Genomic DNA, 230,686 nt, shown 5'->3' with positions numbered 1-230,686 from the left:
AAACGCCAACCATGTGCCGGCCAACGCGCTGTGGCTGACCAACGCCATGGTTCAGATTTTCCTGGTGATCACGCTGTTTTCGGCCAGCACTTACCTGTCGCTGATCTACCTCGCCACCTCGATGATCCTGGTGCCTTATCTGTGGTCGGCGGCTTACGCACTGCTGCTGGCAGTGCGCGGCGAAACCTACGAAAACGCCCTGCGCGAACGCAGGAAAGACCTGTTCATCGGCGCCATCGCTCTGGTCTATGCGGTGTGGCTGCTCTATGCCGGTGGCACCAAATACCTGCTGCTGTCCGCCCTGCTCTATGCCCCTGGCGTGATTCTGTTCGCCAAGGCCAAGCATGAATTGGGCAAACCGATTTTCACCAACGTCGAGAAGCTGATTTTCGCCGCAGTCGTCATTGGCGCCCTGGTGGCTGCTTATGGCCTCTACGACGGCTTCCTGACTCTGTAACTGATGTTCACTGGAGGATCTGTAATGACCACGGAAAAAGTGAAGTACGGCGTACATTCCGAAGCCGGCAAACTGCGCAAAGTCATGGTGTGCTCCCCAGGTTTGGCCCACCAGCGGCTGACCCCCAATAACTGCGATGAACTGCTGTTCGATGACGTGCTGTGGGTGGCCCAGGCCAAGCGCGACCATTTTGACTTCGTGACCAAGATGCGCGAGCGGGACATTGATGTGCTGGAAATGCACAACCTGCTGACCGACATCGTTGCCATCCCCGAAGCGCTGGACTGGATCCTGGAGCGCAAGATCACCTCCAATACCGTCGGCCTGGGCCTGGTCGATGAAGTCGGCTCCTGGCTGCGCAGCCTTGAGCCGCGCAAAATCAGCGAGTTCCTGATTGGTGGCGTGTCGGCCGATGACCTGCCGAGCAGCTTCGGTGGCAAGACCATCGAGATGTTCCGCGACTTCCTCGGCCACGCAAGCTTCATTCTGCCGCCACTGCCCAACACCCAGTTCACCCGCGACACCACCTGCTGGATCTACGGCGGCGTGACGCTCAACCCGATGTACTGGCCGGCGCGACGCCAGGAAACCCTGCTGGCCTCGGCCATCTACAAATTCCACCCCGAGTTCACCAACGCCGACTTCCAGATCTGGTACGGCGACCCCGATCAGGAACACGGCGCCGCCACGCTCGAAGGCGGCGACGTGATGCCGATTGGCAATGGTGTCGTGCTGATCGGCATGGGTGAACGCTCGTCCCACCAGGCCATCGGCCAACTGGCGCGCAACCTGTTCAAGAACAAAGCCGTGGAGCGTGTGATCGTTGCCGGCCTGCCGAAATCCCGCGCCGCGATGCACCTGGACACCGTGTTCAGCTTCTGCGACCGCGACCTGGTCACCATCTTCCCCGAAGTGGTCAATCAGATCGTGCCGTTCACCCTCCGCCCGGATGAAAGCAAGCCCCACGGCATCGACATCCAGCGCGAGAAAACCAACTTCCTCGAAACCGTCGCCGCAGCGCTCAACCTCAAGGCGCTGCGCGTGGTCGAGACCGGCGGCAACAGCTTCGCCGCCGAACGCGAGCAATGGGACGACGGCAACAACGTGGTGGCCGTGGAGCCTGGCGTGGTGATCGGCTACGACCGCAACACCTACACCAACACCCTGCTGCGCAAGGCCGGTGTGGAAGTGATCACCATCAGTGCCGGTGAACTCGGCCAGTGGCCGTGGCGGCGGCCACTGCATGACCTGCCCGATCATCCGCGACCCTATCGACTATTAATTTTGGCCTTGGCCGCTGCTTATCCAGCAGTGGCCAGGGGGATAACCGAAACCCAAGGAGATCCATCATGGCTTTTAATATGCGCAACCGCAGTCTGCTCTCGCTGATGCACCACACCACCCGCGAGCTGCACTACCTGCTGGACCTGTCCCGTGACCTCAAACGTGCCAAATACACCGGCACCGAGCGTGCGCACCTGAAGGGCAAAAACATCGCGCTGATCTTCGAAAAAACCTCGACCCGCACCCGTTGCGCCTTCGAAGTCGCAGCCCACGACCAGGGCGCCCACGTCACCTATATCGACCCGGTGTCGTCGCAGATCGGCCACAAAGAAAGCATGAAAGACACCGCCCGCGTCCTGGGCCGGATGTTCGATGCCATCGAGTACCGTGGCTTTGAGCAGGAAATCGTCGAAGAACTGGCCAAGTTCGCCGGGGTGCCGGTGTTCAACGGCCTCACCGCCGAATTCCACCCCACGCAAATGATCGCCGACACCCTGACCATGCGCGAGCACAGCGACAAGCCGCTGCATGACATCAGCTACGCGTACCTCGGCGATGCGCGCTACAACATGGGCAACTCGCTGCTGATGATCGGCGCCAAGCTGGGCATGGACGTGCGCATCGGCGCGCCGAAAGCGCTGTGGCCACATGCCGACTTCATCAAGCAGTGCCAGGCATTCGCTGAAGAAAGCGGTGCGCGCATCACCATCACCGAAGACCCGAAAGAAGCGGTCAAAGGCGTGGACTTTATCCACACCGATATCTGGGTATCGATGGGCGAGCCGGTGGAAGCGTGGGACGAGCGTATCGAGCAACTGCTGCCGTACCAGGTCAACGCCAAGATGATGAAAGCCTCAGGCAACCCCCGCGTGAAGTTCATGCACTGCCTGCCGGCGTTCCATAACAGCGAGACCAAAGTGGGCAAGGACATCGCCGCACGTTATCCGAACCTGGCCAATGGCGTGGAAGTGACCGAGGAAGTGTTCGAGTCGCCGGCCAACATCGCGTTTGAGCAAGCGGAAAACCGTATGCATACCATCAAGGCGATTCTGGTGTCGGCACTCGCAGATATCTAAATCTTAAGTGTGGAACTCAGTCAATGTGGGAGCTGGCTTGCCTGCGATGCGGGCACCTCGGTTTCTCAGGAACATCAGGGTGATGCCATCGCGGGCAAGCCCGGCTCCCACATTGATTGCTCTTCGCTCAGAGACCTTGCTGAATTCTAGAAGGATCGCATTATGCGCATCGTCGTAGCCCTGGGCGGCAACGCCCTGCTCCGCCGTGGTGAACCCATGACCGCGGACAACCAACGCGCCAATATCCGGATCGCCACCGAGCAAATCGCCAAGATCCATCCCGGCAACGAGCTGGTGATCGCCCACGGCAATGGCCCGCAGGTCGGCCTGCTGTCGTTGCAGGCAGCGGCCTACACCAGTGTGTCGCCTTACCCGCTGGACGTGCTGGGCGCCGAGACCGAAGGCATGATCGGCTACATCATCGAACAGGAACTGGGCAACCTGCTGGACTTCGAAGTGCCGTTCGCCACCCTGCTCACCCAGGTAGAAGTGGACGCCAAAGACCCGGCCTTCCAGAACCCGACCAAACCCATCGGCCCGGTGTATTCCAAAGCCGAAGCCGAAAAGCTCGCCGCCGAAAAAGGCTGGGCCATCGCCCCGGATGGCGACAAATATCGCCGTGTGGTTGCCAGCCCGCGCCCCAAACGCATCTTTGAAATCCGCCCAATCAAATGGCTGCTGGAAAAAAGCGCCATCGTGATCTGCGCCGGTGGCGGTGGTATCCCGACGATGTATGGCGAAGACGGCAAGCTCAAGGGCATTGAAGCGGTGATCGACAAGGACCTGTGTTCCTCACTGCTGGCCGCCCAACTGGACGCCGATCTGCTGGTGATCGCCACCGACGTCAACGCCGCATTCATCGACTTCGGCAAGCCGACCCAGAAGGCCATCGGCCAGGCGCATCCCGATGAAATGGAAAACCTCGGCTTCGCCGCCGGCTCCATGGGGCCCAAGGTGCAAGCAGCCTGCGAGTTCGCCCGCCAGACTGGCAAAACCGCCGTCATCGGTTCACTCTCGGACATCGAAGCCATCGTCCAGGGCAGTGCCGGTACACGCATCAGCACGGCAAAACCTGGCATCACCTATCTGTGAAGTAGAGGAGATACGCCTATGGCCACCTTTGAACCCGGTCACTTGCACGTTGAACGTCACGCGCTGAACAAGGATGACTACAGCTACAACCTGTGCATCGACTACGAGGTCAGCCAGGACCCAAAGGAAGGCAAGGGAATGCTCTTCAAGCTGCACGGTTCGGTGCAGGGCAAGGACCTCAAGGAAGAGTTCTTTTTGCCCAAGGACCAGGCGTTCGACTTCGCCCGGCACGCCATGAACATCGCGCAGAAATACGGCATGCCGAAAATTGCGGTATTGAACGGCTCGATGCACAAGCAGTACGACTTGATGTTCGAGGATGTGCGGCATCAGTTGGATGTGAAGGCAGGGGATCCGATCAAGCCTGAACACCTGGAGTAAGAACAGCGCAAATCCAATGTGGGAGCAAGCCCGCTCCCACATTTTGATCTCCATCCGCTCCAAGGCATACTTGCCGCCTCTCGCTCTGCAGAATCGCCAGCCCCCATGCGTATCCACGTCAGCTTCATCGACCGCGTCGGCATTACCCAGGAAGTCCTGGCCTTGCTCGGTGGGCGTAATCTCAACCTGGATGCGGTGGAGATGGTGCCGCCCAACGTCTACATCGACGCCCCGACCCTCAGCGCCGAGGTGCTTGAAGAACTGCGTGACGCGCTGTTCAGCGTGCACGGCGTGCAGGCCGTGACGGTGGTCGACATCCTCCCCGGCCAGCGCCGCCACCTGCAACTCGACGCCCTGCTCGCGGCCATGACCGACCCGGTGCTGGCCTTGGACAGTGCGGGCAAGATCCTGCTGGCCAACCCTGCGCTGATTGCCCTCTACGGCCGCGAACCCGCCGGGGAAAGCATCGCCGAGCTGTTCGATGACCCGGCGCTGCTGGGCACCTTGCTGGAACACGGCTTCCGTTTGCCGTTGCGCGAGATCAGCGTCAACGGCCAGACCCTGCTGCTCGACGCCACACCGATCACCGACGCCGGCGCCCTGCTGACCCTCTACCAGCCCAACCGCATCGGCGAGCAATTGTCGGCGCTGCACCACGACCATGCCGAAGGGTTTGATGCGCTGCTGGGCGAGTCCCCGGTGATTCGCACCCTCAAGGCCCGGGCGCAACGGGTGGCGGCGCTGGACGCGCCGCTGTTGATCCAGGGTGAAACCGGCACCGGCAAAGAGCTGGTCGCCCGCGCCTGCCACGCCATCAGTGCGCGCCACAGTGCGCCGTTTCTGGCATTGAACTGCGCGGCGCTGCCGGAGAATCTCGCCGAGAGCGAATTGTTCGGTTACGCCCCCGGCGCGTTCACCGGTGCGCAGCGTGGCGGCAAGCCGGGGCTGATGGAGCTGGCCAACCAGGGCACGGTGTTCCTCGATGAAATCGGTGAAATGTCGCCGTACCTGCAGGCCAAACTGCTGCGTTTTCTCAACGACGGCAGCTTTCGCCGGGTGGGCGGCGACCGTGAGGTCAAGGTCAATGTGCGGATCCTCAGCGCCACCCACCGCGACCTGGAAAAGATGGTCAGCGAGGGCACCTTCCGCGAAGACCTGTTTTACCGCCTTAACGTGCTCAACGTTGAAGTACCGCCGCTGCGCGAGCGAGGTCAGGACATTCTGCTTCTGGCCCGCTACTTCATGCAGCAAGCCTGCGCGCAGATCCAGCGCCCGGTGTGCCGACTGGCGCCCGGCACGTACCCGGCGCTGCTGGGTAACCGTTGGCCGGGCAATGTGCGCCAATTGCAGAATGTGATCTTTCGCGCTGCTGCTATCTGTGAGAGCAGCTTGGTGGACATCGGTGACCTGGACATAGCTGGCACCTCGGTGGCGCGTCAGAGTGACGGCGAAGTCGACAGCCTGGAGCAGGCGGTGGACGATTTTGAACGTAGCTTGCTGGAGAAGCTCTATGCCAGCTATCCGTCGACCCGGCAGTTGGCCAGCCGACTGCAGACTTCGCACACGGCGATTGCGCATCGGCTGCGTAAGTACGGTATTCCGAATAAGGTTTGATTGGGCTTATCCGTTATTTGGGTAGTGGCTGAAATTGGTTCCGCTCTTACAGCGGGTCACTTTTGAAAAGAGCCCAAAAGTAACCAAAAGGCTCTTGCCCCACCACTCGGCACCTCGCCTCCGGCTCGGTGTGCCCGCACGCAGACTTGAATCCGTGGGCCGCCGCGATGGGCCATCCTTGGCCCAGCGCGGCTAACCCGGCGTCCTGCCGGGTTACCCACGGATTCAAGCCTGCGTGCGGCCAGCGTGGTTAATGGGGCGCCTAGGATCAAGATCAAAAGCAGAGCACGGCGGCCTAGTAGCCGACCTGAGTGGTGTAGATCAAGAGCGGTTCGGCGTGCGCAGTGGGGTGCTTTTCTGTGGGAGCTGGCTTGCCTGCGATACAGGCACCTCGGTACATCAGGCACACCGGGTTGATGCCATCGCAGGCAAGCCAGCTCCCACATTTGGACCGGGTACCGCCTTAAGGCTCAGGTCGGCTGTCAGGCCGCCTCGCTTTGTTTTTGATCTGGCCCTTACATCCTTACCGCTGACGAAGTCAGCGATCTTTTGATCTAGGGCTTTTGATCGTGATCTGAGGCGCCCCGTCAATCACGATGGCCGAACGCAGGCTTGAATCCGTGGGCAACCCGGCAGGACGCCGGGTTAGCCGCGCTGGGCCATGGATGGCCCATCGCGGCGGCCCACGGATTCAAGCCGGAGTGAGGGCACACCGAGCCGGAGGCGAGGTGCCGAGTGATGGGGCGAAGCGTTTTTGGTTACTTTTGGCGCTTTTCCAAAAGTGACCCGCTGTAAGAGCGGAACCAATCCCCGCCGCAACCCAAATAACGGATATGTACCAAAGCCCATGCTCAACCCCAAAAGCGACCCCCACTGTACTGAAAGCGCTACAGCGTAACGATATCACTCCACCCCAAATTTTTGCACGCCATGCAAGGCTTTGATCCACATAGGCTTTTTTTCCCCACCCCAACCGTATCGAAATCGCTACAACCAAAACCACCCCCGTCAAACCCAAAAACACCAAACCATTGATTCATAACGCATTAATAACGTTGGCCGCGATATTGCTAGGCAACTCCCCATTACCCCATCCCGTCCACCAGACGAATCTGGCCCTGAGGAGTTTCCATGAGCGAGTTGCGTTTCACCGAAGATCACGAATGGCTACGCGCCGAAGCCGACGGCAGCATCACCGTAGGCATCACCGCTTTCGCGCAAAACGCACTGGGTGACGTGGTTTTCGTGCAACTGCCGGAGTTGCAGGCCTACGACCAGGGCGCCGAAGCCTCCACCGTGGAATCGGTCAAAGCCGCCAGCGGCGTCTACATGCCGCTGACCGGCGAAGTACTGCAAGTGAACGACAAGCTCAGCGACAGCCCGGAACTGGTCAACGAAGACCCAATGGGCGAAGGCTGGTTCTTCCGCTTTAAACCGGCCGATGCCGAAGCGGTAGCTAAACTGTTGGATCAGGACGCGTACGACCGCCTGATCAAAGCCAACGCTGAAGCCTGAGGAGCGCGCCATGACTGTTAATTTGAGCACCGCCAACGAATTCATCGCCCGCCACATCGGCCCGCGCCAGGAAGATGAGCAGCAAATGCTCACAAGCCTGGGCTTCGACTCCCTGGAAGCCCTGAGCGCCAGCGTGATCCCGGAAAGCATCAAGGGCACCAGCGTACTTGGCCTGGAAGACGGCCTGAGCGAAGCCGAGGCCCTGGCCAGGATCAAGGCCATCGCCGGCAAGAACCAGCTGTTCAAGACCTACATCGGCCAGGGCTACTACAACTGCCACACGCCATCGCCGATCCTGCGCAACCTGCTGGAAAACCCGGCCTGGTACACCGCCTACACCCCGTATCAACCGGAGATTTCCCAAGGCCGCCTGGAAGCGCTGCTGAACTTCCAGACCCTGATCAGCGATCTCACCGGCCTGCCGATCGCCAACGCCTCCTTGCTCGACGAAGCCACCGCCGCCGCCGAAGCCATGACCTTCTGCAAGCGCCTGAGCAAAAACAAGGGCAGTAACGCGTTCTTCGCCTCGATCCACAGCCACCCGCAAACCCTCGACGTACTGCGCACGCGTGCCGAGCCGCTGGGCATCGATGTGGTGGTGGGCGATGAGCGCGAGCTGAGCGATGTGAGTCCGTTCTTCGGCGCCCTGCTGCAATACCCGGCCAGCAACGGTGACGTGTTTGATTACCGTGAGCTGACCGAGCGTTTCCACGCCGCCAATGCACTGGTCGCCGTGGCCGCGGACCTGCTGGCCCTGACCCTGCTGACCCCGCCGGGTGAGTTCGGTGCCGACGTGGCCATCGGCAGCGCGCAACGCTTCGGTGTGCCGCTGGGATTTGGTGGCCCGCACGCGGCGTATTTCTCCACCAAGGATGCGTTCAAGCGTGATATGCCGGGGCGCCTGGTCGGTGTGTCCGTCGACCGTTTCGGCAAGCCAGCCCTGCGCCTGGCCATGCAGACCCGCGAGCAACATATCCGTCGCGAAAAAGCCACGAGCAACATCTGCACCGCCCAAGTGCTGCTGGCCAACATCGCCAGCATGTACGCCGTGTACCACGGCCCCAAGGGCCTGACCCAGATCGCCCAGCGCATTCACCAACTGACCGCGATTCTGGCCAAGGGCTTGACCGCTCTGGGCCTGAACGTCGAACAGGAAAACTTCTTCGACACCCTGACCCTCAACACCGGCGCCAACACCGCCGCCCTGCACGACAAGGCCCGCGCCCAGCGCATCAACCTGCGTGTGGTGGACGCTGAGCGCGTCGGCCTGTCGGTCGATGAAACCACCACCCAGGCCGATATCGAAACCCTGTGGAGCCTCTTTGCCGATGGCAAAGCCCTGCCGGCCTTCGCCGCGACTGAAAGCACCCTGCCCACCGCCCTGCTGCGCCAGTCGCCGATCCTCAGCCACCCGGTGTTCAACCGTTACCACTCCGAAACCGAGCTGATGCGCTACCTGCGCAAGCTGGCCGACAAGGACCTGGCGCTGGACCGCACCATGATCCCGCTGGGCTCGTGCACCATGAAGCTCAATGCCGCCAGCGAAATGATCCCGGTGACCTGGGCCGAATTCGGTGCCCTGCACCCGTTCGCCCCGGCCGAACAAAGCGCCGGCTACCTGCAACTGACCTCCGAGCTGGAAGCCATGCTCTGCGCGGCCACCGGTTATGACGCAATCTCGCTGCAGCCGAACGCCGGTTCCCAGGGTGAGTACGCAGGCCTGCTGGCCATTCGTGCCTATCACCAGAGCCGTGGCGAGGAGCGCCGCGACATCTGCCTGATCCCGTCGTCGGCCCACGGCACCAACCCTGCCACCGCCAACATGGCCGGTATGCGCGTGGTCGTGACCGCCTGCGACGCGCGTGGCAACGTCGATATCGAAGACCTGCGCGCCAAGGCTATCGAGCACCGCGAACACCTCGCCGCGCTGATGATCACCTACCCGTCCACCCACGGCGTGTTCGAAGAAGGTATCCGCGACATCTGCGGGATCATCCACGACAACGGCGGCCAGGTGTACATCGACGGCGCCAACATGAACGCGATGGTCGGCCTGTGCGCACCGGGCAAGTTCGGCGGCGACGTGTCCCACCTGAACCTGCACAAGACCTTCTGCATTCCTCACGGCGGCGGCGGGCCTGGCGTTGGCCCGATTGGTGTGAAGTCGCACCTCACGCCATTCCTGCCGGGCCACGCGGCCATGGAGCGCAAGGAAGGCGCGGTGTGCGCGGCGCCATTCGGCAGCGCGAGCATCCTGCCGATCACCTGGATGTACATCAGCATGATGGGCGGCGCAGGCCTCAAGCGCGCTTCGCAGTTGGCGATCCTGAATGCCAACTACATTTCCCGTCGCCTCGAAGAGCACTACCCCGTGCTGTACACCGGCAGCAACGGCCTGGTGGCGCACGAGTGCATCCTGGACCTGCGCCCGCTGAAGGACAGCAGCGGCATCAGCGTGGACGACGTGGCCAAGCGCCTGATCGACTTCGGCTTCCATGCGCCGACCATGTCGTTCCCGGTGGCCGGCACGCTGATGATCGAGCCGACCGAAAGCGAATCCAAGGAAGAACTGGATCGCTTCTGTGACGCGATGATCACCATCCGCGAAGAAATTCGGGCGGTGGAAAACGGCACCCTGGACAAGGACGACAACCCCCTGAAAAACGCCCCGCACACTGCGGCGGAACTGGTGGGCGAATGGAGCCACCCGTACAGCCGCGAACAGGCGGTGTACCCGGTAGCGTCGTTGATCGAAGGCAAATACTGGCCGCCGGTAGGCCGGGTCGACAACGTGTTTGGCGATCGCAACCTGGTGTGTGCGTGCCCCTCGATTGAGAGCTACGCCTAACCTGACTGAAGAAACGCGGTCAACAATGTGGGAGCGGGCTTGCTCGCGAAAGCGGCGTATCAGTCACCAGATTTATAAATCTGACACACCGTATTCGCGAGCAAGCCCGCTCCCACATTTGGACCGAGTCCGCTTCCAAAATAATAAGAAACCGGAGAACAACCATGTCCCTTAGCGTGTTCGACCTGTTCAAGATTGGCATCGGCCCCTCCAGCTCCCACACCGTTGGCCCGATGCGCGCCGCCGCTCGATTCGTCGAGGGCCTCAAACGTGACAACCTGCTGAGCGCCACCGCCGGCATCAAGGTGGAACTCTATGGCTCGCTGGGCGCCACCGGCAAAGGCCACGGCAGCGACAAGGCCGTGTTGCTGGGCCTGGAAGGCGAACACCCGGACACCGTGAATACCGAAACCGTGGCCGCACGCCTGGCGCAGATGCGCAGCGACGGTCGCTTGAACCTGCTCGGCGAACACAGCATTGCGTTCAATGAAAAAGAACACCTGGCGATGATTCGCAAACCGCTGGCCTACCACCCCAACGGCATGATCTTTCGCGCCTTTGATGCGGCAGGCATTCAGGTTCGCAGCCGCGAGTATTACTCGGTCGGCGGCGGTTTTGTGGTGGATGAAGACGCTGCCGGCGCCGACCGGATCGTCGAAGACACCACGCCCCTGACCTTCCCGTTCAAACACGCCAAGGACCTGCTGGGCCATTGCGCCACCTATGGGCTGTCTATCAGCCAGGTGATGCTGACCAATGAAAGCGCCTGGCGCCCGGAAGCGGAAACCCGTGCCGGCCTGCTGAACATCTGGCAGGTGATGCAAGACTGCGTAGACGCAGGCTGTCGTAACGAAGGGATTTTGCCGGGGGGCTTGAAGGTCAAGCGCCGCGCCGCCGCCCTGCATCGCCAGCTGTGCAAGAACCCGGAGTCAGCCTTGCGCGATCCACTGTCGGTGCTGGACTGGGTCAACCTGTACGCGCTGGCGGTCAACGAAGAAAACGCCAACGGCGGGCGCGTGGTCACCGCGCCCACCAACGGTGCGGCCGGAATTGTGCCGGCGGTGCTGCATTACTACATGCGCTTTATCCCGGGCGCGAACGAGGACGGCGTGGTGCGTTTTCTGCTCACCGCGGCGGCCATCGGCATTTTGTACAAGGAAAACGCCTCGATCTCCGGGGCTGAAGTCGGCTGCCAGGGCGAGGTCGGCGTGGCCTGTTCCATGGCCGCAGGCGCCTTGTGTGAGGTGCTGGGCGGCACGGTTTCCCAGGTGGAGAACGCCGCCGAAATCGGCATGGAACACAACCTCGGCCTGACCTGCGACCCGATTGGCGGGCTGGTGCAGGTGCCCTGCATCGAGCGCAACGCCATGGGTTCGGTCAAGGCGATCAATGCGGTGCGCATGGCTTTGCGCGGCGATGGGCAGCACTTCGTCTCGCTGGACAAGGTCATCCGCACCATGCGCCAGACCGGCGCCGACATGAAAAGCAAATACAAGGAAACCGCCCGTGGCGGTTTGGCGGTCAACATTATCGAGTGCTGACGCCTACAAGCGCGCCAGCACGTTTTTCAGGAGCTGAATATGTCCACCGAAACCCTGTTGAAAACCCCATTGCATGCATTGCACCTCGAGCTGGGCGCACGCATGGTGCCCTTCGCCGGCTACGACATGCCGGTGCAGTACCCGCTCGGCGTGATGAAGGAACACCTGCACACCCGTGAACAGGCCGGGTTGTTCGACGTGTCGCACATGGGCCAGATCCGCCTCACCGGCGCGAATGCCGCCAAGGCCCTGGAAACCCTGGTGCCGGTCGACATCATCGACCTGCCGGTGGGCATGCAGCGCTACGCCATGTTCACCAACGATCAAGGCGGCATCCTCGACGACCTGATGGTGGCCAACCTGGGTAACGACGAACTGTTCCTGGTGGTCAACGCCGCCTGCAAGGACCAGGACCTGGCCCACCTGCGCCAGCATATCGGCGACCAGTGCAGCATCGAGCCGCTGTTCGAAGAACGTGCCCTGCTGGCGCTGCAAGGCCCGGCAGCGGTGAAGGTATTGGCGCGCCTGGCACCGGAAGTCACCCAGATGACGTTCATGCAATTCGCTTCCCTGCGCCTGCTGGGCGTGGACTGCTACGTCAGCCGTTCCGGCTACACCGGCGAAGACGGTTTTGAAATCTCCGTGCCCGCAGCCAGCGCCGAAAGCCTGGCCCGCAGCCTGCTGGCCGAAACCGAAGTGCAAGCCATCGGCCTGGGCGCCCGCGACTCGCTGCGCCTGGAGGCCGGCCTGTGCCTGTACGGCCACGACATGAACACCGAGACCACGCCGATCGAAGCCAGCCTGTTGTGGGCGATTTCCAAGGCCCGCCGCGCCGACGGCGCACGTGCCGGTGGCTTCCCGGGGCGGACCGCATCTTTACCCAACAACAAACTGGCGTGAGCCGCAAGCGCGTTGGCCTGCTGCCTCAAGAGCGTACCCCGGTGCGTGAAGGCGCAGAAATCGTCGATGAACACGGCAGCGTGATCGGCAGCGTGTGCAGCGGTGGCTTTGGCCCGACCTTGGGCGGCCCGCTGGCCATGGCTTACCTGGACAGTGCGTTCATTGCATTGGATACCGAAGTGTCTGCGTTGGTACGTGGGAAAAAGGTGCCACTGCGTGTAAGTAAAATGCCATTTGTACCGCAACGTTACTTCCGTGGCTGATTGGCTGTTTCTATAAGTAACGCGGTTGCGTTAACGTGCACTAATCTGTAACGCAACCGCCATAAAACAGTGCATTGACGATAGTCATTGTTTAAGGAACTCGCCTATAACAAGTGACACTTTCTATCGAATAAGCCAAGCCTTCATTGTTGACCGAAGTGTCATAAAGCCCAGCAAAACCTGGGCTTTGCGCAGGGCTTGTTTTTTCTGTATTAGTTGGCGTAGAGTTTGCCCACTGTGTTTGCATGGGTCGCTTGGAACCTGGACCTGGGCAGTAGCTGAAGTAGTTGTGCTACAACCCGTTCGACGTCTCTTACTTTCCTGCAACCCAGCCCAGTACTCTTTCATGTGAAAGGGACTGTCATTAATTTTTTGCGTCAAAGGAAATAAGAAATGTCGACACGTCAGAGCGGTACCGTCAAGTGGTTTAACGACGAGAAAGGGTTTGGTTTTATCACGCCAGAAAGCGGTCCGGATCTGTTCGTGCATTTCCGCGCTATTCAGGGCAACGGCTTCAAGAGCCTGAAAGAAGGCCAGAAAGTGACGTTCGTTGCTGTGCAAGGCCAGAAAGGCATGCAGGCTGACGAAGTGATCGCAGAAGCCTGATCCCCCTTGCGACAAAAAGCCCCTGATGCTGACATCAGGGGCTTTTTTATGTGCGTTTGCTCGTAAAATGGCTTTTTTATCCAGAGAGCCTGCCATGTCCAAACCCCTGCTGAGCCCCCAAGGCGAATTCCCCGCCGTTGGCCTGGGCCGTCGTCTGGCAGCGATGTTCTATGACTTCCTGTTGTGCACCGCCCTGCTGATCGTCACCGCGTTTATCTACAAGCTGGTGTGGATGGCGTTTATCGGCGAAGCCAAACTGCGCACCCTCACCGAATCCGGCGCGCTGGACGGCGACCCGTTGCTGTCGACGATTTTGTTTGTTGTGCTGTTTGGTTTTTTCGCCAAGTTCTGGACCCATTCCGGGCAAACGCTGGGCATGCAGGTGTGGGGCGTGCGTGTACAAAACGCCGACGGCTCGCGGATCAGCCTGTGGCAGGCGCTGCTGCGCTTTGTGGTGTCGATTGCGTCGTGGTTGTGCGTGGGGCTGGGGTTTATCTGGTCGTTGTTCGACAAGCAGAAACGCAGCTGGCATGACATCTATTCGGACACGCAGCTGGTGCGAATCCCCAAGCAGAAGAAGTAACCACAGACGACACAAAAAAGTGGGAGCGGGCTTGCTCGCGAATGCGGTGGTTCAGTCACCCGATGCATCAACTGACACACCGTATTCGCGAGCAAGCCCGCTCCCACATTTTGGACCGCGTTCCTCCCAGGTCAGGCGTTGCCGGCCAGCTTCAAGCGCGCAGCCTGGGTGAAATCCAGCATGCGCTTGAGCGGCCGCACAGCCTGCGGGATCACCGACGGCTCAACGAATATCTCATTGCTGCCTTCACGCAGGCACTGCAGCGTGCGCTCCAGCGTATTCATCGCCATCCACGGGCAGTGCGCGCAGCTGCGGCACGCCGCGCCGTTACCGGCGGTAGGCGCTTCGACAAAGACCTTGTCCGGGCACAGCTGCTGCATCTTGTAGAAAATGCCGCGATCGGTGGCCACGATGAAGGTCTTGTTCGGCAAACGCTGCGCAGCGGCGATCAGTTGGCTGGTGGAGCCCACCGCATCCGCCAACTCGATCACCGACGTCGGTGATTCCGGGTGCACCAGGATCGCTGCGTCCGGGTACAGCGCCTTCATGTCTTCCAGCTGCTTGGACTTGAACTCCTCATGGACGATGCAGGCACCGTCCCACAGCAGCATGTCGGCACCGGTCTGGCGCTGGATATAGGTGCCCAAGTGCTTGTCAGGGCCCCAGATAATCGTCTCGCCGTTGTCCATCAGGCTTTCGACGATTTCCAGCGCACAACTGGAGGTAACCACCCAGTCGGCGCGCGCCTTGACCGCAGCCGAAGTGTTCGCGTAAACCACCACAGTGCGCTCGGGATGCTGATCGCAGAACGCCGAAAACTCATCCACCGGGCACCCCAGGTCCAGCGAACAGGTGGCTTCCAGGGTCGGCATAAGGATGCGTTTTTCAGGCGTGAGGATTTTCGCGGTCTCGCCCATGAAACGCACACCGGCCACCAGTACGGTCTTGGCCGGGTGGGCAGCGCCGAAGCGGGCCATCTCCAGGGAGTCAGAAACACAGCCGCCGGTCTCTTCGGCCAGAGCCTGAATCACCGGGTCGCAGTAGAAGTGGGCAACCAGCACCGCGTCCTGAGCCTTCAGCTCGGCGGCGATGGCGGCCCGCAGGCTCGCCTCTTCATCGGCGCTGAGGGCTTTGGGCTGCTTGGCGTCGAGGTGGGCTTGAACCAGTAGGCGTTCAGAAATTTGCGTCATGTTCGCAAGACCTGCAGGCGCAGTTGCGCGAAAGTCGAGTGTACCACCGGCTCTGGAGCCCTTTGGGCACCGCCGGACGAAGTGATTGTGTTCATCAAGCACGGTGAAGCTGCGCAAGGCTACAGAATATCGAATCGATTCAAAAGCCTAATCTGGTATTGGCAGGTGCGTCTATCGGGCGAGAAAAACGGGAAACCCTCATCGGGCTTCCCGTGTCCATTGCACACGCCTCTCAGAAACGATGAGTCATTGAGCCGCCGAACCCGTTGGCGCGGTTTTCATGGTTGGCGTCGTAGGTCAGGCCCAGCGCCGGTTGTGCCTGGCGCACGTCGAAGGCCAGGTTGTCCACGGGCGTCCAACCGGCACCCTGGCTGAATACCAACTGCGGGTTGACTTGGTATGCCGCGCCGATAGCGTGAGACCAGGTGTCGCGCCAGTGCTGTTGTTCGGTGATGGAATCCAGGCCTGCCAATTCGCTGGCCAGATCGGACACACCACTGTTGTTGACCGCACTCTTTTTCAACTGGCTCCAGCGGGTGCAGGTGCTACCCACCTACAGGGTCCAGTCATCGGTGAATTGGTGCGTCACGGAAAAGTCCACGGACAATGGCGTGGTGACGTTCAGCTTGTGTCTTTTCTGACCTTTGCCCGAGCGGTATCGACATCAGCGGTAAGTCACTTGGGGGCCGGTAAAAACGTCCCAACGTCAAGAACCGTTACCGTCCGAGCAAGCAGCCAGGGAGCAAGATTATTGCGGGCAAAAAAAAACCCGGAAATCCTCACTTGCGTGGGCCTTCCGGATTTTCTAAACCGCCAAAAATGGTGGGTCGTGTGGGATTCGAACCTACGACCAATTGGTTAAAAGCCAACTGCTCTACCAACTGAGCTAACGACCCGCTGTGTGGTGGCGCGTATAATACTGATTTCTAAGGATTATTCAACACCTTATTTGAAATAAATCAGAAATAACGCGTTGGGTCAGCAATTCCGGCCGCTTGGAAGCCTTCTGCACGCAGTCGGCAGCTGTCGCATTTCCCACAAGCACGGCCGTTATCGTCTGCCTGATAGCAGGAAACAGTCAGCGAATAATCCACGCCAAGTCCTACACCAGCCTTCACGATATCGGCTTTGCTGAGGTTCTGCAGCGGCGCCAGGATGCGAAAGCCCTGCCCCTCTACACCGGCCTTGGTCGCCAGGTTGGCCATGCGCTCGAACGACTCGACGAACTCCGGGCGGCAGTCCGGGTAGCCGGAATAGTCCACCGCATTCACGCCGATAAAGATGTCGCGCGCGTTCAGTACTTCCGCCCAACCCAAGGCCAGCGACAGGAACACCGTGTTACGGGCCGGCACGTAGGTCACCGGAATGCCTTCGCTCGGTGCTTCCGGCACATCGATGCTGCTGTCGGTCAGCGCCGAGCCGCCGATGCCGTTGAGGTTCAGGCCAATCACTTTGTGTTCGGCGACGCCCATGTCACGCGCTACCCGGGCAGCGGCGTTCAGCTCGGCGCGATGGCGCTGGCCGTAATCGAAGCTCATGGTGTAGCAGGTGTAACCGTCAGCCTGCGCCATCGCCACCACAGTGGCGGAATCCAGGCCACCGGACAGCAGGATTACAGCGCGTTTTTGCTCAAGTGTTTGTTCAGTCATATCAGCGTCCCGGCTCGTCGTTCCAAAGGTATTTATGCAGCTGCAATTGCAGGCGTACTGGCAGGTTATCAGCCACCACCCAGTCAGCGAGGTCACGTGCATTCAGGTCGTGGTGGCTTGGGGAGAACAGCACCTCACCCGCGCGACGGTCCAGGCCATACTGGATCAACTTGGAGTTCGCCCAGTCGTAATCTTCACGGGAGCAGATGACGAACTTGACCTGATCGTTGGCCGTCAGCAGGTCGATGTTCTCATAGCGGTTGCGATGCGCTTCCTTGGAGCCCGGGGTCTTGAGGTCGACCACTCGGCTCACACGCGGGTCCACTGCAGATATGTCCAGGGCGCCGCTGGTTTCCAGGGACACCTCATAACCGGCATCGCACAACTGCTTGAGCAAGGGATGGCGTTGGGTTGCGCCAGGGGCTCGCCGCCTGTCACACAGACGTAGCGCGGCCGGTAACCGGCAACCTGCTCGAGGATGTCTTCGAGGGTGCGCACAGTGCCGCCACTGAAGGCGTAAGCGCTGTCGCAGTACTGGCAACGCAAAGGGCAGCCGGTCAGGCGCACAAATACGGTGGGCAGGCCAGCGGTTCGCGTTTCACCCTGCAACGAGTAAAAAACTTCGGTGATACGTAATGTGTCTTGCATAGTCGCCACGGGCGTAACAGCTAAACAGGCTGTCCGCCTCCGTCAGGCACTTCAAGGAACCCCGCCAACGCGTAGGCCCCAAAAAGCGTGTTTCATAAAAGGGCGTGGATTCTAACGAAAAAACCCGCGCCAGGCGCGGGTTTCTTCTAAACGGGCGGCAGCGCTTACAAGCGCTGCAGATCCCGTTGAGCCAACTGGGCAGCGGAAGTCCCAGGATACTGGGCAACAACCTGCTGCAGAATGCCTTTGACCTTGTCGGTATGACCCAGGCGGCGCTCTACGTCAGCGAGTTTGTACAGCGAATCAGGCACCTTGGCGTGCTTTGGGTACAGCTGGCTGACCTTGGCAAATGCCTGGCCTGCCCCCTGCAGATCACCCTTGGCCAGGTTGACCTCGCCCAACCAGTATTGGGCATTGCCCGCGTATTGGCTGTTCGGGTATTTGCGCAGGAAAGCGGTAAATGCCTGGCTGGCCTTATCGAAATCCTTGGCTTTGATCAGGTCGAAAGCTGCATCGTAATACAGCTTTTCTTTGGCCGGATCACCCGGTTCGCTGCTCGCGGCAGGGGCTTGGCTGGCAGCGGCCCCTGCTGCTGCACCACCGGCGGCGGCACTTGGCGCGCCACCGGCAGAAGAATTATCAGGAGTGGCGGCAGGTGTAACGCCGGCTCCAATGCGTCGATCAAGATCCTGGTAACGCTCCAGACCTTCTTGCTTCAGCTGGTTCACTTGGTTCTGCAGAACTTCAATCGTGCCTTGTTGCTGCGACAATTGATCCTGCATGCGTTGCAGCTGGTTGAACAGTTCGCCCTGTGCGGAGGGGGCGGACGTAGCCGCCCCCCAGCATAGGCGCCGTTCGTGCCATAACCTGCTGGCGGATAACTGCTCCCGCTATTGTTATAGCCAGAGTTGCTATCTTCCACAGGAACCGCAGCCCACACCGCAAGCGGTGCGAAGCTGAGAGCCAATACAGTTAGAGCACGACGGCACGTTCGCATGACGAATTACTTACGCAGTTCGACGCGACGGTTTTGAGCCCAGGACTGCTCGTCGTGGCCAGTAGCAACTGGACGCTCTTTACCGTAGGAAACCAGTTCCAGTTGGCCTGGAGCAACACCTTGCAGTACCAGGTAGCGCTGAACGGCTTTCGCACGACGCTCGCCCAGTGCCATGTTGTACTCACGAGTACCACGTTCGTCGGTGTTACCTTCCAGAACAACGCGAGCGCCGTTAGCTTTCAGGTCCTTCGCGTGAACGTCCAGAGCGCGCATGGCTTCTGGTTTCAGGTCCGAACTGTCGTATTCGAAGTAGAAAGTGGTGATAGCGCGCAGAGCAGCTTCTTCGCTCAGGGAGCCGTCAACTGCACCAGTGTTAGCGCCGTAACCAGCGTTTGGATCAACAGCTGCGCCTTCACCGGCATTGTCGCCGCCTTTAGACGAGCAACCAACGGCTACGGACAGAGCCAGAGCCAGAGCAGCAAACTTACCAAACTTCAGCATTTCCATCGTGAAACTCCTAATGAACCCCAGTGTGTTAAGTACTTCTTTTTGTAGCGCCGCGTCAGTTCAGGTAAGGGGACCAGGACGGTTCTCTGACTTCGCCTTGAGCGGTAGGAAGCGGGAGCCTTACGCGTCCATTAATGGACACGAGCATCAAGACTCCCCGGCCCTGCTGGCGGGTGGCGTAGATTACCATGGTGCCGTTGGGCGCAACAGTAGCTGACTCATCAAGGTTGGTATCTGTGAGGATTTTTACCGTTCCACGCTGCAAATCCTGGGCCGCAACCCGGAAATTAGTGAAACCATCCTGACGGTGAATCATCACCAACGTCTTTTCATCAGCCGAAAGCTTCGGATTGGCGTTGTAGTTACCAATAAAGGTCACTCGTTCCGCGCTGCCGCCGTTCACATTTGCCTTGTAGACCTGAGGCTTGCCGCCACGGTCGGAGGTGAAGTAGATGGTCGAACCATCTTTACCCCAGAACGGTTCGGTGTTGATGCCCGGGCCGCTGGTAACACGGCTGATCTGGCGCGAAGCCATGTTCATCACGTAGATATCCGGGTTGCCGTCCTTGGACAGCACGAACGCCAGGCGCGAACCATCCGGCGACCAGGCCGGTGCACCGTTGAGGCCTTCGAAGTTGGTGATCTGCTCACGACGGCCAGTATCGATGTGCTGGACGAAAATGCGCGCACGACGCTGTTCGAAAGACACGTAGGCAATACGCTTGCCGTCCGGCGCGAAGCGCGGCGACAGGATTGGCTCACGCGATTGCAGCAGGGTCACGGCGCGTGCACCGTCATAGTCCGAGCGCTGCAAAGTGTAACGAGTGTTGTCTACAGAGAAGCGTTCAGCCGTTACATACAGCAGACGCGTCGAGAAAGCCCCCTTGATACCGGTGAGCTTTTCAAACGACTGGTCCGAAATGTAGTGGGCCATGTCCCGCAGTTGTTCGGCGGTGCCCGATACGCTGCCGGTCAATACCTGCTGCTCGGTGGCCACGTTGAACAACGTGTACTGGATCTGCAGGCGACCGCCGGCCGGCGTGATATTGCCGACCATCAGGTATTGCGCACCAACGGCTTTCCAGTCACGGAACACAACTTCGCTGGCCTGGTTCGGCTGGCTGATCATGTTGCCTTTCGGAATCGGTGCGTAGTAACCGGAGTTGCGCAGGTCATCGCTGACGATCTGGGCCATGTCGTCCGGCAGCACGCTGCCGCCCTGCCAGCCGAACGGTACTACCGCGATCGGGGTGGCCCGATCGCTACCGCTGGTGACCAGGATGTTCTTTTCATCCGCCGCCGCTATCCCTGCCATACAGCAAATAACGACAAGCATTCCTCGAAGAAGGTTTCTCACAAGGCTAGATCCTCAGGTGTGAATGTCATCTTGAATGAACGATAGGGAGCGAAGTCGCTTGGTTTCATTCCCTGCATCTCGGTCAACCGGCCAATGTTCTTGACTGCGGCAACCGCCGAACTGTCGAACGAGCCGTCACCACTGGACTTGGCCACGCTGACCGAAGTCACCGTGCCGTCCGGCAACATGCCGATCTGCAGCACTACTGTCATGCCTTTGCGTGCCGAAGGTGGACGTGTCCAGCCTTCTGCTGCCCGTGCCCGAATCAGGTCGTCGAAACTGCCCGCGACTTCATCGCCACGCTCATCGGCCAAGGCTTGCTGACGTTGCGGCGTGTCGGAAAGCAAATCTGCCAAGGCCTGGGCCTTTTTCTCTTCGGCGGATTTACGTGCTGCTTCCTGGGCCTTTTTCTTGGTGGCGTCGGCGGCAGCTTTCTTCTTCGCATCATCGGCGATTTTTTTCTTCGCCTCGTCTGCTTCAGCTTTTTTCTTGGCGTCTTCGGCGGCTTTCTTCTTCGCGTCTTCGACTATCTTTTTCTTGGCGTCTTCAGCGGCCTTTTTCTTGGCCTCTTCTTCGGCAGCTTTTTTCGCTTCGTCTTCGGCTTTCTTCTTGGCTATATCAGCCAATTGTTTCTCTTCGGCTTTTTTGGCATCGGCAGCTTTCTCGGCTTTTTTGGCTTCATCAGCCTTTTTCGCCTCGTCGGCCTTCTTCGCTTCGTCAGCCTTTTTCGATTCCTCGGCCTTTTGAGCCGCCTCTTCTTTCTTTTGTTCCGCAGCAGCCTTCACCGCTTCCTGCTCGACCTTCTTCTGTTCCATCTGCTCGACTTCAGTCTGGCGCGCAGCCGACTTCTGGGCCTCACCCGCAATCTTCTGATTGGTCTGGGTGGTGGCCTGGCTTTTCGATTTCAGCTGATACAGGGTCGCCTGCACGATCGGCTTGGCTGGCGGCAGGTCCGGGGTCATGGCAAAGCTGACGAACAGCATGCCAAACACCAGGACGTGCAGGGCAATTGCCCAGACGCTAGGCCAGAAGAAGCTTTCCGAGGCGGACGGCTCTCGCTGTTGCTGCATCAGGGCGCCTCGGTAATCAAGCCAACGTTACCGACGCCGGCTTTCTGCAGCCCGCCCATGGCGCCCATCACAGAGCCATAGTCGACAGACTTGTCGCCGCGGATGAACACCTGGGTGTGCTTGCCGCCTTCGTTGCCGGAGCGAATGATCTTGGTCACCGCATCGGTCATCGCCGGCAAGGTCAGGGCCTTGTCTTGCTGTTTCTGAGTGTCGACTTCGCTGCCAAGGTTCCAGTAATAGGTCTTGTCAGACTTGATCGAAATGGTCAGGACCTGTGTGTTGTTGTCTTGCGGCAAGGCTTCACTGGAAACCTTGGGCAGATCAACCTTCACGCCCTGGTTGAGCATCGGCGCGGTCACCATGAAGATGACCAGCAGTACCAGCATCACGTCGATGTAGGGCACTACGTTCATCTCGGCGACCGGCTTGCGCTTTTTGCGAGCTCGAGCGATTAAAGCCATTGGGAATTACCTGCTTATTCTTCGCTGGTGTGCACTTTACGGTGCAGGATCGCCTGGAATTCATCGGCGAAGGTGTAGTAACGGCCGATCAAGGTTTCGCTGGTGGCGGCAAAACGGTTGTAGGCGATTACTGCGGGGATAGCGGCAAACAGGCCGATCGCTGTGGCGATCAGGGCTTCGGCGATACCCGGGGCCACGGTGGCCAGGGTCGCTTGCTGGGCCTGGGCCAGGCCACGGAAGGAGTTCATGATCCCCCACACGGTACCGAACAGACCGATGTACGGGCTCACGGAACCTACGGTCGCGAGGAACGGCAAGCTTTGCTCAAGCTTCTCTTCTTCGCGGGAGATGGCCACGCGCATGGCACGGGCCACACCTTCCATCACGGCTTCCGGGTCAACGCCCGGCTGCTGGCGCAGGCGCGAGAATTCCTTGAAGCCTGCGCGGAAGATCTGCTCGACGCCCGAATCCGGGTCCGGGTTGCTGCCGGCCTGGCGGTACAGTTTGGACAGGTCGATACCCGACCAGAAGCGCTCTTCAAAGCTCTCCAGGGCACGTCGACCGGCGCGCAGCAGGTTGCTGCGCTGAAAAATCATGACCCAAGAGGTAACCGATGCGGCTACCAGGGTCAGCATGACCAGTTGAACCACAACACTGGCATTGCTGACCAGGCTCCACATGGAGGAATGGTCGACGACGGTAGGTTCCACGCTAAATCTCCTGCTTTGATTGTTTACCCGCGCCGCTCTCGGCGGCAAAGGCCGCACGTAGAGTTTCGGGAATGGCCCGAGGTTTCAAACTGTTGGTGCGCACACAGGCCACCAGGAACTGCCCCTCACAGAGCAGCGTTGCATCCGTTGCCCGCCTGACCTGCTGCTTGAAACGCAGGCTGACACGGTTCAATTCGATCACTTGCGCACTGACCAACAGCTCATCGTCCAACCGCGCCGGCGCGTGATAGCGAGCCTCGCTGGAATGCACGACAAACAACAGGTCCTCCCCTGCCAGCTCGGATTGGGCAAAGCCCAGCTCCCGTAGCCGCTCGGTTCGAGCCCGCTCCATGAACTTTAGGTAATTGACGTAATACACGATGCCGCCGGCATCGGTGTCCTCGTAATAAACGCGACAGCGATGTGCGAACGACTGATCCCCGTTTTGCGCGCGCATACTCTAGTGCTTACTCCTCAGGTTGCCAATCCGGCTGGGCAACTGTTTTTGCGTTAGCTGAATCATTTCCAGTGACTGAATGACGACGCCAGCCACTAGGACAGCACAAACCTCGAATAAATCGACTCAAGTAATGCTTTTAATCGTCCACTGCATCGAGGAATTCGTCTACCACAGGCATCTCACCCAATCGTGACGGAATGTTTAACCCGAAGTGCAAATAGGCATGGCGCGTCACCACCCGCCCCCTGGGTGTGCGCATGATGTAGCCCTGCTGGATCAGGTACGGCTCCAGCACATCCTCAATGGTATGGCGCTCTTCACTGATCGCGGCCGCCAGGCTGTCGACGCCCACCGGGCCACCGTCGAACTTCTCGATCATGGTCAAGAGTAGACGTCGATCCTGGTGATCGAAGCCATGTTCGTCCACATCCAGCAGGTTCAAGGCCAGGTCCGCCACGGCCTTGGTGATATGCCCCTTGGCCCGCACTTCGGCAAAGTCGCGTACACGGCGCAGCAAGCGGTTGGCGATCCGTGGCGTACCACGGGCGCGACGGGCGATTTCAAACGCGCCTTCCGGGTCCAGCGGCAAGCCGAGAATGTTCGCCGAGCGGCTGACGATGGTCGCAAGGTCCGCAGTGCTATAGAACTCCAGACGTTGAACAATGCCGAAACGGTCTCGCAGCGGGTTGGTCAACATGCCCGCCCGCGTAGTCGCGCCGACCAATGTGAACGGCGGCAAATCAAGCTTGATCGAACGGGCTGCCGGACCTTCACCGATCATGATGTCGAGCTGGAAGTCTTCCATCGCCGGGTACAGCACTTCTTCGACGATCGGCGACAGCCGGTGAATTTCGTCGATAAACAGCACGTCGTGCGGCTCAAGGTTGGTCAGAAGCGCCGCCAGGTCACCTGGCCGCTCCAGCACCGGGCCGGAGGTGGACTTGATCGACACGCCCATTTCCTGGGCGATGATATTGGCCAGGGTGGTTTTACCCAGCCCCGGCGGGCCGAAGATCAGCGTGTGGTCCAGGGACTCACTGCGCCCGCGTGCGGCCTGGATAAACAACTCCATCTGCTCGCGCACGGTGGGCTGGCCAATGTAGTCGGCCAGGCTCAGGGGGCGGATGGCCCGGTCCTGGACTTCTTCACGGTCACGCGGGCCGGTGGCCGCAATCAGACGATCAGCTTCAATCACTTAAATCATTCCCTTCAGGGCTCGGCGGATCATGTCTTCGCTGCTCAGGTTCTTGTCCTTGATGGCCGACACCGCCTTGCTGGCCTCTTGCGGCTTGTAGCCCAAGGAGATCAGCGCGCTGACCGCATCGCTTTCAGCGCTGGCGACCTGGCCGGCCGGCATATCCGGCTGATTCGGCACCAGCGCAAACATGCTCGGTACCACTTCCCAGGCTTTGAAGCGGTCCTTGAGCTCCACCAGCAGGCGCTCAGCGGTTTTCTTGCCGACACCCGGCACCTTGGTCAGCGCCGAGGTGTCCTGGGCCGAAACCGCACGTACCAGCTCGTCCACTTCCAGGCTCGACATCAGCGCCAGCGCAAGCTTGGGCCCCACGCCGTTCAGGCGAATCAGCTCGCGGAAGAAGTCGCGGTCACGCTTGCCAATGAAACCATAGAGCAATTGCGCATCTTCGCGCACCACCAGATGGGTGTGCAGGGTCAGCGGCTCACCGACCGACGGTAGGCGATAAAGGGTGGTCATGGGCACTTCCAGCTCATACCCCAACCCATTTACATCCAGAATCAGGTGCGGCGGCTGTTTCTCAGCCAGGGTGCCGCGCAAGCGTCCAATCACGGTTCAGATCCTTAAAGCTTGAAGGTCAGAACAGCGCCTGACCGGAAATAACGATTGCGCTGATGCTATCAGAGACGCAGCCGCCCGCCACGACTGCGTGCCGTACCAAGGCCGTGAGGCAACAGGCTGGAACGGGTGTGCGCGTGGCAAATGGCAATGGCCAGGGCGTCGGAGGCGTCGATTTGCGGTTTTGAGGTGAGTTTGAGCATGTGCATGACCATCATCTGCACTTGCTCCTTATTGGCCGCACCGGTGCCGACCACGGCTTGTTTAACCTGCGTCGCCGTGTACTCGGCGATTTCCATGCCCTCCTCCGCACCCGCTACGATAGCGGCGCCACGGGCCTGGCCGAGCTTCAACGCGGAGTCGGCGTTCTTGGCCATGAACACCTTCTCGATGCCCATGGTGACCGGCCCGTAGGTCTGGATCACCTCACGCACGCCGCGATAGACGATCTGCAGGCGCTCGGCCAACTCGCCCGCGCCGGTGCGGATGCAGCCCGAGGCGACGTAGACGCAGCCACGCGGGGTCTGTTGCACCACGCCAAAACCGGTGATGCGCGAACCGGGGTCGATACCTAGGATTAAAGTCATAACGCCTGCGGAGTGGGAAAACACAATTCTTGCGACCAACATCGATCAAATGTGGGAGCTGGCTTGCCTGCGATACAGACACCTCGGTGCTTGTGTCAAACCGAGGGGATGCTATCGCAGGCAAGCCAGCTCCCACCCAAACCAGCTCACACATCGGAGCGGCGTGACGCTTAAGAGAGCTGCTCGGCTACAGATTCCGGGATGTCGGCATTCGAATACACGTTCTGCACATCATCCAGGTCTTCAAGCATATCCAGCATCTTCAGCACCTTCTGCGCGCCGTCCAGGTCCAGCTCGGCGCTGGTGGTCGGCAGCATCACGATTTCCGCGTCGGTGCCTTTGAAACCGGCGGCTTCCAGTGCGTTACGCACGGCATAGAACCCGGCGAACGAGGTAAACACGTCGATGGAGCCGTCTTCGTTGGTCACCACGTCGTCGGCGTCCGCTTCCATGGCCGCTTCGATCAGTGCGTCTTCATCCACACCCGGTGCGAAGGAGATCTGCCCCTTGCGCTCGAACAGGTAGGCCACCGAACCGTCGGTGCCCAGGTTGCCGCCGCATTTGCTGAATGCGTGGCGCACGGCGGCGGCGGTACGGTTGCGGTTGTCGGTCATGCACTCGACCATCACGGCTACGCCGCCCGGGCCGTAGCCTTCGTAGCTCAGCTCGACCATGTCGTCGGTGTCGGCGGCGCCGGCACCACGGGCCACGGCGCGGTCGATGATGTCGCGGCTCATGTTCGCGCCGAGGGCCTTGTCCAGCGCCAGGCGCAGGCGCGGGTTGGAGCCCGGGTCACCACCGCCCTGACGGGCGGCGACGGTCAGCTCGCGAATCCACTTGGTGAAGATCTTGCCTTTCTTGGCATCCTGACGCTCTTTGCGGTGCTTGATGTTCGCCCACTTGGAATGGCCAGCCATAACACAACTCCGAAATTCTCTAGAAACCTTGTCAATCCCGCCCCAGGCAGGACTTCTCTCTTTAAAGCACAACCCTTGTAACGCAAAGGCGCATCCGAAGATGCGCCTTTTTAGACTGCGTAAACCTCAGTGCGCTTTCACGCAGCAGCCTTACTCAGCCTTCGGCGTCTCGCGCAGACGGATGTGCAGCTCGCGCAGCGCCTTGGCATCCACCACACCCGGAGCCTGGGTCATGACGTCCGCAGCACTCTGGGTTTTCGGGAAGGCAATCACTTCACGGATCGACTGCGCGCCGGTCATCAGCATCACCAGACGGTCCAGGCCGAACGCCAGGCCACCGTGCGGCGGCGCACCGTATTTCAGGGCGTCGAGCAGGAAGCCGAACTTCTCTTCCTGTTCCGCTTCGTTGATGCCCAACAGGCGGAACACCGCTTGCTGCATCTCTTTGCGGTGGATACGGATCGAACCGCCACCCAGTTCGGTGCCGTTGAGCACCATGTCGTAGGCACGGGACAGCGCGCCAGCAGGGTTGGCTTCCAACTCTTCAGGCGAGCACTTCGGCGCGGTGAACGGGTGGTGCAAGGCGCTGAAGCTGCCGTCATCGTTCTCTTCGAACATCGGGAAGTCGACGACCCACATGGGTGCCCACTTGCAGGTCAGCAGGTCCAGGTCGTGGCCCAGCTTGATCCGCAGCGCGCCCAGAGCTTCGCTGACGATCTTGGCTTTGTCGGCACCGAAGAACACGATGTCGCCGTCGACTGCACCGACGCGATCGAGGATCGCGTTCAGGTTGTCCAGCGGAATGTTTTTCACGATCGGCGATTGCAGGCCGTCAACGCCATTGGCGCGCTCGTTGACCTTGATGTACGCCAGGCCCTTGGCACCGTAGATGCCGACGAACTTGGTGTAGTCGTCGATCTGCTTGCGCGGCATGCTCGCGCCGCCAGGCACACGCAGGGCGGCAATGCGGCATTTAGGGTCGTTGGCCGGGCCGCTGAACACCTTGAAGTCGACTTCCTTGAGCTGGTCGGCCACGTCCACCAGTTCCAGCGGGTTACGCAGGTCTGGCTTGTCGGAACCGTAGCGGCGCATGGCTTCTTCGAAGGTCATGTGCGGGAATTCGCCGAACTCCAGGTCCAGCACTTCCTTGAACAGGTTGCGGATCATCTGCTCGGTGAGGCCCATGATCTCTTTTTCATCGAGGAAGCTGGTCTCGATGTCGATCTGAGTGAATTCCGGCTGGCGGTCGGCGCGCAGGTCTTCGTCACGGAAGCACTTGGCGATCTGGTAGTAACGGTCGAAGCCGGCCACCATCAACAATTGCTTGAACAGCTGAGGCGATTGCGGCAGGGCGAAGAACGAACCGGCGTGGGTACGGCTCGGCACCAGGTAATCGCGCGCGCCTTCCGGGGTAGCCCGGGTCAGGATCGGCGTTTCGACGTCGAGGAAGCCGTTTTCATCGAGGAAGCGGCGGATGCTGGTGGTCATGCGCGAACGCAGACGCAGCTTCTCGGCCATTTCCGGGCGACGCAGGTCCAGGAAGCGGTAGCGCAGGCGGGTTTCTTCGCCCACGTCGGAGTATTCGTTAAGTGGGAACGGCGGCGTTTCCGACTCGTTCAGCACTTCCAGCTCGTAGCCCAGCACTTCGATCGCACCGGACGCCATGTTCGCGTTCACGGCACCGGCCGGACGCAGGCGAACCTTGCCGGTGATTTTTACAACGTACTCGCTGCGCACGCGGTCGGCGGCGGCGAAGCTCTCGGCGCGGTCCGGATCGAACACCACCTGGGCCAGACCATCACGATCACGGATATCGAGGAAGATCACCCCGCCGTGGTCGCGGCGACGGTGAACCCATCCGCAAAGGGTGATTTCCTGACCATCCAGGGTCTCGTTCAGTTGGCCGCAATAGTGGCTGCGCATCATGGTAGTGGTTTCACTTCTCGTAATTCGAAATTCGGTGGAGGCCTGCCTCGTCACCGTACATTAAAGCAGGGGACGGATAATGCAGGAGCCTGCGCATTGAGTTCAACTCAGTCTGCTTTGTCGCCGCCGGCCAGGTTCTTCTTGGCGCCGGTCTTGAAATCGGTCTCGTACCAGCCGCTGCCGCTCAGACGGAAGCCCGGCATGGACAACATCTTCTTCAGCTCAGGAGCCTGGCAAGCAGGGCAATCGACCAGCGGCGCGGCGCTGATCTTCTGAATGGCTTCCAACTGATGACCACAGGAAGCACATTGATAGTCGTACATGGGCATGGAGATGTCTCGGCGATCAGATCGTTACTGCGCCGCGCCTGACCCAGGACAAGCCAGGCATGCGCAGCAAAGCCCGGGATTATATCTGGTAAATCCAGGCAGCGCAGCCGGCTTTCTGCCCGGAGCCTCGCCCACGTCAATAGCAGGCCGGCCCGGGCACCGGCTGATTACTCAGGGTTCTGCAGGGTCACCCGACCTTTTAACAGGTGAACGACGCACACCACCCTGACCAGCCCACTGAAGTTCTTCACCCCTCCATACCGCAAGTGCACTTCCCGATCGACATAAGACAGCAACGCGCTGACGGAGCAGGCGTTGATCCTGGCGATTTCCGTAAGGATATTCCAATAGACCTGCTCAAGCCGCAGGCAAGTGGAAAACCCATTGAGCCGCACCGATCGGGACAGTGGCTTGGCCAGCCCCATATCGAACCCTTTCGCGAAGGGGTCGACCTTTATCTTATGAAAACCACCGGTTTCCATCACTCCGTTACCCACTCCACGTGACATACACCTGACACTCCATTGCCAAACAGCACCCCATGGGATCTCCCATTGGGCAGTGACCCTATAAAACAGCAGGCAGAGGCAGGCAGCCAGAAGACGGGACGTTGATAGGCGTAGGACAACGCCAGGAAATGCGTGGAAACAAGCGAGTGGCGCCCGGGCGGCGCCACTCAAGGCCAGTGTTTACTGATTTTCGAGCAATGAACGCAGCATCCACGCGGTTTTTTCGTGAACCTGCATACGCTGGGTCAGCAAGTCGGCAGTCGGCTCATCGCTGACCTTGTCGAGCAACGGGAAGATACCGCGCGCGGTGCGAGTGACCGCTTCTTGACCCGCTACCAGTTGCTGGATCATTTCTTCGGCACTGGGCACACCTTCCTCTTCCTTGATGGAAGACAGACGGGCGTAGATCGAATAGGCACCCGGCGCCGGGAAGCCCAAGGCACGGATACGCTCGGCAATGGAGTCCACCGCCAGCGCCAGCTCGTTGTACTGCTCTTCGAACATCAAGTGCAGCGTACGGAACATCGGGCCCGTAACGTTCCAATGGAAGTTATGGGTCTTCAAGTACAGTACATAGGTATCGGAAAGCAGCCGGGAAAGCCCGTCGACGATGGATTTACGATCTGCTTCGCTGATACCGATATCGATTGCCATGTTTATCCCCTTCAATTGACAAGCATTCATTGATCAGGTGCAGGACCACTCTAGCAAGAGTGTCGCGGATGCGCAGCCCGGCGCACCCACGCGACGTGCGGCAAATCGCCCCGATGGGGGCCTGCAACGTAGGGTACGAGGCTGCTACGCAGCCCAACGCGGGCAAGCCTGCTCGCCACACAAACGCCTGCACCTGTCTAGGACAAGCGTTTGACGCAGAAATGCCGTGAGCCTTGCAACACCCGGAAATGCTTGATTTGAGTAGGCACAGCCTTTGCTGTTAAATAGACGGCGTGTCGCTGCCGTTAATTTCCGCGGCCGGCGGCATAGGCTGATACCCGCGCACGTGCTTAACGCCTCCCATTGTTCAGAAGCGAACCGTGCCAGTCAGCTCTTCCTTGTGATCCGTCTTAACGTGAGTTAATCAAAATGTTGAAAATCGTCCACCTGCTAACGGGCGTTGCAGCTTTGCTGCTGTCCTTTATACCGAGCTTGCAACAGGGAAGCCCTCCCTACCTGGAACAACACGACGCTCTGTACCTGGCCTTGTTCGGCCTTCTTAACCTGACGCTGGCACCGGTGATCCCTTACTGGAACAAAGGCACGCGTCATCAACTGCAAAACCTGGTCAGCGCGCTGCTGGTACTGACCGTTGTCGTTCAAACCCTCACCCTCCTGGCACCTATGCCTGAAGTGGGCGGCCACCCGGCCATCCTGCTCAGCCTGGTGATTGCTGTGGTCGCCATCGTCCTTCACCTGGCCATCAGCTTCTACCGTTCCTCCCCGGCGGCCGCGTCGCAAAACTACGACATGACCAACCGGGATACCGGTACCGTCAAGTGGTTCAACACCTCCAAAGGCTTCGGCTTTATTTCCCGCGATTCGGGCGACGATATCTTCGTCCACTTCCGGGCCATTCGCGGCGAAGGCCATCGCGTCCTGGTGGAAGGCCAGCGCGTGGAGTTCTCCGTCATGAATCGCGACAAAGGCCTGCAGGCCGAAGACGTGATCGCTGCTCTGCCGCGTCGCTGACTCCAGCCTTCGCAGCAAAAAAAACCGCGATCCGGCATTGACCGGATCGCGGTTTTTTATTGCACCCCGCTCACTCAATAGTGTGGCGGCGGCGCTTCCTCTTCGGAGGTCTCGAACTGACTACCCATTTCTTCCTGGCGCTTGAGCAACGCGGCCATCTGCAATTGCAGGCGCTCGACGGCACGTTGCTGGGTGACGAGGATGTCATTGAGGGTCTCGATGGTGTCGTCCTGGAAGGCCAGGCGGCTTTCCAGGTCCGTCACGCGGTCTTGCAAATCCATGGTTCAGCCCTGCGCAAAAATAAAGTCGGCAGGCAACAACTCACGCATGCGTGCGCGAATAGCCGCTACCTGTTGTTCGGTATAAGGCTGCGCCGGGTGCTTGCCCCACACTGGCGCCGGCCAGGCGGCGTCATCACGCTTGCGCACGATTACATGCACATGCAATTGGCTGACGACATTGCCCAGCGCACCAATATTCATCTTGTCGGCGGCCAAGCCTTCATTAAGCAACTGCGCCAGGGTGGTGGTTTCTTGCCAGAGTGTTTGTTGATCTGCGACATCCAGCTGAAACACTTCGCTGATACCGTTGATACGCGGCACCAGGATGAACCACGGGTAGTTCGAGTCATTGGACAGCAGCAGGTGGCACAGCGGGAAGTCCCCAATGGCCAGTGTGTCTTGTTGCAGGCGTTGATCTAGGGCGAACACCACGGGCACTCCGTTCGGCAGGTCAGTTTCAAGGGCCCAGCATACATTCGAATGCCTCCGGCTTCACGGCATTGCGCAGAGTCACGACGCAATCCGATAAAAAACCTGCACTCTTTCGAGGCAGTTGAATATTTGAGCTACGCTAACTCGGGCCTCACCGGGATGCACCAAAATGACCCACTTGTGCCTCAAAGGGATCCGCCGACTACCCACCCAAGAGGGTGGACCGGTAACATTTCCCACTGGCACAGGATGTGTGCAGCACCGCGCAGGTGCAACGCGGGCGTGTCAAGCCCAAACCAAACGGCGCAAAAAGCCCGTGCTTATGCGGTTTTTACACGGGCGTAACGATTTTCACGAAAAAATGACATTCGGTTACCGGTTTGGGCGCGCTTGTTGCATTCACACCCATATCGTCGGCAACGACACCCGCCTGGAAGCAGGTGTTTCGCGATAAAAACGGTGGCGTTTCAATATGTACCAGGGACGAGTTCAAACTTCCAAGCGGGGTTGAAAACAGTATTGAAGTTGTCAGCCCGGTTACACACGGGCTGTGAATTTGCGACAGGGAGCTAGCAATTTACGACAGCCTCGTAAAGAAGCTGAAAGGATAGATGGGTAAGTATCGTCAATAGAGTCTGCGTGATATAACTTTGCGCCGACACAATAAAGAAAGAGCCGCCCAGATAAAAATACAGGTGGGACGGCAGTACTCTTCCTAAACCAAAGGAGCAAATCACGATGCGCGTGATGAAGTGGAGCATGATCGCCCTGGCTGTTTCAGCAGGCACCTCGCAGTTCGCAATGGCGTCCGCCCAGGACGATTCCAAGGGTTTTGTTGAAGACAGCACGTTCAGCATCAATACCCGTGCACTGTATTTCAGCCGCGATTTCCGTAATGAGCCAGCGAGTGGCTACAGTACCGTTAACGGCAAGCGTAAAAGCCGTGCGGAAGAGACAGGCCTTGGCTTCAATGGTCTGTACGAATCCGGCTTCACTCAAGGCACCATTGGCGTCGGTATTGATGTAATCGGCCTGCTGGGCGTGAAGCTCGATAGCGGCAAAGGTCGCGCTGGTACAGGTCTGTTCCCAACGGGTTCGGATGGTCGCTCGCAAGACGACTACTCCAAAGGCGGCGGAGCGGTTAAGTTCCGTTTCTCAAACACCGTACTGAAAGTCGGTGACCAGTACACTACGGCACCTGTATTCGCCTCTGACGACAGCCGTCTGCTGCCAGAACTGCCACAAGGTATATCGCTCACCAGCAATGAGATCAAGGGACTGAAACTGGAAGGCGGTCACTTCACTTCCAGCGTCGCGCAGAACCAGACCTACCGTGACAGCCTTGGCCTGACAACGACTGACTTTGTCGGCGGTGTCTACTCGTTCACCCCAGAGTTCACCGGCAGCCTGTACTACGCAAAAACCGAAGATTACTTCCGTAAGTACTACAGCAACCTCAACTGGACCCACGCGCTTAGCGACGACCAGTCGTTCGCTCTGGACTTCAACATCTACGACACCAAGAGTGAAGGTGCCGGCCTGCAACGCGCCGAAAAAGATGGTACGACCAAGCTCGACAACCGCGCGTTCAGCTTGCAGGGTGCTTACACCGTTGGCGCTCACACCTTCACGCTGGCAGCCCAGAAAGTTACTGGCGACGGCGACTACGGCTACGGCGTAGACGGCGGCGGCACAGTGTTCCTGGCCAACTCCATCGCCCGTTCCGACTTCAACGCCGAAGGCGAGAAGTCCCTACCAGGCGCGTTACGACATCAACATGGCGACCTTCGGCGTTCCTGGCCTGAGCTTCATGACTCGTTATGTCACCGGTAGTGGCGCCAACACTGGGACCACTTCGAACGGCAAAGAGTGGGAACGCGACATCGAAGCCAAGTACGTAGTCCAGAGCGGCCCGGCTAAAAACCTGAGCCTGCGTCTGCGTCAAGCTACCTATCGCTCTGGCGATGGCGTGTACTACGGTTCGCCTTCGATCGACGAACTGCGTCTGATCGCGAACTACCCGCTGAACATCTTGTAATTGACGGTTTAATTACAACGATGGCTTAAGGCTTCGGCCTTAAATAAAAAGCCGCCCTCTTGTGAACAAGGGGGCGGCTTTTTTATTGCTGTATTGTTTCAGCGCCGGAATAACTAGCAAGCTAACTATCTAGTTTAAACCTACCGCACCGAAGCTGACCTATCGGCCAAGTTCGATGCGGTTGTTGTTGTTTATTACTTGGCTGCTGTTTCCTGCATCACGCGAATAACCCGCTGCGGAAATGGAATATCAATCCCCGCGGCTTTCAGACGGTCACGTGCAAGTTCGTTCAACATAAACACCACATCCCAATAGTCTGCAGTCTTGGTCCAGCAACGCAGGGAGACCGTGATCGAACTGTCACCCAAGGTCGAAACCACCGCCACAGCAGCCGGGTCTGCCAATACACGTGGGTCTTTGGCCAGCTCCAGCAGCACTTCACGGGCTTTTTGCAGGTCAGCTTCGTAGTCCACACCCACATCAAACACCACCTTGCGGGTCGGTTGACGGTTGGTGTTGGTGATGAGGCCGTTGGACAGGCTGCCGTTCGGGATGATCACAGTCTTATTGTCGCCGGTGCGCAACACGGTGTGAAAAATCTGGATGCTGTCGACGGTACCGGAAGTACCCTGGGCTTCGATCCAGTCACCAATGCGAAACGGGCGGAACAGCAGAATCAGCACGCCACCGGCGAAGTTGGCCAGGCTGCCTTGCAATGCCAGGCCAATGGCCAGCGTGGCAGCACCGATCGCGGCAACGAACGAGGTGGTTGCCACGCCGATCATCGAGGCTACGTTGACCACCAGCATGACTTTGAGCGCAATGTTCGCCAGGCTGGTGATGAAGTGCTGCAGCGCCAGGTCAGCATTGCGCAGCGCAAGCAAACGCCCCACTCGGTGGGTCAAAACGTTGATCAGCCACCAGCCGATGGCCAGGGTGACCACGGCCAGCAAAAACCGGCTGCCGTATTCCATGATCATCGGTAACCACGATTCTGAGGTCTTGATCAGGTGATCCACTTCAGCGTTCAAATCCATCTACATTCTCCTGTTTACCGGATGTTCGGCGTATTGAGTGGCCATAAATGCAATTGAGCCCCGGAGGGCTCAATTGCAGGCGCAGGTTCTGGGGCGTGGGACGTCAAAAAGCCCCACAGGTTCCCCAAAGTGCCATCAGTCGCGGAAGTTATTGAACTGCAGCGGCATGTCGAAGGTCTTGGCGCGCAAGGCAGCGATTGCCTCCTGCAGATCATCACGCTTTTTGCCGGTCACGCGAACCTGCTCGCCCTGGATGGCGGCCTGGACCTTGAGCTTGGCATCCTTGATATGGGCCACGATCTTCTTCGCCAGCTCTTTGTCGATGCCTTCCTTGAGCACGGCTTCCTGCTTCATCAGCTTGCCGGAGGCATAGGCGTCCTTGATTTCAAGGCACTGGGCGTCGATCTTGCGCTTGACCAGGGACAACTTGAGGATCTCGATCATCGCTTCCAGCTGGAAATCGGCTTCAGCGGTCAGGTTGACGGTCAGTTCCTTTTCCTTGAATTCGAAGCTGCCCTTGCCTTTCAAGTCATAGCGACGGTCCAGTTCCTTGACGGCGTTCTCGACGGCGTTGGTGACTTCGTGTTTGTCCAGTTCAGATACCACGTCGAACGAAGGCATGTGATTTCTCCAATATAAGGGGCGGACTCAGTAGAGATGGAGCGCGCCCGAGCTAAAATGCCGGGGCATTATAGCGGTTCTTTCGCCGCGTTCACTGTGAGCGACCCTACGGAGCAAAAACTGATGTCGACCACCTGGCATATTCTCGGCGCCGGCAGCCTGGGCACACTCTGGGCCGCTCGCCTGGCGCGCGCCGGTGTGCCCGTCAGGTTGATCCTGCGCGATGCTGCTCGCCTGGCCAGCTATCAGACGGCCCAGGGGCTGACCCTGGTGGAACACGGCGTAGCGCACACCTACCCGGTGATCGGCGAAACGCCCGACAGCCCGGAGCCAATTCAGCGCCTGCTGGTGGCGTGCAAAGCCTACGACGCGCAAAGCGCCGTCGCACAGTTGCAGCACCGGCTGGCACCGAACGCCGAGTTGATCCTGCTGCAAAACGGCCTCGGCAGCCAGGACGCAGTGGCCGCGCAACTGCCCCAGGCCCGCTGCATCTTCGCCTCCAGCACCGAAGGCGCGTTTCGTGATGGCGACTGGCGCGTAGTGTTTGCCGGCCATGGCTTCACCTGGCTGGGGGACGCCGGCCACCCTACCCCGCCCCTGTGGCTGGAAGACCTGCACGCCGCCGGTATCCCCCACGAATGGAGCACCGATATTCTTACGCGCCTGTGGCGCAAACTGGCGCTCAATTGCGCGATCAACCCGCTGACCGTGCTTTACCATTGCCGCAACGGCGAACTGCAAACACATCAGTGCGAAGTGGCCACCTTGTGCGCCGAACTCGGTGAACTGCTGGAATGCTGTGGCCAACCGGCTGCGGCGCAGGATCTGCAGCATGAAGTGGAACGGGTGATCCATGCCACGGCGGCCAATTACTCCTCCATGTACCAGGACGTAGCCAATGGCCGGCGCACCGAAATCAGCTATTTGTTGGGCTATGCTTGCCAGGCGGCAGCGCGCCACCAATTGAGCCTGCCGCATTTGCAGCAACTGCAGGTACGCCTGGTTGACCAGTTGCTTGCACGCGGATTGCCCCGCGACTGAGCCACGCGCTACCCTGCCCGCCTGTCTATCACCTGGGAAAACCCTGATGCCGCTGCGCCAGCGTCTAGAAAACCTACCGGTCGGGCAGAAACTGCTGGCCGCCCTGCTGGTGCTGCTGACCACCGTATTGCTGGTGGCCAACCTGACCTTTATCAGCGCCGCCTACTGGATCTCCCAGGAAAGCATGGCGCCCCAAGCCTTGCAGGCCATCGGGCGGCTGGTGTCCAACCCCGCGCTCGCCGCCGAGGCCCTCGAGTCTCCGGCCAAAGCCGAAGCCCTGCTCAACGAACTGACCAGCTATTCGCCCCTGCGCGCAGCGGCGCTGTTTGACGGCGAAGGCACCCGCCTGGCGCAGATGCAACACGGCAATCGGCTGCAGTTACCGGAAAACTACCGGCATATCGAAGCCTGGCGCCTCACCGAGTTTCGCAGCAACCAAGTCATCACCCTGCCCCGCGCCGGCCAGCCTTCCGGGCATTTGTTACTGGTGGCCAGCAGTGAGCTGCCGGTGGCCTTCTACACCGGCACCCTGACCGCCAGCCTGGGCATTCTGATTTTCAGTGTGCTGCTGTGGCTGATTATCGCCCGGCAGATCAAACGCCTGATCACCCGCCCCATCCATGAACTGGAAGAACTCTCCCGCCAGGTAACTCGCGAAGAGAACTACGCCCTGCGTGCCGGCCGTGGCAACCACGATGAAATCGGCAGCCTGGCCGAAGCCTTCAACACCATGCTGTCACGCATCGAAGCCCGCGAGCAGCAGCTCAAGCGCGCGCGTGACGACTCCCAGGCGGCTTACGACCAGGCACAAGGCTTGGCGGAAGAGACGCGCCACACCAACCGCAAGTTGGAACTGGAAGTGCAGGTTCGCAGCAAGATCGAGAAAAAACTCACCGGTTTTCAGAATTATCTGAACAGCATCATCGACTCGATGCCGTCGGCTCTGATCGCCCTCGACGAGCAACTCTATGTAACGCAGTGGAACCAGGAAGCCAGCGCGCTTTCCGGCACGCGCCTGGATGAGGCGCTGAACCAGCCGATCTACCTCGCCTTCCAACCGCTCAAGCCCTACCTGCCGCAGATCAAGGCCACGGTCGAGCAACACACGGTGGAGCGTATCGAACGCGTCACCTGGGTCAAAGACGATGAGCCCAAGCATTACGCACTGACCTTTTACCCGCTGACCGGTGGTGCCGGGCGTGGTGTGGTGATCCGTATCGATGACATCACCCAGCGCCTGTCCCTGGAAGAAATGATGGTGCAGTCGGAGAAAATGCTTTCGGTCGGTGGCCTCGCCGCCGGCATGGCCCACGAAATCAATAACCCGCTGGGGGCAATCCTGCATAACGTGCAGAACATCCGTCGCCGCCTGTCCCCCGACCTACCCAAGAACCTGGAACACGCCGAGCAGGCGGGCATCTCGCTGGCCGAGGTCAACCAGTACCTGCAAAGCCGCGAAGTGCCGCAACTGCTCGACGGCATCCAGCAGGCCGGGGCGCGGGCGGCGAAGATCGTCACCCACATGCTCAGCTTCAGCCGCCGCAGCAACCGGCAGATGGCCCCTTGCGACCTGCCGGCACTGATCGACCAGGCCGTGGAAATCGCCGGCAATGACTTTGACCTGGCCATCGGTTTCGACTTCAAGGGCCAGGCGATCATCCGCCAGTTCGACCCGCAACTGGGCCCGGTGCCCGGCACCGCCAACGAGCTGGAGCAGGTGCTGCTCAACCTGCTGAAAAACGCCGCCCAGGCCATTCATTTGCGTGAAGACGACAGCGAGCCGGGGCGCATCATCCTGCGTACCCGCCTCAACCCGCCATGGGCGGAAATCCAGGTGGAAGACAACGGCATCGGCATGAGTGAAAACGTGCGCAAACGCACGTTCGAGCCGTTCTTCACCACCAAGGAAATCGGCCAGGGCACCGGGCTTGGGCTGTCGGTGTCGTATTTCATCATCACCAACAACCACAAGGGCCAGATGGAAGTGCATTCCACCCTGGGCCAAGGCACGTGCTTCACCTTGCGCCTGCCCTTGGCCGGCAGCCAAATGCCGCCCTATGAACTAACCCAATTGGAGCACTGACCATGGGCTTTCGCCTGTCGAAGATTTACACCCGCACCGGTGACAAGGGTGAAACCGGCCTGGGTGACGGCCGCCGCGTGCCCAAGGACCACCCCCGTGTGGAAGCTATCGGCGAAGTCGATACGCTGAACAGCCAGCTGGGGTTGTTGCTGGCGGGTCTTGAAGAACAAAGCGGCAAGCATCCGGAACTGACGGAGGTGATCGAGGTGCTGACACCTTGCCAGCATCGCCTGTTTGACCTCGGCGGTGAGCTGGCAATGCCGGTGTACAAAGCGCTGAATGCGGCAGAAGTGGATCGGCTGGAAGCGGCGATTGATCGCTGGAACGAAGAAGTGGGCCCGCTGGAGAACTTCATCCTGCCCGGTGGCTCGGCGCTGATCGCCCAGGCCCATGTGTGCCGTAGCCTGGCACGCAGCGCCGAGCGGCGGTGTCAGCAGCTGAATGCGCTGGAACCGTTGGAAGGCGTGGGGTTGGCGTATATCAATCGGTTGTCGGATTTGCTGTTTGTGGCGGCGCGGGTGATTGCCAGGCGCCAGGGTGTTGCGGAGGTGTTGTGGCAGGCGGCGGCTAAACCACACTGATGATTCGGTCGCCATCGTGGGCAAGCCCACTCCCCCATTTGAATTGTGAACCCAGTCAAATGGGGGAGCTGGCTTGTCTGCGATGAGGCCCTCAAACAGCATCAAACGTCCGGCCAGAACGCCCTGATACCCGCCACACCCTGAGCCCCAACGTCCCAAGCCTGCTCCCGCTCGGCAGGCCCAACGCCACCCAGCAGAAACACCGGCTTGCTAAAGACGCTGATCAACTGCGCGGCCTGTTCCCAACCCAATGGCTGTGCCTCCGGATGCGTCTGGGTCGGCTGCACCGGGGACAGCGTGACAAAATCCACGTCCATCATTTCCGCCAGCGCCAGCTCTTCAGCGTTATGGCACGAGGCAGCCAACCAGCGATCCTTGGGCAGCGGGCGGCCCTTGCTCGCATATTTACGCAATTGCGCCGAGGTCATGTGCCAGCCGGCCGCAGGAAAATCCCCCAGCCATTCAAACGGACCCTTGATCATCAACTGTGCCTTGCCGGCACACAGGCCCACGGCGTCCACCGCCAGGTCACGGTATTTGGGGTCGTAACCATTGGGCGCACGCAGTTGAACCAGTTTGATACCACCGGCAATGGCTTTCTGGATACCGCGCAGCAACGTCGGGCTTTCCAGTTCACCCGGGGTAATCAGGTAGTCGGCCGGCAAGCGGGCAGCGGTCACAATCGGCGCATTCGCCGCCGGGAACTCATAGTTGAGCAGATCCCGCGGGGCCACCCATTCCAGCGGTTGCCCTTCAGCGCCATGCGGCTCGCCGCTGAAGGCCGAGACTTCCCAGACATCCAGCAACACCTGCTTGTCCGGGTAATCATGCTGCACCTTGATCAGCGGTCGCGCCGTGGTGACCTGGATACCCAGCTCTTCCTGCAATTCGCGGGACAGCGCAGTGGCGACTGACTCATCGGCCTCCACCTTGCCGCCGGGAAACTCCCAGAGGCCGCCCTGATGCTGGGTATCGGCACGGCGCGCCAGCAGGATCCTGCCATCGACACCGCGGATCACCGCTGCTGCTACATGCACTCGTTTCACCACGCTTTCCTCTTGGCAATCAGGTGCGGTATTCCGCGTTGATCTTCACGTACTCGTGGGACAGGTCGGTGGTCCAGATGGTTTCGCTGCACTCACCGCGACCCAACTCGATGCGGATGGTGATTTCTTCCTGCTGCATCACCGCCGAGCCCTGGGCCTCGGTGTAGGTCTCGGCGCGGGCGCCACGGCTGGCGATGCACACCTCACCGAGGAACACGTCGATCTTGCTCACGTCCAGGTCCGGCACGCCGGCACGGCCGACGGCAGCAAGAATGCGGCCCCAGTTCGGGTCGGAGGCAAACAGCGCGGTCTTGATCAATGGCGAGTGGGCCACGGTGTAGCCGACATCCAGGCATTCCTGGTGGTTGCCGCCGCCGTTGACTTCAACCGTCACGAACTTGGTAGCGCCCTCGCCGTCACGCACGATGGCCTGGGCCACCTCCATGCACACTTCAAATACCGCCTGCTTCAGCGCAGCGAACAGCGGGCCTTCGGTGGAGGTGATTGGCGGCAGGTTGGCCTGGCCGGTGGCGATCAGCATGCAGCAATCGTTGGTCGAGGTATCGCCATCGATGGTGATGCGGTTGAACGACTTGTTGGCGCCGTCCAGCATCAGGCGCTGCAGCACGTCGCGGGAAACGTTGGCATCGGTGGCGATGTAACCGAGCATGGTGGCCATGTTCGGGCGGATCATGCCCGCGCCTTTGCTGATACCGGTCACGGTGACGGTCACGCCGTCGTGCACGAACTGGCGGCTCGCGCCTTTCGGCAGGGTGTCGGTGGTCATGATGCCGGTGGCCGCAGCCGCCCAGTTATCCACAGACAGGTCATCCAGCGCAGCTTGCAGGGCGCCTTCGATTTTTTCCACCGGCAGCGGCTCACCGATCACACCGGTGGAGTACGGCAGCACTTGGCTGGCGTCCACGCCGGCCAACTGGGCCAGCTTGGCGCAGGTGCGTGCGGCAGCCACCAGGCCAGGCTCGCCGGTGCCCGCGTTGGCATTGCCGGTGTTGGTCAGCAGGTAACGGATCGGGCCGGCGACACGTTGCTTGGCCAGGATCACCGGCGCGGCGCAAAAAGCATTGAGGGTGAACACACCGGCAACGGTCGAGCCTTCGGCACAGCGCATCACCACCACATCCTTGCGCCCTGGGCGCTTGATGCCGGCCGAAGCGATACCGAGTTCAAAACCGGCGACCGGGTGCAAAGTGGGCAAAGGACCAAGACCAACAGCCATGAATGCGCTCCTTAAAATAGGTGATGTCTGTACCGCCGTGATCGACGGTGAAATTAATGGCAAAACGCCGCGACGGCAGAGGCCGGTCGCGGCGCAGGGTGTTGCAGCCTCAGGCGAAAATCTTAGTTGATTTCGCCGTGGCAGTGTTTGTACTTCTTGCCCGAACCGCACCAGCACAGCTCGTTGCGACCCAGCTTCTGCTCATTACGAACCGGGGTTTGAGCCAAGGCCACATCGACCTCTTCGCCCAACACCTCAGGCGCTTCCAGCCCCGGTGCTTCGTCGTGCTGGAACTGCATGCGGGCGGCCAGTGCTTCGGCTTCCTGACGCAGACGAGCTTCTTCCTCGATCGGGTCTTCGCGACGCACCTGAACGTGGGACAGCACGCGAATCGAATCGCGCTTGATCGAATCCAGCAGCTCGGAGAACAGCGTGAACGACTCGCGCTTGTACTCTTGCTTCGGGTTCTTCTGGGCGTAGCCACGCAGGTGGATACCGTGACGCAGGTGGTCCATGGTCGACAGGTGGTCTTTCCACAGGTCGTCCAGCACGCGCAGTACGATTTGTTTCTCGAAGGTGCGCAGTGCTTCGGCACTCGCCTGCTCTTCTTTTTCGTTGTACGCGGCCAGAAGCTCGGTCATCAGCTTCTCGCGCAGCGTCTCTTCATACAGGTGGTCGTCTTCATCCAGCCATTGCTGGACCGGCAAGTCGACACCGAAGTCGCTCTTCAACGCAGCTTCCAGACCGGCAACATCCCACTGCTCAGGCAGCGACTGTGGCGGAATGTGTGCGCTGACGGTGGCGTTGAGAACGTCCTGACGGAAATCAGCGATGGTCTCGCCAATGTTGTCAGCGGCCAGCAACGTGTTACGCATGTGATAAATCACTTTACGCTGTTCGTTGTTGACGTCATCGAACTCCAGCAGTTGCTTACGGATGTCGAAGTTGCGGCCTTCTACCTTGCGCTGGGCCTTCTCGATGGCGTTGGTCACCATGCGGTGCTCGATCGCTTCACCGGACTGCATGCCCAAGGCTTTCATGAAGTTCTTCACCCGATCCGAGGCGAAGATGCGCATCAGGCTGTCTTCCAGCGACAGGTAGAAACGGCTGGAACCGGCGTCACCCTGACGACCGGCACGGCCACGCAGCTGGTTGTCGATACGGCGCGATTCGTGACGCTCGGACGCGATTACCTGCAGGCCACCGGATTCCAGCACAGCCTGGTGGCGTTTCTGCCAGTCAGCCTTGATCTGGGCGATTTGCTCAGGGGTCGGGCTGTCCAGCGAAGCCACTTCCACTTCCCAGTTGCCGCCCAACAGGATATCGGTACCACGACCGGCCATGTTGGTGGCGATGGTCAGTGCGCCTGGGCGACCGGCCTGGGCAATGATCTCGGCTTCTTTTTCGTGGAACTTGGCGTTCAGAACCTTGTGCTCGATGCCTTCCTTGTTAAGCAGGTTGGACACGTGCTCGGAAGTTTCGATGGTGGCGGTACCCACCAGGATCGGACGACCCTGGGCCAGGCCGTCCTTGATGTCGTTGATGATTGCCGCGTATTTCTCTTCGGCCGTCAGGAACACCAGGTCGTTGAAGTCTTTACGCGCCAGCGGCTTGTTCGGCGGAATCACCATCACAGCCAGGCTGTAGATCTGGTGGAACTCGAACGCTTCGGTGTCGGCCGTACCGGTCATGCCGGACAGTTTGTTGTACAGACGGAAGTAGTTCTGGAAGGTGGTGGACGCCAACGTCTGGCTTTCGGCCTGGATGTTGAGGTGCTCCTTCGCTTCGATTGCCTGGTGCAGGCCCTCGGACAGACGACGACCCGGCATGGTACGGCCGGTGTGTTCGTCAACCAGTACGACCTGGCCGTCCTGCACGATGTATTCGACGTTGCGATGGAACAGCTTGTGGGCGCGCAGGCCGGCATACACGTGGGTCAACAGGCCCAGGTTGTGCGCCGAGTACAGGCTTTCACCCTCCGCCAGCTCGCCGATCTGGGTCAGCATCTCTTCGACGAACTGGTGACCGGCTTCGTTGAGTTCGACCTGGCGGGTCTTCTCGTCGATGCTGAAGTGACCTTCTTTGGTCACCACGCCTTCCACTTCCTCGATGTGCTGCTCCAGGCGCGGGATCAACTTGTTGATCTCGGTGTACAGGCGCGAGCTGTCTTCGGCCTGGCCGGAGATGATCAGCGGGGTACGGGCTTCGTCGATCAGGATGGAGTCGACTTCGTCGATCACGGCAAAGTTGAGTTCGCGCTGGAATTTTTCTTCCATGCTGAACGCCATGTTGTCGCGCAGGTAGTCGAAACCGAATTCGTTGTTGGTGCCGTAGGTGATGTCGGCAGCGTAGGCGGCGCGCTTCTCTTCCGGCGGCTGGAACGGCGTTACCACGCCCACGGTCAGGCCGAGGAATTCATACAGCGGGCGCATCCAGTTGGCGTCCCGGCGAGCCAAGTAGTCGTTCACCGTCACCACGTGCACGCCCTTGCCGGACAATGCGTTGAGGTAAACGCCGAGGGTTGCCACCAGGGTCTTGCCTTCACCGGTGCGCATTTCGGCAATCATGCCTTCATGCAAGGTCATGCCGCCGATCAACTGAACGTCGAAGTGGCGCATGCCCATGACACGCTTACCGGCTTCACGGGCGACCGCAAACGCTTCGGGAAGCAGCTTGTCGAGGGTTTCACCTTTGGCTATGCGGGCCTTGAACTCTTGGGTCTTGGCGCGCAATTGCTCGTCCGAAAGGGCAACCATCTGCTCTTCGAAGGCATTGACCAGCTGCACCGTCTTGAGCATGCGTTTGACTTCGCGCTCATTCTTGCTTCCAAAAAGTTTCTTTAACAAAGGCGCAAACATATCGGCAGGTTCTTCCACACATAGGGATGGAGGGCGCACCGTCAGTGGCCCGAGCAGCCCTCACGGCCGCATGCGAACGCGCATTCTACCCGGATTCGTGGGTGAGGAAAGTGGCGTTGTTCCCCGATGCAGGCATGGGGCTGTGAGAGGGCTTGTTTAAAATAAGGGCTTTTGGCGGAACTTCAACCCATGGAACGCAGAAGTTACCTATTGATTTCATGGGGAAACCTGCGCGGGTGCATTGCCTGGGGGCCTGCGAGCGCTTTCTGCTAAGATGGCTGCTCTGTTACTTAAGGTGTCTAATCATGGCATTTCGCCCTCTTACAGCCCGCGCGCCCAGCGTGTTGCTTCGCGAAGCCAAGCCGTTGAAAGCCATCTTCAGCCATGCGCAACGCTTGGGCCATCTGCAACGCCTGCTCGAGAGCCAACTGCAACCCGCCGCACGTGAGCACTGCCATGTGGCGTCCTGGCGTGAAGGTAATTTGCTGCTGATTGTCACCGATGGCCATTGGGCAACCCGTTTGCGTTATCAGCAAAAACGCCTGCAGCGTCAATTGATGGCCTTTGATGAGTTCGCCAGCTTGATGCGCATCCAGTTCAAGGTGCAACCGCCCACCGTCCAGCAAGGCGCGGTGGGGCATACCATGGACTTGTCGGTGAATGCGGCCGAAACCATTCAGGCAACGGCCGACGGGATCAGCGACCCAGGCTTGCGCGCAGCGCTTGAGCGGCTGGCCGCCCACGCCAAACCCAAAGCCTGAGCCGCTACTTGCGCTTGCTGCCGCCCAGCAACGAGCCCAATAAACCCCGCACCAGTTGCCGCCCCATCTGATTGGCGGCTTGCTGCATGGCGGACTTCAGCGCCTTGCCCGCCGCCGTTCCCAGAAACGCTCCGGCCTTATCGGTGAAACTCGGTTCCTCGGCCGTCGGCTTGGCCTCCTCGGTCGGCCCCAGGTCCTTGCGCGCCATCAGCACTTCATAGGCGGATTCCCGGTCGATCGGCTTGTCATAGCGGCCCTGCAATGCTGAACCGGCGACCAGCGCAACACGTTCCGCCTCGCTCAACGGCCCGATCCGTGATTGCGGCGGCGCCACCAGCACGCGCTGGACGACTTCCGGCGTGCCTTTTTCCTGCAACGTTCCCACCAACGCCTCACCGGTGCCCAACTCGGTCAGCACCGCCAGGGCATCAAAGGCCGGGTTCGGCCGAAAACCGTCTGCCACGGCGCGCAAGGACTTCTGTTCTTTGGTGGTGAACGCCCGCAAGCCATGCTGGATGCGCAAGCCGAGTTGAGCCAGCACGCTGTCCGGCAGGTCGCCCGGCGATTGGGTGACGAAATACACGCCAACCCCTTTGGAACGGATCAGCCGCACCACTTGCTCCAGGCGATCCTGCAACGCCTTGGGCGTGTCGGCGAAGAGCAGGTGCGCCTCATCGAAAAACAGCGCCAGCAGCGGTTTGTCCGCGTCACCGCGCTCCGGCAATTGCTCGAACAACTCCGCCAACAGCCACAGCAGGAAGGTCGCGTAGACCTTCGGCGCCTCGTGCACCAGGCGGCTGGCATCCAGCAGGTGGATACGCCCGCGCCCGTCGCTGGTGGGCTGCAGGATATCTTCAAGCTGCAGCGCCGGCTCACCAAACAACGCCTCGGCGCCCTGCTGTTCCAGCACCGCCAGGCGCCGCAGCAGCGCCTGGCTGGAGCCGGTGGTCATCAATGCCGCATCCTCGCCAAGCAACTCCGGGTGATAGCGCAGATGGTTGAGCAGCGCCTTGAGGTCCTTGAGGTCCAGCAACAGCAAGCCTTCGCGGTCTGCCACCTTGAAGGCTGCATACAGGGCCGACTGCTGGCTGTCGGTGAGTTCCAGCAGGCTGCCGAGCAGCAGGGGCCCCATTTCGCTGATGGTGGTGCGCAACGGATGACCGGACTGCCCGTGGATATCCCACAGCGTGACCGGATAAGCCTTAGGTGTGTAATTAAGGAAGGGCATGCCCGCAATGCGCTCGGCGACCTTGCCCTGGGGGTTCGCCGCCGCGCCCAGGCCACACAGGTCACCCTTGATATCAGCGGCGAACACCGCCACCCCCGCATCGCTGAAGGCTTCGGCCAGACGTTGCAATGTGACGGTTTTGCCGGTGCCGGTGGCGCCGGCGATCAGCCCGTGACGGTTGGCCAGACGCATGGCCTGGGCAATCGGCTGGCCAGAGAGGTCTGCGCCGATAAGGAGTTGCGTGGAATCAGACATTTCGTCACCCATGGTTAATCTTTAGTGTCGCCAGGTCGATAAAGACAGATGTGAGACCCACAAAGTCTAAAAACAGGTCAGGTAGTTCCTCCACGGACACTTAGAACTACCACAAGAAGTATCACACCTTTTTTGACGCTGCCATTTTGCGCATCCCATAAGGACGCGCTTCGGATAATAAGACCATAGCGGACCCTACAAGCCATGAATAAAAACCTGCGCTTCAGCCACAAAATCCTGCTTGCAGCCTCCCTTATCGTCATCGCCGCCTTCGCGCTGTTTACCCTCTACAACGACTACCTGCAACGCAACGCCCTTCGCGACGACCTCAACAATTACTTGCACGAAATGGGCGACGTCACCGCCAGCAACATTCAGACCTGGCTCACCGGGCGTATTGCACTGGTGGAAAACGCTGCGCAAAACATCGCCGTCAACCCCGAACCCTCCACCGTAGCCAGCCTGCTCGAACAGAAAACCCTGACGTCTTCGTTCATGGCAACCTACGTAGGCGACAGCACGGGCGCCTTCACCATCCGCCCCGACACCAAGATGCCGGACGGCTTCGACCCGCGTGTGCGGCCCTGGTACAAAGGCGCCCAGAGCAGCAACGGCTCAACGCTGACCGAACCTTATATCGATGCCGCCACCGGCAAGTTGATCATTTCCATCACCACCCCAAGCACCAAGGGCAGCCAAAGCATCGGTGTGGTGGGGGGTGACCTGAGCCTGCAAACCCTGGTGGAGAATATCGGCGCACTGAATTTCGGCGGCATGGGCTATGCCTTCCTGGTCAGTGCCGATGGCAAAGTGCTGGTGCATCCGAACAAAGATCTGGTGATGAAGACCCTCGCCGACGTATACCCGAAGAACACGCCGAAGATCAGCGGAGACTTCAGCGAAGTCGAGGCCGACGGCAAAGACAATATCGTGACTTTTACCCCGATCAAGGGCCTGCCCTCGGTGAATTGGTACCTCGGTATTGCAGTAGATAAAGACAAATCCTTCGCCATGCTCAGCGAATTCCGCACCTCCGCCGTGATCGCCACGCTGATTGCCGTGGTGATCATCATCGCCCTGCTGGGCATGCTGATCCGCGTGCTGTTGCAGCCGCTGCATGTAATGACCCGCGCCATGCAGGACATCGCCGACGGCGAAGGTGACCTGACCCGCCGCCTGACCATCCAGAATCACGATGAATTCGGCACCCTGGGTAACGCATTCAACCGATTCGTGGAGCGGATTCATACATCGATCCGCGAAGTATCCTCGGCTACCGAGCAGGTGAATGAAGTGGCATTGCGGGTGGTCAGCGCGTCCAACTCGTCGATGGTCAACTCCGACGAGCAAGCCAACCGCACCAACAGCGTCGCGGCCGCGATCAATGAGCTGGGCGCCGCCGCCCAGGAAATCGCCCGTAATGCGGCGCAAGCCTCGAGCAACGCCAGCGATGCGCGCCACCTGGCCGAAGATGGGCAACAAGTGGTTGAACGCAACATCAAGGCGATGACTCAGCTGTCCGAGATGATCAGTGCCTCCAGCAGCAATATCGAAGCGCTCAATAGCAAAACCGTGAATATCGGCCAGATTCTTGAGGTGATCACCAGCATTTCCCAGCAAACCAACCTGCTGGCCCTGAACGCCGCCATCGAAGCGGCCCGCGCAGGCGAAGCCGGGCGTGGGTTTGCGGTGGTTGCCGATGAAGTGCGCAACCTGGCCCATCGCACCCAGGAATCGGCGCAACAGGTGCAAAAAATGATCGAGGAGCTGCAAGTCGGCGCCCGCGACTCGGTCAGCACCATGAGCGAAAGCCAGCGCCACAGCCATGACAGCGTGGAAATCGCCAACCTGGCCGGTGAACGCCTGAATAGCGTGACCCAGCGCATTGGCGAAATCTATGGCATGAACCAGTCGGTGGCCACCGCTACCGAGGAGCAGACCTCGGTGGTGGAGTCGATCAACATGGACATTACCGAGATCAACACCCTCAACCAGGAAGGCGTGGAAAACCTGCATTCGACCCTGCGCGCCTGTGCCGACCTGGAACAACAGGCCGCGCGCCTGAAACAGTTGGTGGGCAGTTTCCGGATCTGAACCCGGCACTTGCCGCTTTAATCCGCAGCGGGCTCGACTTGGTCCTGCTCGCGCTGCCACAACTCGGCGGCACCTGGAAATTCGGTGCCGTCCTCGCTGCTCAAGTCATCCGGGTCGTATCGGCTCAAACACCCCTCCCCCAAGGTCGCGGGAGCTTTAGCGGTGGCTTTATCCAGCGGATCGCTCATCAATCAATCCTCAATGGCAGGCAAAGAAAAAGGGCCTGGGACGATTTAACGCCCAGGCCCCTTGTTCTTCAATCAAAAGACGTCTTGTCAGAACACGACCGTCTTGTTGCCGTGCACCAGCACGCGGTCTTCCAGGTGGTAACGCAGGCCACGGGCCAGGACCATCTTCTCGACGTCACGGCCGAAACGCACCATGTCTTCAATGCTGTCGCTGTGGCTGACACGTACCACGTCCTGCTCGATGATCGGGCCGGCGTCCAGCTCCTCGGTGACGTAGTGGCAGGTTGCTCCAATCAACTTCACGCCGCGCAAGGACGCCTGGTGATACGGCTTGGCGCCGACAAACGAAGGCAGGAAACTGTGGTGAATGTTGATCACCTTGCCGGCGTATTCGCTGCACAGTTCCGGCGGCAGGATTTGCATGTAGCGCGCCAGCACCACCACGTCGGCCTCGTGCTGTTTGACCAGGCGGGACACCTCGGCGAAAGCCGGCTCCTTGTCCTGCGGGTTCACCGGCACGTGGTAGTAAGGGATGCCATGCCATTCGACCATGCTGCGCAGGTCGTCATGGTTGGAGATGACACAGGCAATCTCGCAGTCCAGTTCATCGCTGTGCCAGCGGTGCAGCAGGTCCGCCAGGCAATGGGACTCGCGGCTGGCCATCAACACCACGCGTTTTTTCTGCTCGGTGTCGGTGATGTGCCAGGTCATCGAAAACTCTTCGGCGATCGGCGCAAATGCCTCGCGAAAAGCCTCCAGGCCAAAGGGCAGCGTATCGGCACGAATTTCGTGACGCATGAAGAACCAACCGCTGAGATTGTCCGAGTGATGGCTCGCCTCGGTGATCCAACCGTTGTGAGAGGCCAGAAAGTTACTGACTTTGGCAACGATGCCAACCCGGTCCGGGCAAGCAATCACCAGCCGAAAAGTGCGCATTAGGGGAAAACTCCAGAACTTCGCAAAGGCCGCCATTCTAGCGATTGCGCAGGAAAACTGCAGTATTCGTTAACGCTTATTCTGATCACCGGCCCCTACAATGCCCCTTAATAGCCTGAGGTTTTAGCACTTTTATATGAATCTACTGCGTCAGCCTCCGGTTGTTCGCCGCCGTTGAGGGAGATTATCTTTAGCCTACGACCTAGTAATTAACTCGATTGCATAGGATGACTACAAACATTCAAAGTAATTCACATAAATGCGGCCTTAAATGTTTACTTGGGGAAAGCGCCTGACTATTATTGGGCCACTCTCCCTGTCAATCAGCGCTCTACATAAGGTAGTCCACATGTCTCTGATCAACGAATACCGTGCCACCGAAGAAGCTATCAAAGAGCTGCAAGCCCGTTTGAAGAACCTGTCCCAAGACGACAAACTGCAAACCGAGCTGGAATTCGAAGGCAAATTGCGCACCCTGATGGGTGAATACTCCAAATCCCTGCGTGACATCATCGCGCTGCTGGACCCAGAGTCGAAAGTTAAAGCACCACGTGGCGCTGTGAAAACTACCGGCACCAAACGTGCTCGCAAGGTCAAACAATACAAAAACCCGCACAACGGCGAAGTGATTGAAACCAAAGGTGGCAACCACAAAACTCTGAAAGAGTGGAAAGCCAAGTGGGGCGGCGACGTGGTTGAAGGCTGGGCTACCCTGCTGGGCTAAGCACAACCGGGCCCACGCCTGATACGCGACACATTAAAAACGCCAGCTTGCTGGCGTTTTTTATTGTCTGAATATTCTGTAAAAAACCGACTACAGATTCATCCGCGCCGCTAAAGAGTCGGCATATTCCTGCCACTGCGCCAGCACCTCACACTGAGCGGGTGTCGCACTTGCAGCCAACTCATGCCGGGCCTGGTTAAATACCTCAAGGGTAATTGGAGCGCCCCACTCGGGGTTTGACAAACGTTGCTGACAGAAAAGCCTCCAGCGTTGTTGCTCCTCGTTGTTCAAGGTGCCCGGGAAGTTACGTGCACGGTAGCGAAACAATAATTCAGGTAAACGCTGATCATCAAAAGGCCACTGCGGGTGCGCTAATTGCGCCGGTTCGGCCACCCGGACTTGTTCGCATAAGCGCCGATCACGGTCACCGATAAAACCATCGTAAAGCTGTTGTTCCGGGTCCTCATTCGCAGCAAATTCTTCCTGCGCGTAAATGGCCGCCAACTTATCGCGCCAAAGTTCCTGTGCGTCAGTTAGCCGCAGCGCCCGCTCCTCATAAATGCTCATATCCAAGTGCAAACGTTCACGGTCTTCAGCCCGCAGCACATTCAACGGGGCGACCACGGGGCAGCGGTTGATATGCACCAACTTGAGCGGCACCGGCAGTTCGCCCTCAGCCAGCTCGTCACGGCGCGTGTACAGGCGTTGGCGCAAGGCATCCGCGCCAAGCTCCAGCAGCCCTTGAGGGTCGAGCCCAAGGTCGCAGACGATCAGCGCATTGCGGTTGCGCGGGTGCCAGGCAAGCGGCAATACAACGCCCAGATAATGACGCTCTGCAGAGAAACGTCCAGAAATATGCACCATCGGTTGCAACAGGCGCACCTGGTCCATCACTCGTTGTTTGCTGCGCAGCTGGAACAGCCAGTCGTACAGCTTGGGCTGTTTTTCGCGAACCAGTCGCGCCAGGGCAATCGTGGCGCGCACGTCGGACAACGCATCGTGGGCCTGACCATGGTCGATACCGTTGGCGGCGGTAAGGCGCTCCAGCTTGAGCGTGACGCGCCCATCCTGCTGCGGCCACTCAATGCCTTCCGGGCGCAGCGCGTAGGCGGTGCGCACCACGTCGATCAAATCCCAGCGGCTATTACCGCCCTGCCACTCCCGCGCGTAAGGGTCAAAAAAATTGCGATACAGGCTGTAGCGCGTCATTTCATCGTCAAAGCGCAAGGTGTTATAGCCGGCGCCACAGGTACCCGGAGCGGCCAGTTCGGCATGTACCCGGGTCATGAAATCGGCCTCGGCCAAGCCTTTTTCCGCGAGTATCCCTGGTGTAATGCCGGTAATTGCGCAGGCGGCGGGATGGGGCAGGATGTCGTCGCTCGGCTGACAATAGAGATTGACCGGAGCGCCGATCTCGTTGAGTTCGAGGTCCGTACGAATACCGGCTACCTGGAGCGGGCGATCGCTGCGCGGGTTGATACCGGTGGTTTCATAGTCGTACCAGAAAATGGAGGTCACGGGCTATTCCTGTACTGAAGATCGACGAAGTCTAGGCGCTGAACGGCATTCGAGGCCAGCGCCGATTCAACTGTACAAACATCCAGCAAAACCTTGAGTGGTTGCTTCCATCGCCGACACTGCTAGCATCCGTGTCTCTCAGCCGCTTTGCACTGCCAAGGATCGCGATGCCAACAGCCCCATTGGATACCTGCTACCAGATCGAGACCCCGGAGGGCATCGACCTGCCGCTGCGCCCTGCCGGCCTGATGCCGCGTGCGCTGGCTTTTGCCTTTGACCTGGGTCTGCGTGGAGTGGTCATGGGTGTGCTGCTGGTGCCATTGGCCTTGCTTGGCAATATAGGCATCGGCCTGGGCTCACTGCTGCTGTTTCTGATCAGCTGGTGGTACATGGTGCTCTTCGAGGTGCTCAACCAGGGCTGCTCACCGGGCAAACAGGTCATGGGCCTGCGTGTAGTACAGGACGACGGCACCCCGATCGGCTGGTCTGCCTCCCTGATCCGCAACCTGCTGCGGTTTGTCGACATGCTGCCCTTCGGCTACTTTCTCGGCGCGATCAGTTGCCTGCAACATCCTCACTTCAAGCGCCTGGGCGACCTGGCCGCCGGCACACTGGTGATCTACCGCGAACACGCCCTTGCACGCCCCAACGTGCCTCAAGCGCCGGCGCTACGCTTGCCCTTCGCCCTGGAGCTGAGCGAACAGCGGGCCATCCTTGGGTTTGCCGAACGTCAGGGCGAACTGTCCGCAGACCGCGTTCACGAATTGGCGTCGATCCTCGCCACACCTCTACAGGTATCCCCGGCCCGCGCCGTGGAGCAGCTCAATGGCGTGGCCCGTGGCCTGCTGGGGCCGACATGAAGCAGAGCCTGTTCGAAAGCCGCCACCAACCACAATGGCAAGCCTTTGCCGAACAACTGAAGCAGTTGGAACAGGGCAAGGCCAAGGCCGGCGAAATAGCCGACTTCCCTCATCAGTACCGGCGACTGTGCCAGCATCTGGCCTTGGCTCAGGAGCGGGGTTACAGCAGCTACCTGGTGGACCCGTTACAGCAACTGGCCCTGCGTGGCCACCAACAGTTATATCGTCATCGCAGCCAATTGGCGGCCAACGTGCTGAGCTTCGTACTGGCCGATTTTCCTCGGCTGGTGCGCGAACAATGGCGTTTCGTGCTGATCGCCAGTCTGCTGTTCTTCGGCAGCCTGGTGGGTATTGCCCTGCTGGTCTACCTGTTTCCAGACCTGATCTACAGCATCGTAAGCCCCCAGCAGGTGGCCGAGATGCAGGCCATGTACGACCCCGAAGCCAGTCGCCTGGGCCGCGCAGCCGAACGTGCATCCAGCGAAGACTGGATGATGTTCGGCTACTACGTGATGCACAACATCGGCATCGCATTCCAAACGTTTGCCGCTGGATTGCTGTTCGGCCTGGGCAGTGTGTTCTTCCTGATTTTCAACGGTCTGATCATCGGCGCAGTCTCCGGGCACCTGACCGAAATCGGCTATGGGCAGACCTTCTGGTCGTTCGTGATCGGTCATGGTGCGTTCGAACTGAGTGCGATCGCCCTCGCCGGTGCGGCAGGGTTGCAACTGGGTTGGGCACTGATTGCTCCCGGGCACTTGACCCGTGGCGAGTCCTTACGGCTGGCCGCCCATAAAAGCGTGCAGATGCTGTGTGGGGTGATGGTGTTCCTGCTGATCGCGGCGTTTATCGAGGCTTACTGGTCCTCCACCACCGGAATAGCCCCATGGGTCAAATACCTGGTAGGCACCGCGCTCTGGCTGTTAGTGGCCGCTTACCTGATCTTCGCCGGAAGGAGCCGCCATGCGCCTGAGTGATGCCAGCGTGGTAATCCGCCCGCGTAGCTCCTGGGAAGCCATGGACCTTGGCGTATTAATGGCTCGGGAACATCGCGTGCTGTTGATGAGTAGCTGGGCACTGGTAACCCTGCCGGTTTTCGCCTTGCTCACCGTGCTGCTGTGGAAATATCCGTCCACCGCCATGTTCCTGTTCTGGTGGCTCAAGCCGGCCTTCGACCGCCTGCCGCTGTATATCCTGTCCAAGGCTTTGTTTGGCGAAACGCCCAGCCTCAAGCAAGCCGTACGCCAGTGGCCGCGCCTGCTGAAGGGGCAATTGCTGGCCAGCCTGACCTGGCGGCGGCTCAGCCTGAGCCGCAGTTTTGCCCTGCCGGTCAGCCAACTTGAAGGCCTCGATGGCCAGGCACGTCAAAAACGCCTGGGAGTGCTGCAGCAACGTAACGCAGGTGCTGCGCGCTGGCTGACCACCATCGGCGTGCACCTGGAGATCGGCCTGTGGTTCGGCTGCATGGCGCTGTTCTACCTGCTTATTCCCCAGCAACTCGAAATGGATTGGGACTGGCAACGCCTGGCACTGTCGACCAGCTCGCAAGGGCTGTGGCTTGAGCACCTGGGCAACGCCTTCTACGCCTTGATCCTGGTGTTTTGGGAACCGATCTATGTCGCCTGCGGTTTCAGCCTTTACCTAAACCGCCGCACCGTACTGGAGGCATGGGACCTGGAGCTGGTGTTCCGTCGCCTTCGTCAGCGCCTGAGCAGTGTGGCTCCCCTGATGTTGCTGGTGGTCGGGCTTATGCTGCTGCCGTTGAGCACACCCGTCATGGCCGACGTGTCCACGCCGCCCAAGCCACTGAGCACTCAAGATGCGAGCCGATCCATCAAGTCCCTGCTGGACAAGCCCCCGTTCAAAAACCCGGAAACCGTCACACGCTATCGCTTTGGCGAAGACAAGCCCGCGGTTAAAAACGACACACAGCGTGATGGAAAACTCCCGGCTTGGCTGCAGGCGCTGCTGGACAACCTCAACAGCGATACCTTCAAGCACATCGCCCTAGGTCTGGAAGTACTGTTATGGAGCCTTTTGGTGGGTGGCCTGACCCTGCTGGTGTGGCGCTATCGCGACTGGTTGCGCACCTTTGTGCGTAGGCGCGAGTCGCGCCAACCCAAAACCCTCAAACCACTGCCCACGCAATTGTTCGGCCTGGAACTGGGCGCCGAGACATTGCCTGAGGATATCGCCAGCACCGCCGAGCAACTATGGGCCACCCAGCCAAGGGAGGCCCTCGGTCTTCTGTATCGCGGCCTGCTCAGCCGGTTACTGCATGACTTCAACCTGCCGCTGAAAAGCGCCGATACCGAAGGAGAAGTTCTGCAACGTGTTCATCAGTTGCAGCAACCGCAGTTGCTGGCCTTCAGCGATGAGTTGACCCGGCATTGGCAAAACCTTGCCTATGGTCATCGCCTTCCGCCCTCTTCGACCCAACAAAAACTGTGCAGTGATTGGCGCAGCCTGTTCAGTTCGGAAGGCTCCCGATGAACCGGCCATTGTTGTGGGTAGGGCTACTGGTGACGTGCCTGCTTGGCGCCGCTGGTTATTACGCCTGGAGCAAAGCCATTCCCTACGACGTGGTGGTGGATCGTGGCCCCGCGCCTGAGGCCTTGGCCAACCCTTACCTGGCGGCCGAACACTTTCTGCGCCAACAAGGCCTGGCCGTGGAACATGCCAATAGCCTGGAACGGCTGACGACCCTGACCGCCAAGGGCAACAGCCTGCTGATACTGGGCGAACGCAGCAACATGTCACCACGCCAGGTGGAGCAACTATTGGGCTGGGCCAAGGCAGGCGGCCATCTATTGCTGGTGGCCGAAGCGCTGTGGGATGAAGAGACCGGCAAAAGTGGCGACCTGTTGCTCGATCGCCTGCATATCCACCAGACCTTGAGTGACGAACCTGAAGACCCCGAGCCCGTCGTTAAAAAACCTCTTAAAAAGAAAGCACCGGACCTGACCAAGCTGTATGTCGACAATGAAACCGCCCCGGCCTATTTCAGCTTCGACACCGACTTCAATCTCACCGACCCCAAGCACCTGGCGCAATTTTCGGCCAACAGCGCAAGGTCGAGCCACCTGATGCAACTCGACCTCGGCGAAGGCCGTGTCACGGTGATCACCGACAGTGACCTGTGGACAGCCCCGGACATCGGCCAACACGACAATGCCTGGCTGCTGTGGTACCTGACCCAGGGTACTGGCGTGACCTTGCTGTTCAACAGTGACTTCGACGACCTGTTCACCCTGCTGCTGCGGTATTTTCCGCAGGCTCTGGTGGCACTCATCGCCTTGATCGGGCTGGGGCTCTGGCACGCCGGCATGCGCCAGGGCCCGGTCCAGGCGCCCGCAGCCAAGGCGCGCCGACAGTTGCAGGAGCACCTCAAAGCCAGCGCTGATTTCCTGCTGCGCCGCAGTGGCCAGGGCTCGCTGCTGCTGGCTTTGCAGCGCGACATCCTGCGCGTCGCTCGGCACCGCCACCCGGGCTTTGAACACCTCGACAACGCAGAACAGTGGCGGGTGCTGGAACACCTGACGCATCAACCCTCTCACGTCATCAGCCAGGCCCTCGGCCCACTTGCGGCAAAACGGCTTTCCAGCGCCGATTTCAGCCGTCAGGTGGCGTGCCTGCAAACCCTCAGGAATGCCCTATGAGCGAAATTCCAAACGCCACCGCCCTGACCAGCGAAGCTCTGCAGCGCGCCAGCCGCCAGGCCCAGGCCCTGCGCACCGAACTGCGCAAGGCCGTGATTGGCCAGGACCAGGTGATCGACGATGTACTGACCGCCCTGATCGCTGGCGGCCATGTATTGCTCGAAGGTGTACCGGGGCTGGGCAAAACCTTGCTGGTACGTGCCCTGGCGCGCTGTTTCGACGGTGATTTCGCACGCATTCAGTTCACTCCCGACCTGATGCCCAGCGATGTCACCGGGCATGCCGTGTACGACCTGCACACCGAACAATTCAAGCTGCGAAAAGGGCCGGTGTTCACCCACCTGTTGCTCGCCGACGAAATCAACCGTGCCCCGGCCAAAACCCAGGCTGCGCTGCTCGAAGCCATGCAGGAGCGGCAAGTGACCCTTGAAGGCGAGGCATTGCCCATCGGCCAGCCGTTCATGGTGCTGGCAACCCAGAACCCCATCGAGCAGGAAGGCACCTACCCGCTGCCGGAAGCCGAGCTGGACCGCTTCATGCTGAAAGTACGCATGGACTATCCGGACGCGCAGCAGGAGCTGGACATGGTGCGCGAAGTGACGCGCTCGTCCCGGGCAGACATGCTGGATGTGCACCCGCTGCAGAGGATTCTGCTGGCTGAAGACGTATTGCAGTTGCAGCAGATCGCCAGCGAACTGGCTCTGGATGAACACGTACTCGACTATGCCGTGCGCCTGGCGCGAGCCACCCGCAGCTGGCCGGGGCTGGCCATCGGCGCCGGCCCACGGGCCTCCATTGCACTGGTACGTGGCGCACGCGCCCGGGCACTGTTGCGTGGCGGCGAGTTCGTCACCCCGGACGACATCAAGGGCTGCGCCCTGGCGGTACTGCGCCATCGGGTACGTATTGCGCCGGAGCTGGACATCGACGGGCTGGAGGTCGACCAGGTGCTCAAGCAACTGCTGGACCAGATTCCGGCCCCACGGCAATGAAGCGCCCATGAAACCGACCCGTCTGCTGTTGACCTGGCTGGGCGTACTGCTGGGCTTGAGTATTCTGCTGGGCGCTGCGGCAGCGTTGCAGTTCAAGGTACCCGATACCTTGCACTCCGTGACATGGGGGTTGCTGCTGGCATTGTTGCTGCTCACCGTGCTGGACGCGCTGCGCCAGCACCGTCGACCGTCCCCACGCGTGCAACGGCAGATGCCTGGCAGCCTGGCGCTGGGACGCTGGGGTGAAGTTCGCCTGGCCCTGGAACATGACTATCCACAGCCGCTGACAGTCCAGGTGTTTGATCATGTCCCCGACGGGCTGACAGTAGAGAACCTGCCTCAATCCGTAGTGCTGCGCCCCGGTGAGCGCAGTGAGCTGGGGTATCGCCTTCGCCCGCTGCGGCGTGGGCACTTCAGTTTCACCCGCTGTGAAATCCACCTGCCCAGCCCCTTGGGCCTGTGGTCGGCACGGCGCTTTGTTGAGGTCAGCGATGTGACCCGCGTATATCCGGATTTCGCCCGGCTATACGGTGCGCAACTGCTGGGTGTGGATAACTGGCTGAGCCAGTTGGGGGTGCGTCAGCGCCAACGTCGGGGGTTGGGCCTGGAGTTTCATCAACTGCGCGAATTTCGCGAGGGTGACAGCCTGAGGCAAATCGACTGGAAGGCGACCGCACGGCAACGCACCCCCATCGCCCGGGAATACCAGGATGAGCGCGACCAACAAATCGTGTTCATGCTGGATTGCGGCCGGCGCATGCGTAGCCAGGATGACGAGTTGTCGCATTTTGACCACGCCCTCAATGCTTGCCTGCTACTCAGCTATGTCGCGTTGCGCCAGGGCGATGCGGTGGGGCTTTGTACCTTTGCCGGTGACCAGCCACGCTACCTGGCACCGGTCAAAGGCGGCAGCCAGTTGAACCTGTTGCTCAACGCGGTATACGACCTCGACAGCACCCAACGAACGGCCGACTACCAGGCGGCGGCAAGCCAGCTGTTAGCCCGGCAAAAACGTCGGGCACTGGTGATTGTGGTCACTAACCTGCGAGATGAAGACGATGAAGCCCTGCTGAGCGCCGTCAAGCGTATCAGTCGCCAACACAGGGTACTGGTGGCCAGTTTGCGCGAGGAAGTACTCGATCAATTGCGCCAATCCCCGGTACAAACCTTGCCGGAAGCACTGGCCTACAGCGGTACAGTCGATTACCTCAATACTCGGGACGAACTGCACGACCGTTTGAGCGCACACGGCTTGTCAGTGCTGGACACCGTGCCATCAGAGCTGGGTGCAGCGTTGGTAACACGCTACCTGGGCTGGAAGAAAGCCGGCGTCTTCTGAAAAGCGCATGACCACGGCAGGGGCAACAATGCCCTGGTCGTGTCGATAGCACGCTGTGTCTAGGCCGAAGCCTGCAAGGGATCAAAACTGAAGTAATGCAATAAAACGTTGATCAACTGCCCAAATTCCTCGGGCGCCTGGAGCACGCGGAACCCGGAATCGTAATGCTGCGGGTTGATATCTTCATGGCTCCAGAGGCAGGTCGCCGTGATGTCGATTTCATGGAACGTGTCGTCAGCAATTGGAATCTTCAAGCGCAACTCGAAGTCCACGTCGACCATCATGGGCAATTGGCTGATCAACATCAGCCCATCTTCCGAGGCATTCCCCAAAAAACCGATGGGCTTGTCTGTGAGGCGGTTAAATACTTGAAGGAAGTAAGGTAGTTGATGCCGCTCGATCCGTCGGTCGGTAAACATGTTGAGATCGCCATCCAATGGCCATGAATCGGCCGTGCCAGTGATTCGGAACGAGCAAACTCCGCCCGCTCTCCCTGGATCTCGGTGTGACAACAGCCAATGTTCTGTCACTAAACAGCTACCAAGTCCGGGCCTCGCATTCATTCGAATTTAAACTTGTACAAATGAACATTCAAAGAATAGCCCAAGACTGGCAACGGGCCAGTTAGGAAATGACGAATATCATTATAAGGAGGCAGGACGCGGCTGAGCGGCACTTGCACCGGGGTAATGCCCCAGCTGTTGCAGGGTGTCGAGCCGCGCACGCGCACGATAAGCGTACTCACTCGACGGGTACTGATTGATGATGAATTGATAGGTCTGCACCGCATCCACGAAAAGTTTCTGCCGCTCCAGACACTGCCCGCGCAACATCGAGACTTCCGGCTGCACATAACGCCGGGTACGGCTTTCGCGGTCTACCTGCGACAACTCCAGGGTGACACGCTGGCAATCACCAACCCCATAGGCGCGGTACGCGTTGTTCAAATGATGGTCCATCGACCAGCGGGTGCAGCCGACAACACTGACGGCCAGGGCAGCAATGAGCAAAATTCGCATGAGGGTTCTCCTGTCTTGTGCAGTGTATCGACCCCTCGTCAAAAATCTTCAAGGTCGTTCGGCGCGAAAACAAGCCAATCATCGATAAGTAGTGCAAACGAACAATGACTACAACGAAAGAGCATAGTAGCCTTCCTCAGCGCTTGAACTCAGGAGTCTGTGCATGTCCGTCCGTCGTACCAAAATCGTCGCCACCCTTGGCCCGGCCAGCAACTCGCCGGAAGTCCTCGAACAGCTGATTCTGGCTGGTTTGGACGTTGCCCGTCTGAACTTCTCCCACGGCACCCCGGACGAGCACAAGGCTCGCGCCAAGCTGGTGCGTGACCTGGCCGCCAAGCATGGCCGCTTCGTAGCACTGCTGGGTGACCTGCAAGGCCCGAAAATTCGTATCGCAAAATTCGCCAACAAGCGTATCGAGCTGAAGATCGGTGACACCTTCACCTTCTCCACCAGCCACCCGCTGACCGAAGGCAACCAGCAAGTCGTGGGTATCGATTACCCGGACCTGGTCAAGGATTGCGGCGTCGGTGACGAACTGCTGCTGGACGATGGTCGTGTGGTGATGCGCGTCGACACCGCGACCCCGACCGAACTGCATTGCACCGTGATCATCGGCGGCCCGCTGTCCGACCATAAAGGCATTAACCGTCGCGGCGGTGGCCTGACGGCGCCGGCCCTGACTGAAAAAGACAAGGCCGACATCAAGCTCGCCGCTGAAATGGAAGTGGACTACCTCGCCGTGTCCTTCCCGCGCGACGCAGCCGATATGGAATACGCCCGCAAACTGCGCGACGAAGCTGGCGGCACCGCCTGGCTGGTGGCGAAGATCGAGCGCGCCGAAGCCGTGGCCGATGACGAAACCCTCGACGGCCTGATCAAGGCTTCCGACGCCGTGATGGTTGCCCGTGGTGACCTGGGCGTGGAAATCGGCGACGCCGAGCTGATCGGTATCCAGAAGAAGATCATCCTGCACGCACGCCGCCACAACAAAGCGGTGATCGTGGCGACCCAGATGATGGAGTCGATGATCCAGAACCCGATGCCGACCCGCGCCGAAGTGTCCGACGTGGCCAACGCCGTGCTCGACTACACCGACGCCGTGATGCTCTCGGCGGAAAGTGCTGCCGGCCCGTACCCGCTGGAAGCGGTTCAAGCCATGGCGCGTATCTGTGTCGGCGCCGAAAAGCACCCGACCAGCAAGACCTCCAGCCACCGCATTGGCAAGGTGTTCGAAAGCTGCGACCAGAGCATCGCCCTGGCCGCCATGTACACCGCCAACCACTTCCCGGGCGTGAAGGCGATCATCGCCTTGACCGAAAGTGGCTACACACCGTTGATCATGTCGCGCATCCGTTCCTCGGTGCCGATCTACGCGTTCTCCCCACACCGCGAAACCCAGGCCCGTGCGGCCATGTTCCGTGGCGTGTACACCGTACCGTTCGATCCGGCTTCGTTGCCGCCGCACGAAGTCAGCCAGGCTGCCATCGACGAGTTGATCAAACGTGGCGTTGTAGAGAAAGGCGACTGGGTCATCCTGACCAAGGGCGACAGCTACCACACCATCGGTGGCACCAACGGCATGAAGATCCTGCACGTTGGCGACCCAATGGTCTAAGTGAAACGCTGAACAACAAAAAGCCCCGTCATTCAGATGACGGGGCTTTTTGGTTTCTGGCGTAAGCCTATTGACCCGCGCTCACATTAACCGGTGTACAGGACGGATACTTGCCACAGAGCGTGAAGTCCCGATAAGCCTTCTGCACAATCCGGCCGCCGTCGCGCAACCGCGCAGCTTCAAGTACCTCCAGCAAATGCGCACGCCCCAGCTGCAGAGGGACTTCCTGCGGCGCATAGTGCAGGCCGATGGGGTTTTCGACATAGGGCGCCCGCTGTTCAATGTGCGAGCCCAACACATGCGTCACGGGGCGGCTGTCGGTGAAGTCGACTAGCCGCTGCATGCTGTCCTGCATGACCTGCGGGTCGGGGTCGTTCACGTAGATCCGTCCGGGATATACAAAATCTCCGGTCAACAGCACGGCGGTTTGGCGGTCGTATACGGCAATACTCGTCGGGTCGTGCCCCGGTACAGGCACAATATCGAGAATGCGCCCGCCAAGATCATAGGCGACGCTTTGTCCAGGCCAGCGGGTAATGCCAAAAAAGCCCTTGAGCGCCCCAACATCATCCGGCTTGAGGAAGGTTGTACCCGGCCGGTTGGCAAACTGGGCGTCCCCCGCGACATGATCCGCATGACCGTGCAGGTGCGTCACGACCAATGGAATGGATTGGCGCTTATTACGCGCCAGCCATTGGTTGATCACCTGGTCGACTGCCCCCACCACATTCGGCACACGACCACTCGCCGGGGCCGTATCGTCAGCCGCTCCGGTATCAAAAAGGATTGCCCGTTCCTGACCGAATATCAGGTACAGAAATGGCTTATCACTGCTCACGCAGCCCGACTGGCGCAGTATGTAAAGGTTGGCGTTGTAGGAATGGACCTGGAAATCATCGCGAAACGTCGCGCACTCGGGCCCCGCGCTGAACCATTTGGCAGGCAACGAACCGGCCTCAAACACAGGCCCCGCCTGTGACGCTCCGGCAATGACGAGCAACAGGCCGGCCAGTGCCAGCCGGCACTTGAGCAGGCTCAAGAATGCACCCCACTGAACGCCAGTTCACTGTCCTTGATATTCGCGATCGGGCCCAGTATTGAGCCATCGAACGGCCTGGGCTCACGCCCTGCAGCGTAGAGCTGTGGCAAGTCTGGGTTACTCAGAGCGCCTTCGCCCTGGGCGATAAGGTCGGCACCGTCGTGCAACGCGTCATTGGCTCGACCGATATCGATCAGGCTGCCATTGGCAATAATCGTGAGTTTCGGTGCGTAACGCCGCGCCAGCGCGACCAGGGTCGCCTGCCCTTCGACAAACGCTGGCTGCCAGGCTCGATACTCGCTGACATGGATGAAGTCCGCACCGGCCTGCGCGAGGGACGAGAAAATCACCTGCGCATCCGCCTCGCCACCTGGCCACTTGTAGTCGAAGTCATTCACCTTGCTTTGCGAAATGCGAATACCCACCGGCACCTCATTGCCCAGTTCGGCTTTGATCGCTTTGACGATATCCACCAGCAACGCCATACGCGCGTGGATGTCGCCGCCCCAGCGATCCTCGCGTTGGTTGGTGTAAGTGGTCAGGAATTGATCGAGCAGATAGCCGTGGGCGCCATGGATTTCAACACCATCAAAGCCGCCGATGTGCACGGCACGCGCCGCCGAGTCGACAAACCCCTGAATCACTTCAGCGATTTGCGCTTCGCTGAGTTCGACAGGCTCCTGGTAGCGACCGGCACCGAAGTAAAAAGGCATTTGCTCACCCATCGGCTGAACCGCCGAAGGCCCGGCACTGAGCTCACAGAACCGGTTGCCCTGGCTCAGCGCCCCGGCATGCATGAGTTGCGCGAACACCGTCGCGCCCTGTTGTTGAAGTGCCTGGTTGGTCGCTATCCACGAGCATGCCTGCGCGTCAGTCACCAGGCCCGGCTGATACAGGTAACCCTGCGAAAACGCCCGGTCGGTGTACAGGCCTTCGCTGATAATCAGCCCAAAACCGCCCTTGGCAAAGCGCAGGTAATAGTCGTGCATGGCCTGTGTGAGCAGCCCATCGGCCGTAGCACTCACACGGGTCATGGGCGCTACGGCAAGGCGGTTCGGCAGCGATGCTTTTTTAATAACATATTTGGATAAAACTTTTTGACTCAAATCAGTCATGCTTACGCACTCCACACGCAACGTTTCCAGTGGCCGCGAAAGCTAACGCACGCTCCATGACTGCTCAAGCACACGCCCGGTGAAGGCGCTATAACGGATACCGATATAATCATGCAGACTTCAGACCTGAGGCTGTTTCTAGCCGTCACCTCAACGGGCAGCCTTTCAGGCGCTGCACGCCAGCTCGACGTGACGCCGATGCAGGTGTCGCGCCGAGTAGTGGCGCTGGAAGAAGAGTTGGGGGTGCGCTTGTTCCACCGTTCGACTCGCTCGGTGTCACTTACCGCCGAGGGCGAAGCGCTGCTGCCCCATGCCTTCGCCATGAGCGAGGCGGAGGAAAACGCCCGGCGTGAACTGGGCCAAACCTCAAGCCGGGTATCCGGCGTATTGCGGGTGAGCACCCCGAGTATCTTCGGCCAGTCCATCGTCCTGGCGTTGCTGCCGCGCCTGCTGGCGGATTACCCGGACCTGAAGGTCGAGGTCAATATCAGCGAGCAGATGGCCGATATTGTTGCTCAAGGCATGGATGTCGCGCTGCGCATCGGCCCGTTGCCCGATTCGGAACTCATCGCCCGAAAAATCACGGTCAACCCGCGAGTGATCTGCGCCTCGCCCGAGTATCTAAAGCGACGCGGCCTGCCAACCGTCGCCAGCGACCTCGACGCCCACGACTGCATCATTCTGGACAGCGCGCCGCGCTGGCCGCTGGTGATTGATCAAAAACTGCAGCCCAAGCGCGTGCGTGGGCGCTTTCAGACCTCCAGCGTCGATTCGGTAAGGGCCGCAGCCCTCCAGGGGCTGGGCCTGGCGCTGCTGACGTGCGTGGATGTGTGCCGGCAACTCAAGGACGGTTCACTGGTGCAAGTCCATCTGCAGGATGCGTCCCTTGAAGAGCTGGCGGTATGGGCCATCATGCCAAGCCGGCGTTACGTGCCGGCGCGGGTCAAGGTGTTCCTTGAGGCGCTTGAGGCCGACCTGGCAGAACTGCCGATTTGATCATTGCCGATTGATAAACCCCGACAGCGCCGCAATCGCCTCCGGCGACTTGAGACGCTGAGTAAACAAAGCGCCCTCTTCTTCAATCACTTTGCGCAATTGCTCGCGATCGACACTTTTCATCAATTGCTTGGTGACCTGCACCGCCCCCGGCGCCAGGCGTTCAAAACGTTCGGCGACTTCCCGCGCCTTGGCCAGCGCCGCTTCACCGCTGCCCAACGCCTCGGTGGCAACCCCCCACGCCACGGCCTGCTCGCCGGTAAAACCCTCACCCAACAGCAACAGTTCAGCCGCTTTCGCATGCCCCAACAGCCGCGGCAGGATCAGGCTCGAACCAAACTCCGGACACAGCCCCAAGTTGACGAATGGCATGCGCAACCGTGCATCGCGGCTGATATACACCAGGTCGCAATGCAACAGCAGCGTCGTGCCGATCCCCACCGCCGCGCCCGCCACGGCGGCGATCACCGGTTTTCGGCAGTTAAGCAGGCTTTTCATAAAGTGGAACGGTGGGCTGTCGAGGTCGGTGGGGGGCTGCTCAAGAAAGTCACCGATGTCATTGCCGGCGGTAAAACAATCACGGCTGCCCTGGATCAGCACGGCATTCACCGAGTGATCGGCGTCGGCTTGCTCCAGTGCCTCGGCCAGCTGTGTGTACATGGCGCGGGTCAGGGCGTTTTTCTTGTCGGGGCGATTGAGCTGCAGGGTCAGCACCCCACGCTCACGCAGCTGTTGGATGGCGTCGGTCATGGCGGGTCTCGCGGCGATGGGGTTCAGCGCTCAACCACGGGGCAGGAACACGTCGGCCAGCAGTTGATTGCGCGGCAGCCCCGCCAGAAACAGGCGCTTGGAAAACGCCTCGACGCTGGCAGGGTGCCCGCAGAGTAAGGCCAGAGTTTGCCGCGAAACAAGCCGCAGTTGCGCCAATGCCTGGGTCAACTCAGCCGCCGTCCACAACTCCACCGTCAGGTTCGGATGCTGCGCCGCCAGCGCCGCCAGGGGCTCGGCCAAGTAATGCGCGTCAGCATCATGGGCCAGGTGAATCACGCGGATGGCGCCCTGGTGATCCTGGCGCAACGCCTCACGCAACACGCCCCACAGAGGCCCCAAGCCGGTGCCGGAGGCCAGCAGCCATAGCGGGCGGGCTTGCCAGTCGGGATCATATTGCAGTGCGCCGCCACGCAATTCGCCCAGTCGCAGAGGGTCGCCTACCTGTAACCGGCGGGCAATATCACTGAATTGCCCCGGCTGACGGCAATCGAGATGAAACTCCAGGAAAGCATCCTCCTGGGGCAGGCTGGCCAGGGAATACGGCCGCGCCACCTGCCCCGCCCACACCACCAGGTGCTGGCCGGCGCGATAACGCAGGCCGCGCTCCGGTTGCAGGCGCAGGCGCAGCACATTCACAGTCAACCAGTCGGCGCCCACCACCTTGGCCGGCAAACCGTCACGCAGCGGGTCAAACGTTTCGACCTGCAAATCCCCGCTGACCTGGCACTGACACGCCAGGCGCCAGCCATCCTGGCGCTGCGCCGGGCTCAGGGCATCGGGTTGCTTGTCCTGGACCTCACCCCGGCAACGCACCAGGCAGGCATGGCAACTGCCCGCCCGGCAACTGTAAGGCACGGCCACACCCGCCTGGTTCAAGGCATCCAGCAGGTTGCTGCCGGTGGCTACCGACCAGTGGCGTTCGCCGACGTGCAGTTCAGGCATATAAAGGCTCAAACAGAGTGAAGATCGCTAACGATACCGCGAGCGGCTTGATTGTGGGAGCGGGCTTGCTCGCGAAAGCGGTGTGCCTGTCGACCTAGAAGGTGGCTGATACTCCGCCTTCGCGAGCAAGCCCGCTCCCACATTGAACCCGTGTTCAGACTCATCAGAGTTTGACCATAGTCGGGTGTATCGGCCACCGCGCCGGGTTATACTGCCGCGCCTTTTTAGCGTCGCGCCTGCACCACTTTGGCGTGCCTTGGAAAGGTGAGCTCAGCCGACCGATGCAACACTGGGCTCACCTTTATTGAATGTTCCCTTATAGAGGAGCGCGACTCATGACCGTGATCAAGCAAGACGACCTGATTCAGAGCGTTGCCGACGCCCTGCAATTCATTTCCTACTACCACCCCGTTGACTTCATCCAGGCCATGCACGAAGCCTACCTGCGCGAAGAATCGCCGGCAGCCCGTGACTCCATCGCCCAGATCCTGATCAACTCGCGCATGTGCGCCACCGGCCATCGCCCGATCTGCCAGGACACCGGTATCGTCACCGTGTTCGTGCGCGTGGGCATGGACGTGCGTTGGGATGGCGCCACCATGGGCCTGGACGACATGATCAATGAGGGCGTGCGTCGCGCCTACAACCTGCCGGAAAACGTCCTGCGTGCATCCATCCTGGCCGACCCGGCCGGCGCGCGTAAAAACACCAAGGACAACACGCCTGCGGTCATCCACTACTCCATCGTCCCGGGTAACACCGTGGAAGTGGACGTGGCGGCCAAGGGCGGCGGCTCCGAGAACAAGTCGAAAATGGCCATGCTCAACCCGTCCGACTCGATCGTCGACTGGGTGCTCAAGACCGTTCCGACCATGGGCGCCGGCTGGTGCCCGCCGGGCATGCTCGGCATCGGCATCGGCGGCACCGCCGAGAAAGCGGCGGTGATGGCCAAGGAAGTGTTGATGGAATCCATCGACATCCACGAGCTGAAAAAACGCGGCCCATCCAACCGTATCGAAGAGATGCGCCTGGAGCTGTTCGAGAAGGTCAACCAACTGGGCATCGGCGCCCAGGGCCTGGGTGGCCTGACCACCGTGCTCGACGTGAAGATCATGGACTACCCGACCCACGCCGCCTCCCTGCCGGTGTGCATGATCCCCAACTGCGCCGCCACCCGTCACGCGCACTTCGTGCTCGACGGTTCGGGCCCGGCGTCGCTGGAAGCACCACCGCTGGACGCCTACCCGGAAATCGTCTGGGAAGCCGGCCCGTCGGCCCGTCGCGTCAACCTCGACACCCTGACCCCGGAAGAAGTGCAGAGCTGGAAGCCGGGCGAAACCGTGTTGCTCAACGGCAAGATGCTCACCGGTCGCGACGCGGCGCACAAGCGCATGGTCGAGATGCTGAACAAGGGCGAAACCCTGCCGGTGGACCTCAAGGGTCGCTTTATCTACTACGTTGGCCCGGTTGATCCGGTGCGCGAAGAAGTGGTTGGCCCGGCTGGCCCGACCACCGCCACGCGGATGGACAAGTTCACCCGTCAGATCCTCGAGCAAACCGGCCTGCTGGGCATGATCGGCAAATCCGAGCGCGGCCCGACCGCCATCGAAGCGATCAAGGACCACAAGGCCGTGTACCTGATGGCCGTGGGCGGCGCCGCTTACCTGGTGGCGCAAGCCATCAAGAAGTCGCGTGTAGTCGCTTTCGCCGAACTGGGCATGGAAGCGATCTACGAGTTCGACGTGAAAGACATGCCGGTCACCGTTGCGGTGGACAGCAAGGGCGAGTCCGTGCACATCACCGGTCCTGCGATCTGGCAGAAAAAGATCAGTGAAAGCCTGGCGGTAGAAGTGCAGTAAGCACCCTCCCGCAAGGAAAAAGGCGACTGCGGCCCATGGCCCAGTCGCCTTTTTTATGGCTGAAGCGGTTATCACGACGAACTCGACCCTGTGGGAGCTGGCTTGCCTGCGATGCAGGCACCTCGGTTTTTCAGTGACACCGAGGTGATGCCATCGCAGGCAAGCCAGCTCCCACTAAAGCCCGCTCGCCACACCACTGACAGCGTGCATGCTATGGTGCACTCCCCTCACCGCGCCTGTTCATCACCGTATGATCGTGATCCCTCGCCCTCTGCGCCTGACCTTCTATTCCCTGCTGATCATTGCCGGTGCCGTGCTGGCCGCCGCCTTGGCCACGCGCCATGCCGAGCGCCAGGCGCTGGTGGACGATGCCGCTCGCGCCAATCAGCAGCTCGCGCTGTACGCCAACTCGCTGCACACCCTGATCGAACGCTACCGCGCCCTGCCCGCCGTGCTGGCGCTGGACTCGGAAATGATCAGCGCCTTGAAGGGTCCGCTGGACACCAAGACCCAGGACCTGCTCAACCGCAAACTGGAACGCATCAACGGTGCCGCACAATCCTCCACCCTGGAACTGATGGACCGCACCGGCCTGGCCGTGGCCGCCAGTAAATGGAACCTGCCGAGCAGTTATGTCGGGCATAACTACGCGTTTCGCCCGTATTTCAGCCAGACCCTGAGCCAGGGCACAGGGCGATTTTATGCAGTGGGGGTGACCACCGGGATTCCGGGGTACTTCCTCTCCAGCGCGGTCGTCGATGAACATGAACAGTTCCTCGGCGCCATGGTGGTGAAGCTGGAATTCCCTGAACTTGAACGCGAATGGGCCCAGGGCAATGACCTGCTGCTGGTCAGCGATGCGCGGGGCATCGTGTTTATCGCCAATCAGCCGGGCTGGCGTTATCGCAACCTGCGGCCGCTGTCGGCCAGTGACCTTGCCGAACTCAAGGCCACCCGCCAATACGACAAGAAACACCTGCAGCCGCTGCAAACCAGCACCCTGCAACGCTTCGACGAAAACAGCCACCTGATGCGCGTCAATGGCCCCGACGGCAATGCCAATTACATCTGGGAATCCCTGCCGCTCAAAGCCGAGGGCTGGACCCTGCACCTGTTGCGCAAACCGCAGTTCGCCTTTGAAGACCAACGCAACGCCGGCCTGGCCGCCGCCGGCTCCTGGCTGGCACTGGTGTTCCTGGTGCTGTTCCTGAGCCAACGCTGGCGCCTGGCCCGTTTGCGCCAGCGCAGCCGCGAAGAACTTGAGCAGCTTGTGGAGGAACGCACCCAGGCGCTGCGTACCGCTCAGGACGGTTTGGTGCAATCCGCCAAGCTGGCGGCGCTGGGGCAAATGTCCGCCGCCCTCGCCCATGAAATCAACCAGCCGCTGACTGCCCAGCGCATGCAGCTGGCGACCCTGCGCCTGCTGCTGGACCACGGCCGGGTGGACGACGCCTACCAGGCGCTGACCCCGCTGGACGACATGCTCACGCGCATGGCCGCCCTCACCGGCCACCTCAAGACCTATGCGCGCAAAAGCCCCAGCGGACTGCGCGAACGCCTGGACCTGGCCACGGTGGTCGACCAATCGCTGCACCTGCTCGATGCACGCCTGCGCGATGAAGCCATCGGCGTGGTGCTCGACCTGACCCGGCCCGCGTGGGTGCGCGGCGATGCGATCCGCCTCGAACAAGTGCTGATCAACCTGCTGCGCAACGCCCTCGACGCCATGGCCGACAAGCCGCGCAAACGCCTGGCAATCCGCTTGCATGCCGACCAGCAGCTGTGGCAACTGACCGTCAGCGACAGCGGCGGCGGAATTGCCGACGAGCACCTGAACAGCGTGTTCGACCCGTTCTTCACCACCAAGCCGGTGGGTGACGGGCTCGGCCTCGGCCTGGCGGTGTCCTACGCCATCGTGCATGAACTGGGCGGGCGCCTGAGCGCCGCCAACCACAACGACGGCGCAGTATTTACCCTGACGTTGCCCATCGAGCTGGAGACGCCCGACCTATGTTGAACGCGGTGATTGTGGTCGATGACGAAGCCAGCATTCGCACGGCCGTCGAGCAATGGTTAAGCCTTTGCGGCTTTGACGTGCAGTTGTTCAGCCGCGCTGAAGAATGCCTGGCGAAGCTGCCCAAGGACTTTGCAGGAGTGATCCTGAGCGACGTGCGCATGCCCGGGCTCAGCGGCCTGGAGCTGCTGGCCGAAGTGCAACGGCGCGACGCCGACCTGCCGGTGATCCTGCTGACCGGCCATGGCGATGTGCCGATGGCCGTCGAAGCCATGCGCGACGGCGCCTACGACTTTCTGGAAAAACCCTTCAGCCCCGACGCCTTGCTGAACAGCCTGCGTCGCGCCTTGGACAAACGCGGGCTGATCCTCGAGAACCGCCGCCTGCATCAACAGGCTGATCATCGAGCGCAACTGGAATCCAGCCTGTTGGGCGTGTCGCGTGGCTTGCAGAATTTGCGACGCCAGGTGTTGGACCTGGCGAGCTTGCCGGTCAACGTGCTGATCCGTGGCGAAACCGGCAGCGGCAAAGAGCTGGTCGCCCGTTGCCTGCATGATTTCGGCCCACGGGCCAAGAAGCCGTTTGTAGCGCTCAATTGCGCAGCCATTCCCGAGCAGCTGTTTGAAGCCGAGCTGTTCGGTCACGAAAGCGGCGCGTTCACCGGCGCCCAGGGCAAACGCATCGGCAAGCTGGAATACGCCCACGGCGGCACGCTGTTCCTTGATGAAATCGAAAGCATGCCGCTGGCCCAGCAAGTGAAACTGCTGCGGGTGTTACAGGAGCAAAAACTCGAGCGACTGGGTTCCAACCAAAGTATTCATGTGGATCTGCGCATTATCGCCGCCACCAAGCCGGACCTGCTGGAGGAAGCCCGCGCCGGGCGTTTTCGCGAAGACCTGGCGTATCGGCTGAACGTCGCGCAATTGCGCCTGCCGCCGCTGCGCGAACGCCGCGAAGATATCCCGCTGCTGCTCGATCATTTCGCGCAAAGCGCCGCCGAGCGCCTGGGCCGCAGCGTCGAGCCGCTGAGCGGCGCGCAACTGGGGCGACTGCTCAGCCATGACTGGCCGGGCAATGTGCGTGAACTGGCCAACGTCGCCGAACGCCAGGTGCTGGGCCTGGGCGAACCGGAGCCGGAAGGTATCGAGCCTGGGCAATCCCTGGCGGCGCAGCAGGAAGCCTTCGAGGCCCACTGCCTGAAAGCCGCGCTGACCCGGCACAAGGGCGATATCAAGGCGGTGCTGGCTGAGCTGCAACTGCCTCGGCGCACCTTCAATGAGAAGATGCAGCGGCATGGGTTGGTGCGGGAGATGTTTCTCTAGTGACCTTTCGGGCGCCATCGCGGGCAAGCCCGCTCCCACATTGGAAGGTATTTACAGCTCAAACATGTGGGAGCGGGCCTGCCCGCGAAGAGGCCGGCAGCCATAAGCGGATTTCCGCTCATCCACCACAAATCATCAGCGACTTTCCGCTCAAAAAAACCTCGCAACCCTTCTAAACCGGGCCCTCACCTACCTGGCACAGCTCCTGCTATAGCCCCAGCCAGGCTGCGCTCGCGCCGCTCCATAAAAACAACTAGATGAAGGATCCTTCAATGGATAACTCCAACGCCCTGCCTCTGGGGTCGGCGGCTGCGCCGGCGAAAGAGCGCACCACTTCCAACCGTATAAAATCGATTTTCAGTGGCTCCGTCGGCAACATGGTCGAGTGGTACGACTGGTACGTCTACGCCGCCTTCTCGCTGTACTTCGCAAAAGCCTTCTTCCCCAAAGGCGACACCACTGCCCAACTGCTCAACACCGCCGCGATCTTCGCCGTGGGCTTCCTGATGCGCCCGATCGGCGGCTGGCTGATGGGCCTTTACGCAGACAAAGTCGGGCGCAAAAAAGCCCTGATGGCCTCCGTCTACCTGATGTGCTTCGGCTCGTTGCTGATCGCCCTGAGCCCGGGCTATGAAATCATCGGTATCGGTGCACCGATCCTGCTGGTATTTGCGCGTTTGCTGCAGGGCCTGTCGGTCGGCGGCGAATACGGCACCTCCGCCACTTACCTCAGCGAGATGGCGACCAAGGAACGTCGGGGTTTCTACTCCAGCTTCCAGTACGTGACCCTGATCTCCGGCCAGCTCATCGCCCTGGCTGTGCTGATCGTGCTGCAACAATTGCTGACCACCGAGCAGCTGTATGCCTGGGGCTGGCGAATCCCGTTCGCGATCGGCGCGCTGTGCGCAGTGGTCGCGCTGTACCTGCGTCGCGGCATGGAAGAAACCGAGTCGTTCACCAAGAAGGAAAAGGCCAAGGAAAGCGCGATGCGCACCTTGATGCGCCACCCCAAGGAACTGATGACCGTGGTCGGCCTGACCATGGGCGGCACCCTGGCTTTCTACACCTACACCACCTACATGCAGAAATACCTGGTGAACACCGTCGGCATGAGCATCTCCGACTCCACCACCATTTCGGCGGCAACGCTGTTTCTGTTCATGTGCCTGCAGCCCATCGTCGGCGGGCTGTCGGATAAAGTCGGGCGTCGACCGATCCTGATCGCCTTCGGGATCCTCGGCACTCTGTTCACCGTGCCGATCCTTACCACCCTGCACACCATCCAAAGCTGGTGGGGCGCGTTCTTCCTGATCATGGCAGCGCTGATCATCGTCAGCGGCTACACCTCGATCAACGCGGTGGTGAAAGCCGAGCTGTTCCCGACTGAAATCCGTGCGCTGGGCGTGGGCCTGCCGTATGCACTGACCGTGTCGATCTTCGGCGGCACCGCCGAATACATCGCGCTGTGGTTCAAGAGCATCGGCATGGAAACCGGCTATTACTGGTACGTCACCGCCTGTATTGCGGTGTCGCTGGTGGTGTACGTGACCATGAAGGACACCCGCAAGCACTCGCGGATTACTACGGATTAAAAACTGTGGGGGCTGGCTTGTGTGGGAGCTGGCTTGCCTGCGATAGCATCACCTCGGTGCAACTGAAAGACCGAGGTGCCTGCATCGCGGGCAAGCCCGGCTCCCACACAAGCCGGCACTCACACAAATCCCCTCCCACATTCAGTTTTGTATCGCCGGCTTTATAGAGCCATACCGCCGCTGCGCATACGTCGCGCCGGCAATCATCACCACCAGCACCGCCGCCAACACCGCCGATGAACCGATGGTGCCAAAATCCAGCCCGCCCTTTTCAGGGGGCTTGGTCAGGAAGTCACCCAAGGTCGCGCCGAACGGGCGCGTCAGTACAAACGCCAGCCAGAACAACAGCACCGACGAGATCTGCGTGAAGTACTTGAGCGCAACCACCAGCGCAAGGGTGGAACCGATCAGCAAGGCCCCGCCGGCAAAACCCAACCCCCGAATCATCCGCCAGAAAATCCCCCAATGCCGTGCCCAAGGTGTTTGAGAACAGGATGGCCACCCAGTAAAACAGCTCGCCTCGTGGGCTCTGCACCTTGTTCACGTTCAGCGAGTCGCCGCTGAGGTACCACAGTGCAAAGGTGATCATCAGGATCACAATCAGGATCATCGACCCTGCGGCGTAACCCAGGCCCAACGTACGGTCCATAAAGTCCGACAGCGTGGTGCCGGCGGTGCTGGTGGACAGGATCACGACCCAGTACAGCAGCGGGTTGTAGGTTTTCGACCAGAGTTGCGTCACCAGCGTGACTAGGAACACGCTGATCAGGATCATCGAGCTGATGGCGTAACCAACATTCAGGGTCATCGAGAGCAAGTCCCCGGCGGTTTCGCCCAGGGTGGTTGCGCAAATTTTCATGACCCAGAACGCCAGGGTGATCTGAGGAAGTTTGTTCATGGGATGGAAGGCTCCGAAGCTCATTCTGTCTACGGGCCGACGCGCAGAGGGGGTGTCGACCGTGCGCGCAGAGTGAACGCAAAGCTGTGAAAAATAGGTGGGCGTTGAATGAAAATTCCATAGGGCTGATGGAAATTCGCCGCTATGGATTGCACTATGACTGCCTTCCCGAACCCCGCAGCAGGAACCCCGGCCATGTCTGACGATATCCATTTCTACGAACCCGCCAACGGCCACGGCCTGCCCCATGATCCGTTCAATGCCATAGTCGGGCCACGGCCGATCGGCTGGATTTCATCGCACGACAGCGAAGGTCGCCTGAACCTGGCGCCCTACAGTTTTTTCAATGCGTTCAACTACATTCCGCCGATCATCGGGTTTTCCAGTGTCGGGCGCAAAGACAGCCTGAACAATATCGAACAGACCGGCGAGTTTGTGTGGAACCTGGCCACCCGACCGCTGGCCGAACAGATGAACCAGAGTTGTGCCGCCGTATCGCCAGAGGTGAATGAATTCGAGCTGTCCGGCCTGACGCCGGTAGCGTCGAAAATCGTCGGCGTGCCGCGGGTGGGCGAGAGCCCGGTGTCGTTTGAATGCAAGGTCACGCAGATCATTCAACTGCAGCGAGCCGACCAGCACTTGGTGCCAAGCTGGCTGGTGCTGGGCGAAGTGGTCGCGGTGCATATTGCCAAGTGGCTGCTCAAGGATGGCATCTACGACACCGCCGCCGCCGAGCCGATTTTGCGCGGTGGCGGCCCGGCGGATTACTTCCAGCTGGGGCCGGAGGCACTGTTCAAGATGCATCGCCCAGGCGCCACCAAAGCCTGATTGGAATGCATTAAACATGTGGGAGCGGGCTTGCTCGCGAAAGCGGTGAATCAGTCACAGCGATATCGACTGACACTGCGTATTCGCGAGCAAGCCCGCTCCCACATTTGGATCAGCGGTGTTGCTTAGTTTGCGGGAGTAGCCCAAGAAAGCTGACCGTCTTCGTCCACATCCACCAATCGCTCCAATTGCACAGTCGCTGCTTCGTCAGCGTCGGAGGCGGTCTTGAACTTCTGTGCATCAAGGATCTTGTGAAACTGCGGGGCGCCCATGCCATCCAGTGCCTTGACGGCAACGGCGGCGCTGTAGCCCCCTTCACCGGGTACTACGGCGGAAACGGCTTCGTGGTGGGCAAATTGTTTACGTGCCATGTTGCAGGTCCTGGCCAATGGAAAGTCGGCCATTCTAACCCTCAACCGGCCAGTTGCAGGTACTCGCCGTAGGCATTGGCGGCGGATGCATCGGTGAAGGTCTGGAAGTCCATGCTGCGCACCACCATGTCGTTCAACAGCTCGGTAAAGATCATCAGGGCCGGGGAGTTGAAGTAGGCACCCATCGCCTGCTCGCTGCTCCAGAAGCCCGAGACCAGCCATACATCGGGGTCGACCTGGGAATGCTGCAACGAGAATTGCAGGCAGCCCTGAGCCTGACGGCCCGGTTCGATCAAACTGCTCAAGCGTGCACCGAGTTCGGTGCTGCACCCGGTACGGGCACGGATAAAGGCCATATGGCTCGCGGGAATGGGGGTGGACATGTTCGACTCTCCCGTTGAGAAGTGATGCTCGGCAAGCACTGTGAGGGTGTGTTGCCACAGGATCAAAGATAACGGCGCGGGGGCAGGCGCGGTTAGTCAATTCCTGCAGGCTTATTGCACAATCCTGCGAGAAGCGTAGACAGGACGTCTGGCACCCCGGTTTTATGCCACGGGCAAACGCCTTGTTTCAGTGGGATGACAGGCCCGCTGCTTGCCTGATTCACGATGAGTCGCAGGATCAGGCAAGGATTGTGCAGAATCGACGTAACACTTTTTGAAAACCCGCCGCTAAGCTGAGCCCATCGTAAAAGCACTCAGAGGACGCCCCATGTCGTCGCCCGAATATCACGCCATGCCCCTTGATGCCGATATGGAAAGACAGCGCGAAGAGCTGGCCTGCATTGTCTGCCGGCATACCTGGGAGGACGGTTCCTACGGCACAGCGATCACCTCACTGTTCCTGAATCGCCACAACACGCCCCGCGATTTCATGCCGGTGCTGGTGGAGCCTGCGCTGTGCATCCTGGCCCATGGCCGCAAGGAGGTGCGCCTGGCGGACGAAGTCTTCGCCTACGACCCGCTCAACTACCTGGTGTTTTCGGTGGCGATGCCGGTGGCTGGGCGGATCATCGAAGCCACCCCGGATGACCCCAACCTGTCGATACGGATCAATATCGACCCGGCGCAGCTGACGGCGTTGATCGCAGAAGCTGGCCCGATGGGCGTGCCGTCACGGCCGACCTCCCGTGGGATGTATGTCGACCGTATCGACACCCAGTTGCTCGACGCCGTACTGCGCCTGGCGCGCTTGCTGGATTCGCCAAAAGACATCGCCATGCTCGCGCCGCTGATCAACCGGGAAATTCTTTACCGCTTGTTGCGCGGCCCGCAGGGCTATCGCCTGTATGAAATTGCCGTGGCCAACAGCCAGAGCCATCGGGTGAGCCAGGCGATCAAGTGGTTGAACGGCAACTACGAACAACCGCTGCGTATCGATGACCTCGCCAAGGAAGTGAACCTCAGCGTCTCGACCTTGCATCACCGCTTCAAGGCGATCACCGCCATGAGCCCGCTGCAGTACCAGAAGCAACTGCGCCTGCAGGAAGCTCGGCGGCTGATGATTGCCGAAGGGCTGGAAGCCTCGGCGGCGGGGTATCGGGTGGGGTATGAAAGCCCGTCGCAGTTCAGCCGGGAGTACAGCCGGTTGTTCGGGGCGCCGCCGTTGAGGGATTTGGCAAGACTGCGCCAGAGCGTCTGACCCCGCGCAGATAAAAAATGTGGGAGCGGGCTTGCTCGCGAATGCGGTATTTCAGCTACCGAATTTGGTGACTGACACTCTGCATTCGCGAGCAAGCCCGCTCCCACATTGGGCCCGCATGCATTCAGTCTAATCCGCGTGGCAGCTGCAAGGTCACGCGCAAGCCACCCTCGCGCAAATTCTGCAAACTCACTTCACCGCCATGGCTGTGGGCGATGTTGCGTGCAATCCCCAAACCCAAACCATAACCCTGCTGCTGGCCGGCCAGGCGAAAGTGCGGCTCGAAGACTTGCTCCAACCGTTGCTCCGGCACGCCAGGCCCTTCGTCATCCACATGCAGGACAAATTCCGCGCCGTCATCCTCAATGTGCAAATGCGCGTTCTGCCCATACTTCAAGGCGTTATCGATCAGGTTGCCAATGCAGCGCTTGAGCGCCAGCGGCTTGCCCGGATAGGTGGTCAAGGCGCGGCCATGCTGGGTCACGCGGCCGTTGCCATTGGGCGCCAGGTAGGGCTCAACCAGGCAGTCAAGTACGTGGTTCAGGTCCACAGGCTCAATGTTTTCATGGATATCCGTATCTTTCACGCATTGCAGCGCGCCCTTTACCAGCAGCTCCAGCTCATCCAGATCACGGCCGAATTTGGTTTGCAGGTTCTCGTCTTCGAGCAATTCCACGCGCAGGCGCAGGCGGGTAATCGGTGTACGCAAATCGTGGGAAATGGCGCTGAATAACTGGCTGCGCTCGGTCAGGTAGCGGCTTATGCGCTCGCGCATCGCGTTGAATGCGCGGCCCACTTCCACCACTTCACTGCCGCCGCCTTCGGCCACCGGTTCTACATCGGCGCCCAGGGACATATCCCGCGCCGCCCGCGCCAGGCGCTTGAGCGGCCGGCTCTGCCAGTGCACCAGCAGGCCGATAAACAGCAGCAGGAAGCCGCTGGTCAGCACGATAAACCACACCTGCTGGGATGGCAGGCCCTGTTCTTCCAGGCTGGTGTAGGGCTCGGGCAGCAGCGAGGCGATGTACAGCCATTCGCCGGGCGCGAGCTGGATCTGGGTGACCAGCACCGGCGGGTTCACCGGCTCCAGGGTCAGCGCGTAATGCGCCCACGAGCGCGGCAACTCATCGAGCTTCAAGCCGGCATTGAAGATGCGCAGGTCTTCGGCGCTGACAAACTCGACCGAGATATGCACGTCGGCACCCAGGGTCTGGCGCAACACCTCATCCACCGCTTCGAGCACCGCCTGTTTGCGCGGAGTCTGCGGCAGAATCGCCATGTCCAGCGGGCGGTCATTGAGGGTCACCACAAAACGCGTGCCGCCCATGCTGCGCAACTGATCAAGCACCAACGGGCGGTAAGCCACCGGCAACGAACGGAAATAACTCACGCTGGCCGTCATCGAATGCGCCAGGCTGCGGGCGCTGGTAACCAGGCCTTCGAGCTGGGTGGCGCGCAGTTGCGAGACCCAGATCACGCTGGACAGCGCCTGGGCGAACAGCACCGCGAGCAAGGTCAGCAGGAGCATGCGCCCCAGCAGCGAACGCGGCACCGGGAAACGCCGGCGGCGCTCGATCAGGTGTTCAGTGGGCATTGCCGGCAACCACGCTGGCTGCCAGTTGATAACCGCTGCCGCGCACGGTGCGGATCAGCCTCGGGGGTTTTTCGGTGTCGCGCAGGCGTTGGCGCAGGCGGCTGACGGCCATGTCGACGATACGATCCAGCGGCATCAGATCACGCCCCCGGGTGGCATTGCCGATGGTGTCGCGGTCGAGAATTTGTTGCGGGTGGTCGAGAAACAATTTCAGCAGGGCAAAGTCGGCCCCGGACAGGATCACCTCTTCACCGTCAACGTGGAACAGCCGATGGCTGATCATGTCCAGCCGCCATTCGTCGAACACCAGCACGTCGCCATTGCCGCTGCGCTCCTGGCCGAACTGGCAGCGGCGCAACAGGGCCTTGATCCGCGCCTGCAGCTCACGCGGGCTGAACGGTTTGCCAATGTAGTCGTCGGCCCCCAGCTCCAGGCCGATCACGCGGTCGGCTTCGTCGGAACTGGCGGTGAGCATGATGATCGGTACCTGCGCCTGGCGCGGGTGCTGGCGAATCCAGCGGCAGAGGCTGAAACCGTCTTCGTCCGGCAACATCACATCGAGGATGACCAGGTCGCACGGCGCCTCGTTCATCGCCTGGCGGAACCCCGCGCCATCCGGCACGCCACGCACCTGGAAACCGGCACGACTGAGGTAGGTTTGCAGCAATTCGCGGATTTCCTGGTCGTCATCGACCAAGAGAATCGATTTACTGATTACGCTCACGGGGTCCTCCTTGTTGTTATGGGGTGTTCGAGTGCCTCATCGCGGGCAAGCCCGGCTCCCACATTTGGACTGCATTCACAATGTGGGAGCTGGCTTGCCTGCGATGGCACCATCACTGCCTACGCAAAAGCCTGCTCCAGCGCGACCCCAGCCCCGGTCAATCCGGAATACGGTGCGGTCACCAACCACACCGGAATACCCTTGAAGTAGTCGCTCATGCAACCTTTGTCACTGAAGCTTTTGGCAAAGCCGCTGTTGATAAAGAAATCGGCAAACCTGGGAATCACCCCGCCCACGATATACACACCGCCGCGCCCACCGGTGGTCAGCACGTTGTTACCGGCCACACGGCCCAGCCAGATGCTGAACTGATTCAACACCTCCATGGCCACCGGGTCGCCGGCCAGGCCTGCCGCCGTAATGGCTTCGGGCGTGTCCAGCACCGGGGTGTGCCCGTCGACCGCACAAATGGCGCGGTACACACGCGGCAAACCGCCACCGCTCAACGCGGTCTCGGCGCTGACGTGGCCGATCTCAGTGTAGATGTGCTGCCACAGCTGGGTTTCACGCGGGCTGCTCAGGGGCAGGTCGACATGGCCGCCCTCCCCCGGCAATGCCGCGTAACGACCGGCGCCGAGGTCCAGCAACGTACCGACGCCCAGGCCCGTACCCGGGCCGATTACTACCGCCGGGCGCAACGGTTCCGGCGTGCCTTCGCAGACCACCCGGAATTCGTCGGGTTGAAGGCGGGTCATGCCCAGGGCCATGGCCGTAAAGTCATTGACCAGCAACAACTCATCCACCTGCAAGGTCTGGCAAAACGCCGTCTTGCTCAGCCGCCAGTGATTGTTGGTGAATTTAAATTCATCACCGCTCACCGGCCCGGCCACCGACAGGCACACCGCGCCGATGTCGCCGATTTCCAGGCCCTCTTCCTTGAGATAGAGCTTGATCGCGTCCTCAGGGCTTTTGTGATCCGCAGTGGCATGCACGCGGATCGAATGCAGTGCCTGATCACGCCACAACGCAAAACGGGCGTTGGTACCCCCGATATCACCGACCAGCGCTAACTTCACTTAAGCGTCTCCAAGGCACAGGTAAAGGCGCTGGCGCCCTGCTCTGCGGAGCTTGCGGCCAAGCGCATAAATGCAAACAGCTCGCGACCGGCCCCCACGTTATTGCCCAACAGGCCCGTGGCAGGCGTGCGCGCTGCAAATTCTTCGGCGTCCACCTTAAGCTCCAAGGTGCCCTTCACGCCATCCACGCGAATGATATCGCCATCTTTAACCCGTGCCAGCGGCCCGCCGCTCTGGGCTTCGGGGTTCACGTGGATCGCGGCGGGGATCTTACCCGACGCGCCGGACATACGCCCGTCTGTCACCAAGGCAACTTTGAAGCCTCGGTCCTGCAGCACGCCGAGGAACGGCGTCATTTTGTGCAGTTCCGGCATGCCATTCGAGCGCGGGCCCTGGAAGCGCATCACCGCGACAAAGTCTTTTTCCAACTGGCCGGCCTTGAACGCATCGGCCAGGTCTTGTTGGTCCTGGAACACCACCGCCGGGGCTTCGACGATCTGGTGCTCAAGGGCCACGGCGGAGACTTTCATCACGCCACGGCCGAGGTTGCCTTCCATCACCCGCAAGCCGCCTTCGGGTGAGAACGCACGGGCCACGGGGCGCAGAATGGCTTCATCGAGGCTTTCGATCGGACCATCGCGCCAGATCAGTTCGCCGTCGACCAGGAACGGCTCCTGGGTGTAACGGCTCAGGCCCTTGCCGGCCACGGTGTTGACGTCTTCGTGGAGCAGGCCGGCTTCGAGCAGCTCGCGGATCAGGAACGACATGCCGCCCGCTGCCTGGAAGTGGTTGATGTCGGCCTTGCCGTTCGGGTACACGTGGGACAGGGTCGGCACCACCTCGGAGAGGTCGGCCATGTCCTGCCAGGTGAGGATGATGCCCGCCGACATGGCGATGGCAGGCATGTGCAGGGTGTGGTTGGTGGAACCGCCGGTGGCGTTGAGCGCGACGATGGAGTTGACGATGGATTTTTCGTCGACGATCTCGCCGATCGGCGTGAAGTTGCCGCTGGCCTTGGTCAGTCGCGTGACCTGGTGCGCGGCTTCACGGGTCAGCGCATCACGCAGCGGCGTGTACGGGTTGACGAACGACGCTCCCGGCAAGTGCAGGCCCATCACTTCCATCAGCAACTGGTTGGTGTTCGCGGTGCCGTAGAACGTGCAGGTGCCGGGGCTGTGGTAGGACTTCATCTCCGATTCCAACAGCTCTTCGCGGGTGGCCTTGCCTTCGGCGTAGCGCTGGCGCACATCGGCTTTCTGCTTGTTGGAAATACCCGACGGCATCGGGCCGCCCGGGACAAAGATCATCGGCAGGTGGCCGTAGCGCAGCGCGCCCATCATCAGGCCGGGGACGATCTTGTCGCAGATACCCAACATCAGCGCGGCGTCGAACATGTTGTGGGACAGCGCTACCGCCGTGGACATCGCGATGACTTCACGGCTGAGCAGGCTCAACTCCATGCCGGGCTCGCCCTGGGTTACGCCGTCGCACATGGCGGGCGTGCCGCCGGCGAACTGGCCGACCGAGCCGACTTCGCGCAGGGCTTTCTTGATTTGTTCAGGGAAATGTTCGTACGGCTGGTGCGCCGAAAGCATGTCGTTATATGACGAAACAATTGCCACGTTGGCGGCATTCATCATTCGCAGACTATTTTTATCTTCAGTGCCACACCCGGCCACGCCGTGGGCAAAGTTGGCGCATTGCAGCTTACCGCGCATCGGACCGTCGCTGGCGGCGCCGCGAATGAGCGCAAGGTAAGCCTCGCGGGTTGCACGACTGCGGGCGATAAGCCGTTCGGTGACCTCAATAACGCGGGGATGCATGTGTAGAACTCCAGGCTAACGGATGTGGCGACCCTCGTTCCTGGGTTGATCAAACGCCCGCAGCGCATGGGATGGCAGGGTGTCGTTTGAATCATCGGACCAGTTGATTCAGGTCACTCGTTGTAGATTGAACAAAATATTGCCACTAAAAAGGCTTGTTTTCTATTTTTATGCGAATAATCTTGTAATTCTTACAACAAATCGACGACAGGCACTTTCCAATGACTCTTCGTATCGCAATCAATGGTTTTGGCCGTATCGGCCGTAATGTCCTGCGCGCACTGTATACCCAAGGCTATCGCCAGGATTTGCAGATCGTCGCCATCAACGATTTGGGCGACAGTTCGATCAATGCCCACCTGCTGAAATACGACACCGTGCATGGCACTTTCGACGCAGAGGTCGCCCACGATCAGGAAAGCCTGACCGTCAATGGTGACCGGATTGCCGTCAGTGCCATTCGCAACCCCGCCGACCTGCCGTGGGCTGCGCACAAGATCGACGTGGTGTTCGAGTGCACCGGCCTGTTCACCGACCGTGACAAGGCTGCCGCGCATATTACCGCCGGTGCCCGCAAGGTAATCATCTCCGCCCCGGCCAAAGGCGCGGACGCCACCGTGGTTTACGGGGTGAATCATGACATTTTGCGTCAATCCCACCAGATCATCTCCAACGCTTCCTGCACCACCAACTGCCTGGCGCCGGTCGCCCAAGTGCTGCACCGCGAACTGGGCATCGAAAGCGGCCTGATGACCACCATCCACGCCTACACCAACGACCAGAACCTGACTGACGTCTACCACACCGACCCGTACCGCGCGCGCTCGGCCACCCAGAACATGATCCCGAGCAAAACCGGGGCCGCCGAAGCAGTCGGCCTGGTGCTGCCGGAACTGGCGGGCAAGCTGACCGGCATGGCGGTGCGTGTACCGGTGATCAACGTGTCGCTGGTGGACCTCACCGTGCAGCTGAAAAAAGACGCCACGGCCGAGCAAGTCAACGCGCTGCTCAAAGAAGCAAGCCAGCACTCGAAAATCCTCGGCTACAACACCCTGCCGCTGGTTTCCAGTGACTTCAACCATAACCCACTGTCGTCGATTTTCGATGCCAACCACACCAAGGTCAGCGGCAAGCTGCTGAAAGTGCTGGCCTGGTATGACAACGAGTGGGGCTTCTCCAACCGTATGCTGGATAACTGCCTGGCGCTGTGCAACGCCGAATAGTCCGGCAAGAGTGGGCTTGTGTGGGAGCGGGCTTGCTCGCGAATGCATCACCTCGGTATTCAGAAGAACTGAGGTAACAGCCTTCGCGAGCAAGCCCGCTCCCACATTTGGCCTGCGCTAATCCGTAGAAAGTGCTGCTTGCCATTTGAGTTGATGATAAGCATTATCATTAACTGCAAATCGGTCTGGTATCACTGTGAGCCAATCTCGCTTCAACCAAGTCTTTCTCACCCAACGGGTGATTCTGCTACGCACCTTGCAGCGGATGGTGAATAACCACAGCACCGCCGAGGACCTGTTGCAGGAAACCTACCTGCGCGTCACCCGGGCCCTCAGCGAGCGGCCGATCGATCATCTCGAACCCTTCGTTTACCAGACCGCACGCAACCTCGCGCTGGATCACCTGCGTTCGCGCAGGATTCAGTCTCGCACGCTGCAGGAGGATGTCCCGCTGGACATCTTGCAAAGCGTCGCCGCCCCCATCAGCACGCCCGAAGACGCAACCCAGGCCGAGCAATTGCTGGAGCACCTGAGTGTCAGCCTGGGCCAGTTGAGTGCCCGTCAGCAGAAGATTTTCATCCTCAGCCGCCTGCACGGCTGCAGCTACCAGGAGATCGCCGACCAGTTGGAAGTGTCCTTGAGCACCGTGCAAAAGGAACTGAAATTGATCATGGCCATCTGTGTAGGTGTGGCCGAACGGCTGGATCGGCCTTAAGCTTCCTCCGACAGTAATGTCGACCAAGGCCGTAGGAAAGATGAATAGAACGTGGCGAAGACCCGAGGCACACCGTGACGGACCCGAATAAACTGCGCCCCCATGAGCTGGCTCATGAGGTGTTGCAAGACCTGGCTATGGACCAAGCCCTCGACTGGCTGATCGTCTTACAGTGCCCGCAGCCCGGGCAACAGGCCGAATTCGAAGCCTGGCTGGCCAGCGACCCGGCCCACGTTCACGCCTTCGGCAAAGCCCAGGCCGCCTGGGGTGGCGCGCCGGTGCACAGCGCCGCCGTGGCCCTGGCGGCACCGCGCAAACCCAGCGCCTGGCGCCGTATCCGCCCGCATTGGAAACCGCTGGCCACCGCCGCAGTGCTGTTGATCGGCCTGTTCAGCTTCAGCAACCTGCCGGTGCGCCTGCAGGCCGACCACCTCACGGTGGTGGGCGAACGCCAGCGCCTGCAGCTGGACGATGGCTCGAAAGTGTTGCTGAACACCAACTCGGCGTTTTCCAGCAGCATCAAGGACCACCAGCGCATGGCCCGCCTGTACCAGGGCGAGGCGTTTTTCGAAATCGCCCCCAGCCATGGCCTGCCGCTGGAAATCGACGCCGGCCCGGTGCGCGCCAGCGTGCGCGATACCGCCTTCGCCGTGCGCTACCTCAATGGCGAAGCCCAGGTGCAAGTGCAGCGCGGTGACGTAGACCTGAGCAACACCTTCGACGATGCCCGCGTGCGCCTGCGGGCCGGTGAAAGCATCCGCATCGGGCCCAAAGGCTTTGGCCCGCCGGCCAAGCTGGATGCCAACAAAGACCTGGCCTGGGTGCAAGGCCGGCTGGTGTTCGAAAACTGCCCGATGAGCGAAGTGCTCGCCGAGCTGCGCCGCTATTACCCCGGCTGGATCGTCAACACCAACGACAAGCTCGCAAGCACAGCCGTCACCGGCAACTATCGCCTCGACCAGCCGCTGGACGTGGTGCGTTCCCTGGCACACATCACCTCGGCCAAGCTGTCGGAATACCCGGCACTGGTGATTTTGAACTAAATGAGAATTATTTTTACTCGATAGCCTTCGGCGGTACGTCTCGTCTTAGCCAATGCAACTGATTCCTATTTGATTCAGTTCGCAACTATAAGATTCGTACCTTCCGGAGCGCTCTCGATGTCCTCTCGTTTCAACCGCCGGTCCTCTTCGCCCGTCCTGTCCTTGCTGACTGCGGCCATCCTGCTGGCCGGCGTGCCGACCATGGCCGCCACCGCCGCCGAACCTGCCCCGCGCAGCCACGGCAACTACAGCTTCAGCATCGAGCAACAGCCGCTGGTCTCGGCACTCAACGCCTTTACCGTCGTGACCGGCTGGCAAGTCGGCCTGCCGGCGGAACTCGGCCAGGGCGTGTCGTCGCCTGGCGTGCGCGGAGCACTGTCGCCGGAAAAAGCCCTGGACCGGCTGTTGGTGGGGACCAACCTGAGCTATCGCAAATTGGGCAGCAACAATATCGTCCTGGAAAAGCGCGTGGCCGGCAGCACCCTCAACCTGCAACAGGTGACCATCAGCGCCACGCGTAACGAGCAGGACGTGAACAGCGTACCGAGCACCGTCAGCGTGCACGAGCGCGAGGAGCTGGACCGTCAGAACGTCAACAACATCCGCGAACTGGTGCGCTACGAGCCCGGCGTCTCGGTGGGCGGCGCCGGTACCCGTTCGGGTAACGCCGGCTACAACATTCGCGGCATCGACGGCGACCGCATCCTCACCCAAGTGGACGGCGTCGAAGTGCCCGGCAACTTCTTCAACGGCCCCTACGCCAAGACCCGTCGCAACTACGTCGACCCGGAAATCGTCAAGCGCGTGGAGATCCTGCGCGGCCCGGCCTCGGCGCTCTACGGCAGCAGCGCCATCGGCGGCGCAGTGAGCTATTTCACCCTCGACCCGGATGACATCATCAAGCCCGGCCAGGACGTCGGCGCCCGCCTGAAGACCGGCTACAGCTCCGCCGACGAGAGCTGGCTGACCTCCGGCACCGTCGCCGGCCGCGTGCAGGACTTCGACGGCTTGCTGCACGTGAGCCAGCGCAATGGCCATGAAACCGAATCCTACGATGGCAACAACGCCACCGGCCTGGCCCGCACGGGCGCCAACCCGGAAGAAGCGCGCACCACCAACGTGCTGGCCAAGTTGGGCTGGAATTACGGTGATGACAATCGCTTGGGCCTGACGTACGAGAAGTACAAGGATGATCGCGACGTCAACCTGAAGAACGCCGTGGGCGGCCCGTTTGTTGGCGGCCGAGGCTTCAACCTCTACCGTGACCGCCGTGGCAACGACACCATCACCCGTGAACGTTTCGGCCTGGAAAACGCCTTCGCGCTGGAATCGCCGATTGCCGACCGCATCAAGACCAGCCTCAATTACCAGATCGCCAAGACCGACCAGACCACGGCCGAGATCTATCAGTCCGGCCGTCGCGTGTTGCGCACCCGCGACACCCTTTACGAAGAAAAACAGTGGGTGTTCGACGCACAACTGGACAAAGCCTTCAGCCTCGGTGACACCGATCACCAAGTGACTTACGGCACCACCCTCAAACAGCAGAAAGTCACCGGCTCGCGCGAAGGCAACGCCACCTGCGTGGCCGTCGGCAGTGGTTGCACCGCCATCGGCGCGCCCAGCCCGGTCAGCAGCGACAGTGTGAAAAAGTCCAGCGACTTCCCCGACCCGACCATCAACACCTATTCGCTGTTCGCGCAGGACCAGATCAGCTGGGACAAATGGACCTTCCTGCCCGCCGTGCGCTACGACTACACCCAGCTCAAACCCAAGCTGACCCAGGAGTTCCTCAATACGGTAAACCCGACCGGCACGGTCCCCGTGAGCGACAAGGAAAAAACCTGGCACCGCGTCACGCCCAAATTTGGCCTGACCTACGCCCTGACCGATCAATACACCTGGTTCGGCCAATATGCCGAAGGTTTCCGCACGCCCTCCGCCAAGGCGCTGTACGGCCGCTTTGAAAACCTGAACCTGGGCTACACCGTGGAGCCGAACCCCGACCTCAAGCCGGAAACCAGCAAAGGCGTCGAAACCGGGATTCGTGGCAAGTTCGACGAGGGCTCCTTCGAAATCGCGGTGTTCTATAACAAGTACCGCGACTTTATCGACGAAGACAACGCCATCGTCGGCGGCACCGTCGAACAGTTCCAGGCCGTCAACATCAAGCACGCCACCATCAAGGGCGCGGAAGCCAAGGGCCGTCTGAACCTGGACGCATTCGGCGCCCCACAGGGCCTCTACACCCAAGGTTCGGTCTCCTATGCCTACGGCCGCAACGACGACACCGGCGAACCGCTCAACAGCGTCAACCCGCTCAAGGGCGTATTCGGCCTGGGCTACGACCAGGACACCTACGGCGGCCTGCTGAGCTGGACCCTGGTGAAAAAGCAGGATCGTGTCGACAGCAACACGTTCCACGCCCCCGACGGCAGCACCGGCGCCCCGTTCAAGACCCCAGGCTTCGGCATTCTCGACCTGACGGCCTTCTACAAAGTCACCCAGGACGTGACCATCAACGGTGGCCTCTACAACCTCACCGACAAGAAGTACTGGAACTGGGATGACGTGCGCAGTTACGACAGCGTCGGCGAAGCTGCTGTGACCGCACCTGCCAACCTCGACCGCCTGACCCAGCCCGGTCGCAACTTTGCGATCAACGTCATCTGGGACATCTGATAGCGCCTGACTCACCTCGTCGGAAATTCAGCGACGAGGTGAGGTTTTTTTACTGTGCCGCGTCTTCTTGTTCGTCTATTTGATAACGGCTCTCTTTAGAGCAACAAGGCGCTCCCCCTTCTCAAGGACTTTTTCATGACCGCTTCTCCTACCGCAGAACGCCCAAGCCTGCGCTCCCAGCGCCTGAACCAGATCACCAACGAGCCGCACACCAAGCTCGACGCCTTGGTGAAAGCCCACGCGCCGTTTGAGACCCAAGCCAACTTTGCGCGCTTTGTGGTCGCGCAGTACCTGTTCCAGTCGGAACTGGTGGCCCTGTACAACGATGCCGAATTGATCAAGATCGTGCCCGACCTGGCCGCACGCTGCCGCGCCGAAGCCGCCAGGCTGGACCTGGGCGACCTGGACACCGAAGTACCGGCACCGGTCGCCGGCGCCGTGAAGAACCCGAGCAAGGCCGAAGCCCTGGGCTGGCTGTTCGTGTCCGAAGGCTCCAAGCTGGGCGCCGCGTTCCTGATCAAACGCGCCGTGGGCCTGGGCCTGAGCGAAACCTTCGGCGCCCGCCACCTCGGCGAACCGGCCGGTGGTCGCGCCGAAGGCTGGAAAAGCTTCACCCGCACCCTGGACGCGCTGGAGTTCAGCGCCGAAGAAGAAGCCGCTGTGGAAAAAGGCGCGATCGACGCGTTTGTGCGCTTCACCGTATTGCTGGAACAGGCGTACGCTAGCGCCCCTGAATTGGCCTGACCTTTGATTGGAATGCGATAAAAATGTGGGAGCGGGCTTGCTCGCGAAGGCGGTGGTTCAGTCATGAATACGTCGACTGGCACACAGCCTTCGCGAGCAAGCCCGCTCCCACATTTGGATCTCATTTCAACTGATTTTCTGTGATCACCCTATATATGACCGGCAAAACCCAATCCACCTCGAAAATCGCACAAATCCTCTTCGGCCTGCTGGCCTACGTCAGCCTGGGCATCGGGCTGGTGGCGATTGTCATACCGGGTTTGCCCACCACCGAATTCATTCTGCTTGCCGCCTGGGCCGCCACTAAAAGCTCGCCACGCCTCAGCGCCTGGCTGGAGAACCACCGGCTGTTCGGACCGATCCTGTTCAATTGGCGCAATGGCAAGATCATCGCCCGCCGGGCCAAGGTCAGCGCCACGGTAAGCATGCTGCTGTGCGCCATTCTGATGCTGGTGATGCTCGATCACGGCTGGCCGATTTACCTGGCGATCGGCGGGATGAGCCTGGGCAACCTATGGATCTGGTCCCGCCCCGAACGCCTCGCAAAGCCCGCGTGACACCGCCTGTAGGCATTCTCCTACCACTCATCGCCTCCCTCTCATGAATTGATTTATGACGCCGATGTTTCAGGCATAGCGTCGAATGGACTTGGCTCTGCATGACATGCATTTCCACACGTCCATTCGCGAGTGAACCTATGTTCGACACCCTCTCCATACGCTTGAAAATTGTGCTGCTGTCCGGGCTGTGTCTGCTGGGGGTAATTGCGCTGATCATCAGCATCAATCTGTACGAGACAGACCAGAACGACCATCTGATCAGCGATTCAAGCTCGCGAATGCTCACCCGCAGCGTACAGGACCTGCTGCAGGCCAAAGCGGCCGAACAGGCAGTGCAACTGCAGAAAAGCCTGGGTGAGAACCTGCTGGTGGTGACCGCCCTCGCCGATCAGGTCAAAGACCTGCGCAACCTGGCCGCCAAACGCTCACTGGAGCCCGGCGCCCTGCGTGAAGAGCTCAACCAGAGCCTGAAAACCACCTTCGAGCGCAACAGCAAGGTGCTGGGTATCTGGCTGTCGTTCGAGCCCAATGGCCTGGATGGCAAGGACAGCGAATTCATCGACGACAAAGCCCGCGTGTCCAACGAAAAAGGCCGCTTCTCCAGCTACTGGAGCCGCGCCGGCGGTGAGGGCCTGAACACCATCATGGTCGAGGAAGACCTGAACAAGACCAGCCTCAACCTCAGCGGTACGCCCTACAACATCTGGTACACCTGCCCACGGGACAGCCGCAGCACCTGCCTGCTAGACCCGTACGAAGACACCGTAGGCGGCAAGCCCGTACTGATGACCACCATTTCACTGCCGCTGATCGTGGACGGTAAAGTGATCGGCGTGGCCGGTGTCGATATCGCCCTCAACAGCCTGCAAGCCCTCACCGACGCGGCGCAAAAGGAATTGTTCGAGGGCGCCGCACACCTGGAAATCATTTCCAGCACGGGCCTGATTGCCGCCTACAGCGGCGAGCCGGCAAAGGTAGGCAAAAACCTGATCGACACCCTCGGCGCCGAAGGCAAGGAAATCGTGCAACTGCTGGCCAGTGACAGCCACGTCAACCGCGAACAGGGCGATATCATCCGTGCGGTCTACGCGGTCAAACCCATCGCCGATGCCAAATCCTGGGGCGTGGTGATCAAACTGCCGAAAACCGTGATGCTGGCCGATGCCACGAAACTTCAAGGCGTACTCGACAACGCCCAAGCCAGCGGCACTCTCAAGGCCCTGTTGGTCGGCGCCGCCGCCGGCCTGCTCGGCCTGCTGTTGATCTGGCTGACCGCCACCGGCGTGACCCGCCCGATCAACAGCGTGGCCGCGATGCTCAAGGACATCGCCAGCGGCGAAGGTGACCTTACCCAGCGCCTGACCTACGCCAAAAAAGATGAATTGGGCGAACTGGTGAATTGGTTCAACCGTTTCCTCGACAAGCTGCAACCGACCATCGCGCAGATCAAGCAAAGCATCACCGAGGCGCGTGGCACGGCGGATCAGTCGTCAGCCATCGCACGCCAGACCAGTGAAGGGATGCAAGTACAGTTCCGCGAAATCGACCAAGTGGCCACGGCCTCCAACGAAATGAGCGCCACCGCCCACGATGTGGCCAACAGCGCTTCGAATGCCGCCAGCGCGGCACGCGGGGCCGATCAGTCGGCGCGAGAAGGGATGTCGATCGTTGAACAGAGCACCCGCGACATCACCACCCTGGCCGAAGCCGTCAGCCAGGCGGTGAGCGAAGTCGAAGCCCTGGCGGTGAACAGCGAGCAGATCGGCTCGGTGCTCGAAGTGATCCGCAGCATTGCCGAGCAGACCAACTTGCTGGCCCTCAACGCGGCGATCGAAGCCGCACGCGCCGGGGAAAGCGGCCGTGGTTTTGCGGTAGTGGCCGACGAAGTACGCAACCTGGCCAAGCGCACCCAGGACTCCGTCGAGGAAATCCGCCTGGTGATCGAACGCATCCAGAGCGGCACCCGTGGCGTGGTGGCGACCATGCACTCCAGCCAGCAGCAGGCCCAGAGCAATGCGGGGCAGATCCATCAAGCGGTGCAGGCGCTGGGCAAGATCAGCGATGCGGTGACGGTAATCAGCGACATGAACCTACAAATCGCCAGCGCCGCCGAACAGCAAAGCGCCGTGGCCGAAGAGGTGAATCGCAACGTTTCGGCGATCCGCACCGTGACCGAAACCCTGACCGGCCAAGCGACCGAGTCGGCGGCCATCAGCAGCCAACTCAACGCGCTGGCCAGCCAGCAGATGAAGTTGATGGATCAGTTCAAGGTGTAAACCCACTCTCCAAAACAATGCAGATCCCCTGTGGGAGCGGGCTTGCTCGCGAAAGCGGTGGGCCAGTCAATACATCCAGTGACTGTGACACCGATTTCGCGAGCAAGCCCGCTCCCACATAAAGCAGATTTGCGCTGGCTTAGACGCCAGGCCAGGCCTGCACAAACGCCGCCACATCTTCTTTCGGCGCCGTACGCGGCGGGTTCTGTGGGGTGCCCAGGTAGAGAAAGCCAATCACTTCCTCATCCGTCGTCAGCCCCAGGCCTTTGGCCACGTGGGCCGAGTAGGACAATTCGCCGGTGCGCCAGACCGCACCAATCCCCTGTGCATACGCCGCCAGCAGGATGCCATGTGTGGCGCAAGCGGCCGCCAGCAGTTGCTCGGATTTGGGCACCTTGAAGTGCTCTTGCAGGCGGGCAATCACTACCACCACCAGCGGTGCGCGCAGTGGGCCGTTCTGGGCCTTGTCGATGGCAGCTTGCGGGGCGTCGGCGTCCTGCAGGCGTGCAGCTTCTGCCAGCAGCGTGCCCATCTGCTCACGGGCGGCGCCCTCGACGGTAAGGAAACGCCAAGGGCGCAGTTGGCCGTGGTCGGGGGCACGCATGGCTGCGGCGAACAGCACATCGCGCTGCTCTTGGGTCGGTGCCGGTTCCAGCAAACGCGGCACGGAAACACGGTTGAGCAAAGCGTCGAGAGCCTGCATTGGCCACCTCCAGAGAAAAATGTGCGGCCATTCTAGCGGGAATGAATCGGGATGCCACCAAACGATAATTGCTCTTATTCATTAGGCCCCGCCCTGTTAGACTTTGCGGCCTAATTTTTAGACGTCGTTCAGGAAACTCGATGTTCCGTTCGCTTTTTCGCCTGTGCGCAGCATTGCTGGCCTTGAGCCTGACTGCCTGCGATGACGCCCCACGTTTCACCAAGGCTGAGCCGGGTGAATCGCGGGCCGGCGGCGCGACGACGGTGAACAAGCGTGACCAGAACGCGTTTTCCCTGCCCTCGGCCAACCTGTCGCCCACGCGCCGCCTGGATTTCAGTGTCGGCAACAGCTTCTTTCGCAGCCCCTGGGTGATTGCGCCCTCCACCACCACCGCCCGTGATGGCCTGGGCCCGCTGTTCAACACCAACGCCTGCCAGAACTGCCATATCAAGGACGGCCGCGGCCATCCGCCGCTGCCCGATGCGCCGAATGCGGTGTCGATGCTGGTGCGGCTGTCGATCCCCGCGTCGACCCCGAATCTGCCGCCCTACGCCAAGCTCATCGAACAGCTGGGCGTAGTGCCCGAGCCGGTCTACGGTGGGCAACTGCAAGACATGGCCGTGCCGGGCGTCGCGCCGGAAGGCAAAGTGCGGGTCGACTACACACCGGTCAACGTAACCTTCAAGGACGGTAGCGTGGTCGAGCTGCGCAAGCCCGACCTGCAAATCACCCAACTCGGCTATGGCCCGATGCATCCGGATACACTTTTCTCGGCGCGCATCGCCCCGCCGATGATCGGCCTGGGCCTGCTCGAAGCCATCGACGCCGCCGATATCCTGCGTAACACCGAGCCGAAAACCGCCGACAAAGACGCCCTCATCGGCCGCGCCAATTGGGTCTGGGATGACGCCCAACACAAAACCGTCCTCGGGCGCTTTGGCTGGAAAGCCGGGCAACCCAACCTCAACCAACAAAATGTTCACGCGTTTTCTGGTGATATGGGCCTCACCACGTCCCTGAGACCCTTTGATGACTGCACCGACGCCCAAGCCGCCTGCAAACAGGCGCCCAATGGCAATGGCCCCGATGGCGAGCCGGAAGTCAGCGACAACATCCTGCGCCTGGTGCTGTTCTACACGCGCAACCTCGCCGTGCCCGCACGCAGAGGGGTCGACACGCCGCAGGTCCTGGCCGGGAAAAACCTGTTCTACCAGGCCGGCTGCCAGGGCTGTCACAAGCCGTCGTTCACCACGGCCGCCAACGCTGCAGAACCTGAGCTGGCCAACCAGGTGATCCGCCCCTACAGCGACCTGCTGTTGCACGACATGGGCCCAGGCCTGGCCGACAACCGCAGCGAATTCAAGGCCGGTGGCCGCGACTGGCGCACCCCGCCGTTGTGGGGCATTGGCCTGACGCAGACCGTCTCCGGCCACACCCAGTTTTTGCATGACGGCCGCGCCCGCAACCTGCTGGAAGCCGTGCTGTGGCACGGCGGTGAAGCACAAGCGGCGCAGCAGCATGTGCTGTCCTTCAACGCCGAGCAACGCGCTGCATTGCTCGCGTTCCTGAATTCTTTATAAGCTTTGCCCCAATTACAGAAGGGAGCTCGACATGTTTCGTCCCAAGTTGTTGTTCACCAGCCTGGCCGCCCTCGCCCTCGGCGCCTGCTCGCCCCAGGACCCGCAAGCCGTGACCTCGGCGGCGATCGCCAAGCAAGTGATTCTGCCGACCTACAGCCGCTGGGTCGAAGCCGACCGCCAGTTGGCCGTCAGCGCCCTCGCCTACTGCCAGGGCAAGGAAAGCCTGGACACCGCGCGCGCCGACTTCCTGCACGCGCAAAAGGCCTGGGCCGAGCTGCAGCCCCTGCTGATCGGCCCACTGGCTGAAGGCAACCGTTCATGGCAGGTGCAGTTCTGGCCGGACAAGAAAAACCTGGTCGGTCGCCAGGTCGAGCAACTGGTCAGCGCCCAGCCGCAGATCGACGGCGCCGCGCTCGCCAAGTCCAGCGTCGTGGTGCAGGGCCTGTCGGCCTACGAATACATCCTCTACGACGCCAAGACCGACATCGCCGACGACGCCCAGAAGGCCCGTTACTGCCCGCTGCTGGTGGCTATCGGCGAACGCCAGAAAGCCCTGGCCGAAGAGATCCTGGCCAACTGGAACAGCACCGACGGCATGCTTGCGCAGATGACCAAGTTTCCAAACCAGCGCTACGCCGATTCCCACGAAGCGATTGCCGATCTGCTGCGCGTCCAGGTGACCGCACTCGACACCTTGAAGAAAAAACTCGGCACGCCGATGGGCCGCCAGACCAAAGGCATCCCGCAGCCGTTCCAGGCCGATGCCTGGCGCAGCCAGTCGTCCCTGCAAAGCCTGGAGGCCAGCCTCGCGGCGGCCCAGACCGTGTGGGTCGGCGTCGACAACAAGGGCCTGCGCGGCCTGCTGCCGGCCGAGCAGAAGCCGTTGGCCGACAAGATCGACGCCGCCTACGCCGCGTCCCTGAAACTGTTCGCCAGCAACCAGCGCACCCTCAATGAACTGCTGGCCGACGATGCCGGGCGCCAGCAGCTCAACGATATCTACGACAGCCTCAACGTCGTCCACCGCCTGCACGAAGGCGAATTGGCCAAGGCGTTGGGCATCCAACTGGGCTTTAACGCCAACGACGGTGACTGATGATGCTCAGGCGACAGGCTTTGGCCGTTGGTAGCGTGCTGCTCAGCGCCCTCACGCTGGGTGGCTGGACATTGTTCAAGGGTAAAGACAAGGGGCCGCTGCTGCTGTCGGCACGCGATGATGCGGACGGCAAGCACTACGCCGTGGGCTATCGCCTGGACGGCAAGCCGGTGTTTGCGACCCAGGTCGGCCAGCGCTGTCACGACATCATCAACCACCCGACGCTGCCGATTGCGCTGTTCGTCGCCCGTCGCCCGGGCACCGAGAGTTACCTGATCGACCTGCGTGATGGCGCGCTGCTGCAAACCATCACCTCCAATGCCAATCGCCATTTCTATGGCCACGCGGTGATTCACAAGAGCGGCGACTGGTTGTATGCCACCGAGAACGACACGACCGACCCCGGTCGCGGCCTGCTTGGCGTGTACAGGTTCGAAGGTGAGCGGCTGGTGCACAGCGGCGAGATTTCCACCCACGGTATCGGCCCGCATCAGGTGTCGTGGATGCCCGACGGCGAAACCCTGGTGGTGGCCAACGGCGGTATTCGCACCGAAGCTGAAAGCCGGGTGGAGATGAACCTCAACGCCATGGAGCCGAGCCTGGTGCTGATGCGTCGCGACGGTAGCCTGATCAGCAAGGAAACCCTGGGGCAGCAGATGAACAGCGTGCGGCATATGGGGATTGCCGGCGATGGCACCATCCTGACCGGGCAGCAGTTTATGGGCTCGTCCCAGGAGCGTTCCGAGTTGCTGGCGATCAAGCGCCCGGGGCAGCCTTTTGTGGCGTTCCCGGTGGCGGATGAGCAGTTGCAGGCGATGGGGCATTACACCGCCAGTGTCGCGGTGCACAGCGAATTGCGCCTGGTGGCGCTGACGGCACCGCGGGGGAACCGGTTCTTTATCTGGGACATGGACAGTGGGGAGTTGCGCCTGGATGGGCCGCTGCCGGACTGTGCCGGTGTGGGGGCTGTGGCGGATGGGTTTGTTGTGACTTCAGGTCAGGGGCGTTGTCGGTTCTATGATTGTCGTCAGAAACAGTTGGTTGCCAAGCCGTTGGAGTTGCCGGCAGGGTTTTGGGATAACCATCTGCATCTGATTTGATTGGGTGGGGGGTGTACATATCCGTTGCTGCGGTGATGGCGGCTATTGGTTTCGCTCTTACAGCGAGTCACTTTGGAAAAGCACCAAAGTAACCAAAGTGCTCTTGCCCCAACACTCGGCACCTCGCTTAGGCTCGGTGTGCCCGCACGCAGACTTGAATCCGTGGGCCGCCGCGATGGGCCATCCTTGGCCCAGCGCGGCTAACCCGGCGTCCTGCCGGGTTACCCACGTATTCAAGCCTGCGTGCGGCCAGCGTGTTTAATGGGGCGCCTAAGATCAAGATCACGATCAAAAGCAGGGCACGGCGGCCTAGTAGCCGACCTGAGTGGTGTAGATCAAGAGCGGGAACACAGTGGATTGGCGTTTTCTGTGGGAGCTGGCTTGTCGGGTCGCCGCATCGCTGCGATGCAGACACCTCGGTACATCAGGCACACCGAGTTGATACTTTCGCAGGCAAGCCAGCTCCCACATTTGAACCGAGTACAGCTTCAATGCTCAGGTCGGCTGCCAGGCCGCCTCGCTTTGCTTTGTTTTTGCCGTGGCCCTTACATCCTTACCGCTGACGAAGTCAGCGATCTTTTGATCTAGGGCTTTTGATTGTGATCTGAGACGCCCCGTCAATCACGATGGCCGAACGCAGGCTTGAATCCGTGGGCAACCCGGCAGGACGCCGGGTTAGCCGCGCTGGGCCATGGATGGCCCATCGCGGCGGCCCACGGATTCAAGCCGGAGTGAGGGCATGCCGAGCCTAAGCGAGGTGCCGAGTGATGGGGCGAGGACCTTTTGGTTACTTTTGGGTCCTTCCAAAAGTGACCCGCTGTAAGAGCGGAACCATACTCAGCCGTTACCACAGCAACGGATATACCCCCTCCCCCTAACGCACAGCCAAAAAAAAGGGCCTCACATCGCAAGACCCTTCGGTAGATTCAAATCGTTTCAACTTTGCGGCCTCATCCCCTGAGACATCCCAAACATGAACAGCAACAACTCATGATCAGGCTTGGCCGCCACACTAACCTTGGCAACACGCGGCAGCAGGCACTGCCCGCTCCCCTGCGCCGCACTCAGCACCTGTGTGCGAGGCAGCTCCCACGCGGCCAGAGCCAGGGCTGCAACCCCCAACGCCCCAACCAGGAACAAACCTCGTGCTATTTCTAGCTTCATTTGGTTAAACCCTTGATAGCGCTGCCAAACGCCGTCTCGTAAAAGTAGCTGAGTTTTTCCCAATCAGTATCGTTCCACGACGAATGGCGACGCAGTTGCAGCATGTCATGGGAAGCCGCCCGATAAGCGGTCAAACGCTGACGGCATTTCTCGAAATCCAGCAACGCCACTTCCACATTGGCCGAGTCACCGGCACCGGTGACACGTACAAAAATGTGCTTGATGTAGAGGCAACCATGCTGCCAGCGGCCCTTATGCATCCGCGCCAGGGTACCGGCCAATTCCTTGAGCACCCGCTCGTGTACCAACTCGCCGTACTGCTCGCGACCACCCGCGGCGTACCAGTTTTCAATTTCGTCGAAGCCATCGAGGGCAGCCGTTACCAGCAATGCCTTCCAGCGGTACTCGGGGTCGCGACGCGCCTCGCAAAAGACCATTTCCGGCACGCGTACATCCAGCAAGCGAAGGCCCTTGAGCGCATCACGCTCGCGCAGCACGGTAGGGCGGCCGAACGGGTGCAGCCAACTGCGGTAGATATGGCCAGTCTGACGTTTGCTGTAGAGCAAGCGGCCATTGGCGCTCTTTACCCGCTGCACACCGCTTTCACCGCCACGCCGCCGGTTGGGTTCCTCGACCCACTCGCCTTGCTGACGCCAGAAATAATCGAAGCGTTCTTCGGGCGCTACCGGACTGCCTGCTACGCACTCAACTGCCATCCTGCTACCTCTTGCGCAATACATACACTCGCCACATGGCGTACAGCGGTATGAAGTCCAGAGACTCCTGGACACGAAAACCGGCTTCTTCAAATTCTGCTTCTACAGTAGCAGCCGGTAACACAAATCTATTTTGGTAACCTTCCTGCTCACCGTTCTCGCGACGCTTGCCTTCCAGCCGCTTGCGCTTCCAGGCTTTGAAGTTGCCATCAACCCACAGCGAAATGATCACGCTGTCGCGGGTAACACGTTGAAACTCCCGCAGTATCGCCAGCCGGTGCGCCGGATCACCAATGTGGTGCAACAGGCGCATACAGAAGATGCTGTCGACCGAGTTATCAGGCAAATCGATATCAAAGGCAGATGTCTGCAAGGGCCGTACCCGTTTCACTACATCCGCGGGTTGGGCGACCGTTGCCACCTTCAGCATAGACGCCGAATTGTCAGCGCCGATGATTACGCGGTTGGGTTTTTCCGCCAGCAGCGGCCAGAAACGCCCGGCACCACACGGCAGGTCCAGCACCAGGCCAGGCTCACCGGCCATCGCCAACGCACCACGGGCCAGTTGCTCGTCGCGTTTGTGGGACAACCGGCGAGCCAGATTGTCCTGATGCTTGAGCAAATATTCGTGGGCGTGATCGTCGTCGTACTTTTCGGAAAATTCGAGCTTGATAGATTTAGACATCAACGGATCTCCAGGTGCTGATGCCTGCAACCTTACTCAGCGCCCTGTGATCAACAGGTCAACCCGTTGTGAAAAACTTGTCCTGTCCAATCCCATACATTTCAAGACTTTACAGACACATGCAATAGCATGGGGCCATCTTCGCCGAAGTACGGGGTACTTCGGCAGAATAGCGGCAGGGGAAGCGGTCAGGCTTTGACCTGACTCAATTCGACATGAAAGCGGCAGCCATTGGGCTCCATGGTGCTCAGGCTGACGCTCCAGCCCTGGTTCTCGCAGATCCGCTGGACCAGTGACAGGCCCAGCCCCAGGCCCTCACCGCGTTTTTCGCTGCCGCGCACAAAAGGCTCGAACATCGCCTCACGCTTGTCCTCGGGTATACCGACACCGCTGTCCTCTACCACAAACCCGCTCGGCTCCAGGGTAAGCCGGATAAAACCCTGCTCGGTGTAATGCAGGGCGTTGCGCAGCAGATTGCCCATCACCGCATGCAGGAAGGTGGTGTTGTAACGCGTATCGAGGGGGTTGCCCGGCTGATAGATCAATTCCAGGCCTTTTTGCTCGATAGGCCCGCGCCAGATGCCGAGCAGGTCATCGGCCACCTGCGTCAGGCTGACTTGCGGCGACATGGCGGCGGCGTCGTGCTGGGCACGGGCCAGCATCAGGAAGGTCTGCACCAGCTCGCGCATTTCTTCACACGCCCTGGCGATACGCAACACCTGGTTACGCCCGCGCTGGTCGATGGCCGGATTCTCCAGCAACAACTCGCAGGAGCTGGCCAACACCATCAAGGGCGTGCGCAGCTCGTGGCTGACATCGCTGGTAAACATTTGCTCACGGGACAATGCCTGGCGCAAGCGCCCCAGCGTGGCGTCGAACGCGACGGCCAGCTCGCCCACTTCGTCGGCCGCGTAGTCCGGCGCCAGGGGCGGCGCCAGACCCAGTAACTGGTCGCGATGCCGCACCTGACGGGCCAGGCGCACCACCGGTGCCATCACCTTGCGGGCCAGCACCCAGCCGAGGAACACGGCCAGCGCCAGGCTGAGCACAAAGCCCACCAGCACCACGGCAAACAGCACGCGCTCGCGCTCTTCAAAATCACTTTGATCCTGCAACAGCACATAGCGCCGGCCGTCGACCACTTCGACCATCGCGTGGTACGACAGGGTCTCGCGAAACACTTCGTGGAAACCCGGCTCCAGATGCCGCAGGTCCTTGGGTAACTCGAAGTCGCCAGGGCCACCGCTGAAGTAAAACAACTGGTCCGGCTCAGGACGGTGCCGCCAGTCTTCGACGGTATCCATTAGCAACAGGCGCTGCAGGTCACCACCCAGGCCCGCCGAAATCAACTTCTCTTCCACCAGGTGCACAGTCGCGACGATGCCCATGGCGAAGGCTCCCGCCACCAACGCACTCATCAACGCGAAAGCGATGATGATCCGTTGGGCAAGGCTTTGCTTAAACTCCATCTCGTCCCTCGGCCAAGCGATAACCCACGCCGTGCACCGTTTGCAGCAACGGCTTGGCGAACGGTTTATCGATCACTTGGCGCAGTTGGTGCACGTGGCTGCGCAAGCTGTCGCTGTCGGGGCAGTCGTCGCCCCACAGGGCTTCTTCGAGGATTTCACGGCGCAGTACATGCGGGCTTTTCTGCATCAGCACCGCCAGCAGTTTGAGGCCGACAGGGTTGAGCTTGAGCAGGCGCCCTTCGCGGGTCACTTCCAGGGTATCGAGGTCGTAGCTCAGATCACCAACCTGCAGCGCCCGACGACCGCCCCCCTGGGCACGGCGCAACACGGCTTCGATGCGTGCGGCCAGCTCCGACAGGGCAAACGGTTTGAGCAGGTAATCATCAGCGCCGGACTTGAAGCCCTGCAGCCGATCATCCAACTGATCACGGGCAGTGAGCATGATCACCGGCGTATCACGGCGCGCGTCTTCGCGCAGGCGCTTGCACAGGGTGTAGCCGTCGATACCGGGCAGCATGATGTCGAGCACGATCAGGTCGTAATGCTCGGTGGCGGCCAGGTGCAGGCCCGACAAACCGTCCTGCGCACAGTCCACGGTGTAGCCCTTGAGCCCCAGGTAATCCGCCAGGTTGGCCAGAATATCGCGGTTGTCTTCAACCAATAAAATTCGCATGGGCAGTGTCTCCGTACGCGGTAACGGCCGTGTTGGCTCGCGCAGCTTAAGGCCAAGTGTGGCTTACGACTAGGGCAGTGGAGTGACTCTATAAGTTTTTTCAACCAATTGATTCGCTTCACGAGTTTTTCACTATCGCTTCACCCCCCACCCACAAAGAGGTTGGCAGGCTGATGCACCCTCACGCCTGGCAAAACCCAGGCATAAAAAGCCCCGCCTGCATCACTGCAGGCGGGGCTTTTTATTAGCCGGGTAAGGCTGGCTTACATCATGCCGCCCATGCCACCCATGCCGCCCATGTCTGGCATACCGCCGCCAGCTGCGCCTTCAGCCTTAGGCTTGTCAGCGATGGCCGCTTCGGTGGTCAGGATCAAGCCACCGATGGAGGCAGCTGCCTGCAAGGCCGAACGGGTCACCTTGGTAGGGTCCAGGATGCCCATTTCGATCATGTCGCCGTACACGCCAGTCGCAGCGTTGTAACCGTAGTTACCTTTGCCGTTCTTGACTTCGTTGACCACAACGCTTGGCTCGTCGCCGGAGTTGGCAGCGATCTGACGCAGAGGTGCTTCAACAGCACGACGCAGTACAGCGATACCGACGTTCTGGTCAGCGTTGTCGCCGGTCAGGCCGGTCAGGGCTTCCAGAGCACGGATCAGCGCAACGCCACCGCCAGGTACCACGCCTTCTTCAACGGCTGCACGGGTAGCGTGCAGGGCGTCTTCAACGCGGGCTTTCTTCTCTTCATTTCAACTTCGGAACCAGCGCCAACCTTGATCACTGCAACGCCGCCGGACAGCTTGGCCAGACGCTCTTGCAGTTTTTCACGGTCGTAGTCGGACGAAGTCTCGGCAACCTGGGCACGGATCTGAGTGATGCGAGCCTGGATGTCCTGCTCTACGCCAGCACCGTCAACGATGATGGTGTTTTCTTTGGAGATGGTCACGCGCTTGGCACTGCCCAGGTTTTCCAGGGTGGCGCTTTCCAGGCTCAGGCCGATCTCTTCGGAGATAACGGTACCGCCGGTCAGAACGGCGATGTCCTGCAGCATGGCCTTGCGACGGTCGCCGAAGCCTGGAGCCTTGACGGCTGCGACTTTAACGATGCCACGCATGTTGTTCACAACCAGCGTCGCCAGGGCTTCGCCTTCAACGTCTTCGGAAACGATCAGCAGTGGGCGGCCGGCTTTGGCAACGGCTTCCAGAACTGGCAGCATTTCGCGGATGTTCGAGATCTTTTTGTCGACCAGCAGGATCAGCGGGCTGTCCAGCTCGGCAACCATGGTCTCTGGCTTGTTGACGAAGTACGGGGACAGGTAGCCACGGTCGAACTGCATGCCTTCTACAACCGACAGTTCGTTTTCCAGGCCAGTGCCTTCTTCAACGGTGATCACGCCTTCTTTACCGACTTTTTCCATGGCTTCGGCAATGATGTCGCCGATGGAGCTGTCGGAGTTGGCGGAGATGGTGCCTACCTGAGCGATAGCCTTGGTGTCGGCGCATGGCTTGGACAGGTTTTTCAGCTCAGCGACGACGGCGATGGTCGCCTTGTCGATGCCGCGCTTGAGGTCCATCGGGTTCATGCCGGCAGCGACGGCTTTGTAGCCTTCGTTGACGATGGCTTGAGCCAGAACGGTAGCGGTGGTGGTGCCGTCGCCTGCGTCATCGTTGGCACGGGAGGCAACGTCTTTGACCAGCTGCGCGCCCATGTTCTCGAAACGGTCTTCCAGTTCGATTTCTTTGGCTACGGAAACGCCGTCCTTGGTGATGGTCGGAGCGCCGAAGCTCTTCTCGATGATCACGTTACGGCCTTTCGGGCCCAGGGTCGCTTTTACTGCGTCAGCCAGGACGTTGACACCGGTGAGCATTTTCTTACGGGCGGAATCGCCGAATTTAACTTCTTTAGCAGCCATGATCGATATTCCTTAAATTCTTTGGAGTAACGGAAAAATGAGCGGGAAAATCAGCCTTCCAGTACAGCGAGAATCTCGTTCTCAGCCATGACCAGCAGGTCTTCGCCGTCAACTTTCACAGTGTTGCTGCCGGAGTAAGGACCGAATACAACCTTGTCACCGACTTTAACGGCCAGCGCACGCACTTCACCGTTTTCCAGAGTCTTGCCTGGGCCTGCAGCGACGATCACACCGTGGTTGGCTTTTTCAGCAGCCGAACCTGGCAGAACGATACCGCCAGCGGTTTTCTTTTCTTCTTCGCTGCGACGGATAACGACGCGGTCGTGCAGAGGACGAAGCTTGCTCATTGTCGATCTCTCCTAATTGTGTTTTTCATCGGCCGGTGTCAGTACCGGCAGGTTTAATCCGGCGGTGCCGGTCGCGCTTCGCAGAGCAAAACGCGGAAGTCTGTCTGGTGTCGCCACCAGAAACCTTGCGGTGACCGTTACATAAGGGCGCATAAGCTTATTACAAGGGGCCGGGGATGAAATTTTTTGCGTGTGCCGGCCTATAAAAGCAACACGGCACCCAAGGGTGCCGTGCCGGTGAAGCGGTTATTTGTTGTCGCGGTGCTCGAACTCGCCTTCGATCACATCCCCTTCACGCCCCAAAGGCTGGCGCGGAGCCGGGCCACCACGGGGTTGCAGGTCGTCGGCGAAGGCACGCTGGCGAATCGCCGCTTCTTCGGCACGCTGACGCATCTTGCCGGCCAGCAGCTTGCGGGTGACCGGCAACAGCATCACCAGGCCGACCACGTCGCTGATAAAGCCCGGCAGGATCAACAGGCCGCCAGCCAGGGCCATCATCAGGCCCTCAAGCATGGTCTGGGCCGGCAGTTCACCGCGATTCAGGCTTTCACGGGCACGCAGCGCCGTGGCCAGGCCGGCGACGCGCAGCACCAGAACGCCGAGCATCGAGCCGAGAATGATCAGCAGCAGAGCCGGGAAAAACCCGATCGCACCGCTGACTTGAACGAATACGAACAGCTCCAACACCGGGAATAGCAGAAAGAGCAATAAAAAGGGCGCATCAAATGGTTCCTCAACGCAAGAATGCCTTGCCAGTCCACCTTAGATGACGTCGCCGTTTCGTGAATTCAACCGTTGGCGGGCTCTTTTTCGGCCAGACCTCGGCGTGAGCCAATGAAACCAAGGCTTCGCGTACTTGTGTCGGAGTGTTGCAAGGCTCCGCAAAAGCCAACCAATGCAAGGCTTGGCCGATACGCAGGTGCATGCCTTCGCTGTCGATACCGGCCAATTGTGCAGGCTCAAAGGTGGGCAAGCCGGTCAGGGCAACATAATGGGCGATGGCCTTGGTGTGATCGCTGTTCATGTGTTCGATCATGCCGCGTTCGGCCTTGCCCGCGAACGGGTTGGCCAGGGTCAGTTGGTCGACCCAGTGAATCGCGCCAAACCCGCCGATATAACGATGGCGTACCGGTTTGATCACCCAGAAGTCGAAATCGTGGGCCTTGTGGTAATTGGCCGAGTCGGGGAAGTAGCGGTAATAACGCTCGGCCGCCGCCTCGATGGCAGCGCCGTCCTCGAGCTTTTCGGCTTCGCCCAGGTAGGTCAGGCGGCCCACGGCCTGCACGTCATCCGCTTCGCGCTCGCCGACCAGCAGCGAGCACTTGGGGTCTTTTTGCAGGTTATGGGTGTGCTGGGCGATGCGGCTGATCAGGATCAGCGGGCGGCCCTGCTCGTCGAGGCAATAAGGCACGACCGAGCCGAAGGGAAACCCCGGCATGGCTTTGGACAGTGTGGAGAGAGCCCCACGGTATTCCTTGAGCAACAGCTCTCGGGCGTTCTTGGCAACCTGTGCGCTCAACGTATGACTCCTCGGGAATTGCGCCGCCCATAGCCTATGGGAATGGATCTCATCACAAGGTAATCAATAACCGCAAAGGTTGCCAAGCGGGTTTTGTGCCGCCTGATTACCAGGCCACGCCAAAGCCTGCGGTGTAACGGGTCTTGCTCAAGCTGCTTTGCGAGTCGCCACTGATAATGTCGCGCTCGGCCTTGAGGTTGAGCGAAGCCCACTCGGTGACTTTGTAGCGCAGGCCAATTTCCGAATCCAAGGAGTAGGCAGCCGGCCCTGAGAGCGGCTTGCCCAGTTCGCCATTGGTGAAGAATTCGACGGTCTTGCCCACCAGGTAGCGGTTGTAGTTCCACTTCATGGCCAGGGAATAGAAGTTGTCCTTGCCACCGTCGGCATATTCGTAATCGGTGCGGTTGAGCAGCGAGCCGAGGGAGAACGCGCCCAGCTCATCATCCCAGAACTGGTAGCCCGGGCCGGTACCGACGGTGCGCTGGCGGGACAGGTCTTCAACCTTGTCGCGCTTGTAGGTCAGGCGGCCCTGCCAGAACCAGTGTTCGGTGAGGAACCGGTCCAGGTCATATTCCAGGGCCCAGTTGTCGGTGGTGGTGACGTCATCCTGGAATTCGCGGTTGTATTCGCCCTGCCCGGTATGGCGCCATTGGCCATGACGCGCGGTGGTCTTGAAGTCGACGTCGTAGTCGTTGGTGTCTTTGTCGGCACGCTTGTAGTCCAGCGCCAGGTCGACATTGCCCTTCCACACCAGGTCTTCAATGATCGGCTTGGGCTTCATGATTTGCTGGATGCTCGCCAATTCGACGGTCTTGGGCGCCTCACCATTGGCCAGGACCACTTTGCCATCGTCCGCCGCTTGCAGCGACTTGGCCTTTTCCCCGGTGTAGGCATCCTGCTTGACCAGCAGCTCCTGGTCGCTCTCCAGGGTTTTCACCTGCTTCCAGTCCACCGGGATGGCGCCTGCGTAATCGGTCTGGATCAGCAACTTGCCACCGTCAAAGACTTTGATCTTGCCCGTCAGGCGGTCACCGTTCTTCAACCAGACGGTATCGGCGAGCAAGGGCGTGGAGGCGCTGAAAACAGCAAGGCACAGCAGGGTTCTGGACAACATAAGCGGATAGTGAGCTCAAGGTTGGCGAAAAAGGACGATTATCGTGTTAGATAGCTAGGACTGACTCAAGTATTTATATTGAGTTCAATTCTCATCGCCATACTTCCAGACTTTTCTTACAAAACATGCCTAGAGCGAACGAACCCGCCGACACAGCACAAAGCCCCGCCGAGATGCGCCGCACCGCGCTGTACCTGACCCTGGCGCAAGTGCCCGCAGGTTGCGTGGTGAGCTACGGCGAACTGGCCCAACTGGCCGGGCTTGGGCGCGCTGCACGCTTTGTGGGGCGCACGCTGAGCCAGTTGCCCGAGGGCAGCAAACTGCCTTGGCACCGCGTGCTGGGTGCCGGTGGTCGGATAAGTCTGCCGGCGGGCACGGCCTCGGGCGATGAACAACGGGCGCGTTTGCGCGAAGAAGGCGTCACGGTCCGCAACAATCGCGTGGATATTCAGCGTCATGGCTGGCGCCCGGTAGAGCACAGCGGTTAGAGTGCGCGCTTTGTTTCCGTGAATCTGAGGCAGACTCCAGCCCATGCCCCGTAAAACCTGGCGCGCCGCGCTCGCCGCCTATGCCAGCCCTTCGACGTTGGTCCTGTTGTTGCTCGGCTTCGCCGCCGGCCTGCCTTACATGTTGGTGTTCTCGACGCTTTCAGTGTGGTTGCGTGAGGCCGGTGTGGCCCGCGAGACCATCGGCTATGCGAGCCTGATTGGCCTGGCATACGCCTTCAAATGGGTGTGGTCGCCGCTGCTTGACCAATGGCGCCTGCCGCTGCTGGGTAAACTCGGCCGTCGTCGTTCCTGGCTGGTGCTTGCCCAGTCGCTGGTGATCCTTGGATTGATCGGCATGGGGTTCTGCGACCCTCAGAAACACTTGTCCTGGCTGATCGCAATTGCTGTAGTCGTGGCGTTCGCCTCTGCGACCCAGGACATTGCCGTAGACGCCTATCGCCTGGAAATCGCCGACGACAGCCGCCAGGCCGCCCTCGCCGCCAGCTATATGTCCGGCTACCGCATTGCTGCCCTGCTGGCGACAGCGGGCGCGCTGTTTTTTGCCGAAGGCTTCGGCTCCACTGGCTTCAACTATAAACACTCGGCCTGGACCGGCACCTATGTACTCTTCGGCGTGCTGATGATTCCGGCGCTGCTGACCACCTTGTTCATGCGCGAACCCAACGTGCCACTGCGCACTCAGTTGCAGGCCGGGCGCTACAGCTTTGTGCATCAGCTGGTGTCGGTGTTTGTGTTGATCGTGCTGCTGGTGTCGGTACCGGCCATGTTTACTCAGCTCTACAACACCGACTTCGCCAGCGTGGTATTCCATGGCGTGAGCCTATGGGAGTTGCTGATGGAAGACCGCGCCTTCCTGCGCGCCATCCTCTATATCACCCTCAGCGCCCTGTGCCTTTCAGCCATGGGCCGCCGCGGCTTGGCGCCGGTGCTGACGCCGGTCAACGATTTTATCCTGCGCTACCGCTGGCAAGCGTTACTGCTGCTGGGGCTGATCGCCACCTATCGCATGTCCGACACGGTGATGGGCGTGATGGCCAACGTGTTCTACATCGACCAGGGTTTTACCAAGGACCAGATCGCCGGGGTCAGCAAGATCTTCGGCCTGATCATGACCCTGCTCGGCGCCGGTATGGGCGGCCTGCTGATCGTGCGGTTCGGTATCCTGCCGATCCTGTTTATCGGCGGCGTGGCGTCGGCCGGCACCAACCTGCTGTTCGTGATGCTCGCCGACAGGGGCCCCGACCTGCAGATGCTGATCTTCACCATTTCTCTGGATAACTTCAGCTCGGGCCTGGCCACCTCGGCCTTCGTGGCTTACCTGTCGAGCCTGACCAACCTCAAGTTCTCGGCCACCCAATATGCGCTGCTCAGCTCGATCATGCTGTTGCTGCCGCGCTTGATCGGTGGGTACTCGGGGGTGATGGTGGAGAAGTTCGGGTATCACAACTTCTTCCTGATCACTTGCATGCTGGGCGTGCCGACGCTGCTGCTGATTGCGCTGCATTGGTATCAGGAAAATCGGCGGATCAAATTGAATCCACCGGTAGAGGACTGACACACCTCCCACAAAAACACACTGCGGCCTCATACCTGTACTCCGGCAGCAACCGCCCGTACAATCCGAAGTCATTTCAAGTCCAAGCAACCGACAACGGCCTACCATGCGTACCAGTCAATATTTGCTCGCCACACAGAAAGAAACGCCTTCCGACGCGGTTGTGATCAGCCACCAGCTGATGCTGCGCGCCGGCATGATCCGCAAACTGGCCTCGGGCCTGTACACCTGGCTGCCCATGGGCTTGAAGGTGATGCGCAAGGTCGAAGCCATCGTTCGTGAAGAAATGAACGCCGCCGGCTCTCTGGAAGTGTTGATGCCGAGCACCCAACCGGCTGAACTGTGGCAGGAATCCGGGCGCTGGGAAGAGTACGGCCCTGAGTTGCTGCGCTTCAAGGACCGTCACGGCCGCGATTTCTGCGCCGGCCCGACCCATGAAGAAGTGATCACCGACCTGATGCGCAACGAGCTGAGCAGCTATAAACAGCTGCCGCTGAACCTGTATCAGATCCAGACCAAATTCCGTGACGAAATCCGCCCGCGCTTCGGCTTGATGCGCGGCCGCGAATTCATCATGAAGGACGCGTATTCGTTCCACGCCGACCAGGCATCCCTGCAGGTCACCTACGACCGCATGCACCAGGCTTACTGCAACGTGTTCACGCGCCTGGGCCTGAAATTCCGCCCGGTTGAAGCGGACAACGGTTCCATCGGCGGCGCCGGCTCCCACGAATTCCACGTGCTGGCCGAATCCGGCGAAGACGATATCGTGTTCAGCAAACGGTTCCGACTACGCGGCGAACATCGAGAAAGCCGAAGCCGTGCCACGCGAAACCTCGCGCCCTGCGCCGGCCGAAGAGCTGCGTCTGGTGGAGACCCCGGAGACCAAGACCATCGCGGCCCTGGTGGAAAAATTCAATCTGCCGATTGAAAAGACCATCAAGACCCTGATCGTGCGCGCCGAAGAAGAAGGCAAGCTGATTGCCCTGGTGATCCGTGGCGACCACGAACTCAACGAAATCAAGGCGGCCCAGCAACCTGGCGTGGCCAGCCCGCTGGTCATGGCCACCGATGCCGAACTGCGTGACGCCATTGGCGCCGGCGCCGGTTCGCTCGGCCCGCTGAACCTGCCGTTGCCGATCATCATCGACCGCTCGGTTGAGCTGATGAGCGACTTCGGGATCGGTGCCAATATTGATGACAAGCACTACTTCGGCGTGAACTGGGAGCGTGACTTGCCGGTTCCGACCGTGGCCGACCTGCGTAACGTGGTAGCCGGCGACCCAAGCCCGGACGGCAAGGGCACCCTGGAAATCAAGCGCGGCATTGAAGTCGGGCATATCTTCCAGCTGGGCAACAAGTACAGCAAGGCGATGAAGTGCGAAGTGCTGGGCGAGAACGGCAAGCCGATCACCCTGGACATGGGCTGCTACGGCATTGGCGTTTCCCGCGTGGTTGCGGCTGCCATCGAGCAGAACAACGACGAGAAAGGGATTATCTGGAGTGACGCCCTGGCGCCGTTCCAGGTGGCCCTGGTACCGCTGCGTTACGAAACCGAGCAAGTACGCGAAGCCACCGACAAGCTGTACGCCGAACTCACGGCGGCTGGTTTTGAAGTGCTGCTGGATGACCGGGACAAGAAAACCAGCCCGGGCATCAAGTTCGCCGACATGGAACTGATTGGCATCCCGCACCGGATCGTGGTCAGTGACCGCGGCCTGGCCGATGGCAATCTGGAATACAAGAGCCGGACCGAAGCCGAAGCCCAACCGTTGCCGGTGGCTGACGTGCTGTCTTTCCTTCAGGCGCGTATTCGTCGCTGAAAACCAGATCAAGAGAAGTCATGTTCAAGCGAAACACCAGAGCCCTGGGGGGCGCCGCCTTGTGCGGCGCCCTGCTGGTCAGCGGCTGCGCCAACCAGATGTCGCAACGCAGTGAGCAGGAGGAGCGGGTCGAGCGTAAGTTGCTCGACCACAGCCTGCAGATCGATGTAGGCGAACCCAAAGTGCTGGAACTGCCGCAACGCCGGGTTCGCATTCACGAGCAGAAGACCTTTGAGGTCACCGAATTCGAAGTCACCCGCCGTTACGATCGCTACACCCCCTACCAGCCCTGGCGCAAACTCTATGAGATGCCATTGGGCGCGGTCGCTTTGGTGGCGGGCGCGGGGGCCAACGTGGCGAATATCTTTGCCCTCGGCAACCTGCCAACCAGCATGACCCACGATTGGCTGAGCTACGGCGTGGACGGCCTCAACCCGTTCATGAACGTGCAATCCCATGGCCGTGCGCAACAGAACCTGGCGGGTATCGACGAAGTCCAGCGCGACAAACGCGTGGAGTATTCGAGCCTGCCCTGGAGCGAACGTCCGGTACAGGTCACGGCCGGCAAGCAGGTGCATGAGCTGACCACCGACCGCAACGGCGTCCTGCGCCTGAACCTGTTGGACAGCCCGTTTGCCGAGCAGGACTTGAATCGCATCAGCACCTTGAAAATCAGCGTGGAAGACGGCCAGGACGATGTGCACTCGGACTCGACCCTGGCCATCAGCAGCACCCTGCGCGGCAAGTTGCTGGAGGCCCACGGCCTGATCTATGACGACCTGGAAGACGACGAAGTCAGCCAGTGGGTGCACCGGGTCAAGCGCCTGTCGGAGCTGGGCCTGGAAGAAGAAGCCAGCGAACTGGAACAAAGCCTGATCGAACTGACCCGCAATGATCCGGAATTGCAGCAGGAGTTTCTGCAGGCCCTGACCAAGGATGCGGGGCGATTAGTCGCAGATCCCGGCGCTCGCTGAGATTGCCAAGTTGCTGAAGATCCAAATGTGGGAGCTGGCTTGCCTGCGATAGCGGTGGGCCAGCTTGCATTGATGGCGACTGATACATCGCTATCGCAGGCAAGCCAGCTCCCACCGTTTTGATCCGGGCTCTACCAGGAGAACTCGAGTTGCTCGTTGCCGTTGCTCAAGTCCAGCAACCGCACGCCAATCCCCAACAACCGCACCGGCTTCCCACCGCGATTAAACGCCTGGGTCATCAGCTGTTGATAACTTTCCAGATCTCGCCCTGCCCCGGCCTGTTCCAGCGTCGTCTGGGTAAAGTCATGAAACTTGACCTTAACGAACGGCTTGCCTGCGCGGTAGCTGCTGTCGATGCGCGCCATGCGCCCCGCCAGGGTTTCCATCAGCTCGGGCAGTTTCGCCAGGCAACTTGAGAGATCCGGCAGGTCCACATCGTAGGTATTTTCCACACTGATGGATTGCCGCCGGCTGTCATTTTGCACCACGCGGTCATCAATCCCACGGGCCAGGCTCCACAGTCGCTCGCCAAAACTGCCGAATTCGCGCACCAGCGCCAACTTGTTCCATTCACGCAGCTGCAAGCAGTCTTCGATGCCCAGGCGCGCCAGCTTATCGGCCGTCACCTTGCCCACGCCGTGCAACTTGCTCACCCGCAGTTGGGACACAAAATCTTCGACCTGATCCGGGGTAATCACAAACAGGCCGTTGGGTTTCTTCCAGTCGCTGGCGATCTTGGCCAGGAACTTGTTCGGCGCCACCCCGGCAGACACGGTGATATGCAGCTGGTTGGACACACGGCGCCGAATGTCCTGCGCGATGCGTGTGGCGCTGCCACCAAAATGCGCGCAGTCGGACACATCCAGGTAAGCCTCATCCAGTGACAGCGGCTCGATCAGGTCGGTGTAGTCGCGAAAGATCGTCTGGATTTCCTTCGACGCTTCCTTATAGGCATCCATGCGCGGCTTGACGATGGTCAGGTCCGGGCACAGCTTCAAGGCATGGCGTGACGACATGGCCGAACGCACGCCGTAAGCCCGCGCCTCGTAGTTGCAGGTGGCGATCACCCCGCGTCGATCCGCCGAGCCGCCAACCGCCAGTGGCTTTTGCGCCAGGTTCGGGTCGTCACGCATCTCGATGGCGGCGTAGAAGCAATCACAGTCGACGTGGATGATTTTGCGCTGCGTCATATAAACAGAAGGTTGATTCAACAGGTGGCCAGTATCGCATTCACCCCTGTATATAGCACCAGTAGTTTGATTCTTCCGCCCGAGCGGTAGGAAAATTCCAAGATGAATTTATTTTCTCAATCGAATTTAACCTTCCAATAGAGCTGAAACCCTTGGCCAGACTGGCCCCGAGCGCTTCAGCAGGCCGTTGTGGAGAGCTAAGCGATTGAACCACAAGCGCTTTTCTTCAATTCACAGGTTGACACACTCGCGTTCCTCTGTAGAATGCCGACACACAGACGCGGGATGGAGCAGTCTGGTAGCTCGTCGGGCTCATAACCCGAAGGTCGTCGGTTCAAATCCGGCTCCCGCAACCAAACATCAAAAAAGGCTACTCGAAAGAGTGGCCTTTTTTGTGTGCGCCTGTTTTACCTGTGTACGAAAATTGTAAGACAGAAAAATCTTTGCCCGTCGCGCACTTACCGCGCATGGTTGGCATTCAGCCGCTATTTCACACTTATTTGACCCATCGGCCCTTTAACGGTTGACACCCTGCCGTTGGGCTGTAGAATGCCGCCCACAGACGCGGGATGGAGCAGTCTGGTAGCTCGTCGGGCTCATAACCCGAAGGTCGTCGGTTCAAATCCGGCTCCCGCAACCAAACATCAAAAAAGGCTACTCGAAAGAGTGGCCTTTTTTGTATCCGGTGAAAAAGTTCTTCTGAAACAATGGCATGGCATCTTTCATGAAACCCTGCGCGGTTTGTTGAGTCCATCTCTTTGCAAGCTATGCTCAATGTTCAAGCACTACCCTCTACGACCAATGGCCGCTGTCGCCGCACCCGGTGATACGCGTTAATATTTGTAATTATTTTGTCCATAGGGATTGGTAACTTGGCTGGATACCTCCATCCTGTCGCGCACAATCCACGAGGTGATTGATGCGCGCCAACTCGTCTGAACCACAAGACACTGTTACAGCAGAACAACCGATCGCTCCCACCCGCTTGCGCTGGCTCGATCTGTTGAGCAAATACCGGCAGCCCATCGGGTTGGGCGTCACTCTATTGCTGTTCGCAATCGCCTTGATCGCCTGCCGACACTTGCTGCTGGAACTCGACCTCTACGCGCTCCACGACTCGATCCTGGAAGTGCCCAAACCGGCATTGCTCGGCGCATTTGGTGCCGCTGTTGCGGGTTTCATCATTCTGTTGGGTTATGAGTTTTCCGGCGCACGCTATGCCGGGGTAAACCTGCCGGCCAAAACCCTGGCGCTCGGTGGCTTTACCGCCTTCGCCATCGGCAACGCCATAGGCTTGTCGATGCTCTCCGGTGGTTCGGTGCGTTATCGTTTATATGCACGCCATGGCATCGGGGCTTCGGAAGTTGCCCACATGACCGTGTTCGCCAGCCTGGCGCTGGGCTGCGCCCTGCCGCCGCTGGCTGCGCTGGCCACCCTGAGCAACCTGCCGGCGGCGTCGACCTACCTGCATTTATCGCAAGGTTTGCTCGGTGGGGTTGCCGGCGCCGTGTTGCTGTTGTCGACCGTGTTGTGCATCGGCATCTATCGCCGCCGCCTGCCGGAACAACCCTACCCGGATAACCTGCTGGTAAAAGCCGGGCGCCGTACCTTGCGCCTGCCGGGTCGTCGCCTGACCTTCCTGCAACTGGTCATCACCGCACTGGACGTCGCCGCTGCCGCCACCGTCCTTTATATGTTGCTACCGGAAGCCCCGCCCTTCGGCCCCTTCCTGCTGGTGTACCTGCTGGCCCTGGCCGCCGGCGTGCTCAGCCATGTACCGGGGGGGTTGGTGTATTCGAAGCCATCCTGCTCGCCGCCTTTGCCGACAAGCTCGGCGCCGCGCCACTGGCCGCCGCCCTGCTGCTGTACCGCATGATCTACGTGGTGCTGCCGCTGCTGATCGCCTGTGTGTTCCTGCTGGTCAATGAAGCCCAACGCCTGTTTCAGACCCAGCAAAGCCTGCGGGTGGCCTCGGGCCTGGCTGCACCGGTATTGGCCGTACTGGTTTTTTTGTCCGGCGTGGTCCTGCTGTTTTCCGGCGCCACGCCGGAAATCGACTCACGCCTGGAAAACATCGGCTTCCTGATTCCCCACCGCCTGATTGATGCGTCGCACTTTGGCGCGAGCCTGATCGGCGTGTTGTGCCTGTTGCTGGCCCAGGGCCTGCGTCGACGTTTGTCGGCGGCCTGGATGCTGACCATGGTGCTATTGCTCACCGGCGCGCTGCTCTCATTGCTTAAAGGTTTCGACTGGGAAGAAGCCAGCCTGATGACCATGACGGCCATCCTGCTGGCGATCTTTCGGCGCTCGTTCTACCGCGCCAGCCGTCTGACCGAGCTGCCATTCTCGCCGCTGTACCTGGTGGCCAGCGTCTGCGTGCTGGGGGCCTCGATCTGGCTGTTGCTGTTTGCCTATCAGGATGTGCCCTACAGCCACCAACTGTGGTGGCAGTTCACCCTCGACGCCAACGCCCCGCGTGGCCTGCGCTCATTGCTGGGCGCCGCCGTGCTGCTGGTGATCGTCTCGCTGACCTGGCTGCTGCGCACCGCCCGCCCGGTGATCCACCTGCCGACCCCTGACGAGCTGGAGCGCGCCACCAAGATCCTGATGGCCTCGTCGCAACCCGACGGCGGCCTGGCGCTCACCGGTGACAAAGCGTTGCTGTTCCACCCCAATGACGAAGCCTTCCTGATGTATGCGCGTCGTGGGCGCAGCCTGGTGGCCTTGTATGATCCGATCGGCCCGACCCAACCACGCGCTGAAATGATCTGGCAGTTCCGCGACCTGTGCGACATCCACCATGCACGCCCGGTGTTCTACCAGGTACGCGCCGAAAACCTGCCGTACTACATGGACATCGGCCTGACCGCGATCAAGCTGGGCGAAGAAGCCCGCGTCGACCTGAAACGCTTTGACCTGGAAGCCAAGGGCAAAGAGATGAAGGACCTGCGCTACACCTGGAACCGTGGCACGCGGGATGGCCTGTCCCTGGAGATCTTTGAGCCAGGTACGGCGCCGATGGACGAGCTCAAGGTCATCTCCGATGCCTGGCTCACCGGCAAGAACGTGCGGGAAAAGGGCTTTTCCCTGGGCCGTTTCAGCGACGATTACCTCAAGCACTTTCGCATCGCGATCATTCGCTTCGAAGGGCAACCGGTAGCGTTCGCCAACCTGCTCGAGACCTACAACCATGACCTGGCCAGTCTCGACCTGATGCGCGCCCACCCTGACGCGCCGAAGCTGACCATGGAGTTCATGATGGTCGGCTTGATCCAACATTATAAGAGTCACGGCTACGCCCGCTTCAGCCTCGGCATGGTGCCGTTGTCGGGCCTGCAACCGCGACGTGGCGCCCCGCTGACCCAACGCCTGGGCTCGATGGTGTTCCGCCGCGGCGAGCAACTGTATAACTTCCAAGGTTTGCGCCGCTTCAAAGACAAGTTCCAGCCTGACTGGGAACCCCGTTACATGGCCGTGCCCGCAGGACTTGATCCGCTGGTGGCACTGGCCGATACCGCCGCCCTGATCGCGGGCGGCTTGACTGGATTGGTGAAACGCTGATGATTCGACGCTCCTGGCGGTATGTATTGGCCTTTGTAGTGCTGCTCGCCCTGATCGCAGGCGGTGGCTTTTGGTACTGGAACCGCCCTGCCCCGCAACCGACCCTGGAGCAATTGCCCCAGGCCGACGGTTCGGTGATGACTCGGGTCACCCCCGCAGGCTCCGCCAAAGCGCGGGTGGCCGTGGCCGTAATGGCCGATGAAACCCTGACCGACAGCCAACTGATTGCCCTGAGCCAGGGCGGTAAGGCGCAAATCGTTCAGGTGATCCTGCCCAAAGATGACTGCAAGTTGCAGGAACAAGCCCTGCAGAGCGCCCTGAGCCAGCTGAAAGGCCCGGCAACCCTGGTCAGCGGCATCGGCCCTGGCGCGGCACTCGCCTGGCGCTGGCTGGCCACCCAGAACGACGACAAAGCCAATGCCATCTCCGTGGGCTTTGCCCTGGTGCAGGAAGGCTGCAAGGACCCACTGCCGAAAACCTCGGCACACGGCAACTGGCTGGTCGCGTGGAACGACAACCCTGACGATGAAAGCGCCAGTTTCGTACGTGACACCCCGCGTGCCACCACCAGCATCAGCGACTACGACATTCACTACCCGCAAGTGCTGAACAACGAACTGCGCAAGCAATTGGTGGGTTCGGACAACGGCGGCCTGGCGATTCCAGTGGTGGAAGTCCCGGCCGGCCAAGCCAAGGACACCGTGACCCTGTTTCTCTCCGGGGACGGTGGCTGGCGTGACCTGGACCGCGACGTGGCCGGCGAAATGGCCAAAATCGGTTACCCGGTGGTCGGCATCGACACGCTGCGCTACTACTGGCAGCACAAGACCCCGGAACAAAGCGCCAAAGACCTCACCGAGCTGATGCAGCACTACCGTCAGAAGTGGGGCACCAAGCGCTTCGTGCTGACCGGTTACTCGTTCGGCGCCGACGTACTGCCGGCGATCTACAACCGCTTGCCGGAAAACGAGCAGCAACGCGTCGACGTGATCATCCTGCTGGCGTTTGCACGCACCGGCAGCTTTGAAATCGAAGTGGAAGGCTGGCTCGGCAACGCCGGTAAAGAAGCCGCAACCGGCCCGGAAATGGCCAAGCTGCCGGCTGACAAAGTGGTGTGCATCTACGGTGCCGAGGAAGTCGACGAGAGCGGTTGCACCGACAAGACCGCCGTGGGTGAAGCGGTGAAGCTACCAGGCGGGCATCACTTTGATGAGAACTACCCGGCGCTGGCACAGCGGTTGGTGGATATCATCGTGAAGCACCAGGGTAAGGATAACGCCGAGTAATTCTGGCTGCCCACAAAACCAAATGTGGGCACTTGTGTGGGAGCTGGCTTGCCTGCGAAAGCATCACCTAGGTGTGTCAATCACACTTCAGAGATGCCATCGCAGGCAAGCCAGCTCCCACATTTGTTTTGTGGTGGAGCCAAGGCCTAGCGCGGTTCGATATGCGCAATCATCAACTGCACGGTTTCCTGCCCCCGAAACTCGTTAACGTCCAGCTTGTAGGCCAATTCCACCCAACGCACCGTCGGGTTCGGCCAGACCTCACGGTCCACGCCAAACGCAATGCCATCAAGCTTCACCGACCCGCATTCGCTCTTGAGCACCACTTTCAGGTGCCGCTCGCCCACAATGCGCTGTTCCACCAACTGAAACACCCCGTGGAACAACGGCTCGGGAAAGTGCTGCCCCCAGGGCCCTGCATGCCGTAACGCACGCGCCAGTTCCAGGTGAAACTCTTCCACCGCCAGGGTGCCGTCGGACAGCAGGCGCCCGGTCAGGTCTTCTTCACGCAGTTGGCGACGCACTTCGGTATCAAAGGCTTCGGCAAACAGTGGGAAATTTGCCTCGGGCAAGGTCAGACCCGCCGCCATGGCGTGGCCGCCGTATTTGGCGATCAGGTTGGGATGCTGGCTCGCGACCACCGCCAACGCATCCCGGATGTGAAAGCCCTGCACAGAGCGCCCTGAGCCCTTGAGCAGGCCATCACCGGCGTCGGCGAAGGCGATGGTCGGGCGGAAATAGCGCTCTTTCATACGCGACGCCAGAATCCCGATCACGCCCTGGTGCCATTCCGGGTCGAAAAGGCACAACCCATAGGGCATCGACTCCACCGGCAAGTCCTTGAGCTGGGCCAGGGCCTCGCGCTGCATGCCTTGTTCGATGGATTTGCGGTCCTGGTTCATGCCGTCCAGTTGCGCGGCCATTTCGCGGGCTGCGGCAAAGTCGGTGGTGAGCAGGCATTCGATACCCAGGCTCATGTCATCCAGGCGACCGGCGGCGTTCAGGCGGGGCCCGAGGATAAAGCCGAGGTCGGTGGAGGTAATGCGCGCCGCATCGCGCTTGGCCACTTCGAGGATCGCCTTGATCCCCGGCCGTGCACGCCCGGCGCGAATACGTTCGAGGCCCTGATGCACGAGGATGCGGTTGTTGGCGTCCAGGGGCACCACGTCGGCGACGCTGCCCAGGGCCACCAGGTCAAGCAGCTCACCGATGTTCGGCTGGGGTTTGTTGTCGTACCAACCCAGGCTGCGCAAACGCGCGCGCAGGGCCATCAGTACGTAAAAAATCACGCCAACCCCAGCCAACGCCTTGCTCGGGAATTCGCAGCCGGGCTGGTTCGGGTTGACGATGGCATCCGCCGCCGGCAATTCATCCCCCGGCAAGTGGTGGTCGGTCACCAACACTTGCAGCCCCGCCGCTTTCGCCGCCGCCACGCCTTCGACGCTGGAAATGCCGTTATCCACCGTGATCAGCAACTGCGGCTCGCGCTGCAACGCCACCGCGACGATTTCCGGGGTCAAGCCGTAGCCGTATTCGAAACGGTTGGGCACCAGGTAGTCGACATGCGCCGCCCCAAGCAAACGCAGCCCCAGGGTGCCCACGGTGCTGGCAGTGGCGCCATCGGCATCAAAGTCGCCGACGATCAGGATGCGCTGGCGCCGCTCCAGCGCGGTCACCAGCAGGTCTACGGCCGCGTCGATGCCCTTGAGTTGCTGATAGGGAATCAGCCGGGCCAGGCTTTTATCCAGCTCGGCCTCGGACTGCACCCCGCGTGCGGCGTAGAGACGGGTCAACAGCGGTGGCAGTTCACCGAGAAATGGCAGGACGGCAGGCAACGGGCGGGGATCGATACGCATGGGGTGACGGGTGCTTCTCTTCTGATACAACGGTTAAACAACAATTCTGAAATCAGCTGTGGGAGCTGGCTTGCCTGCGATTCAGGCGACTCGGTAAATCAGTGAGACCGCGCAGGTGCTTTCGCGAGCAAGCCCGCTCCCACACAAACAAGCTCCCAGGCTTATCAACCGCGCTCGCCGACCAGCCATTGCAGTTGTACTTCATGCTGGCCGCGATCATCGGTGACGAAGATCGTGCCTTCGCTGATCATCACGTCCCACTTGATAACGCGGGGCATGTCCTTGGCAAGGGTCTCTAGGACTTCCTGTGGCACGGCGGCGATGTGTACGTTTTTCAGGTTATTGGCCACCGGCACCACTTTGCCTTCCCACACGCGCAGGCTGCCATATGCCAGCAGGCTGGTGCGTTCAGTGCGGCGCGAGCACCAGGTCAGGCGGTCGGCGTCGGGCTGGCCGACTTCGATCCAGTGCAGAACCCGATCATCCAGGCTTTTTCCCACAGGGCTGGTTCGTCTACATCTGACAGACCACGGCCGAACGCCAATTGCTCGTTGTACCAGAGGGCGTAGGCCAGCAGGCGCACGGTCATGCGCTCTTCGGTTTCCGAAGGGTGGCGGGCAATGGTCTGTTTGACGCTCTCGTACACCGAACGGTCAAGGTCGGTGAGGTTGAGTTCGAATTTGTAGGTCGTGGACGGCTGGGCCATGAACGGACTTCTAGAGACAGGGAAAGGCGGCCAGTCTAACCGATGGCGAGGTCATTCAACGAATCCTGCGCTGCACGGCCCACTCGCCTATGTTAAAAGGCATCACACCACCGCCCCGCGCAGACAAGGAACCCCATGTCGTTTAATGCCAAACCGCTTGCCGGCCTGAAAGTCATCGAACTCGGCACCCTGATCGCCGGCCCGTTTGCCTCACGTATCTGCGCCGAATTCGGGGCCGAGGTGATCAAGGTGGAATCGCCGGACGGCGGCGACCCGCTGCGCAAGTGGCGCAAACTGTACGAGGGCACGTCGCTGTGGTGGTTTGTGCAGGCGCGCAACAAGAAGTCGCTGACGCTGAACCTCAAGCACCCGGACGGCCTGGCGATCCTCAAGCAATTACTGGCGGATGCCGACATCCTGATCGAGAATTTCCGCCCCGGCGTGCTGGAAAAGCTTGGCCTGAGTTGGGACACCCTGCATGCGCTCAACCCCAAGCTGGTGATGGTGCGCCTCTCGGGCTTCGGTCAGACCGGGCCGATGAAGGATCAGCCGGGGTTTGGCGCGGTCGGCGAGTCCATGGGCGGGCTGCGTTACATCACCGGTTTCGAGGACCGCCCGCCGGTGCGCACCGGGATTTCCATCGGTGACTCCATCGCTGCCTTGTGGGCGGTGATCGGCGCCCTGATGGCGTTGCGTCATCGCGAGGTCAACGGCGGCTTGGGCCAGGTGGTGGACGTGGCGCTGTATGAAGCCATCTTCGCCATGATGGAAAGCATGATCCCCGAGTTCGACGTGTTTGGGTTTATTCGCGAACGCACCGGCAACATCATGCCCGGCATTACACCCTCCTCGATCCACACCAGCGCGGACGGCAAGCATGTGCAGATCGGCGCCAACGGCGATGCGATCTTCAAGCGTTTCATGGCGGCCATCGGCCGCGATGACCTGGCCAACGACCCGGTACTGGCCAGTAACGACGGACGCGACAGCCGCCGCGACGAGCTGTATGGGGTGATTGATCGTTGGGTCAATTCGCTGCCATTGGAGCAGGTAGTCGAGCAGCTGAATAAGGCCGAGGTGCCCGCCAGCCGTATCTACAGCGCCGAAGACATGCTCGGCGACCCGCAATTCCTGGCGCGGGAAATGTTCCTCAAGGCCCAACTGCCGGGCGGCAAGGACTTCAAGATGCCAGGCATCGTGCCCAAACTGTCGGACACGCCGGGCAGCTGCGAATGGGTGGGGCCGCAGCTCGGTGAACACAACAGCGCAGTGCTGGGCGACTTGGGGTATGACGCAGCCGCCATCGTCCGCTTGCGTGAGGAAGGCGCAATCTGATGCCGCCTCGGTGCACACGCTGGCTTATCCAGCTGGGCCTTGCCGCCGTGATGATCGGCGGCGGACCTGTGTCAGCGCACGCCGAGGACACATTGATCTGGCTGCTGCGCGACTTGCCGCCGCTGACCATTTTCGAAGGGCCGCGCAAAGGCCAGGGCGCGCTGGACCAATTGCTGCCAATACTGACCCAGCGCTTGCCGGAGTATCGGCACCAGGTGCTGCACGTCAACCGCGCACGCGGCATGCAGATGCTGCGCGAGCCGTCGTTCACCTGCGATCCCTCGCTGTTGTGGACGCCGGAGCGGGCCAGGTTCATCGTGTTTTCGCGCCAGGCGTTTGTGGTCGCCAGTAATGGCGTCACGATCCGCCGCAGCCAGCAGGACGCCATGGCACCTTATATCGCAGACGGCCAATTCGACCTGCAGGGCTTTCTCAACGCCCATAAAACGCGGGTAGGCGTTACCGCGGAGCGCAGCTACGGCCCGGTCATTGATGAGCTGCTAAAACACGCTGACGCACACACGCTGGCGCTGCATTACGGCAATGATGCCCTTGGCAGCCTGTTGCAGATGCAGCGACTGGGACGGCTGCAGGCGGTTTTGGGGTACTGGCCGGAAATTCGCTACCACGCGCTGCAACAAGGGATCTCCGCCGATGAGCTGATTTTCTATCCCATCCAGGGCACTGCGCCCTATCAACGTACGCACATTGCCTGTTCAGATACCGCCCAGGGGCGCCAGGCCATCGAACGGATCGACCAGGTGCTGCACGACATCCCTCAGGACCAGGTGCAGCAGTCCTATGCCTCGTGGCTGGACCCGGTCATGCGGGAGCAATACCTGCGGGATAACCCGAGTTTTTTCCAGGACTCGCCGACGCCCTGACAAATTGCGGGCAAAAAGAAACCCCGAAGAGTGGGGAGACACTTCGGGGTTAAACGTGGCCTACAAAGACCAGTACAACAAGACACAAACACCGGAGCACAATGTTTGCTCTTGCTGTTACAAAATCTGACCGGCCATCACATAGGAAGTTTCCGTAGATAAACAATTCTTCATGCGAGAGCTGCGCTGCGGGTCTGGGCTGCGTTGCGCAATGCTGCGATGACCGAAGGCTCCAGGCGGCCTTCAGCGATTTTGAGGTCGCGCAGCAGGCAGTCCACGACGTCTACCAGCACACGTTTGTCCATCAATTGCGCACGGTCGACGTCACGCTCGACCACGATGGCGCCAGCAGGGTTCTTCACGGTCACCAGGCAGTCGCCCTGCACACCAGAGGTGGTCAGCGTAACCTGATAAGGGCTCAGTGCTTCTTCGAGCAATAGGCTGATACTTTCCATCTCGATCACCACTCAATAGTTCGGGAACAAGCGTTTCAACGGGAGCTGCATCTATCCTAAGTGACTGGTCGTTACGTAGGAAAGTTCGCTTTATCGTCTTTATGGGGCCGTCGGGGGATGACGTATCCAGCATGCGCTTGCAACATGACAAGTAAAAAACGGCGGCACATAACTGCTTACGCAATGGGTGGCTGTTTTGCGGTTCTCCGTGCGCTGATGCGCAGAGTGAATCCTATACTCGGTGAGCGCTGGTCACTCTGCGATGCCGGTAAAAGCGCATGTCAAAAGGCCCTTATTTGCGAAGGATGATTACGATGGCGGAACAAAATGAACAGCACACGTCGACAGACAGAATGCATGCCGAGGTATCACGTATTTTTGCTGAAATAGCACGTATGAACGCAGAGCAAAACAAACTCAACAAAGAATCCCTGAAGATAACCTGTGAGATTTTCTGGTACCCGGTGGCTATCGCGACTGGATTCTATGCCGCTGTGGGGACGGTAATCGTAGTCGCACATAAACTATTCTCGTAACGCTCGAGCGGGCCTGCCTGATACGAAAAACGCCGCTGACCCAAGGAAGGGAAAGCGGCGTTTTTGTGTACGCGGGGTGCCTTACAACGGCTTACCGCGATTCCCATGCTGACTGACGAACGCCTGCACCGCCTTCAGGTCATTGGCCAACACCGTGCAACGCTCTTCGCGCTCAAACAGGTCAGCCAAGTGCTCCGGCAGTTCCAGCGCCTTGCCAACGCCGGCCTTCTCCACCGCTTCCGGGAATTTGACCGGGTGCGCGGTGCCGAGGATCACCATCGGGATATCCAGGCTGCGACGGCATTCGCGTGCGGCCTTTACACCAATGGCGGTGTGCGGGTCCAGCAGCTCGCCAGTCTGGGCGTAGACCTCAGCGATGGTTTCGCAGGTCTGCTCATCGTCCACAGCCAGCGAGTCGAACAGCTTGCGGGTTTCGGTCCAGCGCTCTTGTTCAACGCTAAAACCGCCACCTTGCTTGAAGCTGTTCATCAGCTCGGCCAGCGCAGCGCCGTTACGGCCGTGCATGTCGAACAGCAAACGCTCGAAGTTCGACGAGACCATGATGTCCATGGACGGCGACAAGGTTGCGTGCAGGGTTTCCTTGACGTACTGATTGCCGCTCATGAAGCGGTGCAGGATGTCGTTGCGGTTGGTGGCGACGATCAACTGGTTGATCGGCAGGCCCATGTTGCGCGCCAGGTAACCGGCGAAGATGTCGCCGAAGTTGCCGGTCGGCACCGAGAACGACACCGAACGCGCCGGGCCGCCCAACTGCAGGGACGCGTGGAAGTAGTAAACGATCTGGGCCATGATCCGCGCCCAGTTGATCGAGTTCACCGCCACCAGGCGCGTGCCTTTGAGGAAGCTCTGGTCGGCGAAGCTGTTCTTGACCATTTCCTGGCAGTCATCGAAGTTGCCTTCGATGGCGATGTTGTGGATGTTCTCACCAAAGATGGTGGTCATCTGGCGACGCTGCACCTCCGATACGCGCTTGTGCGGGTGCAGGATGAAGATGTCGACGTTTTCGCAGTGCTTGCAGCCTTCGATGGCGGCCGAGCCGGTATCACCCGAGGTGGCACCGATGATCACCACGCGCTCGCCGCGCTTCTCCAGCACGTAATCGAGCAGGCGACCCAGCAGTTGCAGGGCGAAGTCCTTGAACGCCAGGGTCGGACCGTGGAACAGCTCCAGCACCCATTCGTTGCCGTTCAACTGACGCAATGGGGCGATGGCGCTGTGGGAAAACACGCCGTAGGTCTCTTCCAGGATCTTCTTGAAGTCCGCATCCGGGATGCTGCCGGTGACGAACGGGCGCATCACCCGGAACGCCAACTCGTGGTACGGCAAGCCGGCCCACGAAGCAATTTCTTCCTGGGTAAAGCGTGGCAGGTTTTCCGGCACGTACAGGCCGCCGTCAGTGGCAAGACCTGCCAGCAGAACGTCTTCGAAATTCAGGGCCGGTGCCTGGCCGCGGGTGCTGATGTAACGCATAGGGGCAAACCTTCGGTTTGGGCTTCAAGCTTTAAGCTACAAGCTGCAAGTTAGAGCAGATTCGCTTTACTTGCAGCTTGCAGCTTGGCGCTTGCAGCTGAATTAATTTAGATGTTCGACGCGAATCCGGACGACCGGCCCAACCACACCCTGAAGAGCCTCGAGAGCCCGAATGGCATCATTGATGTGCTGTTCGAGCACGCGGTGGGTCAGCAGGATCATCGGCACCTGGCCGTTTTGCTCCTCGACTTCCTTCTGCATGATCGACTCGATGTTGATCCCGCGCTCCGACAGGATGCTCGCCACCTGGGCCAACACGCCCGGATGATCCTGGGCCTGGATGCGCAAGTAGTAGGCGCTTTCGCAGGCTTCGATCGGCAGAATCGGGTGGGCCGACAGCGAATCCGGCTGGAAGGCCAGGTGCGGTACACGGTTTTCCGGGTCGCTGGTCATGGCGCGAACCACGTCCACCAGGTCGGCGATCACCGACGAAGCAGTCGGCTCCATGCCGGCGCCGGCGCCGTAGAACAGGGTGGAACCGGCAGCATCGCCGTTGACCATCACCGCGTTCATCACGCCATTGACGTTGGCGATCAGGCGGTCGGCCGGGATCAGCGTCGGGTGTACACGCAACTCGATACCCGCCGGGGTGCTGCGCGCCACACCGAGGTGCTTGATGCGATAGCCCAAGGCTTCGGCGTAGTTCACGTCGGCGGTGGTCAGCTTGGTGATGCCTTCGGTGTAGGCCTTGTCGAACTGCAGCGGGATACCAAAGGCGATGGACGCCAGGATCGTCAGCTTGTGCGCCGCGTCGATGCCTTCCACGTCAAACGTCGGGTCGGCTTCGGCGTAGCCCAGGGCCTGGGCTTCGGCCAGCACGTCCTCGAAGGTACGGCCCTTCTCGCGCATTTCGGTGAGGATGAAGTTACCGGTGCCGTTGATGATGCCGGCCACCCAGTTGATGCGGTTGGCAGACAAGCCTTCGCGGATCGCCTTGATGACCGGGATACCACCGGCCACAGCGGCTTCGAACGCCACGATCACGCCCTTCTCGCGGGCCTTGGCGAAGATTTCGTTGCCGTGCACGGCGATCAGCGCCTTGTTGGCGGTGACCACGTGCTTGCCGTTCTCGATGGCCTTGAGCACCAGTTCGCGGGCCACGGTGTAGCCGCCTACGAGTTCGATGACGATATCGATTTCAGGGTTGGTGGCTACGGCGAAGACATCGTTGGTAATCGCAATACCGGTCGTTTCGAACTGAGGCTTTGGCGAACGCGTGGCAATTTGTGCCACTTCAATCCCACGCCCTGCACGGCGGGAAATTTCTTCAGCATTACGCTGAAGTACGTTGAAGGTGCCGCCACCGACGGTCCCTAACCCACAGATGCCTACTTTGACCGGTTTCACTGAAGAACTCCCCATGAAACGGCCGACGCTAGGTCGGCCGTGGAAAACAGCCGCACGACTGCGGCTTTCAATTTAATGGCCCGTCGATCTGTCGGCGAGCCATGATCGTCAAAGGATCGACGATGCTGGTTTATTTGGCACTCAGCGCCAGTTTGGCAACTTGTGGCGCCGGCTGGTAGCCCGGAATCACTTGGCCGTCAGCCAAAACGATAGCCGGTGTACCGTTCACGCCGATGGACTGGCCCAGGGCGAACTGCTTGGAAACCGGGTTGGCGCACTTGGCGGCCTTGATTTCCTTGCCATCGACCATCTTGTCCATGGCGGCCTTTTTGTCGGCCGAGCACCATACGGCTTGCAACTGCTCGTCACCCGGCGAACCCAGGCCCTGACGCGGGAACGCTACGTAGCGCACTTCCACACCCAGCTTGTTCAGCGCAGGCACTTCGGCGTGCAGCTTGTGGCAGTACGGGCAGGTAGTGTCGGTGAACACGGTGATGTGGGTCTTGGTCTCGCCAATAGCCGGGTACACCACGGTTTCAGCCACCGGAATACCGTTGATCAGCTTGGACACGCCCAGGCGCTCGGCTTTTTCGGTGAGGTTGACCGGCTTGCCGTCCTTGAGCTGGAACAGGTAGCCCTGGACGATGTACTGGCCATCGGCACTGGCATACAGCACACGGCTGCCCTTGAGCTTGACTTCATACAGGCCGGCCATCGGGCTGGCACTGATGCTTTCGATCGGGGTGTCGAGCTGCAGGTTGGCCAGGCTCTTGCGAATGGTCTGCTCGGCGGCATCATCGGCGACGACAAAAGTGGAAACCAACGCAATCGCTGCGGCGGCAATAATCTGGGTCAAGCGCATGGGAACTCCTGAAGGCAGATGCAGGGACGGGCGCGGGTACGCCGATCTGGAATCATGGCTGTGGGCCGTCCCCTTTGCTAACCGGCAAAGCCTACCACAGTTGGGCCGCAGGGCAGCCCGTGGCGGGATAAATTGGCGGTTTTCAGCCTCGAGGGTGGTGCTTGGCGTGCATATCCTGCAGGCGTGCCCGCGCCACATGGGTGTAGATCTGGGTTGTGGATAAGTCGCTGTGCCCGAGCAGCATTTGTACCACGCGCAAATCCGCGCCGTGATTGAGCAAATGCGTGGCAAATGCATGGCGCAAAGTGTGGGGGGACAACGCCTTGCTGATCCCGGCCACCTTGGCCTGGTGCTTGATGCGGTGCCAGAAGGTCTGGCGGGTCATCTGCTCGCCACGCAGGCTGGGGAACAGCACATCGCTGGGGCGCCCGCCAAGCAGTTCGCTGCGGGCATCACGCATGTAGCGCTCGACCCACACAATCGCCTCTTCGCCCATCGGCACCAACCGCTCCTTGCTGCCCTTGCCCATCACACGCAGCACGCCCTGGCGCAGGTTCACTTGCTCGAGGGTCAAGCTGATCAGTTCAGTCACCCGCAACCCGCAGGCATAGAGCACCTCCAGCATGGCGCGGTCGCGCTGGCCGATGGCCTCGCTCAAGTCGGGCGCGGCGAGCAAAGCGTCCACGTCGGCTTCCGACAAGGATTTGGGCAATGGCCTGCCGAGTTGCGGCATGTCGATTTGCAAGGTGGGGTCGACGGCGATCAACTTTTCCCGCAGCAAATAACGATAAAAGCCACGCACACCCGAGAGGAATCGCGCGGTGGAACGCGGCTTGTAGTTCTGCTCCAGGCGCCAGGCCAAATGATCGAGGATCAGCTCGCGACCGGCATTGATCAACTCAAGGTTTTTCTCCTGCAACCAGCCATTGAACAGCGCCAGATCGCTGCGATAAGCCTGGCGAGTGTTGTCTGACAGGCCTTTTTCCAGCCAGAGGGCGTCGAGGAAGCGGTCGATCAGGATGTGGTCAATGGCGGGCATAGAGGCTCAGGCTGATTTCTTGGGTGTCTGGTAGATCCTATCGCAGGCAAGCCAGCTCCCACAGGGATATCACATAGCCCCTGTGGGAGCTGGCTTGCCTACGATAGCCGCGACTCGGTACCGATCAGTCTACAAATCCGGGCAATACCGGCACCGGGCGCTTGTCGGCATCAATCGCGACAAAGCTGAACACCCCCTGGATTGCCTTCTCACGGCCATCAGCACTCATGCTTTCCACAAACACTTCCACCTCGACCTTGAGGCTGGTGTTACCCACTTTGATCACGCGGCCAATCAGCTCAACGATCGAACCGGCCGGGATCGCGTGGTTGAAATCGATGCGGTCGGTAGACACCGTCACCAGCGGCAAGCGGCAGAAACGCGTGGCAGTGATGAATGACACTTCATCCATCCAGGCCAAAGCGGTGCCGCCGAACAGGGTGTTGTGGTGGTTGGTGGTCGGAGGGAACACAGCCTTGGTCACGTGGGTGACGGACAGGTCGGTGCGGCGTTGGATTTCTTCGAGGCGGGTGGTCATGGACAAATACCGGGGAGTGAGCAAATTTCAGGCACAAAAAAGCAGCCCGTAGGCTGCTTTTTTCTGCATCGGGAAGCTGGACTTAAGCCAGCTTTTCCTTGATGCGAGCTGCTTTACCGGACAGGTCACGCAGGTAGTACAGCTTGGCTTTACGTACGTCACCGCGACGCTTAACGGCCATGCTGTCGATTTGCGGGCTGTAGGTCTGGAAAGTACGCTCTACGCCAACACCGTTGGAGATTTTACGAACAGTGAAAGCACTGTTCACACCACGGTTACGCTTGGCGATTACCACGCCTTCGAACGCTTGCAGACGCGAACGGTCGCCTTCCTTCACTTTCACCTGAACGACAATGGTGTCGCCCGGGGCAAAGGTAGGGATCTCTTTGGTCATCTGCTCTGCTTCGAGTGCAAGGATGATTTTGTTAGTCATGCTGTGCTCCTAAGGTAAGTCGTCGGACCTACCATCGATACGTTGTTAACTATCGTCCCGCGCGAGGATGTATTCCTCGAGCAGCTTCTTCTCTTCTCCAGAAAGCGAGCGGCTTTCCAGAAGATCGGCGCGTCGTTCATAGGTCCGACCAAGGGACTGCTGTAAACGCCAACGCCGGATGTGTGCGTGATTGCCACTTAGCAATACGTCGGGAACACGCTGATCCGCATACACCTCCGGTCGGGTGTAGTGCGGGCAATCCAGCAAACCATCCGTGAAGGAATCTTCCTCCGCGGAGTCCGCATGCCCTAAAGCTCCAGGCAGCAGTCGTGTAACCGCATCTATCAGGACCATCGCCGGCAGCTCGCCGCCAGACAGGACATAGTCCCCAATCGACCACTCTTCATCGACATGAGCCTCAATAAAACGCTCGTCAATGCCTTCATAGCGACCGGCAATCAGGATTAAGGCCTCCTCATTCGCCAGTTCGCGGACCCCAGCCTGTTTCAGCTGACGGCCTTGAGGGGACAGGTAAATTACCTTCGCCTTCTCCCCGGCAGCTGCCTTGGCCTGAACCAACGCGTCTTCCAGGGGCTTGATCTTCATCACCATGCCCGGGCCACCGCCAAATGGGCGATCGTCCACAGTGTGATGTCGATCCGTCGTGTAGTCTCGCGGGTTCCAACAGGTGAGCTGCAACAGCCCCTGTTTCACCGCCCGACTGGTGATGCCGTACTCGCTGATGGCGGAGAACATCTCGGGAAACAAACTGATCACTTCAATGCGCAAATTAGCCACGCTTAGAAGTCCGCGTCCCATTCCACCTTCATCTCGCCCGCTGCCAGGTCGACGGCCAACACGCATTGCTCGGTATACGGCAACAGGCGTTCGCGATCATCCAGGCTGCCAGCGCAAGGCTTGACCACCATTACATCATTGGCGCCGGTTTCCAGAAGATGATCAATTTTCCCGAGCAATTGCCCGAGTTGATCAATAACCTTCAGACCTTCCAGCTGGTACCAGTAGTACTCGCCGTCGGTCAATTCAGGGAACAGGTTGCGCGGCACGCAGATCTCATAACCGGCCAGAAGACGCGCTTCTTCACGATCATCAAGACCCTTGAGCTTTGCGACCAGGAACTTATCGCTCCCGCGTCCACTGACCAGCTCGACCTGTTTCACACTACCTTCGCGCTTGAGCGTCCAGGCCTTGTACTGCAACAGGTTTTCAGTCGGATCAGTAAAGGAATACACCTTCACTTCGCCGCGAACGCCATGAACAGAGTAAATCTTGCCGATAACGATCAAATCATCAGCAACAGCTGGCGTCGCGTTCATATTGCTCAGGCTGCGGCCTTAGCCGAGTCCTTCAACAGTTTTGCAACGCGCTCGGATGGCTGTGCACCCACGCTCAGCCAGTAGGCTACGCGCTCTTGGTTCACGGACAGACGAACTTCTTGACCACGAGCAACAGGGTTGAAGAAACCAACCTGTTCCTTGTGCGAACCGTCGCGCGGGTTGCGGCTGTCGGTTACGGTCAAGTGGTAAAACGGGCGCTTTTTGGAGCCGCCAAGGGCAAGACGGATTGTTAGCATGTGAACATCGTTCCTGTAGTCGGTGCTGCAAATCTAAATGCACAGCGGGCATAGGTGCCCGAAAGGCCGCATATTCTAAGGAATATCCGGACTTTTGCAAATGTCTTTTTCTGGCGCCTATCAGCGTGCCATTCAGATCTGCTATAGAGCCGTCGGTTAAAACGGCGAGTCAGCGCCCGCCAACGGCGGGTTTGCTGGAGATCCCACATCCCTGTGGGTCGGAGCAAAGGCAAGCCCTTGCTCGAATTCTTTACATCTTGGGCATGCCACCGCCGGGCAACATACCGCCCATGCCGCGCATCATTTTGGCCATTCCGCCTTTTGCGGAGAATTTCTTCATCATCTTCTGCATCTGCTTGTGCTGCTTGATCAAGCGACCGATGTCCTGCACCTGGGTACCGGAGCCCATGGCGATCCGACGTTTGCGCGAACCACTGATCAGCTCAGGGTCGCGGCGCTCGGCCGGGGTCATGGAGTTGATGATGGCTTCCATCTGCTTGAACTGCTTCTCTGCCGCGCCCTGGGCATTGCCCATTTGCGCCAGGTTCACACCGCCGATGTTCGGCAGCTTGTCCATCAGGCCGCCGAGGCCGCCCATGTTCTTCATTTGTTGCAGCTGGTCACGGAAGTCTTCGAGGTCGAAGCCCTTGCCCTTCTTCAGCTTCTTGGCCAGTTTATCGGCCTTGTCCTTGTCGAGGGTCGCTTCCGCTTGTTCGATCAGGCTGAGCACGTCGCCCATGCCCAGAATGCGCGAGGCGATCCGCTCTGGGTGGAACGGCTCGAGCGCTTCGCTCTTCTCGCCCATACCGATGAACTTGATCGGTTTGCCGGTGATGGCGCGTACCGACAGCGCGGCACCACCACGGGCGTCGCCGTCGACCTTGGTCAGGATCACGCCGGTCAGCGGCAGTGCATCACCGAACGCCTTGGCGGTGTTGGCAGCATCCTGGCCGGTCATGGCGTCGACCACGAACAGCGTCTCGACCGGGTTGATCGCGGCGTGCAGCGCCTTGATCTCGCCCATCATCTCTTCGTCGATGTGCAAGCGACCGGCGGTATCGACGATAACCACGTCGATGAATTTGAGCTTGGCTTCTTTAATAGCCGCGTTGGCGATGTCGACCGGCTTCTGGCTCAGGTCGGACGGGAAGAAGGTCACGCCCACTTCGCCTGCAAGCATTTCCAGCTGCTTGATGGCCGCCGGACGGTACACGTCGGCCGACACCACCATCACGGATTTTTTCTTGCGCTCTTTAAGGAAGCGCGCCAGCTTGCCGGCGGTGGTGGTTTTACCCGCACCTTGCAGACCGGCCATCAGCACGACGGCCGGTGGCACGGCGCTGAGGTTCAGGTCTTCGTTGGCCGCGCCCATCAGGCTTTCGAGTTCGGCCTGCACGATTTTCACAAAGGCCTGGCCCGGGGTCAGGCTGCGGGACACTTCCGTGCCGACCGCGCGCTCTTTGACCGAGTTGACGAAGTCCTTGACCACAGGCAAGGCCACATCGGCTTCCAGCAACGCCATGCGCACTTCACGCAGGGTGTCTTTAATATTGTCCTCGGTCAGCTTGGCCTTGCCGGTTACGTGGCGCAGCGTCTGCGAGAGACGGTCAGTCAAGTTTTCAAACATGCGCGATCCTTTCAGGCCCCATTCATCGAAATGCATTGGTAGACCGAGGTAATGACGGCCCAGGCTGTGGTAAATCGCTATTAAAAACAGCGCTCGGCGAGCCTGCGGCGTGGGCAGGTCGCGGATTATAGCGAAGACTGCGCCCATGCACACCCGCTGTCTGGCCCGGGAGTCTTTCGTGGAACGCAGGGGTATGCCAAACTCAGCGCCTTTCGGGCTTGTCTATCAGGATTTATGGTCCCCTTGTCACCCAGTTTGCTACCCAGCCTCGCCGCCGCCATCTTGTATGCCGCTGCGACCCTCTATCAGGGCACTCGTCTGGCCCAAGGCGCCAAGGCGGACAAACGCCTGCTGGTCGGCCTGGGCGTCCTTGCCCTGCTGGCCCATGCCGCGAGCCTGTTTACCCATCTGATGACGCCGGTTGGCCTGGGCCTGGATTTTTTCAGCGCCGCCAGCCTGATTGCGGCCGCCGTGATCGCGCTGACGCTGATGGCCTGCTACCGCATTCCCGTCGAGAACCTGCTGGTACTGCTGTTCCCGCTGGGTGTGCTGACGGTGCTGCTGGCGCAATTCGCGCCCACCGGCACCGTGCAGGTCATTGATGAAGAGCCAGGCATCCTCGCGCATATCCTGCTGTCGATCCTCGCCTACGGCATGTTCACCATCGCGGTGTTCCAGGCCTTGCTCCTGCTGCTGCAGGACCACCAGCTCAAACACAAGCACCCCTCCGGGCTGATCAAGAACTTCCCGCCGCTGCAAACCATGGAAAGCCTGCTGTTCGGTTTCCTGTGGGCCGGCTGGACGCTGCTGTCGCTGTCGCTGATCTCCGGCTGGCTGTTCGTCGAGAACCTGTTCGCCCAGCACCTGGTGCACAAAACCCTGCTGGCGTGCCTGGCGTGGGTGGTGTTCAGCGTGTTGCTGTGGGGCCGTAACCGCCTCGGCTGGCGTGGGCACAAGGCGATTCGCTGGACCCTGGCCGGCTTCTGCCTGCTGATGCTGGCCTACTTTGGCAGCAAGCTGGTTCGCGAATACATCCTGCATATCTGACGGGCGGCGATCATGGACAACTTGCCCCTTGGGCCGATGCTCGCGGTAATCGCCTTGCTGGTGTTATGGGCGGCGCTGTTTACCGCCATCGAAGCTGCACAACAACACCTGCTGGCCCTGCGCCCCGGCACACGCCAGGGCGACAAGGCCGCCACCCGTCTGCACTTCCCGCGTAACAGCCTGATCCTGTGCAACAGCCTGTGTCGCGCAGCGGTGGTGATTCTCTGCACGCTGCTGGCGATCTACGCCTGGGCGCAAAATGGTCCGTGGCTCGGCTGGCTGATCTCCTGTGGCCTGCTGCTGGTGCTGGCCGACTACCTGCCCCGCGCCCTGGCCACCCGCCACCCACAAGCGGTGCTGGGCTTTGGTAACACGCTGCTGGGCGTGCCGCTGAAAATCCTCTACCCCGCGGCCTGGCTGCTCAACGGCATCAGCCTGTTGCTGCTGCGCCCATTTGCGCGCAAATCGGGCATGGTGAAAAAGAGCGACGAGCCGCTGCCGGACCACGATGACGAACCAGAGCCAAAAGCCGACGAAAACCGCACGCCGGGCATGCCGGGCATCCACGCCCTGGACAACATCACCGTCAATGACATCCTGGTACCACGCAGCGAAGTGGACGGCATCAACCTGGACGACCCGGTCGAGGACATCATCGAACAACTGCGCACCTCCGAGCGCACGCGCCTGCCGGTGTTCCACAGCGACATCAACCAGGTCGAGGCGGTGCTTAATACGCGGCAGATCCAGCACCTGCTGCCCGATGCCAGCCTGACCAAAGAGGCGCTGCTCGCCGCCTGCCACGAGCCCTACTTCGTGCCGGAAAGCACCCCGCTGCAACTGCAGCTGCTGAACTTCCACAAACAGCAGCGCCGCCTGGGCATGGTGGTGGACGAATACGGCGAAGTGCTGGGCATCGTCACCCTGGAAGATATCCTCGAAGAAATCGTCGGCGAGTTCGAAAGCGATCAGGCCGTGGATAACCCGCACATTGAGGCGCAAACGGATGGCCGCTATATCATCGACGGCGCGGCGTCGATCCGTGAACTGAACAAGAGCCTGGGCTGGCACCTGCCCAGCGACGGCCCCAAGACCCTCAACGGCCTGGTCACCGAAGCGCTGGAGACGATCCCGGATTGCGCGGTGTGCCTGAAAATCGGGCGCTACCGCCTGGAAATCCTCGAGACCGAGGACAACCGCGTCAGCAAGGTGCTGATCTGGCACACCAGCCGCGTGCCGGTCGCCGCCTGACCTCCTGGCACAACACATTTCCAATGTGGGAGCGGGCTTGCTCGCGAAAGCGGTAGATCAGTTAAAGATGAGCTGACTGACCCACCGCCTTCGCGAGCAAGCCCGCTCCCACATTTGGATTTTCAGCGTGTCAGCCCCCTTGTTGTATGTTCAAACCCCTTCCTATAATCGGTGCGGCTTACCAGAGCCCCGCCCGACCGCGTGCTACCCGCACTCTGCGCGTCCAGGCACCGCTTTACCGTGTCTGAGCGGTGTTCGCTCCCATCCCGAGCCGCCCCGCGCACAACCCTGATCCATGGGTGTTCGACCAATAATAATCCGCGTCCAAACGCGCAATGACCGTCAGGGATACCTCAATGAGCACCACCTATAACGAGGCCGCGACCGCCGCCCCGACCAACTCGACCGCCCGCGTCGCCACGGCGAGCATCGTCGGCACCGCTATCGAGTTCTACGACTTCTATATCTATGCCACGGCCGCCGCGCTGGTAATCGGCCCGGTATTCTTCCCGCAGACCTCCGGCACCGCGCAGATGCTGGCGTCGTTCCTGACCTTCGGCATCGCCTTCATCGCCCGCCCGCTGGGCTCGGCGCTGTTCGGCCACTTCGGGGACCGTATCGGCCGCAAATCGACCCTGGTGGCCTCGCTGCTGTTGATGGGCGTGTGCACCACCTTGATCGGCTTGCTGCCCGGGTATGACAGCATCGGGGCCTGGGCGCCGATCCTGTTGTGCGTGCTGCGTTTCGGCCAGGGCCTGGGCCTCGGCGGGGAATGGGGCGGCGCGGCGTTGCTGGCTACAGAGAACGCGCCAAAGGGCAAGCGCGCCTGGTTCGGGATGTTCCCGCAGTTGGGCCCTTCGATTGGCTTCCTCGCCGCCAACGGGCTGTTCCTGATTCTGGCCATGAGCCTCAACGACGAGCAGTTCCGCAGCTGGGGCTGGCGCATCCCGTTTATCCTCAGCGCCGCGCTGGTGATGGTCGGCCTGTATGCACGCCTGAAGCTGCATGAAACCCCGGTGTTCGCCAACGCCGTGGCCAAGCAAGCGCCGGTCAAAGTGCCGTTGGTGGAGTTGTTCAGCCAGCACTGGCTGCCGGTTTTGCTGGGCGCCGCGTCGATGGTGGTGTGCTACGCACTGTTCTACATCACCACCGCGTTTTCCCTGAGCTACGGCGTATCGACGCTGGGCTACAGCCGCGAGACCTTCCTCGGCCTGCTGTGCTTTGCGGTGCTGTTCATGGGGCTGGCCACACCGCTGGCGGCCCTGGCCAGTGATCGCTACGGGCGCAAGCCGGTGCTGATCGTCGGCGCGGTCCTGGCGATTCTGTCGGGCTTTACCATGGAGCCGCTGCTGACCCACGGTTCAACCTGGGCCGTTGCGTTGTTCCTGGCGCTGGAGCTGTTCCTGATGGGCGTAACCTTCGCCCCGATGGGCGCGATGCTGCCGGAACTGTTCCCGACCCGCGTGCGTTATACCGGCGCTTCGGCGGCGTATAACCTGGGAGGAATTGTCGGAGCGTCGGCCGCACCGTTCTTCGCGACCAAGCTGGTGGCGATGGGCGGGCTGAGTTATGTCGGCGGGTATGTGTCGGCGGCAGCATTGCTCAGCTTGATTGCTGTGCTGTGCCTGAAAGAGACGCGGGATAATGATTTAAATCGCGTCGTCTGATAGATCGCTTTCGCGAGCAAGCCAGCTCCCACTTTGGGCCGCATTTACCCTGTAGGAATGCAATCAAATGTGGGAGCTGGCTTGCCTGCGATAGACGCGACGCGGTTTACAGCTCTACAACAACCGCTTGGGAAGCACGGGTGGCTTTAGCCCGCGCCGCCTCAATCGACTCATCCCGAGCCAACGCCACACCCATCCGACGCTGGCCATTCACCTCAGGCTTACCAAACAGACGCAACGCCGTATCCGGCTCGCTCAATGCAGCGCCGAGGTTGGCGAACGCGGTCTGGGTCGACTGCCCTTCCACCAGGATCACCGCCGAAGCCGAAGGCCCGAACTGTCGGATCAACGGGATCGGCAGGCCCAGGATGGCGCGAGCGTGCAGCGCGAACTGCGACAGGTCCTGAGAGATCAGCGTGACCAAACCGGTGTCATGCGGGCGCGGCGAGACTTCGCTGAACCACACCTGATCGCCCTTGATGAACAACTCAACGCCAAACAGGCCACGGCCACCCAGCGCCTCGGTTACCGCTTTGGCAACACGTTCGGATTCCGCCAGGGCAATCGGGCTCATGGCTTGCGGCTGCCAGGATTCCTGGTAGTCGCCCTTCTCCTGACGGTGGCCGACCGGCGCGCAGAAGGTGGTGCCGCCGATGTGACGCACGGTCAGCAGGGTGATTTCGTAGTCAAAATCGATAAACCCTTCGATGATCACCCGGCCTTTACCGGCACGCCCGCCTTCCTGGGCGTAATCCCAGGCTTTCTGCACGTCGTCGACGCTGCGCAGCAGGCTCTGGCCCTTGCCCGAGGAACTCATCACCGGCTTGACCACGCAAGGGAAGCCCAGGTCATGGACGGCCTTGCTGTAGTCCTCGAAGGTGTCGGCGAAGTGGTACGGCGAGGTCGGCAGGTCCAGCTCTTCAGCGGCCAGGCGACGGATGCCTTCGCGGTTCATGGTCAGCGAGGTAGCACGTGCGGTCGGGATCACGGTGAAACCTTCGGCCTCCAGCTCCACCAGGGTGGCGGTGGCGATGGCTTCGATTTCCGGCACGATGAAGTGCGGCTTTTCCGCTTCGATCACGGCACGCAACGCGGCGCCGTCGAGCATGTTGATCACGTGACTGCGATGCGCCACCTGCATGGCCGGCGCGTTGGCGTAGCGATCCACGGCAATCACTTCAACGCCCAGGCGTTGCAGTTCGATTACCACTTCCTTGCCCAGCTCACCGCAGCCACACAGCATTACGCGGGTCGCGGTTGGCGACAATGGAGTTCCGATTCGGGTCATCTCAGGTCCTCAGGGGAGCGGATCATTTGGAGAAAGGCCGGCATTTTACATGAACTGCAGCCATTGGCCTCAGTTGGCGACGGCCCGCTTGCGCACACGCCAGGCCATGATCAGCCACACCACCGTGACGCCGGCGAATTTCGACACCAGCGCGGTACCCGCCACCGCCGGCGTGAGTGCGCCAATCAGGCCGAAGAAGATGAAGGTATCGAGGGGAATGCTCAGCGCCGAACTTATCCACAGACGGTCATGGAGCGGGCGTTTGGTGATGCTGAACACCAGCCAGTCGATGCACTCGGACACTGCGAACGCCGTGGCGCTGGCCAGCGCGATAGACGGGTCGGAGGTGATATACGACAGCACCAGCGCCGCCAGCATGGCCAGGATAGCGCCATGGCCGAAGCGGGTTTGCACCATGTCCCGCAGGACAAACACCAGGCCACCCCAGGCGGACCAGATGACATCCAAGTGTGGGGCGGTAGAAAAAGCGAAGTTGATCAGCACGACGCTGCTGATGTAGGCGATCAGGAAGAGCATGACGGGACGGGCCTGTAGGTAATGCCGCACAGGGTAATGCACTGCAATCAATGTGGCGAGCGGGCTTGCCCGCGTTGGGCTGCGAAGCAGCCCCAGTAGGCTCGCCGCGCTTGGTCAGGTAAACCACGGTGTCAGGTTTTGGGGCTGCTGCGCAGCCCAACGCGGGCAAGCCCGCTCGCCACACACGCCGGCTCGCCACCGCCCGCGCATCCAGCGCGTAATCTCATCCACAGTCCGCTGGCAACCGATGCAGTGCACTGCAATCAATGTGGCGAGCGGGCTTGCCCGCGTTGGGCTGCGAAGCAGCCCCAGTAGGCTCGCCGCGCTTAGTCAGGTAAACCACGGTTTCAGGTTTTGGGGCTGCTGCGCAGCCCGACGCGGGCAAGCCCGCTCGCCACACAAGCCGGCTTGCCACACACGCCTGCTTGCTACACAGGTTATGCGCCGGATTTACCGGGCGTCATCCATACCAACCCACTCGCCACCGCCCGCGCATGGCACAACCCCAGCACCACGCGGCGCTCGGTGTTGTCCATGCGGCTCCAGCGCGTAATCTCATCCACAGTCCGCTGGCAACCGGTGCAGGTATCGTCGTCATCCAGCGCGCAAATGCTCACGCAAGGCGAGGCGACAGGGCGTTCAATCGGGTTCATTCTGCCTGCTCAGCCAGATCACGCGCATAGCGTTGCGAGTTATGCACATAGTGCGCGGCGCTGGCTTCGAGCATGCGTTTTTGCGCGTCGCTCAGCTCACGCACCACTTTGCCCGGCGAGCCCATCACCAGCGAACCATCGGGGATTTCCTTGCCTTCGCCGATCAGCGAGTTGGCGCCGATGATGCAGTGCTTGCCGATCTTGGCGCCGTTGAGAATCACCGCATTGATGCCGATCAGGCTGTAATCGTCGACGGTGCAGCCGTGCAACATGGCGTTATGGCCGATGGTCACGCCGGTGCCCAGGGTCAGCGGGTAGCCCATGTCGGTGTGCATCACGCTGCCATCCTGCACGTTGCTGTTTTTGCCGATCAGGATCAGTTCGTTGTCGCCACGCAACACCGCGTTGAACCAGACGTTGGCGCCTTCCTCCAGCTTGACCTTGCCCACCAGCGTGGCATTGGGGGCCACCCAGCTGTGTGGATGAGTCTCGACGCGGGCGTCGCCCAGGCGGTATTTCATGGTTGTTCCCTCACGGCTGGCCGTTCAAGCGACGGCTTAGATATTGATGAAGCTCTTGGGCGGCTGGTGCAGGCTGATCTTGGCGTCGTCATAGAGCAGGTTGATCAACTCGACGATCATGATTGCCGTCAGCCCCCAGATCTTGTATTCGCCAAACCGGTAGCTGGGCACATACCAGCTGCGGCCCTGGTAATCGATTCTGTGGGTATGTTCACGCGGGTCCTGTCGGAAAAAGTCCAGCGGCACGCTGAACACCGCCGCAATCTCGGCGTCGTTGGCCAAGTACTCGACGTAATCGGGGATAACACCGACATAGGGCGTTACACGAATGCCGTGCAGGGAAATCAGCGGGCTCAGCGGGCCGATGACTTCTACCAGGCCGGGCGGCAGGCCGATTTCCTCTTCAGCCTCGCGCAGCGCGGTAAAGATCAGATCCGGGTCTTCGGGGTCGCGGCGCCCGCCAGGAAAGGCCACTTCGCCACCATGGGTCGACAGGCCGCTGGCGCGCAGGGTCAGGATCAGCTCAGGTTCGTCACTGCGGGTAATCGGCACCAGCACCGCGGCCTCGGGGAAACGCCCGTCAGTCTCAAGCAGGTGGGGGGTGTGATTGCTTACCCGGCGAAGTAGCTCGTCCAGCATGAGTCATCTCGGTCTGTTGGCTACCTTGCATCATGCACCAAAGCGTGCGGGCGCCCAACCCCAAAACCCGGGTGGTGTCGCTAAACGACAACTTGCAGGGCCCCGCCGGCCAAGCCAAGATAGACGCACTTTCCAGGAACCCCAGCATGAATTTCTGCAGCCAGTGCGGTAAACCGGTTACCCAGCGCATTCCCGAAGGCGACGCACGCCTGCGCTATGTGTGTGATCACTGCTCGACCATTCACTATCAAAACCCCAATATCGTCGCCGGCACCGTGCCGGTGTGGGGCGACAAAGTGCTGCTGTGCCGCCGCGCCATCGAGCCGCGCCTGGGATACTGGACCCTGCCTGCGGGCTTCATGGAAAACGGCGAAACCGTCGAACAAGCGGCCATGCGCGAAACCCTGGAGGAGGCCTGCGCCCGCGTGCGCAACCTGAGCATCTACACCCTGATCGATGTGCCGCACATCAGCCAGGTGCATATTTTCTACCGCGCCGAACTGGTCGACCTGGACTTTGCCGCCGGGCCCGAAAGCCTTGAAGTACAGCTGTTCGACGAAGCCGACATCCCTTGGTCAGAGCTGGCTTTCCGCACGGTCGGGCGTACGCTGGAATACTTTTTCGCTGACCGTCGGCAACAATCGTTCCCGGTGCGCAGCGAGGCCGTGCCGCCAATGGGCAAGCCCGCTCCATAACACTAGGGATACTGTTTCAATGCGTTGGTTGCTTGCTCTTATCTGCCTGTCATTCGCGACCCTGTCATCGGCCTCCACCGTGGAAACCCTGGGCGGCAAAACCGTCGAGAAAGTCCTGGTGCTCAAGTCCGCCCATCAGTTGCAACTGATCAACGACGGCAAACCCCTCAAGACCTATCGCATTTCCCTGGGCAAGAACCCCAAGGGTCACAAGCTGATCGAGGGCGACCGCCGCACGCCCGAAGGCTTCTACTGGATCGACTGGCGCAAGACCAGCGACCGCTTCAACCTGGCGATGCACATCTCCTACCCCAATATCAGTGACGCGGCCCGCGCCCGTCGTGAAGGCGTGAAGCCCGGCAGCATGATCATGATCCACGGCACCCCCGACACGGAGGATTACCCGGAACAGTGGTTCCACACCCTGGACTGGACCGACGGCTGCATCGGCATGCGCAACGTCGACATGCGTGAAGTCTGGAACCATGGTCAAAGACGGCACGATGATCGAAATCCGGCCTTGATCTTCGACCGTTCGTAAAATAATCCGAAAATAATTCCTGCCCTCAGGCAGCCCCCGCCGGTGAATACCAGTTCATCGCGCCGGGCTGCGTAGTTGTGCACGCAATAAAGACCTCTCTAATACCACTTGATACCAGGCACCATTAAAGCGCCCTGAAACCTGGTTCTGCACCGTTTTAGCTGCATTGACATGGTATTTAAGTGGTATTAATTTCCGGCCACTACCGGGCGACAACACTCCAATAACCGCATCGGAAACTTCACAGATGAACACCATCCTGACGCTGCGCCCCGACGACAAACAATCCACCCCGCTGTACCTGCAACTGGCGCGTAACCTGGAAGCGGCGATCCATGCCGGCCAGTGGAAATCCGAACAGGCCCTGCCCTCGGAACGCGCCCTCAGCGAGCAGCTGAGCATTTCGCGGGTTACCGCCCGTAAAGCCCTGGAAGTCTTGTTTGCCCAGGGCCTGATCCGTCGCAGCCAGGGCTCCGGCACGTTTATCACCCCACGCCTGGAGCAGCCGCTGTCACGTCTGTCGGGGTTCAGCGAGATGTTGCGCCTCAAGGGTTTTGTGCCCACCTCGCAATGGCTGGAACGCGACATCACCCCGCCGACCCACGAAGAACTGATCCGCCTGGGCCTGTCGCCGACCGACAAAGTGGCGCGCCTCAAACGCCTGCGCAAAGCCGATGACACGGTAATGGCGATCGAGATGACCGCCATGCCCGCCTCGGTGCTGCCGCAGCCGCAAGCCATCGGCAACTCGCTGTACGAATACCTGGAGAGCATCGGTAAACCCATCGTGCGCGCCCTGCAACATATCCAGGCCATCAATGCCTCGGACGAATTCGCCAAGCTCGTGGGCATCGCCCCCGGCACCGCCATGCTGCTGATGACGCGTGTCGGCTACACCGCCGACAACACGCCGATTGAAATCACCGACACCTACTGCCGCAACGACTACTACGACTTTGTCGCAGAGCTGCGCCGTCAAGACTACTCCGCTGAACTGCGACGTTAGAGAACTGCCCATGTCCGAAGACAATATCCTCACGCCCCACGGCTGGATGCGCGGCCGCCTGGTGCACGCACACGGCAAGGTCAGCGCCATTGAAGGCACGCCTTGCGACCCGGCCGACAACGACCTGCCCTACCTGCTGCCGGGCTTTATCGACCTGCATGTGCACGGCGGTGGCGGCAAGGACATCATGGAAGGCGCCACAGCCTTCGAGACCATCACCCGCACCCACGTGCGTTTTGGCACCACCTCGCTGCTGGCCACCACCATGACGGCGCCGGTCAACGAAATCTCCCGCGTGCTCGGTGAGATCGGCACCTATTGCGAAAGCCGCCCGGCCAACACCGCCCGCGTACTCGGCGTGCACCTGGAAGGGCCCTACATCAACCCCGGGAAACTCGGCGCGCAACCCAACTTCGCCCACACCGCGTTGATGGCCGAAGTCGAAGAATACCTGCGCCTGGCGCCGATCCGGGTGATCACCATCGCCCCGGAAATCGCCGGGCATGACAGCCTGATCCGCGCCCTCAGCCAACGCGGCGTGCGCATGCAGATCGGCCACACCCTGGGCAGCTATGAGGAAGGCGTCGCCGCCCTCGCCGCCGGCGCTACCAGCTTCACGCATTTGTATAACGCCATGAGCCCGCTGCATCACCGCGAACCGGGCATCGTCGGCGCCGCGCTGGCCCACGCCCAATACGCCGAGCTGATCCCGGACCTGCTGCACGTGCACCCCGGCGCCATGCGCGTGGCGTTGCGCTCGATCCCGTGCCTGTACTGCGTCACCGACTCCACCGCCGCCGCCGGCATGCCCGACGGCGAATACAAGCTGGGCAGCCACACCGTGACCAAATGCCTGGGCGGCGTGCGCCTGGCCGACGGCACCCTGGCCGGCAGCACCCTGACCATGGACCAGGCGCTGCGCAACCTGGTGAAAATCGGCCTGCCCATCAGCGAAGCCTCACAACGCCTGTCGCAGTTTCCTGCGGACTACCTGGGCCTGGAAGAACGCGGGCGCCTGCAACCCGGCAGCTTTGCCGACTGCGTACGCCTGGACCGCTCCCTGCACCTCACTGACGTAATGGTCGAAGGAGACACCATTGACTTCAAAAATGCTTGAAGAGGCCCTGGCCTCCTGTGACGCCGTCGCGGCGCAGCTGCAACGCCTGGACCCGCTGCTGGAAGAAGTCGCCGGTCGCCTGCGCCGTCAACCGCCGCAAGTGGCCATGACCATTGCCCGTGGCAGTTCGGACCATGCCGCCAGCTACTTTGCCTACCTGGCCATGCAGCACGTGGGCATTCCGGTGGCGTCGCTGCCGATGTCGGTGGTGACCTTGTTGCAGGCGCCGTTGAAAGTCAGCGGCCAGGTGGCGTTCGGTTTCTCGCAGTCGGGGCAAAGCCCGGACCTGGTCAACAGCCTGCGCCTGCTGCGCAAACGCGGCGCCCTGAGCATTTCGCTGGTCAACGCCGAAGAGTCACCGCTGGAAGCTGCCTGCGAATTCCACCTGCCGCTGTGCGCCGGGCCGGAACACAGCGTGGCGGCGACCAAAAGTTTTATCGCCACCCTCAGCGCCAGCGCGCAATTGATCGGCCACTGGAACCAGGAAGCCGACCTGCTGCAAGCCTGCCGCGCCTTGCCTGACGAGTTGCGTGTCGCCGCCAAGCAGGACTGGAGCACCGCCATCGACGCCCTGCGTGACAGCCAACGCTTGATGGTGATCGGCCGGGGCGCCGGTTTTGCGGTTGCCCAGGAAGCCGCGCTCAAGCTCAAGGAAACCTCGGCGATCCAGGCCGAAGCCTTCAGCAGTGCCGAAGTACGCCACGGGCCGATGGCCTTGATCGACGAAAACTACCCGTTGCTGATCTTCGCCCCACGCGGCGCCGAGCAAGCCGGCCTGTTGAGCCTGGCCGCCGATATGCGCCAACGCGGGGCCCGCGTGCTGCTGGCCGCGCCGGACGATATCGCCGAGCGCGACCTGACCCTGAGCCGCGCCGAACACCCGAGCCTGGACCCGATCCTGGCGATCATGAGTTTTTACGTAATGGCCGCCGACCTGGCGGTCGCCCGCGGCATGGACCCGGACCAACCGCGTCACCTGAGCAAAGTGACCCGCACCCACTGAGTTGCGTTTTCCTGATGAGTACCGTGCCCATGCCCAACAACAATAATCAATTGACCCTCAGCGCCCCCTTAAGCGGGCCGGTGCTGGCCTTGGGCGACGTTCCCGATGAAGTGTTCGCCGGTGGCGCCATGGGCGACGGTATTGCCATCGACCCGCTCAATGATTGCCTGCACGCCCCCTGTGACGGGGAGATCATTCATGTCGCCCGTACCGGGCATGCGCTGACCATTCGTGCGCACAACGGCGCCGAGCTGCTGATGCATGTAGGCATCGACACCGTGGAACTGAATGGCGAAGGGTTTGCGCTGCTGGTCAAGGAAGGCGCCCGGGTGAAGCGTGGCCAGGCGCTGGTGCAGTTCGACCTGGACCGCATTGCGCGGCAGTGCAAGAGCCTGGTCAGCCTGATCATTCTGACCAATGGCGAGGCCTTTGAGCTACAGCGCCAGGCGGGACCCATCGTCAAGGTCGGCGAGCCGTTGTTGCAGATTGCGCTGCGCTCAACGGCGCCGACGCAGACGGCTGTGGATAACTCAGTCAGCGAAGCCCGCGCCAGTGTGCGCATCACCCACCGTGGCGGTCTGCACGCGCGCCCCGCCGCGTTGGTCCGCAAGACCGCGCAGGGTTTCAGCAGCCAGGCCCAGTTGCACTATGCCGGTAAGTCGGCGCCGTGCGACAGCCTGATCGGCCTGATGGGGCTGGGTATCGGTGAAGGCGATGAGGTGCGTGTCACCTGTCGCGGCAAGGATTGCGAGGCGGCCTTGCAGGCACTGGTCGCCGCGCTGTCGGTGGCCATGAGCGAAGAGCATTGCGCGCCGGTGGCGGTCGCCCCACGCAAGGCGAATACCGAGGCAGATGTGTTGCAAGGCGTGTGTGCAGCCCCCGGCCTGGTGTGCGGGCCGCTGTTTCGCCTGACCGCTATCGAACTGCCGGCGGACACCGGCAATCACCGCGCCGACGAACAGCTGCAACGGCTGGATGCGGCCCTTGAGCAGGTGCGCGGTGAAATCCGCCAGACCCTGGACCACGCCCGCCTGCGCAAAAACCAAGCGGAAGAAGAGATCTTCGCCGCCCACCTCGCGCTGCTGGAGGACCCGGCCCTGCTGGACGCGGCCACCGCCGCCATCGAACACGGCAGCGCCGCCACTCACGCCTGGCGCGACGCAATCCAGGCACAATGCGCGGTGCTGCTGGCCCTGGGCAAGCCGCTGTTCGCCGAGCGTTCCAACGACCTGCGAGACCTGCAACAACGGGTATTGCGCGCACTGCTGGGTGAAGCCTGGCATTTCGAATTGCCGGCCGGGGCGATTGTCAGCGCCCATGAGCTGACCCCCTCGGACTTGCTGCAACTGAGCGCGCAGCAGGTGGCAGGCATCTGCATGGCCGAAGGCGGCGCCACCTCGCATGTGGCGATCCTGGCGCGGGGCAAGGGCCTGCCGTGTGTGGTCGCGTTGGGCAGCGAGGTGCTGGACGTGCCGCAAGGCCAACGCGTGGTACTTGACGCGGCCAACGGTCGCCTGGAACTGACGCCCAGCGAAGCTCGCCACGCCCACGTGCAGCAGATGCGCGAGGCGCAAAAACTGCGGCGTGAACAGCAACAGGCCCAGGCCCAGCAACCGGCGCGCACCACCGATGGCCGCACCATCGAGGTGGCCGCCAATGTCGCCTCCAGTGCCGAAGCTGAGGTGGCCTTTGCCAACGGCGCGGACGGCGTCGGCCTGTTGCGCACCGAGTTCCTGTTCGTCGACCGCCGCACCGCGCCGGATGAACAGGAACAGCGCCAAGCCTATCAGGCCGTGCTGGATGCGATGGGCGACAAGTCCGTGATCATCCGCACCATCGACGTCGGCGGCGACAAGCAACTCGACTACCTGCCGCTGCCCGTCGAGGCCAACCCGGTGCTGGGCCTGCGCGGGATTCGCCTGGCCCAGGTGCGCCCTGACGTGCTCGACCAGCAACTGCGTGCGCTGCTGCAAGTGTGCCCGCTGGCGCGCTGCCGCATCCTGCTGCCGATGGTCAGCGAAGTGGATGAACTGCTGCAGATCCGCCAACGCCTGGATGAACTGTGCGTGGCGCTGGAACTGACCCAACGCCCCGAGCTGGGGGTGATGATCGAAGTGCCTGCCGCCGCCTTGATGGCCGAACAACTGGCCGAGCATGCGGACTTTTTGTCCATCGGCACCAATGACCTGTCCCAATACACCCTGGCGATGGACCGCGACCATGCCGGCCTCGCCGCCCGGGTCGATGCTCTGCACCCGGCCTTGCTGCGACTTATCGCCCAGACCTGTGCCGGGGCGGCCAAACACGGGCGTTGGGTCGGCGTGTGCGGCGCCTTGGCGTCCGACCCGTTGGCCACGCCAGTGCTGGTGGGCCTGGGGGTCAGCGAACTGTCGGTGAGCCCGCCGCAAATCGCAGAAATCAAGGACCGCATCCGTCATCTGGATGCGGCGCAATGCCGGCAATTGAGCCAAGGCCTGCTCGACCTGAGCAGCGCCAAGGCCGTGCGCCAAGCCTGTCACACCCACTGGCCGCTGAGCTGAAAACAACAAGAAAAAGGAGACCCGCCATGTACCAACTATTCATCGAAGGGCTGCAACGCCTGGGCCGTGCATTGATGCTGCCTATCGCCATCTTGCCGATTGCCGGCCTGCTGCTGCGCCTGGGCGACACCGACCTGCTGAACATCGCCGTGATGCACGACGCGGGGCAAGCGATCTTCGCCAACCTCGCGCTGATTTTCGCCATCGGCATTGCCGTGGGCTTTGCCCGCGACAACAACGGCACGGCGGGGCTCGCCGGGGCGATTGGCTACCTGGTGATGGTCTCCACGCTCAAGGTGATGGACAGCAGCATCAATATGGGGATGCTCGCCGGTATCGCCAGCGGCTTGATGGCCGGGGCGCTGTATAACCGCTTCAAGGACATCAAGCTGCCGGAGTACCTGGCGTTCTTCGGCGGGCGACGCTTTGTGCCGATTGTCACCGGGTTCTCGGCCGTCGCGCTGGGGGTGATCTTCGGCCTGATCTGGCCGCCGATCCAGCACGGCATCAACAGCTTCGGCGTGTTGCTGATGGACAGCGGCAGCTTCGGTGCGTTCGTGTTCGGCGTGTTCAACCGCCTGCTGATCGTCACCGGCCTGCACCACATCCTCAACAACATGGCCTGGTTTGTGTTCGGCAGCTTCACCGACCCGGCCACCGGCGCGGTGGTCACCGGTGACCTGACCCGCTACTTTGCCGGCGACCCCAAGGGCGGCCAGTTCATGACCGGCATGTTCCCGGTGATGCTGTTCGGCTTGCCCGCTGCCTGCCTGGCGATGTACCGCAACGCCCTGCCGGAGCGGCGCAAAGTCATGGGCGGGATTTTTCTATCGATGGCGCTGACCTCGTTCCTCACCGGCGTGACCGAACCGATTGAATTCGCGTTCATGTTCCTCGCGCCGTTCCTGTACCTGATCCACGCGCTGCTCACCGGCCTGTCGATGGCCGTGACCAATATGCTCAATATCCACCTGGGTTTTACCTTCTCCGGCGGGTTTATCGACATGGTGCTGGGTTGGGGCAAGTCCACCAATGGCTGGCTGGTGTTCCCGGTCGGGCTGGCGTATGCGCTGGTGTACTACAGCGTGTTCAACTACTGCATTCGCCGCTTCAATTTGAAGACGCCGGGGCGTGAGGACATCCAGGTCGCGCAGGCTGAGGCGATGAGCGACAACCAGCGGGCCGGGGCGTATATCCGTGCGCTGGGGGGCGCGGCCAATCTGTTGAGTGTGGGCGCCTGCACCACGCGTCTGCGCCTGGACATGGTGGATCGCAACAAGGCAGTGGATGCCGAACTGAAAGCGCTGGGCGCCATGGCCGTGGTGCGGCCCGGCAATGGCGGGAGTTTGCAGGTGGTCGTGGGGCCACTGGCCGACAGCATTGCCGATGAAATTCGCTTGGCGATGCCGTCGTTTGTTGCAACCGCGCCAGTGGATAAGCCGGTAGCGGTGAACCTGCACGACGCAGAGAAATGGCTGAATGCCCTGGGTGGCCGGGCGAACGTGCGCCAGCTGGAAGCGGTGGCGATGACGCGGTTGCGGGTGGAGCTGGGGGATGATTCGGTATTGTCTGAAGCAGACCTGACCGCGCTGGGTTGCCAAGGTGTCAGCCAGCTTGATAGCGGTGTTTGGCATCTGTTGATTGGTGACAAGGCATCGGGGTTGGGTGAGGCGTTGGAGCGGTTGGTCGGTAGCCGTGAGGTGGGTGCCAGGGTTTAGCGGTGGAGTGACTGTTCTGGCCTATTCGCGAGCAAGCCCGCTCCCACATTTGAATGTATTCACACATCAAAATGTGGGAGCGGGCTTGCTCGCGAACGGCCCTCACAGGCGCCCTGTTACTTCTGCTCAGGCACCTCAAACAAATCCAACACCCGATCCACCATCAACTGAATCCCTTCCACCATCCGATGAATCCCCAGCACCGCATCGCGTTGCGGGCCGTCGACATCAAATGCCAGATTACCCGCCAGCGCCTGCACTGATGCCAGGTCTTGAGAGGCGTTGGCCAGCAGGGTTTCGCTGTTCAGGTTGGGGAGTACGGTGAAAAGTTGGTCAGTGGGCTGAGAGTCAGATGGGGGATTTGGACTGTCTTTGATCATGGTAATGCTCCTCAAATAATGGGAACTACCAACATCACTTGCAGATGATGGGTGGCAGCTGTGCGCGGGCCTGCAAGACCAAGGAAGGAGCCTCCCGGGTAGACCCAAAGGTCTCCCGCACACAGCCACCATAAAGCGATGACTATGAAAAGCGCCACGATTATAGCGGCGCTTATGAGCTCCAACATAATTTCGGCGGGCTTGCAGTCCCGGTCGCTGAATTGGCAGCGACCCACGAAGACTATTCAAGCCAGTTCCGAGGGACAACCTGAAAGCCTCGTAGGAAAACTCCTTACAACACGACTATCTATCTACAGCCCCATCCCCCGTCCCCTTCCCCAAGCTAAGGCCTCTAACCCTTAGCATGGAGAATGTGCCGATGAGCACTTCCACCTTGTCATTCGAAGATATCAAAGGCTCGCTCCACCAGATCGGCGGCCACCTGTTTCTGAGCCCGGCACAGTTGCTGCCCGAGCACCAACCGTCTGCCGAGCAGGCTTATCTGGAGCGTGTGAACAAGCTGCTCAAAACCCATTACCAAACCCTACTCGCCAAGAGCCGCAAACTTTACGCAGCGTTGTCCGGCAGTGACTTGCACAGCACACAAGGGCAAGCACTGGTCGACACACTCAAGCGCAGTCTCAACGCCGAGCTGCTGGACATGGACCTGCGCGAGCCGATCAACGGCGCCTCACGCAAGTCGTTCCTGATCGACGCGGCGGGACTTACGGCCTTGGAGTACGAGGCACGGCTGGGTGTTCAGGATCGTCTGCTGCACCCGCAAGACAGCGCGATGCTGGCGCAGGTGCGGTCGGCCCCTTCCCTGCGGCCGGGCCTGTATGCCCTGAGGTTCGACTATCAGGATAAAACCATCGAGCTGGCGGGCGCCTTTGTCGCTACGCAAAACAACAGCCCGAGCGTTACGTCGTTGACCGCCACCGAAGCTGTCGGGCGGGTGCTGTTGTTCACACCGGTGCGGGGCATTGAAGCGTTCGACTCACTGGGCGAACTCAACGAGCGCCTGCTGCAACTCATCAACCACCCCAACAGCCGCCATGAGTTCATGATGTTGCTGCCCCGGCGTTACCACACCCTGACGGCGGCGGGCATCTGGCCGCTGGCGCTGGCAAGCATCAACGAAAAGCCGCTGTTCGAGCACCTGTTCGATACCCAGGTGGACAAGCGCACGCAGGATATCGATTACGCGCTGAGCTTCGCCGACAACCCGAGTCGCGACCCGGCCCAATTACACAGCGCCCTCGACACCGCCATCACCACGACCCCGCCCGACTTCAGCGCCCGCCTTGAACTGCGCGCCCAGGCCCTGCTCGAACGCCACCTGCGTCAGACTGCGCCTGACTGGTATCGCAGCGCCAGCGAAACCCGGCGTGCCGAACTGGCGGTACATCTGGGGCAGTACGACCAAGCGCGCCAGACGCTGCTTGACCTGCTCGGCCCAGCCGCCACACCCCACACCCTGGCCGCCCATCAGTGGCGTGAGCGCTTGAGCGACGAGTTGGAGATTGACGACCTACAGCCCGAGCACCTGTTGGTCACCACCCGACGTGAGATGCCCGGCCTGGGCCCTTATGAACAACAGCGCAACCTGATCGACCTGGCCCTGCGTGGCCTGCACACCGGCGACGAATTGCCGGGCTCGGACTTTGTGCAAAACACCACGCTGACTTATCACGGTGCAGCACTGCCCGAGGCGTACAACGACCTCACCCCCACCTGGCTCGCCAAGCAGCTGAACACCCTGCAGCCGCGTATCGATTTTGCCCAGGTGCAACAGGACCTGCATGGCCGTCCCGCGCTCAGGCAGGCCATCGAACAGATGCTGGACCGGCGGATCAATGCACTGGCCTACACCGCCGTGCTGCAAAGCCACTTGAGCGACGATGACTTCCAGTTGATCCAGCGCCTGCGCGCCGGCAGCGACCCGCACCTGAGCGCCGCCAGCCTGGGCTCCGGCGCGCTGTCCCTGCATGGCGCGCAACTGCTGGACCTGTGGGCACTGCGCCAGGCCGATAGCACCGGCACAATCAAGCGCGTGTTGCTGTGCACTCCGCAGGCACCGCGTGCGCAGCAATTCATGGCCTTCGACAGCGAAGCGCTGTGCCAGGCCCATATCCTGGGCTGGGCTGTGGATAACGGCGTGGAGGCGGCTTCCGGCAGCCTCACCGATTACCTGATCACGCGCCTGCCCATGCGCTTTCGCGGCACCATGAACACCGTGCTGGCCGACCTGGGCTTCAAGCCCCATGACCAGGAACACCAGGAGGTCACCTTCAATACGGCATCAAGCTATCAGGCCTGCCTGCAATCAATGGCCGAGCATGCGCTGCGCACGCGCGTGGATGACTATGACTTCAGCACGCCGCTGTGGTTTCGCTCGGCCAGCGCCGAACAGAGAAAAACACTGCTGACGCTGAACGAAAACGCCGACAACACACTGCGAGCCTACAACGCCCAGGCGTTTTCGGAAGCCAGCTTCCCAAGCTTCGACAGCTACGTGCACCAACAGGCGCGGCTGCGTTTGAACCAGTTGCTAGGTCGGCCAGGCAACGATGTCGACCCCAACAGCGTATGGGCCTACTCACCGCCCGCGCTGATCGGTGTGTGGACACCTGCGCCGCAAACCTATACCCAGCTGTATCGCGACGGCTACGCAGATGGCGTGGGGTTTATCGACGAAAAATTCTCCCACTCGGCACGCTTCAGAGGCCCGCAAGGCATCGACCTGAGGCCACTGACCGCACAAAACGTGGCGCGCTCGATCACAGGCGTGTGGATCGGCGAACGCTACATCAAAAAGGTGCGGGACACGCTGCTGAACAACCGCGAGCCCTCTTATGACCTGCGCCGCAGAACCGTACTGGCCATCACCCAATGGCAATTACAAATCGCCGCCCTCGAGCACCACCTGCAAGGCCATATCGCCGGGGTTGACCAGCAATGGCTGGACCAGTGCATCGCCGGCATGGGCGACACCTCGGTGCAGACCCGCAACCGCTACGCCATCCATCGCCTGATGATCGATGGCGATTGGGTCATCGGTGCCTGGCTGTTCACCCACGCTGACAACCCCGTGATGCTCTACACCCCGCATGCCCCCGATGGCATCAGCTTTCGCGAGGCACGGCTGTTCAATTACCTGTTGAAAAAGCAGCCGGGCATGGTGGATTACCTCACCGAACGGGTGGGTGTGCAATCGCGCACGCGGGTTCGCAACTTCCTTGAAGATGCCAGACGCAACCTCCCCGACCAGCTGGACAAAACCAACGTCAGCCCGGCGCGCTACGACACCACCCGCGGCGTTGCGCCGGTGACCGATATGCGCCAGGCGCTGTACAACATGAAACTGCAACGCCGCATAGACGACGTTGAAGCCACCACCGTAAGCCGCACACAGATGATCACCGGCATTCTCTGGACCTGCATCGAGTGGGTAGCGGCGGTTGCCACGGCGCCGTTTCCGGTGCTGAGCCTGAGTGTCGGCCTGTTACTGGCCTTCAAGGACGCCATGCTGGCCTGGCATGCCTACAACCAGGGCGACACCTCGGCCGCCTTCGAGCATTTCCTCGGCTACCTGTTCAACAGCGCCGGGGCGCTGTTTACCGATCTACGCCCCGCCCTGCGCTCACTCAACCCCGTGGCCAAACCGCTGCGCCTGAGTGCTGCCGATACCGGGCAAAGACGTACGATGCAGCTGATCAACCAACTGGAAACCGCGTCGCCCACCCCGCAAGGCATGCAACCGGTTATCTTCGATGGCCAGGCGTTATGGGCGCCCACTACCCCGGATGCGCTAGGCCGGTATTTGCTGCATCGCGTTGATCCTGCCAGCGGCAACCTGGTGTCTACCGCCCGCCTGGCCGAGCCCGATGCTCAAGGCGTGTGGGTACGCAGCGGGTTGGCCGGGGGCGCGCCCAAATATGAAACCTTGCCGCAAACCCCCGGCCCCCTTCTGGATTACGGAGTCCCTGCGAAACATTGGCGTGACGTTGAATCCATCCTCGACCCGCAGATGAAAAGCAAGCTGATCCTGTCTGCCGATGTGATGCAACTCCCTGCGCAAATGCAGTTGGATCAGACCGTGCAGCACCTGCGCAAGGCACGGGGTGCGTATCAGGAGCAGGTGTCGCGCCTGGCCACCGACGCCCAGGCGTTTTACCAGGCGTTTGTGCCATTGCCTGCGGTGACGAGTGTGCCGACTGTCGAGGCCAGTGCCTCATTCGCCCAACTGCTTGGCAGCGAGGCGTTCAGCGGCAACAAGCACTTGATCGTCGGCGCCCTCCCCGGCTCCATTGCCGGCAAACAGGTGCTGATCGACAACCTGGATACCCTGATTCAACGGGGCTTCAAAACGCTGTACCTGGAATACTTGCCGGGGGATGTGTTCAGCAAAAAACTGGAGAAACTCAACAGCGGACAATCCTGGCGCCATATTCAGTTGCACTTGAAAACCGTCGACAAGGCCATGGGCTTTGCATCGAACGCGCCCTACTCGTATCTGGCGCTGGTCAGCAAGGCGCGAGAAAAAGGCCTGGCGATCAAGGCACTGGACGTGTCGACGTCCTACCAACTGGACAGCGCCCTGATCCTGGGCGACACGCCGCCCACCACGCCACGCAACAACCGCCTGAGAAATTTCTACTCGCATAAGGCCATCGAAGCAGATATGGCCAACACCCCGCAGGAACGCTGGGTGGCTCTGGTAGAGCCGTCGCGCCTGCGCACGTTCGAGCAGACGCCAGGCATGGCAGACCTGCATGACGCTGTCGCACTGCGCATTGAAGATGTCGGCACGGACCAGCCCGTGGGCATTCGTATTGATACGCCTGGCTCGATACCCGGCGACGCCCAAGCCAAGGGCGACTACCTTATGACCCTGCCTACCGCCTACAAGGCGGCCGAGCTTGCCCCACCGCCTGTATCGGTGCCCACCCCTGTCGTTGAACACTTCAGCGAATTCGACATAGCGCCGGCCTTCATCGACGATATCGGCCAGCTGGCGCGGGAGCCCCATGGCCTGGACAGCTCATTCGGGCTGCTGACCAAATCACGCAAGCCCGCCTACGACTCATTCATCGACACACGCTCACGGTTGAACACCAGCGCCAAAACCTTCTTCACCGACTATGTACCGCCCGCCCGGCCGACACTGCCGGTGGTCACGGCAACCACCACACCGCAAGCGTTTATCCAACAGGTCAGCGAAAGCCGGCTGTCCGGGTTACTGATCGGGGAAGGCCATGGTCATGAAGCCAGCAAGGGGTTCCTCAGAACGCAAATGAAAACCCTCAAGGAGGCCGGCTTCAAGACCCTCTATGTCGAACACCTGCTCACCGATATGCATCAGGCCGAGCTGGATCTGTTCCACCGTACCCAGCGCATGCCCGACCGCCTCAAGGCTTATCTCAACAGTCAGGATCAAGGGCATATGCGGGGGTACAGCGGCCCCGACACCTACACTCAAGTGGTGCAGGCCGCGAATAAATATGGCATTCGCGTGCGGGCCCTGGACTGCGCCGCCAGCTATCACCTCAAAGGGCCGTCGTCGACCAAGCTGTCGCGAAACCAGATGTTCAGTTATTTCGCCACCAGGGTCATCGAAGCCGACCAGGCGGCGCAAGGCCCGCACCAATGGATCGCTTTTGTCGGCAGCGCCCATACCAATAACAACGATGGCGTGCCGGGGCTGGCCGAAATGCTGGGTGCCGTCAGCCTGAATGTGCGGGATAGCACGCCGGCACTTGCCCGAGGCATTCACCAAGGCTACTGGGAAAGCGATCTCGACAGCCTCACGTCGGTTGCCATGCGCAGTGACTTCAAGCTCGAAGTCGGCAAAACCGGCTATCCGCCCCCCATCGCCTTCGTACCGGTTGACCGGTCGAAACTGACCCGCCCCGGGGACTATCTGATCGAGCGGCCATCGAGAGCGGAAACCCGGCTGGTACATCGCTCCAGTACGGGAGAAATCGTCACCACGCCGATTCAAGTGGACGACAACGGAATGTTTTTCATCGATCGCTGGGGCAAAAAGGAAAAACGTTACAAGCAGCTGTTCCCCTTGTTCAAAATGCTTGAGGCAGAGGTAAAACTGACTCCTGCGAAGTAAAGACTGCACCCAACAAAAAACCCGCTGGCCGTAAGGGCCCAGCGGGTTTCCTGTTTTACAGCCAGCGGATCAGAAATCCGCCAGCTGCCACACTTCATAAGCCGGTGTTTCATATGGGTGGCTGAGCTTCAACGCGGCCACAACCGCCTTGATCAGCTCATCGGCCACCACCAGCTCGACCTTCCATTCTTCGACCTCCTCAACCTGGCCAACCTGCCCGATAAACGGCTGGCTGCCGTCCAACGCGCGAAACTGGCCGCGGCCCAGCACTTGCCAGGCGCAGCTGTCGTAGTCGCCGATGCGCCCGCCGCCAGCGGCGAAGACGGCGGTTTTCACCGTCTCCACATGGCTGTCGGGCACAAAAAAGGCCAGCTTGAACACTGCCTTAGTTCACCCACACGCGGGCGTTGCGGAACATGCGCATCCACGCGCCGTCCTCGTCCCACTCTTCCGGGCGCCACGAGTTCTGCACGGCGCGGAATACACGCTCCGGGTGCGGCATCATGATGGTCACGCGGCCGTCGCGGCTGGTAAGGCCGGTGATCCCGCGCGGCGAGCCGTTCGGGTTGGCCGGGTAGCTCTCGGTGACCTTGCCATGGTTGTCGACGAAACGCATCGCCACGCAACCGGACAGGTCGGCTTCGAGCAAGGCTTCTTCGTTGGCGAACTCGGCATGGCCTTCGCCGTGCGCGATAGCGATCGGCATGCGCGAACCGGCCATGCCTTGCAGGAAGATCGAGTTCGACTCCTGCACCTGCACCATGGCCACACGGGCTTCGAACTGCTCGGAACGGTTACGCACAAAGTGCGGCCAGAACTCGCTGCCCGGGATCAGTTCGCTGAGGTTGGACATCATCTGGCAACCGTTGCACACACCCAGGGTGAAGCTGTCGTTACGCTCGAAGAAGCCCTGGAACGCATCGCGGGCACGGCTGTTGAACAGGGCCGACTTGGCCCAGCCTTCACCGGCACCCAGCACGTCGCCGTAGGAGAAACCGCCGCAGGCTACAAGGCCTTTGAATTCGTTGAGGTCGACGCGACCGGCGAGGATGTCGCTCATGTGCACGTCAATCGCATTGAAGCCGGCGCGGTCGAACGCGGCCGCCATTTCTACCTGGCCGTTGACGCCCTGCTCACGCAGTACGGCAACTTGTGGGCGGATGCCTTTTTTGATGTAAGGCGCGGCGATGTCCTGGTTGACGTCGAAGCTGAGCGTGGTGCTCAGGCCCGGGTTTTCTTCTTCCAGGATCACGTCGAATTCCTGCTCGGCGCAATCGGCGTTATCACGCAGGCGTTGGATCTGGTAGCTGGTCTCGGCCCACTGGCGTTGCAACAAGCGGCGCTGGCCGGCGAACACGGTATCGCCATTGAAGGAGATGTTGATTTCACCGTTGTTGATCGGCTGGCCGATCACCGCCACGCAGTCGTCCAGGCCAGCGGCGCTGAACTGTGCGAGTACGTCCGGGGTAGCGTCCTGGCGAACCTGGATCACCGCACCCAACTCTTCGTTGAACAGGATGCCGTTGATCTCGGATGCATCCTCGGCAACGCTGTCGAGCACGATGTTCAGGCCGCAGTGACCGGCGAACGCCATCTCGACCACGCTGGTCAGCAAACCACCGTCGGAACGGTCGTGGTACGCCAGCAGGTGACCGTCGGCATTCAGGCCCTGGATCACGGCGAAGAAGGCTTTCAGGTCTTCGGCGTCATCCACGTCCGGCGCGTGCTTGCCGAGTTTGCCGTGGGTTTGCGCGAGGATCGAGGCGCCCATGCGGTTCTGGCCACGACCCAGGTCGATCAGGATCAGATCGGTGGTGCCCTTGTCCATACGCAGTTGCGGGGTGAGGGTCTGGCGGATGTCGGTGACCGGCGCAAAACCGGTAACGATCAGCGACAGCGGCGACGTTACAGTCTTGTCGACACCGTCCTCGTTCCAACGGGTGGCCATGGACATCGAGTCCTTGCCCACCGGAATGGTGATACCCAGCTCAGGGCACAGTTCCATGCCGACCGCTTTGACGGTGTCGTACAGGCGTGCATCTTCACCCGGGTGACCGGCAGCAGACATCCAGTTGGCCGACAGTTTGATGTCGGACAGCTTGCCGATGCGCGACGCGGCGATGTTGGTGAGGGTTTCACCAATGGCCATGCGGCCCGACGCCGGGGCGTCCAGCAGGGCCAGCGGCGTACGCTCGCCCATGGCCATGGCTTCGCCGGTGTACACGTCGAAGCTGGTGGCGGTGACGGCAACGTCGGCCACCGGAACCTGCCACGGGCCGACCATTTGGTCACGGGCCACCAGGCCGGTGATGGTGCGGTCGCCGATGGTGATCAGGAAGCTTTTGCTCGCCACGGCCGGGTGGTGCAGCACGCGTTCGATGCTGTCGGCCAGGTCGAGTGGGCTTGGGTCGAAGTCATCGCCTAGCTCGGCTTCACGTACCGCCGAACGGTGCATACGCGGGGCTTTGCCCAGCAGCACTTCGAGTGGCATGTCGACCGGGCTGTTGCCGAAGTGGCTGTCGGTCACGGTCAGCTGCGGCTCGGCAGTGGCTTCGCCGACCACGGCAAACGGGCAGCGCTCGCGTTCGCAGATGGCCTGGAAGCGCGCGAAGTCTTCGGCGCCAACCGCCAGCACGTACCGTTCCTGGGATTCGTTGCTCCAGATTTCGTGCGGGGCCATGCCCGGCTCGTCGTTTGGAATGTTGCGCAGTTCGAAACGGCCACCACGGTCGCCATCGTTGACCAGTTCCGGGAAAGCGTTGGACAAACCACCGGCGCCGACGTCGTGGATGAAGCTGATCGGGTTTTTATCACCCAACTGCCAGCAACGGTCGATGACTTCCTGGCAGCGACGCTCCATCTCTGGGTTTTCGCGCTGTACGGAAGCGAAGTCCAGGTCCGCCGAGCTGGTGCCGGTGGCCATGGAGGAAGCTGCGCCGCCACCCAGGCCGATGAGCATGGCCGGGCCGCCGAGCACGATCAGCTTGGAGCCGACCAGGATCTCGCCTTTCTTGACGTGTTCTTCACGGATGTTGCCCATGCCGCCGGCCAACATGATCGGCTTGTGGTAGCCGCGCACTTCATCGCCACGCGGGGTGGTGATGGATTGCTCGAAGGTACGGAAGTAGCCGGTCAGCGCCGGACGCCCGAATTCGTTGTTGAACGCGGCGCCGCCCAGCGGGCCTTCGATCATGATGTCCAGCGCGGTAACAATGCGCTCAGGCTTGCCGTACGGCACTTCCCACGGCTGTTCGAAGCCCGGGATCTGCAAGTTGGACACGGTAAAACCGGTAAGGCCCGCCTTAGGCTTGGCGCCACGACCGGTTGCACCTTCGTCGCGGATTTCGCCGCCGGAACCGGTGGCTGCGCCCGGGAACGGGGCAATCGCGGTCGGGTGGTTGTGGGTTTCAACCTTCATCAGGATATGCACCGGCTCCTGCACCGCGCCGTACTGGCGGGTTTCAGGGTCCGGGAAGAAACGCCCGGCGACGGAGCCGACGATCACCGAGGCGTTGTCTTTATAAGCCGACAGAACACCTTCGCTGTGCATCACGTAGGTGTTCTTGATCATGCCGAACAGGCTTTTTCCTGGCTTTCGCCGTCGATATCCCAACTGGCGTTGAAGATCTTGTGACGGCAGTGCTCGGAGTTGGCCTGGGCGAACATCATCAGTTCGATGTCGTGCGGGTTGCGCTTCAAGCCGTTGAAGGCATTGACCAAGTAGTCGATCTCGTCTTCGGCGAGCGCCAGGCCCAGTTCGGTGTTGGCCTTCTCGAGGGCGGCGCGGCCACCGCCGAGCACGTCAATCGCGGTCAGCGGCTTGGGTTCGGCGTGGCTGAACAGGCCGGCAGCCTGTTCCAGCTGGCTGACGATGATCTGGGTCATGCGGTCGTGCAGGCTGCTGGCGATCAGCTCGGCCTCGGCGTCGCTGAACTGCCCTGCTACATAGAAGGCAATACCGCGTTCCAGACGCTGGATGCTCGAAAGGCCGCAGTTACGCGCAATATCGCTGGCCTTGCTCGACCAGGGCGAGATGGTGCCGAACCGTGGCAGAACCAGGAACAAGCGGCCGCTCGGCTCTTGAACAGGAACGCTGGGGCCGTACTTCAGAAGGCGTGCGAGCACTTGCTGTTCGTCGGCGGTCAAGACGCCGGTAACGTCGGCGAAGTGAGCAAATTCAGCATACAGGCCTGTAACAGCTGGAACCTTCTGGCTCAGTTGCTCAAGGAGTTTGCTGTGGCGAAAGGCAGAAAGGGCAGGAGCGCCGCGCAGGATCAACATCTTCGGGACAGCCTCGGGAAGGGGGGTGTGCTTTGAGGCCGTGCATTCTAGCGTAAACCTGCGCCAACGGCACCCGAAACGGCACCGCTGGCCGCTGCCGAACGTCAGTTGGCACGGATTGCACGGTATCGGGGCGTTATCCAGGGCATGCGGCGCAGTTATTTTAACCGTCACAATCGGCCCCCAAGCCACGTTTCTGCGGGCTGCAGCACAGTTTTTCTGGCGCTAGCAGACAAGTCCCGCGCTGTCGAGATATGGCGCCGTGGGCCGTTTGCGTATACTGCGCAGATGTTCTCCCCAACTGCTTTGCGCCCGCGATGCGCCAAATGGCTCATCGCAACCGGACTCTTCCTGATGCTCAGCGCCTGTGTTGATAAGCCCAGCACGCTCGAGCGAATCAAGGAGGATGGCGTATTGCGGGTGATCACCCGGAACAGCCCGGCGACTTATTTCCAGGACCGCAACGGTGAAACCGGTTTCGAATACGAACTGGTCAAGCGTTTTGCCGATGACCTGGGGGTAAAGCTGGAAATCGAGACCGCCGACAACCTCGATGACCTGTTCGGCCAACTGGGTAAACCCAACGGCCCGGTTCTGGCCGCCGCCGGCCTGGTCAGCAGCGATCAGCGCGAAAAACAGGTGCGTTTCTCCCATCCGTACCTGGAAGTGACCCCGCAGATCATCTACCGCAACGGCCAATCGCGCCCGACCAACGCGGCCGATCTGGTGGGCAAGAAGATCATGGTGCTCAAGGGCAGCACCCACGCCGAGCAATTGGCTGAGCTTAAAAAACAGAATCCTGCGATTGAATACGAAGAGTCCGACGCCGTTGAGGTAGTCGACCTGCTGCGCATGGTCGACGAAGGCCAGATCGACCTGACCCTGGTGGACTCCAACGAAGTCGCGATGAACCAGGTGTACTTCCCCAACGTGCGCGTGGCGTTCGACCTCGGCAATGCCAGCAACCAGAGCTGGGCCGTGGCGGCGGGCGAAGACAACAGCCTGCTCAACGAGATCAACAGCTACCTGGACAAAGTGGAAAAGAACGGCACCCTGCAGCGCCTCAAAGACCGCTATTACGGGCACGTAGATGTACTCGGCTATGTCGGCGCCTACACCTTCGCCCAGCACTTGCAGCAGCGCCTGCCCAAGTATGAGAAACACTTCCGCGCCTACGCCAAGGAAGAAAAGGTCGACTGGCGCCTGTTGGCCGCCATCGGTTATCAGGAGTCCCTGTGGCAGCCGGCCGTCACCTCCAAGACCGGCGTGCGCGGCCTGATGATGCTGACCCAGAACACCGCCCAGGCGATGGGCGTGTCCAACCGCCTGGACGCCAAGCAGAGCATCATGGGTGGCGCCAAGTACCTGGCCAAGATCAAGGATGAGCTGGACGACAGCATCGCCGAGCCGGATCGCACCTGGTTCGCCCTCGCCGCCTACAACGTGGGCACCGGCCATCTGGACGATGCGCGCACGCTGGCGAAGAAGGAGGGCCTGAACCCGAACAAGTGGCTGGACGTGAAGAAGATGCTGCCGCGCCTGTCGCAGAAGCAGTGGTACAGCAAGACCCGCTACGGCTACGCCCGGGGCGGCGAGCCGGTGCATTTTGTGGCGAACATCCGGCGTTATTACGACATCCTCACGTGGGTAACGCAGCCGCAGCTGGAAGGTAACCAGGTGGTCGAAGGCAACCTGCATGTTCCGGGTGTGGACAAGACCAAGCCGCCGGAAGATAACCCGCAGCTATAAACATTCTCCCAAACACCCCAGCCCCCTGTGGGAGCGGGCTTGCCCGCGATAGCGGCCTGGCAGTCGATACAATGGTCGCCAGACACACCGTCATCGCGGGCAAGCCCGGCTCCCACAGTGATCTGATTTGATCTCTAGACCGGCTGCAGGCCGGTGATCAAATGCACCACCCCACCCGCCAACACCATCACCCCCGGCACGCCCGCCGCTTTCAACGCCGGCCGATCCAAACGCCCCGCATCCCGCAACTGCACGCGCACCCGCGTCAGCGCCACACGCTGTTGTGACGTGAGGTTATCCGCGCCGCCCAGGGCACTCAGTACATCGGCTGACAACAGACTCGGCGTCGGCGCCTCAACCGTTTCGGCAACCAGATCCGGAGTCAGGGCTTTCCAGAAGGCCTGCTTTAATTTATCCAACATGCTCAGTTCTCCAGCACAACGGTAGCTGTTTGATAGTTACGTAACGCCTCGCGTACCTGACCGGCTTCTTCCAGGCCCAGCACTTGGCGGGCGAGGGCCTGGCAGTCGGCCAGCTCCAGCTCGCGCACGCGGGCCTTGATGGTCGGGATCAACGGCACGCTGACCGACAGCTCATCCACCCCCAGCCCGATCAACACCGGCACCGCCAGCGCTTCGGACGCCAACGCGCCGCACACGCCCACCCACTTGCCATGGGCGTGGGCGGCCTGAACCGTGGTGGCGACCAGGCGCAGAACCGCCGGGTGCAAGCTGTCGGCCTGGCTGGCCAGGCGTGGGTGGTCGCGGTCCATGGCCAAGGTGTATTGGGTCAGGTCATTGGTGCCGATGGAGAAGAAATCCACATGCGGGGCGAAGACATCCGCCATCAAGGCGGCGGACGGCACCTCGATCATGATCCCCAGTTTCGGCAGCGTTTTGAGCCCCAGCGCCAGCGCTTCCTCCTGCAGCATCTGGCGCGCCAGGTGCAGCTCCGACAACAGGCTGACCATCGGCAACATGATATGCAACCGCGCCAACCCGGCGCTGGCGAGGATGGCGCGAAACTGTTCACGCAACAGCGCCGGGCGCTCCAGGCACAGGCGAATACCGCGCAAACCGAGGAACGGGTTGCTCTCGCTGTCCATCGGCACATACGCCAGCGGTTTGTCGCCGCCCACATCCAGGGTGCGCACCACCAGATTGCGCTCGCTGCCCAGGGCACGGGCGATGGCGCTGTAGGTCGTCGCCTGCTCCTCAGGGCTCGGCGCGCGGTTGCGGTCCAGGTAGAGAAACTCCGAACGCAGCAGGCCGACGCCTTCGCCGCCCAGGGTCAGGGCGTGTTCCACCTCCTGCAACGAGGCGACGTTGGCCGTGACCTCCACATGATGGCCGTCGCGGGTGACGGCGGGCAGTGCCGCTTGCGCGACGTCACGCCGGCGTTGCAGAACTTGCTGCTGGCGTGCTTCCTCCAGTAGCTCGATTTCCGCCAGGTTCGGCTCCAGGTGCAGCTCGCCGTTGTCGGCATCGAGCAATACCTGCTTGCCGTTGGCCAGCGTCAGCACCTCGCCCGGCACGCCACAGATCGCCGGCAACCCCAGGGCCCGGGCGAGGATCGCGACGTGGCTGGTGGCGCCGCCGCCGACGGTGACAAAACCGAGTACCTTGTGCTTATCCAGGCCGGCGGTTTGCGACGGGGTCAGTTGCTCGGCGATCAGGATTGCGCGCTCGGGCAAATCCCAGGCGCTGTCCTGAATGCCAAGGATCAGTTTGAGCACGCGCTGGCCGACGTCGGCCAGGTCCGCCGCACGCTCGGCGAGCAGCGCATTGCCCGAACCTTGAAACAGTTGGGCGGTAGCCACCGTGGCAGCGTTCCAGGCAAAGGCGGCGCTTTTGCCTTCGGCCAGCAAGCGGTGGGCGGGCTCCAGCAACGTCGGGTCTTCAAGCAGTTCCTGGTGGGCGCGAAAAATCTGCGCCTGGGCACTGCCGGCCGCCTTGGCTTGCAGGGCTTGCAGGGCCTCGGTTGCTGCCAGCAGGCCACGTTCCAATGCGGCACGCTCGGCAGGTTCGCCGGTGCCTTGCTCCGTGATCGTCAGCACAGGCTCGGCCACTTGAACCACCTGGCCAAACGCCGAGCCTGGCGATGCACACACGCCACGCAGCACTGTCGTCGACGACGCGACAGGCTCGGCCGCCATGGCCGGTGCCGCTACCGCCTCGCCGCAGCCCTCGGCCAACAGCGCGACCAGTGTCTGGATCGCCACGTCGGCATCCTCCCCCGCCGCACTGACTTGCAGGGTGTCGCCCTGCACGGTTTGCAGCGCCATGATCGCCACCAGCGATTTGGCGTTGGCGCTCTGGGTTTGTTTGTGCAGGTAAATGCTCGCGCTAAAACCTTTCGCCGCCTGGGCAAATACCGCCGCCGGGCGGGCGTGCAACCCATTGGCGTTGGGCAGGGTCAGCGGCTTGGAGAACAGGGCATCGCCCTCCTCTTCGGCCACTTCGTCAACCCCACCACCGGGAGCCACCCGCAACAACGGCTGGCCCAGCTCCACCACGCCATTGGCCAACGCGGTGAACGGCTCGCCACTGACCACCAGCACCAAGGTCAGTAAACTCCGTGCGTTGAGCGCCACGTAGTCGGCATCGAACTCAATCAGTGCTTGCCCGGCCTCCACCCGCTGGCCTTCCTCGACCAACCGGCTGAAGCCCTTGCCCGCCAGGTTCACGGTGTCCAGGCCGATGTGCATCAGCACCTGGACGCCATTGTCGTCGGTGATGCTGACCGCATGCCCACTGTCCTGGATAGTGCTGATCACACCGGCCAGTGGCGCGCAGAGGGTCTGCGAGGTGGGATCGATGCACAGGCCGTCGCCGATCAGACGGCTGGAAAACACCGGGTCGGGCACTTGATCCAGCGCCAGCAGCACCCCGGACAGAGGCGCCAGCAGTTCCAGGGATTGAGTTGTGGTCATGACTTCACCTGTTGTTGTGTTCTGTAAAAATCATTGGGCGCACGACGATCCAATGTGGGAGCTGGCTTGCCTGCGATAGCATCGCCTTGGTCTTACCGAGACACCGAGTCGCCAGCATCGCGGGCAAGCCCGGCGCCCACATCAAGCCCGCGCTATTTCCACCAGTATTCGACCTGCACACCCACATTCGAGCCATGCCGCGCCGTGCCATAGGCGCCGGTATCGGACAACGCCGAGCCCGCCGCCAGCTCATTCGCCGCTCGCTTGGCTGCCTCGTTCCAGGTTGCGTAGGTGTAATACACACGCACTTCCGGGCGCGCCCAGAAATCCGGGCCATTGGGTGACCAGGTGGGCGCAAAGGTAAATTTGCTCAGCTTGCGTGTTCCGCCGCTGGCATCGACTTGATCATGCCCAAGTTCGGTGACCAGTTTGAACTGCTCGCTGATCGCATAGGCCGGCCGCACGCCGACGGACATCCAGGTCTGGTCCTGACTGCCGGGGCGGATATCTTTCTGGTACACCGCCTCGACCTGCCCGCCGAAACGCGGGGTCACTTGCCAGTCGAAAAACTCCACGGCGCGGTAACTTTTGCTGCTGTTGTCCAGGAAGGTATTGCCGGTGTAGCCCAGGCCGGTGCCGGGGCCTTCGCCGTACTGCAAGGCGAACTTGTTCTTGCCGCCGAGGAAGGTTTTTTGCACGTGCTGCGCAGTAATCGCCCAGCCACTGTTGGTGTCACGCCCCCCGGCCTTTTCGATGTAGCTCAAGCCCAGTTCCAGCTCGCCGCCGGGGTTGGTCTTGAAGCCTGCGACGTTGAAATCGTGACGGGTGGCGTATGCCTTCTGGTACAGGTTGTCCTTGCGCGAGATGGCGTAGCTGTATTTCAGATCGCCAATCAGCACGTCTTCGACACCACCGCCCGTGGCGCTCTGGTTCCAATAGTAGAAATCGGAGATATGGATGTCATTGCGTTTGTAGTAACGCCGCCCCGCCCACAGCGAACCGCCATTGAGGCTGGGCAGGTTCGACCACTGCGCATACATCTGCGGCATGCGTGCGGTGCCGTGGTCTTCGCCCTGGAACTTAAGGGCGCGGTCATACTTGTTGTACAGCGAGGCCATGGCATCGACGCTGAGCACCGAGCCGTCGTCGAGGGTCAGCAGGTCCTGGCGCAATTCAAGTTCGGCGTACTGTTCGCATTCGTTACCCAAGCGGTATTTGGTCTGCGCGCCCGGTAACTGGAAACATTGCTGCTTGCCGCTGCCGGTTGAGGTGCCTGCGCCGCTGCGCAAGTAACCGGCGAATTCCAGGGCCTGAGCGGCAAAAGGTGCACTAAGACAAGACGCAATGAGGCCCAACTTTATTGTTGTTTTCATGAAGCACTCCGATATTTTTATTATGTTTTTTGCAGCGCACCCGCACTCCCGGCGGGTCTCAATCCTTGAGGTGCAGGACAAACGATTCGTACGGGCGCAACACCAGCGTGCGGGTACGCAGCGGGCAGTCGGGGTAGTTGCTGATCAGCAGGCGTTGTTCGTTGGCCGTGTTGATGACGCCTTCGGGCAATTGGATTTCGCAGGGCCAGCCGTAGAAGTTGTTCAGCACCAGCAGGCGCTCACCCTGGCCTTCGCGCAGGTAGGCCCAGACCTGGAGGTGGTCCGCCAGCAGCTCGCGGTAAACGCCTTTCTGGATCAGCGGCTCGTGGCGACGCATGGCGATCAGCGCACGGTAGTGATGCAGCACCGAATCCGGATCGTCCAGCTGGCGCTCGACGTTGATCTGCGCTGCGTTGGCCGGAATGCCGATCCACGGTTCGCCCGTGCTGAAACCGGCATTGACCTGGCTGTTCCACTGCATCGGCGTGCGGCTATTGTCACGCGACTTCTGCATGATCGCCGCCATGCTCGACGCCTCGGGTTCACCCGCATCGCGCTTGAGGCGGAAGATGTTCAGGGTCTCGACATCACGGTACTGATCGATTGTGTCGAACCCCGGGTTGGTCATGCCCAGCTCTTCGCCCTGGTACACGTACGGCGTGCCCTGCAGAAAGTGCAGCGCCGTGGCGAGCATCTTGGCCGAGACCACGCGGTGCTCAGCGTCGTTACCAAACCGCGAGACCACCCTTGGCTGGTCGTGGTTACACCAGAACAGCGCGTTCCAGCCGCCACCGGCCTGCATGCCCAGCTGCCAGTCGGAAAAAATCCGCTTGAGTTGCAGGAAATCGAAGTCGGCCTTCACCCACTTTTGCAGGTTCGGGTAATCGACTTTCAGGTGATGAAAGTTGAAGGTCATCGACAGCTCTTTCGACGCCGGATTCGAATAACGAATGCAGTGTTCCAGGCTGGTGGACGACATCTCGCCGACGTTGATCAGGTCATGGCCTTCGAAGACTTCGCGGTGCATTTCCTGCAGGTATGCGTGCACGTTCGGGCCGTCGGTATAAAAGCGCCGGCCGTCGCTGTTGTCCTCGGGAAAATCGGCGGGCTTGGAGATCAGGTTGATCACGTCCAGGCGGAACCCGCCCACCCCCTTGTCACGCCAGAAGCGCATCAGCTTGAACACCTCGGCACGCACCTTGGGGTTGTCCCAATTCAGGTCGGCCTGGGTGTGATCGAACAGGTGCAGGAAGTACTGGCCGGTTTGCGCCTCGTATTCCCAGGCCGAGCCGCCGAACTTGGATTCCCAGTTGTTCGGCTGGTCGCGCCAGATGTAGAAGTCGCGGTACGGGTTGTCGAGGCTGCTGCGCGCCTGCTGGAACCACGCGTGCTCGATGGAGGTGTGGTTGACCACGATATCGAGCATCAGCGTGATGCCGCGCTTGGCCGCTTCGCTGATCAGCAGGTCGCAATCGGCCATGGTCCCGTAGCTGGGGTCGATGGCGTAGTAGTCGCTGATGTCGTAGCCGTTGTCGCGTTGCGGCGAGCGCAGGAACGGGGTGATCCACAGGCAATCCACGCCCAGCCATTTGAGGTAGTCGAGCTTGTCCACGATGCCCAGCAGGTCACCGGTGGCGTTACCCGCGTGGCTGTGGAAGCTTTTGGGGTAGATCTGGTAGATCACCGAGTGTTGCCAGTCTTGCATGGAGGTTTCCTTCAATTTGAAATGCGATCAACTGTGGGAGCTGGCTTGCCGGCGATGGCGGCCGATCACGCGACCCGATAACCCGGCCGAACAATCTTCATGCTCAACGCACAGGTCAGAACAAACGGCACCACAATCGCGATGACCATCCCGATCACGAACACCGGGATGTACTGTGGAAGGATTGAGATAAACGCCGGCAAGCCGCCGACACCGATGGCCGAGGCCGTGACCTTGTTCAGCGACAGGAAAATGCTGCCCAGCGCCGAGCCCAGCAGCGCGGCATAGAACGGGAACTTGAAGCGCAGGTTCACGCCGAACATGGCCGGCTCGGTGATGCCGAAATACGCGGATATCGCCGAGGTCGAGGCCATGCTTTTGTCCCGCGCATTGCGGGTCATGTAGAACACGCCGAGCGCGGCGCTGCCCTGGGCCAGGTTGGACATGACGATCATCGGCCAGATAAACGTGCCGCCCTGGGTGGAGATCAGTTGCAGGTCCACGGCGAGGAACATGTGGTGCATGCCGGTGATCACCAGCGGCGCATACAGCAGGCCGAAAATCGCCCCGCCGACCATCGGCGCCAGGTCAAACAGGGTGACCACGCCCTCGGTGATCAGGATGCCGAGGTGACGGGTGACCGGGCCAATGATCGCCAGGGCCAGCACGCCGGTGACCACGATGGTGGTGATCGGCACAACCAACAGCTGAATCGCATTCGGTACGCGCGCCCGCAGCCATTTCTCGATCACGCTCATCACGTAGGCGGCCATCAGGATCGGCAGGATCTGCCCCTGGTAGCCGACTTTTTCAATCTTGAACCAGCCGAAAATATCGAAGTACGGCAGGCTCTGGCCGTCGAGCCCGGCCACCGCCTTGCCGTAGTTCCAGGCGTTGAGCAGGTCCGGGTGCACCAGCATCAGGCCGAGCACGATGCCGAGGATTTCACTGCCGCCAAAGCGCTTGGCCGCCGACCAGCCCACCAGCGCCGGCAGGAACACAAACGAGGTGTTGGCCATCAGGTTGATCAGGCTCCACAGGCCGTCCAGGTTCGGGTAGGCCTCCAGCAGCGTCTTGCCCTCGATGAACATGCCCTTGGCGCCCATCAGGTTGTTGATGCCCATCAGCAAGCCGGCAATGATCAGCGCGGGCAGGATCGGCATAAACACATCGGAAAACACCCGTACCAGGCGCTGCATGGCGTTGGTCTTGTCGGCGCCCTTCTTCTTCACGTCGGCGATGGTGGCGGCGGCAAGGCCGGTCTGTTCGCGCAGGGCGGCGTAAACCTTTTCCACTTCGCCGGGGCCGATCACCACCTGGAACAAACCGCCGGTAAAGAACGAGCCCTTGACCAGATCCACCTGGTTCAACGCACTGGCGTTGACCAGGCTCGGGTCCTTGAGCGCCAGGCGCAGGCGGGTTACGCAGTGGGCAGCTTGCTCAAGGTTGTCGCTGCCCCCGAGGTTCTCGAGAATCTCGCGGGCGATCGTCGAATAGTCGTGGCTCATGCTTGTTTTCCACTTTGATTTTTTTATTGGGGGGCAGTCATTGGCAGCACGCCGAGGGCAAACGTACTCGTCTGTACGAGTTAAAGCAACAACTCGTACAGACGAGTTGCAAAAGTTTATTTCCTGCAGGGGCCTGCAAGCCGGCTCCTGCAGAGGAGCGTTCTCCGTAAGCCCAATGGACAAACCCCACCTGTGACACTAAGGTTCCTGCCTGAACGCAAAGGCACAGAGCCATCCCCATGAGCAAATACAACCAGATCTATACGGATCTGCTTGCCAGCATCACCACTGAACGCCTGCAACGCGGTACGCGCCTACCCTCCGAAACCGAACTGATGGACGCCTATCAGGCCAGCCGCGGCACCGTACGTCGGGCCATCGAGCAATTGCAGGAGCGAGGGTTCGCGCAAAAAAATCCACGGCAAGGGCACCTTCGTGCTGTCGCCCAACCCGATTGAATTTCAACTGGGCGGCATCGTCAGCTTCCACGAAACCCACGCCGATTTAGGCGACGACGTACGCACCGAAGTGGTCGAATTCAGCCAATTCCCGCTGGAAGGCAACCTGCTGCAACACATCGAGGCCGAGCCCGGCACTCTGATCACGCGCATCAAACGGGTACGGCGAATTGGCGGCAAACGGGTGATCCTCGACATCAACCACTTCGTCGCCGAGGTGATTCCGGGCCTGGACCAGGCGATTGCCGAGCAGTCGATCTACGCGTTTATCGAACAGACCCTGCAACTGCAGATCAGCTACGCCCAGCGCACCATCGAAGCCCTGCCCCGCAGCAAGGACGACCAGGCACACCTCGACCTTGAGGGGCAAAGCCACGTGATCGTGGTGAGTAACCAGACGTTTTTGCAGGATGGCCGGCAGTTCGAATACACCGAGTCGCGGCATACGCTGGATAAGTTTTACTTTTCGGACATTGCCCGCCGCTGACTCCGACAACCGCCGGGTTGCCGGCCCGGCAGCCCCGCCCCGCCCGCCTTGGGATAGTCATCGCGACATTACGCGACCCAAGGAAGAACATCATGCAAGACGCATCCCCCCTGCCCAACGCCGCCGACGCTGCCGCCCTCAAAGGGCTGGTGCCCGCCCTGGTGGAGGCCTGCCCGGACATGGATGAAATGGCGACGCGCTTCGCCAAAAAAATCCTCGCGGACCACGCCATCGACCTGGAGCCGGAGCAGGTCTACTGGCACCGCTTTCATTCCTCGCAGAGCAACCCGCAGACCTTCACCGGTTGGGAGCACATCGAGCACCCCCACGGCTCCATGACCCTGACGCAATTGGTGATCACCCGCTTCACCGTGCACGATCAAGACAACGCCGACATGCTCGACAACGACTGCGGCTTCTACACGGCCGGGCCCGAAGTCGGTACTTATGATCAGACCAACGAGGTCAAGCTGTACGGCAGCCAGGTGCTGAAAGCCTTCTGGGCGTTCAATTTTGCCGACCATTTCAAAACCGCTGCGGCGGCATTCTGGAGCCGGCAGGGCAGCGCATTCCGAACCTTGGCCAAATGCACCTTCCTGGCCAAAGCCATCGAAGATCGCGAAGCGGGACGCCTGTCCGACGAGAACTTTCGTACCGTGGTCAAGGCTGCCGCCTGCAACGTCAGTTGGCCCGTAAGCCGCCAGATGCTCGATGAGCCCATCCAGCCCTCCCAGGCGCTGCGAATCAGGCGCCTGAAAATCGGCAGCTATGTGGCCAGCGATATCCTCAGCATCGTCGATAAGGCTCAACGGCAAATTCTCTATGTGCCCGGCGAGCTTTACGGCTTTCATGTGTTGAACCGGGTAGAGGACCTGCATTGGTGGGTGTTGTCGCAGATCGAGCAACCCGAACACCGCCAGCGTTTTCTGGCGCATTTCCAGGTCGCCGATCACGACATCATGCAAGACACTGCCGCGCTGACCACCACCCAGGAATGGCTGCTTGCCGCCTTCCCGATTCCGGACCTGCTGAGCAAGGTGTTTCACGAGCCCAAGATGGAAAACATCGGCCTCAACCACCTGCTGGACCTGTTGTTCAACGCCTGGAAAAACCACGACCACTCACTGCTCGAAGGGCAGGACGCCTGGGTGACCGACGACCCGTTCACCCACCTGCGCGATGCCATCCACGCGCGCATGCTCAGTGACGCTGTTTTCATGATGCATTCCAACGGCGAGCTGCGAAAAAAACTCTGGATCGGTTACCTCAATGCCTTTGGCCGCACATTCGGCCCGCTGGCGGCGGTCGGCTGGCCGGTGGCGCTGGCCGTGGTGGGCGCGGGCATTGCCAATGTCGGGCTGAACATCGACCAGGCGGTCAACGGCAAGACTTGCGCCGAGCGCAAGGCCGGGGTGAGTGGCGCGATCCTCGCAGCCATCGATACCCTGTTCAATGCCACCTTCCTCAAGACCGGCGAGCGCCTGCCGGAAATAACCCAGGCCAGTGACACCATCGCCACCGACGAGCAGCTGGCCGCGAATACCGTGAACGACGCCGAGTTAGCGCAGCTACACAGCATCGCCCCGGAACGCGTGCCTGCACTTGCCGAAGAAGACACCTTCCTGAAATCGCTGCGCACCGAGATCACCGAAAGTACCCGTGAAGGCACGGGCGCACGCAGCGGCATCATCGAGACATTCAGCGCCAAGACCTACATCTACCTGCGCCAGGGCAGCACCGCCGGCTACTTCCAGGTGCGCTATGTGAAAGAGGTCAACGGCTGGCTGATCATCGACCCGCAGAACCCTTGGTCGTTCTACCGCAATGTGCCGGTGCGCCTGAACGCCTACAAACAATGGGAACCAGTCGCAAGCCCTGGCCTCAAGGGCGGCCGGCCGATATTCGGGTTCAAGCCGTGGGGGCGCTCGCCCAGCCCGCTGCCGCAGATTGAAACCCCGGCAACCGCCTACGATGTGCCGTCAGCACAAAGGCCCGGGCTGCAGAAGGTTGCCGAGGGCAATATCGGTCCAAGGGCACTGAATGAGGAGTACGCAGGCGGCGAGGAATACAAAGACTTCAAAACATTGCGGCGTAAGCTGCATGACGACGCGCAGGTTTTTTCGATAGCCCGCCACGCCCCTCTCGCCCGCAAATACCGCAATTTGCCGCGGATGCACCGCCCAAGACGATCCTCCAACGCCTGCTCGGGGACGCCCCCGGAATAGTCATCGGGGAAAACCATTCGAGCGTGGCCAGCAAACGCTTCCTGATCGAAAACATGCCATTGCTGGCCAAGGAAAAGGTCAAGACCCTGTACCTGGAACACGTGCTGACGGACTTCCATCAAGCGGACCTGGACCTCTTCAACCGCACCGGCAAAATGCCGCAGAACCTGGAGCGCTATCTCAAGCAACTGGACGCCGGCCACGGGACCGACCCCACCGGCCAATACACCTTTATGCAAGTGATCAAGAGCGCCCAGGAAAACCACCTGCGCGTGCAGGCCATCGACTGCCTGGCGAGCTATCACAGCAATGGGATTCTCGGCGCGCAGGCCAACTTCCGGCAAAAAATGATGAACTACTTTGCCCACACGGTGATGGAAGCCGACCAGGCGGCACGTGGCGCTCACAAGTGGGTGGCACTGGTAGGCGACAGCCATGCCAATACCTACGAAGGCGTTGCGGGGCTGAGCGAACTGGAGGGCACACTGGGCCTGCGCCTGGAAGACAGCGAACTCGGCCAGGCCCGAGGTATCGAGCCCGACCCGGGGCGCACTGCCCTACAGATGGGGCGCGCACCGACTTCGGTCAAGAACGATCTGCGCCTGCAATTGGAGATGCCCGCTGATGTGCGCGTTGCCAATCAGCTGGAACAGCGCCTTCCCTTGCCCGGCATGTATATGCGCCATGCCGAACCGGGAGGCATGCTGATCGTCAGCCGCGACCGTAACGACTTGATCAAGATCACCCCACTGAAACGCGACGGCGCCGGCTATTTTGTCGAACGTCCCGAATGGACCACGCTCCATGGCCGGCGCTTCAACACCGTCGAAGAACTGAACCAGGCGCTTAGCGCACGGAACATGACTGAAGTTCTGCAAACCAACCGTCTTGCCTCCCCGGTGGCCTCAACCTCTGCCGCTGCAGCGCGCCAGGTGCCAACCACCTATGCCGCCAACCTGCTCCTGGAAGGGCAAACCCTGAACCGGCAACCCGGCCGGCTTTTCAACACCTATAGCCTCCAGGCCTCGGGCGACTTGCCCTCTCACGCCATCCTGATGGGCGAGCATGCTTACTACATTCGCTGGGAGCAAGACATCAACGGGCCTGGCCACTGGGCGATTGTCGATCCGGTCAACCCCAACGCGTTCAACCGCTCCATCCCGGTGCGCCTCAACAGCGGCGGCGAGTGGGAGGCGATTGCCGCAGGAGGCCTCAAGGGCGGTACAGGTGGCGCCGTGCCCGGGCCGTCCTCAGCGTCGGGGCCTCAGCCCTTCAGCGCCTACGACGTACCCACCGAAGCCTTCGAGGAAACCCACATCCAGTTCGTCAGGGACGCCGACGGCCGAGCGCACGCCGTCAGCAGCGGGCAGCGCCTGATCAATCAGAGTCGGCAACGCTTGCTGGATGACGCCGTCGCCTTCTTCAAAGCCCCCGGACACTGCCGCCCCGCCCGCGCTTGCCGACACTTGCCACCGGCCTGAGTGGTGACGCCTTCATCGAGCAGGCGCTTGAGTTGGAGCAGATACCCGGCCTGGTGGTGGGCGAGCGCTCGGGAGGCATCGGCAGCAAACAATTTCTGATTGAGCACATGCCTGCATTGAACAGGGCCCAGGTCAGGACACTGTTCGTCAAAGGCCTGGTCACCGAAAGCCATCAGGCCGACCTGAATGCCTTTCATCGCAGCGGGAACATGTCTTCCGACCTGCGCCAGTCCCTGGAGGAAGTGGACCGGGCCCAGGCCAACGATCCGTCACGGCGTTACAACCTGCTGGAAATGACCCGTGCGGCCCAGGCCAACCAGATCCGCGTGCAGGCCTTGGACTGCATGGCCAGCAACCCGGCCCTCGGCGAATTGCCCAACGACAGCTACAGCCGCCGCTGGGTCGACAACTACCTGACCCAGCAGCAGATCCAGCGCTATGTGCCTGCCGGCAGCCGCGAACGCTGGGTGGCGCTGGTGAACCCGATGATGACCAACACCTACCGAGCGTTGCCCGGCATCAGCGAACTGGAGGGCGCAATCAGCCTGCGTATCGAAGACGTGCCGCAAGGCCAGGGCTCAGGCTTCATGATCGACCCGGGGGCCGAAGCGCCAGAGCCGGTGATTGGCCAGTTCGTCGACAATGAGCACAACATGACCACGCAGTTGGGCCCGGTCACGGCCTACAGCGATATACGCCTGCAGCTGGAAACACCTTGGCTGAGTGCCGGTCAGAGAGCCTATGGCGAGCAATTTCCTGCGCCCGGTTTTTACACCCTCAGCAACACCAGCGGCGAGCTCAGGCTGATTCACCGCAGCCGCGCCCAGGGCCTTGTCTACACGCCCATCCAGATCGACAGCCAGAACCGTTTCTTCATCCAGGCCCCGACCTGGCCGGGGATCGACCGTCACCCCTTCAACACCTTGCTGGACCTGATGGGCGCCCTCAACGCCAGGAAGATGACCCTGGCCAACTGGTCCAAACCGCTGCAAGCCGTACCCTGAAACGCAAAAGGCCGGGTGAATGTGCATTCACCCGGCCTCCAGGGTTTGGGCGGGATCAATCCCAGTCCATTATCATAATGGTTTTGTGGCCCTCCACCGGGTGGCCACCACCTGCCACTGGCGCCCTGACTTAACCGGGTACTACACCGCCAATGCCGATGCCTGCGTGGCCAAAATGTGCTGAGACCCATGATGAGTAGATGCTTTCCCTGTCGTCGGAGATTGGCCGGCTTCTATAAAACCTGGCTGGTCATGGTCAGCGCGCTTCTCATGGCCTGCCAATCGCCGCGCGAGGCCCTGCAACTCCTGGCTGATGAGCACGGCCGACAATTGGAGGTCCTGCCGGGACACGCCTTCCCCCTGCTGTTGCTTGCGCCGCAAACTGCACAAAAGATGACGCGCCTGCGTGTCTACCTGGAAGGCGATGGCCATTCCTGGGCGACGGCCACTCAACCCAGCCTGGATCCGAGCCCGCACACTCTGTTAGTGCCACGGCTGGCGGTCGGTGATCCGACACCGAATGCGTACCTGGCACGCCCCTGCCAGTTCGTCATGGCCGCTGCCTGTCAATCAGCACTCTGGACCAATCGACGATTTTCTCAGGAAGTGGTCACCCGCCTCAGCCAGGCGCTGGATCAATTAAAACAGCGATATGGCAATGAGGAGTTCGAACTAGTGGGGTATTCAGGTGGCGCCGCTCTCGCATTATTGTTAGCGGCGCAGCGCAATGATGTTACCCAAGTGCAAACCCTTGCCGGCAATCTTAGTCCGCGTCTGTGGGCGATGATGAAAGGGCTGTCGCCCCTCGACGGTTCGCTGGAGCCGCTGGACTATCGTAATCGATTGGCCTTATTACCCCAGCGTCATCTCATCGCAGAAGCGGACCTGATTGTTCCAGGTAGTTTGGCGGATAGTTACCAGCAGGCGCTTGGCTCGCCCCTCTCCCAGTGCATCCATGTACCCGGGGTAAGCCATGATAAGGGGTGGGAAGCCACATGGAGCCGATGGGCTGATACTCCATTGGCCCATTAGAATCCTGAGATTCAGGGCGGGGGCCTGGCCCGAGCGAGACCACAACAGCGGCGCCAAAGTTCCATTTATTGCTGAATAATCCCGAAAATCCTCAAAAAACAACTGTGGCGTCGCATTTTTTAGCTTTTTTTTCGTCATTAATTCTTTTAATGATGAATTGTCCTACAGGCATCGTGTAAATTTGAGCCCGCTTGAATCAGCACTCACTGACAAGCTGGCAGGGATGCCTAAAACAGGCGCTGACGCGCGGGTTGTTCCCTGTCAGTTTCTGCCCTGTAAGGATACTGCCTTGAACATTTCCCACCTGCGCCGCTCGTTGTTGGCGCTGTCCGTCGCAGCTACCACTGCCACGGCCCATGCCGCACCCGCACTCGACTTGAACCACGACCTGAGCACAGGGGCATACAGCAGCTCCGGTGATGTTTTCAATAACGCCACTTTCACCGGGACGTCGCAAAACGCAGGTGTAGATCTGATGAATGTGACGCTGGCGGGTAATCTGGTCAACCAGGGCAAAATCAACCTGACGGCTGCGAACCCCACCGACTTCCCGTCCGGCATCGCCATGACCCTCAATTCCAACGTCGGTGGCGACTTGGTAAATAATGGCGACATTACGATGAGCGGCAACTCCGTCATCGGGCTGGACCTGTATCTGGCAAAGATCGCTGGTGAAGTGAACAACAACGGCAACATCACTGTGACTGGCGCAAATGCCGAAGGCATGCTGATCACCTCGACCCAGGCGCGCATCAATAACTCGGGCACTATCACCGCGCGTGGCATCGACTCTTTGGGTATCGACATCGAGAAGGCAAGCTTTACGGGTCAGATGACAGGCGCTCCCTTCCAGAGTGATGTCAACAACAGCGGGACTATCTCCGCTGACGGGGTCGGTATCCGCTTTCGTGGTCTCGACCCCTCAGACGGCTTCAAGATCTTCTCTATCAGGCAGACAGGTGGCCTGATCGAAGGCGGCACCGCAGCCATTCTGGCGGACGACAATACCTCCCCGTCGTATTTCTACTGGCAAGGTGGGCAAGTAAAGGGTGACCTGCTGGGCCTGAGCGGTGTGCTGGTGCAAGGGGACGCGCTGTTCGATGGCTCGACCATCCGCGCCGGTTTCGTCGATATCGACGGTGGCCGCCTGACGCTGCTTCGCCCGCAGACGACGATTGTGGGCGACCTCGACATGGACAGCGATACTGCTCGCCTGCGCCTGCTGCTGGATAACAACACACAGCCCAACACGCCGATCCTGAAAGTCACCGGCAATACCTTCTTCTCTCCAGGCAGCCAGATCGAACTGCAGGCCCGCTCCGACGACTTCCGCACGTCGGCCCAGGGCACCCGCTACACCCTCATCAACTCTGGCACTTGGGAAGAGCCGCAGAACCTGTCCGTGGTTTCCTCCTCGGCGCTGCTTGAGGTGCGCAACTTCGGCATTGAAGGCCAGGACGTGAAAGCACTGGTTGCCACCCGCAGTGATGAGTCAGTCGCGGAAAACCTGCTGGGTGCCCGTGGTTCGCGTAACGCGGTGAACGCCATCACGCCGTTCAAGAACACGGCCCTGGGCCAGATGGATGAAAGCGACCCGGTATTCCAGCGTTTCGCCAACGCCGCCACCAATGAAGACCTGGCCAAACTTGCCGAAACCCTGACCCCGGACGTCAGCCGTGGGGCAATCAACGCCGCCACCAACAGCCAGAACCTGGTCGCAAGTGCCATCAACCGCCGCGCCAGCAAAGCGCGTAGCGGTCTGTCCTCCGGTGACGTCCTGGCAGAACAAGGCGTATGGCTGCAAGCACTGTCCAGCGATGCCAACCAGGACAGCCGCCACGGTATCGACGGCTACGACGCCAACACCAACGGCATCGCCGTGGGTGCCGACGGCAAGCTCAACACCGATACCACGGTGGGCCTGGCCTATAGCTACCTGACCAGCGACGTCAAATCCGACCTGGGCAGCAAAACCGACGTCAGCGGCCATGCACTGACCCTGTACGGCAACTGGACCCATGACAACTTCTTTGTCGACACCTCGCTGATGTATGGCTGGAACGATAACGAATCCAAACGCTACATCGCCGGCACCCGCGCCAAGGCCAACTACGACAGTGAGATCTTCGGCGTCAACGCACTGGCAGGCTACACCTTCCAGCTCGACAAGCAGTGGCTGCTGGAACCACAGGTCGGTGCGCGCTACGCCAACGTATCGATTGATTCGTACCGTGAAAAAGGCAGCTCAGCCGCCCTCAGCGTCGGCAGCCAGCGTTACGAAATCGGCGAAATGGGCCTGGGCGCTCGCCTGGCGGCCGCGTTTGACGTAGGTGTGGGCAGCTTTGAACCGGAAGCCAAGCTGATGGCCTGGCACGACTTCATCGGCGACAAGGCCGACACCACCTCCACCTTCGTGCTCGGCGGCACCCCGTTCACCACCACAGGCGCGACGCCTGCGCGTGACAGCTACGAGCTGGGGCTGGGCGCCAACTACCGCGTGGGCGCCTGGAGCGTGGGAGGGACGTACAACTACCTGACCAGCAGCGGTTTCGACGCCGACACCTTCACGGCGAACGTGCGTTACGACTTCTGATCAACGTGTTCGCCTGAAACAACAAAACCCGCCAGTGCGGGTTTTGTTGTTTCAGGTAGTAGCGTGGGCATGAAAAAACCGGCCTAAGCCGGTTTTTTCATGCAGCGCTGCGGGATCATTCCCACTCAATCGTCGCCGGCGGCTTGCTCGACACGTCATAAGTAACGCGTGAAATGCCTTCGATCTCATTGATGATACGGCCGCTGACGGTTTCCAGCAGTTCGTACGGCAGGTGTGCCCAACGGGCGGTCATGAAGTCGATGGTTTCTACCGCACGCAGGGCCACAACCCACGCGTAACGACGGCCATCGCCTACAACGCCTACAGATTTGACTGGCTGGAACACCACGAAGGCCTGACTGACCTTGTGGTACCAGTCGGCCTTGCGCAGTTCTTCGATGAAGATGTGGTCGGCGCGACGCAGCAGGTCGGCGTATTCCTTCTTCACTTCACCGAGGATCCGCACGCCCAGGCCCGGGCCCGGGAATGGGTGGCGGTAGACCATGTCGTACGGCAGGCCGAGTTCCAGGCCCAGGCGACGGACTTCGTCCTTGAACAGTTCGCGCAGCGGTTCTACCAGCTTGAGGTTCATTTCCTCAGGCAGGCCACCCACGTTGTGGTGGGACTTGATCACGTGGGCCTTGCCGCTCTTGGCGCCGGCCGACTCGATCACGTCGGGGTAGATGGTGCCTTGGGCGAGGTACTTGATGTTGTCCAGTTTGTTGGACTGGGCATCAAAGACGTCGATGAAGGTACGGCCGATGATCTTGCGCTTCTTCTCCGGGTCGGACTCGCCAGCCAGGTTGTTCAGGAACTGCTCTTCGGCGTTGGCGCGGATCACCTTGACGCCCATGTTCTCGGCGAACATGGCCATCACTTGCTCGCCTTCGTGCAGGCGCAGCAGGCCGTTGTCGACGAACACACAGGTCAGTTGGTCGCCGATGGCTTTGTGCAGCAGCGCGGCAACCACGGAGGAGTCAACGCCGCCGGACAGGCCGAGCAGCACGTTGTCGGTGCCGACCTGGGCGCGAACCTGGGCGATGGCGTCTTCCGCGATTTTCGACGGGGTCCACAGGGCTTCACACTCGCAGATGTCGAGGATGAAGCGCGACAGGATGCGGCCGCCTTGCTTGGTGTGGGTCACTTCCGGGTGGAACTGCACGCCGTAGTAACGGCGCTCGTCGCTGAACATGCCGGCGATCGGGCAGCTCGGGGTGCTGGCCAGGATGTGGAAGTCTTCCGGCATCTTGGTGACCTTGTCACCGTGGCTCATCCACACGTCGAGGCCGAACAGGCCGTCGGCGTCGATGTGGTCTTCGATGCCGTCCAGCAGGCGACTCTTGCCGACCACATCCACACGGGCATAACCGAATTCACGCAGTTCGGAACCTTCAACCTTGCCGCCCAGTTGCTCGGCCATGGTCTGCATCCCGTAGCAGATACCGAAGACGGGCACGCCCAGGTCGAACACGGCTTGCGGGCAACGCGGGCTGTTGGCTTCGTGCACGGACTCGGGGCCACCGGCGAGGATGACGCCTTTAGGTGCGAATTCGCGGATCGCTTCGTCATCCATGTCGAACGGGTGCAGTTCGCAGTACACGCCGATTTCACGCACGCGGCGGGCGATCAGCTGGGTGTACTGGGAACCGAAGTCGAGGATCAGGATGCGGTGGGCGTGAATGTCGAGGGCCATGAAGTCAGTCTCGTCTAATGAATCAGAAACAACTCGGGGCTGAAGAACAGCCCCGGTTACTTAACATTTTGCTGGAAGCCTCAACCTACGCGGTAGTTTGGCGCTTCCTTGGTGATCTGCACGTCGTGGACATGGGATTCGGCCATACCGGCACCGGTGATCCGCACGAACTCAGGCTTGGTGCGCATTTCTTCGATGTCGGCGCTGCCGGTGTAGCCCATCGAGGAACGCAGGCCGCCCATCAGTTGATGGATGATCGCGCTCAGGGTGCCTTTGTACGGCACACGGCCTTCGATACCTTCCGGGACGAGCTTCTCGGCGCCTGCCGAGGAGTCCTGGAAGTAACGGTCGGAAGAGCCTTGCGCCTGGGACATGGCGCCCAGCGAACCCATGCCACGGTAAGCCTTGTACGAACGGCCCTGGAACAGTTCGATCTCGCCCGGCGCTTCTTCGGTACCGGCGAACATCGAGCCCATCATCACGCAGGAAGCACCGGCCACGATGGCCTTGGACAGGTCACCGGAGAAACGGATGCCGCCGTCGGCGATCAACGGTACGCCGGTGCCTTCAAGGGCAGCGGCGACGTTGGCGATGGCGCTGATTTGCGGCACGCCCACACCGGCGACGATACGCGTGGTGCAGATAGAGCCAGGGCCGATACCGACCTTGACCGCATCGGCGCCGGCTTCGGCCAGGGCCTTGGCGGCTGCGCCGGTGGCGATGTTGCCGCCGATCACTTGCACTTCAGGGAAATTCTGTTTGACCCAACGAACGCGGTCGATCACGCCTTTGGAGTGACCGTGGGCGGTGTCGACCACCACCACGTCAACACCGGCCGCGACCAGAGCCGAAACACGGTCGCCGGTATCTTTACCGGTGCCGACCGCCGCGCCAACGCGTAGACGACCTTGGTCATCCTTGCTGGCCAGCGGGTAAGCCTTGGCTTTTTCGATGTCGTTGACGGTCATCATGCCTTTGAGGGCGAATTTGTCGTCGACGATCAGCACGCGCTCGATGCGGTGCTTGTGCAGCAGTTCGCGCACATCGTTCTTGTCGGCGCCTTCCTTGACAGTAACGAGGCGCTCTTTAGGCGTCATCACTTCACGGACGGTCACTTCAAGACGGTTCTCGAAACGCACGTCACGGGAAGTGACGATGCCGACCAGGTCGCCATCGTGCAGTACCGGAACGCCGGAGATATTGTGCAGGCGGGTCAGGTCGAACAGGTCACGCACGGTGGCGTCGGCTTCGATGGTGATTGGATCTTTCACCACACCGGCTTCGTAACGCTTGACCTTGCGCACTTCGGCAGCTTGCTGCTCGATAGTCATGTTCTTGTGGATGATGCCGATGCCGCCTTCCTGAGCCATGGCAATTGCCAAACGGGCTTCGGTGACGGTGTCCATGGCAGCGGAAACCAGGGGAATATTCAGCTCGATGCCACGGGTTAGGCGGGTCTTGAGACTGACTTCGTTAGGAAGCACCTCGGAATAACCGGGCACTAGGAGAATGTCGTCGAATGTCAGAGCTTCTTGGCTGATACGCAGCATCGCGGGGGCTCCCGAGCGGGAAAATGGAAGCGCGCCATTATACTCAGACACCCCCGCTGGCTCAATGTAAAACTCTGACATATTTGGGAATAGTGATAGAAGGGCTACAGCTCGACCTTGACCCAGCTCATCTTCTGGTCCAACCAATCGGCAAATTCGTCGATAAAGCTCTGCTTGAACCCCGCCTCCGCCCAGTTGTTGAAGATGAATCCCAGGTTGGAAAAGCCGCATTCCTGCAGGAACAGAAACCCGTTGATGTCATCTTCATGCCCACACAGCGGGCAGGTGAAGTTGTCAGTGTGGCCGGGCATCCAGTCTTCCAGGCTTTCGAACAGTGCTTCGCCGACTTCCTTCAGGCACTCCGGGCAGCCGGCCTCTTCGAGAAAGCCCTTGGCCGGGGTATAGATGCAGCGCTTGTAGATGATTTCCAAGCCGTTGATCGGCTCGTTGAACGGCAGCGCTTCGGGGTGCAGCACCACGGCGCGGGCGCCATCGGCCAGGGCGTAGGCCATGCGGTTGCCGGTGCGGCCACAGGTGGTCAATTCTTCCTTGATGATGTTCTTGCGCACCAGCCAGCGCACGATCGCCCGGGCGCGGGGTTCGTGGACGGGCAAGGTGGAGATTTTCGGGACAAGGATGCTTTGGGAATTCATGGGAGTCCTGCGGTGTGGCTACTGACGCCATCGCGGGCAAGCCCGGCTCCCACACCGGAATGCGATCAACTGTGGGAGCCGGGCTTGCCCGCGATGGGGCACTGAAGGCTGGCAGCTTAATCCCTGCCCCACACAGGTCAAGTGCTCAAGTACCGCCCAATCAACGCAATACCGCTGGCCAGCACCAGCCACGTCACCAATCGCACAAAAGCCTCGCGGGACATGCGCATCGTCAGCCTGCGCCCGCACCATAGGCCCAGGGCCATCGCCGGTAACAAGCACAGCGCCAGCAACAGCAGCGGCCAATCTGCATACACCCCGGCGATCAGGAACAGGCTCAGGCGCACCACCGTGCTGCAACTGATCAACGCACTCTGGGTAGCACGCGCCGCATCCTTGGGCAGTCGGCTGTTCAGATAGATCGCGTATAAAAAGCCACCACTGCCGAACAATGCACCGAATAACCCGCCGACCGTGCCCATGGGGATCGACCAACCCGCCGCCAACTGTGTCGGCCGGGCTTTCACCGCCAGGCTGTAAATCGCATAGGCGCTGATAAACAGCCCCATCAATAGCAGCAACAGGTCCGAATGCAGGTTGAGCAAAAACACCACGCCGAGCGTGCAGCCAATCGCCATGCACGGCAGCAGTCGCAACAGTTCCGGCTTGTTAACGTCACGTCGCGATTGCAGCAGATTGCCAAAGGCCGCAACAAAATCCAGCAGCACCAGCAGCGGGATAATTTTCGACAAGGGCATAAACAGGAGCAGGATCGGCCCCGCCACCAGTGCCGTGCCGAACCCGGCGATGCCGAACACGATGTAAGCCACCACCACGCCCAGGCCGATTACCAGCCAATCCACACCGCCAAACGACCATTGGCTCATCAGCTCAACCGGGCTCATGGGTTATTCCTTGAAAGAGATGGCCATTACTTTAGCCATGCGCGAGGGTTGCGACTAATATCTTCAAACCCCCCAACCTATCTCGAAAAGGCATGACGTGTGATCTCCACTCGCCAACTGCGCTACTTCGTTGAAATCGTCGACAGTGGCAGCTTCAGCGCTGCCGCCGAACGTTTATTTGTCGCGCAATCGGCGTTGAGCCGCCAGATCAAGGCGCTGGAAACCCAGTTGCAAACCCCGCTGTTCGAGCGCACGGCGCGCCAACCGCGCCTGACGGCAGCCGGCGAGGCGTTTTACCCACGGGCGCGCAACCTGCTGAACGAATTGCTCAAGACCAGTGAAATGACCACGCAGGTGGGCAATGGCCAGCTCGGCACCCTGCGCCTGAGCCATTCGAGCACCGTGCCGATGAGCGGGCCACTGCTGCGCGGCATCAGTACCTGGCTGGAGCGCTGCCAGGGGGTGTCGATGGATATCGTCAAACTGTCCTCCGAGGTGCAGCTTGAGGAGATTGCCGACGGCCGCCTGGAAGTCGGGCTGTTGCGTTTGCCAGTATTGCGCCAACGCGAAGGCGTGCGCGTGATGCCTTTATACAGCGAGCAATTACTGCTGGCGGTGCCGCCGAACCACGCCTTGGCGCGCAGCAACACCCCGGTCGAGTTGGCGCAGCTCAAGGACGAAGCGTTTATTTCAATCCCGCATCCCCAGCGCGGCGGCCTGAGTTATCTGTCAGCCGAGTTGTGCATGCGCGCAGGATTTTTCCCCAAGGCGGCGCGGGTCATGTCGCGCAAGACTACCCAACTGCAACTGATCCAGGCCGGCTTCGGTATTGCCTTGTTACCAAAATCCATGCAGGACATCGCCCCCGCCACTCTGCACTTTTTGCCCCTGGCCGACCCGGACTGCCTCAGCACCGTGGCCCTGGCCTGTGCGCAGACGCCGAGCGCGCTGGTTGAGCAATTCTGCCAAACGCTGCACGAATGCCTATAAACTGCCGCCCATGATTAAAGATCCTTTTGCCCGTCTGGGCCTGGACCGCGAAGTCCTGACTGTCAGCCAGCTCAACAGCCGTGCGCGGGTGTTGCTGGAAGACGTGTTCACCAATATCTGGGTCGAAGGCGAGATCTCCAACCTCGCCCGCCCGGCCTCCGGCCATGTGTATTTCACCCTCAAGGACAGCGGCGCGCAGGTGCGTTGCGCACTGTTTCGCAACAATGCCGCGAGGGTGCGCCAGGCCCTGAAGGATGGTCTGGCGGTGAAGGTGCGCGGCAAGGTCTCGCTGTTCGAGGGCCGTGGCGACTATCAACTGATCCTCGATACCGTGGAGCCTGCCGGTGATGGCGCGCTGCGCCTGGCCTTTGATGCCTTGAAGGAAAAGCTCAGCGCCGAGGGCCTGTTCAGTGCCGAACGCAAGGTGCCGCTGCCGGCGCATCCGCAGAAGATCGGCATTATCAGCTCGCCCACCGGTGCGGTGATCCGCGACATCATCAGCGTGTTCCGCCGCCGTGCGCCGCAGGTGCAATTGACGTTGATCCCCACCGCCGTGCAAGGCCGCGAAGCGATCCCGCAGATTGTGCGAGCGCTTAAACTCGCGGATGCCCGTGGCTTTGATGCGCTGATCCTGGCGCGTGGCGGCGGCTCGCTGGAAGACCTCTGGTGCTTCAACGAAGAGGCGGTGGCCCGCGCCGTGGATGCCTGCGTAACGCCAATCGTCAGCGCCGTCGGCCATGAGACCGATGTGTCGATCAGCGACTTTGTCGCCGACGTGCGCGCCCCTACCCCGTCCGCTGCCGCCGAGTTGCTCGCGCCGGACTCCAGCCACCTGACCCGCCAAGTAGAAAACCTGCACCGCCGCCTGGTGATGCTGATGCGCAACCGGCTGAGCCACGACCGCCTGCGCCTGGAAGGCATGGCCCGCCGCCTGCGCCACCCTGGCGAACGCTTGCGCCAACAGGCGCAGCGCCTGGATGACCTGGATATGCGCCTGCGCCGCGCCTTCGAGCGCAGCCTCAATACCCGGCGAGAGCGTTTGATCCGCCTCGAAACCCGGCTCGCCGGCCAACACCCTGGCCGGCAGTTGGCCCTGCTGCGCCAACGCCTGGACAGCCTCGCCGAACGCCTGCCCCGCGCCATGCGCGAGGGCCTCAAGGCGCGTCGCTTGCAGCTGCAAAGCCAGGTGCAGACGTTGCAGGTGGTGAGCCCGCTGGCAACCCTGGGCCGTGGCTACAGCATCCTGCTGGACGAGCGCGGCCAAGCCATTCGCAATGCTGCGCAAACCCACACCGGCCAGCGCCTGACTGCACGCCTCGGTGAAGGCCAATTGCAAGTGCGGGTGGAAGACAACCACCTGACGCCCGTTACCCTTTCGTTATTGGATTGATTGATGCCACGTTTCTTTAGTGTGTTGATGCTGCTGTGCCTCGCTTTCAACGCCCACGCCGACAGCTACATCACCCGCACCCTGAACAAACCGGTGCCTGGTGGCGTGGCCGTGGTCGAGCTGGGCCCTTCGGCCGCCGCGCCGAAGGCTACCTATCAGGGCAAACCGGTTCTGGTGGTGAAGGAGCAGGACAACTGGCTGGCCATTGTCGGCATCCCATTGACCGTCAAGCCGGGCAATGAGCGGGTCAGCAGCGGTGGGCGCAACCTGCCGTTTATCGTCGGCTACAAAAAGTACCCGGAGCAGCGCATCACCCTGAAAAACAAAAGCCAGGTCAACCCCGACCCGGCGCAACTCAAGCGCATCGAGGCGGAGCTGGCGGTACAGATCAAGGCTTACCGCAGCTTCAGCCCGAACCTGCCGAGCAACCTGGTGCTGGATAAACCGGTGAACGGGCCACTGTCGAGCAAGTTCGGCGTGCGCCGCTTTTTCAACGGCGAAGAGCGCAACCCCCACTCCGGTCTGGACTTCGCCGTACCGGCAGGCACCCCGATCAAAACCCCGGCGAACGGTAAAGTCATCCTCACCGGCAACTACTTCTTCAACGGCAACACGGTGTTCGTCGACCATGGCCAGGGCTTTATCAGCATGTTCTGCCATATGTCGAAGATCGACGTAAAAGTCGGCGACCAACTGACTCGCGGCGCAGTGGTGGGCAAGGTCGGTTCGACGGGCCGAGCGACCGGGCCGCATATGCACTGGAATATCAGCCTGAACGATGCGCGGGTCGACCCGGCGATCTTTATCGGCGCATTCCAACCCTGAATGTCGTAATTGCGCGCCCAATAAAGGTCGCGCAATTAAAACCAGCGCCCAGCCGATTAACCACCATAAAATCTCGTTTCCTACACAAAGAGAAGAACTTATCTCAATTTTCCTCGACTGCTTGCCATCTTTCACCCCGGCGGTTAGGGTTGAGCTTATGAAAACCTCTCACACCCTCATTCAGCTCCGCCAGCACCGCAGCCTGTGCCTCGTCAGCGCACGACTGCCAGGCTGAATCGATCTGCCTCGTCCAAAGCTTCATTCCCAAAAATAGTTACACGGCAGGCCGCCTTTTTCGGCCCCTACAACAAAGGATTTCCCGATGAGCATGCTCAAAGACCCGTCTTCGAAGTACCGCGCGTTCCCGACTATCGACATCCCGGACCGCACCTGGCCGTCGAAGACCATCACCGAGGCGCCGATCTGGTGCAGCTCCGACCTGCGTGATGGCAACCAGTCGCTGATCGAACCGATGGACGCGGTGAAAAAGCTGCGCTTCTGGAAGACCCTGGTTGCTGTTGGTGTGAAAGAAATCGAAGCCTCGTTCCCGGCCGCTTCGCAAACCGACTTCGACTTTGTGCGCACCCTTATCGAAGACAACCACATCCCCGAGGACACCACCATCCAGGTGCTGACCCAGGGCCGTGAAGACTTGATCGCACGCACCTTCGAATCGCTGCGCGGCGCCAAAAAGGCCATCGTGCACTTGTACAACGCCACCTCGCCGTCGTTCCGCCGCATCGTGTTCAACCAGGACAAGGAAGGCATCAAGGCCATCGCGGTCAACGCCGCCAAGCTGTTCGTCAAATACGCCGCCCAGCAGCCGGAAACCCAGTGGACCTTCGAATACTCCCCGGAGACCTTCAGCGCCACTGAGCTGGAGTTCGCCAAGGAAGTGTGTGACGCGGTGATCGAGGTGTGGAACCCGACGCCTGAACACAAGATGATCCTCAACCTGCCGGCCACTGTGGAGTGCGCCACGCCGAACATCTATGCCGACCAGATCGAGTGGTTCGGTCGCCACATCAACCGTCGTGACAGCGTGATCATCAGCCTGCACACCCACAACGACCGTGGCACCGGCGTGGCCGCCACCGAGCTGGGCCTGATGGCCGGCGCCGACCGCGTCGAAGGCTGCCTGTTCGGTAACGGCGAGCGTACCGGTAACGTCGACCTGGTCACCGTGGCACTGAACATGTACACCCAGGGCCTCGACCCGCAGTTGGACTTCTCCGACATCGACGGCGTGCGCAAAGTCGTCGAGGAATGCAACCAGATCCAGGTGCACCCACGTCACCCGTACGTTGGCGACCTAGTGCACACCGCATTCTCCGGCTCCCACCAGGACGCCATCCGCAAGGGCTTTACCCAGCAGAAAGCCGATGCGTTGTGGGAAGTGCCGTACTTGCCGATCGACCCGGCCGACATTGGCCGCAGCTACGAAGCAGTGATTCGCGTGAACAGCCAGTCGGGCAAAGGCGGCATCGCCTACCTGCTGGAGCAGGAATACGACATCAGCTTGCCGCGTCGCATGCAGATCGAATTCAGCCAGGTGGTACAGGCCGAAACCGACCGCGTGGGCCTGGAAATGACCGCCCCGCAGATCTACGCCTTGCTGCAGCGTGAATACCTGCAAGCCAACACCCCGTACGCGCTGGTCAGCCATCGCCTGCAGGAAGAAAACGGCAACAGCTTTGTCGAGGTTGAAGTCTCGGGCAAGGGCCAGGGCGAAACCAACCTGCACTGGAAAGGCAAAGGCAACGGCGCCCTGGAAGCACTGGTGGCCGGCCTGCCGATTGGCGTAGAGATCATGGACTACAACGAACACGCAATCGGTGCGGGCACCAACGCCAAGGCGGCGGCCTACATTGAGCTGCGCGTGAATGGCGAGCGTCCGGTGCATGGCGTAGGCATTGATGAAAACATCACCACGGCCAGCTTCAAGGCGCTGTTCAGTGCGCTGAACCGCTCGTTGAGCCAGCAGGAAGCGAAGGCGGCGTAAACACTTACCGCTGAAATGCAAAAGGCCCCTGGGTGAGAACTCAGGGGCCTTTTTGTTAGGCTTTGAAAATGTGCTTTCTGGAGGGGCCTCATCACGGGCAAGCCCGCTCCCACATTTGGAATGCATTCACCTGTGGGAGCGGGCTTGCCCGCGATAACGGTGTATCAGACAAACTGAAAGCGATCGGCATCCAGGTTTGCCGGAAACTTGCTGCGATACGCGGCCAATTCCGCCGCATTCAGGCAAACCTGAAACACCCCATCAGCCTCCCCCGCACTCAGCAGCGTCTCACCCTGAAAGTCCAGCACCTGGCTATCGCCCGTGTAGGCAAAGCCCTTGCCGTCCGTGCCCACCCGATTCACCGCCGCCACATAGCACAGGTTCTCGATGGCCCGGGCCGGCAACAAGCGGTTCCAGTGATGCCTGCGCGCACCCGGCCAGTTGGCGGTGTACAGCAGCAGGTCGGTGTCCTGTGCATCACGGCTCCACACCGGAAAACGCAGGTCATAGCAAATCAGCGGGCGAATGCGCCAGCCCTTCAATTCGAACTGCACCTGGCGTTCGCCCGGCGTGTAATGGTCATGCTCACCCGCCATACGAAACAGGTGACGCTTATCGTAATGCAGCACCTCACCGTCCGGCCGCGCCCACAGCAGGCGGTTGCGGTGGCTGCCGTCGGCGGCCCGGATGATCACGCTGCCAGTGATCACCGCGTTGTATTTTGCCGCCTGAGCTTGCAGCCAGCGGTGGGCAGGGCCGTTTTCCGGCTCGGCGAGGGTTTCTGACGCCATGGAGAAACCGGTGGTGAACATCTCCGGCAGCACAATAAGGTCGGCACCCCGGGCTTGCTCCAGCAGCAATTCGAAATGCTCAAGATTGGCCTGGCGGTCATGCCAGGCCAGGCTGGTCTGGACCAGGGCGATATTCAGGTCAGGCAATGCAGTCAGATCACGCATAGTTTCTCGGCTGCTTGTTGCAGCGTCTCCTCGCGTTTGGCAAAGCACAGGCGCACCAGGCGCTGGCCTTGGGGTGGGTTCTGGTAAAACACCGAGACCGGGATCGTCGCCACACCGTGCTCGCGGGTCATCCACAGTGACATGGCGACGTCATCCAGGTCCGGGCGAATCTGTGAGTAATCCACCAGTTGGAAGTAGGTGCCGGTCACCCGGGTGAAGCTGAAACGCGACGGCGCCAGCAGGTCGCAGAACAGATCGCGCTTGGCCTGGTAGAAGGCCGGCAGTTCATCGACGTGTTCCGGGTGCTCGGCCATGAAGTCAGCCAAAGCGTACTGCAAAGGGGTCACGCCGCAGAAGTTGACATATTGATGCACCTTGCGCAGTTCAGCGGTCAGGGCGGGGGGCGCGACCACGTAGCCGGTTTTCCAGCCGGTCACGTGGTAAGTCTTGCCGAACGAGCTGACCACGAACGCACGTTGATACAGCTCTTCGTGGGCCAGCACGCTGACATGAGGCACGCCGTCGAACACCAGGTGTTCGTAGACCTCATCACTGACCAGGTAGATATCGCGGTCGCGGATCAGTTCGGCCAACTGGTCCAGCTCGGCGCGGCTGATCAGCGCGCCGGTGGGGTTGTGCGGGGTGTTAAGGATGATCATGCGCGTGCGCGGTGAGAGCGCGGCCTTGATCTGTTCGAAGTCCAGCGCAAAGCCTTGCAGGCTCAGTTGCACATGCACGCAGCGGCCACCGGCCAGTTCTACCGAGGGCTCATAGCTGTCGTAGCAAGGGTCGAACACAATGACTTCATCGCCGTTGCGGATCACCGCCTGGATCGCGCAGAAGATCGCCTCGGTGGCGCCAGGGGTGATGGTCACTTCGCTGTCGGCATTCACCGTGGCGCCGTAGCTGCGGGCGATCTTGGCCGCCACTTGCTGACGTAACACCGGCAGGCCGGTCATCGGCGCGTACTGGTTATGGCCGAGGGCGATATGTTTACCCACGGCATCGAGCAACGCCTGGGGGCCGTTGAAGTCGGGAAAACCCTGGGAGAGGTTAAGCGCGCCGGTTTCGGCAGCGAGTTGCGACATGGTGGTGAAGATAGTGGTGCCGACATTCGGCAGCTTACTGGTGATCATGGGAGCCCCCTTCGGGTGAGCTGCAAGTTTTAAGCTGCAAGCTGCAAGCAGGTCAAGCAACAAACCAACGCGCACAAAAAGGGCTCAAAAAGAGCCCTCTCTTGCAGCTTGTAGCTTACAACGTGACGCTGCGGCTATTTCTTGTCGCGGCGCTTCTTGTCGGCCTTCTTGTGGTGAGTCATCAAACGACGCTTCTTGTTCACCTGACGGTCAGTCAGTGTGTTCTTGTTGCCTTCGTATGGGTTCTCGCCACCCTTGAACTCGATGCGGATCGGCGTACCGACCAGTTTCAAGACACGGCGGTAGGTGTTTTCCAGGTAACGCACATAGGATTTGGGCACCTTCTCGATCTGGTTACCATGGATCACGATAATCGGCGGGTTGGCACCACCCAGGTGGGCGTAACGCAGTTTGATCCGGCGGTTGTTGACCATCGGCGGCGCGTGTTCGCCAACCGCGTCTTCAAGGATCTGGGTCAGACGGTTGGTCGGCCAGCGGGTGACCGCAGACTTGAACGAGTTCTGTACGGACGCGTAGAGGTTGCCCACGCCCGTGCCGTGCAGTGCCGAGATAAAGTGGATGTCAGCGAACTCGACGAAGAACAGACGACGCTGCAGCTCGATCTTGACGAAATCGCGCTCGCTCGGCGTCATGCCGTCCCACTTGTTGATCGCGATCACCAGGGCGCGACCGGCTTCCAGGGCAAAGCCCAGCAAGTTGAGGTCGTGGTCCACCACGCCTTCGCGGGCGTCCATCACAAAGATCACCACGTTGGCGTCTTTGATTGCCTGCAGGGTTTTGACCACCGAGAACTTTTCAACTTCCTCGTGGATCTTGCCGCGCTTGCGCACACCGGCGGTGTCGATCAGCGTGTACTTCTCGTCGTTACGCTCGAACGGGATGTAGATACTGTCGCGGGTGGTGCCGGGCTGGTCGTACACGATAACCCGGTCTTCACCGAGCATACGGTTAACCAGGGTCGACTTGCCAACGTTCGGACGGCCGATGATGGCGATCTTGATCCCGTCTTTTTCGCTCGGGCCAGGAATGCGCTTGGCTTCCTCACCTTCGGCAACGATTTCTTCTTCGCCCTCTTCTTCCTCGACGTCATCCTTGGGGAAGTCGCGCAGGGCGATTTCCAGCATCTGGGTGATGCCACGACCGTGAGCACCGGCGACCGGGATCGCGTCGCCCAGGCCCATCGGGCTGAACTCGGCACGGGCTGCCTCAGGATCGATGTTATCGATCTTGTTGGCGACCAGATAGGAACGCTTGTTGCGCTTGCGCAGGTGCTCGCCGATCATCTGGTCGGCAGCGGTGTAGCCCGCACGGGCATCCACCAGGAACAACACGACATCGGCTTCCTCAATGGCCAGCAGCGACTGCTCGGCCATTTTTTCGTCCATGCCATGCTCGTCACCGGAGATACCACCGGTGTCGACAATAATGTAGGAGCGCCCTTGCCACTTTGCCTCACCGTATTGGCGATCACGGGTCAGACCGGACAAGTCGCCGACGATGGCGTCGCGAGTCCTGGTCAGGCGGTTGAACAAGGTGGACTTGCCGACGTTAGGTCGGCCCACCAGGGCGATTACGGGAACCATGCGGCTCTCCACTTCGTTATTTCAGAAAATACAAAAGCCGCTGCATGGCAGCGGCTGGTGCTCGGGGCAGCATATTCAAATGCCGCATGCCCCGCCGAAGCGGGGCCGCCTGGGTGTTACCCCAAGCATAGTTCTTACTTGATGGTCAGGGCTTCCAGCTTGCCGCTGTTGCCAAACACATAAAGCATGTTACCCACGACCAGCGGACGGGCACGCAGGCCGTCGCTGTCGATACGCTCACGACCTACAAAGCGACCATCCACCTGGCTCAGCAGGTGCAGGTAGCCTTCGAAGTCGCCTACCGCTACGTAGCTGGAGAAGACTTCCGGTGCCGACAGTTGGCGGCGGGCCAGCGAGTCGTTGCTCCACAGTGCAGTGGTGGAACGCTCGTCGACACTTTCAACGGTGCCGGACGCCAGGCTTACATAGACGCTGCCAAACCCTTGGGCGACACCCGCATAGCTGGAAGCATCACGCTGCCAGTTCACGCGGCCGCTCTGCAGGTCCAGTGCGGCAACGCGGCCCTGGTAGGTGGCGACGTAAAGGGTTTCACCCGACAGCAGCAAGCCACCGTCGATGTCCACTACGCGGTCCAGCTCGGAACGACCTTGCGGGATAGCCACACGGGTTTCCCAGGCCGGCACGCCGTTGCGGGTGTCCAAGGCGACCACTTTACCGGTCGACAGACCTGCAACGGCCAGGTTGTTGGTCACAATCGGACCACTGGTACCGCGCAGGGTCAGCACCGCCGGGGTGCTGTCGTACAACCAGCGCTGTTCGCCAGTGCTGGCGTCGAGGCCGATTACACGGTCGTCCTGGGTTTGCACCACGACGATATCGCCGTTGGTAGCAGGCGGTGCGAGCACTTCACTGGTCACGCGAGCGCGCCATTTCTCTTCACCGGTGCTGGAGTCCAGCGCCACGACTTCGCCCTTGAGCGTGCCGAGCATGACCATGCCATAACCCACGCCTACGGCGCCGGACACTGGCAATTCGAGGTCTTTCTTCCACTTCACTTCGCCGTTCAGGCGATCCATGGACATCACCACGCCGGTCACGTCAGCCGCCACAATGTTGTCACCGTCGATTGCCGGTACCAACATGTTGTAGGTGTCGCCCTGGCCGTCACCGATGGAGCGGCTCCATTGCTTTTGCAGGACCACTTCTTCCTTGAAGCTGGTCAGCTCGGCCGGAGGCAGTTCTTTTTACTGTTGCTGCTGCAACCCGCGGCCAGAACGGCCAGAGCCAGCAATGCTGCATGTTTCCAACGGATCACGTCACGCATCCCCTTTGGCCAAGTCGTCCAGCTTGATTTGTAAGCCACCGACCGCCGCTTCATCAGACAGCGCCGCCTTGGCTTTTTGGTACGCAGCATTGGCTTCGTCGGTACGACCCAATTGGACCAACAGGTCACCCTTGAGCTCTTCGCGAGTGGCTACAAATGCCTTGTCAGCATCGCCGTCGAGCAGTTTGAGTGCTTCGTCAGCCTTGTTCTGTGCCGCCAATACCTGAGCCAGGCGCTGACGTGCGATTTCACCCAGGGTCGGGTTGGTCGGCTTGTCGGCAACGGCCTTCAGTTCGGAGGCTGCATCATCCAGCTTGCCGGTGTCGACCGCGACTTTCGCAACGAACAGGCTGCCGTATTGGGCGTAGGTGCTACCGCCAAATTCGTTTTTCAGCTTGCCGGCCAGGTCTGCAACCTGTGCAGGGTCAGGCTTGCCGTCAGGCGTCAGCGTGGTTTCCAGCAATTGCTGATAGAGGATCGAGGCGCCCTGGGACTGGTTGGCCTGATACTTGGTCCAGGCTTGCCAGCCGAACACCACCACTAAAGCCAGCAGGCCGCCAGTAACCAGGGGCTTGCCGTTACGCTGCCACCAGTCTTTGAACTCGGCCAGCTGCTCATCATCAGTACTCGACACCCCAATACTCCTTAATCGCTAAATTCGGCTGTTCGACAGCTTCAACCCTGCACGACGCAGGTGGCCAAGTGCGCAGCGAGCGCATCAAAGGCAATGTTCTGTTGCTCGCCCTGGCCACGCAGGGGTTTGAAACCTATCACTTGCTGGGCCAGCTCGTCATCGCCGAGGATCAGTGCATACAGCGCACCGCTCTTGTCGGCCTTCTTGAACTGGCTCTTGAAGCTGCCGGCGCCGGCATTGATCTGCAGGCGCAGGTTCGGCAGTTGGTCGCGCACTTTTTCGCTCAGGGCCAGGGCTGCCAGTTCGGCGGCCTCGCCAAAGGCGCACAAGTACACGTCCACCTGACGGGAGATTTCTTCGGGGACTTGCTCCAGGGTTTCCAGCAGCAGGATCAGCCGCTCGATGCCCATGGCAAAGCCCACGCCCGTGGTCGGTTTGCCGCCCATTTGCTCGACCAGGCCGTCGTAACGACCACCCGCACACACGGTGCCCTGGGCACCAAGCTTGTCGGTGACCCATTCGAACACGGTCTTGCTGTAGTAATCGAGGCCGCGCACCAGTTTCGGGTTGATCACGTACGGAATCCCGGCCGCGTCCAGGCGAGCCTTGAGGCCCTCGAAATGGGTGCGGGACTCGTCGTCAAGGTAGTCGGCCATTTTCGGCGCGTCGACCAGCACCGCTTGGGTGTCGGCGTTCTTGGTATCCAGCACGCGCAGCGGGTTGGTTTTCAGACGGCGCTGGCTGTCTTCGTCCAACTTGTCCAGATGGGCAGACAGGAACTCCACCAGGGCTTCGCGGTAGCGGCCCCGGGATTCGCTGGTGCCCAGGCTGTTCAGCTCAAGCTTCACTGCGTCGCGAATACCCAGCATGCCCCACAGGCGCCAGGTCAGCACGATCAGCTCGGCATCGATGTCCGGGCCGTCAAGGTTGAACACTTCCAGGCCGATCTGGTGGAACTGGCGATAACGGCCTTTCTGCGGGCGCTCGTGGCGAAACATCGGGCCGATGTACCACAGCTTCTGCGGCTGGCCGCCGCCGGTGAGGCCATGCTCAAGCACAGCACGTACGCACGCGGCAGTGCCTTCCGGACGCAACGTCAGGGAGTCGCCGTTGCGGTCTTCAAAGGTGTACATCTCTTTTTCGACGATGTCGGTTACTTCACCGATGGAGCGCTTGAACAGTTCGGTGAACTCAACGATCGGCATGCGAATCTGTTTGTAACCGTAGTTATCCAGCAGGCGCGCAACCGTGCTCTCGAAGTAGCGCCACAGTGGCGTCTGCTCCGGCAGGATGTCGTTCATGCCACGAATGGCTTGCAGAGACTTGCTCACATCAAATCCTTAAATTCGTTCAATCAGCCGCGCGCGATCAGCGCTGCGTCAGCTGCAACCTTTTCGGCTGCTTTCTGGCGGATCAGCTTTTCCAGCTCATCCACCAGATTGTCATTCGTCAACTTCTGCGACGGCTTGCCGTCGATGTAAATCAGGTTCGGTGTACCGCCGGTCAACCCTACATGGGCCTCTTTGGCTTCACCCGGCCCGTTGACCACACAGCCAATGACCGCAACATCCAGCGGCACCAACAGGTCTTCGAGACGCAACTCCAGGTCGTTCATGGTTTTCACCACGTCGAAGTTCTGCCGCGAGCAACTCGGGCAGGCAATGAAGTTGATGCCACGGGAGCGCAAACGCAGGGATTTGAGAATGTCGTAACCGACCTTCACTTCCTCTACCGGGTCTGCCGCGAGGGAGATGCGGATAGTATCGCCAATCCCTTCGGCGAGCAGCATACCGAGACCCACCGCAGATTTCACTGTGCCTGAGCGTAAACCGCCGGCTTCGGTGATACCCAGGTGCAGCGGCTGCACGATTTCCTTGGCCAACAGGCGGTAGGCTTCTACCGCCATGAACACGTCGGAGGCCTTTACGCTGACCTTGAAGTCCTGGAAATTCAGGCGCTCAAGGTGTTCAACGTGGCGCAGCGCCGATTCAACCAGCGCCGCCGGGGTCGGCTCGCCGTATTTTTTCTGCAGGTCTTTTTCCAGGGAACCGGCGTTGACGCCGATGCGGATTGGAATGCCACGGTCACGGGCAGCATCAACCACGGCGCGCACACGGTCTTCGCGACCGATGTTGCCCGGGTTGATACGCAGGCAGTCCACACCCAGTTCGGCTACGCGCAGTGCGATCTTGTAATCGAAGTGAATGTCGGCAACCAGCGGCACCTTGACCAGCTGCTTGATGCGACCAAAGGCTTCGGCAGCGTCCATGTCCGGCACGGATACCCGTACGATGTCCACGCCAGCGGCTTCCAGACGATTGATCTGGGCGACGGTGGCGGCCACATCATTGGTGTCGCTGTTGGTCATGCTCTGCACCGCGATGGGGGCGTCGCCACCCACCGGCACCGAGCCGACCCAGATCTTGCGCGATACGCGACGTTTGATTGGAGATTCGCCGTGCATGACTATTGTCCCAACTTGAGGCGAGCGGTCTCGCCACTGGTGAACGGCGCTACGTCAACAGGCTGGCCGTTGTAGGCCACTTGCGCGCCACGGGCAAAGCCCAGACGCAGCGTCAAAGGAGGCTTGCCGCCCTGGTCAAGAGTATCTCCCTTACGCTTCAGACCGCTAAACAGCACTTTGCCATTGCCATCGGTGACTTGCGTCCAGCAGTCAGCGATGAAGGTAATCTGTACACGGCCGTCACCAGCGATCAATGCCGGGGTGGTGGGCGGCGACATCGCCGGGGCGGCCGGGGTGGCCGGCGTAGTGCTCGCTGGAGCCGGTGCCGGCGCGGCCGGTGTATGGGCCTGGGCAACCGGGGCTGCCGGGGTGTGAACTGGCGCAGTCGGAGCCGCTACAGCGGCGGTCTCGGCCGGGGCGGCTTCCGGCGCCGCTGGCTCAGTGGTCGGAGGCACCTCAGGTGCGGCCTGACCTTCGACGACGGCCTGGTCTTCCGGCTCATCCAGCGGATGAATCTGGGTGGTGCCGTCGGCGCTTTCGACTTCGACGTGCTCCATGGCGTTGCTGGTCAGGTCTTTGCTGCGCTGGGAGGTCTGGTCTTGCCACCAGACAAAGCCGCCGCCAATCACGGCAATCAGCAGCAACAGGCTGACAATTCGCAAAATCGTGTGGGAAACCCGTACCGGTTCTTCAATACGACCCAAACCATGCACATTGCTGCCCTGGGAGTCGGTTCCGGTGAATTGGTCGAATTCCTGGACCAGCACAGCCTGATCAATGCCCAGCAACTTGGCATAGGCACGGATATAGCCGCGGGCGAACGTATGCCCAGGCAGCTTGTCGAACGCGCCCGCTTCCAGGTTGCCCAAAGACGTGGTGGTCAAATTGAGCTTGAGGGCCACTTCTGCCAGCGACCAACCATTGCTTTCGCGGGCCTGACGCAAGGTTTCGCCTGGGTTTACGCGATTAGCTGCTACAACTTCCGGGTGCGCCGCTTTCATCATTGCTCCGACAGGTATTGCTGATATTCCGGCGTACCGGGATAGAGTCGTTCGAGTTGCTGGCCAAAACGTGCGGCCGTGTCGCGTTCATCATGAACCGTCGCCAGGCGCACACCGAGCAATAGACTACGTGCATTTTGCCCGCTGAGCAGGCTAAAACGCTCGTAATAGTCACGTGCCGGCACATAATGCCTGTCTTCGTAAGACAACTCAGCCATTTCGAGCAAAGCGCGTGGCTGACGACTGTTCAAATGCAGGGCTTTTTCCAGTTGCTGGCGGGCGCTGTCACGCTGACCGAGGCGCATTGAAGCTACCCCAAGGTTCTCGAACACCCGCGAACGTTCAGGATAGAGGGTATCGGCACTGGCTTTCTGGAAATAAAGGGCCGCCTGGTCATAACGTTTCTGCTCGAACAGGAAGCTGCCGTAATTGTTCAGCAGCCGCGGGTCGGCGGGACGTGAGGCCAGGGCCTTGTGGAAATATTGCTCGGCCAGCTCAGGCTCGGCCTGGGCCTGGAACACCAGGGCCAGTGCCGCATTGGCATCGGCATCGTCGCTGTCCAGCGCCAAGGCCTTTTTCAACGGCACCTTGGCCTGCTCGCTCATGCCTTGCTGCAGGTAACCCAAGCCCAGTTGCACATAGGCAACTCGCGCCTCGTCACGGCCCTTACCGGTTTGCAAAAGGCTGTCATGGCCCGATGAAACACATCCGGCGGCGAGGCCGGTAACAAGCAAAAGCAGCGCAAGGCGCAAGGGCATAGAGATCCTCTCTCAGATTCGATTCACAGCAATTTGCGGCAAATCTTCGGCGGCGTTAAGTTCGCGCACGGCGATATAACGTTCGCTGCGGCGGGTGCGATCCATCACTTGCCCTACCAATTGGCCACAGGCGGCGTCGATGTCTTCACCACGGGTGGTGCGTACGGTGACGTTGTAGCCGGCCTGGTGCAGTTGATCCTGGAAACGGCGGATGGCGTTGTTGCTCGGCCGCTCGTAGCCAGAATGTGGAAACGGGTTAAACGGAATCAGGTTGATCTTGCATGGGGTGTTCTTGAGCAACTCGATCATCTCGACCGCGTGTTCGACCTTGTCGTTGATGTCCTTGAGCATGGTGTACTCAATGGTCAGCACGCGCTTCTCACCCAAGGTCGCCATGTAACGCTGGCAAGATTCGAGCAGCATCTTAAGCGGATACTTCTTGTTGATCGGCACCAATTGGTTACGCAATGCGTCATTGGGTGCGTGCAGCGACAACGCCAGGGAGACGTCGATGTGCTTGGCCAGCTCATCGATCATCGGCACTACGCCGGAGGTCGACAGGGTCACACGGCGCTTGGAGATGCCGTAGCCCAGGTCGTCCATCATCAAATGCATGGCCGCAATCACGTTGTCGAAGTTCAGCAGCGGCTCACCCATGCCCATCATCACCACGTTGGTGATGGCACGGTCGACGGTCGCCGGGACGCTGCCAAAGGATTTGTTGGCAATCCACACCTGGCCGATCACTTCGGCGGCGGTGAGGTTGCTATTGAAGCCTTGCTTGCCGGTGGAGCAGAAACTGCAGTCCAGGGCACAGCCTGCCTGGGACGAAACGCACAAGGTGCCGCGTTTGCCCTGGGGAATGTACACGGTCTCGACGCAGCTGCCGGACGCCACGCGCACCACCCACTTACGGGTGCCGTCGCTGGAGATGTCCTCGCTGACCACTTCAGGGCCACGTACTTCAGCAATGGCCTTGAGCTTGTCGCGCAGGGCCTTGCTGACGTTCGTCATGGCGTCGAAATCGTCGACGCCAAAGTGGTGAATCCACTTCATTACCTGACCGGCACGGAAACGCTTCTCCCCGATTGAGTCGAAGAATTTTTCCATTTCCTGTTGAGTCAGACCCAGCAGGTTGGTTTTAACAGTCGATGTAGTCATGGATTCACCCTCACTCTTTAAGCCGATGCTTAGCGAGCGGTTACTTCAGTAGCAGCGAAAAAGTACGAGATTTCGCGAGCAGCGGCGGCTTCGGAGTCCGAACCGTGAACAGCGTTGGCGTCGATGGACTCAGCGAAGTCAGCACGGATGGTGCCGGCAGCAGCTTCTTTAGGGTTGGTAGCGCCCATCAGCTCACGGTTCAGAGCGATAGCGTTTTCGCCTTCCAGAACCTGAACAACAACAGGGCCGGAGATCATGAAGGCAACTAGGTCGCCGAAGAAGCCACGAGCGCTGTGCTCAGCGTAGAAGCCTTCAGCTTCAGCTTTGGACAGTTGCTTGAGTTTCGAAGCTACAACCTTCAGGCCGGCTTTTTCGAAACGAGTGGTGATCTCGCCGATGACGTTTTTTGCAACAGCGTCAGGCTTGATGATGGAGAAAGTACGTTGAACAGCCATGGTGTAACTCCAGAAACGGTAATTTACGAAAAATTAAACCCGCGAATTATACGCGGGTTCTTGGGTATTGCCTAACTGCGTAAGGGAGGCGTCAGTCCTGTTCTTCTTTCCAGGCAGTCTGGATAGCTTCCAGGACCTTCTCACCGCCACGATCGCGCTCATCTTCAAACCCTGGCAATGCCATGACCATGTCACGCAAAGCTACAAAGTTCAGGGAGTAAGGATCCAGATCCGGGTTGCCGTCGGCCAACAGGATAGCGATCTCTTGCACATCAACCCATTTAAGACTCATGACACTTCCTTGAATCAATGCGGCGCTTCGGCCGCATGGTTGAGCGAATATTTCGGAATTTCGACGGTGATGTCTTCAGTGCCGACCCGTGCCTGACAGCTTAGGCGAGAAGTCGCCTCCAGGCCCCACGCGCGATCCAGAAAGTCTTCTTCCAGCTCATCTGCTTCTTCAAGAGAGTTGAAACCCTCGCGAATCACGCAGTGGCAGGTGGTACAGGCGCAGACACCGCCGCACGCGCTTTCGATCTCGATATGGTTGTCATGGGCAACTTCGAGGATGGACTTGCCGGTCTCAGCCTCCACAACCATACCGTCCGGGCAATGCTCGGCGTGTGGCAGAAAAATGACCTGCGGCATTAATTATTCCTCGATTTCATTCAGGTTGCGCCCGGCCAGTGCGGCTTTCACCGTCTGATCCATGCGGCGGGCGGCAAAGGCATCAGTCACTTGCGACAGGCGCTTGGTCTGCTGCTCGATGGCGTAACCATCGTTGCCTTTCATCAGTTCGGCCAATTCCTGCATTTGCAGGTCGATGACCATACGCTCTTCGGCATCCAGCAGGCGCTCGCCGTCGGCATCCAAGGCGCCTTGCACCGCTTCGAGCAGGCGCTGGGCATCGACTTGCTGCTCACGCAATACACGGGCGACCTTGTCGTCACCCGCGTACTGGAACGAATCCTTGAGCATCTTGGCGATTTCGCCGTCGGTCAGGCCGTAGGACGGCTTGACCTGAATGCTGGCTTCAACGCCCGAGCCCAGCTCACGCGCAGCCACGCTGAGCAGGCCATCGGCGTCGACCTGGTAAGTCACGCGGATCTTCGCCGCACCGGCCACCATCGCCGGAATGCCGCGCAATTCAAAGCGCGCCAGGGAGCGGCAGTCGCTGATCAGCTCACGCTCGCCCTGCAGCACGTGAATCATCATGGCCGTCTGGCCATCTTTGTAAGTCGTGAAGTCCTGGGCGCGGGCGACGGGGATGGTGGTGTTGCGTGGAATCACCTTCTCCATCAGGCCGCCCATGGTTTCCAGACCCAAGGACAACGGAATCACGTCGAGCAGCAGCAGTTCGCCACCGTCGCGCTTGTTGCCAGCCAGGGTATCGGCCTGGATCGCAGCACCAATGGCCACCACTTGATCCGGGTCGATTTCTGTCAGCGGCTGGCGACCGAAGGCTTCGGCCACAGCTTGGCGAACACGCGGAACACGCGTAGAACCACCGACCATGACCACGGCGCCGACTTCTTCCAGCTCGATACCGGAGTCACGCACAGCGCGGCGGCAGGCCTTGAGGCTGCGGGCGACCATGGGCTCGATCAACGAATCGAAGGCTTCGCGGGTCAGTTGAGCCGACCAGGTGCCGTAGGAAACTTCAACGCTCGCCACATCCGTCAACGCTTCCTTGGCGGCGCAGGCGGCTTGCAGCAGGTTACGCTGTGCGCCCGGGTCCAGGTCAGCCGACAAACCGGCGCTGGTGATGATCCAGCCGGCAATGGCATGGTCGAAGTCATCGCCGCCCAGGGCGCTGTCGCCGCCGGTGGCCAGCACTTCAAAGACGCCGCCGGTCAGGCGCAGGATCGAAATATCAAAGGTACCGCCGCCCAGGTCATAAATAGCGACCAGGCCTTCAGCATGCTGATCCAGGCCATACGCCACAGCCGCAGCGGTCGGCTCATTGAGCAGGCGCAGCACGGTCAGGCCGGCGAGTTTCGCCGCATCTTTGGTGGCTTGGCGCTGAGCATCATCGAAATAGGCCGGGACGGTGATCACCGCACCCACGAGTTCGCCGCCCAAGGTGGTTTCCGCTCGCTGGCGCAGCACCTTGAGGATATCGGCCGAGACTTCCACCGGGCTTTTCGGGCCTTGGACGGTGTCGATGAACGGCATATGGGATTCGCCGCCGACAAAGCGGTACGGCAGCTGATCGCCCAATTGCTTGACGTCGGACAGCCCACGACCCATCAAGCGCTTGACCGACAGCACGGTATTCAAAGGGTCGGTAGACGCCGCCAGCTTCGCCGACTCACCGACTTCGGTGCGATCAGCGTGATAGCGCACGGCCGACGGAAGGATCACCCGGCCATCGGCGTCGGGCAGCGGCTCGGACAGGCCGCTGCGCAAGGCAGCAACCAGGGAATTGGTGGTGCCCAGGTCAATACCCACCGCCAGACGACGCTGGTGCGGTTGAGGGCTTTGGCCGGGTTCGGCGATTTGCAGTAGAGCCATGGTAATCAGGTCTTATCTGTCTATCAGGCGCGCATCACGGGCAGCACACTGGGTTAATCGTCGAGGCGCTCTTCTAGCTGGCGCACTTCGTAGGTGAGCTTGTCGAGGAACTGCATGCGCCGCATCAGGCGTTCAGCCTGCTCACGTTGCGCTGCATCATCCCAACAAGCCGCGAAGCTTTCGTTCAGCTCATCCTGGGCCACTTTCAGACGACGCTTGAAGACCGCGACACCCGCCACATCGGCTTCGTCCTGCAAGTCTTCGAGTTCTTCGCGCCACTGCATCTGCTGCATCAGGAAGTCCGGATCGTGAACCGTAACTTCCAGGGGCAACTCGCCACCGTTCATCGCGAGCAGGTAGCGCGCGCGTTTCGGGGGCTTTTGAGCGTCTGATAGGCTTCGTTGAGGCTGGCCGATTGCTCCAGGGCCAGGCGTTGCTCACGCTCGGAAGCGTCAGCGAAGCGGTCCGGATGCACCCCACGCGCCAACTCTCGGTAGCGCGTGGCAAGCTGCTCGAGGTCCAGCCGAAAACTCGGCTGCAGCTCGAATAAAGCGAAATGACAAGGAGTACCCACGAATAGCCTCAGATGTTGAAGCTTTCGCCGCAGCCACATTCACCGCGTACGTTGGGGTTGTTGAACTTGAAGCCTTCGTTCAACCCTTCCTTGACGAAATCGAGTTCGGTGCCGTCCAGATAGGTCAGGCTTTTAGGGTCGATGATCACTTTTTCGCCGTGACTCTCGAACACCTGGTCTTCCGCAACCACCTCGTCGACAAACTCCAGCACGTAGGCAAGGCCGGAACAGCCCGTGGTGCGAACACCCAGACGAATCCCCTCACCTTTACCGCGCCCATTCAGGGAGCGGCGAATGTGCTGCGCAGCCGCTTCTGTCATGCTGATAGCCATCGTTGACTCCTTACTCGTCGCCAAATGCTTAGATCAAGCCTTTCTTCTGCTTGTAGTCGCGAACAGCCGCCTTGATGGCGTCTTCAGCGAGTACCGAGCAGTGGATTTTCACTGGCGGCAGGGCCAGTTCTTCGGCCAGCTGGGTGTTGCTGATGGTGACAGCCTCATCCAGGGTCTTGCCTTTCATCCATTCGGTCGCCAGGGAGCTGGAGGCGATAGCCGAACCGCAGCCGTAGGTCTTGAACTTGGCGTCTTCGATAACGCCAGCGTCGTTGACCTTGATCTGCAGGCGCATCACATCGCCGCACGCCGGGGCGCCGACCATGCCGGTGCCGACATCAGGGTCTTCCGCGTTCATCTTGCCGACGTTGCGCGGGTTTTCGTAGTGGTCGATGACCTTTTCGCTGTAAGCCATGGTACTGAATCCTCACTCATCAGGGCCGCTCTGGAACCCTGTAAAAACGCCTGCGTTTTCCGCCACGTTCCTACAGAGCTTGGGTGGCGGCTTCTATATTTAGTGTGCCGCCCACTCGATCTTGGAAATGTCGACGCCGTCCTTGTACATGTCCCACAGCGGGGACAGAACGCGGAGCTTGTTGACGGCCTCGCAGACTTTCTGCGCGGCGTAGTCGACTTGTTCTTCGGTGGTGAAGCGGCCGAACGTAAAGCGGATCGAGCTGTGTGCCAGTTCGTCATTGCGGCCCAGGGCGCGCAACACATACGAAGGCTCAAGGGACGCCGAGGTGCAGGCCGAACCGGACGAAACCGCCAGGTCCTTGAGCGCCATGATCAGCGACTCGCCTTCGACATAGTTGAAGCTCAAATTCAGGTTGTGCGGTACACGGGCGGTCATGCTGCCGTTGATGTACAGCTCTTCAAGGTTCTCGACCTGCTTGTAGAAGCGATCACTCAGGGCCTTGATGCGCACATTTTCGGCAGCCATGTCTTCTTTGGCTACACGGAAGGCTTCGCCCATGCCGACGATCTGGTGGGTCGCCAGGGTGCCGGAACGCATGCCGCGCTCGTGACCGCCACCGTGCATGGTGGCTTCGATGCGCACGCGAGGCTTGCGACTTACGTACAGCGCGCCGATGCCTTTAGGGCCGTAGGTTTTGTGGGCAGAGAACGACATCAGGTCGACTTTCAGCTTCGACAGGTCGATGTCGACCTTGCCGGTGGACTGAGCCGCGTCGACGTGCAGCAGGATGCCCTTGGAACGGGTCAGCTCGCCGATGGCCGCGATGTCGTTGATAGTACCGATTTCGTTGTTCACGTGGATCACGGAAACCAGGATGGTGTCTTCACGCAGCGCGGCTTCGATCATCGCCGGGGTAACGATACCGTCGGTGGTCGGCTCAAGGTAAGTCACCTCGAAACCTTCACGCTCCAGTTGGCGCATGGTGTCGAGGACAGCCTTGTGCTCAATCTTGGTGGTGATCAGGTGCTTGCCTTTGGTCGCGTAGAAATGCGCCGCGCCCTTGATTGCCAGGTTGTCGGATTCGGTGGCACCGGAGGTCCAGACGATTTCACGCGGGTCTGCACCCACCAGGTCAGCAACCTGACGACGAGCGTTCTCGACCGCTTCCTCGGCTTTCCAGCCGAATACGTGGGAACGGGAGGCCGGGTTGCCGAAGTTTCCGTCAACCAGCAGGCATTCGCTCATCTTTTGCGCGACACGCGGATCAACCGGGGTGGTCGCTGAGTAATCAAGGTAAATCGGCAATTTCATGGACTTTCTCCTAAATCAGGCTGGCTGGCGTGCCGTTAGCTCTGCGGCTGTCACTCGACGGCGGACGCTTCGATCTTGTCCAGACGCGGCGCCTTGGTGTTGCAACGGCGCTGGTCCTGACGCTGGGCTACTTCTTGTACCTCACGGCGAGTCACAAGATCAGCCAAGCTGATACCACTCAAAAACTCATGGATCTGCAGGCTCAAGTCACACCACAAGTGGTGCGTCAGGCAGGTGTCGCCGGCGTGGCAGTCACCCAAACCCTGGCACTTCGTGGCATCGACGGATTCGTTCACTGCGTCGATGACCTGGGCTACCTGGATGCCCTGCATATCGCGGGACAACTGATAGCCGCCACCCGGCCCACGTACGCTGGAAACCAGATTGCTACGACGCAATTTGGCGAACAGCTGCTCGAGGTAGGACAGGGAAATGCCTTGGCGCTCGGAGATATCGGCCAGGGACACCGGCCCAGTTTGCGCGTGCAAGGCCAGGTCAAGCATGGCGGTCACCGCGTATCGGCCTTTTGTAGTCAGTCTCATGGACAAGTACCAAGGTGTTTCAGAATGGGGGCAAGTATGCGATTCCCGAGTATTTAAGTCAACTATAAGACCTAGTACTTTAGTCAGGATTACCCGTAAAAAGGGCGCGCGAATCATAGCAGGGTGGGGGTGGGATCGAACAGCGGGAACACGGCCAACCCTTAATCTCAAGACCAATGGAGATCAAATGTGGGAGCTGGCTTGCCTGCGATAGCGGTGGATCAGCAGCTCAAGGGGTGGCTGGCAGACTGCTATCGCAGGCAAGCCAGCTCCCACAGGAGATTTTTATAGGCCTTAAGATCTAGCCGGCTTTCGTGGCGGCGGTTTCGTCCTTGATCTCGGCGAAATCTTCTTCACGCAACTCTGGCAGTTCTTTGGCACAGTAAGGGCTGCCGAGATCCTTCAGTGCACCGCACATACCGTCCAGCTTGCCATCCACCGCTTGCAGGTGATCGAGCAACTGGCCGATGGCTCGGGCCACCGGGTCGGGCATGTCTTCACTGACACCATAGGCATCAAAACCGATTTTCTCGGCCATGGCCTTGCGCTTGGCTTCTTGCTCGTCACCAACTTCCGGCTTGACGATGATTCGGCCAGGGATACCCACAACCGTTGCACCAGGTGGCACAGCCTTGGTCACCACCGCATTGGAGCCAACCTTGGCTCCCGCGCCAACGGTGAACGGGCCAAGCACCTTGGCGCCCGCCCCCACCACCACGCCATTTTCCAAAGTCGGGTGGCGCTTGCCTTTATTCCAGCTGGTACCGCCCAGAGTCACGCCCTGATACAGCGTCACGTCATCACCAATCTCAGCGGTCTCGCCAATCACGATGCCCATGCCATGGTCGATAAAGAAGCGACGCCCCACTTTCGCGCCCGGATGAATCTCAATCCCGGTCAACCAACGACCAAAGTTCGACACCAGCCGCGCCAGCCACTTCCAGCCCATGCCCCACAAGGCGCCGGACAGGCGGTGGATCCAGATCGCATGCATGCCCGGGTAGCAGGTCAACACCTCAAAGGCATTGCGCGCCGCCGGATCACGGTGGAAAACACTCTGGATATCTTCTCGCAAACGCTCGAACATTTTTAATCCTTCCGCTTAAGAAGCTCGCCACGGGCCGCTTTCTGGGTTTCCGTGAGGATGCCACGCAATATATTCATTTCCGCTCGGCTCACCGAGCTGCGCCCGTACAGGCGGCGCAGGCGCGCCATCAAGTGCCGTGGCTTTTCAGGATCGAGGAATTCGATGGCGACCAGGGTTTGCTCCAGGTGCTCATAGAATCGCTCCAACTCGTCCATGGTGGCCAACTCGCCACTTTTGGTCGATGCCACCTCATCCTTCTCGACCTTGCTCGGCTGACCTTCAGCCGCCAGCCAGGCCATGCGCACTTCGTAACTCAACACCTGCACCGCTGCCCCGAGGTTCAGCGAACTGAACTCAGGGTCTGATGGAATGTGCACGTGATAATGACATCGCTGCAGCTCGTCATTGGTCAGGCCGGAGTCTTCACGGCCAAATACCAAGGCGATCTCGGCGCCGCCGGCCGCCTCCTCCACCACTTTGGTCCCGCACTCACGCGGGTCCAGCAATGGCCAGGGGATACGCCGGTCGCGGGCGCTGGTGCCGAGCACCAGGTTGCAGCCGACCAAGGCGTCTTCCAGAGTGGCGACGACCTGGGCTTTTTCAAGGATGTCATTGGCGCCGGATGCGCGAGCATCGGCCTCGTGGTGCGGGAACACACGCGGCTCGACCAGCACCAGGCGCGTCAGCCCCATGTTTTTCATGGCTCGCGCCACCCCACCGATATTGCCGGGATGACTGGTATTGACCAAGACGACACGAATGTTTTGCAGCAAGGGAGGCGCTCTCGGACACGGGAAAGGGGAGCAAATCTTACAGAACAGCCTAAGGTTATGCCATGAAAGCTAACGTCGTCCTTCACCTGAAGAAAGTTTCTGCTAGAATGCCCGGCTTTCTTTAACAACCTTAGGTGACACATCCATGCAGCCCATGCTGAATATCGCGCTGCGCGCCGCCCGCAGCGCCAGTGAATTGATCTTCCGCTCCATCGAGCGCCTGGATACCATCAAGGTCGACGAAAAAGACGCCAAGGATTATGTGTCCGAGGTGGATCGCGCCGCCGAACAGAAAATCATCGACGCTCTGCGCAAGGCCTACCCTACCCACGGCATCCTCGGTGAAGAAACCGGCCTGCACAAAGGCAGCGGCGAAGGCGAAGACTACCTGTGGATCATCGACCCACTGGATGGCACCACCAACTTCCTGCGCGGCATCCCGCACTTTGCCGTGAGCATCGCGTGCAAATACCGTGGCCGCCTGGAGCACGCCGTTGTTCTGGACCCAGTCCGCCAGGAAGAATTCACCGCCAGCCGTGGCCGTGGCGCCCAGTTGAATGGTCGCCGCCTGCGCGTCAGCGGTCGCACCAGCCTGGACGGCGCCCTGCTGGGCACCGGCTTCCCGTTCCGTGACGACCAGATGGACAACCTGGAAAACTACCTGGGCATGTTCCGCGCCCTGGTTGGCCAGACTGCCGGCATCCGTCGCGCTGGCGCTGCGAGCCTGGACTTGGCTTATGTGGCTGCCGGTCGTTTTGATGCATTCTGGGAGTCGGGCCTGTCCGAGTGGGACATGGCTGCAGGCGCCCTGCTGATCCAAGAAGCCGGCGGCCTGGTGAGCGACTTCACCGGTGGTCACGACTTCCTTGAGAAAGGCCACGTGGTTGCCGGCAACACCAAATGCTTCAAGGCAGTGCTGACGGCGATCCAGCCGCACCTGCCGGCCTCGCTGAAGCGCTAAGCGAGCAGCCACAAAAAAGCACCCCTAGGGGTGCTTTTTTTATGCTTGGGATTTGAGGCAGACAGCGACGCCAGCAACAAAACAAATTAAATGTGGGAGCGGGCTTGCTCGCGAAGACAGTGTGTCAGTCGCCGAATACACTGGCTGCCACACCGCCTTCGCGAGCAAGCCCGCTCCCACATTTTGAATTGCATAAGGCTCAGAATTACTGCTGGTTCTGACCCAGAACCAGACGCCCTTCCTTGTCGACCGGAATCTGGCCGCCTGGGTCACGGTCCATCCGCACCGAACCTTCCTTGCCATCCAGGGTGTAACGCACGTCATAGCCGACAACCTTGTCACTGATGTCGTTAACGGTGTTACAGCGAGTCTGGGTCGTGGTGTAGGTATCGCGGTTCTGCATACCTTCCTGAACCTTGTTACCCGCATAACCACCACCAACTGCACCGGCCACGGTGGCCAGCTTCTTGCCATTACCGCCACCCACCTGGTTGCCCAACAGGCCACCAGCCAGCGCACCGACCACCGTACCGACGATCTGATGCTGATCCTGCACCGGCTTCTGCCGGGTTACGGCGACGTCCTTGCAGACCTCGCGTGGGGTTTTGATCTGGGTTTTTACCGGCTGCACCGCCAGCACTTGCGCATACTCAGGGCCGCTTTTTACCAGGCTGTAGGTGGCGACAGCACCCCCGGCAGTCACACCGACAGCACCCAATACCGCACCAACCAGTAACGACTTGTTCACGTTGAACCTCCTGACCATCACAAACGGACCGAACGATCCGCGCTATACCCAGCCTTGGAGCAAAAAAAAGGCACGAGTTCAATACTCGTGCCTTCTTTGTAACAGCAGATCAACAAGCGCCCATCAAGGACGGTCGTCGACCTCCTTGCCAGTAGCAGCAGGAGGGATCAGGTCTTCGCTGTTGAGGTTCAGCCAGATCAGCACCACGTTGGCGATGTAGATCGACGAGTAGGTACCCGCCAGAACGCCGATGAACAGCGCCAGGGAGAAGCCCCACAGGTTGTCGCCACCGAAGATCATCAGTGCCGCGATCGCCAGCAAGGTGGAAATCGACGTCGCCATGGTCCGCAGCAGGGTCTGGGTGGTGGAGACGTTGATGTTCTCGATCAGCGACGCCTTGCGCAGCACACGGAAGTTCTCACGAACCCGGTCGAATACCACAATGGTGTCGTTCAGCGAGTAACCAATGATCGCCAGCACCGCGGCCAGTACGGTCAGGTCGAAAGTGATCTGGAAGTACGCAAGGATACCCACGGTCACGATCACGTCGTGGATCAGCGACACAATGGCGCCGACGCCGAACTTCCACTGAAAGCGGAAAGCCAGGTAGATCATGATGCCGACCAGCGCCATCAGCATGCCGAGGCCGCCCTGGTCGCGCAGTTCTTCACCGACTTGCGGGCCCACGAACTCGACGCGCTTGACCGACGCCGGGTTGTCGCCGCCGACCTTCTGCAAGGCTTCGGCTACCTGGTGACCCAGTTGCGGGTCTTCGCCAGGCATACGCACCAGCAGGTCGGTGGTAGCACCGAAGCTCTGCACGATGGCTTCGTGATAGCCGGCCTTGACCAGCTCGCTGCGCACCAGGGTAACGTCGGCCGGCTTCTCGTAGGTCAGCTCGATGAGCGTACCGCCGGTGAAGTCCAGACCGTAGTTCAGGCCCTTATGGAACCAGCTGAACAACGCCAGAACGGTAAGGAGCACAGTGACGCCGAACGCAACGTTGCGAACGCCCATGAAGTTGATTGTACGTAACATGGCAGCCCCTTAAATCCACAACTTCTTGAAGTCACGCCCGCCAAAGATCAGGTTGACCATTGCGCGGGTCACCATGATGGCCGTGAACATCGAGGTAAAGATACCGAGGGACATGGTCACCGCAAAACCTTTGACCGGGCCGGTGCCCATGGCAAAGAGAATCCCGCCGACCAGCAAAGTGGTCAGGTTGGAGTCGAGAATCGCGGTAAATGCCCGGCCGAAGCCTTCGTTGATTGCACGCTGTACGGTCATGCCCGCCGCGATCTCTTCACGAATCCGCGAGAAGATCAGTACGTTGGCGTCCACCGCCATACCCATGGTGAGTACGATACCGGCGATACCCGGCAGGGTCAGCGTAGCGCCCAGCAGCGACATCAGGGCCAGCAGCATCACCATGTTGCCCGCCAGGGCCACGGTGGCGATGATACCGAAAAAGCGGTAGATGGCGATGATGAACAGCGACACGAACAGCATGCCCCACAAGGCCGCATCGATACCCTTGGTGATGTTGTCGGCACCCAGGCTCGGGCCGATGGTACGTTCTTCAGCGAAGTACATCGGCGCCGCCAGGCCACCGGCACGCAGCAGCAGCGCCAGTTCGGACGATTCGCCCTGGCCGTTCAGGCCGGTGATGCGGAATTGAGCACCCAGCGGCGACTGGATGGTCGCCAGGCTGATGATCTTCTTCTCTTCCTTGAAGGTCTGCACCGGCACGTCTTTCTCGACGCCGTTGACGATCTGCTTGGTGTAGGTGGTAACAGGGCGTTGCTCGATGAAGATCACCGCCATGCTGCGACCGACGTTGCTGCGCGTGGCGCGGCTCATCAGTTCGCCGCCGTGGCCATCCAGACGGATGTTCACTTCAGGCGTGCCGTGCTCGCCGAAACCGGCCTTGGCGTCAGTCACCTGGTCACCGGTGATGATCAAGCCACGCTCGATCAACGCTGGAGGACGGTTGCCTTCGCGGAACTCGAACTCTTCGGCAGTGGCACGCGATGCACCCGGCTCAGCCGCCAGACGGAATTCCAGGTTGGCGGTTTTACCCAGGATACGCTTGGCTTCAGCAGTGTCCTGCACACCCGGCAGCTCAACCACGATGCGGTTGGCGCCCTGACGCTGAACGATCGGCTCAGCGACACCCAGCTCGTTGACGCGGTTACGTACCGTGGTCAAGTTCTGCTTGATGGAGTATTCGCGGATTTCCGCCAGCTTGGCCGGGGTCATCGCCAGACGCAGTACAGGCTGGCCGTTCAGGTCGGCCGGTACGATGTCGAAATCGTTGAAGTTCTTGCGCACCAGCGCACGGGCTTGTTCGCGGGTAGCCTCATCAGAGAAACCCAGCTGGATGGCACCGTTGAGCTGCGGCAGGCTGCGATAACGCAACTTCTCTTTACGCAGCAGGCTCTTCACGTCGCCTTCGTAGACTTTCAGGCGGGCGTCGAGGGCTTTGTCCATGTCGACTTCCAGCAGGAAGTGCACGCCACCGGACAAGTCCAGACCCAGCTTCATCGGGTGCGCGCCAATGCTGCGCAGCCATTTTGGCGTGGTCTGTGCCAGGTTGAGCGCGACAACGTAGTCGTCACCCATGGCCTTGCGCACAACATCCTTGGCCGGCAACTGGTCTTCTGCCTTGGTCAGGCGCAACAAGCCGCCCTTCGCATCAGCCGCCAACGTTGCCGCTTTGACCTGGATGCCCGCGTCGGTGAGCGCTTTGCTCGCGCGTTCCAGGTCAGCCTGATTGACTTGCAGCGAAGTGCTGGCGCCAGTGATCTGGATCGCAGGGTCATCAGGATAAAGATTGGGAGCGGAATAAATAAAACCGATCGCCAGCACCGCCAGGATCAGTACGTATTTCCACAGAGGGTATTTGTTCAGCATCACGCCGCCCGCTTATAACGCGGGGCGCCTTGCGCGCCCCGTCGATTGGTAAAGGTTGTTACTCAGATCGCTTTGAGCGTGCCTTTAGGCAGCGTGGCGGCGATGGCGCCCTTCTGGAACTTCATTTCTACGGTGTCGGAGACTTCCAGAACCACGAAAGCATCGGAAACCTTGGTGATCTTGCCGGCGATACCGCCAGTGGTCACAACTTCGTCACCTTTCTGCAGGCTGCCCAGCAGGTTTTTCTGCTCTTTGGCGCGCTTGGCCTGTGGACGCCAGATCATCAGGTAGAAGATGACCAGGAAGCCGACCAGGAAAATCCACTCGAAACCACCGCCCATAGGACCGGCAGCGGCAGGCGCAGCGGCATCAGCCATGGCGTTAGAGATAAAAAAGCTCATTTAGCACTCCAGTTGCAAATAGTGAATCTTAGGGTCGGAAAACTCAGTCCAAGGGCGGCACAGGAGCCCGCGCTTGGCATAGAAGGCATCGACGAAGGCGGCCAATGTACCCTGTTGAATAGCCTCGCGCAAACCAGCCATCAGGACTTGGTAGTGACGCAAATTGTGGATGGTATTCAACATGCTACCCAGCATTTCCCCGCATTTGTCCAGATGGTGCAGATAAGCACGGGAGAAGTTCTGGCAGGTGTAGCAGTCACAGGTAGGATCCAGCGGCGAATCATCATGGCGATGGAACGCGTTACGGATCTTCAGCACGCCTGTATCGATGAACAGATGCCCATTGCGGGCATTACGGGTTGGCATCACGCAATCGAACATGTCCACACCGCGGCGCACACCCTCTACGAGATCTTCCGGTTTGCCAACGCCCATAAGGTAACGAGGTTTGTCAGCCGGCATCAGGCCCGGCAGGTAGTCCAGCACCTTGATCATCTCGTGCTTGGGCTCGCCCACCGACAGACCGCCGATGGCCAGGCCGTCAAAGCCGATCTTGTCCAAGCCTTCCAGCGAGCGTTTACGCAGGCTTTCATGCATCCCGCCCTGAACGATCCCGAACAGCGCGGCGGTGTTGTCGCCATGCGCGTTCTTCGAGCGCTGGGCCCAACGCAACGACAGCTCCATGGAGATACGCGCCACGTCTTCGTCCGCCGGGTATGGCGTGCACTCGTCAAAAATCATCACGATGTCGGAGCCCAGGTCGCGCTGCACCTGCATCGACTCTTCCGGGCCCATGAACACCTTGGAACCGTCCACCGGCGAGGCGAAGGTCACGCCCTCCTCCTTGATCTTGCGCATGGCGCCCAGGCTGAACACCTGGAAACCACCCGAGTCGGTCAGGATAGGGCCTTGCCACTTCATGAAGTCATGCAGGTCGCCATGCTTCTTGATCACTTCCGTGCCTGGGCGCAGCCACAGGTGGAAGGTGTTGCCGAGAATGATCTCGGCGCCGGTGGCGACGATGTCACGCGGCAGCATGCCTTTGACGGTGCCGTAAGTGCCCACAGGCATGAACGCCGGGGTCTCGACGGTACCGCGTGGGAAGGTCAAACGGCCGCGGCGAGCTTTACCATCCGTGGCCAGCAATTCAAACGACATACGACTCATGATTGTTCCTCTGGGCCGCGTGGCGCCGGGTTACGGGTGATAAACATCGCATCACCGTAGCTGAAAAAACGGTACCCATTATCGATGGCGGCTTGATAAGCGGCCATGGTCTCGGGATAACCGGCAAATGCCGACACCAGCATCAACAGCGTGGATTCCGGCAAATGGAAGTTGGTGACCAGGCAATCGACCACATGGAACGGCCGGCCCGGGTAGATAAAGATATCGGTGTCGCCACTGAACGGCTTGAGGACGCCATCACGCGCCGCGCTTTCCAGCGAGCGCACGCTGGTAGTGCCCACGGCAACCACCCGCCCGCCGCGTGCCTTGCACGCTTGAACCGCGTCCACGACGTCCTGGCTGACTTCCAGCCATTCGCTGTGCATATGGTGATCTTCGATGTTATCCACACGCACCGGCTGAAACGTGCCGGCCCCCACGTGCAGGGTCACATAGGCCGTTTCGACGCCCTTGGCGCAAATCGCATCCAGCAGCGGCTGGTCGAAATGCAGCCCGGCAGTCGGCGCGGCCACGGCGCCCAGGCGCTGCGAGTACACCGTCTGATAGCGCTCGCGGTCCGAGTCTTCGTCGGGGCGGTCTATATAAGGAGGCAACGGCATATGGCCGACGCGCTCCAACAGCGGCAACACCTCTTCGGCGAACTTGAGTTCGAACAACGCGTCATGGCGCGCCACCATCTCGGCTTCGCCACCGCCATCGATCAAAATGTTCGACCCCGGTTTCGGCGACTTGCTGGAGCGCACATGAGCCAGCACACGATGGCTGTCCAGCACCCGCTCCACCAGAATTTCCAGCTTGCCGCCGGACGCTTTCTGGCCAAACAGCCGCGCCGGAATCACCCGGGTATTGTTGAACACCATCAGATCGCCTGGGCGCAAATGCTCAAGCAAATCAGTAAATTGACGGTGTGCGAGGGCACCGCTGAGCCCGTCCAGGGTCAGCAGTCGACTGGCGCGACGCTCGGCCAAAGGGTGGCGAGCGATCAGCGAATCAGGGAGCTCAAAAGTAAAGTCAGCAACGCGCATGATGGGGTTCGTCTAGCAGGGCCGGGAAGTCTAGCGGAAATAGTCAAAATTGACCATGAAACGTGATTGACCAACGGTAATCTCATCTCTATACTTCGCCGCCATTGAGCCCTGATGGCGGAATTGGTAGACGCGGCGGATTCAAAATCCGTTTTCGAAAGGAGTGGGAGTTCGAGTCTCCCTCGGGGCACCATTTGCAGTACATAGACGACTACCAGCGTCTACGCACCCACCCTAGAGCCCGCTAGCTGCGGGCTTTTTGGTCTCTGGGGTTCCACCCCCATCTCTTGCAAGCCAACCTCTTTTTGGTACATTTTCTGTACATATTCCAGTTCGAGAACCGGAGGTGTACAGCGATGCCATTGACCGTCTTGCAAATCAAAGCATCCAAGCCTGCCGACAGACCGTTCACGTTGAGTGATAGTTCGGGTCTTGCCTTGCTGGTGAAACCCAACGGCAGCAAGTATTGGCACTTCCGGTATACCTATCAGGGGCGGGCGGCGCGCATGTCACTGGGCGTGTATCCGTATATCTCCTTGCAGGAAGCCCGTGAACGAGCTGCAGAATGCCGCAACCTACTCAAGCAAGGCACCAACCCCGGCGCCAAACGCCGCGATGACAAACTGCGACAGCAGGAGGCCGGGCTCAACACCTTCAGGCGAGCCGCGGAGTACTGGTACCAATTCAAATCGGACTCCGGCCGCAGCAGAGCGACGCTGAAGAAGATCCGCGACTATCTCGATAAGGATCTACTGCCCGCTCTCGGCGAGAAGCAACTGGAGCTCATCACGCGAAGCGACTGCGCAAGACTGCAGGCCTGCATCGAAAAACGAGGCGCCTTTAATGTTGCGGACAAGACCCGGACCTGGCTGAAACAGATTTTCAGTCAAGCCATTGCACGCGGCCTGTGCGAACACAATCCAGCATCCGAACTTCATGCCATTGCGATAGCGCCACCGCCCACTCAACACTACCCACATCTGCACGAACACGAACTACCTGAGTTTCTCCAGGCCTTAAGCAAGACCACCAGCCGGCTACCAGCGAGGATTGCATCATGGATGACAATTCTGACAGCGAGCCGCCCCGGCATGGTTCGCTACGCAAAATGGGAGGAAATCGATTTTGAGGAAGGGATATGGATCATCCCGGCCGCCCGCATGAAGATGCGCAGAGACTACGTCAGCCCTCTACCTCATCAGTTGATCGCCATGCTTACCAAACTGAACCAAAGCACTGGCCGCAGTAGGTATCTATTCCCAGGCAATGGTGAAAAGCAGCCAGTCATCAGTGAAAACACGATCAACCTAGTGTTCGCCAAGATCGGCTATAAAGGACGACTCGTCAGCCATGGCACTCGTCATACCGCAAGCACGCTGCTGCGCGAACATGGCTGGCTGAAAGACCATGTCGAAAGCCAGCTGGCTCACGTCGAGGGCGGCATCTCTGGCGAGTACAATCAAGCCCTATACCTACCGCAACGTCGGATCATGATGCAGTGGTATGCAGACTATCTCGACGCCCTCAAAGAAGGCATTACAGCCAACCTTCGCGATCAATTTGATACTCGCGTTAATCAGTTCCTCGCACGCCCTTCTGCACCGCCTCTAATAGCATCTCATGCACCCAAAGATGATCACCTCCAAAAGTTGCCTATCGAGACTGACTCAACGGAGACTCAGTGATCACGTGACGCCTCACCAATTCAACCCGGGCGACGACAACATCGTCGCCTTGCAAAACTACCGTGGCGTATTCCAGCACTGGTAAGTCGGTGAGATATCCACAGCCCAGCCTTCCACGCGGGTCCATCCAAGCAGGGCTGCAAAGCCGCCCTGCTTGGATGGACCTCACTTAAAAAATCTAAAGCCAATGCAACTGTCTGTGGAAAACCACAGATTTCCACCGGTGGATAATTTCATCCACCGCCGCAGATCTCCGGAAAATTCGAGCCTTGACCCGAATTATCCACAAGCGTAGAAAAGATCGGGCAAAGCGCTGTCGTTGACAGCAACCCAGGTAGCCAGAACCTTTAAGGCTACGCCACACAGAGGTGGTTCTCCCAAAGTGCGATTAGCGTCCGGCGGCTCGCACGGTCACAGCGATGTGATGGATGCCTACTTTACCAGTATGCCCAATGCGGCAACTCATCCCCTTTCATAGCTGCCCTGCAGCAACCTATCCGCTTGGCCATTTCTTGCGCCAACCTGCGCCCGTCTCTTTCTTCCGGAAAGAGACGGGCGCTCCTACCGCTGCTGCAGCCCAACTCGTAAAAGGCTTTGCGGCATTCCCCCTCGTGACAATCGGCGTGACAAACACCGAAGTCACCAGCAACAGCGATGCAGATGATGGTGCCGCAGCCCAAGGAACGGACTGCACCTGACTGACAGTCAGGCATGCCCCGGTCATCGCTTCACTGCCTTCACCCGACTCAGGATCTCGCGGCGCAGGTCTCGTCAGCCAGTGCAGCCTCCACCCGCCCACTTCTTCGGAAGTGTTCAGGAGGCCAGATCATGAGATGCCCAAGCTCCCGGACGTAAGGAGCCGCCAGTCCCGCGTTAATGGACAAACCTCACAGGTCGCAGGGGCCTTGATCCCTGATAACACTCAACATTCGTGGCGGGGTGACGTGGGGGAGGTTTTGAAGGTTTGGCTTCGAGAGGAATATGGTCATGGGATTAGTAGCTAGACGGGATGGGCGCAATTTTGGCTATGGCCGGCAACTGAGCTATGCAGGACCGCAGGCACTGAAAGACCTGTTTGGCGGCGGGCATTACGGCACGGTCAAGGCGCACAGTGATCGGTGGCAAGCGTTTGTACGCTGGTGTCGGTCGGAGGATGGACCAGGGCTTAACGATGCGCGGCGGATTGATCGGCAGACTTTGTTGGACTACGCCGGGCACTTGCGTCAAAAAGTTGAGTTGGGTGAGCTAGCCATCGCCACAGCGCAAAACCGGTTGTCCAGCGTCAACCGGACCATGGCCGCGCTTCGCGGTGATCAATATGTGAAAGTACCGAGCCCGAGCAAGGCGTTAGGAATGCGGCGGACCACCGTTCGCACAACCGCTCCCCAAGGCCAAGATCGTGAGCAAGTTATGCGCATCGTCGAAGCACTTCACGAACACCAAATGCCGCGCGCGGCGGCTATCGCTCAGTTGGCGCGAGCCACCGGCATGCGCTTACGCGAGGCGATTTTGGCCGACCTACCGCGTTTAAAACGTGAGGCCGAAAGCTTCGGCAAGATCAACATCCAGGATGGCACCAAAGGTGGCCGTTCAGGCGCGTTGGCACCTCGCTGGATCACTGTGGATGATCACATCCGTGACGCGCTGAGGTTTGCCCAAAAGGTCTCGCCCGACGATAGCCGCAACCTGCTTGCACCGAACGAACGCTACCTCGATTTCTTGCAGGGAATCGTCGGCCCCGCACGGGACATCCTCCATAAGAACAACCTCAAAGGCTTCCATGAATTGCGGGCAGCCTATGCATGCGAACGTTACGAGCAAATCACCCATCATCCCGCGCCTATCAACGGTGGCCATTGCTATCAGCTCAACCGACACCTCGATCAGGAGGCCCAAGCACAAATCAGCTATGAGCTGGGGCACGGCCGTATCGGCGTGGTATCGGCTTACATTGGTGGTCGAGCATGAAAACGGCATTCGATATGGAGCTTTTCCTGACGGGCGTCTTGACCGGGTCACACACCACACGCCAACGCCACCTGCGTCAGGCGAAGACTATCCAAACAGCGATCGCTGAGCGCTGGCAATGCGACAATCCATGGACTTGGCAGAGAAAACACCTTGTATGGTTTTTGAATCACCATCTAAACCAGCGCACTGAATCGACGCGCTATTACTATTTGCTGACCATGCAATTACTCACTCATCGTCTAGGAAAATCCTGGCAGTTCACCCCCAAGCGAAGGTCAGAAGACGGCCAGGAGCGGACATTTTGCAGCGACCGATAGAGTTGGAGGGATAACATTCTCGCGTTCGAATAAACCCGGCCAGGGTAATTCAAAGGCATTCAGGAATATTGGCGGAGAATTCCACCACATCAAACATGTATAAACACTGTACAACCACCCGCTCGATCAATAGGATGAGAAGTATTATCATTCGTGCAGTGCGAGCCTTACATGCAGGATGCCAGCCCAACATCGTCCGTCGAACAGTTGTACGAGAATCATCACGGCTGGCTACGGTGCTGGCTGAACCGGCGGTTGGGGCACAGTGCCGACGCCGAGGATTTGGCCCACGACACGTTCATCCGCGTGCTGCGCGCCCCTCAGCAGGTGCGAGAGTTGCGTCAGCCCATGGCGTTTCTAGCGGCGATTGCCAATGGACTGCTGGTCAATCGCTGGCGCCGTCAGGAGATTGAGCGGGCTTATCTTGCAGCGTTGGCTGCTCGGCCCGAGGGGGTGGAATCGTCACCCGAGGACCGGTATCTGGTGATCGAAACCTTGTTGCAACTTGACTCGCTGCTGATTGGCCTCTCCGAGCGCATACGGCAGATTTTCTTCATGTCTCAGCTCGACGACCTCACGTATCCGCAGATCGCTGCGCAGTTGGGGCTGACCGTGGCTCAAGTGCAACGAGCCATGGGCAAGGCATTCAGTGTTTGCTATGCGAGCCGTTTCGAATGAGGGCAGAGATTAGTCCGCAGGTGCGCGATATCGCCATTGATTGGCTTGTCAGGATGCAGTCCGGGCTTACGAGTGCGCCTGATCTGGACGCATTGCAGCGTTGGCGCGAGGCGAGCAATGAGCATGAACAGGCTTGGCAACGTGTCGCCAGCTTGCTGCTGTTGCAACAGCCTGGAGCGAATCTTTTGCGCGATGCCACCGCGCGTAGGGCACTGGAGTCGGCCGGACCGGACATGCAGAAACGTCGGCAGGTACTCAAGCGCCTGCTGGTCCTTGGTGCGGTTGGCGGGGTTGCCTGGCAAGGCGCGGGTTCCACGCCGGTGCGCGCCGCACTGGCGAACCACCGTACAGGTACAGGCGAGCGTCACCAGTGGACGCTGGTTGATGGCAGCTCGCTGTGGCTGAACACGGCCAGTGCCGTGAACCTGGATTTCACTGATCAGGTGCGGCGCATCCAAATGATCGAGGGTGAGTTGGCCTTGCGCGTGCGGGCAGAGTCGCGCTCGCTGCAACTAATCACACCGGACGCGATCCTGCAGAGTAGCGAAGCGCATTTGCAGGTGCGCCATGATCGGCAAGGCACGCAGGTAACCGTGCTGGAAGGCCAGGTGCAGGTGCACTCACGGGGCCAACAAGCGCCATCCTCGATTGAGGCAGGATGGCAGGCACGCGTGGACCGCTTCGGGATCGGCGTGCCAAACCGCGCCGACCTGCTGGTCACCCAGGCTTGGCTGCGCGGAATTTTGCCAGCGAATCGCCTGCGCCTGGATACGCTGGTGGCCGAGCTCTCGCGTTACCGTCCCGGTATTTTGCGGTGTCATGAGCAGGTGTCAGGGTTACGCCTCACAGGCAGTTTTTCGCTGGATGACACCGATGCGGCACTGACGCTGATAGCTCGCACGCTGCCGGTGCGTATCGAGCGCATGACTCGGTATTGGGTCTCGATCGTACCGGCCTGAATTATTTTTTCGCTGCGCGATAGTTTTTTCAAACTCGCTTGGCCTATAGGGATCACCCACCCGCCAGAGGTGGGTCGTCACCCCTTAGGAGCCCCGTATGACTTCACCTTCCCGCGCCCTGCGTGCCCGTACGCTTGGGCTGTTGTTGCTCAGCGCGCAACCGCTTTGCAGCCTGCCGGTTTTCGCCGCTGGCAGTTCACAGCATTACAGCATCGACGCAGGCCCCCTGGATGCTGCGCTGTCGCGTTTTGGCGCACAGGCGGGGATTACCATGGCGGGCAGCTCGATGCTCACGGCCGGCAAGAATACCCGGGGGCTGCAAGGCGGTTTCAGTACTGAGGCCGGCCTGGCGCAGCTCTTGCTCGGCTCGGGGCTGACTTATGAGCGCCAGGACGACGGTAGCTTGCTGCTGGTACCGGGCAACAGCGACGTGCTGGAGTTGGCGCCGACCGCAATCAGTGGCACCGCGTACGACACCTCGTTGGGCAACAACGACGGCCTGGTCGCCAGCCGAACCATGAGTGCCAACAAGACCGATACGTCGATCATGGAAACGCCTCAATCGATCAGTGTGGTCACCCGTAAGCAGATCGACGCCCAGCAGCCACAAAGCATCGGGCAGGTGCTGCGCTACACGGCGGGGGTCAATGGTGAAGCCAATGGCGTCGATACCCGGCGCGACACGATCAGCATCCGTGGCTTTGACGCGACGACTGGCGGGGGTATCTACCGTGATGGCCTGCGCCAGTACAGCTTTGCCAACCAGAGCCGTGCCGTGGGTGAAGTCTATGGACTGGAGCGCGTGGAAGTACTGCGCGGGCCATCATCCGTGCTCTATGGTCAAACCTCACCGGGCGGCATGGTCAACGTGATCAGCAAGCGCCCCACCGATGAGCCGCTTCATGAACTGGTGATGCAGGCCGGCAGCTTTGATCGCAAGCAATTGGCTGCGGACTTCGGCGGCCCGCTTACCGAAGATGGCGTCCTGACTTATCGCCTCACCGGGCTGTGGCGAGAGAGTGGCACGCAAATCGACTACGCCCGTGATGACCGTCAATTCATCGCCCCGGCGATCAGTTGGCGCCCCTCGGAAGACACCTCGCTGACGGTGCTGGCGTCATTTCAAAAAGACCGCAATGTGCTGGGCTACTACGCCTTGCCACGGGTGGGCACCCTCGACAGCTCGCGTTACGGACGGATTGCCACGGATCGCTTTGTCGGCGACCCCGACTTCGACAAGTACGATGTAGAACAGTGGTCGCTGGGTTATCAGTTTGAGCATCACCTCAACGATATTTGGACATTCCGCCAAAACGCCCGTTACAGCCGCTCCTATCAGGAGCAACGCACGATTTACCAATACGGCCTGGATGACGACCAGCGCACCGTAGGCCGCTTCGGTTATCTGGGCCACGAAAAGGTGAAGAACGCGCTGCTCGATAACCATTTCCAAGCCCAGTGGAACGCCGGCCGTTTCGAACACACAACGTTGGTCGGTATCGATTTGCAACACGCCAGCACCAATCAGTTGGGGGGTGGCAACGTGGTTGATCCGCTGGATATCTATGCGCCGGTCTACCACCAGGATTACAGCGACCTGGACGCCTTTTACGACATCAACCAGCGTCGTCAGCTTGACCAGGCGGGTGTGTATCTCTCGGAACAGCTCAAATTTGACGAGCACTGGGTGTTCAACCTCGGTGGTCGTCAAGACTGGGCACGTTCGAAAACGATCCATTACGCCACCGATACGGCGGCGGACCTCAAGCAACGCGATCACGCCTTCACGTGGCGGACCGGTGTGATGTACATGGCAGACAACGGCGTGGCACCCTACGCGAGCTATTCAGAGTCGTTTTTTCCTAACATCACGGCGGTGGCGCGTGACGGCAGTGCCTTCGAACCCGAAACTGGCCGCCAGTACGAAATCGGGATCAAATTCCAGCCCAAGGGGAGTGACAGCTACGTGACTGTTTCGCTGTTCGACCTGACGCGGCAAAACGTACTGACGGCAGATCCCGGCAACAATCGTTTCTCGGTGGCGACCGGAGAGATCCAGTCGCGCGGTATCGAACTGGAAAGCAAGGCGCAACTGTCCGATGCTCTGGAGTTGATGGCCAACTACAGCTATTCACACCTTGAAATTACCCGCAGCAATACGGCCGGTGAAAAAGGCAATCAACCTGGCAATATCCCTGAACAACTGGCCTCACTGTGGTCGCAATACACCGTTCAGAGCGGTGCGCTATCGGGCTTGGCGATAGGAGGAGGGGTACGCTACGTCGGCCCGAGCTATATCGACTCGCAAAATAGCGAAGGCATCCCCCACTACATGCTGTTTGACGCCAGCCTGAGTTACGACCTTGGCAAGCTGTCTTCAGCCTATGCCGGGGCGAAACTGTCGCTCAATGCGTCCAACCTGACCGACGAAACCTATGTCTCTCAGTGCGGTTACACGGGCGACAGCTGCAAATACGGGTATCGCCGAAATGTGACCGGATCGGTGAGTTATAACTGGTAAGGCGCTGTGCTTGCTTGCGAAAATTATCGATTGGCAAGCGCCATCTTGGCGCCCGGATCGGCAAGTAAGCGCAATTGCCAGACAAAACCGCTTTCGTACTCGATATTTCAACAACGTCGGCTGATAGAGGGTGTTGACAACTGACTGCTATCGACCCTGAGCAGACATTCAAGAGCTGACGTCAGGGGGAAAGCCACTCAGCACCTCATAGGTCAACCCAGCCTCAAAATATAACGCTCTCCACTCAAGAAACCCTACTTCTGGCTCGCACAACAAGAGAACAGTGCATCCAGCCTCCCCCATTGAAATCCTTTCCACCACGGCGATATCTCCAGGAGCGGCCTCCCGAGAGTTCAACCAGTCCGTGAGTACCACCGCTGCTCGGTCAATAGTGATCAGCTTTATGATACTGCCTTTGGAAAGTGCCATGCCGTCTCGCCTTAACTTGTGCAGCTATGTGGTTTGTAAAGCTATTTGAAGATTTAAGGAAGGTCTGCTTTTGGCCGCTTGTTGCCCCTCACGACAGGCAGCAAGCGACCTAAAGTGCCCTTCGCGAAGGGCAGAAACCGGCCAGAAGCGGACGGATTGCAAGCAGAGAAAAGGGGACTGATATAATTTCTGAGAAATAAATCAGTCCCCTTTTCCCTAAGGCCGCGGACGCGTCCGAGACGCTTGGCCAACGATCAGCCGCAGACAGCTGCAATGGCAAGTCGCTGACGATGCTGGTCGTCAAATTGTGCCAGGCGGTGTTACCACGGGCCCGCCGGCTCCTAGGCGCAAGGTCGTCTAATTGCCGGACCGCTTATCAGTCAGCATATTGATCAACGCCCTGAGGCCGGATGGTACATGGCGATTCGCCGAGTAATAGAGGCACAGCCCCAGATACGCGGGACACCACTCTTCCAGAACTCGTTTGAGTCGGCCCTCCTTGAGCGCATGTGCTGCAAGATGGTCGGGCACGAAGGCGATCCCTATTCCCTCGATTGCTGCCTCCACCATCAACGATTGATCAATCAACGTGAGAGGGCCGGGAGCGTTGATCCTTTCGACAGCGCCATGGCGCTCAAACTCCCATCTGTAGATTGCACCACTTTCAAACCGGAAGCGGATGCAATGATGGTCATACAGATCTTGCGGCACTACTGGATATCCGCGTTGCTCGAAGTACTCGGGCGACGCCACTACCGCAAAGCGGACCTCTCCCATAACTGGGATGGCCACCATATCTTTGGGTACTGCTTCCGCTAATCGGATACCCGCATCAAAACCATCGGCAACGATATCGCTCAGCTTGCCATCACTGAATATGTCGAGATGGACGCGAGGATTCTCGCGCAAAAAGCGCGCAAGCACTGGCCACAGTACCAACCGGATGGCGCCCTCACTGGCATTGATTCGCACCGTTCCGCTGGGAGCGTGGTCATTGCTCTCCAGCTCCCGAACGGCTTCTTCAACTGAGGCCATTGCCGGTCTTAGTTTTATGGCCAGGCGCTCTCCCGCCTCGGTCAAGGAGACGCTTCGAGTCGTCCGGTTGAAAAGGCGGACGTTTAACCGTTGTTCGAGAGCCTTGATCGAGTGACTGATCGCTGAGGGCGTCATGTCGAGATCGATTGCGGCGCTGCGGAAACTTCGGTGGGCTGCGACCGCTAAGAATGCGGCAAAGGCCGACAGGTCATTGCCCTTGGATTGGTGAATTACTTTCATCATGGAATCAAATATTGACCAGATTGTCGCGACAGTCAACGACCCATAGACTCGAATGAAGCTGCAGCATCGTGGGTGCAAAAGGGCCGGTGTAGCTCTCAGAGCATCTCGTTCGCAGCCCTAACAGTAATGACCACCTGATCGAAAGGAACATGCGATGAAGATGAAGGCAGTTGTGATGACCGGCGCGAACAAACCCTGGGAGGTTCATGAGGTTCCCATGCCCAAGGCAGAGCCAGGGCTGGTCCTGGTGAAAGTTCACGCCTCCGGCATGTGCTACACGGACGTGTGGGCAACTCAGGGGGCTGGCGGTGACATTTATCCTCAGACTCCGGGTCACGAAGTGGTTGGTGAAATCGTCGAAGTCGGTGCGGGTGTCCACACGCGCAAGGTTGGAGACCGAGTCGGTACCACCTGGGTACAGTCCTCGTGCGGTCGATGCCCTTACTGCCGCCAGAACCGCCCGTTGACCGGCCAGACTGCCATGAACTGCGTTTCGCCCAGAACGACCGGCTTCGCGTCGCAGGGCGGGCACGCAGAGTACATCGCAATTTCTGCGGAAGGCACCGTATTGTTGCCCGATGGGCTGTCCTACACGGACGCCGCGCCCATGATGTGCGCGGGCTATACCACCTGGAGCGGCCTGCGAGACGCGGAGCCGAAACCGGGTGACAGGGTCGCTGTGCTGGGGATCGGCGGGTTGGGCCACGTCGCCTTGCAGTTCTCAAAGGCATGCGGATTCGAAACCATCGCGATCACGCATTCTCCAGACAAGCACAAGCTTGCGACCGACTTGGGTGCCGACCATGTCGTCACCAATGCCGAGGAGCTATTGGCAGTCGGTGGTGCCGACGTGCTGCTGATCACCACCAACGACTTCGAAACCGCCGAAAAGGCGCTCGCGGGGGTCAATCCTGACGGTCGCATCGTCCTTTGCGGGCTCGACTTCAGCAAGCCGTTCTCGATTCCGTCCGATGGCAAGCCATTCCATATGATGCGCCAACGGGTGGTTGGCTCCACGCATGGGGGACAGCACTACCTCGCCGAAATTCTCGAATTGGCCGCGAAGGGTAAGGTCAAGCCTATAGTCGAAACCTTCTCTCTTAACCAAGCAACGGAGGCTTATGAACGCCTGTCCTCCGGGAAGATGCGATTCCGTGGTGTGTTCCTGCCTCACGGCGGAAATTGATTCCCAGAGCGGCTCCGGCGACCTCGCGGTCGCCGGCTTCGACTCCAACACATGCAGATGCCTTTTTGCGACTGACAAATATCGGCTTCCGCTTCCAGAGCGATGCATCGCATCTTGGGCGGGTGCGTGAATAGGTATAGCTTTTCTAGAAACCTCGGTACCTTAAAGCGAGCCCACTGATCCGTGTGGGGCGGTCTGCTAATGGCCGTTTTCAGTCGGTCGCCACAGGCAGAAAACGATCCGAGTCGGAAGGTGGCAACAGGCAGAAACCGGCCAAAAGCAGACACAAAACTTTTATCACCTACCCACTGAATAATTGGTCGTGTATAGACACCGTCACCCGGGGGGATCAGCACTGACGTGGCCTACGAAACCGACCCGGTACTGGCACCTCCGCATGCCCTTACTTCACCTGCGCCTCCTCCAACAGCCAATGCGCAAATGCCTGGATGGGCGCGCGGCTCAGCTTAAGGGGTTCAGGTAACACGAGGCAAAAGGTCTTGGCGACATTCTTCTCCTGCGGCCATGGCGCAACCAGACGGCCTTGCGCCAGCTCTGCTTCCACATACAGGCGCGGTACGAGTGCCACACCGAGGCCAACCAGTGCGGCCTCAATTAACATCGCGTGCAAATCGTAGCGCGCGCCCATCGTCGGGTTGCTCAGGACAATCCCGGTTTCCTGGGCATAGCGCTGCCACGCATCCGGGTTCTGTCGTCGGTGTAATCGCGGCAGTGAATCCAGAACCGTTGCCTGCTTGCCCTGATTCAGGAGGGCAGGGTGACAAACCGGAATTAACACTTCGTTCAACAGGCGGTGCGTGTGCATGCCTGTCCAGGCAGGGTGATCAAAATGGATGGCGGCATCAAAGCCGCTACCGGCAAGTACGAACGGTTCCATGCGTTCCGAGAGGTGTACGCAGATATTTGGGTGTTGTTGGCTAAAGCCAGACAACCGAGGGATTAGCCAGCGCAGGGCAAAGGTTGGGCTGACGGCGATATCCAGGCTTGCGCCGTTTCTGGGCTGGCCCATCAAATACTGGCTGTCCCTGTCGAGGCGGTCGAGTAGTTCGCGCACTTGCGCCGCGTAGCGCTCACCGTTAGGCAAGAGCCGCACGCGGTTGCCAACGCGCTCGAATAGGGTGACGCCCAGAAAGGCTTCGAGGCGGCCTATCTGCCGACTAATTGCGCCCTCGGTCAAGGCCAATTCGTTTGCGGCACGGGCGAAGCTGCCATGGCGGGCTGCTGTTTCAAAGGCAATCAGTGCTGCGTTACTAGGGAGCTTTCGACGCATGGTCTTTCCTGGAGTCAAGACAGCAACCTTGATGTTTAGTCACTAAAGGGTGCCGAAAAATCGTTTTATGGGTCATTACCGCGCCAATAGCATGATAGAACATCAATCCGTGAAGTGACTCTATGATTTACACAGTCGAATGCAACTACGCTGACCCCGCCAGCGAAGCCGAGTGGAATGGGTTTTACAGCCTGGAAAAACTGCCGGCGCTGATCTCGGTGAGCGGTTTTAGCTCCTCACAGCGTTTCAAAGCCTTGAGCGGCACTTGCCCGGTCTACCTAGCTTTACATTCAGTCGATACGCCTGCCGTATTGCAGAGCGACGAGTACCGTCAAAAAGGAGGTGGCAACTTTTCCCGCTGGCAGTCGCACATCACTGATTGGAAACGCAACCTCTATGCCGGGCCGGACCGGGTAGTTGCCGTGGGCGCGAACGAGTTCCTGTTGGTCAGTGAACAAGGCCCTCAAGCGCTGATTGAGTTAGGCCTTACGCCTTTAGCGCTGCACGCCGTTGCTTTGGACAAGACCCCTGCACACCGCTGGCTGGCCAAACTGGATTGCGCTCAGGCCAGGGCCAGCGATCTGCAGGGGCTGAATGTATATCGCGCCATGACCGTGCAGTTACAGTCATGAGTAACGTGGACATACATCCCTGGAAACTTCGCAGCCAGCAAATTGGCGAGTTTTCAATCACCGCCATCAGCGATGGCTACTTGGGGGCGAGCCTGGATTTTCTCGCCAACATCGCGCCAACGGAGGCGCTCCGACTTCAGTTAGCCGCCGGAATCAGCGAGCCAGCGTCGATCCATATCAATTGCTATCTGGTACGTGGGCGTGGCCGAACGATTCTGATCGACGCCGGCGCCGGCGGATTCAATCAATGGGGCGGCGAGTTGCTGGCCAATCTTGCATTGGCCGGCGTGCAACCCGGTGACATAGATACGATTCTGCTTACTCACGCGCACCCCGACCACATCGGTGGCTTGTTGAACGCAGCGGGAGAAATGGCCTTCGCCAATGCTGAGTTGGTTTTGCATCAGCGAGAGCTAGCGTTCTGGAAGGACGATGGCCACCTTGGTCAGGCCAGTGAGCGCGCGCGTAGAAACTTTCTGTTTGCACGAACGGTGTTCGAGCGGTACCGGAAAAACCTGCGCCCATTCACCGCCAATGACCTCCTGCCGGGCATCAGTGCGATACCGTTGCCTGGGCATACCGTCGGGCATTGCGGTTACCGCTTCGAGTCCGCGGCAGGCAGCCTGCTGGTGTGGGGCGATATCGTTCATTTTCCTCAGATTCAGATTGCGCGCCCCGACGTCACGATTGCCTTCGACCAGGACCCGCTGCTATCGGCGGCCACGCGAACGAGGCTGCTGGATGTTGCCAGTTCAGATAATTTGATGGTCGCTGGCATGCACTTAGGCACGTTCGGCTTTGCTCATATCAAGCGCTCCGGTAACACCTACGCCATTGCTTACGAAATGTGAGTCAAGTACGGGCAGCAAACTGTCTTTCGATAGTTTTTTCGCGCCTGAAACTTGCCAGGAACGCTAAAGGGGGTAAATTTTTTTTGCACGACTCTGACGTCCGCTTCTGGCCGACTGCGGCCCTTCGTGACTGGCAGCAATCGACTGTGGATGCACCCTCCTCCCGGCGTCCTTCCCACCATGCACAACTCCCTACCGAGGTCAGTAATCCCCCTGCTACGCTGAAAATTTCACGGAGGATTGCACAATGCCAAACTCAGACTTACCCCTTCCCTGTTATTTAAGATCAATGAAAACCAGCTCGCTCCTGGAGGCCGCCATCATGGAGCTGTCGAACTGGGTAGAGATGCGCGGATCGGCGGACGTCGCCGACAAAGTTCGGGGCGCCCTGGGCACGATCGATCGAAACGAGTAGTTCATCAAGATAACGCTTGCTGTGCTCATGACTCCCGACTAATCGCGAAAGTTCGCCATGTGTCGGTACGGCATTTTTTGGCAGACCGGGGAGTCTATCCGTAACCAGTTCCTTGTAGATATTATTCACAGCTCGTCGGAAATCGGATGGAGAAATCCGATCAAGCTTCCATCCACACCAGTCTTTATTGGAGGCAGGTAGGGTGTACACTTCACGGTACAACGTGGAAGTGTACACATGCAAAAAACTATGTTAATTATATAGTTATGTTATTATTCGAGTCTCCCTCGGGCACCATCTTAGAAAAAGACCTTGAAATTCAAGGTCTTTTTTTTCGCCTGTCAAAAAGTGAGTAAGCACGGGCGAACGCAGAAATTGAGGAGCCGGGACCATGGGATTGACGCTGGAAGCTGTTGCGCTTTTTGCTCTCAAGCTGGTGCATGAAACCGAAGGCGCGAGCCCGATTCTGCGCGATGACCCGGTGATGGAGGGGTATGACCGTGAGGTGTTTGGGCTGCTGGTGCGCAAAGGCGAGCTGGCCGGGATTCAGCAGAAGCTTGATGAGTGTGTGACGCTTGCACTCGAATCCTTGGGCGGCGCCGATACCGTACTGGGTCGCGAGTTACAGCGGCTCGCGGTGAACGTGCGCCAAGCATCGACACTTGAAGCACTCGATGCCCCACTCAACGCACTCAAGGACTACCTGAAAGCCATCCTGTAAGCGCGCCCTACCGCCGCCCTTCCACCGCCATCCGCACCGCCAACCCCATCAGCACCGAGCCCATCAGCCAGCGCTGCACCACCTGCCAACCCGGCCGGGTGACGAAAAACACCGCGATCGAACCCGCCATCGTGGCAATCACCGCGTTGACGCTCACGCTGATGAAAATCTGCGTAAAGCCCAGCACCAGGGATTGCGCCAGCACACTGCCATGGCCGTTCGGGTCGATGAACTGGGGCAGCAACGACAAATACATCACCGCCACCTTGGGGTTCAGCAGGTTGGTCACCAGGCCCATGGTGAACAGTTTACGCGGGCTGTCCTTGGGCAAATCCCGCAGCTGGAACGGCGAGCGAGCGCCCGGCCGTATCGCCTGCCAAGCCATGTAGGCCAGGTACAACGCACCGCCGAAGCGTAGCGAGTCATAGGCAAACGGCACCGCCATGACCAAGGCCGTGATGCCCAAGGCCGCGCACACCATATAAACCAAAAAACCCAATGCCACGCCGCCCAGGGAAATTAGCCCGGCCGTGCGGCCCTGGCAGATCGAACGGGAAATGAGATAAATCATGTTCGGCCCGGGCGTGAGCACCATGCCGAGCGAGATCAGCGCATAGGCCAGCCAGCTGGACACTTCAGGCATTGTTTGGCTCCTTGATCGTTGCTCTGTCGACGTGAAACATTTGGCCAACGTTGTAGGCTTGGACGCCATGGTAGGGCGTTCAAAATGCACGCGTTAGATACAGATCCGCGAGCAAAACGTCATACACCACTCACCCGAGGGCAGGCCCATGATCGACTTCAACAACAAAGGCTTCTTCAAACTCAAACAAAACAACGAATACGCCGAACGCGTCTCGGCCCTGCTGCTCGACGGCGAAGAAGTGGTCGATGCCTACAAGGCCATGCGCGACGGCGTGGTGTTCACTACCAAGCGCATCATCGCGGTGAACGTGCAGGGGATTACCGGCAGCAAGAAGGACTTCACGTCGCTGCCGTATAAAAACATCGTCGCGTATTCGGTGGAGACGTCCGGGACGTTTGATCTGGATTCGGAATTGGAGATCTACTTTTCGTCGCTGGGGAAGGTGAAGTTTGAGTTCACCGGCAAAACCTCAATCGTCGAGATCTCGCGACTGATCTCCAAGCACCTGCTGACCTGATCTGCGGTCAAAAAAAGACCTTGGCGTGCCAAGGTCTCTTTTACGGTTTCAACGAATGTACACCCTCCAATGTGGGAGCTGGCCTGCGAAGACGCCAGCCGCCACACCCTCAACTCACCCGCTTACCCAGCAGCAGCCTCCCCCCCATTCGGCAACATCCCATTCGCCAAATCATCCACCACCGCCTTCGCCATCTCCCCCAAGTAATGCGCCGCCCAGGCAAAACGATCTGCGCCCGTGTCCATCGCTGCATCCAATGCGAGCATTTTGGAACAGTGCAGCAGCTCGGAGGCATGCTCCAGGGCATCACGGATGGGCACGCCGGAATTGACGCGAAATAGACGGTGGAGGTTGGGCTGTTTGCCGCAGGTGGAGAAGGTGATGATGCCAAGGGTTTTGTTGAGGGGTGGGTTGATCATTGGGCACCTCCGGATTGGATGGAGGTGTTGATGACGTTGCTACGAGGGTATGACCTATCAGAAACGCTCATTGCTTAAGCTCCTAATGTAGTGAGCCGCCACGTTCGTTTCTCATGCGAATGGGTGGCAGCTATGCGCGGGCTGAGAAACCGGGACAATAGGAACCCGGCAGACCCGAAGGTCTCCCACGCATAGCCGCCATGACACAGACATACGAGCACAAAAAAAGCGCCAACAGTCTAATGGATGGTGGCGCCTATGCGCCTATTGTTTCTCGGATTCTCAAGTCCGGTCGCTGGGTTGGTAGCGACCGATGAAATATAGCTCTGGATAGCATCTCAGCAGAAGCTGAGCTTTGTGGCTAAATATTTGAGCATTCGGACCAACGTTACTGGCAATACACCACACCTCATCTGCCCATGCTTGCATTTTGCTATCGCGTATGGAAATGATAAGGCTGGCACAGCGCTAGCTGAAGGATGAAACAAGCTGAGCGTTAGTTACCCAGCTTAAAATCGTGACACTTCTACTTTAAGGATAAAAATGGAAGATAAAAAGTTAAAAATCACAAGAAATCTCAAAGTTGGGTCTCTAGATGCGGAAGGGGATTCAGAGCTGCTAAATCGTTGCTTTGTAGATAACGGCTACTTGGAGCGCCTACTTAATGTAGAAGACCCTGCGTCGATCATATTAGGCAGAACGGGTTCCGGCAAAAGCGCTCTACTTTACAAAGTAAAATCTTTAGCACAAAAAGTAGTCAAGCTCGACCCAAGTGATATATCCATAAGATTCTTAGAATACTCAGACATCATACAGTTCTTCGGCGCTCTAAATATTAATCTTGACCTATTTTACAAACTTTTATGGCGACATGTACTCACTGTTGAGTTCCTAAAATTAAGATACGACATAAACAATGAATTCGAAAGCCGAAGCTTTCTCGACGGAATATTAAGTAAATTTAGCAGAGACATTACGAAGAGGAAAGCTCTAGAATATTTTAGCGAGTGGGGCGACAGATTCTGGCTGGACACGGACGAACAACTTAAAATCATAACCAGCAAATTAGAATCCGACACAAAAAGCAGCATAGGATTAAAATATGCTGGCATTTCCCTTTCACTCGACGGCGCAAAAAAACTCTCAGATGAAGAGCGATTAGAAATCAAGCAACGTGCTAGCTTAGTCGTAAACGGACTACAAATAAGAAAACTTAATGAGGTTCTCGACTTATTAGCTGATCACTCTTTCAATGATCCTCAAAAAAAATTCTACATTCTGATCGATCAACTTGATGAAGAGTGGGCCAGCACCGACACAAGAGTCAGATTCATCCGGGCCTTAATAGAGGAAATAAAAA

The 230,686-nt window shown here is 60.3% G+C and carries 189 protein-coding genes, 4 tRNA genes and 15 pseudogenes (2 of these 208 only partly in view); 91 read left to right on the top strand and 117 right to left on the bottom strand.

Going from position 1 to position 230,686, the window contains the following annotated elements:
• The 12 genes and pseudogenes from arcD to LRS56_01570 form a co-directional block, all read left to right on the top strand.
• Positions 1-457, top strand: the final stretch of a protein-coding gene (gene arcD / locus LRS56_01625) for an arginine-ornithine antiporter (protein WDU63305.1). It extends 971 nt beyond the left edge of the window; 457 of the gene's 1,428 nt are visible here — the last part of the coding sequence; its start codon lies off the left edge, out of view; the stop codon is at positions 455-457.
• A 24-nt stretch (positions 458-481) separates the two neighbouring features.
• Positions 482-1,739: pseudogene (arcA, locus tag LRS56_01620) on the top strand (arginine deiminase).
• Between the two features lie 67 nt (positions 1,740-1,806).
• On the top strand, positions 1,807-2,817 hold the full coding sequence (locus tag LRS56_01615; protein WDU63304.1) for an ornithine carbamoyltransferase: 1,011 nt from the start codon (positions 1,807-1,809) through the stop codon (positions 2,815-2,817).
• Between the two features lie 162 nt (positions 2,818-2,979).
• Complete coding sequence (arcC, locus tag LRS56_01610) at positions 2,980-3,909, top strand: carbamate kinase (protein WDU63303.1); 930 nt, start codon at positions 2,980-2,982, stop codon at positions 3,907-3,909.
• An 18-nt stretch (positions 3,910-3,927) separates the two neighbouring features.
• Positions 3,928-4,290: a DUF5064 family protein gene (locus LRS56_01605; GenBank protein WDU63302.1), complete on the top strand. Its 363-nt coding sequence runs from the start codon at positions 3,928-3,930 to the stop codon at positions 4,288-4,290.
• A gap of 105 nt (positions 4,291-4,395) precedes the next feature.
• Positions 4,396-5,904, top strand: a complete 1,509-nt coding sequence (locus tag LRS56_01600; protein WDU63301.1) for a sigma-54-dependent transcriptional regulator — start codon at positions 4,396-4,398, stop codon at positions 5,902-5,904.
• A gap of 1,131 nt (positions 5,905-7,035) precedes the next feature.
• A complete protein-coding gene (gene gcvH, locus LRS56_01595; GenBank protein ID WDU63300.1) occupies positions 7,036-7,419 on the top strand; it encodes a glycine cleavage system protein GcvH in 384 nt (127 codons plus the stop codon).
• A 10-nt stretch (positions 7,420-7,429) separates the two neighbouring features.
• Positions 7,430-10,267, top strand: coding sequence for an aminomethyl-transferring glycine dehydrogenase (gcvP, locus tag LRS56_01590; protein WDU63299.1), 2,838 nt, complete (start codon positions 7,430-7,432; stop codon positions 10,265-10,267).
• A 164-nt stretch (positions 10,268-10,431) separates the two neighbouring features.
• Positions 10,432-11,808, top strand: a complete 1,377-nt coding sequence (locus tag LRS56_01585) for an L-serine ammonia-lyase (GenBank protein WDU63298.1) — start codon at positions 10,432-10,434, stop codon at positions 11,806-11,808.
• A gap of 39 nt (positions 11,809-11,847) precedes the next feature.
• A pseudogene (gcvT, locus tag LRS56_01580) lies at positions 11,848-12,971 on the top strand (glycine cleavage system aminomethyltransferase GcvT).
• 393 nt (positions 12,972-13,364) lie between these two features.
• Positions 13,365-13,577, top strand: coding sequence for a cold-shock protein (locus LRS56_01575; protein ID WDU63297.1), 213 nt, complete (start codon positions 13,365-13,367; stop codon positions 13,575-13,577).
• A gap of 94 nt (positions 13,578-13,671) precedes the next feature.
• The gene (locus LRS56_01570) at positions 13,672-14,160 is read left to right on the top strand and encodes an RDD family protein (GenBank protein WDU63296.1); all 489 of its coding nucleotides are present in this window, start codon (positions 13,672-13,674) and stop codon (positions 14,158-14,160) included.
• A gap of 131 nt (positions 14,161-14,291) precedes the next feature.
• On the opposite strand, the gene nadA is transcribed toward LRS56_01570, so the two are convergent.
• The 20 genes and pseudogenes from nadA to LRS56_01470 form a co-directional block, all read right to left on the bottom strand.
• A complete protein-coding gene (gene nadA / locus LRS56_01565; GenBank protein WDU63295.1) occupies positions 14,292-15,350 on the bottom strand; it encodes a quinolinate synthase NadA in 1,059 nt (352 codons plus the stop codon).
• A gap of 232 nt (positions 15,351-15,582) precedes the next feature.
• Positions 15,583-15,903, bottom strand: a complete 321-nt coding sequence (locus tag LRS56_01560; protein WDU63294.1) for an outer membrane protein transport protein — start codon at positions 15,901-15,903, stop codon at positions 15,583-15,585.
• A gap of 267 nt (positions 15,904-16,170) precedes the next feature.
• A tRNA-Lys gene (locus tag LRS56_01555) sits at positions 16,171-16,246 on the bottom strand.
• Positions 16,247-16,309: 63 nt separating this feature from the next.
• Positions 16,310-16,999 (bottom strand): 7-cyano-7-deazaguanine synthase QueC, encoded by a 690-nt coding sequence (gene queC / locus LRS56_01550; protein WDU63293.1) that lies wholly within the window; start codon positions 16,997-16,999, stop codon positions 16,310-16,312.
• Position 17,000: 1 nt separating this feature from the next.
• Positions 17,001-17,647, bottom strand: a pseudogene (gene queE / locus LRS56_01545) (7-carboxy-7-deazaguanine synthase QueE).
• Between the two features lie 164 nt (positions 17,648-17,811).
• Positions 17,812-18,644, bottom strand: a pseudogene (gene ybgF, locus LRS56_01540) (tol-pal system protein YbgF).
• Between the two features lie 6 nt (positions 18,645-18,650).
• Entirely contained in the window at positions 18,651-19,151 is a 501-nt protein-coding gene (pal, locus tag LRS56_01535; protein WDU63292.1) for a peptidoglycan-associated lipoprotein Pal, read from the bottom strand.
• A gap of 55 nt (positions 19,152-19,206) precedes the next feature.
• Positions 19,207-20,487 carry a Tol-Pal system beta propeller repeat protein TolB gene (gene tolB / locus LRS56_01530; protein ID WDU63291.1) on the bottom strand — a complete coding sequence of 427 codons (1,281 nt, stop codon included), beginning with the start codon at positions 20,485-20,487 and terminating at the stop codon, positions 19,207-19,209.
• A gap of 17 nt (positions 20,488-20,504) precedes the next feature.
• Positions 20,505-21,578 (bottom strand): cell envelope integrity protein TolA, encoded by a 1,074-nt coding sequence (gene tolA / locus LRS56_01525; protein WDU63290.1) that lies wholly within the window; start codon positions 21,576-21,578, stop codon positions 20,505-20,507.
• Positions 21,578-22,030: a protein TolR gene (tolR, locus tag LRS56_01520; protein WDU65674.1), complete on the bottom strand. Its 453-nt coding sequence runs from the start codon at positions 22,028-22,030 to the stop codon at positions 21,578-21,580. Before tolR ends, tolA begins: the two co-directional genes overlap by 1 nt.
• A 23-nt stretch (positions 22,031-22,053) precedes the next feature.
• Entirely contained in the window at positions 22,054-22,749 is a 696-nt protein-coding gene (tolQ, locus tag LRS56_01515; protein WDU63289.1) for a protein TolQ, read from the bottom strand.
• Between the two features lies 1 nt (position 22,750).
• Positions 22,751-23,206, bottom strand: a complete 456-nt coding sequence (ybgC, locus tag LRS56_01510; GenBank protein WDU63288.1) for a tol-pal system-associated acyl-CoA thioesterase — start codon at positions 23,204-23,206, stop codon at positions 22,751-22,753.
• A 139-nt stretch (positions 23,207-23,345) separates the two neighbouring features.
• Positions 23,346-24,404 (bottom strand): Holliday junction branch migration DNA helicase RuvB, encoded by a 1,059-nt coding sequence (gene ruvB / locus LRS56_01505; protein WDU63287.1) that lies wholly within the window; start codon positions 24,402-24,404, stop codon positions 23,346-23,348.
• Positions 24,405-25,016: a Holliday junction branch migration protein RuvA gene (gene ruvA / locus LRS56_01500; protein ID WDU63286.1), complete on the bottom strand. Its 612-nt coding sequence runs from the start codon at positions 25,014-25,016 to the stop codon at positions 24,405-24,407.
• A gap of 68 nt (positions 25,017-25,084) precedes the next feature.
• On the bottom strand, positions 25,085-25,609 hold the full coding sequence (ruvC, locus tag LRS56_01495; protein ID WDU63285.1) for a crossover junction endodeoxyribonuclease RuvC: 525 nt from the start codon (positions 25,607-25,609) through the stop codon (positions 25,085-25,087).
• A gap of 170 nt (positions 25,610-25,779) precedes the next feature.
• Positions 25,780-26,526 (bottom strand): YebC/PmpR family DNA-binding transcriptional regulator, encoded by a 747-nt coding sequence (locus tag LRS56_01490; protein ID WDU63284.1) that lies wholly within the window; start codon positions 26,524-26,526, stop codon positions 25,780-25,782.
• Positions 26,527-26,676: 150 nt separating this feature from the next.
• Positions 26,677-28,452 (bottom strand): aspartate--tRNA ligase, encoded by a 1,776-nt coding sequence (gene aspS, locus LRS56_01485; GenBank protein WDU63283.1) that lies wholly within the window; start codon positions 28,450-28,452, stop codon positions 26,677-26,679.
• A 107-nt stretch (positions 28,453-28,559) separates the two neighbouring features.
• On the bottom strand, positions 28,560-28,781 hold the full coding sequence (locus LRS56_01480; GenBank protein WDU63282.1) for a zinc ribbon domain-containing protein: 222 nt from the start codon (positions 28,779-28,781) through the stop codon (positions 28,560-28,562).
• Between the two features lie 167 nt (positions 28,782-28,948).
• Positions 28,949-29,290, bottom strand: a complete 342-nt coding sequence (locus LRS56_01475; protein ID WDU63281.1) for a ribbon-helix-helix domain-containing protein — start codon at positions 29,288-29,290, stop codon at positions 28,949-28,951.
• Positions 29,291-29,470: 180 nt separating this feature from the next.
• Positions 29,471-29,944 carry a DNA starvation/stationary phase protection protein gene (locus tag LRS56_01470; protein ID WDU63280.1) on the bottom strand — a complete coding sequence of 158 codons (474 nt, stop codon included), beginning with the start codon at positions 29,942-29,944 and terminating at the stop codon, positions 29,471-29,473.
• 810 nt (positions 29,945-30,754) lie between these two features.
• Here LRS56_01470 and LRS56_01465 point away from each other — a divergent pair.
• Positions 30,755-30,976: a cold-shock protein gene (locus LRS56_01465; protein WDU65673.1), complete on the top strand. Its 222-nt coding sequence runs from the start codon at positions 30,755-30,757 to the stop codon at positions 30,974-30,976.
• A 74-nt stretch (positions 30,977-31,050) separates the two neighbouring features.
• Here the strand turns inward: LRS56_01465 and LRS56_01460 are convergent, their stop codons facing one another.
• Together LRS56_01460 and LRS56_01455 are read right to left on the bottom strand one after the other, a co-directional pair.
• The gene (locus LRS56_01460) at positions 31,051-31,257 is read right to left on the bottom strand and encodes a SlyX family protein (GenBank protein WDU63279.1); all 207 of its coding nucleotides are present in this window, start codon (positions 31,255-31,257) and stop codon (positions 31,051-31,053) included.
• 3 nt (positions 31,258-31,260) lie between these two features.
• Positions 31,261-31,686 (bottom strand): HIT domain-containing protein, encoded by a 426-nt coding sequence (locus LRS56_01455; GenBank protein WDU63278.1) that lies wholly within the window; start codon positions 31,684-31,686, stop codon positions 31,261-31,263.
• Positions 31,687-32,427: 741 nt separating this feature from the next.
• On the opposite strand from LRS56_01455, the pseudogene LRS56_01450 reads away from it, so the two are divergent.
• Positions 32,428-33,727, top strand: a pseudogene (locus LRS56_01450) (OprD family porin).
• A 194-nt stretch (positions 33,728-33,921) separates the two neighbouring features.
• On the opposite strand, the gene LRS56_01445 reads toward LRS56_01450, so the two are convergent.
• The gene (locus LRS56_01445) at positions 33,922-34,764 is read right to left on the bottom strand and encodes a mechanosensitive ion channel (protein WDU63277.1); all 843 of its coding nucleotides are present in this window, start codon (positions 34,762-34,764) and stop codon (positions 33,922-33,924) included.
• Positions 34,765-34,899: 135 nt separating this feature from the next.
• Positions 34,900-35,385, bottom strand: coding sequence for a YajQ family cyclic di-GMP-binding protein (locus tag LRS56_01440; protein WDU63276.1), 486 nt, complete (start codon positions 35,383-35,385; stop codon positions 34,900-34,902).
• A gap of 123 nt (positions 35,386-35,508) precedes the next feature.
• Between LRS56_01440 and LRS56_01435 the strand changes: the two genes are divergently transcribed.
• Genes LRS56_01435 through LRS56_01425 form a run of 3 tightly spaced genes read left to right on the top strand, consistent with a single transcriptional unit; the run spans position 35,509 to position 39,090 of the window.
• Positions 35,509-36,426, top strand: coding sequence for a putative 2-dehydropantoate 2-reductase (locus tag LRS56_01435; protein WDU63275.1), 918 nt, complete (start codon positions 35,509-35,511; stop codon positions 36,424-36,426).
• 46 nt (positions 36,427-36,472) lie between these two features.
• A complete protein-coding gene (locus LRS56_01430) occupies positions 36,473-38,509 on the top strand; it encodes an ATP-binding protein (GenBank protein ID WDU63274.1) in 2,037 nt (678 codons plus the stop codon).
• Between the two features lie 2 nt (positions 38,510-38,511).
• Positions 38,512-39,090, top strand: a complete 579-nt coding sequence (locus tag LRS56_01425; GenBank protein WDU63273.1) for a cob(I)yrinic acid a,c-diamide adenosyltransferase — start codon at positions 38,512-38,514, stop codon at positions 39,088-39,090.
• 101 nt (positions 39,091-39,191) lie between these two features.
• On the opposite strand, the gene LRS56_01420 is transcribed toward LRS56_01425, so the two are convergent.
• The 3 genes from LRS56_01420 to secA form a co-directional block, all read right to left on the bottom strand.
• Positions 39,192-40,136, bottom strand: a complete 945-nt coding sequence (locus LRS56_01420) for a Nudix family hydrolase (protein ID WDU63272.1) — start codon at positions 40,134-40,136, stop codon at positions 39,192-39,194.
• A gap of 19 nt (positions 40,137-40,155) precedes the next feature.
• Entirely contained in the window at positions 40,156-41,373 is a 1,218-nt protein-coding gene (gene argJ, locus LRS56_01415; protein ID WDU63271.1) for a bifunctional glutamate N-acetyltransferase/amino-acid acetyltransferase ArgJ, read from the bottom strand.
• Positions 41,374-41,495: 122 nt separating this feature from the next.
• Complete coding sequence (gene secA / locus LRS56_01410; protein WDU63270.1) at positions 41,496-44,231, bottom strand: preprotein translocase subunit SecA; 2,736 nt, start codon at positions 44,229-44,231, stop codon at positions 41,496-41,498.
• A 305-nt stretch (positions 44,232-44,536) separates the two neighbouring features.
• On the opposite strand from secA, the gene LRS56_01405 reads away from it, so the two are divergent.
• Entirely contained in the window at positions 44,537-44,992 is a 456-nt protein-coding gene (locus LRS56_01405) for a DciA family protein (GenBank protein ID WDU63269.1), read from the top strand.
• A 4-nt stretch (positions 44,993-44,996) separates the two neighbouring features.
• Here LRS56_01405 and LRS56_01400 read toward each other — a convergent pair whose 3' ends face one another.
• On the bottom strand, positions 44,997-46,475 hold the full coding sequence (locus LRS56_01400; protein ID WDU63268.1) for a DUF853 family protein: 1,479 nt from the start codon (positions 46,473-46,475) through the stop codon (positions 44,997-44,999).
• Between the two features lie 204 nt (positions 46,476-46,679).
• Between LRS56_01400 and LRS56_01395 the strand changes: the two genes are divergently transcribed.
• Positions 46,680-48,569, top strand: coding sequence for a methyl-accepting chemotaxis protein (locus LRS56_01395; protein ID WDU63267.1), 1,890 nt, complete (start codon positions 46,680-46,682; stop codon positions 48,567-48,569).
• A gap of 17 nt (positions 48,570-48,586) precedes the next feature.
• On the opposite strand, the gene LRS56_01390 is transcribed toward LRS56_01395, so the two are convergent.
• Positions 48,587-48,757: a hypothetical protein gene (locus LRS56_01390; GenBank protein WDU63266.1), complete on the bottom strand. Its 171-nt coding sequence runs from the start codon at positions 48,755-48,757 to the stop codon at positions 48,587-48,589.
• A gap of 87 nt (positions 48,758-48,844) precedes the next feature.
• Positions 48,845-49,693, bottom strand: coding sequence for a formyltetrahydrofolate deformylase (gene purU / locus LRS56_01385; GenBank protein WDU63265.1), 849 nt, complete (start codon positions 49,691-49,693; stop codon positions 48,845-48,847).
• A 349-nt stretch (positions 49,694-50,042) separates the two neighbouring features.
• On the opposite strand from purU, the gene LRS56_01380 reads away from it, so the two are divergent.
• Complete coding sequence (locus tag LRS56_01380) at positions 50,043-50,417, top strand: DNA binding protein (protein ID WDU63264.1); 375 nt, start codon at positions 50,043-50,045, stop codon at positions 50,415-50,417.
• 90 nt (positions 50,418-50,507) lie between these two features.
• Here LRS56_01380 and sbcB read toward each other — a convergent pair whose 3' ends face one another.
• A complete protein-coding gene (gene sbcB / locus LRS56_01375) occupies positions 50,508-51,935 on the bottom strand; it encodes an exodeoxyribonuclease I (GenBank protein WDU63263.1) in 1,428 nt (475 codons plus the stop codon).
• Positions 51,936-52,102: 167 nt separating this feature from the next.
• Between sbcB and LRS56_01370 the strand changes: the two genes are divergently transcribed.
• Genes LRS56_01370 through LRS56_01345 form a run of 6 tightly spaced genes read left to right on the top strand, consistent with a single transcriptional unit; the run spans position 52,103 to position 58,785 of the window.
• The gene (locus LRS56_01370; GenBank protein ID WDU63262.1) at positions 52,103-52,795 is read left to right on the top strand and encodes an RDD family protein; all 693 of its coding nucleotides are present in this window, start codon (positions 52,103-52,105) and stop codon (positions 52,793-52,795) included.
• Positions 52,792-53,772 carry a stage II sporulation protein M gene (locus LRS56_01365; GenBank protein WDU63261.1) on the top strand — a complete coding sequence of 327 codons (981 nt, stop codon included), beginning with the start codon at positions 52,792-52,794 and terminating at the stop codon, positions 53,770-53,772. The genes LRS56_01370 and LRS56_01365 overlap by 4 nt, the downstream gene beginning before the upstream one ends.
• Positions 53,759-55,288: a DUF4129 domain-containing protein gene (locus tag LRS56_01360; protein ID WDU63260.1), complete on the top strand. Its 1,530-nt coding sequence runs from the start codon at positions 53,759-53,761 to the stop codon at positions 55,286-55,288. The genes LRS56_01365 and LRS56_01360 overlap by 14 nt, the downstream gene beginning before the upstream one ends.
• Positions 55,285-56,454 (top strand): DUF4350 domain-containing protein, encoded by a 1,170-nt coding sequence (locus LRS56_01355; GenBank protein WDU63259.1) that lies wholly within the window; start codon positions 55,285-55,287, stop codon positions 56,452-56,454. The genes LRS56_01360 and LRS56_01355 overlap by 4 nt, the downstream gene beginning before the upstream one ends.
• The gene (locus tag LRS56_01350) at positions 56,451-57,446 is read left to right on the top strand and encodes a MoxR family ATPase (protein WDU63258.1); all 996 of its coding nucleotides are present in this window, start codon (positions 56,451-56,453) and stop codon (positions 57,444-57,446) included. Before LRS56_01355 ends, LRS56_01350 begins: the two co-directional genes overlap by 4 nt.
• Before the next feature lie 7 nt (positions 57,447-57,453).
• Positions 57,454-58,785: a DUF58 domain-containing protein gene (locus LRS56_01345; GenBank protein ID WDU63257.1), complete on the top strand. Its 1,332-nt coding sequence runs from the start codon at positions 57,454-57,456 to the stop codon at positions 58,783-58,785.
• Positions 58,786-58,844: 59 nt separating this feature from the next.
• Here the strand turns inward: LRS56_01345 and LRS56_01340 are convergent, their stop codons facing one another.
• Positions 58,845-59,204, bottom strand: a complete 360-nt coding sequence (locus LRS56_01340) for a PilZ domain-containing protein (protein ID WDU63256.1) — start codon at positions 59,202-59,204, stop codon at positions 58,845-58,847.
• Between the two features lie 225 nt (positions 59,205-59,429).
• Positions 59,430-59,804 carry a tetratricopeptide repeat protein gene (locus tag LRS56_01335; protein WDU63255.1) on the bottom strand — a complete coding sequence of 125 codons (375 nt, stop codon included), beginning with the start codon at positions 59,802-59,804 and terminating at the stop codon, positions 59,430-59,432.
• A 163-nt stretch (positions 59,805-59,967) separates the two neighbouring features.
• Between LRS56_01335 and pyk the strand changes: the two genes are divergently transcribed.
• Positions 59,968-61,419: a pyruvate kinase gene (pyk, locus tag LRS56_01330; protein ID WDU63254.1), complete on the top strand. Its 1,452-nt coding sequence runs from the start codon at positions 59,968-59,970 to the stop codon at positions 61,417-61,419.
• Positions 61,420-61,486: 67 nt separating this feature from the next.
• Here pyk and LRS56_01325 read toward each other — a convergent pair whose 3' ends face one another.
• Both LRS56_01325 and LRS56_01320 read right to left on the bottom strand, forming a co-directional pair.
• Positions 61,487-62,458 carry an MBL fold metallo-hydrolase gene (locus LRS56_01325; protein WDU63253.1) on the bottom strand — a complete coding sequence of 324 codons (972 nt, stop codon included), beginning with the start codon at positions 62,456-62,458 and terminating at the stop codon, positions 61,487-61,489.
• Positions 62,455-63,573: an NADH:flavin oxidoreductase gene (locus tag LRS56_01320; protein WDU63252.1), complete on the bottom strand. Its 1,119-nt coding sequence runs from the start codon at positions 63,571-63,573 to the stop codon at positions 62,455-62,457. Before LRS56_01320 ends, LRS56_01325 begins: the two co-directional genes overlap by 4 nt.
• Before the next feature lie 111 nt (positions 63,574-63,684).
• On the opposite strand from LRS56_01320, the gene LRS56_01315 reads away from it, so the two are divergent.
• Complete coding sequence (locus tag LRS56_01315) at positions 63,685-64,569, top strand: LysR family transcriptional regulator (GenBank protein ID WDU63251.1); 885 nt, start codon at positions 63,685-63,687, stop codon at positions 64,567-64,569.
• Here the strand turns inward: LRS56_01315 and LRS56_01310 are convergent, their stop codons facing one another.
• Both LRS56_01310 and LRS56_01305 read right to left on the bottom strand, forming a co-directional pair.
• Positions 64,570-65,319 carry an enoyl-CoA hydratase-related protein gene (locus LRS56_01310; GenBank protein WDU63250.1) on the bottom strand — a complete coding sequence of 250 codons (750 nt, stop codon included), beginning with the start codon at positions 65,317-65,319 and terminating at the stop codon, positions 64,570-64,572. It abuts the gene before it with no gap.
• Positions 65,320-65,349: 30 nt separating this feature from the next.
• A complete protein-coding gene (locus tag LRS56_01305) occupies positions 65,350-66,282 on the bottom strand; it encodes an iron-sulfur-binding ferredoxin reductase (GenBank protein ID WDU63249.1) in 933 nt (310 codons plus the stop codon).
• A 335-nt stretch (positions 66,283-66,617) separates the two neighbouring features.
• Between LRS56_01305 and LRS56_01300 the strand changes: the two genes are divergently transcribed.
• The 4 genes from LRS56_01300 (at position 66,618) to LRS56_01285 (ending at position 73,069) form a co-directional block, all read left to right on the top strand.
• The gene (locus LRS56_01300) at positions 66,618-68,141 is read left to right on the top strand and encodes a fumarate hydratase (protein WDU63248.1); all 1,524 of its coding nucleotides are present in this window, start codon (positions 66,618-66,620) and stop codon (positions 68,139-68,141) included.
• Positions 68,142-68,391: 250 nt separating this feature from the next.
• Entirely contained in the window at positions 68,392-70,158 is a 1,767-nt protein-coding gene (locus LRS56_01295) for an ATP-binding protein (protein WDU63247.1), read from the top strand.
• Positions 70,152-71,477, top strand: a complete 1,326-nt coding sequence (locus LRS56_01290) for a sigma-54 dependent transcriptional regulator (protein WDU63246.1) — start codon at positions 70,152-70,154, stop codon at positions 71,475-71,477. Before LRS56_01295 ends, LRS56_01290 begins: the two co-directional genes overlap by 7 nt.
• Positions 71,478-71,749: 272 nt before the next feature.
• Positions 71,750-73,069, top strand: coding sequence for an MFS transporter (locus tag LRS56_01285; protein WDU63245.1), 1,320 nt, complete (start codon positions 71,750-71,752; stop codon positions 73,067-73,069).
• Between the two features lie 141 nt (positions 73,070-73,210).
• Here LRS56_01285 and LRS56_01280 read toward each other — a convergent pair.
• Positions 73,211-73,967 (bottom strand): annotated as a pseudogene (locus LRS56_01280) (hypothetical protein).
• Positions 73,968-74,162: 195 nt separating this feature from the next.
• Between LRS56_01280 and LRS56_01275 the strand changes: the two are divergent.
• Positions 74,163-74,795, top strand: coding sequence for a flavin reductase family protein (locus LRS56_01275; GenBank protein WDU63244.1), 633 nt, complete (start codon positions 74,163-74,165; stop codon positions 74,793-74,795).
• Between the two features lie 125 nt (positions 74,796-74,920).
• Here the strand turns inward: LRS56_01275 and LRS56_01270 are convergent, their stop codons facing one another.
• Positions 74,921-75,199, bottom strand: coding sequence for a hypothetical protein (locus LRS56_01270; GenBank protein ID WDU63243.1), 279 nt, complete (start codon positions 75,197-75,199; stop codon positions 74,921-74,923).
• Between the two features lie 8 nt (positions 75,200-75,207).
• Entirely contained in the window at positions 75,208-75,549 is a 342-nt protein-coding gene (locus LRS56_01265; GenBank protein ID WDU63242.1) for an antibiotic biosynthesis monooxygenase, read from the bottom strand.
• Positions 75,550-75,877: 328 nt separating this feature from the next.
• Between LRS56_01265 and LRS56_01260 the strand changes: the two genes are divergently transcribed.
• Entirely contained in the window at positions 75,878-76,807 is a 930-nt protein-coding gene (locus tag LRS56_01260; GenBank protein WDU63241.1) for an AraC family transcriptional regulator, read from the top strand.
• Positions 76,808-76,931: 124 nt separating this feature from the next.
• On the opposite strand, the gene LRS56_01255 is transcribed toward LRS56_01260, so the two are convergent.
• The 4 genes from LRS56_01255 to edd form a co-directional block, all read right to left on the bottom strand.
• Positions 76,932-78,359 carry an ATP-binding protein gene (locus LRS56_01255; protein WDU65672.1) on the bottom strand — a complete coding sequence of 476 codons (1,428 nt, stop codon included), beginning with the start codon at positions 78,357-78,359 and terminating at the stop codon, positions 76,932-76,934.
• A 31-nt stretch (positions 78,360-78,390) separates the two neighbouring features.
• Positions 78,391-79,125 carry a response regulator transcription factor gene (locus tag LRS56_01250; GenBank protein ID WDU63240.1) on the bottom strand — a complete coding sequence of 245 codons (735 nt, stop codon included), beginning with the start codon at positions 79,123-79,125 and terminating at the stop codon, positions 78,391-78,393.
• Positions 79,126-79,244: 119 nt separating this feature from the next.
• Entirely contained in the window at positions 79,245-80,201 is a 957-nt protein-coding gene (locus LRS56_01245; GenBank protein WDU63239.1) for a glucokinase, read from the bottom strand.
• Positions 80,198-82,024, bottom strand: coding sequence for a phosphogluconate dehydratase (gene edd / locus LRS56_01240; GenBank protein WDU63238.1), 1,827 nt, complete (start codon positions 82,022-82,024; stop codon positions 80,198-80,200). The genes LRS56_01245 and edd overlap by 4 nt, the downstream gene beginning before the upstream one ends.
• Before the next feature lie 221 nt (positions 82,025-82,245).
• Here edd and gap point away from each other — a divergent pair, with 221 nt between their 5' ends.
• The 7 genes from gap to LRS56_01205 all read left to right on the top strand — a co-directional run bounded on the left by gap (position 82,246) and on the right by LRS56_01205 (position 91,267).
• On the top strand, positions 82,246-83,247 hold the full coding sequence (gene gap / locus LRS56_01235; protein ID WDU63237.1) for a type I glyceraldehyde-3-phosphate dehydrogenase: 1,002 nt from the start codon (positions 82,246-82,248) through the stop codon (positions 83,245-83,247).
• A gap of 196 nt (positions 83,248-83,443) precedes the next feature.
• The gene (locus LRS56_01230; protein WDU63236.1) at positions 83,444-83,962 is read left to right on the top strand and encodes a sigma-70 family RNA polymerase sigma factor; all 519 of its coding nucleotides are present in this window, start codon (positions 83,444-83,446) and stop codon (positions 83,960-83,962) included.
• A gap of 74 nt (positions 83,963-84,036) precedes the next feature.
• Positions 84,037-85,005 carry a FecR domain-containing protein gene (locus LRS56_01225; protein WDU63235.1) on the top strand — a complete coding sequence of 323 codons (969 nt, stop codon included), beginning with the start codon at positions 84,037-84,039 and terminating at the stop codon, positions 85,003-85,005.
• Positions 85,006-85,122: 117 nt separating this feature from the next.
• A complete protein-coding gene (locus tag LRS56_01220; protein WDU63234.1) occupies positions 85,123-87,687 on the top strand; it encodes a TonB-dependent receptor in 2,565 nt (854 codons plus the stop codon).
• Between the two features lie 135 nt (positions 87,688-87,822).
• A complete protein-coding gene (locus LRS56_01215) occupies positions 87,823-88,431 on the top strand; it encodes a biliverdin-producing heme oxygenase (protein WDU63233.1) in 609 nt (202 codons plus the stop codon).
• Positions 88,432-88,586: 155 nt separating this feature from the next.
• A complete protein-coding gene (locus tag LRS56_01210) occupies positions 88,587-88,988 on the top strand; it encodes a YbaN family protein (protein WDU65671.1) in 402 nt (133 codons plus the stop codon).
• 140 nt (positions 88,989-89,128) lie between these two features.
• Positions 89,129-91,267 (top strand): methyl-accepting chemotaxis protein, encoded by a 2,139-nt coding sequence (locus LRS56_01205; protein WDU63232.1) that lies wholly within the window; start codon positions 89,129-89,131, stop codon positions 91,265-91,267.
• Between the two features lie 139 nt (positions 91,268-91,406).
• Here LRS56_01205 and LRS56_01200 read toward each other — a convergent pair whose 3' ends face one another.
• Positions 91,407-91,970: an NAD(P)H nitroreductase gene (locus tag LRS56_01200; protein WDU63231.1), complete on the bottom strand. Its 564-nt coding sequence runs from the start codon at positions 91,968-91,970 to the stop codon at positions 91,407-91,409.
• Positions 91,971-92,110: 140 nt separating this feature from the next.
• On the opposite strand from LRS56_01200, the gene LRS56_01195 reads away from it, so the two are divergent.
• The 3 genes from LRS56_01195 to LRS56_01185 are packed head-to-tail and all read left to right on the top strand — an operon-like array spanning position 92,111 to position 95,746.
• On the top strand, positions 92,111-93,550 hold the full coding sequence (locus tag LRS56_01195; GenBank protein ID WDU63230.1) for a c-type cytochrome: 1,440 nt from the start codon (positions 92,111-92,113) through the stop codon (positions 93,548-93,550).
• Positions 93,551-93,581: 31 nt separating this feature from the next.
• Entirely contained in the window at positions 93,582-94,646 is a 1,065-nt protein-coding gene (locus tag LRS56_01190; protein ID WDU63229.1) for an imelysin, read from the top strand.
• Between the two features lie 2 nt (positions 94,647-94,648).
• The gene (locus LRS56_01185; GenBank protein WDU65670.1) at positions 94,649-95,746 is read left to right on the top strand and encodes a DUF1513 domain-containing protein; all 1,098 of its coding nucleotides are present in this window, start codon (positions 94,649-94,651) and stop codon (positions 95,744-95,746) included.
• A 936-nt stretch (positions 95,747-96,682) separates the two neighbouring features.
• On the opposite strand, the gene LRS56_01180 is transcribed toward LRS56_01185, so the two are convergent.
• From LRS56_01180 to LRS56_01135, 10 genes and pseudogenes are all read right to left on the bottom strand, one after another.
• The gene (locus LRS56_01180) at positions 96,683-96,910 is read right to left on the bottom strand and encodes a hypothetical protein (GenBank protein ID WDU63228.1); all 228 of its coding nucleotides are present in this window, start codon (positions 96,908-96,910) and stop codon (positions 96,683-96,685) included.
• A complete protein-coding gene (locus LRS56_01175) occupies positions 96,907-97,626 on the bottom strand; it encodes an InaA protein (GenBank protein WDU63227.1) in 720 nt (239 codons plus the stop codon). The genes LRS56_01180 and LRS56_01175 overlap by 4 nt, the downstream gene beginning before the upstream one ends.
• Before the next feature lie 4 nt (positions 97,627-97,630).
• On the bottom strand, positions 97,631-98,311 hold the full coding sequence (locus LRS56_01170; protein WDU63226.1) for a class I SAM-dependent methyltransferase: 681 nt from the start codon (positions 98,309-98,311) through the stop codon (positions 97,631-97,633).
• 188 nt (positions 98,312-98,499) lie between these two features.
• Positions 98,500-99,780, bottom strand: a complete 1,281-nt coding sequence (locus LRS56_01165; protein WDU63225.1) for a HAMP domain-containing sensor histidine kinase — start codon at positions 99,778-99,780, stop codon at positions 98,500-98,502.
• Positions 99,770-100,453, bottom strand: coding sequence for a two-component system response regulator ColR (colR, locus tag LRS56_01160; protein ID WDU63224.1), 684 nt, complete (start codon positions 100,451-100,453; stop codon positions 99,770-99,772). The genes LRS56_01165 and colR overlap by 11 nt, the downstream gene beginning before the upstream one ends.
• A gap of 263 nt (positions 100,454-100,716) precedes the next feature.
• Positions 100,717-102,362 (bottom strand): annotated as a pseudogene (groL, locus tag LRS56_01155) (chaperonin GroEL).
• A gap of 50 nt (positions 102,363-102,412) precedes the next feature.
• The gene (locus LRS56_01150) at positions 102,413-102,709 is read right to left on the bottom strand and encodes a co-chaperone GroES (GenBank protein WDU63223.1); all 297 of its coding nucleotides are present in this window, start codon (positions 102,707-102,709) and stop codon (positions 102,413-102,415) included.
• 246 nt (positions 102,710-102,955) lie between these two features.
• Positions 102,956-103,465, bottom strand: a complete 510-nt coding sequence (fxsA, locus tag LRS56_01145) for a membrane protein FxsA (protein ID WDU65669.1) — start codon at positions 103,463-103,465, stop codon at positions 102,956-102,958.
• Positions 103,443-104,228 (bottom strand): HugZ family protein, encoded by a 786-nt coding sequence (locus tag LRS56_01140; protein ID WDU63222.1) that lies wholly within the window; start codon positions 104,226-104,228, stop codon positions 103,443-103,445. Before LRS56_01140 ends, fxsA begins: the two co-directional genes overlap by 23 nt.
• Positions 104,229-104,334: 106 nt before the next feature.
• Positions 104,335-105,342, bottom strand: a complete 1,008-nt coding sequence (locus LRS56_01135; protein ID WDU63221.1) for a DUF481 domain-containing protein — start codon at positions 105,340-105,342, stop codon at positions 104,335-104,337.
• 125 nt (positions 105,343-105,467) lie between these two features.
• On the opposite strand from LRS56_01135, the gene LRS56_01130 reads away from it, so the two are divergent.
• The 4 genes and pseudogenes from LRS56_01130 to LRS56_01115 all read left to right on the top strand — a co-directional run bounded on the left by LRS56_01130 (position 105,468) and on the right by LRS56_01115 (position 110,203).
• Positions 105,468-105,830, top strand: coding sequence for an MGMT family protein (locus LRS56_01130; protein ID WDU63220.1), 363 nt, complete (start codon positions 105,468-105,470; stop codon positions 105,828-105,830).
• Between the two features lie 43 nt (positions 105,831-105,873).
• On the top strand, positions 105,874-107,406 hold the full coding sequence (locus tag LRS56_01125; protein WDU63219.1) for an AmpG family muropeptide MFS transporter: 1,533 nt from the start codon (positions 105,874-105,876) through the stop codon (positions 107,404-107,406).
• Between the two features lie 106 nt (positions 107,407-107,512).
• Positions 107,513-109,229 (top strand): annotated as a pseudogene (locus tag LRS56_01120) (proline--tRNA ligase).
• Positions 109,230-109,249: 20 nt separating this feature from the next.
• Positions 109,250-110,203, top strand: coding sequence for a hypothetical protein (locus LRS56_01115; protein WDU63218.1), 954 nt, complete (start codon positions 109,250-109,252; stop codon positions 110,201-110,203).
• 131 nt (positions 110,204-110,334) lie between these two features.
• Here LRS56_01115 and dinB read toward each other — a convergent pair whose 3' ends face one another.
• A complete protein-coding gene (gene dinB, locus LRS56_01110) occupies positions 110,335-111,393 on the bottom strand; it encodes a DNA polymerase IV (GenBank protein WDU63217.1) in 1,059 nt (352 codons plus the stop codon).
• Between the two features lie 279 nt (positions 111,394-111,672).
• Here dinB and LRS56_01105 point away from each other — a divergent pair.
• From LRS56_01105 to LRS56_01090, 4 genes and pseudogenes are all read left to right on the top strand, one after another.
• Positions 111,673-111,749, top strand: a tRNA-Met gene (locus tag LRS56_01105).
• A gap of 207 nt (positions 111,750-111,956) precedes the next feature.
• Positions 111,957-112,033: transfer RNA gene (locus LRS56_01100), tRNA-Met, on the top strand.
• A gap of 279 nt (positions 112,034-112,312) precedes the next feature.
• Positions 112,313-114,954, top strand: a pseudogene (gene mprF / locus LRS56_01095) (bifunctional lysylphosphatidylglycerol flippase/synthetase MprF).
• Positions 114,954-116,240: a virulence factor family protein gene (locus LRS56_01090; protein ID WDU63216.1), complete on the top strand. Its 1,287-nt coding sequence runs from the start codon at positions 114,954-114,956 to the stop codon at positions 116,238-116,240. Before mprF ends, LRS56_01090 begins: the two are co-directional and overlap by 1 nt.
• Positions 116,241-116,386: 146 nt before the next feature.
• Here LRS56_01090 and recJ read toward each other — a convergent pair whose 3' ends face one another.
• Both recJ and LRS56_01080 read right to left on the bottom strand, forming a co-directional pair.
• The gene (recJ, locus tag LRS56_01085) at positions 116,387-118,096 is read right to left on the bottom strand and encodes a single-stranded-DNA-specific exonuclease RecJ (GenBank protein ID WDU63215.1); all 1,710 of its coding nucleotides are present in this window, start codon (positions 118,094-118,096) and stop codon (positions 116,387-116,389) included.
• Between the two features lie 164 nt (positions 118,097-118,260).
• Positions 118,261-118,802: pseudogene (locus LRS56_01080) on the bottom strand (YaeQ family protein).
• A 135-nt stretch (positions 118,803-118,937) separates the two neighbouring features.
• On the opposite strand from LRS56_01080, the gene LRS56_01075 reads away from it, so the two are divergent.
• Both LRS56_01075 and LRS56_01070 read left to right on the top strand, forming a co-directional pair.
• On the top strand, positions 118,938-120,137 hold the full coding sequence (locus tag LRS56_01075) for a CaiB/BaiF CoA-transferase family protein (GenBank protein WDU63214.1): 1,200 nt from the start codon (positions 118,938-118,940) through the stop codon (positions 120,135-120,137).
• Positions 120,137-121,021 (top strand): TIGR02285 family protein, encoded by an 885-nt coding sequence (locus LRS56_01070; GenBank protein WDU63213.1) that lies wholly within the window; start codon positions 120,137-120,139, stop codon positions 121,019-121,021. Before LRS56_01075 ends, LRS56_01070 begins: the two co-directional genes overlap by 1 nt.
• Positions 121,022-121,191: 170 nt before the next feature.
• Here the strand turns inward: LRS56_01070 and LRS56_01065 are convergent, their stop codons facing one another.
• Complete coding sequence (locus tag LRS56_01065) at positions 121,192-121,476, bottom strand: DUF3509 domain-containing protein (GenBank protein WDU63212.1); 285 nt, start codon at positions 121,474-121,476, stop codon at positions 121,192-121,194.
• 314 nt (positions 121,477-121,790) lie between these two features.
• On the opposite strand from LRS56_01065, the gene LRS56_01060 reads away from it, so the two are divergent.
• Positions 121,791-122,012, top strand: coding sequence for a hypothetical protein (locus LRS56_01060; protein ID WDU63211.1), 222 nt, complete (start codon positions 121,791-121,793; stop codon positions 122,010-122,012).
• 81 nt (positions 122,013-122,093) lie between these two features.
• Here LRS56_01060 and thrC read toward each other — a convergent pair whose 3' ends face one another.
• The 10 genes from thrC to ffh all read right to left on the bottom strand — a co-directional run bounded on the left by thrC (position 122,094) and on the right by ffh (position 131,003).
• A complete protein-coding gene (gene thrC / locus LRS56_01055; protein ID WDU63210.1) occupies positions 122,094-123,503 on the bottom strand; it encodes a threonine synthase in 1,410 nt (469 codons plus the stop codon).
• A gap of 102 nt (positions 123,504-123,605) precedes the next feature.
• Positions 123,606-124,910: a homoserine dehydrogenase gene (locus LRS56_01050; protein WDU63209.1), complete on the bottom strand. Its 1,305-nt coding sequence runs from the start codon at positions 124,908-124,910 to the stop codon at positions 123,606-123,608.
• 130 nt (positions 124,911-125,040) lie between these two features.
• Complete coding sequence (locus LRS56_01045) at positions 125,041-125,772, bottom strand: thioredoxin fold domain-containing protein (protein WDU63208.1); 732 nt, start codon at positions 125,770-125,772, stop codon at positions 125,041-125,043.
• Positions 125,773-125,914: 142 nt separating this feature from the next.
• Positions 125,915-126,811 carry a site-specific tyrosine recombinase XerD gene (gene xerD / locus LRS56_01040; GenBank protein ID WDU63207.1) on the bottom strand — a complete coding sequence of 299 codons (897 nt, stop codon included), beginning with the start codon at positions 126,809-126,811 and terminating at the stop codon, positions 125,915-125,917.
• Between the two features lie 124 nt (positions 126,812-126,935).
• On the bottom strand, positions 126,936-127,349 hold the full coding sequence (locus LRS56_01035; GenBank protein WDU63206.1) for an acyl-CoA thioesterase: 414 nt from the start codon (positions 127,347-127,349) through the stop codon (positions 126,936-126,938).
• An 82-nt stretch (positions 127,350-127,431) separates the two neighbouring features.
• Positions 127,432-127,782, bottom strand: coding sequence for a 50S ribosomal protein L19 (gene rplS / locus LRS56_01030; protein ID WDU63205.1), 351 nt, complete (start codon positions 127,780-127,782; stop codon positions 127,432-127,434).
• Between the two features lie 45 nt (positions 127,783-127,827).
• Entirely contained in the window at positions 127,828-128,601 is a 774-nt protein-coding gene (gene trmD, locus LRS56_01025; GenBank protein WDU63204.1) for a tRNA (guanosine(37)-N1)-methyltransferase TrmD, read from the bottom strand.
• Complete coding sequence (gene rimM / locus LRS56_01020; protein WDU63203.1) at positions 128,583-129,119, bottom strand: ribosome maturation factor RimM; 537 nt, start codon at positions 129,117-129,119, stop codon at positions 128,583-128,585. The genes trmD and rimM overlap by 19 nt, the downstream gene beginning before the upstream one ends.
• Positions 129,120-129,124: 5 nt before the next feature.
• A complete protein-coding gene (gene rpsP, locus LRS56_01015) occupies positions 129,125-129,376 on the bottom strand; it encodes a 30S ribosomal protein S16 (GenBank protein WDU63202.1) in 252 nt (83 codons plus the stop codon).
• Between the two features lie 250 nt (positions 129,377-129,626).
• Positions 129,627-131,003: a signal recognition particle protein gene (ffh, locus tag LRS56_01010; protein WDU63201.1), complete on the bottom strand. Its 1,377-nt coding sequence runs from the start codon at positions 131,001-131,003 to the stop codon at positions 129,627-129,629.
• 243 nt (positions 131,004-131,246) lie between these two features.
• On the opposite strand from ffh, the gene ccsA reads away from it, so the two are divergent.
• The 3 genes from ccsA to LRS56_00995 all read left to right on the top strand — a co-directional run bounded on the left by ccsA (position 131,247) and on the right by LRS56_00995 (position 134,968).
• Positions 131,247-132,050, top strand: a complete 804-nt coding sequence (gene ccsA / locus LRS56_01005; protein ID WDU63200.1) for a cytochrome c biogenesis protein CcsA — start codon at positions 131,247-131,249, stop codon at positions 132,048-132,050.
• 12 nt (positions 132,051-132,062) lie between these two features.
• Entirely contained in the window at positions 132,063-133,301 is a 1,239-nt protein-coding gene (locus LRS56_01000) for a CNNM domain-containing protein (GenBank protein ID WDU63199.1), read from the top strand.
• A gap of 356 nt (positions 133,302-133,657) precedes the next feature.
• On the top strand, positions 133,658-134,968 hold the full coding sequence (locus LRS56_00995) for an MFS transporter (protein ID WDU63198.1): 1,311 nt from the start codon (positions 133,658-133,660) through the stop codon (positions 134,966-134,968).
• A gap of 106 nt (positions 134,969-135,074) precedes the next feature.
• Here the strand turns inward: LRS56_00995 and purT are convergent, their stop codons facing one another.
• The 5 genes from purT to LRS56_00970 form a co-directional block, all read right to left on the bottom strand.
• A complete protein-coding gene (gene purT / locus LRS56_00990) occupies positions 135,075-136,256 on the bottom strand; it encodes a formate-dependent phosphoribosylglycinamide formyltransferase (GenBank protein WDU63197.1) in 1,182 nt (393 codons plus the stop codon).
• Positions 136,257-136,325: 69 nt separating this feature from the next.
• Positions 136,326-136,793 (bottom strand): VUT family protein, encoded by a 468-nt coding sequence (locus LRS56_00985; protein WDU63196.1) that lies wholly within the window; start codon positions 136,791-136,793, stop codon positions 136,326-136,328.
• Between the two features lie 437 nt (positions 136,794-137,230).
• Positions 137,231-137,446 (bottom strand): DUF1289 domain-containing protein, encoded by a 216-nt coding sequence (locus LRS56_00980; protein WDU63195.1) that lies wholly within the window; start codon positions 137,444-137,446, stop codon positions 137,231-137,233.
• Entirely contained in the window at positions 137,443-137,967 is a 525-nt protein-coding gene (locus tag LRS56_00975; protein WDU63194.1) for a gamma carbonic anhydrase family protein, read from the bottom strand. Before LRS56_00975 ends, LRS56_00980 begins: the two co-directional genes overlap by 4 nt.
• Before the next feature lie 36 nt (positions 137,968-138,003).
• Positions 138,004-138,606, bottom strand: a complete 603-nt coding sequence (locus LRS56_00970) for a CoA pyrophosphatase (protein ID WDU63193.1) — start codon at positions 138,604-138,606, stop codon at positions 138,004-138,006.
• A 146-nt stretch (positions 138,607-138,752) separates the two neighbouring features.
• Between LRS56_00970 and LRS56_00965 the strand changes: the two genes are divergently transcribed.
• The 7 genes and pseudogenes from LRS56_00965 to nagE all read left to right on the top strand — a co-directional run bounded on the left by LRS56_00965 (position 138,753) and on the right by nagE (position 147,226).
• Positions 138,753-139,301, top strand: coding sequence for an NUDIX hydrolase (locus tag LRS56_00965; protein ID WDU63192.1), 549 nt, complete (start codon positions 138,753-138,755; stop codon positions 139,299-139,301).
• Positions 139,302-139,320: 19 nt separating this feature from the next.
• Positions 139,321-139,825 (top strand): annotated as a pseudogene (locus LRS56_00960) (L,D-transpeptidase family protein).
• A gap of 264 nt (positions 139,826-140,089) precedes the next feature.
• Positions 140,090-140,848, top strand: coding sequence for a GntR family transcriptional regulator (locus LRS56_00955; protein WDU63191.1), 759 nt, complete (start codon positions 140,090-140,092; stop codon positions 140,846-140,848).
• 10 nt (positions 140,849-140,858) lie between these two features.
• The gene (gene nagA / locus LRS56_00950; protein WDU63190.1) at positions 140,859-141,965 is read left to right on the top strand and encodes an N-acetylglucosamine-6-phosphate deacetylase; all 1,107 of its coding nucleotides are present in this window, start codon (positions 140,859-140,861) and stop codon (positions 141,963-141,965) included.
• On the top strand, positions 141,958-142,968 hold the full coding sequence (locus tag LRS56_00945) for an SIS domain-containing protein (protein WDU65668.1): 1,011 nt from the start codon (positions 141,958-141,960) through the stop codon (positions 142,966-142,968). The genes nagA and LRS56_00945 overlap by 8 nt, the downstream gene beginning before the upstream one ends.
• Positions 142,969-142,997: 29 nt before the next feature.
• Positions 142,998-145,508 carry a phosphoenolpyruvate--protein phosphotransferase gene (ptsP, locus tag LRS56_00940; GenBank protein WDU63189.1) on the top strand — a complete coding sequence of 837 codons (2,511 nt, stop codon included), beginning with the start codon at positions 142,998-143,000 and terminating at the stop codon, positions 145,506-145,508.
• A gap of 26 nt (positions 145,509-145,534) precedes the next feature.
• Positions 145,535-147,226 carry an N-acetylglucosamine-specific PTS transporter subunit IIBC gene (nagE, locus tag LRS56_00935; GenBank protein WDU63188.1) on the top strand — a complete coding sequence of 564 codons (1,692 nt, stop codon included), beginning with the start codon at positions 145,535-145,537 and terminating at the stop codon, positions 147,224-147,226.
• 116 nt (positions 147,227-147,342) lie between these two features.
• Here the strand turns inward: nagE and LRS56_00930 are convergent, their stop codons facing one another.
• Entirely contained in the window at positions 147,343-147,606 is a 264-nt protein-coding gene (locus LRS56_00930) for a DUF6124 family protein (protein WDU63187.1), read from the bottom strand.
• A 379-nt stretch (positions 147,607-147,985) separates the two neighbouring features.
• Between LRS56_00930 and LRS56_00925 the strand changes: the two genes are divergently transcribed.
• Positions 147,986-153,730 carry a membrane-targeted effector domain-containing toxin gene (locus LRS56_00925; protein ID WDU63186.1) on the top strand — a complete coding sequence of 1,915 codons (5,745 nt, stop codon included), beginning with the start codon at positions 147,986-147,988 and terminating at the stop codon, positions 153,728-153,730.
• Between the two features lie 69 nt (positions 153,731-153,799).
• Here LRS56_00925 and LRS56_00920 read toward each other — a convergent pair whose 3' ends face one another.
• Both LRS56_00920 and purL read right to left on the bottom strand, forming a co-directional pair.
• Positions 153,800-154,111 carry an NGG1p interacting factor NIF3 gene (locus LRS56_00920; protein WDU63185.1) on the bottom strand — a complete coding sequence of 104 codons (312 nt, stop codon included), beginning with the start codon at positions 154,109-154,111 and terminating at the stop codon, positions 153,800-153,802.
• Between the two features lie 4 nt (positions 154,112-154,115).
• A pseudogene (gene purL / locus LRS56_00915) lies at positions 154,116-158,011 on the bottom strand (phosphoribosylformylglycinamidine synthase).
• A gap of 288 nt (positions 158,012-158,299) precedes the next feature.
• On the opposite strand from purL, the gene mltF reads away from it, so the two are divergent.
• Positions 158,300-159,760, top strand: coding sequence for a membrane-bound lytic murein transglycosylase MltF (gene mltF / locus LRS56_00910; GenBank protein ID WDU63184.1), 1,461 nt, complete (start codon positions 158,300-158,302; stop codon positions 159,758-159,760).
• A 134-nt stretch (positions 159,761-159,894) separates the two neighbouring features.
• On the opposite strand, the gene LRS56_00905 is transcribed toward mltF, so the two are convergent.
• From LRS56_00905 to treP, 5 genes are all read right to left on the bottom strand, one after another.
• Positions 159,895-160,182 carry a PTS transporter subunit EIIB gene (locus LRS56_00905; GenBank protein ID WDU63183.1) on the bottom strand — a complete coding sequence of 96 codons (288 nt, stop codon included), beginning with the start codon at positions 160,180-160,182 and terminating at the stop codon, positions 159,895-159,897.
• Between the two features lie 2 nt (positions 160,183-160,184).
• Positions 160,185-162,692, bottom strand: a complete 2,508-nt coding sequence (gene ptsP, locus LRS56_00900; GenBank protein ID WDU63182.1) for a phosphoenolpyruvate--protein phosphotransferase — start codon at positions 162,690-162,692, stop codon at positions 160,185-160,187.
• Positions 162,693-162,844: 152 nt separating this feature from the next.
• Entirely contained in the window at positions 162,845-164,065 is a 1,221-nt protein-coding gene (locus tag LRS56_00895) for a carbohydrate porin (GenBank protein ID WDU63181.1), read from the bottom strand.
• Between the two features lie 58 nt (positions 164,066-164,123).
• The gene (gene treC, locus LRS56_00890; protein WDU63180.1) at positions 164,124-165,770 is read right to left on the bottom strand and encodes an alpha,alpha-phosphotrehalase; all 1,647 of its coding nucleotides are present in this window, start codon (positions 165,768-165,770) and stop codon (positions 164,124-164,126) included.
• Between the two features lie 65 nt (positions 165,771-165,835).
• Entirely contained in the window at positions 165,836-167,278 is a 1,443-nt protein-coding gene (gene treP, locus LRS56_00885) for a PTS system trehalose-specific EIIBC component (protein WDU63179.1), read from the bottom strand.
• 239 nt (positions 167,279-167,517) lie between these two features.
• On the opposite strand from treP, the pseudogene treR reads away from it, so the two are divergent.
• From treR to LRS56_00855, 6 genes and pseudogenes are all read left to right on the top strand, one after another.
• A pseudogene (gene treR, locus LRS56_00880) lies at positions 167,518-168,223 on the top strand (trehalose operon repressor).
• Between the two features lie 92 nt (positions 168,224-168,315).
• The gene (locus LRS56_00875) at positions 168,316-170,448 is read left to right on the top strand and encodes a hypothetical protein (protein ID WDU63178.1); all 2,133 of its coding nucleotides are present in this window, start codon (positions 168,316-168,318) and stop codon (positions 170,446-170,448) included.
• Positions 170,449-170,471: 23 nt separating this feature from the next.
• Positions 170,472-171,929 (top strand): membrane-targeted effector domain-containing toxin, encoded by a 1,458-nt coding sequence (locus LRS56_00870; GenBank protein ID WDU63177.1) that lies wholly within the window; start codon positions 170,472-170,474, stop codon positions 171,927-171,929.
• Complete coding sequence (locus LRS56_00865) at positions 171,905-172,933, top strand: membrane-targeted effector domain-containing toxin (GenBank protein ID WDU63176.1); 1,029 nt, start codon at positions 171,905-171,907, stop codon at positions 172,931-172,933. Before LRS56_00870 ends, LRS56_00865 begins: the two co-directional genes overlap by 25 nt.
• Before the next feature lie 252 nt (positions 172,934-173,185).
• Positions 173,186-173,965 (top strand): alpha/beta hydrolase, encoded by a 780-nt coding sequence (locus LRS56_00860; protein ID WDU65667.1) that lies wholly within the window; start codon positions 173,186-173,188, stop codon positions 173,963-173,965.
• Positions 173,966-174,254: 289 nt separating this feature from the next.
• Positions 174,255-176,558, top strand: coding sequence for an autotransporter outer membrane beta-barrel domain-containing protein (locus tag LRS56_00855; protein WDU63175.1), 2,304 nt, complete (start codon positions 174,255-174,257; stop codon positions 176,556-176,558).
• A 115-nt stretch (positions 176,559-176,673) separates the two neighbouring features.
• On the opposite strand, the gene guaA is transcribed toward LRS56_00855, so the two are convergent.
• From guaA to LRS56_00835, 4 genes are all read right to left on the bottom strand, one after another.
• Positions 176,674-178,251: a glutamine-hydrolyzing GMP synthase gene (guaA, locus tag LRS56_00850; protein ID WDU63174.1), complete on the bottom strand. Its 1,578-nt coding sequence runs from the start codon at positions 178,249-178,251 to the stop codon at positions 176,674-176,676.
• A gap of 80 nt (positions 178,252-178,331) precedes the next feature.
• On the bottom strand, positions 178,332-179,801 hold the full coding sequence (gene guaB / locus LRS56_00845) for an IMP dehydrogenase (GenBank protein WDU63173.1): 1,470 nt from the start codon (positions 179,799-179,801) through the stop codon (positions 178,332-178,334).
• A 104-nt stretch (positions 179,802-179,905) separates the two neighbouring features.
• Positions 179,906-180,454, bottom strand: coding sequence for a sugar ABC transporter ATPase (locus LRS56_00840; protein WDU63172.1), 549 nt, complete (start codon positions 180,452-180,454; stop codon positions 179,906-179,908).
• 137 nt (positions 180,455-180,591) lie between these two features.
• Positions 180,592-181,359 (bottom strand): sulfite exporter TauE/SafE family protein, encoded by a 768-nt coding sequence (locus tag LRS56_00835; protein WDU63171.1) that lies wholly within the window; start codon positions 181,357-181,359, stop codon positions 180,592-180,594.
• 99 nt (positions 181,360-181,458) lie between these two features.
• On the opposite strand from LRS56_00835, the gene LRS56_00830 reads away from it, so the two are divergent.
• The 4 genes from LRS56_00830 to leuA all read left to right on the top strand — a co-directional run bounded on the left by LRS56_00830 (position 181,459) and on the right by leuA (position 186,566).
• Positions 181,459-182,349 carry a LysR family transcriptional regulator gene (locus LRS56_00830; GenBank protein WDU63170.1) on the top strand — a complete coding sequence of 297 codons (891 nt, stop codon included), beginning with the start codon at positions 181,459-181,461 and terminating at the stop codon, positions 182,347-182,349.
• Between the two features lie 10 nt (positions 182,350-182,359).
• Complete coding sequence (xseA, locus tag LRS56_00825) at positions 182,360-183,739, top strand: exodeoxyribonuclease VII large subunit (protein ID WDU63169.1); 1,380 nt, start codon at positions 182,360-182,362, stop codon at positions 183,737-183,739.
• A gap of 3 nt (positions 183,740-183,742) precedes the next feature.
• Positions 183,743-184,564 (top strand): peptidoglycan DD-metalloendopeptidase family protein, encoded by an 822-nt coding sequence (locus LRS56_00820; GenBank protein ID WDU63168.1) that lies wholly within the window; start codon positions 183,743-183,745, stop codon positions 184,562-184,564.
• A 322-nt stretch (positions 184,565-184,886) separates the two neighbouring features.
• Entirely contained in the window at positions 184,887-186,566 is a 1,680-nt protein-coding gene (leuA, locus tag LRS56_00815; GenBank protein WDU63167.1) for a 2-isopropylmalate synthase, read from the top strand.
• A gap of 164 nt (positions 186,567-186,730) precedes the next feature.
• Here the strand turns inward: leuA and LRS56_00810 are convergent, their stop codons facing one another.
• The 21 genes and pseudogenes from LRS56_00810 to trmJ all read right to left on the bottom strand — a co-directional run bounded on the left by LRS56_00810 (position 186,731) and on the right by trmJ (position 205,571).
• Positions 186,731-187,522, bottom strand: coding sequence for an amidohydrolase (locus LRS56_00810; GenBank protein ID WDU63166.1), 792 nt, complete (start codon positions 187,520-187,522; stop codon positions 186,731-186,733).
• Positions 187,510-188,658 (bottom strand): pyridoxal phosphate-dependent aminotransferase, encoded by a 1,149-nt coding sequence (locus tag LRS56_00805; protein ID WDU63165.1) that lies wholly within the window; start codon positions 188,656-188,658, stop codon positions 187,510-187,512. Before LRS56_00805 ends, LRS56_00810 begins: the two co-directional genes overlap by 13 nt.
• 134 nt (positions 188,659-188,792) lie before the next feature.
• The gene (der, locus tag LRS56_00800; protein WDU63164.1) at positions 188,793-190,262 is read right to left on the bottom strand and encodes a ribosome biogenesis GTPase Der; all 1,470 of its coding nucleotides are present in this window, start codon (positions 190,260-190,262) and stop codon (positions 188,793-188,795) included.
• A 134-nt stretch (positions 190,263-190,396) separates the two neighbouring features.
• Positions 190,397-191,547 (bottom strand): annotated as a pseudogene (bamB, locus tag LRS56_00795) (outer membrane protein assembly factor BamB).
• Positions 191,540-192,181, bottom strand: a complete 642-nt coding sequence (locus LRS56_00790; protein ID WDU63163.1) for a tetratricopeptide repeat protein — start codon at positions 192,179-192,181, stop codon at positions 191,540-191,542. The pseudogene bamB and the gene LRS56_00790 overlap by 8 nt, the downstream one beginning before the upstream one ends.
• 41 nt (positions 192,182-192,222) lie before the next feature.
• Positions 192,223-193,512 (bottom strand): histidine--tRNA ligase, encoded by a 1,290-nt coding sequence (hisS, locus tag LRS56_00785; GenBank protein ID WDU63162.1) that lies wholly within the window; start codon positions 193,510-193,512, stop codon positions 192,223-192,225.
• 23 nt (positions 193,513-193,535) lie between these two features.
• Positions 193,536-194,645 carry a flavodoxin-dependent (E)-4-hydroxy-3-methylbut-2-enyl-diphosphate synthase gene (gene ispG, locus LRS56_00780; GenBank protein WDU63161.1) on the bottom strand — a complete coding sequence of 370 codons (1,110 nt, stop codon included), beginning with the start codon at positions 194,643-194,645 and terminating at the stop codon, positions 193,536-193,538.
• Positions 194,646-194,647: 2 nt separating this feature from the next.
• Positions 194,648-195,646 carry a helix-turn-helix domain-containing protein gene (locus tag LRS56_00775; protein ID WDU63160.1) on the bottom strand — a complete coding sequence of 333 codons (999 nt, stop codon included), beginning with the start codon at positions 195,644-195,646 and terminating at the stop codon, positions 194,648-194,650.
• Entirely contained in the window at positions 195,646-196,404 is a 759-nt protein-coding gene (gene pilW, locus LRS56_00770; protein WDU63159.1) for a type IV pilus biogenesis/stability protein PilW, read from the bottom strand. The genes LRS56_00775 and pilW overlap by 1 nt, the downstream gene beginning before the upstream one ends.
• A 12-nt stretch (positions 196,405-196,416) precedes the next feature.
• Positions 196,417-197,565 (bottom strand): 23S rRNA (adenine(2503)-C(2))-methyltransferase RlmN, encoded by a 1,149-nt coding sequence (rlmN, locus tag LRS56_00765; protein WDU63158.1) that lies wholly within the window; start codon positions 197,563-197,565, stop codon positions 196,417-196,419.
• Positions 197,566-197,594: 29 nt separating this feature from the next.
• On the bottom strand, positions 197,595-198,020 hold the full coding sequence (ndk, locus tag LRS56_00760; GenBank protein ID WDU63157.1) for a nucleoside-diphosphate kinase: 426 nt from the start codon (positions 198,018-198,020) through the stop codon (positions 197,595-197,597).
• A 91-nt stretch (positions 198,021-198,111) separates the two neighbouring features.
• Positions 198,112-198,312 (bottom strand): Fe-S cluster assembly protein IscX, encoded by a 201-nt coding sequence (iscX, locus tag LRS56_00755; protein WDU63156.1) that lies wholly within the window; start codon positions 198,310-198,312, stop codon positions 198,112-198,114.
• Between the two features lie 14 nt (positions 198,313-198,326).
• Complete coding sequence (fdx, locus tag LRS56_00750; protein WDU63155.1) at positions 198,327-198,668, bottom strand: ISC system 2Fe-2S type ferredoxin; 342 nt, start codon at positions 198,666-198,668, stop codon at positions 198,327-198,329.
• A gap of 3 nt (positions 198,669-198,671) precedes the next feature.
• A complete protein-coding gene (hscA, locus tag LRS56_00745; GenBank protein WDU63154.1) occupies positions 198,672-200,534 on the bottom strand; it encodes a Fe-S protein assembly chaperone HscA in 1,863 nt (620 codons plus the stop codon).
• 53 nt (positions 200,535-200,587) lie between these two features.
• A pseudogene (gene hscB, locus LRS56_00740) lies at positions 200,588-201,108 on the bottom strand (co-chaperone HscB).
• Between the two features lie 8 nt (positions 201,109-201,116).
• Positions 201,117-201,440 (bottom strand): iron-sulfur cluster assembly protein IscA, encoded by a 324-nt coding sequence (iscA, locus tag LRS56_00735; GenBank protein ID WDU63153.1) that lies wholly within the window; start codon positions 201,438-201,440, stop codon positions 201,117-201,119.
• A 28-nt stretch (positions 201,441-201,468) separates the two neighbouring features.
• Positions 201,469-201,855, bottom strand: a complete 387-nt coding sequence (gene iscU / locus LRS56_00730) for a Fe-S cluster assembly scaffold IscU (protein WDU63152.1) — start codon at positions 201,853-201,855, stop codon at positions 201,469-201,471.
• 99 nt (positions 201,856-201,954) lie between these two features.
• Complete coding sequence (locus LRS56_00725; GenBank protein WDU63151.1) at positions 201,955-203,169, bottom strand: IscS subfamily cysteine desulfurase; 1,215 nt, start codon at positions 203,167-203,169, stop codon at positions 201,955-201,957.
• A 50-nt stretch (positions 203,170-203,219) separates the two neighbouring features.
• Complete coding sequence (gene iscR, locus LRS56_00720) at positions 203,220-203,711, bottom strand: Fe-S cluster assembly transcriptional regulator IscR (protein ID WDU63150.1); 492 nt, start codon at positions 203,709-203,711, stop codon at positions 203,220-203,222.
• A 301-nt stretch (positions 203,712-204,012) separates the two neighbouring features.
• On the bottom strand, positions 204,013-204,798 hold the full coding sequence (cysE, locus tag LRS56_00715) for a serine O-acetyltransferase (GenBank protein ID WDU63149.1): 786 nt from the start codon (positions 204,796-204,798) through the stop codon (positions 204,013-204,015).
• A 2-nt stretch (positions 204,799-204,800) separates the two neighbouring features.
• Complete coding sequence (gene trmJ, locus LRS56_00710; GenBank protein ID WDU63148.1) at positions 204,801-205,571, bottom strand: tRNA (cytosine(32)/uridine(32)-2'-O)-methyltransferase TrmJ; 771 nt, start codon at positions 205,569-205,571, stop codon at positions 204,801-204,803.
• 145 nt (positions 205,572-205,716) lie between these two features.
• On the opposite strand from trmJ, the gene suhB reads away from it, so the two are divergent.
• The gene (suhB, locus tag LRS56_00705) at positions 205,717-206,532 is read left to right on the top strand and encodes an inositol-phosphate phosphatase (protein WDU63147.1); all 816 of its coding nucleotides are present in this window, start codon (positions 205,717-205,719) and stop codon (positions 206,530-206,532) included.
• Positions 206,533-206,737: 205 nt separating this feature from the next.
• Here suhB and LRS56_00700 read toward each other — a convergent pair whose 3' ends face one another.
• From LRS56_00700 to queA, 6 genes are all read right to left on the bottom strand, one after another.
• Positions 206,738-207,280, bottom strand: a complete 543-nt coding sequence (locus LRS56_00700) for a glycine zipper 2TM domain-containing protein (protein WDU63146.1) — start codon at positions 207,278-207,280, stop codon at positions 206,738-206,740.
• 123 nt (positions 207,281-207,403) lie between these two features.
• A complete protein-coding gene (gene secF / locus LRS56_00695) occupies positions 207,404-208,318 on the bottom strand; it encodes a protein translocase subunit SecF (protein ID WDU63145.1) in 915 nt (304 codons plus the stop codon).
• Positions 208,319-208,327: 9 nt separating this feature from the next.
• Complete coding sequence (gene secD / locus LRS56_00690; GenBank protein ID WDU63144.1) at positions 208,328-210,196, bottom strand: protein translocase subunit SecD; 1,869 nt, start codon at positions 210,194-210,196, stop codon at positions 208,328-208,330.
• 62 nt (positions 210,197-210,258) lie between these two features.
• On the bottom strand, positions 210,259-210,597 hold the full coding sequence (gene yajC / locus LRS56_00685) for a preprotein translocase subunit YajC (protein WDU63143.1): 339 nt from the start codon (positions 210,595-210,597) through the stop codon (positions 210,259-210,261).
• The gene (gene tgt, locus LRS56_00680; protein WDU65666.1) at positions 210,598-211,755 is read right to left on the bottom strand and encodes a tRNA guanosine(34) transglycosylase Tgt; all 1,158 of its coding nucleotides are present in this window, start codon (positions 211,753-211,755) and stop codon (positions 210,598-210,600) included.
• A gap of 5 nt (positions 211,756-211,760) precedes the next feature.
• Positions 211,761-212,810 (bottom strand): tRNA preQ1(34) S-adenosylmethionine ribosyltransferase-isomerase QueA, encoded by a 1,050-nt coding sequence (gene queA, locus LRS56_00675; GenBank protein WDU63142.1) that lies wholly within the window; start codon positions 212,808-212,810, stop codon positions 211,761-211,763.
• 108 nt (positions 212,811-212,918) lie between these two features.
• Between queA and LRS56_00670 the strand changes: the two genes are divergently transcribed.
• The 7 genes from LRS56_00670 (at position 212,919) to LRS56_00640 (ending at position 220,941) form a co-directional block, all read left to right on the top strand.
• Positions 212,919-213,003, top strand: a tRNA-Leu gene (locus tag LRS56_00670).
• 163 nt (positions 213,004-213,166) lie between these two features.
• Entirely contained in the window at positions 213,167-214,495 is a 1,329-nt protein-coding gene (locus LRS56_00665; protein ID WDU63141.1) for an integrase arm-type DNA-binding domain-containing protein, read from the top strand.
• Positions 214,496-215,482: 987 nt separating this feature from the next.
• Positions 215,483-216,463, top strand: a complete 981-nt coding sequence (locus tag LRS56_00660; GenBank protein WDU63140.1) for an integrase domain-containing protein — start codon at positions 215,483-215,485, stop codon at positions 216,461-216,463.
• Positions 216,460-216,783 (top strand): hypothetical protein, encoded by a 324-nt coding sequence (locus LRS56_00655; protein ID WDU63139.1) that lies wholly within the window; start codon positions 216,460-216,462, stop codon positions 216,781-216,783. Before LRS56_00660 ends, LRS56_00655 begins: the two co-directional genes overlap by 4 nt.
• Before the next feature lie 171 nt (positions 216,784-216,954).
• On the top strand, positions 216,955-217,461 hold the full coding sequence (locus LRS56_00650) for a sigma-70 family RNA polymerase sigma factor (protein WDU63138.1): 507 nt from the start codon (positions 216,955-216,957) through the stop codon (positions 217,459-217,461).
• Positions 217,458-218,420: a FecR domain-containing protein gene (locus tag LRS56_00645; protein WDU63137.1), complete on the top strand. Its 963-nt coding sequence runs from the start codon at positions 217,458-217,460 to the stop codon at positions 218,418-218,420. Before LRS56_00650 ends, LRS56_00645 begins: the two co-directional genes overlap by 4 nt.
• A gap of 97 nt (positions 218,421-218,517) precedes the next feature.
• Positions 218,518-220,941, top strand: a complete 2,424-nt coding sequence (locus LRS56_00640) for a TonB-dependent siderophore receptor (GenBank protein WDU63136.1) — start codon at positions 218,518-218,520, stop codon at positions 220,939-220,941.
• A 786-nt stretch (positions 220,942-221,727) separates the two neighbouring features.
• Here LRS56_00640 and LRS56_00635 read toward each other — a convergent pair.
• Complete coding sequence (locus LRS56_00635) at positions 221,728-222,645, bottom strand: LysR family transcriptional regulator (GenBank protein WDU63135.1); 918 nt, start codon at positions 222,643-222,645, stop codon at positions 221,728-221,730.
• Between the two features lie 157 nt (positions 222,646-222,802).
• Between LRS56_00635 and LRS56_00630 the strand changes: the two genes are divergently transcribed.
• A complete protein-coding gene (locus LRS56_00630; protein ID WDU63134.1) occupies positions 222,803-223,834 on the top strand; it encodes an alcohol dehydrogenase catalytic domain-containing protein in 1,032 nt (343 codons plus the stop codon).
• 403 nt (positions 223,835-224,237) lie between these two features.
• Here LRS56_00630 and LRS56_00625 read toward each other — a convergent pair whose 3' ends face one another.
• Positions 224,238-225,125, bottom strand: a complete 888-nt coding sequence (locus LRS56_00625) for a LysR substrate-binding domain-containing protein (GenBank protein ID WDU63133.1) — start codon at positions 225,123-225,125, stop codon at positions 224,238-224,240.
• A gap of 122 nt (positions 225,126-225,247) precedes the next feature.
• Between LRS56_00625 and LRS56_00620 the strand changes: the two genes are divergently transcribed.
• From LRS56_00620 to LRS56_00610, 3 genes are all read left to right on the top strand, one after another.
• Complete coding sequence (locus LRS56_00620) at positions 225,248-225,757, top strand: sugar ABC transporter (GenBank protein WDU63132.1); 510 nt, start codon at positions 225,248-225,250, stop codon at positions 225,755-225,757.
• On the top strand, positions 225,754-226,608 hold the full coding sequence (locus tag LRS56_00615; GenBank protein ID WDU63131.1) for an MBL fold metallo-hydrolase: 855 nt from the start codon (positions 225,754-225,756) through the stop codon (positions 226,606-226,608). Before LRS56_00620 ends, LRS56_00615 begins: the two co-directional genes overlap by 4 nt.
• Positions 226,609-227,414: 806 nt before the next feature.
• Positions 227,415-227,744, top strand: a complete 330-nt coding sequence (locus tag LRS56_00610) for a hypothetical protein (GenBank protein WDU63130.1) — start codon at positions 227,415-227,417, stop codon at positions 227,742-227,744.
• A gap of 7 nt (positions 227,745-227,751) precedes the next feature.
• Here LRS56_00610 and LRS56_00605 read toward each other — a convergent pair whose 3' ends face one another.
• Positions 227,752-228,387: a LysE family translocator gene (locus LRS56_00605; protein ID WDU63129.1), complete on the bottom strand. Its 636-nt coding sequence runs from the start codon at positions 228,385-228,387 to the stop codon at positions 227,752-227,754.
• Between the two features lie 148 nt (positions 228,388-228,535).
• Here LRS56_00605 and LRS56_00600 point away from each other — a divergent pair, with 148 nt between their 5' ends.
• The gene (locus tag LRS56_00600) at positions 228,536-228,907 is read left to right on the top strand and encodes a PH domain-containing protein (GenBank protein WDU63128.1); all 372 of its coding nucleotides are present in this window, start codon (positions 228,536-228,538) and stop codon (positions 228,905-228,907) included.
• A 122-nt stretch (positions 228,908-229,029) separates the two neighbouring features.
• Here LRS56_00600 and LRS56_00595 read toward each other — a convergent pair whose 3' ends face one another.
• A complete protein-coding gene (locus LRS56_00595; GenBank protein ID WDU63127.1) occupies positions 229,030-229,326 on the bottom strand; it encodes a DUF3077 domain-containing protein in 297 nt (98 codons plus the stop codon).
• 543 nt (positions 229,327-229,869) lie between these two features.
• Here LRS56_00595 and LRS56_00590 point away from each other — a divergent pair.
• Positions 229,870-230,686, top strand: partial view of a DNA repair protein gene (locus tag LRS56_00590; protein ID WDU63126.1) — the start only. It continues 842 nt past the right edge of the window; 817 of the gene's 1,659 nt are visible here — the first part of the coding sequence; it begins with the start codon at positions 229,870-229,872; its stop codon lies beyond the right edge, outside the window.

Source organism: Pseudomonas poae, assembly GCA_028869255.1.
GTDB classification, from domain to species: Bacteria; Pseudomonadota; Gammaproteobacteria; order Pseudomonadales; family Pseudomonadaceae; genus Aquipseudomonas; species Aquipseudomonas poae_C.
Note: the sequence above shows the minus strand (reverse complement) of the source record. Positions and strands in the feature narration are given on the sequence as shown.

Excerpts from the sequence above, each read along its gene's own strand:
- LRS56_01615 (WDU63304.1), top strand. The coding sequence starts at position 1,807 with ATGGCTTTTAATATGCGCAACCGCAGTCTGCTCTCGCTGATGCACCAC.
- arcC (WDU63303.1), top strand. The coding sequence starts at position 2,980 with ATGCGCATCGTCGTAGCCCTGGGCGGCAACGCCCTGCTCCGCCGTGGT.
- LRS56_01605 (WDU63302.1), top strand. The coding sequence starts at position 3,928 with ATGGCCACCTTTGAACCCGGTCACTTGCACGTTGAACGTCACGCGCTG.
- LRS56_01600 (WDU63301.1), top strand. The coding sequence starts at position 4,396 with ATGCGTATCCACGTCAGCTTCATCGACCGCGTCGGCATTACCCAGGAA.
- gcvH (WDU63300.1), top strand. The coding sequence starts at position 7,036 with ATGAGCGAGTTGCGTTTCACCGAAGATCACGAATGGCTACGCGCCGAA.
- gcvP (WDU63299.1), top strand. The coding sequence starts at position 7,430 with ATGACTGTTAATTTGAGCACCGCCAACGAATTCATCGCCCGCCACATC.
- LRS56_01585 (WDU63298.1), top strand. The coding sequence starts at position 10,432 with ATGTCCCTTAGCGTGTTCGACCTGTTCAAGATTGGCATCGGCCCCTCC.
- LRS56_01575 (WDU63297.1), top strand. The coding sequence starts at position 13,365 with ATGTCGACACGTCAGAGCGGTACCGTCAAGTGGTTTAACGACGAGAAA.
- LRS56_01570 (WDU63296.1), top strand. The coding sequence starts at position 13,672 with ATGTCCAAACCCCTGCTGAGCCCCCAAGGCGAATTCCCCGCCGTTGGC.
- nadA (WDU63295.1), bottom strand. The coding sequence starts at position 15,350 with ATGACGCAAATTTCTGAACGCCTACTGGTTCAAGCCCACCTCGACGCC.
- queC (WDU63293.1), bottom strand. The coding sequence starts at position 16,999 with ATGACTGAACAAACACTTGAGCAAAAACGCGCTGTAATCCTGCTGTCC.
- pal (WDU63292.1), bottom strand. The coding sequence starts at position 19,151 with ATGGAAATGCTGAAGTTTGGTAAGTTTGCTGCTCTGGCTCTGGCTCTG.
- tolB (WDU63291.1), bottom strand. The coding sequence starts at position 20,487 with ATGCTTGTCGTTATTTGCTGTATGGCAGGGATAGCGGCGGCGGATGAA.
- tolA (WDU63290.1), bottom strand. The coding sequence starts at position 21,578 with ATGCAGCAACAGCGAGAGCCGTCCGCCTCGGAAAGCTTCTTCTGGCCT.
- ybgC (WDU63288.1), bottom strand. The coding sequence starts at position 23,206 with ATGCGCGCGCAAAACGGGGATCAGTCGTTCGCACATCGCTGTCGCGTT.
- ruvC (WDU63285.1), bottom strand. The coding sequence starts at position 25,609 with ATGACTTTAATCCTAGGTATCGACCCCGGTTCGCGCATCACCGGTTTT.
- LRS56_01490 (WDU63284.1), bottom strand. The coding sequence starts at position 26,526 with ATGGCTGGCCATTCCAAGTGGGCGAACATCAAGCACCGCAAAGAGCGT.
- aspS (WDU63283.1), bottom strand. The coding sequence starts at position 28,452 with ATGATGCGCAGCCACTATTGCGGCCAACTGAACGAGACCCTGGATGGT.
- LRS56_01480 (WDU63282.1), bottom strand. The coding sequence starts at position 28,781 with ATGCCCATGTACGACTATCAATGTGCTTCCTGTGGTCATCAGTTGGAA.
- LRS56_01475 (WDU63281.1), bottom strand. The coding sequence starts at position 29,290 with ATGTCACGTGGAGTGGGTAACGGAGTGATGGAAACCGGTGGTTTTCAT.
- LRS56_01470 (WDU63280.1), bottom strand. The coding sequence starts at position 29,944 with ATGGCAATCGATATCGGTATCAGCGAAGCAGATCGTAAATCCATCGTC.
- LRS56_01465 (WDU65673.1), top strand. The coding sequence starts at position 30,755 with ATGACCAACCGGGATACCGGTACCGTCAAGTGGTTCAACACCTCCAAA.
- LRS56_01460 (WDU63279.1), bottom strand. The coding sequence starts at position 31,257 with ATGGATTTGCAAGACCGCGTGACGGACCTGGAAAGCCGCCTGGCCTTC.
- LRS56_01445 (WDU63277.1), bottom strand. The coding sequence starts at position 34,764 with ATGGATTTGAACGCTGAAGTGGATCACCTGATCAAGACCTCAGAATCG.
- LRS56_01440 (WDU63276.1), bottom strand. The coding sequence starts at position 35,385 with ATGCCTTCGTTCGACGTGGTATCTGAACTGGACAAACACGAAGTCACC.
- LRS56_01435 (WDU63275.1), top strand. The coding sequence starts at position 35,509 with ATGTCGACCACCTGGCATATTCTCGGCGCCGGCAGCCTGGGCACACTC.
- LRS56_01430 (WDU63274.1), top strand. The coding sequence starts at position 36,473 with ATGCCGCTGCGCCAGCGTCTAGAAAACCTACCGGTCGGGCAGAAACTG.
- LRS56_01425 (WDU63273.1), top strand. The coding sequence starts at position 38,512 with ATGGGCTTTCGCCTGTCGAAGATTTACACCCGCACCGGTGACAAGGGT.
- argJ (WDU63271.1), bottom strand. The coding sequence starts at position 41,373 with ATGGCTGTTGGTCTTGGTCCTTTGCCCACTTTGCACCCGGTCGCCGGT.
- secA (WDU63270.1), bottom strand. The coding sequence starts at position 44,231 with ATGTTTGCGCCTTTGTTAAAGAAACTTTTTGGAAGCAAGAATGAGCGC.
- LRS56_01405 (WDU63269.1), top strand. The coding sequence starts at position 44,537 with ATGGCATTTCGCCCTCTTACAGCCCGCGCGCCCAGCGTGTTGCTTCGC.
- LRS56_01400 (WDU63268.1), bottom strand. The coding sequence starts at position 46,475 with ATGTCTGATTCCACGCAACTCCTTATCGGCGCAGACCTCTCTGGCCAG.
- LRS56_01395 (WDU63267.1), top strand. The coding sequence starts at position 46,680 with ATGAATAAAAACCTGCGCTTCAGCCACAAAATCCTGCTTGCAGCCTCC.
- LRS56_01390 (WDU63266.1), bottom strand. The coding sequence starts at position 48,757 with ATGAGCGATCCGCTGGATAAAGCCACCGCTAAAGCTCCCGCGACCTTG.
- purU (WDU63265.1), bottom strand. The coding sequence starts at position 49,693 with ATGCGCACTTTTCGGCTGGTGATTGCTTGCCCGGACCGGGTTGGCATC.
- LRS56_01380 (WDU63264.1), top strand. The coding sequence starts at position 50,043 with ATGTCTCTGATCAACGAATACCGTGCCACCGAAGAAGCTATCAAAGAG.
- LRS56_01370 (WDU63262.1), top strand. The coding sequence starts at position 52,103 with ATGCCAACAGCCCCATTGGATACCTGCTACCAGATCGAGACCCCGGAG.
- LRS56_01365 (WDU63261.1), top strand. The coding sequence starts at position 52,792 with ATGAAGCAGAGCCTGTTCGAAAGCCGCCACCAACCACAATGGCAAGCC.
- LRS56_01360 (WDU63260.1), top strand. The coding sequence starts at position 53,759 with ATGCGCCTGAGTGATGCCAGCGTGGTAATCCGCCCGCGTAGCTCCTGG.
- LRS56_01355 (WDU63259.1), top strand. The coding sequence starts at position 55,285 with ATGAACCGGCCATTGTTGTGGGTAGGGCTACTGGTGACGTGCCTGCTT.
- LRS56_01350 (WDU63258.1), top strand. The coding sequence starts at position 56,451 with ATGAGCGAAATTCCAAACGCCACCGCCCTGACCAGCGAAGCTCTGCAG.
- LRS56_01345 (WDU63257.1), top strand. The coding sequence starts at position 57,454 with ATGAAACCGACCCGTCTGCTGTTGACCTGGCTGGGCGTACTGCTGGGC.
- LRS56_01340 (WDU63256.1), bottom strand. The coding sequence starts at position 59,204 with ATGTTTACCGACCGACGGATCGAGCGGCATCAACTACCTTACTTCCTT.
- LRS56_01335 (WDU63255.1), bottom strand. The coding sequence starts at position 59,804 with ATGCGAATTTTGCTCATTGCTGCCCTGGCCGTCAGTGTTGTCGGCTGC.
- pyk (WDU63254.1), top strand. The coding sequence starts at position 59,968 with ATGTCCGTCCGTCGTACCAAAATCGTCGCCACCCTTGGCCCGGCCAGC.
- LRS56_01320 (WDU63252.1), bottom strand. The coding sequence starts at position 63,573 with ATGACTGATTTGAGTCAAAAAGTTTTATCCAAATATGTTATTAAAAAA.
- LRS56_01315 (WDU63251.1), top strand. The coding sequence starts at position 63,685 with ATGCAGACTTCAGACCTGAGGCTGTTTCTAGCCGTCACCTCAACGGGC.
- LRS56_01310 (WDU63250.1), bottom strand. The coding sequence starts at position 65,319 with ATGACCGACGCCATCCAACAGCTGCGTGAGCGTGGGGTGCTGACCCTG.
- LRS56_01305 (WDU63249.1), bottom strand. The coding sequence starts at position 66,282 with ATGCCTGAACTGCACGTCGGCGAACGCCACTGGTCGGTAGCCACCGGC.
- LRS56_01300 (WDU63248.1), top strand. The coding sequence starts at position 66,618 with ATGACCGTGATCAAGCAAGACGACCTGATTCAGAGCGTTGCCGACGCC.
- LRS56_01295 (WDU63247.1), top strand. The coding sequence starts at position 68,392 with ATGATCGTGATCCCTCGCCCTCTGCGCCTGACCTTCTATTCCCTGCTG.
- LRS56_01290 (WDU63246.1), top strand. The coding sequence starts at position 70,152 with ATGTTGAACGCGGTGATTGTGGTCGATGACGAAGCCAGCATTCGCACG.
- LRS56_01285 (WDU63245.1), top strand. The coding sequence starts at position 71,750 with ATGGATAACTCCAACGCCCTGCCTCTGGGGTCGGCGGCTGCGCCGGCG.
- LRS56_01275 (WDU63244.1), top strand. The coding sequence starts at position 74,163 with ATGTCTGACGATATCCATTTCTACGAACCCGCCAACGGCCACGGCCTG.
- LRS56_01270 (WDU63243.1), bottom strand. The coding sequence starts at position 75,199 with ATGGCCGACTTTCCATTGGCCAGGACCTGCAACATGGCACGTAAACAA.
- LRS56_01265 (WDU63242.1), bottom strand. The coding sequence starts at position 75,549 with ATGTCCACCCCCATTCCCGCGAGCCATATGGCCTTTATCCGTGCCCGT.
- LRS56_01260 (WDU63241.1), top strand. The coding sequence starts at position 75,878 with ATGTCGTCGCCCGAATATCACGCCATGCCCCTTGATGCCGATATGGAA.
- edd (WDU63238.1), bottom strand. The coding sequence starts at position 82,024 with ATGCATCCCCGCGTTATTGAGGTCACCGAACGGCTTATCGCCCGCAGT.
- gap (WDU63237.1), top strand. The coding sequence starts at position 82,246 with ATGACTCTTCGTATCGCAATCAATGGTTTTGGCCGTATCGGCCGTAAT.
- LRS56_01220 (WDU63234.1), top strand. The coding sequence starts at position 85,123 with ATGTCCTCTCGTTTCAACCGCCGGTCCTCTTCGCCCGTCCTGTCCTTG.
- LRS56_01215 (WDU63233.1), top strand. The coding sequence starts at position 87,823 with ATGACCGCTTCTCCTACCGCAGAACGCCCAAGCCTGCGCTCCCAGCGC.
- LRS56_01210 (WDU65671.1), top strand. The coding sequence starts at position 88,587 with ATGACCGGCAAAACCCAATCCACCTCGAAAATCGCACAAATCCTCTTC.
- LRS56_01205 (WDU63232.1), top strand. The coding sequence starts at position 89,129 with ATGTTCGACACCCTCTCCATACGCTTGAAAATTGTGCTGCTGTCCGGG.
- LRS56_01200 (WDU63231.1), bottom strand. The coding sequence starts at position 91,970 with ATGCAGGCTCTCGACGCTTTGCTCAACCGTGTTTCCGTGCCGCGTTTG.
- LRS56_01195 (WDU63230.1), top strand. The coding sequence starts at position 92,111 with ATGTTCCGTTCGCTTTTTCGCCTGTGCGCAGCATTGCTGGCCTTGAGC.
- LRS56_01190 (WDU63229.1), top strand. The coding sequence starts at position 93,582 with ATGTTTCGTCCCAAGTTGTTGTTCACCAGCCTGGCCGCCCTCGCCCTC.
- LRS56_01185 (WDU65670.1), top strand. The coding sequence starts at position 94,649 with ATGCTCAGGCGACAGGCTTTGGCCGTTGGTAGCGTGCTGCTCAGCGCC.
- LRS56_01180 (WDU63228.1), bottom strand. The coding sequence starts at position 96,910 with ATGAAGCTAGAAATAGCACGAGGTTTGTTCCTGGTTGGGGCGTTGGGG.
- LRS56_01175 (WDU63227.1), bottom strand. The coding sequence starts at position 97,626 with ATGGCAGTTGAGTGCGTAGCAGGCAGTCCGGTAGCGCCCGAAGAACGC.
- LRS56_01170 (WDU63226.1), bottom strand. The coding sequence starts at position 98,311 with ATGTCTAAATCTATCAAGCTCGAATTTTCCGAAAAGTACGACGACGAT.
- LRS56_01165 (WDU63225.1), bottom strand. The coding sequence starts at position 99,780 with ATGGAGTTTAAGCAAAGCCTTGCCCAACGGATCATCATCGCTTTCGCG.
- colR (WDU63224.1), bottom strand. The coding sequence starts at position 100,453 with ATGCGAATTTTATTGGTTGAAGACAACCGCGATATTCTGGCCAACCTG.
- LRS56_01150 (WDU63223.1), bottom strand. The coding sequence starts at position 102,709 with ATGAGCAAGCTTCGTCCTCTGCACGACCGCGTCGTTATCCGTCGCAGC.
- LRS56_01135 (WDU63221.1), bottom strand. The coding sequence starts at position 105,342 with ATGTTGTCCAGAACCCTGCTGTGCCTTGCTGTTTTCAGCGCCTCCACG.
- LRS56_01130 (WDU63220.1), top strand. The coding sequence starts at position 105,468 with ATGCCTAGAGCGAACGAACCCGCCGACACAGCACAAAGCCCCGCCGAG.
- LRS56_01125 (WDU63219.1), top strand. The coding sequence starts at position 105,874 with ATGCCCCGTAAAACCTGGCGCGCCGCGCTCGCCGCCTATGCCAGCCCT.
- LRS56_01115 (WDU63218.1), top strand. The coding sequence starts at position 109,250 with ATGTTCAAGCGAAACACCAGAGCCCTGGGGGGCGCCGCCTTGTGCGGC.
- dinB (WDU63217.1), bottom strand. The coding sequence starts at position 111,393 with ATGACGCAGCGCAAAATCATCCACGTCGACTGTGATTGCTTCTACGCC.
- LRS56_01090 (WDU63216.1), top strand. The coding sequence starts at position 114,954 with ATGATTCGACGCTCCTGGCGGTATGTATTGGCCTTTGTAGTGCTGCTC.
- recJ (WDU63215.1), bottom strand. The coding sequence starts at position 118,096 with ATGCGTATCGATCCCCGCCCGTTGCCTGCCGTCCTGCCATTTCTCGGT.
- LRS56_01075 (WDU63214.1), top strand. The coding sequence starts at position 118,938 with ATGTCGTTTAATGCCAAACCGCTTGCCGGCCTGAAAGTCATCGAACTC.
- LRS56_01070 (WDU63213.1), top strand. The coding sequence starts at position 120,137 with ATGCCGCCTCGGTGCACACGCTGGCTTATCCAGCTGGGCCTTGCCGCC.
- LRS56_01065 (WDU63212.1), bottom strand. The coding sequence starts at position 121,476 with ATGGAAAGTATCAGCCTATTGCTCGAAGAAGCACTGAGCCCTTATCAG.
- LRS56_01060 (WDU63211.1), top strand. The coding sequence starts at position 121,791 with ATGGCGGAACAAAATGAACAGCACACGTCGACAGACAGAATGCATGCC.
- thrC (WDU63210.1), bottom strand. The coding sequence starts at position 123,503 with ATGCGTTACATCAGCACCCGCGGCCAGGCACCGGCCCTGAATTTCGAA.
- LRS56_01045 (WDU63208.1), bottom strand. The coding sequence starts at position 125,772 with ATGCGCTTGACCCAGATTATTGCCGCCGCAGCGATTGCGTTGGTTTCC.
- xerD (WDU63207.1), bottom strand. The coding sequence starts at position 126,811 with ATGCCCGCCATTGACCACATCCTGATCGACCGCTTCCTCGACGCCCTC.
- LRS56_01035 (WDU63206.1), bottom strand. The coding sequence starts at position 127,349 with ATGACCACCCGCCTCGAAGAAATCCAACGCCGCACCGACCTGTCCGTC.
- rplS (WDU63205.1), bottom strand. The coding sequence starts at position 127,782 with ATGACTAACAAAATCATCCTTGCACTCGAAGCAGAGCAGATGACCAAA.
- trmD (WDU63204.1), bottom strand. The coding sequence starts at position 128,601 with ATGGGACGCGGACTTCTAAGCGTGGCTAATTTGCGCATTGAAGTGATC.
- rimM (WDU63203.1), bottom strand. The coding sequence starts at position 129,119 with ATGAACGCGACGCCAGCTGTTGCTGATGATTTGATCGTTATCGGCAAG.
- rpsP (WDU63202.1), bottom strand. The coding sequence starts at position 129,376 with ATGCTAACAATCCGTCTTGCCCTTGGCGGCTCCAAAAAGCGCCCGTTT.
- ffh (WDU63201.1), bottom strand. The coding sequence starts at position 131,003 with ATGTTTGAAAACTTGACTGACCGTCTCTCGCAGACGCTGCGCCACGTA.
- LRS56_01000 (WDU63199.1), top strand. The coding sequence starts at position 132,063 with ATGGACAACTTGCCCCTTGGGCCGATGCTCGCGGTAATCGCCTTGCTG.
- LRS56_00995 (WDU63198.1), top strand. The coding sequence starts at position 133,658 with ATGAGCACCACCTATAACGAGGCCGCGACCGCCGCCCCGACCAACTCG.
- purT (WDU63197.1), bottom strand. The coding sequence starts at position 136,256 with ATGACCCGAATCGGAACTCCATTGTCGCCAACCGCGACCCGCGTAATG.
- LRS56_00985 (WDU63196.1), bottom strand. The coding sequence starts at position 136,793 with ATGCTCTTCCTGATCGCCTACATCAGCAGCGTCGTGCTGATCAACTTC.
- LRS56_00980 (WDU63195.1), bottom strand. The coding sequence starts at position 137,446 with ATGAACCCGATTGAACGCCCTGTCGCCTCGCCTTGCGTGAGCATTTGC.
- LRS56_00975 (WDU63194.1), bottom strand. The coding sequence starts at position 137,967 with ATGAAATACCGCCTGGGCGACGCCCGCGTCGAGACTCATCCACACAGC.
- LRS56_00970 (WDU63193.1), bottom strand. The coding sequence starts at position 138,606 with ATGCTGGACGAGCTACTTCGCCGGGTAAGCAATCACACCCCCCACCTG.
- LRS56_00965 (WDU63192.1), top strand. The coding sequence starts at position 138,753 with ATGAATTTCTGCAGCCAGTGCGGTAAACCGGTTACCCAGCGCATTCCC.
- LRS56_00955 (WDU63191.1), top strand. The coding sequence starts at position 140,090 with ATGAACACCATCCTGACGCTGCGCCCCGACGACAAACAATCCACCCCG.
- nagA (WDU63190.1), top strand. The coding sequence starts at position 140,859 with ATGTCCGAAGACAATATCCTCACGCCCCACGGCTGGATGCGCGGCCGC.
- LRS56_00945 (WDU65668.1), top strand. The coding sequence starts at position 141,958 with ATGCTTGAAGAGGCCCTGGCCTCCTGTGACGCCGTCGCGGCGCAGCTG.
- ptsP (WDU63189.1), top strand. The coding sequence starts at position 142,998 with ATGCCCAACAACAATAATCAATTGACCCTCAGCGCCCCCTTAAGCGGG.
- nagE (WDU63188.1), top strand. The coding sequence starts at position 145,535 with ATGTACCAACTATTCATCGAAGGGCTGCAACGCCTGGGCCGTGCATTG.
- LRS56_00930 (WDU63187.1), bottom strand. The coding sequence starts at position 147,606 with ATGATCAAAGACAGTCCAAATCCCCCATCTGACTCTCAGCCCACTGAC.
- LRS56_00925 (WDU63186.1), top strand. The coding sequence starts at position 147,986 with ATGAGCACTTCCACCTTGTCATTCGAAGATATCAAAGGCTCGCTCCAC.
- mltF (WDU63184.1), top strand. The coding sequence starts at position 158,300 with ATGTTCTCCCCAACTGCTTTGCGCCCGCGATGCGCCAAATGGCTCATC.
- LRS56_00905 (WDU63183.1), bottom strand. The coding sequence starts at position 160,182 with ATGTTGGATAAATTAAAGCAGGCCTTCTGGAAAGCCCTGACTCCGGAT.
- ptsP (WDU63182.1), bottom strand. The coding sequence starts at position 162,692 with ATGACCACAACTCAATCCCTGGAACTGCTGGCGCCTCTGTCCGGGGTG.
- LRS56_00895 (WDU63181.1), bottom strand. The coding sequence starts at position 164,065 with ATGAAAACAACAATAAAGTTGGGCCTCATTGCGTCTTGTCTTAGTGCA.
- treC (WDU63180.1), bottom strand. The coding sequence starts at position 165,770 with ATGCAAGACTGGCAACACTCGGTGATCTACCAGATCTACCCCAAAAGC.
- treP (WDU63179.1), bottom strand. The coding sequence starts at position 167,278 with ATGAGCCACGACTATTCGACGATCGCCCGCGAGATTCTCGAGAACCTC.
- LRS56_00875 (WDU63178.1), top strand. The coding sequence starts at position 168,316 with ATGCAAGACGCATCCCCCCTGCCCAACGCCGCCGACGCTGCCGCCCTC.
- LRS56_00860 (WDU65667.1), top strand. The coding sequence starts at position 173,186 with ATGGTCAGCGCGCTTCTCATGGCCTGCCAATCGCCGCGCGAGGCCCTG.
- guaA (WDU63174.1), bottom strand. The coding sequence starts at position 178,251 with ATGGCCCTCGACATTCACGCCCACCGCATCCTGATCCTCGACTTCGGT.
- guaB (WDU63173.1), bottom strand. The coding sequence starts at position 179,801 with ATGCTGCGTATCAGCCAAGAAGCTCTGACATTCGACGACATTCTCCTA.
- LRS56_00840 (WDU63172.1), bottom strand. The coding sequence starts at position 180,454 with ATGAATTCCCAAAGCATCCTTGTCCCGAAAATCTCCACCTTGCCCGTC.
- LRS56_00835 (WDU63171.1), bottom strand. The coding sequence starts at position 181,359 with ATGAGCCCGGTTGAGCTGATGAGCCAATGGTCGTTTGGCGGTGTGGAT.
- xseA (WDU63169.1), top strand. The coding sequence starts at position 182,360 with ATGATTAAAGATCCTTTTGCCCGTCTGGGCCTGGACCGCGAAGTCCTG.
- LRS56_00820 (WDU63168.1), top strand. The coding sequence starts at position 183,743 with ATGCCACGTTTCTTTAGTGTGTTGATGCTGCTGTGCCTCGCTTTCAAC.
- leuA (WDU63167.1), top strand. The coding sequence starts at position 184,887 with ATGAGCATGCTCAAAGACCCGTCTTCGAAGTACCGCGCGTTCCCGACT.
- LRS56_00810 (WDU63166.1), bottom strand. The coding sequence starts at position 187,522 with ATGCGTGATCTGACTGCATTGCCTGACCTGAATATCGCCCTGGTCCAG.
- LRS56_00805 (WDU63165.1), bottom strand. The coding sequence starts at position 188,658 with ATGATCACCAGTAAGCTGCCGAATGTCGGCACCACTATCTTCACCACC.
- der (WDU63164.1), bottom strand. The coding sequence starts at position 190,262 with ATGGTTCCCGTAATCGCCCTGGTGGGCCGACCTAACGTCGGCAAGTCC.
- ispG (WDU63161.1), bottom strand. The coding sequence starts at position 194,645 with ATGCACGGCGAATCTCCAATCAAACGTCGCGTATCGCGCAAGATCTGG.
- LRS56_00775 (WDU63160.1), bottom strand. The coding sequence starts at position 195,646 with ATGAAAGCGGCGCACCCGGAAGTTGTAGCAGCTAATCGCGTAAACCCA.
- pilW (WDU63159.1), bottom strand. The coding sequence starts at position 196,404 with ATGCCCTTGCGCCTTGCGCTGCTTTTGCTTGTTACCGGCCTCGCCGCC.
- rlmN (WDU63158.1), bottom strand. The coding sequence starts at position 197,565 with ATGACTACATCGACTGTTAAAACCAACCTGCTGGGTCTGACTCAACAG.
- ndk (WDU63157.1), bottom strand. The coding sequence starts at position 198,020 with ATGGCTGTTCAACGTACTTTCTCCATCATCAAGCCTGACGCTGTTGCA.
- iscX (WDU63156.1), bottom strand. The coding sequence starts at position 198,312 with ATGAGTCTTAAATGGGTTGATGTGCAAGAGATCGCTATCCTGTTGGCC.
- fdx (WDU63155.1), bottom strand. The coding sequence starts at position 198,668 with ATGCCGCAGGTCATTTTTCTGCCACACGCCGAGCATTGCCCGGACGGT.
- hscA (WDU63154.1), bottom strand. The coding sequence starts at position 200,534 with ATGGCTCTACTGCAAATCGCCGAACCCGGCCAAAGCCCTCAACCGCAC.
- iscA (WDU63153.1), bottom strand. The coding sequence starts at position 201,440 with ATGGCTATCAGCATGACAGAAGCGGCTGCGCAGCACATTCGCCGCTCC.
- iscU (WDU63152.1), bottom strand. The coding sequence starts at position 201,855 with ATGGCTTACAGCGAAAAGGTCATCGACCACTACGAAAACCCGCGCAAC.
- LRS56_00725 (WDU63151.1), bottom strand. The coding sequence starts at position 203,169 with ATGAAATTGCCGATTTACCTTGATTACTCAGCGACCACCCCGGTTGAT.
- iscR (WDU63150.1), bottom strand. The coding sequence starts at position 203,711 with ATGAGACTGACTACAAAAGGCCGATACGCGGTGACCGCCATGCTTGAC.
- cysE (WDU63149.1), bottom strand. The coding sequence starts at position 204,798 with ATGTTCGAGCGTTTGCGAGAAGATATCCAGAGTGTTTTCCACCGTGAT.
- suhB (WDU63147.1), top strand. The coding sequence starts at position 205,717 with ATGCAGCCCATGCTGAATATCGCGCTGCGCGCCGCCCGCAGCGCCAGT.
- secF (WDU63145.1), bottom strand. The coding sequence starts at position 208,318 with ATGTTACGTACAATCAACTTCATGGGCGTTCGCAACGTTGCGTTCGGC.
- secD (WDU63144.1), bottom strand. The coding sequence starts at position 210,196 with ATGCTGAACAAATACCCTCTGTGGAAATACGTACTGATCCTGGCGGTG.
- yajC (WDU63143.1), bottom strand. The coding sequence starts at position 210,597 with ATGAGCTTTTTTATCTCTAACGCCATGGCTGATGCCGCTGCGCCTGCC.
- tgt (WDU65666.1), bottom strand. The coding sequence starts at position 211,755 with ATGTCGTTTGAATTGCTGGCCACGGATGGTAAAGCTCGCCGCGGCCGT.
- queA (WDU63142.1), bottom strand. The coding sequence starts at position 212,810 with ATGCGCGTTGCTGACTTTACTTTTGAGCTCCCTGATTCGCTGATCGCT.
- LRS56_00665 (WDU63141.1), top strand. The coding sequence starts at position 213,167 with ATGCCATTGACCGTCTTGCAAATCAAAGCATCCAAGCCTGCCGACAGA.
- LRS56_00660 (WDU63140.1), top strand. The coding sequence starts at position 215,483 with ATGGGATTAGTAGCTAGACGGGATGGGCGCAATTTTGGCTATGGCCGG.
- LRS56_00655 (WDU63139.1), top strand. The coding sequence starts at position 216,460 with ATGAAAACGGCATTCGATATGGAGCTTTTCCTGACGGGCGTCTTGACC.
- LRS56_00650 (WDU63138.1), top strand. The coding sequence starts at position 216,955 with ATGCAGGATGCCAGCCCAACATCGTCCGTCGAACAGTTGTACGAGAAT.
- LRS56_00645 (WDU63137.1), top strand. The coding sequence starts at position 217,458 with ATGAGGGCAGAGATTAGTCCGCAGGTGCGCGATATCGCCATTGATTGG.
- LRS56_00640 (WDU63136.1), top strand. The coding sequence starts at position 218,518 with ATGACTTCACCTTCCCGCGCCCTGCGTGCCCGTACGCTTGGGCTGTTG.
- LRS56_00635 (WDU63135.1), bottom strand. The coding sequence starts at position 222,645 with ATGAAAGTAATTCACCAATCCAAGGGCAATGACCTGTCGGCCTTTGCC.
- LRS56_00630 (WDU63134.1), top strand. The coding sequence starts at position 222,803 with ATGAAGATGAAGGCAGTTGTGATGACCGGCGCGAACAAACCCTGGGAG.
- LRS56_00625 (WDU63133.1), bottom strand. The coding sequence starts at position 225,125 with ATGCGTCGAAAGCTCCCTAGTAACGCAGCACTGATTGCCTTTGAAACA.
- LRS56_00620 (WDU63132.1), top strand. The coding sequence starts at position 225,248 with ATGATTTACACAGTCGAATGCAACTACGCTGACCCCGCCAGCGAAGCC.
- LRS56_00615 (WDU63131.1), top strand. The coding sequence starts at position 225,754 with ATGAGTAACGTGGACATACATCCCTGGAAACTTCGCAGCCAGCAAATT.
- LRS56_00610 (WDU63130.1), top strand. The coding sequence starts at position 227,415 with ATGGGATTGACGCTGGAAGCTGTTGCGCTTTTTGCTCTCAAGCTGGTG.
- LRS56_00605 (WDU63129.1), bottom strand. The coding sequence starts at position 228,387 with ATGCCTGAAGTGTCCAGCTGGCTGGCCTATGCGCTGATCTCGCTCGGC.
- LRS56_00600 (WDU63128.1), top strand. The coding sequence starts at position 228,536 with ATGATCGACTTCAACAACAAAGGCTTCTTCAAACTCAAACAAAACAAC.
- LRS56_00595 (WDU63127.1), bottom strand. The coding sequence starts at position 229,326 with ATGATCAACCCACCCCTCAACAAAACCCTTGGCATCATCACCTTCTCC.